218 protein-coding genes, 3 tRNA genes and 2 pseudogenes (1 of these 223 cut by a window edge) are annotated in these 229,001 nt (G+C 73.7%); 127 read left to right on the forward strand and 96 right to left on the reverse strand.

Annotated elements, in window-relative coordinates:
- The 4 genes and pseudogenes from ABD160_RS17790 to ABD160_RS17805 form a co-directional block, all read left to right on the forward strand.
- Window positions 1-445, forward strand: a pseudogene (locus ABD160_RS17790) (hypothetical protein); the annotation flags it as partial.
- Window positions 446-611: 166 nt separating this feature from the next.
- Window positions 612-1,616 (forward strand): thioredoxin-disulfide reductase, encoded by a 1,005-nt coding sequence (trxB, locus tag ABD160_RS17795; RefSeq protein ID WP_344023837.1) that lies wholly within the window; start codon window positions 612-614, stop codon window positions 1,614-1,616.
- 58 nt (window positions 1,617-1,674) lie between these two features.
- Entirely contained in the window at window positions 1,675-1,998 is a 324-nt protein-coding gene (gene trxA / locus ABD160_RS17800) for a thioredoxin (RefSeq protein WP_344023839.1), read from the forward strand.
- Window positions 1,999-2,202: 204 nt separating this feature from the next.
- A complete protein-coding gene (locus ABD160_RS17805) occupies window positions 2,203-3,363 on the forward strand; it encodes an N-acetylmuramoyl-L-alanine amidase (RefSeq protein ID WP_344023840.1) in 1,161 nt (386 codons plus the stop codon).
- A gap of 97 nt (window positions 3,364-3,460) precedes the next feature.
- Here the strand turns inward: ABD160_RS17805 and ABD160_RS17810 are convergent, their stop codons facing one another.
- Entirely contained in the window at window positions 3,461-4,135 is a 675-nt protein-coding gene (locus ABD160_RS17810) for a GNAT family N-acetyltransferase (protein ID WP_344023842.1), read from the reverse strand.
- Window positions 4,136-4,415: 280 nt separating this feature from the next.
- Between ABD160_RS17810 and ABD160_RS17815 the strand changes: the two genes are divergently transcribed.
- On the forward strand, window positions 4,416-5,813 hold the full coding sequence (locus ABD160_RS17815; RefSeq protein ID WP_344023844.1) for an aminotransferase-like domain-containing protein: 1,398 nt from the start codon (window positions 4,416-4,418) through the stop codon (window positions 5,811-5,813).
- Window positions 5,814-5,890: 77 nt separating this feature from the next.
- Window positions 5,891-6,841, forward strand: coding sequence for a D-alanine--D-alanine ligase family protein (locus ABD160_RS17820; protein ID WP_344023846.1), 951 nt, complete (start codon window positions 5,891-5,893; stop codon window positions 6,839-6,841).
- 1,666 nt (window positions 6,842-8,507) lie between these two features.
- Here ABD160_RS17820 and ABD160_RS17825 read toward each other — a convergent pair.
- The 8 genes from ABD160_RS17825 to rpmH form a co-directional block, all read right to left on the reverse strand.
- Window positions 8,508-9,476 carry a ParB/RepB/Spo0J family partition protein gene (locus tag ABD160_RS17825; RefSeq protein WP_344023848.1) on the reverse strand — a complete coding sequence of 323 codons (969 nt, stop codon included), beginning with the start codon at window positions 9,474-9,476 and terminating at the stop codon, window positions 8,508-8,510.
- Between the two features lies 1 nt (window position 9,477).
- Window positions 9,478-10,443, reverse strand: a complete 966-nt coding sequence (locus ABD160_RS17830; RefSeq protein WP_425563627.1) for a ParA family protein — start codon at window positions 10,441-10,443, stop codon at window positions 9,478-9,480.
- Window positions 10,443-11,102, reverse strand: a complete 660-nt coding sequence (gene rsmG, locus ABD160_RS17835) for a 16S rRNA (guanine(527)-N(7))-methyltransferase RsmG (RefSeq protein ID WP_344023852.1) — start codon at window positions 11,100-11,102, stop codon at window positions 10,443-10,445. The genes ABD160_RS17830 and rsmG overlap by 1 nt, the downstream gene beginning before the upstream one ends.
- An 11-nt stretch (window positions 11,103-11,113) precedes the next feature.
- Window positions 11,114-11,632: a Jag family protein gene (locus ABD160_RS17840; protein ID WP_344023853.1), complete on the reverse strand. Its 519-nt coding sequence runs from the start codon at window positions 11,630-11,632 to the stop codon at window positions 11,114-11,116.
- A 90-nt stretch (window positions 11,633-11,722) separates the two neighbouring features.
- Window positions 11,723-12,859 (reverse strand): membrane protein insertase YidC, encoded by a 1,137-nt coding sequence (gene yidC / locus ABD160_RS17845; RefSeq protein ID WP_344023855.1) that lies wholly within the window; start codon window positions 12,857-12,859, stop codon window positions 11,723-11,725.
- Between the two features lie 72 nt (window positions 12,860-12,931).
- Complete coding sequence (gene yidD / locus ABD160_RS17850) at window positions 12,932-13,288, reverse strand: membrane protein insertion efficiency factor YidD (RefSeq protein WP_425563628.1); 357 nt, start codon at window positions 13,286-13,288, stop codon at window positions 12,932-12,934.
- Window positions 13,289-13,302: 14 nt separating this feature from the next.
- Window positions 13,303-13,719, reverse strand: coding sequence for a ribonuclease P protein component (rnpA, locus tag ABD160_RS17855; protein WP_344023857.1), 417 nt, complete (start codon window positions 13,717-13,719; stop codon window positions 13,303-13,305).
- A gap of 27 nt (window positions 13,720-13,746) precedes the next feature.
- A complete protein-coding gene (rpmH, locus tag ABD160_RS17860; RefSeq protein WP_085915072.1) occupies window positions 13,747-13,884 on the reverse strand; it encodes a 50S ribosomal protein L34 in 138 nt (45 codons plus the stop codon).
- A gap of 493 nt (window positions 13,885-14,377) precedes the next feature.
- On the opposite strand from rpmH, the gene dnaA reads away from it, so the two are divergent.
- The 13 genes from dnaA (at window position 14,378) to ABD160_RS17925 (ending at window position 30,959) form a co-directional block, all read left to right on the forward strand.
- A complete protein-coding gene (gene dnaA, locus ABD160_RS17865; protein ID WP_344023861.1) occupies window positions 14,378-16,057 on the forward strand; it encodes a chromosomal replication initiator protein DnaA in 1,680 nt (559 codons plus the stop codon).
- A 1,333-nt stretch (window positions 16,058-17,390) separates the two neighbouring features.
- Entirely contained in the window at window positions 17,391-18,545 is a 1,155-nt protein-coding gene (dnaN, locus tag ABD160_RS17870; RefSeq protein ID WP_344023863.1) for a DNA polymerase III subunit beta, read from the forward strand.
- Between the two features lie 133 nt (window positions 18,546-18,678).
- Window positions 18,679-19,614 (forward strand): phosphogluconate dehydrogenase (NAD(+)-dependent, decarboxylating), encoded by a 936-nt coding sequence (gnd, locus tag ABD160_RS17875; protein WP_344023865.1) that lies wholly within the window; start codon window positions 18,679-18,681, stop codon window positions 19,612-19,614.
- A gap of 7 nt (window positions 19,615-19,621) precedes the next feature.
- Window positions 19,622-20,821 carry a DNA replication/repair protein RecF gene (gene recF / locus ABD160_RS17880; protein WP_344023867.1) on the forward strand — a complete coding sequence of 400 codons (1,200 nt, stop codon included), beginning with the start codon at window positions 19,622-19,624 and terminating at the stop codon, window positions 20,819-20,821.
- 228 nt (window positions 20,822-21,049) lie between these two features.
- Window positions 21,050-21,604: a DciA family protein gene (locus ABD160_RS17885; protein ID WP_344023869.1), complete on the forward strand. Its 555-nt coding sequence runs from the start codon at window positions 21,050-21,052 to the stop codon at window positions 21,602-21,604.
- A gap of 505 nt (window positions 21,605-22,109) precedes the next feature.
- Window positions 22,110-24,176 carry a DNA topoisomerase (ATP-hydrolyzing) subunit B gene (gene gyrB, locus ABD160_RS17890; RefSeq protein ID WP_344023871.1) on the forward strand — a complete coding sequence of 689 codons (2,067 nt, stop codon included), beginning with the start codon at window positions 22,110-22,112 and terminating at the stop codon, window positions 24,174-24,176.
- A 45-nt stretch (window positions 24,177-24,221) separates the two neighbouring features.
- Entirely contained in the window at window positions 24,222-26,738 is a 2,517-nt protein-coding gene (gyrA, locus tag ABD160_RS17895) for a DNA gyrase subunit A (protein ID WP_425563629.1), read from the forward strand.
- A gap of 103 nt (window positions 26,739-26,841) precedes the next feature.
- Window positions 26,842-27,621 carry a DUF3566 domain-containing protein gene (locus tag ABD160_RS17900; protein ID WP_344023873.1) on the forward strand — a complete coding sequence of 260 codons (780 nt, stop codon included), beginning with the start codon at window positions 26,842-26,844 and terminating at the stop codon, window positions 27,619-27,621.
- Window positions 27,622-27,713: 92 nt separating this feature from the next.
- Window positions 27,714-27,787 (forward strand) — tRNA-Ile (locus ABD160_RS17905).
- Between the two features lie 38 nt (window positions 27,788-27,825).
- On the forward strand, window positions 27,826-27,936 hold the full coding sequence (locus ABD160_RS17910) for a DLW-39 family protein (RefSeq protein WP_211286625.1): 111 nt from the start codon (window positions 27,826-27,828) through the stop codon (window positions 27,934-27,936).
- A 35-nt stretch (window positions 27,937-27,971) separates the two neighbouring features.
- Window positions 27,972-28,047: transfer RNA gene (locus ABD160_RS17915), tRNA-Ala, on the forward strand.
- Between the two features lie 77 nt (window positions 28,048-28,124).
- Window positions 28,125-29,444, forward strand: a complete 1,320-nt coding sequence (locus tag ABD160_RS17920; protein WP_344023876.1) for a site-specific integrase — start codon at window positions 28,125-28,127, stop codon at window positions 29,442-29,444.
- 198 nt (window positions 29,445-29,642) lie between these two features.
- On the forward strand, window positions 29,643-30,959 hold the full coding sequence (locus ABD160_RS17925; protein ID WP_344023878.1) for a hypothetical protein: 1,317 nt from the start codon (window positions 29,643-29,645) through the stop codon (window positions 30,957-30,959).
- A gap of 389 nt (window positions 30,960-31,348) precedes the next feature.
- Here the strand turns inward: ABD160_RS17925 and ABD160_RS17930 are convergent, their stop codons facing one another.
- The 3 genes from ABD160_RS17930 to ABD160_RS17940 all read right to left on the reverse strand — a co-directional run bounded on the left by ABD160_RS17930 (window position 31,349) and on the right by ABD160_RS17940 (window position 33,525).
- Complete coding sequence (locus tag ABD160_RS17930; protein WP_344023880.1) at window positions 31,349-31,912, reverse strand: cysteine hydrolase family protein; 564 nt, start codon at window positions 31,910-31,912, stop codon at window positions 31,349-31,351.
- A gap of 2 nt (window positions 31,913-31,914) precedes the next feature.
- The gene (locus ABD160_RS17935; RefSeq protein WP_344023882.1) at window positions 31,915-33,060 is read right to left on the reverse strand and encodes a helix-turn-helix transcriptional regulator; all 1,146 of its coding nucleotides are present in this window, start codon (window positions 33,058-33,060) and stop codon (window positions 31,915-31,917) included.
- Window positions 33,061-33,183: 123 nt separating this feature from the next.
- On the reverse strand, window positions 33,184-33,525 hold the full coding sequence (locus ABD160_RS17940; protein ID WP_344023884.1) for a winged helix-turn-helix domain-containing protein: 342 nt from the start codon (window positions 33,523-33,525) through the stop codon (window positions 33,184-33,186).
- A 136-nt stretch (window positions 33,526-33,661) separates the two neighbouring features.
- On the opposite strand from ABD160_RS17940, the gene ABD160_RS17945 reads away from it, so the two are divergent.
- The 8 genes from ABD160_RS17945 to mobF all read left to right on the forward strand — a co-directional run bounded on the left by ABD160_RS17945 (window position 33,662) and on the right by mobF (window position 43,896).
- Window positions 33,662-33,976, forward strand: a complete 315-nt coding sequence (locus ABD160_RS17945) for a helix-turn-helix transcriptional regulator (protein ID WP_344023886.1) — start codon at window positions 33,662-33,664, stop codon at window positions 33,974-33,976.
- Window positions 33,976-34,221 carry a hypothetical protein gene (locus tag ABD160_RS17950; RefSeq protein ID WP_344023888.1) on the forward strand — a complete coding sequence of 82 codons (246 nt, stop codon included), beginning with the start codon at window positions 33,976-33,978 and terminating at the stop codon, window positions 34,219-34,221. Before ABD160_RS17945 ends, ABD160_RS17950 begins: the two co-directional genes overlap by 1 nt.
- A 540-nt stretch (window positions 34,222-34,761) precedes the next feature.
- A complete protein-coding gene (locus tag ABD160_RS17955) occupies window positions 34,762-35,361 on the forward strand; it encodes a WhiB family transcriptional regulator (protein ID WP_344023890.1) in 600 nt (199 codons plus the stop codon).
- On the forward strand, window positions 35,358-35,897 hold the full coding sequence (locus tag ABD160_RS17960; RefSeq protein WP_344023892.1) for a hypothetical protein: 540 nt from the start codon (window positions 35,358-35,360) through the stop codon (window positions 35,895-35,897). The genes ABD160_RS17955 and ABD160_RS17960 overlap by 4 nt, the downstream gene beginning before the upstream one ends.
- Complete coding sequence (locus tag ABD160_RS17965) at window positions 35,885-37,777, forward strand: type IV secretory system conjugative DNA transfer family protein (RefSeq protein WP_344023894.1); 1,893 nt, start codon at window positions 35,885-35,887, stop codon at window positions 37,775-37,777. The genes ABD160_RS17960 and ABD160_RS17965 overlap by 13 nt, the downstream gene beginning before the upstream one ends.
- Window positions 37,774-38,451 (forward strand): hypothetical protein, encoded by a 678-nt coding sequence (locus ABD160_RS17970; RefSeq protein ID WP_344023897.1) that lies wholly within the window; start codon window positions 37,774-37,776, stop codon window positions 38,449-38,451. Before ABD160_RS17965 ends, ABD160_RS17970 begins: the two co-directional genes overlap by 4 nt.
- Window positions 38,448-39,323 carry a hypothetical protein gene (locus ABD160_RS17975; RefSeq protein ID WP_344023899.1) on the forward strand — a complete coding sequence of 292 codons (876 nt, stop codon included), beginning with the start codon at window positions 38,448-38,450 and terminating at the stop codon, window positions 39,321-39,323. Before ABD160_RS17970 ends, ABD160_RS17975 begins: the two co-directional genes overlap by 4 nt.
- Before the next feature lie 232 nt (window positions 39,324-39,555).
- Window positions 39,556-43,896, forward strand: coding sequence for a MobF family relaxase (gene mobF / locus ABD160_RS17980; protein ID WP_344023901.1), 4,341 nt, complete (start codon window positions 39,556-39,558; stop codon window positions 43,894-43,896).
- Here the strand turns inward: mobF and ABD160_RS17985 are convergent, their stop codons facing one another.
- Both ABD160_RS17985 and ABD160_RS17990 read right to left on the reverse strand, forming a co-directional pair.
- Window positions 43,897-44,337 carry a hypothetical protein gene (locus tag ABD160_RS17985; protein ID WP_344023903.1) on the reverse strand — a complete coding sequence of 147 codons (441 nt, stop codon included), beginning with the start codon at window positions 44,335-44,337 and terminating at the stop codon, window positions 43,897-43,899.
- Window positions 44,338-44,656: 319 nt separating this feature from the next.
- Complete coding sequence (locus ABD160_RS17990) at window positions 44,657-44,857, reverse strand: hypothetical protein (RefSeq protein ID WP_344023905.1); 201 nt, start codon at window positions 44,855-44,857, stop codon at window positions 44,657-44,659.
- A 1,132-nt stretch (window positions 44,858-45,989) separates the two neighbouring features.
- On the opposite strand from ABD160_RS17990, the gene ABD160_RS17995 reads away from it, so the two are divergent.
- The 4 genes from ABD160_RS17995 (at window position 45,990) to ABD160_RS18010 (ending at window position 48,556) form a co-directional block, all read left to right on the forward strand.
- Entirely contained in the window at window positions 45,990-46,790 is an 801-nt protein-coding gene (locus ABD160_RS17995) for an abortive infection family protein (RefSeq protein WP_344023907.1), read from the forward strand.
- A 365-nt stretch (window positions 46,791-47,155) separates the two neighbouring features.
- Entirely contained in the window at window positions 47,156-47,719 is a 564-nt protein-coding gene (locus tag ABD160_RS18000; RefSeq protein ID WP_344023909.1) for a hypothetical protein, read from the forward strand.
- 60 nt (window positions 47,720-47,779) lie between these two features.
- Window positions 47,780-48,049 (forward strand): hypothetical protein, encoded by a 270-nt coding sequence (locus ABD160_RS18005; protein WP_344023911.1) that lies wholly within the window; start codon window positions 47,780-47,782, stop codon window positions 48,047-48,049.
- 21 nt (window positions 48,050-48,070) lie between these two features.
- Complete coding sequence (locus ABD160_RS18010) at window positions 48,071-48,556, forward strand: zinc-binding dehydrogenase (protein ID WP_344023913.1); 486 nt, start codon at window positions 48,071-48,073, stop codon at window positions 48,554-48,556.
- A gap of 4 nt (window positions 48,557-48,560) precedes the next feature.
- On the opposite strand, the gene ABD160_RS18015 is transcribed toward ABD160_RS18010, so the two are convergent.
- Window positions 48,561-49,508: a GlxA family transcriptional regulator gene (locus ABD160_RS18015; protein ID WP_344023915.1), complete on the reverse strand. Its 948-nt coding sequence runs from the start codon at window positions 49,506-49,508 to the stop codon at window positions 48,561-48,563.
- Window positions 49,509-50,296: 788 nt separating this feature from the next.
- On the opposite strand from ABD160_RS18015, the gene ABD160_RS18020 reads away from it, so the two are divergent.
- The gene (locus tag ABD160_RS18020; RefSeq protein ID WP_344023917.1) at window positions 50,297-52,726 is read left to right on the forward strand and encodes a tetratricopeptide repeat protein; all 2,430 of its coding nucleotides are present in this window, start codon (window positions 50,297-50,299) and stop codon (window positions 52,724-52,726) included.
- A gap of 77 nt (window positions 52,727-52,803) precedes the next feature.
- Window positions 52,804-53,613 carry a methylenetetrahydrofolate reductase gene (locus ABD160_RS18025; RefSeq protein ID WP_344023919.1) on the forward strand — a complete coding sequence of 270 codons (810 nt, stop codon included), beginning with the start codon at window positions 52,804-52,806 and terminating at the stop codon, window positions 53,611-53,613.
- Between the two features lie 228 nt (window positions 53,614-53,841).
- Here ABD160_RS18025 and ABD160_RS18030 read toward each other — a convergent pair whose 3' ends face one another.
- The gene (locus ABD160_RS18030) at window positions 53,842-54,495 is read right to left on the reverse strand and encodes a TetR/AcrR family transcriptional regulator (protein ID WP_344023921.1); all 654 of its coding nucleotides are present in this window, start codon (window positions 54,493-54,495) and stop codon (window positions 53,842-53,844) included.
- 137 nt (window positions 54,496-54,632) lie between these two features.
- On the opposite strand from ABD160_RS18030, the gene ABD160_RS18035 reads away from it, so the two are divergent.
- Window positions 54,633-55,412 carry a glucose 1-dehydrogenase gene (locus ABD160_RS18035; protein ID WP_344023923.1) on the forward strand — a complete coding sequence of 260 codons (780 nt, stop codon included), beginning with the start codon at window positions 54,633-54,635 and terminating at the stop codon, window positions 55,410-55,412.
- Window positions 55,409-55,858, forward strand: a complete 450-nt coding sequence (locus ABD160_RS18040) for a nitroreductase/quinone reductase family protein (protein WP_344023925.1) — start codon at window positions 55,409-55,411, stop codon at window positions 55,856-55,858. The genes ABD160_RS18035 and ABD160_RS18040 overlap by 4 nt, the downstream gene beginning before the upstream one ends.
- A gap of 22 nt (window positions 55,859-55,880) precedes the next feature.
- On the opposite strand, the gene ABD160_RS18045 is transcribed toward ABD160_RS18040, so the two are convergent.
- The 6 genes from ABD160_RS18045 to ABD160_RS18070 form a co-directional block, all read right to left on the reverse strand.
- The gene (locus ABD160_RS18045; RefSeq protein ID WP_344023927.1) at window positions 55,881-56,768 is read right to left on the reverse strand and encodes a cyclase family protein; all 888 of its coding nucleotides are present in this window, start codon (window positions 56,766-56,768) and stop codon (window positions 55,881-55,883) included.
- Entirely contained in the window at window positions 56,765-59,203 is a 2,439-nt protein-coding gene (locus ABD160_RS18050; protein ID WP_344023929.1) for a xanthine dehydrogenase family protein molybdopterin-binding subunit, read from the reverse strand. Before ABD160_RS18050 ends, ABD160_RS18045 begins: the two co-directional genes overlap by 4 nt.
- Complete coding sequence (locus ABD160_RS18055) at window positions 59,200-59,712, reverse strand: (2Fe-2S)-binding protein (protein ID WP_344023931.1); 513 nt, start codon at window positions 59,710-59,712, stop codon at window positions 59,200-59,202. The genes ABD160_RS18050 and ABD160_RS18055 overlap by 4 nt, the downstream gene beginning before the upstream one ends.
- Window positions 59,702-60,598: an FAD binding domain-containing protein gene (locus tag ABD160_RS18060; protein ID WP_344023933.1), complete on the reverse strand. Its 897-nt coding sequence runs from the start codon at window positions 60,596-60,598 to the stop codon at window positions 59,702-59,704. The genes ABD160_RS18055 and ABD160_RS18060 overlap by 11 nt, the downstream gene beginning before the upstream one ends.
- A gap of 37 nt (window positions 60,599-60,635) precedes the next feature.
- Window positions 60,636-61,280 (reverse strand): GntR family transcriptional regulator, encoded by a 645-nt coding sequence (locus ABD160_RS18065; RefSeq protein ID WP_344023935.1) that lies wholly within the window; start codon window positions 61,278-61,280, stop codon window positions 60,636-60,638.
- Window positions 61,281-61,437: 157 nt separating this feature from the next.
- Window positions 61,438-62,157: a VOC family protein gene (locus ABD160_RS18070; RefSeq protein ID WP_344023937.1), complete on the reverse strand. Its 720-nt coding sequence runs from the start codon at window positions 62,155-62,157 to the stop codon at window positions 61,438-61,440.
- 634 nt (window positions 62,158-62,791) lie between these two features.
- On the opposite strand from ABD160_RS18070, the gene ABD160_RS18075 reads away from it, so the two are divergent.
- The 3 genes from ABD160_RS18075 to ABD160_RS18085 all read left to right on the forward strand — a co-directional run bounded on the left by ABD160_RS18075 (window position 62,792) and on the right by ABD160_RS18085 (window position 64,752).
- Window positions 62,792-62,992: a cold-shock protein gene (locus tag ABD160_RS18075; RefSeq protein WP_344023939.1), complete on the forward strand. Its 201-nt coding sequence runs from the start codon at window positions 62,792-62,794 to the stop codon at window positions 62,990-62,992.
- 194 nt (window positions 62,993-63,186) lie between these two features.
- Window positions 63,187-63,594, forward strand: coding sequence for a YciI family protein (locus ABD160_RS18080; RefSeq protein ID WP_344023941.1), 408 nt, complete (start codon window positions 63,187-63,189; stop codon window positions 63,592-63,594).
- A 6-nt stretch (window positions 63,595-63,600) separates the two neighbouring features.
- The gene (locus ABD160_RS18085) at window positions 63,601-64,752 is read left to right on the forward strand and encodes an RNA polymerase sigma factor (RefSeq protein WP_344023943.1); all 1,152 of its coding nucleotides are present in this window, start codon (window positions 63,601-63,603) and stop codon (window positions 64,750-64,752) included.
- Between the two features lie 41 nt (window positions 64,753-64,793).
- Here ABD160_RS18085 and paaE read toward each other — a convergent pair whose 3' ends face one another.
- The 6 genes from paaE to ABD160_RS18115 form a co-directional block, all read right to left on the reverse strand.
- Window positions 64,794-65,900 carry a 1,2-phenylacetyl-CoA epoxidase subunit PaaE gene (paaE, locus tag ABD160_RS18090; RefSeq protein WP_344023945.1) on the reverse strand — a complete coding sequence of 369 codons (1,107 nt, stop codon included), beginning with the start codon at window positions 65,898-65,900 and terminating at the stop codon, window positions 64,794-64,796.
- Window positions 65,900-66,412 (reverse strand): 1,2-phenylacetyl-CoA epoxidase subunit PaaD, encoded by a 513-nt coding sequence (gene paaD / locus ABD160_RS18095; protein WP_425563630.1) that lies wholly within the window; start codon window positions 66,410-66,412, stop codon window positions 65,900-65,902. Before paaD ends, paaE begins: the two co-directional genes overlap by 1 nt.
- Window positions 66,406-67,302: a 1,2-phenylacetyl-CoA epoxidase subunit PaaC gene (paaC, locus tag ABD160_RS18100; RefSeq protein WP_344023946.1), complete on the reverse strand. Its 897-nt coding sequence runs from the start codon at window positions 67,300-67,302 to the stop codon at window positions 66,406-66,408. The genes paaD and paaC overlap by 7 nt, the downstream gene beginning before the upstream one ends.
- Window positions 67,299-67,556, reverse strand: coding sequence for a 1,2-phenylacetyl-CoA epoxidase subunit PaaB (gene paaB / locus ABD160_RS18105; protein ID WP_425563634.1), 258 nt, complete (start codon window positions 67,554-67,556; stop codon window positions 67,299-67,301). The genes paaC and paaB overlap by 4 nt, the downstream gene beginning before the upstream one ends.
- 125 nt (window positions 67,557-67,681) lie before the next feature.
- Window positions 67,682-68,644, reverse strand: coding sequence for a 1,2-phenylacetyl-CoA epoxidase subunit PaaA (paaA, locus tag ABD160_RS18110; RefSeq protein WP_344023950.1), 963 nt, complete (start codon window positions 68,642-68,644; stop codon window positions 67,682-67,684).
- A 79-nt stretch (window positions 68,645-68,723) separates the two neighbouring features.
- Complete coding sequence (locus ABD160_RS18115) at window positions 68,724-69,164, reverse strand: MarR family winged helix-turn-helix transcriptional regulator (protein WP_344023952.1); 441 nt, start codon at window positions 69,162-69,164, stop codon at window positions 68,724-68,726.
- An 86-nt stretch (window positions 69,165-69,250) separates the two neighbouring features.
- Between ABD160_RS18115 and ABD160_RS18120 the strand changes: the two genes are divergently transcribed.
- The 4 genes from ABD160_RS18120 (at window position 69,251) to ABD160_RS18135 (ending at window position 72,730) form a co-directional block, all read left to right on the forward strand.
- A complete protein-coding gene (locus tag ABD160_RS18120) occupies window positions 69,251-70,336 on the forward strand; it encodes a substrate-binding domain-containing protein (protein WP_344023954.1) in 1,086 nt (361 codons plus the stop codon).
- A 69-nt stretch (window positions 70,337-70,405) separates the two neighbouring features.
- Window positions 70,406-70,693 carry an FmdB family zinc ribbon protein gene (locus tag ABD160_RS18125; protein WP_344023956.1) on the forward strand — a complete coding sequence of 96 codons (288 nt, stop codon included), beginning with the start codon at window positions 70,406-70,408 and terminating at the stop codon, window positions 70,691-70,693.
- Between the two features lie 134 nt (window positions 70,694-70,827).
- The gene (gene fmdA, locus ABD160_RS18130; protein WP_344023958.1) at window positions 70,828-72,081 is read left to right on the forward strand and encodes a formamidase; all 1,254 of its coding nucleotides are present in this window, start codon (window positions 70,828-70,830) and stop codon (window positions 72,079-72,081) included.
- A gap of 10 nt (window positions 72,082-72,091) precedes the next feature.
- Complete coding sequence (locus ABD160_RS18135; RefSeq protein WP_344023960.1) at window positions 72,092-72,730, forward strand: AmiS/UreI family transporter; 639 nt, start codon at window positions 72,092-72,094, stop codon at window positions 72,728-72,730.
- Window positions 72,731-72,779: 49 nt separating this feature from the next.
- Here ABD160_RS18135 and ABD160_RS18140 read toward each other — a convergent pair whose 3' ends face one another.
- The 5 genes from ABD160_RS18140 to ABD160_RS18160 form a co-directional block, all read right to left on the reverse strand.
- Entirely contained in the window at window positions 72,780-73,724 is a 945-nt protein-coding gene (locus ABD160_RS18140) for a calcium/sodium antiporter (protein ID WP_344023962.1), read from the reverse strand.
- A 90-nt stretch (window positions 73,725-73,814) separates the two neighbouring features.
- The gene (locus ABD160_RS18145) at window positions 73,815-74,750 is read right to left on the reverse strand and encodes a class I fructose-bisphosphate aldolase (protein ID WP_344023964.1); all 936 of its coding nucleotides are present in this window, start codon (window positions 74,748-74,750) and stop codon (window positions 73,815-73,817) included.
- A 112-nt stretch (window positions 74,751-74,862) separates the two neighbouring features.
- Window positions 74,863-75,657 (reverse strand): hydrogenase nickel incorporation protein HypB, encoded by a 795-nt coding sequence (hypB, locus tag ABD160_RS18150; protein WP_344023966.1) that lies wholly within the window; start codon window positions 75,655-75,657, stop codon window positions 74,863-74,865.
- Window positions 75,658-75,659: 2 nt separating this feature from the next.
- Complete coding sequence (locus ABD160_RS18155; RefSeq protein ID WP_344023968.1) at window positions 75,660-75,998, reverse strand: hydrogenase maturation nickel metallochaperone HypA; 339 nt, start codon at window positions 75,996-75,998, stop codon at window positions 75,660-75,662.
- A 54-nt stretch (window positions 75,999-76,052) separates the two neighbouring features.
- On the reverse strand, window positions 76,053-77,021 hold the full coding sequence (locus ABD160_RS18160) for an AraC family transcriptional regulator (RefSeq protein ID WP_344023970.1): 969 nt from the start codon (window positions 77,019-77,021) through the stop codon (window positions 76,053-76,055).
- A 287-nt stretch (window positions 77,022-77,308) separates the two neighbouring features.
- Between ABD160_RS18160 and ABD160_RS18165 the strand changes: the two genes are divergently transcribed.
- The 17 genes from ABD160_RS18165 to ABD160_RS18245 all read left to right on the forward strand — a co-directional run bounded on the left by ABD160_RS18165 (window position 77,309) and on the right by ABD160_RS18245 (window position 93,282).
- Window positions 77,309-77,836, forward strand: coding sequence for a DUF1641 domain-containing protein (locus ABD160_RS18165; protein ID WP_344023972.1), 528 nt, complete (start codon window positions 77,309-77,311; stop codon window positions 77,834-77,836).
- Window positions 77,837-77,944: 108 nt separating this feature from the next.
- Window positions 77,945-78,916 carry an NADH-quinone oxidoreductase subunit B family protein gene (locus tag ABD160_RS18170; RefSeq protein WP_344023974.1) on the forward strand — a complete coding sequence of 324 codons (972 nt, stop codon included), beginning with the start codon at window positions 77,945-77,947 and terminating at the stop codon, window positions 78,914-78,916.
- 42 nt (window positions 78,917-78,958) lie between these two features.
- Window positions 78,959-80,566, forward strand: coding sequence for a nickel-dependent hydrogenase large subunit (locus ABD160_RS18175; protein ID WP_344023976.1), 1,608 nt, complete (start codon window positions 78,959-78,961; stop codon window positions 80,564-80,566).
- The gene (locus tag ABD160_RS18180; protein ID WP_344023978.1) at window positions 80,563-81,384 is read left to right on the forward strand and encodes a hydrogenase maturation protease; all 822 of its coding nucleotides are present in this window, start codon (window positions 80,563-80,565) and stop codon (window positions 81,382-81,384) included. Before ABD160_RS18175 ends, ABD160_RS18180 begins: the two co-directional genes overlap by 4 nt.
- A gap of 6 nt (window positions 81,385-81,390) precedes the next feature.
- Window positions 81,391-81,636, forward strand: a complete 246-nt coding sequence (locus ABD160_RS18185; protein WP_344023980.1) for a hypothetical protein — start codon at window positions 81,391-81,393, stop codon at window positions 81,634-81,636.
- Between the two features lie 17 nt (window positions 81,637-81,653).
- Window positions 81,654-82,955 (forward strand): hypothetical protein, encoded by a 1,302-nt coding sequence (locus ABD160_RS18190; RefSeq protein ID WP_344023982.1) that lies wholly within the window; start codon window positions 81,654-81,656, stop codon window positions 82,953-82,955.
- Between the two features lie 45 nt (window positions 82,956-83,000).
- The gene (locus tag ABD160_RS18195) at window positions 83,001-83,906 is read left to right on the forward strand and encodes a NifU family protein (RefSeq protein ID WP_344023984.1); all 906 of its coding nucleotides are present in this window, start codon (window positions 83,001-83,003) and stop codon (window positions 83,904-83,906) included.
- Window positions 83,903-85,099, forward strand: coding sequence for an NHL repeat-containing protein (locus ABD160_RS18200; protein WP_344023986.1), 1,197 nt, complete (start codon window positions 83,903-83,905; stop codon window positions 85,097-85,099). The genes ABD160_RS18195 and ABD160_RS18200 overlap by 4 nt, the downstream gene beginning before the upstream one ends.
- Window positions 85,096-87,501 (forward strand): carbamoyltransferase HypF, encoded by a 2,406-nt coding sequence (hypF, locus tag ABD160_RS18205; protein WP_344023988.1) that lies wholly within the window; start codon window positions 85,096-85,098, stop codon window positions 87,499-87,501. The genes ABD160_RS18200 and hypF overlap by 4 nt, the downstream gene beginning before the upstream one ends.
- A gap of 14 nt (window positions 87,502-87,515) precedes the next feature.
- Window positions 87,516-87,743 (forward strand): HypC/HybG/HupF family hydrogenase formation chaperone, encoded by a 228-nt coding sequence (locus ABD160_RS18210; protein WP_344023990.1) that lies wholly within the window; start codon window positions 87,516-87,518, stop codon window positions 87,741-87,743.
- Complete coding sequence (locus tag ABD160_RS18215) at window positions 87,740-88,474, forward strand: HypC/HybG/HupF family hydrogenase formation chaperone (RefSeq protein WP_344023992.1); 735 nt, start codon at window positions 87,740-87,742, stop codon at window positions 88,472-88,474. Before ABD160_RS18210 ends, ABD160_RS18215 begins: the two co-directional genes overlap by 4 nt.
- Entirely contained in the window at window positions 88,471-89,118 is a 648-nt protein-coding gene (locus ABD160_RS18220) for a D-sedoheptulose-7-phosphate isomerase (protein ID WP_344023994.1), read from the forward strand. Before ABD160_RS18215 ends, ABD160_RS18220 begins: the two co-directional genes overlap by 4 nt.
- Window positions 89,115-90,227 (forward strand): hydrogenase expression/formation protein HypE, encoded by a 1,113-nt coding sequence (hypE, locus tag ABD160_RS18225; protein WP_344023996.1) that lies wholly within the window; start codon window positions 89,115-89,117, stop codon window positions 90,225-90,227. The genes ABD160_RS18220 and hypE overlap by 4 nt, the downstream gene beginning before the upstream one ends.
- Before the next feature lie 11 nt (window positions 90,228-90,238).
- Entirely contained in the window at window positions 90,239-90,511 is a 273-nt protein-coding gene (locus ABD160_RS18230) for a HypC/HybG/HupF family hydrogenase formation chaperone (protein ID WP_344023998.1), read from the forward strand.
- A gap of 25 nt (window positions 90,512-90,536) precedes the next feature.
- A complete protein-coding gene (gene hypD / locus ABD160_RS18235) occupies window positions 90,537-91,673 on the forward strand; it encodes a hydrogenase formation protein HypD (protein WP_344024000.1) in 1,137 nt (378 codons plus the stop codon).
- The gene (locus ABD160_RS18240; protein ID WP_344024002.1) at window positions 91,670-92,443 is read left to right on the forward strand and encodes a DUF6390 family protein; all 774 of its coding nucleotides are present in this window, start codon (window positions 91,670-91,672) and stop codon (window positions 92,441-92,443) included. Before hypD ends, ABD160_RS18240 begins: the two co-directional genes overlap by 4 nt.
- Entirely contained in the window at window positions 92,440-93,282 is an 843-nt protein-coding gene (locus tag ABD160_RS18245; protein WP_344024004.1) for a hypothetical protein, read from the forward strand. Before ABD160_RS18240 ends, ABD160_RS18245 begins: the two co-directional genes overlap by 4 nt.
- Before the next feature lie 27 nt (window positions 93,283-93,309).
- On the opposite strand, the gene tkt is transcribed toward ABD160_RS18245, so the two are convergent.
- Both tkt and ABD160_RS18255 read right to left on the reverse strand, forming a co-directional pair.
- Entirely contained in the window at window positions 93,310-95,412 is a 2,103-nt protein-coding gene (gene tkt / locus ABD160_RS18250) for a transketolase (RefSeq protein WP_344024006.1), read from the reverse strand.
- Window positions 95,413-95,531: 119 nt separating this feature from the next.
- Window positions 95,532-96,020, reverse strand: coding sequence for an STAS domain-containing protein (locus ABD160_RS18255; RefSeq protein WP_344024008.1), 489 nt, complete (start codon window positions 96,018-96,020; stop codon window positions 95,532-95,534).
- Between the two features lie 126 nt (window positions 96,021-96,146).
- Between ABD160_RS18255 and deoC the strand changes: the two genes are divergently transcribed.
- Both deoC and ABD160_RS18265 read left to right on the forward strand, forming a co-directional pair.
- Window positions 96,147-96,866, forward strand: a complete 720-nt coding sequence (gene deoC, locus ABD160_RS18260; RefSeq protein ID WP_344024010.1) for a deoxyribose-phosphate aldolase — start codon at window positions 96,147-96,149, stop codon at window positions 96,864-96,866.
- Between the two features lie 67 nt (window positions 96,867-96,933).
- Entirely contained in the window at window positions 96,934-98,868 is a 1,935-nt protein-coding gene (locus tag ABD160_RS18265) for a hypothetical protein (RefSeq protein WP_344024012.1), read from the forward strand.
- Window positions 98,869-99,027: 159 nt separating this feature from the next.
- On the opposite strand, the gene ABD160_RS18270 is transcribed toward ABD160_RS18265, so the two are convergent.
- From ABD160_RS18270 to ABD160_RS18280, 3 genes are all read right to left on the reverse strand, one after another.
- The gene (locus ABD160_RS18270; protein ID WP_344024015.1) at window positions 99,028-99,396 is read right to left on the reverse strand and encodes a hypothetical protein; all 369 of its coding nucleotides are present in this window, start codon (window positions 99,394-99,396) and stop codon (window positions 99,028-99,030) included.
- Window positions 99,397-99,491: 95 nt separating this feature from the next.
- Window positions 99,492-99,872: a hypothetical protein gene (locus tag ABD160_RS18275; RefSeq protein WP_344024017.1), complete on the reverse strand. Its 381-nt coding sequence runs from the start codon at window positions 99,870-99,872 to the stop codon at window positions 99,492-99,494.
- 384 nt (window positions 99,873-100,256) lie between these two features.
- Window positions 100,257-100,880 (reverse strand): TetR/AcrR family transcriptional regulator, encoded by a 624-nt coding sequence (locus tag ABD160_RS18280; RefSeq protein ID WP_344024019.1) that lies wholly within the window; start codon window positions 100,878-100,880, stop codon window positions 100,257-100,259.
- Window positions 100,881-100,977: 97 nt separating this feature from the next.
- On the opposite strand from ABD160_RS18280, the gene ABD160_RS18285 reads away from it, so the two are divergent.
- Both ABD160_RS18285 and ABD160_RS18290 read left to right on the forward strand, forming a co-directional pair.
- On the forward strand, window positions 100,978-101,508 hold the full coding sequence (locus ABD160_RS18285; protein ID WP_344024021.1) for an SCP2 sterol-binding domain-containing protein: 531 nt from the start codon (window positions 100,978-100,980) through the stop codon (window positions 101,506-101,508).
- A 22-nt stretch (window positions 101,509-101,530) separates the two neighbouring features.
- Window positions 101,531-102,739, forward strand: a complete 1,209-nt coding sequence (locus ABD160_RS18290) for an acyl-CoA dehydrogenase family protein (protein ID WP_344024023.1) — start codon at window positions 101,531-101,533, stop codon at window positions 102,737-102,739.
- Between the two features lie 2 nt (window positions 102,740-102,741).
- On the opposite strand, the gene ABD160_RS18295 is transcribed toward ABD160_RS18290, so the two are convergent.
- Window positions 102,742-103,533, reverse strand: coding sequence for a methyltransferase domain-containing protein (locus ABD160_RS18295; RefSeq protein WP_344024025.1), 792 nt, complete (start codon window positions 103,531-103,533; stop codon window positions 102,742-102,744).
- 129 nt (window positions 103,534-103,662) lie between these two features.
- On the opposite strand from ABD160_RS18295, the gene folP reads away from it, so the two are divergent.
- From folP to ABD160_RS18310, 3 genes are all read left to right on the forward strand, one after another.
- Entirely contained in the window at window positions 103,663-104,529 is an 867-nt protein-coding gene (folP, locus tag ABD160_RS18300; RefSeq protein WP_344024027.1) for a dihydropteroate synthase, read from the forward strand.
- A complete protein-coding gene (locus ABD160_RS18305) occupies window positions 104,526-105,293 on the forward strand; it encodes a dihydrofolate reductase family protein (RefSeq protein WP_344024029.1) in 768 nt (255 codons plus the stop codon). Before folP ends, ABD160_RS18305 begins: the two co-directional genes overlap by 4 nt.
- A 71-nt stretch (window positions 105,294-105,364) precedes the next feature.
- The gene (locus ABD160_RS18310) at window positions 105,365-105,925 is read left to right on the forward strand and encodes a GNAT family N-acetyltransferase (protein ID WP_344024031.1); all 561 of its coding nucleotides are present in this window, start codon (window positions 105,365-105,367) and stop codon (window positions 105,923-105,925) included.
- 384 nt (window positions 105,926-106,309) lie between these two features.
- Here ABD160_RS18310 and ABD160_RS18315 read toward each other — a convergent pair whose 3' ends face one another.
- A complete protein-coding gene (locus tag ABD160_RS18315; RefSeq protein ID WP_344024033.1) occupies window positions 106,310-107,197 on the reverse strand; it encodes a hypothetical protein in 888 nt (295 codons plus the stop codon).
- Window positions 107,198-107,477: 280 nt separating this feature from the next.
- Here ABD160_RS18315 and ABD160_RS18320 point away from each other — a divergent pair, with 280 nt between their 5' ends.
- Window positions 107,478-108,569 (forward strand): alpha/beta hydrolase family protein, encoded by a 1,092-nt coding sequence (locus ABD160_RS18320; RefSeq protein WP_344024035.1) that lies wholly within the window; start codon window positions 107,478-107,480, stop codon window positions 108,567-108,569.
- Between the two features lie 6 nt (window positions 108,570-108,575).
- Here the strand turns inward: ABD160_RS18320 and ABD160_RS18325 are convergent, their stop codons facing one another.
- Window positions 108,576-108,983, reverse strand: a complete 408-nt coding sequence (locus ABD160_RS18325) for a hypothetical protein (RefSeq protein WP_344024037.1) — start codon at window positions 108,981-108,983, stop codon at window positions 108,576-108,578.
- Window positions 108,984-109,025: 42 nt separating this feature from the next.
- On the opposite strand from ABD160_RS18325, the gene ABD160_RS18330 reads away from it, so the two are divergent.
- On the forward strand, window positions 109,026-109,571 hold the full coding sequence (locus ABD160_RS18330; RefSeq protein ID WP_344024039.1) for a peptidylprolyl isomerase: 546 nt from the start codon (window positions 109,026-109,028) through the stop codon (window positions 109,569-109,571).
- Between the two features lie 229 nt (window positions 109,572-109,800).
- On the forward strand, window positions 109,801-110,622 hold the full coding sequence (locus ABD160_RS18335; protein ID WP_344024041.1) for a rhomboid family intramembrane serine protease: 822 nt from the start codon (window positions 109,801-109,803) through the stop codon (window positions 110,620-110,622).
- A 22-nt stretch (window positions 110,623-110,644) separates the two neighbouring features.
- Here the strand turns inward: ABD160_RS18335 and ABD160_RS18340 are convergent, their stop codons facing one another.
- The 10 genes from ABD160_RS18340 to ABD160_RS18385 form a co-directional block, all read right to left on the reverse strand.
- Window positions 110,645-111,094, reverse strand: coding sequence for a PH domain-containing protein (locus ABD160_RS18340; RefSeq protein ID WP_344024043.1), 450 nt, complete (start codon window positions 111,092-111,094; stop codon window positions 110,645-110,647).
- A gap of 62 nt (window positions 111,095-111,156) precedes the next feature.
- Entirely contained in the window at window positions 111,157-111,417 is a 261-nt protein-coding gene (gene crgA, locus ABD160_RS18345) for a cell division protein CrgA (RefSeq protein WP_344024045.1), read from the reverse strand.
- Window positions 111,418-111,603: 186 nt separating this feature from the next.
- Window positions 111,604-112,239 carry an aminodeoxychorismate/anthranilate synthase component II gene (locus tag ABD160_RS18350; protein WP_344024047.1) on the reverse strand — a complete coding sequence of 212 codons (636 nt, stop codon included), beginning with the start codon at window positions 112,237-112,239 and terminating at the stop codon, window positions 111,604-111,606.
- Between the two features lie 28 nt (window positions 112,240-112,267).
- Window positions 112,268-114,244: a Stk1 family PASTA domain-containing Ser/Thr kinase gene (gene pknB / locus ABD160_RS18355; RefSeq protein WP_344024049.1), complete on the reverse strand. Its 1,977-nt coding sequence runs from the start codon at window positions 114,242-114,244 to the stop codon at window positions 112,268-112,270.
- Window positions 114,245-114,359: 115 nt separating this feature from the next.
- Complete coding sequence (locus ABD160_RS33345; RefSeq protein ID WP_425563631.1) at window positions 114,360-116,093, reverse strand: serine/threonine-protein kinase; 1,734 nt, start codon at window positions 116,091-116,093, stop codon at window positions 114,360-114,362.
- 49 nt (window positions 116,094-116,142) lie between these two features.
- On the reverse strand, window positions 116,143-117,612 hold the full coding sequence (locus tag ABD160_RS18365; protein ID WP_344024051.1) for a peptidoglycan D,D-transpeptidase FtsI family protein: 1,470 nt from the start codon (window positions 117,610-117,612) through the stop codon (window positions 116,143-116,145).
- Entirely contained in the window at window positions 117,609-119,093 is a 1,485-nt protein-coding gene (locus ABD160_RS18370; protein ID WP_344024053.1) for an FtsW/RodA/SpoVE family cell cycle protein, read from the reverse strand. Before ABD160_RS18370 ends, ABD160_RS18365 begins: the two co-directional genes overlap by 4 nt.
- Complete coding sequence (locus ABD160_RS18375; RefSeq protein WP_344024055.1) at window positions 119,093-120,442, reverse strand: PP2C family protein-serine/threonine phosphatase; 1,350 nt, start codon at window positions 120,440-120,442, stop codon at window positions 119,093-119,095. Before ABD160_RS18375 ends, ABD160_RS18370 begins: the two co-directional genes overlap by 1 nt.
- Before the next feature lie 137 nt (window positions 120,443-120,579).
- Window positions 120,580-121,050, reverse strand: coding sequence for an FHA domain-containing protein FhaB/FipA (locus tag ABD160_RS18380; RefSeq protein ID WP_344024056.1), 471 nt, complete (start codon window positions 121,048-121,050; stop codon window positions 120,580-120,582).
- 111 nt (window positions 121,051-121,161) lie between these two features.
- Complete coding sequence (locus ABD160_RS18385) at window positions 121,162-122,481, reverse strand: FHA domain-containing protein (protein WP_344024058.1); 1,320 nt, start codon at window positions 122,479-122,481, stop codon at window positions 121,162-121,164.
- Between the two features lie 220 nt (window positions 122,482-122,701).
- Here ABD160_RS18385 and ABD160_RS18390 point away from each other — a divergent pair.
- A tRNA-Leu gene (locus ABD160_RS18390) sits at window positions 122,702-122,784 on the forward strand.
- Window positions 122,785-122,935: 151 nt separating this feature from the next.
- Here ABD160_RS18390 and ABD160_RS18395 read toward each other — a convergent pair.
- On the reverse strand, window positions 122,936-123,562 hold the full coding sequence (locus ABD160_RS18395) for a nucleoside/nucleotide kinase family protein (protein ID WP_344024060.1): 627 nt from the start codon (window positions 123,560-123,562) through the stop codon (window positions 122,936-122,938).
- Window positions 123,563-123,613: 51 nt separating this feature from the next.
- On the opposite strand from ABD160_RS18395, the gene ABD160_RS18400 reads away from it, so the two are divergent.
- The 3 genes from ABD160_RS18400 to ABD160_RS18410 all read left to right on the forward strand — a co-directional run bounded on the left by ABD160_RS18400 (window position 123,614) and on the right by ABD160_RS18410 (window position 126,044).
- On the forward strand, window positions 123,614-124,396 hold the full coding sequence (locus ABD160_RS18400; RefSeq protein WP_344024062.1) for an IclR family transcriptional regulator: 783 nt from the start codon (window positions 123,614-123,616) through the stop codon (window positions 124,394-124,396).
- A gap of 99 nt (window positions 124,397-124,495) precedes the next feature.
- Entirely contained in the window at window positions 124,496-125,650 is a 1,155-nt protein-coding gene (locus ABD160_RS18405) for a 5-methyltetrahydropteroyltriglutamate--homocysteine S-methyltransferase (RefSeq protein WP_344024064.1), read from the forward strand.
- Window positions 125,651-125,702: 52 nt separating this feature from the next.
- Window positions 125,703-126,044, forward strand: a complete 342-nt coding sequence (locus ABD160_RS18410; RefSeq protein ID WP_344024066.1) for a TfoX/Sxy family protein — start codon at window positions 125,703-125,705, stop codon at window positions 126,042-126,044.
- Between the two features lie 13 nt (window positions 126,045-126,057).
- Here the strand turns inward: ABD160_RS18410 and ABD160_RS18415 are convergent, their stop codons facing one another.
- Window positions 126,058-126,735, reverse strand: a complete 678-nt coding sequence (locus tag ABD160_RS18415) for a response regulator (RefSeq protein ID WP_344024068.1) — start codon at window positions 126,733-126,735, stop codon at window positions 126,058-126,060.
- Window positions 126,732-127,943 carry a sensor histidine kinase gene (locus tag ABD160_RS18420; RefSeq protein ID WP_344024070.1) on the reverse strand — a complete coding sequence of 404 codons (1,212 nt, stop codon included), beginning with the start codon at window positions 127,941-127,943 and terminating at the stop codon, window positions 126,732-126,734. The genes ABD160_RS18415 and ABD160_RS18420 overlap by 4 nt, the downstream gene beginning before the upstream one ends.
- Window positions 127,944-128,119: 176 nt before the next feature.
- On the opposite strand from ABD160_RS18420, the gene ABD160_RS18425 reads away from it, so the two are divergent.
- Both ABD160_RS18425 and ABD160_RS18430 read left to right on the forward strand, forming a co-directional pair.
- Window positions 128,120-128,680: a hypothetical protein gene (locus ABD160_RS18425; RefSeq protein WP_344024072.1), complete on the forward strand. Its 561-nt coding sequence runs from the start codon at window positions 128,120-128,122 to the stop codon at window positions 128,678-128,680.
- A 19-nt stretch (window positions 128,681-128,699) separates the two neighbouring features.
- Entirely contained in the window at window positions 128,700-129,503 is an 804-nt protein-coding gene (locus ABD160_RS18430; protein ID WP_344024074.1) for a class I SAM-dependent methyltransferase, read from the forward strand.
- Window positions 129,504-129,604: 101 nt separating this feature from the next.
- Here ABD160_RS18430 and ABD160_RS18435 read toward each other — a convergent pair whose 3' ends face one another.
- The 3 genes from ABD160_RS18435 to ABD160_RS18445 all read right to left on the reverse strand — a co-directional run bounded on the left by ABD160_RS18435 (window position 129,605) and on the right by ABD160_RS18445 (window position 132,564).
- Window positions 129,605-130,387, reverse strand: a complete 783-nt coding sequence (locus tag ABD160_RS18435) for an iron-sulfur cluster assembly protein (protein ID WP_344024076.1) — start codon at window positions 130,385-130,387, stop codon at window positions 129,605-129,607.
- Window positions 130,387-131,454 (reverse strand): amidohydrolase family protein, encoded by a 1,068-nt coding sequence (locus ABD160_RS18440; protein ID WP_344024077.1) that lies wholly within the window; start codon window positions 131,452-131,454, stop codon window positions 130,387-130,389. Before ABD160_RS18440 ends, ABD160_RS18435 begins: the two co-directional genes overlap by 1 nt.
- Before the next feature lie 81 nt (window positions 131,455-131,535).
- Window positions 131,536-132,564 carry an NAD(P)-dependent alcohol dehydrogenase gene (locus ABD160_RS18445; protein WP_344024079.1) on the reverse strand — a complete coding sequence of 343 codons (1,029 nt, stop codon included), beginning with the start codon at window positions 132,562-132,564 and terminating at the stop codon, window positions 131,536-131,538.
- A 233-nt stretch (window positions 132,565-132,797) separates the two neighbouring features.
- On the opposite strand from ABD160_RS18445, the gene ABD160_RS18450 reads away from it, so the two are divergent.
- The 3 genes from ABD160_RS18450 to ABD160_RS18460 are packed head-to-tail and all read left to right on the forward strand — an operon-like array spanning window position 132,798 to window position 135,390.
- Window positions 132,798-133,250, forward strand: a complete 453-nt coding sequence (locus ABD160_RS18450) for a DUF4442 domain-containing protein (protein WP_344024081.1) — start codon at window positions 132,798-132,800, stop codon at window positions 133,248-133,250.
- Window positions 133,251-133,274: 24 nt separating this feature from the next.
- A complete protein-coding gene (locus tag ABD160_RS18455) occupies window positions 133,275-133,937 on the forward strand; it encodes an NAD(P)H-binding protein (RefSeq protein ID WP_344024083.1) in 663 nt (220 codons plus the stop codon).
- A 31-nt stretch (window positions 133,938-133,968) separates the two neighbouring features.
- Entirely contained in the window at window positions 133,969-135,390 is a 1,422-nt protein-coding gene (locus ABD160_RS18460; RefSeq protein ID WP_344024085.1) for a dihydrolipoyl dehydrogenase family protein, read from the forward strand.
- Window positions 135,391-135,397: 7 nt separating this feature from the next.
- On the opposite strand, the gene ABD160_RS18465 is transcribed toward ABD160_RS18460, so the two are convergent.
- Window positions 135,398-136,285 carry a DUF6474 family protein gene (locus tag ABD160_RS18465; protein WP_344024087.1) on the reverse strand — a complete coding sequence of 296 codons (888 nt, stop codon included), beginning with the start codon at window positions 136,283-136,285 and terminating at the stop codon, window positions 135,398-135,400.
- Window positions 136,286-136,444: 159 nt separating this feature from the next.
- On the opposite strand from ABD160_RS18465, the gene ABD160_RS18470 reads away from it, so the two are divergent.
- Both ABD160_RS18470 and ABD160_RS18475 read left to right on the forward strand, forming a co-directional pair.
- Window positions 136,445-138,181, forward strand: a complete 1,737-nt coding sequence (locus ABD160_RS18470; protein ID WP_344024089.1) for a TM0106 family RecB-like putative nuclease — start codon at window positions 136,445-136,447, stop codon at window positions 138,179-138,181.
- 10 nt (window positions 138,182-138,191) lie between these two features.
- Entirely contained in the window at window positions 138,192-139,997 is a 1,806-nt protein-coding gene (locus tag ABD160_RS18475; protein ID WP_344024091.1) for a gamma-glutamyltransferase family protein, read from the forward strand.
- Between the two features lie 607 nt (window positions 139,998-140,604).
- Here the strand turns inward: ABD160_RS18475 and ABD160_RS18480 are convergent.
- Both ABD160_RS18480 and ABD160_RS18485 read right to left on the reverse strand, forming a co-directional pair.
- A complete protein-coding gene (locus ABD160_RS18480) occupies window positions 140,605-143,187 on the reverse strand; it encodes an MFS transporter (protein ID WP_344024093.1) in 2,583 nt (860 codons plus the stop codon).
- Entirely contained in the window at window positions 143,188-143,691 is a 504-nt protein-coding gene (locus ABD160_RS18485; RefSeq protein WP_344024095.1) for a MarR family winged helix-turn-helix transcriptional regulator, read from the reverse strand.
- 177 nt (window positions 143,692-143,868) lie between these two features.
- On the opposite strand from ABD160_RS18485, the gene ABD160_RS18490 reads away from it, so the two are divergent.
- From ABD160_RS18490 to ABD160_RS18555, 14 genes and pseudogenes are all read left to right on the forward strand, one after another.
- On the forward strand, window positions 143,869-144,450 hold the full coding sequence (locus ABD160_RS18490) for a cupin domain-containing protein (RefSeq protein ID WP_344024097.1): 582 nt from the start codon (window positions 143,869-143,871) through the stop codon (window positions 144,448-144,450).
- 51 nt (window positions 144,451-144,501) lie between these two features.
- Window positions 144,502-145,095, forward strand: coding sequence for a GNAT family N-acetyltransferase (locus ABD160_RS18495; protein WP_344024099.1), 594 nt, complete (start codon window positions 144,502-144,504; stop codon window positions 145,093-145,095).
- A gap of 82 nt (window positions 145,096-145,177) precedes the next feature.
- On the forward strand, window positions 145,178-145,618 hold the full coding sequence (locus tag ABD160_RS18500) for a hypothetical protein (protein ID WP_344024101.1): 441 nt from the start codon (window positions 145,178-145,180) through the stop codon (window positions 145,616-145,618).
- A gap of 26 nt (window positions 145,619-145,644) precedes the next feature.
- Complete coding sequence (locus ABD160_RS18505) at window positions 145,645-146,520, forward strand: DNA-formamidopyrimidine glycosylase family protein (protein ID WP_344024103.1); 876 nt, start codon at window positions 145,645-145,647, stop codon at window positions 146,518-146,520.
- Between the two features lie 21 nt (window positions 146,521-146,541).
- Complete coding sequence (locus ABD160_RS18510) at window positions 146,542-147,798, forward strand: sensor histidine kinase (RefSeq protein ID WP_344024105.1); 1,257 nt, start codon at window positions 146,542-146,544, stop codon at window positions 147,796-147,798.
- Window positions 147,799-147,899: 101 nt separating this feature from the next.
- Complete coding sequence (locus tag ABD160_RS18515) at window positions 147,900-148,796, forward strand: S49 family peptidase (RefSeq protein WP_344024107.1); 897 nt, start codon at window positions 147,900-147,902, stop codon at window positions 148,794-148,796.
- 171 nt (window positions 148,797-148,967) lie between these two features.
- The gene (locus ABD160_RS18520; RefSeq protein WP_344024110.1) at window positions 148,968-149,813 is read left to right on the forward strand and encodes a LytR/AlgR family response regulator transcription factor; all 846 of its coding nucleotides are present in this window, start codon (window positions 148,968-148,970) and stop codon (window positions 149,811-149,813) included.
- A 407-nt stretch (window positions 149,814-150,220) separates the two neighbouring features.
- On the forward strand, window positions 150,221-152,284 hold the full coding sequence (locus tag ABD160_RS18525; protein ID WP_344024112.1) for a hypothetical protein: 2,064 nt from the start codon (window positions 150,221-150,223) through the stop codon (window positions 152,282-152,284).
- The gene (locus ABD160_RS18530; RefSeq protein ID WP_344024114.1) at window positions 152,281-154,038 is read left to right on the forward strand and encodes a sodium/solute symporter; all 1,758 of its coding nucleotides are present in this window, start codon (window positions 152,281-152,283) and stop codon (window positions 154,036-154,038) included. Before ABD160_RS18525 ends, ABD160_RS18530 begins: the two co-directional genes overlap by 4 nt.
- A gap of 206 nt (window positions 154,039-154,244) precedes the next feature.
- Window positions 154,245-154,601 (forward strand): DUF485 domain-containing protein, encoded by a 357-nt coding sequence (locus ABD160_RS18535; protein WP_344024116.1) that lies wholly within the window; start codon window positions 154,245-154,247, stop codon window positions 154,599-154,601.
- Window positions 154,598-156,190 (forward strand): annotated as a pseudogene (locus tag ABD160_RS18540) (solute symporter family protein); the annotation flags it as partial. The gene ABD160_RS18535 and the pseudogene ABD160_RS18540, both read left to right, overlap by 4 nt.
- 387 nt (window positions 156,191-156,577) lie before the next feature.
- Window positions 156,578-156,907 (forward strand): rhodanese-like domain-containing protein, encoded by a 330-nt coding sequence (locus tag ABD160_RS18545; RefSeq protein WP_344024366.1) that lies wholly within the window; start codon window positions 156,578-156,580, stop codon window positions 156,905-156,907.
- Window positions 156,908-157,022: 115 nt separating this feature from the next.
- Entirely contained in the window at window positions 157,023-158,057 is a 1,035-nt protein-coding gene (locus tag ABD160_RS18550; protein WP_344024118.1) for a DUF4328 domain-containing protein, read from the forward strand.
- 557 nt (window positions 158,058-158,614) lie between these two features.
- Window positions 158,615-159,037 carry a hypothetical protein gene (locus ABD160_RS18555; protein WP_344024120.1) on the forward strand — a complete coding sequence of 141 codons (423 nt, stop codon included), beginning with the start codon at window positions 158,615-158,617 and terminating at the stop codon, window positions 159,035-159,037.
- A gap of 21 nt (window positions 159,038-159,058) precedes the next feature.
- Here the strand turns inward: ABD160_RS18555 and ABD160_RS18560 are convergent, their stop codons facing one another.
- From ABD160_RS18560 to ABD160_RS18570, 3 genes are all read right to left on the reverse strand, one after another.
- The gene (locus tag ABD160_RS18560; protein WP_344024122.1) at window positions 159,059-159,487 is read right to left on the reverse strand and encodes a hypothetical protein; all 429 of its coding nucleotides are present in this window, start codon (window positions 159,485-159,487) and stop codon (window positions 159,059-159,061) included.
- A 142-nt stretch (window positions 159,488-159,629) separates the two neighbouring features.
- On the reverse strand, window positions 159,630-160,220 hold the full coding sequence (locus ABD160_RS18565) for a hypothetical protein (protein WP_344024124.1): 591 nt from the start codon (window positions 160,218-160,220) through the stop codon (window positions 159,630-159,632).
- A 192-nt stretch (window positions 160,221-160,412) separates the two neighbouring features.
- Window positions 160,413-161,726, reverse strand: coding sequence for a cytochrome P450 (locus ABD160_RS18570; RefSeq protein WP_344024126.1), 1,314 nt, complete (start codon window positions 161,724-161,726; stop codon window positions 160,413-160,415).
- A 21-nt stretch (window positions 161,727-161,747) separates the two neighbouring features.
- Between ABD160_RS18570 and ABD160_RS18575 the strand changes: the two genes are divergently transcribed.
- Window positions 161,748-162,680 (forward strand): DUF5926 family protein, encoded by a 933-nt coding sequence (locus tag ABD160_RS18575; RefSeq protein ID WP_344024128.1) that lies wholly within the window; start codon window positions 161,748-161,750, stop codon window positions 162,678-162,680.
- Between the two features lie 63 nt (window positions 162,681-162,743).
- Here the strand turns inward: ABD160_RS18575 and ABD160_RS18580 are convergent, their stop codons facing one another.
- On the reverse strand, window positions 162,744-163,280 hold the full coding sequence (locus ABD160_RS18580; RefSeq protein WP_344024130.1) for a ferritin: 537 nt from the start codon (window positions 163,278-163,280) through the stop codon (window positions 162,744-162,746).
- A 337-nt stretch (window positions 163,281-163,617) separates the two neighbouring features.
- A complete protein-coding gene (locus ABD160_RS18585; RefSeq protein WP_344024132.1) occupies window positions 163,618-164,637 on the reverse strand; it encodes a hypothetical protein in 1,020 nt (339 codons plus the stop codon).
- Window positions 164,638-164,735: 98 nt separating this feature from the next.
- Between ABD160_RS18585 and ABD160_RS18590 the strand changes: the two genes are divergently transcribed.
- A complete protein-coding gene (locus ABD160_RS18590; protein WP_344024134.1) occupies window positions 164,736-164,960 on the forward strand; it encodes a hypothetical protein in 225 nt (74 codons plus the stop codon).
- Here ABD160_RS18590 and ABD160_RS18595 read toward each other — a convergent pair.
- Complete coding sequence (locus ABD160_RS18595) at window positions 164,927-165,751, reverse strand: CPBP family intramembrane glutamic endopeptidase (protein ID WP_344024136.1); 825 nt, start codon at window positions 165,749-165,751, stop codon at window positions 164,927-164,929. The two genes, ABD160_RS18590 and ABD160_RS18595, sit on opposite strands and share 34 nt — an antisense overlap.
- A 56-nt stretch (window positions 165,752-165,807) precedes the next feature.
- On the opposite strand from ABD160_RS18595, the gene ABD160_RS18600 reads away from it, so the two are divergent.
- Window positions 165,808-166,350, forward strand: coding sequence for a hypothetical protein (locus tag ABD160_RS18600; RefSeq protein ID WP_344024138.1), 543 nt, complete (start codon window positions 165,808-165,810; stop codon window positions 166,348-166,350).
- Window positions 166,347-166,670: a DUF3817 domain-containing protein gene (locus ABD160_RS18605; RefSeq protein WP_344024140.1), complete on the forward strand. Its 324-nt coding sequence runs from the start codon at window positions 166,347-166,349 to the stop codon at window positions 166,668-166,670. The genes ABD160_RS18600 and ABD160_RS18605 overlap by 4 nt, the downstream gene beginning before the upstream one ends.
- 8 nt (window positions 166,671-166,678) lie before the next feature.
- Here the strand turns inward: ABD160_RS18605 and ABD160_RS18610 are convergent, their stop codons facing one another.
- Entirely contained in the window at window positions 166,679-167,461 is a 783-nt protein-coding gene (locus tag ABD160_RS18610; RefSeq protein WP_344024142.1) for a DUF2470 domain-containing protein, read from the reverse strand.
- A gap of 138 nt (window positions 167,462-167,599) precedes the next feature.
- Here ABD160_RS18610 and ABD160_RS18615 point away from each other — a divergent pair, with 138 nt between their 5' ends.
- Genes ABD160_RS18615 through ABD160_RS18625 form a run of 3 tightly spaced genes read left to right on the forward strand, consistent with a single transcriptional unit; the run spans window position 167,600 to window position 170,203 of the window.
- Window positions 167,600-168,508 (forward strand): hypothetical protein, encoded by a 909-nt coding sequence (locus tag ABD160_RS18615; RefSeq protein ID WP_344024144.1) that lies wholly within the window; start codon window positions 167,600-167,602, stop codon window positions 168,506-168,508.
- 4 nt (window positions 168,509-168,512) lie between these two features.
- Window positions 168,513-169,481: a prephenate dehydratase gene (pheA, locus tag ABD160_RS18620; protein ID WP_344024146.1), complete on the forward strand. Its 969-nt coding sequence runs from the start codon at window positions 168,513-168,515 to the stop codon at window positions 169,479-169,481.
- Window positions 169,478-170,203 (forward strand): histidine phosphatase family protein, encoded by a 726-nt coding sequence (locus ABD160_RS18625; RefSeq protein ID WP_344024148.1) that lies wholly within the window; start codon window positions 169,478-169,480, stop codon window positions 170,201-170,203. Before pheA ends, ABD160_RS18625 begins: the two co-directional genes overlap by 4 nt.
- 21 nt (window positions 170,204-170,224) lie before the next feature.
- Here the strand turns inward: ABD160_RS18625 and ABD160_RS18630 are convergent, their stop codons facing one another.
- Together ABD160_RS18630 and ABD160_RS18635 are read right to left on the reverse strand one after the other, a co-directional pair.
- Window positions 170,225-170,575, reverse strand: a complete 351-nt coding sequence (locus ABD160_RS18630) for a metallopeptidase family protein (protein WP_344024150.1) — start codon at window positions 170,573-170,575, stop codon at window positions 170,225-170,227.
- A 4-nt stretch (window positions 170,576-170,579) separates the two neighbouring features.
- The gene (locus tag ABD160_RS18635; protein WP_344024151.1) at window positions 170,580-171,959 is read right to left on the reverse strand and encodes a septum formation family protein; all 1,380 of its coding nucleotides are present in this window, start codon (window positions 171,957-171,959) and stop codon (window positions 170,580-170,582) included.
- A 248-nt stretch (window positions 171,960-172,207) separates the two neighbouring features.
- Between ABD160_RS18635 and ABD160_RS18640 the strand changes: the two genes are divergently transcribed.
- From ABD160_RS18640 to ABD160_RS18650, 3 genes are read left to right on the forward strand one after another with little or no spacing between them, the layout of a single operon-like run.
- Window positions 172,208-172,810, forward strand: coding sequence for a hypothetical protein (locus ABD160_RS18640; RefSeq protein WP_344024153.1), 603 nt, complete (start codon window positions 172,208-172,210; stop codon window positions 172,808-172,810).
- 3 nt (window positions 172,811-172,813) lie between these two features.
- On the forward strand, window positions 172,814-173,980 hold the full coding sequence (locus ABD160_RS18645) for a glutathionylspermidine synthase family protein (protein ID WP_344024155.1): 1,167 nt from the start codon (window positions 172,814-172,816) through the stop codon (window positions 173,978-173,980).
- Between the two features lie 31 nt (window positions 173,981-174,011).
- Window positions 174,012-174,464 (forward strand): DUF350 domain-containing protein, encoded by a 453-nt coding sequence (locus ABD160_RS18650; RefSeq protein ID WP_344024157.1) that lies wholly within the window; start codon window positions 174,012-174,014, stop codon window positions 174,462-174,464.
- Between the two features lie 23 nt (window positions 174,465-174,487).
- Here the strand turns inward: ABD160_RS18650 and ABD160_RS18655 are convergent, their stop codons facing one another.
- The gene (locus tag ABD160_RS18655; protein WP_344024159.1) at window positions 174,488-175,600 is read right to left on the reverse strand and encodes a nucleotide disphospho-sugar-binding domain-containing protein; all 1,113 of its coding nucleotides are present in this window, start codon (window positions 175,598-175,600) and stop codon (window positions 174,488-174,490) included.
- An 81-nt stretch (window positions 175,601-175,681) separates the two neighbouring features.
- On the opposite strand from ABD160_RS18655, the gene ABD160_RS18660 reads away from it, so the two are divergent.
- The 3 genes from ABD160_RS18660 to ABD160_RS18670 all read left to right on the forward strand — a co-directional run bounded on the left by ABD160_RS18660 (window position 175,682) and on the right by ABD160_RS18670 (window position 178,495).
- Complete coding sequence (locus tag ABD160_RS18660) at window positions 175,682-176,521, forward strand: HAD family hydrolase (protein ID WP_344024161.1); 840 nt, start codon at window positions 175,682-175,684, stop codon at window positions 176,519-176,521.
- A 227-nt stretch (window positions 176,522-176,748) separates the two neighbouring features.
- Window positions 176,749-177,354 (forward strand): phosphatase PAP2 family protein, encoded by a 606-nt coding sequence (locus ABD160_RS18665; protein WP_425563632.1) that lies wholly within the window; start codon window positions 176,749-176,751, stop codon window positions 177,352-177,354.
- A gap of 247 nt (window positions 177,355-177,601) precedes the next feature.
- Entirely contained in the window at window positions 177,602-178,495 is an 894-nt protein-coding gene (locus tag ABD160_RS18670) for a decaprenyl-phosphate phosphoribosyltransferase (RefSeq protein WP_344024369.1), read from the forward strand.
- A gap of 16 nt (window positions 178,496-178,511) precedes the next feature.
- Here ABD160_RS18670 and ABD160_RS18675 read toward each other — a convergent pair whose 3' ends face one another.
- Together ABD160_RS18675 and ABD160_RS18680 are read right to left on the reverse strand one after the other, a co-directional pair.
- Entirely contained in the window at window positions 178,512-179,459 is a 948-nt protein-coding gene (locus ABD160_RS18675) for an NAD-dependent epimerase/dehydratase family protein (protein ID WP_344024163.1), read from the reverse strand.
- 102 nt (window positions 179,460-179,561) lie between these two features.
- The gene (locus ABD160_RS18680; protein ID WP_344024165.1) at window positions 179,562-181,901 is read right to left on the reverse strand and encodes a DUF6541 family protein; all 2,340 of its coding nucleotides are present in this window, start codon (window positions 181,899-181,901) and stop codon (window positions 179,562-179,564) included.
- Here ABD160_RS18680 and ABD160_RS18685 point away from each other — a divergent pair.
- Window positions 181,810-183,099, forward strand: a complete 1,290-nt coding sequence (locus ABD160_RS18685; protein WP_344024167.1) for a nucleotide sugar dehydrogenase — start codon at window positions 181,810-181,812, stop codon at window positions 183,097-183,099. The two genes, ABD160_RS18680 and ABD160_RS18685, sit on opposite strands and share 92 nt — an antisense overlap.
- Window positions 183,092-183,685, forward strand: a complete 594-nt coding sequence (locus tag ABD160_RS18690) for an acyltransferase (protein WP_344024169.1) — start codon at window positions 183,092-183,094, stop codon at window positions 183,683-183,685. The genes ABD160_RS18685 and ABD160_RS18690 overlap by 8 nt, the downstream gene beginning before the upstream one ends.
- On the opposite strand, the gene ABD160_RS18695 is transcribed toward ABD160_RS18690, so the two are convergent.
- Complete coding sequence (locus tag ABD160_RS18695; RefSeq protein WP_344024171.1) at window positions 183,646-184,842, reverse strand: glycosyltransferase family protein; 1,197 nt, start codon at window positions 184,840-184,842, stop codon at window positions 183,646-183,648. The genes ABD160_RS18690 and ABD160_RS18695 overlap by 40 nt on opposite strands.
- A gap of 43 nt (window positions 184,843-184,885) precedes the next feature.
- Between ABD160_RS18695 and ABD160_RS18700 the strand changes: the two genes are divergently transcribed.
- The 5 genes from ABD160_RS18700 to ABD160_RS18720 all read left to right on the forward strand — a co-directional run bounded on the left by ABD160_RS18700 (window position 184,886) and on the right by ABD160_RS18720 (window position 190,780).
- Window positions 184,886-185,863, forward strand: a complete 978-nt coding sequence (locus ABD160_RS18700; protein WP_344024173.1) for a glycosyltransferase family protein — start codon at window positions 184,886-184,888, stop codon at window positions 185,861-185,863.
- Window positions 185,860-187,347, forward strand: coding sequence for a lipopolysaccharide biosynthesis protein (locus ABD160_RS18705; protein WP_344024175.1), 1,488 nt, complete (start codon window positions 185,860-185,862; stop codon window positions 187,345-187,347). Before ABD160_RS18700 ends, ABD160_RS18705 begins: the two co-directional genes overlap by 4 nt.
- Window positions 187,348-187,554: 207 nt before the next feature.
- Entirely contained in the window at window positions 187,555-188,610 is a 1,056-nt protein-coding gene (locus ABD160_RS18710; protein ID WP_344024371.1) for a DegT/DnrJ/EryC1/StrS family aminotransferase, read from the forward strand.
- Window positions 188,610-189,602: a Gfo/Idh/MocA family protein gene (locus ABD160_RS18715; RefSeq protein WP_344024177.1), complete on the forward strand. Its 993-nt coding sequence runs from the start codon at window positions 188,610-188,612 to the stop codon at window positions 189,600-189,602. The genes ABD160_RS18710 and ABD160_RS18715 overlap by 1 nt, the downstream gene beginning before the upstream one ends.
- A complete protein-coding gene (locus tag ABD160_RS18720; RefSeq protein ID WP_344024179.1) occupies window positions 189,599-190,780 on the forward strand; it encodes a glycosyltransferase family 4 protein in 1,182 nt (393 codons plus the stop codon). The genes ABD160_RS18715 and ABD160_RS18720 overlap by 4 nt, the downstream gene beginning before the upstream one ends.
- On the opposite strand, the gene wecB is transcribed toward ABD160_RS18720, so the two are convergent.
- From wecB to ABD160_RS18735, 3 genes are read right to left on the reverse strand one after another with little or no spacing between them, the layout of a single operon-like run.
- Complete coding sequence (wecB, locus tag ABD160_RS18725; protein ID WP_344024181.1) at window positions 190,763-191,824, reverse strand: non-hydrolyzing UDP-N-acetylglucosamine 2-epimerase; 1,062 nt, start codon at window positions 191,822-191,824, stop codon at window positions 190,763-190,765. The two genes, ABD160_RS18720 and wecB, sit on opposite strands and share 18 nt — an antisense overlap.
- Window positions 191,825-191,869: 45 nt before the next feature.
- Window positions 191,870-192,334 carry a DUF2304 domain-containing protein gene (locus tag ABD160_RS18730; protein WP_344024183.1) on the reverse strand — a complete coding sequence of 155 codons (465 nt, stop codon included), beginning with the start codon at window positions 192,332-192,334 and terminating at the stop codon, window positions 191,870-191,872.
- 4 nt (window positions 192,335-192,338) lie between these two features.
- Complete coding sequence (locus ABD160_RS18735) at window positions 192,339-193,016, reverse strand: glycosyltransferase family 2 protein (RefSeq protein ID WP_344024185.1); 678 nt, start codon at window positions 193,014-193,016, stop codon at window positions 192,339-192,341.
- Window positions 193,017-193,143: 127 nt separating this feature from the next.
- Between ABD160_RS18735 and ABD160_RS18740 the strand changes: the two genes are divergently transcribed.
- From ABD160_RS18740 to pseI, 5 genes are all read left to right on the forward strand, one after another.
- A complete protein-coding gene (locus ABD160_RS18740) occupies window positions 193,144-194,142 on the forward strand; it encodes a putative sugar O-methyltransferase (protein ID WP_344024187.1) in 999 nt (332 codons plus the stop codon).
- 86 nt (window positions 194,143-194,228) lie between these two features.
- The gene (locus ABD160_RS18745) at window positions 194,229-194,771 is read left to right on the forward strand and encodes a DUF3558 domain-containing protein (RefSeq protein ID WP_344024189.1); all 543 of its coding nucleotides are present in this window, start codon (window positions 194,229-194,231) and stop codon (window positions 194,769-194,771) included.
- A 71-nt stretch (window positions 194,772-194,842) separates the two neighbouring features.
- Window positions 194,843-195,223: a hypothetical protein gene (locus ABD160_RS18750; protein WP_344024191.1), complete on the forward strand. Its 381-nt coding sequence runs from the start codon at window positions 194,843-194,845 to the stop codon at window positions 195,221-195,223.
- A complete protein-coding gene (locus tag ABD160_RS18755) occupies window positions 195,223-195,780 on the forward strand; it encodes a DUF3558 family protein (RefSeq protein ID WP_344024193.1) in 558 nt (185 codons plus the stop codon). The genes ABD160_RS18750 and ABD160_RS18755 overlap by 1 nt, the downstream gene beginning before the upstream one ends.
- 178 nt (window positions 195,781-195,958) lie before the next feature.
- Window positions 195,959-197,017 carry a pseudaminic acid synthase gene (gene pseI / locus ABD160_RS18760; RefSeq protein WP_344024195.1) on the forward strand — a complete coding sequence of 353 codons (1,059 nt, stop codon included), beginning with the start codon at window positions 195,959-195,961 and terminating at the stop codon, window positions 197,015-197,017.
- On the opposite strand, the gene ABD160_RS18765 is transcribed toward pseI, so the two are convergent.
- Window positions 197,018-197,875 (reverse strand): alpha/beta fold hydrolase, encoded by an 858-nt coding sequence (locus ABD160_RS18765; RefSeq protein ID WP_344024197.1) that lies wholly within the window; start codon window positions 197,873-197,875, stop codon window positions 197,018-197,020.
- A complete protein-coding gene (locus ABD160_RS18770; protein ID WP_344024199.1) occupies window positions 197,872-198,360 on the reverse strand; it encodes a GbsR/MarR family transcriptional regulator in 489 nt (162 codons plus the stop codon). Before ABD160_RS18770 ends, ABD160_RS18765 begins: the two co-directional genes overlap by 4 nt.
- 88 nt (window positions 198,361-198,448) lie before the next feature.
- Between ABD160_RS18770 and ABD160_RS18775 the strand changes: the two genes are divergently transcribed.
- A complete protein-coding gene (locus ABD160_RS18775) occupies window positions 198,449-198,589 on the forward strand; it encodes a hypothetical protein (RefSeq protein WP_344024201.1) in 141 nt (46 codons plus the stop codon).
- A 142-nt stretch (window positions 198,590-198,731) separates the two neighbouring features.
- Here the strand turns inward: ABD160_RS18775 and ABD160_RS18780 are convergent, their stop codons facing one another.
- From ABD160_RS18780 to ABD160_RS18815, 8 genes are all read right to left on the reverse strand, one after another.
- Entirely contained in the window at window positions 198,732-199,595 is an 864-nt protein-coding gene (locus tag ABD160_RS18780; protein WP_344024203.1) for an energy-coupling factor transporter transmembrane component T family protein, read from the reverse strand.
- Window positions 199,592-200,269: an energy-coupling factor ABC transporter ATP-binding protein gene (locus tag ABD160_RS18785; protein ID WP_344024205.1), complete on the reverse strand. Its 678-nt coding sequence runs from the start codon at window positions 200,267-200,269 to the stop codon at window positions 199,592-199,594. Before ABD160_RS18785 ends, ABD160_RS18780 begins: the two co-directional genes overlap by 4 nt.
- A 10-nt stretch (window positions 200,270-200,279) precedes the next feature.
- Window positions 200,280-201,383, reverse strand: coding sequence for a thiolase family protein (locus tag ABD160_RS18790; RefSeq protein ID WP_344024207.1), 1,104 nt, complete (start codon window positions 201,381-201,383; stop codon window positions 200,280-200,282).
- Entirely contained in the window at window positions 201,380-202,816 is a 1,437-nt protein-coding gene (locus tag ABD160_RS18795; RefSeq protein ID WP_344024209.1) for a class I adenylate-forming enzyme family protein, read from the reverse strand. The genes ABD160_RS18790 and ABD160_RS18795 overlap by 4 nt, the downstream gene beginning before the upstream one ends.
- Window positions 202,817-202,950: 134 nt before the next feature.
- The gene (locus ABD160_RS18800; protein WP_344024211.1) at window positions 202,951-203,529 is read right to left on the reverse strand and encodes a biotin transporter BioY; all 579 of its coding nucleotides are present in this window, start codon (window positions 203,527-203,529) and stop codon (window positions 202,951-202,953) included.
- Window positions 203,530-203,736: 207 nt separating this feature from the next.
- Complete coding sequence (locus ABD160_RS18805) at window positions 203,737-205,305, reverse strand: HNH endonuclease signature motif containing protein (protein WP_344024213.1); 1,569 nt, start codon at window positions 205,303-205,305, stop codon at window positions 203,737-203,739.
- Between the two features lie 712 nt (window positions 205,306-206,017).
- On the reverse strand, window positions 206,018-207,574 hold the full coding sequence (locus ABD160_RS18810) for a GNAT family N-acetyltransferase (RefSeq protein ID WP_344024215.1): 1,557 nt from the start codon (window positions 207,572-207,574) through the stop codon (window positions 206,018-206,020).
- A gap of 5 nt (window positions 207,575-207,579) precedes the next feature.
- The gene (locus ABD160_RS18815; RefSeq protein WP_344024217.1) at window positions 207,580-208,305 is read right to left on the reverse strand and encodes a cytidylyltransferase domain-containing protein; all 726 of its coding nucleotides are present in this window, start codon (window positions 208,303-208,305) and stop codon (window positions 207,580-207,582) included.
- A gap of 71 nt (window positions 208,306-208,376) precedes the next feature.
- Here ABD160_RS18815 and pseB point away from each other — a divergent pair, with 71 nt between their 5' ends.
- From pseB to ABD160_RS18830, 3 genes are read left to right on the forward strand one after another with little or no spacing between them, the layout of a single operon-like run.
- Window positions 208,377-209,360 (forward strand): UDP-N-acetylglucosamine 4,6-dehydratase (inverting), encoded by a 984-nt coding sequence (pseB, locus tag ABD160_RS18820; RefSeq protein WP_344024219.1) that lies wholly within the window; start codon window positions 208,377-208,379, stop codon window positions 209,358-209,360.
- Entirely contained in the window at window positions 209,361-210,494 is a 1,134-nt protein-coding gene (locus ABD160_RS18825) for a DegT/DnrJ/EryC1/StrS family aminotransferase (RefSeq protein ID WP_344024221.1), read from the forward strand.
- Between the two features lie 5 nt (window positions 210,495-210,499).
- On the forward strand, window positions 210,500-211,897 hold the full coding sequence (locus ABD160_RS18830; protein ID WP_344024223.1) for a lipopolysaccharide biosynthesis protein: 1,398 nt from the start codon (window positions 210,500-210,502) through the stop codon (window positions 211,895-211,897).
- Window positions 211,898-211,968: 71 nt separating this feature from the next.
- Here ABD160_RS18830 and ABD160_RS18835 read toward each other — a convergent pair whose 3' ends face one another.
- From ABD160_RS18835 to ABD160_RS18845, 3 genes are all read right to left on the reverse strand, one after another.
- Window positions 211,969-213,048: a hypothetical protein gene (locus ABD160_RS18835; RefSeq protein ID WP_344024225.1), complete on the reverse strand. Its 1,080-nt coding sequence runs from the start codon at window positions 213,046-213,048 to the stop codon at window positions 211,969-211,971.
- Window positions 213,049-213,166: 118 nt separating this feature from the next.
- Window positions 213,167-213,496 (reverse strand): DUF397 domain-containing protein, encoded by a 330-nt coding sequence (locus tag ABD160_RS18840; protein WP_344024227.1) that lies wholly within the window; start codon window positions 213,494-213,496, stop codon window positions 213,167-213,169.
- A gap of 3 nt (window positions 213,497-213,499) precedes the next feature.
- Window positions 213,500-214,354, reverse strand: coding sequence for a Scr1 family TA system antitoxin-like transcriptional regulator (locus ABD160_RS18845; RefSeq protein ID WP_344024229.1), 855 nt, complete (start codon window positions 214,352-214,354; stop codon window positions 213,500-213,502).
- A 327-nt stretch (window positions 214,355-214,681) separates the two neighbouring features.
- On the opposite strand from ABD160_RS18845, the gene ABD160_RS18850 reads away from it, so the two are divergent.
- Window positions 214,682-215,572, forward strand: coding sequence for a glycosyltransferase family 2 protein (locus ABD160_RS18850; RefSeq protein WP_344024231.1), 891 nt, complete (start codon window positions 214,682-214,684; stop codon window positions 215,570-215,572).
- On the opposite strand, the gene ABD160_RS18855 is transcribed toward ABD160_RS18850, so the two are convergent.
- From ABD160_RS18855 to ABD160_RS18875, 5 genes are all read right to left on the reverse strand, one after another.
- Entirely contained in the window at window positions 215,562-217,124 is a 1,563-nt protein-coding gene (locus ABD160_RS18855) for a hypothetical protein (protein ID WP_344024233.1), read from the reverse strand. The two genes, ABD160_RS18850 and ABD160_RS18855, sit on opposite strands and share 11 nt — an antisense overlap.
- Window positions 217,125-217,222: 98 nt before the next feature.
- Entirely contained in the window at window positions 217,223-219,169 is a 1,947-nt protein-coding gene (locus tag ABD160_RS18860; RefSeq protein WP_344024235.1) for an arabinofuranosyltransferase, read from the reverse strand.
- Window positions 219,118-219,897, reverse strand: coding sequence for a class I SAM-dependent methyltransferase (locus tag ABD160_RS18865; RefSeq protein WP_344024237.1), 780 nt, complete (start codon window positions 219,895-219,897; stop codon window positions 219,118-219,120). Before ABD160_RS18865 ends, ABD160_RS18860 begins: the two co-directional genes overlap by 52 nt.
- A 49-nt stretch (window positions 219,898-219,946) precedes the next feature.
- Window positions 219,947-222,106, reverse strand: a complete 2,160-nt coding sequence (locus ABD160_RS18870) for a DUF6541 family protein (RefSeq protein ID WP_344024240.1) — start codon at window positions 222,104-222,106, stop codon at window positions 219,947-219,949.
- A gap of 128 nt (window positions 222,107-222,234) precedes the next feature.
- Window positions 222,235-224,319, reverse strand: coding sequence for a DUF6541 family protein (locus tag ABD160_RS18875; RefSeq protein WP_344024242.1), 2,085 nt, complete (start codon window positions 224,317-224,319; stop codon window positions 222,235-222,237).
- A gap of 145 nt (window positions 224,320-224,464) precedes the next feature.
- Between ABD160_RS18875 and glf the strand changes: the two genes are divergently transcribed.
- Window positions 224,465-225,682, forward strand: a complete 1,218-nt coding sequence (glf, locus tag ABD160_RS18880; RefSeq protein WP_344024244.1) for a UDP-galactopyranose mutase — start codon at window positions 224,465-224,467, stop codon at window positions 225,680-225,682.
- A 54-nt stretch (window positions 225,683-225,736) separates the two neighbouring features.
- Here glf and ABD160_RS18885 read toward each other — a convergent pair whose 3' ends face one another.
- Both ABD160_RS18885 and ABD160_RS18890 read right to left on the reverse strand, forming a co-directional pair.
- Window positions 225,737-226,786 (reverse strand): hypothetical protein, encoded by a 1,050-nt coding sequence (locus ABD160_RS18885; RefSeq protein ID WP_344024246.1) that lies wholly within the window; start codon window positions 226,784-226,786, stop codon window positions 225,737-225,739.
- Window positions 226,787-226,865: 79 nt separating this feature from the next.
- Window positions 226,866-227,654: an IclR family transcriptional regulator gene (locus tag ABD160_RS18890; protein ID WP_344024248.1), complete on the reverse strand. Its 789-nt coding sequence runs from the start codon at window positions 227,652-227,654 to the stop codon at window positions 226,866-226,868.
- Window positions 227,655-227,832: 178 nt separating this feature from the next.
- Here ABD160_RS18890 and ABD160_RS18895 point away from each other — a divergent pair, with 178 nt between their 5' ends.
- The gene (locus ABD160_RS18895; RefSeq protein WP_344024250.1) at window positions 227,833-228,945 is read left to right on the forward strand and encodes a mandelate racemase/muconate lactonizing enzyme family protein; all 1,113 of its coding nucleotides are present in this window, start codon (window positions 227,833-227,835) and stop codon (window positions 228,943-228,945) included.
- Window positions 228,942-229,001: the beginning of an iron-containing alcohol dehydrogenase family protein gene (locus tag ABD160_RS18900; protein WP_344024253.1), read on the forward strand. It continues 1,080 nt past the right edge of the window; 60 of the gene's 1,140 nt are visible here — the first part of the coding sequence; the start codon lies at window positions 228,942-228,944; the stop codon falls past the right edge of the window. Before ABD160_RS18895 ends, ABD160_RS18900 begins: the two co-directional genes overlap by 4 nt.

A 229,001-nucleotide genomic window follows, 5' to 3' on the forward strand; every position in this document is an offset into this window, starting at 1 on the left:
CCCCGGCCGGTCGCCCACCACCCGCCCCGGTCGGCCGCCGCGACCCCGGAGCGCCCGGCTGCTCGCCGCGGCGGGCTCGGTCGCCGCGATCGCCGTACTCGCCGCCCTGCCCGCGTTCCTGCGGGCGTCCGCGGACCGGCCCGGCCCGGCCCCCCGGCCGGTCGCCGCCGACACCCCGGAGGCACTCCGCAGCGCCGCGCCGGGCGCCGGGGCCCCCGCCGGGCCGCTCGCCGATCCCGGGCGCGTGCGGGACTGCCTGACCGCCGCCGGCGCCGCCGACCCGGACGCGCCGCTGCTCGCCACCCGGCCGTATCCGGTGCAGGGTGAGCCCGGGGTGCTGCTCGTCCTCGGCACCCCCGAGCCCGGCCGGCTGCGGCTGCTCGTCGTCCCGCCGGACTGCGGCCCGGGCAACGGCCGGGTGCTCCTGGAGGGCCGCGCTCCGTGACCGTTGCGGGACCGATCGGCCGGGCTCCGGTTCGCGCCCGGAGCACCGGGAATGCCCCTGTCTAGGATCTCGTTCGAGAGAACAGACAGCTACGACGCGGGGCAGACCCCCGCGGGCCCCGTCATCGCGCAGCCCGCACGGGCAGCGCCAGGAGGGATCGGTACCGGTGAGCACCCATGACACCGTGCACAACCTGATCATCATCGGCTCCGGCCCGGCCGGCTACACCGCCGCGGTGTACGCCGCACGGGCCCAGCTGGCACCGCTCGTCTTCGAGGGCAGCCAGTTCGGCGGGGCGCTGATGACCACCACCGAGGTCGAGAACTACCCCGGCTTCACCGACGGCATCATGGGCCCCGAGCTCATGGAGCAGATGCGCGGCCAGGCCAAGCGCTTCGGCGCCGACCTGCGCGCGCAGGACGTCGACGAGGTCTCCCTCGAGGGCGAGATCAAGGAGGTCCGGGTCGGGAAGGAGACCTTCCGCGCCCGGGCCGTGATCCTCGCGATGGGTGCCGCGCCGCGCTACCTGCACGTCCCCGGTGAGCAGGAGCTGCTCGGCCGCGGCGTCAGCTCCTGCGCGACCTGCGACGGCTTCTTCTTCCGCGACCAGCACATCGCCGTGATCGGTGGTGGCGACTCCGCGATGGAGGAGGCCACCTTCCTCAGCCGGTTCGCCGAGACCGTCACCGTCGTGCACCGGCGCGACGAGTTCCGGGCCTCGAAGATCATGCTCGAGCGCGCCCGGAACGACCCGAAGATGCGCTGGCGCACCAACACCGAGGTCACCGAGGTCACCGGCGACGGCTCGGTGAAGCAGCTGCAGCTGCGCGACACGGTGACCGGCGAGACCGACACGCTCGACGTGACCGGCATGTTCGTCGCGATCGGGCACGACCCGCGCAGCCAGCTGGTCCGCGGCCAGGTCCCGCTCGACGACGAGGGCTACGTGAAGGTGCTCGACCGCAGCACCTACACCGACCTGCCCGGCGTCTTCGCCTGTGGCGACCTGGTGGACCACACCTACCGGCAGGCCGTCACCGCGGCCGGGTCCGGCTGCTCGGCCGCCATCGACGCCGAGCGCTGGCTGGCCGGGCACCCGATCTCGCCCGAGCTGGCCTGCGGCGGCTACGGCGACGCGCCCGCCGAGGAGGTCGCCCGGGCCGCGCACTGACGCCCCGGCACGACCACCCCACCCACCACCCGACCCGTTCCGACCGAAGGAGAAACCCATGGCCAACACGATCGACGTCACCACCGGTTCGTTCGACCAGGACGTCCTCAAGAGCGACAAGGCCGTCCTGGTCGACTTCTGGGCCACCTGGTGCGGCCCGTGCAAGATGGTCGCCCCGGTGCTCGACGAGATCGCCGGTGAGCACGCCGAGAAGCTCACCGTCGCGAAGCTCGACATCGACGCCAACCCGGAGGTCGCCCGCGACTACCAGGTGATGTCGGTGCCGACGATGATCCTGTTCAGCGGCGGCAAGCCGGTGAAGCAGATCGTGGGGGCGAAGCCGAAGGCCGCCCTGCTGGCGGATCTCTCCGACCACATCTGACGATCACTCGCGCGCGTCTAGCGCATCGAGATCACGCTGCGTGTCCCGGTTGATCACAACCGGGACACGCGCGTGTACGCCCCGCTGCACTACCCCGCGGCCCGGGCAGGGCACAATGGTCGTCGGCCGTCGCCCGGTTCGACCGGGTGCGACCAACCGACAACGGGGCGCCACACGGCGCCATCGACTGCGAGCGAGGGGTGCATGCAGCTGCTCCGGCGCGGGGACTTCGGTCCTGCTGTTCTCGAGGTCCGGGTGACGCTGCAGCAGCTCGGTCTGCTGCCCGAACTGCCGGCGGACTCCGCGTCCCGGCATCAGTTCGACGACGCCATGGACCACGCCGTCCGGGTCTTCCAGCAGAGGCGTGGCCTGATCACCGACGGCATCGTCGGCCCGGACACCGCCCGCGCGCTGCGCGAGGCCGGGTGGACGCTGGGCGACCGGATGCTGTCGTTCACCCTCTCCACCCCGACCACCGGTGACGACGTCGCGATGCTGCAGGAGCGGCTGCTCGAGCTGGGGTACAACTCCGGCCGCCCGAGCGGTCTGTTCGACCAGCAGACCGAGCAGGCCCTGATGCGCTTCCAGCGCGACTACGGCATGGTCCCGGACGGCGTCTGCGGGCCGGAGACGCTGCGCGCGCTGCGCCAGCTCGGCCGCAAGGTGACCGGCGGTCGTCCGCACCTGCTGCGCGAGCAGGAGCTGCTGCGCCGGGCCGGGCCCCGGATGCGCGGCAAGCGGATCGTGATCGATCCGGGGCACGGCGGGAACGACCGCGGCGTCGAGGTCGCCGGCGTCACCGAGGCCGACCTGATGTGGGACCTGGCGCACCGGCTGGTCGGACGGATGTCCGCGACCGGCATGGAGGCGCTGCTGTCCCGGCCGGAGAGCGGGAACCCGCCGGACGCCGATCGCGCCGAGTTCGCGAACGAGGTCGGCGCCGATCTCGTCGTGTCGTTGCACACCGACGCGAGCTTCAGCCCGAACGCCCAGGGGCTGGCGACCTACTACTTCGGCAACGGCTCCGGCACCACGTCGAACGTGGGGGAGGCGCTCGCCGGGCTGATCCAGCGCGAGCTGCTCACCCGGACGTCGATGCTCGACTGCCGGAGCCAGACCTGCACCTGGGAGCTCGTCCGGCGGACCCGGATGCCGGCCGTCCGGATCGAGACGGGCTACCTGACCCACCTGGGGGACCGGCGCAAGCTGCTCGATCCCGGCTTCCGGGACGTGGTGGCCGAGGGCATCCTCGTCGCGGTGAAGCGGCTCTACCTGCTCGGCCAGGACGACCAGCCGACCGGGACGTTCACCTTCAACGACGTGCTGGCCCGCGAGTACGGCAGGGACCAGATCAGGGCCGTTTAGGCCCATTCCGACGTTTCCCGGCCCCGCACACCGGGGCCGCCCCGGAAGTCGATCAGCGGCGATCTCAGGAAGCCCTGAGATCGCCGCTGACGTGTGTTCAGGCCCCGTTCGACGCCTGGCAGCGGCCGGCCCGAACGGGGGTCTTCGTCGCGACCGGCGCCGGGGCCTGCATCGGGATCGTCACCGTGTTGAACAGCTGTTCGAGAGCGGCCTCGACATCGGACTTCCATTCGATTCCGGAACGGAGCTCCATCCGCAGTCGCGGCCACCTGTGGTGCGGGCGGACGGTCTTGAACCCGACCGACCGGAGGAAGTCCGCCGGCACGACACAGTCGGCCTCGGTCCCGGGACGGGCGTCACCGAACGCCTCGACGGCGCGGACGCCGCGGCGTACCAGCTCCTTCACGACGGCCTGTGCGAGCGCGCGGCCCAGCCCCTCCCCGGAGAACTCCGGCAGCACCTGCATCGTCGTGAGCAGCACCGCATCGGCGCTGACCGGGCCGGTCGGCATCTCGGTGGCCCGGGGGACCGAGGCGGGCGGGGCGAACAGCACGTACCCGGCGGGGGCGCCGCCGACGTAGACGACCCGGCCGCAGGATCCCCACTCGAGCAGGACCTCGGACAGCCAGGCTTCCTTCTCCAGATCGGTGGTGCCGTAACCGTCGGCCTGTTCGGCCAGCTTCGGAGACAGTTCCCAGTAGACACAATTCCGGCAGCGCTTGGGCAGATCACCCAGATTGTCCAGATTGAGCGCGGCCACATGCCAGGACACGGATCGAACCTCCGGCTGTCGTCGTCGCGCGGGACTCGCGCACATCCGCGGAACGATCGGCCCCGGAGATCGTCCCCCGAACCGGCGCAACAGCCCCCGTCGCTGTATCCGGTCCCCGCAATGGACCCGGCGATCCGCCTGCCCCGAGGGTAAGCGGAATTCGGCGCCACCGTCACCCCGGAAAGGCCCACCGGTCCCTCCGTGACGACGAAGGGCAAGCCGATCACCCGTCGTGGTTACACTCGGCCGACCATTCATCTCGTCGAAGGGGAGCACCCCGATGGCCTCGCCCGATCGTCCGCAGCAGCCCGACGCCCGCCGCACCGCGGCAGCGGCGGCGGCCGCAGCGGCAGGGGAGGGCGTCGTGCCGGCCCCGCTCCCGGACGGGTCCGCGGCGCCGGCGCTGCTGCCCCCCACCGAGCGCTTCGCGGCGCGTACGGCCGGGATGACGGCGTCGGAGATCCGGGCGCTGTTCGCCGTCGCGAGCCGGCCGGAGGTGGTGTCGCTGGCCGGCGGCATGCCGAACCTCGCGGCGCTGCCGCTGCAGTCGCTCGCCTCCGAGGTCGCCGAGCTGGTCGACGTCGACGGGATGACCGCGCTGCAGTACGGCTCCGCGCAGGGCGTGCCGCAGCTGCGTGAGCAGATCTGCGAGGTCATGCGCGAGGAGGGGATCGAGGGCGACCCGAACGACGTCGTGGTGACGGTCGGCTCGCAGATGGCGCTCGACCTGCTCACCCGGATCTTCGTCGACCCGGGCGACGTCGTGCTGGCCGAGGGACCGTCCTACGTCGGCGCGCTGGGCAGCTTCGCCGCCTACCAGGCCCGCGTCGTGCACGTCGCGATGGACGAGCACGGGCTCGTCCCCGCGCTCCTGCACGAGGCGCTGGAGTCGTTGTCCCGGAAGGGCATCACCCCGAAGTTCCTGTACACGATCCCGAACTTCCACAATCCGGCCGGCGTGACGCTCGCCCACGAGCGGCGCCCGCAGATCCTGGATCTGTGCCGCCGCTACGGCGTCATGGTCATCGAGGACAACCCGTACGGGATGCTCGGCTTCACCGGCGAGGTGCATCCCGCGCTGCGGTCGTTCGACCCGGACGTGATCTACCTCGGGTCGTTCTCGAAGACGTTCGCGTCCGGCCTGCGGGTCGGCTGGGCGCTAGTCCCGCCGCTGGTCCGCGACCGGCTCGTGCTGGCCGCGGAGTCGGCGACGCTGTGCCCGCCGAGCTTCACGCAGATGCTCGTCTCGCGGTACCTGTCGCATCACGACTGGCGCAGCCAGATCAAGACGTTCAGCGAGAACTACCGGGAACGGCGCGACGCGATGCTGGCCGCACTCGAGGCGCACCTGCCGGAGGGGTGCAGCTGGACGGTGCCGGACGGCGGGTTCTTCGTCTGGCTCACCGTGCCGGCCGGCGTGGACACGAAGGCGATGCTGCCGCGCGCGGTGACCGCACGGGTCGCGTACGCGTCCGGAACCGGCTTCTACGCCGACGGGTACGGCAGCCGGCAGCTGCGGTTGTCGTTCTGCTTCCCGACGCCCGAGCGGATCACCGAGGGGGTCCGCCGGCTGGCGGCCGTCCTGGAGGCGGAGCTCGACGTGGTGCGCACGTTCGGCACGCCGGACCGGCCGGAGCTCAAGCGGGGCTCGGACAATCCGGCGCCCGACACGACCTGACCGTGTTTCACGTGAAACGCCCCGGACCGGAAGGTCCGGGGCGTTCCCGTCTCCGGGGCATGGAGCAGAATGCCCGGGTGAGCGATCGAACGGTGGCCGTGCTGGCCGGAGGTCTGTCCCACGAGCGCGAGGTGTCGCTGCGGTCCGGCCGCCGGCTCGCCGGCGCGCTCCGTGCGAACGGCGTGGACGTGCGGGAGTGGGACGTCGACGGCGCGCTCCTCGGCCGGTTGAACGACGAGCGCCCGGACGTCGTCGCGGTCGCACTGCACGGCGGCGAGGGGGAGAACGGGGCCGTCCAGCAGATCCTGGAGCTCCTGCACATCCCGTTCGTGGGCACGCCGTCGGGAGCCTGCCGGCGCGCCTGGGACAAGCCGAGCGTGAAGGCGGAGCTGGTCCGCGCCGGGCTGACGACGCCGGACTGGGTGGCACTGCCGCACTCCACGTTCCGGGAGCTCGGCGCGCAGGGAGTGCTGAGCGCGATCGTCGAACGGCTGGGCCTCCCGCTGGTGCTCAAGCCGGACCAGGGGGGATCGGCGCTGGGCGTCCAGGTGGTGCGTGACGCCGCCGAACTCCCGGCCGCGATGGTGAGCTCGTTCGCCTACGCCGACACGGTGCTCGCCGAGCGGTTCGTGAGCGGGACCGAGGTCGCGGTGTCGGTCGTGCACGACGGCGCCGAGCCGCGTGCGCTGCCCGCCGTCGAGGTCGAGGTGCCGTCCGGCTTCTACGACTACACCTGCCGCTACACGCCGGGGGCGGCGAGCTTCCACTGCCCGGCCCGGCTCCCGGACGATGTCCTGGCCACGCTGGCGGAGACCGCGCTCGCCGCACACCGCCTGCTCGGCATGCGGGACCTCTCGCGCACCGACGCGATCGTCGACGACGAGGGGCGCGTGCACGTGCTGGAGATGAACGTGTCGCCCGGCCTGACCGACACCTCGCTGCTCCCGACCGCGGTCACCGCCGCCGGTTCGGACCTGGCGACCGTGTACCAGGCGTTGGTGGAACGGGCGGCCTCCCGCCCGGGCTGAGATGTTCCACGTGAAACCGGTGGATGTGGGCGCGCCGGTTTCACGTGAAACCCGCGCGGCGTCCGAGCTGGCGCGGGCGACCGGACTCCGGGCCGCGCTGCGATCCCTCGGGCAAGGGCCAGGGCCAGGGAGCAGCGGCTGGTCCGGACGTCGATCCGGCATCCACCGGCGCCCGGGGAGCCAGGGGAGCGCGCCTCCGGCGGTTCTCGGGTGCGCCGGGCCGGGCCGCGACCCGTCCCTTGCCGCCGAGTTCGCGGCGGGCCGGACCGCACGCCGGCCGGCGCGGTGGGTCGGCGCGGATCCGGCCGGTGCGCAGGCAACCGGGAATCGCGCCCGTGACCGCGGCTCGCAGCACCGACCCGAGCTGAGTCCGGAGCCACGCGGAGGCGGGGCCGCGCGTGGGTGGCCCGGCGCGGCACCGGAATCGGCGCTCGCGGGCGGGATCGGGGAAGGGCAGGCCAGAGCCCCGGGCGTGCCGAGGCGGAGCCCCGCGCCGAGGCGGTGCCCCGGGTGCTGGGGCGGAACCTCGGGTGCCGGGGCGGAGCCCGACCCACCGGAGTGGAGCCCGACCACCGCGGAGGAGCCGGACGCTCCGGGGGACGGGATCCCGGGCACGCCGGCTGCGGAGCGCAGGGAGCTCAGCTGCCGACTCCCGCGCTCCGAGGTGCGGTCGGCGCACACGAGAGCAGGGCCGAACGCGTCAGCGCGGAAGCCGGACACGCCGGAGCGGGGTCCAGCGCTCCGAGGCAGAGCCAGGCACGCGAGAGCTGAGGCCGAGCACACCGGCGCAGAGCCCGCACACTCCGAGACAGAGCCCGGGCAGGCCGACGCGGACCCGAGCCTGCCCGCCGCACCCCGCACGCTCCGAGACAGAGTCCGGGCACCCGAGCGCGGAACCCGCGCACTCGGTGGCGGAGCACCGGTACGCCAGCGCGGACCCCCAGCACGCCCGTAGGAACCCCACGCACTCCGAGACAGAGCCCGGTACGCCAGCACGGAGCCCCAGCACGCCAGCACCGACCCACGCACTCCGCGGCAGAGTCCGAGCACGCCGACGCAGAGCCCCGCCACGCCGGCGCGGCCCCCGAGCACGCCGGTGCGGACCCCGGACACTCCAGGGCAACCGCCGACCCTCCGGAGCGGAGACCCAACACCCCGAGGGTCGCCAGGACACCCATCCCGCGCAGCCGCGGCGACCGTCGTCCCGCCCACCGGGTGCTCGCCCCGGGCCGCTGAGCAGACGAGGCCCGGCCCGCTCCGCGAACGCACTCCGGCCGAAGCACCGATGCCCGGGCCGGCGCGCACCGGTCCGGGCTGAGCAGACACGACCCGGGGGAGGGGAACGCCGGGGTGCCTCGGGAACAGCAACGGCGTGGCGCCGGCCCCCGAGCGCTGTACCCCGACTCGCCTCGGCCCACACCCCCGCAGCCCGTCGCTGTTCGGGCCGACCGTGTCACCGCGCACCGCCAGGCGGCCGGCAGCTGCCGACCCGGACCGTGCCGCCGACGGAACCCGCGCCCCACCCGCGCGGAACAGCGGCTCAGTCCGCCCCTGGCCACGCCCGGCACCCTGCCGGGGTGATCGTGCGGCGACCCCGGCGCCGGCCGCCCAGCGGCCGATCTGGGGCGCCCTCAGATCCCGGCTGCCGGGCGAACCAGGGGAGGGGTCAGCCCTGGTCGCGCAGCCCCATCATGCCGGTGATCCGCTCGAGGTCCTCCACCGAACCGAACTCGACGACGATCCGGCCCTTCCGCTGACCCATCTCCACCTTGACCCGGGTGTCGAAGGTGTCGGAGAGCCGGTCCGCCATGTCGGTGAACTCGGGCCGCTGCACCCCCTGCTTGCGGGTCCGCGGCTCGCGCGCCGGGCCGTCCTGCCGGGCGAGCACGACGGCCTCCTCGGTCGCTCGGACCGACATGCCCTCCGCGACGATCCTCGTCGCGAGCTCCTCCTGCCGGCCGGCGTCCTCCAGGCCGAGGAGTGCCCGGGCGTGCCCGGCGGACAGAACGCCCGCGGCGACCCGACGCTGCACGGTCACCGGGAGCTTGAGCAGCCGGATCATGTTCGTGACGACCGGGCGGCTGCGGCCGAGCCGGTCGGCGAGCTCGCCGTGGGTGACCCCGAACTCGGCGAGGAGCTGCTCGTAGGCGGCCGCCTCCTCGAGCGGGTTGAGCTGGACGCGGTGGATGTTCTCCAGCAGCGCGTCGCGGAGCATGACGTCGTCGCCGGTGTGCCGGACGATCGCGGGCAGCGTGTCCAGGCCGGCCCGCTGGGCGGCCCGCCAGCGGCGCTCGCCCATGATCAGCTCGAAGTCGCGGCCGGCACGGCGCACCACGATCGGCTGGAGGAGCCCGAACTCGCGGATCGAGTGCTCCAGCTCGGCGAGCTGCTCCTCGTCGAACTGGGTCCGCGGCTGCTTCGGGTTCGGGACGATCCGCTTCAGCGGGATCTCCCGGTACTCGGCACCGCCGTCGACGACCGAGGTCTCCGCGTCGGTGCCGTCCCGGCGCGCGGACCGGTCCGGCCGGTGCAGCGGGGCGCCGGCGGCGCTCGCGGGGCCCGGGCCGTCCTCGGCCGGTGCGGTGGGGATCAGCGCGGCGAGGCCGCGCCCGAGGCCACCCTTGCGTTCGGCCATCTCAGCGCCCGCCCGCACGGTAGGCGCCGGAGGCCCCGTGCTCGGCGATCTCGCGGGCGGCGTCGACGTAGCTCATCGCGCCGCGCGAGCCGGGGTCGTACTCGAGCACGGTCTGGCTGTAACCGGGTGCCTCGGAGACCTTCACGCTGCGCGGGATGACCGTGCGCAGCGCCGTCGGACCGAAGTGCTGGCGGACCTCGGAGGTGACCTGGTCGGCCAGCTTCGTCCGCCCGTCGTACATGGTCAGCAGGATCGTCGAGACGTGCAGCGCGGTGTTGAGGTGCGACCGGACCAGGTCGATGTTGCTGAGCAGCTGGCCGAGCCCCTCCAGCGCGTAGTACTCGCACTGGATCGGGATGAGCACCTCGGAGGCGGCGACGAGCGCGTTCACCGTCAGCAGGCCGAGCGAGGGCGGGCAGTCGATCAGCACGTAGTCGACGTCCAGCTTGTCCAGGTGCTCGTCGGCGAGCGCCTGGGACAGCCGCGACTCCCGGGCCACCATGCTGACCAGCTCGATCTCGGCGCCGGCCAGGTCGATGGTCGCCGGCACGCAGAGCAGGTTGGGTGACGCGGTGCTGGTGACCGCGGCCTCCTCGAGCGGGATCTCGCCGAGCATGAGCTCGTAGACCGAGGGCGTCCCGGTCCGGTGCTCGACACCCAGCGCGGTACTCGCGTTGCCCTGCGGGTCGAGGTCGATCACCAGCACGCGGATCCCGTGCATCGCCAGTGCGGCGGCCAGGTTCACGGTGCTGGTCGTCTTGCCGACGCCGCCCTTCTGGTTGGCGACGGTCAGGACACGGCGTTCGGCCGGCCGGGGCATGCTGTGCCGATCCGGATGCAGCACGCGGGCGGCACGTTCGGCCTCGTCCGCGATGGGGGTCCAACCGAGACTCACGCGCGGCCCTCTCTCCGTCGATTCCCCTGGTGATGTTTCACGTGGAACAGCCGAGGACGGTGTCCTGCTCATCATCGCCGTTGTTTCCTCCGGTTGCGGCGGGGCGCGCCGATACGCGGAATCTCGACCACCGTGGTCAGCGGATCGACGACGCCGGCACCGCACTCGTGGATCCGGGCGTCGCCGCCCCCGAGGAGCCGGACCGCGTCCACATCGCGCGCGATCTCCTCCGGAGCGGAGGCACCCTTCAGCACCAGCATCGCACCACCGGTCCGCAACAGCGGGAGGCACAGCCCCGCGAGCCGGGCGAGTGGCCCGACCGCTCGGGCGGTGACCACATCGGCGCCCTCCCATCGTCGCAGAACGGAAGGCTCCTCGGCACGCCCCCGTTCGACGGCGATGTCGAGACCGAGGTCCGAGACCACCTCGTCCAGCCAGTCGACCCGGCGGGCGAGCGGCTCGACGAGCACGATCCGCAGGTCCGGGCGGGCCAGCGCCAACGGTATCCCGGGCAACCCGGCGCCGGAGCCGACATCGACCACTTTCGCGTCCGGCGGTACCACCTCTGCGAGCACCGCGCAGTTGAGGACGTGCCGGTCCCACAACCGCTCCCGCTCGCGCGGCCCGATCAGCCCGCGCTCGATCCCGGACGTCGCCAGGTGCTCGACGTAGCGGACCGCCGAGGGCAGTCGCTCGCCGAACACCGACGCGGCGACGTCCGGGGTCGGCACCCCGTCGGCACTCACTTCGTGTGGACGACGACCTGCCGGCGCGGCTCCTCGCCCTCGCTCTCGCTGATGACGCCCTTCACCGTCGCGACCGCGTCGTGCACGACCTTGCGCTCGAACGGCGTCATCGGACGGAGCCGGACCGACTGCCCGGACTGCTTGACCTCGCGCGCGGTCTCCAGACCCAGGTCGGTCAGCTCGTCGCGGCGGCGCTTGCGCCAGCCCGCCACGTCGAGCATCAGCCGGCTGCGGCTGCCGAGCTGCTGCTGCACCGCGAGCCGCGCGAGCTCCTGCAGGCTCTCCAGCACCGCACCCTTGTCACCGACCAGCTTCTCCAGGTCGGTGTCGCCCTCGGCGCCCTCGATGCTGACGATGGCGCGGCCGCCGTCGACGTCGAGATCGATGTCGCCGTCGTAGTCCAGGATGTCGAGCAGACGCTCCAGGTAGTCACCTGCGACGTCGCCCTCCTGGATCAGCAGCTCGTCACCGGACGGCTTGTCCTGGACGCCGCCGTCCTGAGCAGTGGTGGACACGGGATCTCCTCTCGCTGGGGTGGGCAGGTGCGCGGCGCCGGGCCCGCGCGGCGGTGGGGTCCGCCGGGGCCGCGGGGCGCCGCGGGTCGGTCAGCGGCGCTTGCCGCGCTTGGACTTCGTTCCCTGGCGGCGCTGCACGGGCTTCGCCCCCGGCTTCTTGCCGCCGGAACCGTTGCCGTTCTTCGCGACGCCGTTCGTGCCCGCACCGTTGCCCGAGCCGTTCGCGCCGGAGCCGTTCGGTGTGGAGCCGTTCGGCGACCCGCCCTCGGCGGAGGCACCGTCCGAGCCCTGCGCGGAATCGGCCTCCAGCGGCTCGTCGGCGATCCGGCGGACGTCCTGCGCGGTGCCCTTCCCGTCCTTGCGGACCGGCTTCTGCCCCGGACGCGGCGCGAGCGCCTTGGCGGACTCGGTCGCCTTCTGCTCCTTCTCCGCCTCCTCGGCGTCGATCCGCTTGTAGACGACCCACTGCTGGCCGAGCGTCCACAGGTTGTTCGCGACCCAGTAGAAGAGGACGGCGAGCGGCAGGAACGGCGCACCGACGACGACGCCGATCGGGAACACGTAGAGCATCAGCTTCTGCATGATCTCGGCCTGCGGGTTCGCCGCCGCGGTGCCGGCCGCGATCTGCGCCTGCTGGCGGGCGACCGAGTGCCGGGCGGTGACGTGCGTGAAGATGCCGGCCATGATCATCAGCGGGACCATGACGATCCACTGCGAGACCAGGTTCCCGCCCAGGTCGGCGACCGACGAGGTGTTCTGCAGCGGCCAGATCGCGGCGCCGAGCTTGGAGCCGAAGAAGTCGGAGTCGACGAACGACGCGTTCTCCGCGGCGTTGAACACGTAGTTCTCGGTCTTGCCCGGCTTGAACTCGCGCAGCACGTGGAACAGACCGATGAAGACCGGGATCTGCACCAGGATCGGCAGACAACCCATGATCGGGTTGGCGCCGTTCTGCTGCTGGAGCTTCTGCATCTCCGTGGCGAGCTTCTGCCGGTCGTTGGCGTACTTCTTCCGGAGCTTCTGCATCTCCGGCGCCATCTCCTGCATCTTGCGCATGGAGCGGACCTGGCTGACGAACGGCTTGTAGAGGATCAGCCGCAGGGTGAAGACGAGGAACACCACCGACAACGCCCAGGCGACACCGCTGTCGTCGCCCAGCACGAAGCCGAACACCTTGTGCCAGACCCACATGATGAAGCTGACGGGGTAGTAGATGAAGTCCAGCACGGGTGTGTTGCTCCTCGGGGTCTCGGGTCGGGCACGCTGTGCGGCGGGCCGCGCCGTCTGGAGGCCTTCGGTTCAGGACGGGTCGGTGGACGCCTGGCCGGGTTCCCGGCCGGTCCGCGGTGTTCCGCGAGGTCGCCGGGGTGGCACGGGGTCCCACCCGCCAGGGTGCCACGGCCCGCAGCGCAGCAGTCGCCACGCGGTGAGCCCGAGGCCCCGGACGAGCCCGTGGGTGCCGAGCGCCTCGACGGCGTAGGCACTGCAGCTGGGGTGGAAGCGGCAGCTGGGCAGCAGGTTCGGCGAGATCCAGACCTGGTACCAGCGGACCATCGCCATCGCCACCCGGGCACCGAGCCCCGCGGGGGGTGCCGGCGGGTCGCCGCCGTCGGGGCAGCCGGGACCGCGGGCGGCGGCTTCGCGCTCCTCGCTCACCACGTCCTCCTCGGCTACGGCAGCGCCGTCGGCGCAGCGGCGGGCTTCCGGGCGTCCGGCTGTGCGGACCTCGGCCGGCGCGGACGGCTCGCCGACCGCAGCGCGGAGTCCAGGTCCGCGCCGAGCTCGGCGGACGTGGCGGTGCCGGCCGGCGGCAACGCCCGTACGACGAGTGCCGCACCGGCCGGGAGCGTGTCCAGCCGGTCCGCCACCAGGTGCCGCAGACGACGGGTCACCCGGTGCCGGACGACCGCGTTGCCGACCGCCTTGCTCACGACGAAACCCGCCCGCGGCGAAGCGTGCTCGGGCACGCCGCCGGGGCGGGTCGGGTCGAGATGCACCACCAGCCTCGACCGCCCGGCACGTCGGCCGTTCCGGATCGTCGAGGCGAAGTCTGGCCGGCGGGTGAGCCGGGCGTGTGCCGGCAACACGGCGCTGGCCGGTCGGGGTGCCGGCCGTCAGGCCGAGACGTTGGTGCGCCCCTTGCGGCGGCGCGCGGCGAGAATCGCGCGGCCGGCACGGGTGCGCATGCGCAGCCGGAAACCGTGCGTCTTGGCCCGGCGGCGGTTGTTCGGCTGGAAAGTACGCTTGCTCACGGTCGGCTCTCCTGGTCGGCGGCTCGCAGGCGCCCTGCGACGCCGATGATCTCTACGGTCACTGGCACTGGTTCGTGGGCCACCGGCCGCCACGCTGCCCGCGTGCGAACGGGTGCGCGCTGGACGTACGTCATGCACGTCCTGACCAGTGTCCGAGTGTCAAGGGTACGCAGCGCGTTTCGAGGGGGTCAAACCGCCCCCGGACCGGCCGCCCCCGGGGCACCGGGGCGGGCCCCGGCTGCTAGCGTCCCCTTTCCCGCTGCTCCGTGGCGGGCGTAACGATCGTCCGCACCAGGACCGAGCCCACTGACGACCCGTCCGGCGGCCCCGCCGCGAGCCGGGCGGAGCGTGCTGCGTACCTTTACGCACAAGTGTGGACAACTCTGGGGATACATCTGCCCGCAGGTGCAGCGGACGCGTCCGAGCGAGTGAGGGCAGGTTGGTCCGGGGGGAGCAGCCGCGGACGGCGGCCGAGCGGGAAGGGGAACCGCGGATGACCGACCAGCCGGGCGATCTCGGCCGGGTCTGGAACCGGGTCATCGCCGACCTGTCGGGTTCCTCGGCGGAATCCGGCGCCCCCGCCCTGTCCCCCCAGCAGCGCGCGTTCCTCCGGCTCACCCGGCCGCTCGGACTGCTCGACGGCACCGCGCTGCTCGCCGCCCCCTCCGAGTTCGCCAAGGACGCCATCGAGCGGATCCTGCGCCGTCCGATCAGCGACGCGCTGGGCAGGCACCTCGGCGTCTCGGTCAACCTGGCCGTCGTCGTCGACGCCTCGGCGGCCTCCGGCGGCACCGAGGTCCCCGATCCGCCCGGGTTCGGTCTCGCGCGGAGCGGATCGGCGGGCGACAGCGCCCGGGACACCGGTGCCGTCGACCGGTCCGGCCCGCAGGCCGGGGAGCCGTCCCCGCGGACCGAGGAGCCGGACACCGGCACGGCCGTGGCGACCGAGCCCACCGCCGGCGAGGTGGCCGCCGAACCGGACCGGGGTCCCGCATACCCGGCCGATCCCGCCCCGGTGTCGCCCGGCGGCTGGGCCCCGCAGGCCACCCAGCCCGATCCGCCGGCCCGGGACACCGGCGGCACCGCGTGGCCCGCCTACACCGCGCCGCAGGCCGGTGACCCGGTCGCGCCGCGCTCGCAGACCCGGCTCAACGAGCGGTACACCTTCGACACGTTCGTCATCGGCGCGTCGAACAGGTTCAGCCACGCCGCCGCGGTCGCCGTCTCCGAGGCTCCGGCGCGGGCCTACAACCCGCTGTTCATCTGGGGCGAGTCCGGGCTGGGCAAGACCCACCTGCTGCACGCCGTCGGGCACTACGCCCAGCGGCTGTTCCCCGGGATGCGGGTCCGGTACGTCAGTACCGAGGAGTTCACCAACGACTTCATCAACTCCCTGCGCGACGACCGCAAGGTCGCCTTCCAGCGCCGCTACCGCGACGTCGACGTGCTGCTGGTCGACGACATCCAGTTCCTGGAGGGCAAGGAGGGGACGCAGGAGGAGTTCTTCCACACCTTCAACACCCTGCACAACGCGAACAAGCAGATCGTCGTCTCCTCCGACCGGCCGCCGAAGCGCCTCGAGACGCTCGAGGACCGGATGCGGACCCGCTTCGAGTGGGGGCTGATCACCGACATCCAGCCGCCCGAGCTGGAGACCCGGATCGCGATCCTCCGCAAGAAGGCCGCCCAGGACCGGCTCGCCGTGCCCGGCGAGGTGCTGGAGTTCATCGCCGAGCGGATCGAGCGCAACATCCGCGAGCTCGAGGGCGCGCTGATCCGGGTCACCGCCTTCGCGTCGCTGAACCGGCAGGCCGTCGACACCCAGCTCGCCGAGATCGTGCTGCGCGACCTCATCCCCGACTCCGCGGCCTCCGAGATCACCGCGCCGACGATCATGGCGGTGACCGCCGAGTTCTTCAGCGTGACGCTCGACGACCTCTCCGGGCCCGGCAAGACGAAGGCGCTCGCGCAGGCCCGGCAGATCGCGATGTACCTCTGCCGCGAGCTGACCGACCTGTCGCTGCCCCGGATCGGGCAGACCTTCGGCGGCCGGGACCACACGACCGTCATGCACGCCGACAAGAAGATCCGCAACGAGATCTCGCTCCGGCGGAAGACCTTCGAGCAGGTGCAGGAGCTGACCGCGCGGATCAAGCTGCGCGCCCGGCACTGACTCCGCGCCGGCCCCGCCTTCGCACCGGCGGCACCGGCGGGCACCGGCGTCGCACCTCTACTCATGGCGTCGCGATCGCGACTCATGGCGTCGCACCCGCGCGCCCGCGTCCGCGCCCGGCGCCGGGTCGGGTCGGAGCCGCACCCCGTCCGTCGCCGGGGGCACGACCCCGCGACCGGACCCCGCGACCGGACCCCGCGACCGGACCCCGCGACCGGGCTCTGCGACCGGACTCCGCGTCCGGACTCCGCGAGCCGCCCACGCCGGCCCCGAACCCCGCGGCCAGGCGGCGGGACCGAGGGCCGACGAGCCGCACCGGCCGAGTTGTCCACCGCCCGCCCCCACGATCCACAGCGCCGCGGACGCCGGGACCGCCGCGCGACCCCGGTCACCGGCCGCGCCGGGACCGATTCCGTCGCACCCACACGGTTACCAGCCCTCAGACGGCCGCTGAGGCCCGTTCCCGGCCGTCCCGGGATGATCAGGTACCCCGGCGACGGCCCGCTCCGGCGCCCGGAGCCGGCACACCCTGATCCCGATCGGGTCCGGCGTGCCGACACCGGCGTGTCGCTCCCACGACTTCCGCTCGCCGTCCGGTAATGGGCGCTGGGCGCACGGCCACCCGAGCAGGTGATCATCCGCGCCGACCGGGTCGTCACCCTCCGTCGACCGGTTTGTGGCGCATGAGGCGAATGTGGGTTCAGAGCGCAACGTCAGGGTGCCGCTCGCCCTGCGGTCTCCATCACCCTGGGTCCACGATCCACCACGTTTCCACCCACATCTGGGGACAACTCTGTGGATGGACCGCGCCGGGCCCGTGGACGGATGCCCCACGATCCGTGGACAACTCCCCCCGGAACCCGGGATGGATCGGGGACGGATGGGTGGACGGGCCGTCCGTCCACCGCCGCGGGAAGCTGTCAACGGGTGCCCCCACCGTCACGTCCCCAGTCGACGCGGCCTGCTGACCAGCGCCGATGAGGTCCATCCACACTGTGCACAGCCCTTACTACTACGTCTGTTTTTCTCTCCTTCTTCTCTACTACTCAAGAAGAGGCGTGTGGAGCGACCCGGACGGGGTCCCTCCACGGGCACACCCGGTCGCCGCCCGTCCGGCCGGTGACCGCCGGGGCGGCGTGGAAACTGTCGGTGGGAGGCTCTACCGTGAGCGTCCCGGCGAACCCCGGGTCCCGATCCCGCAGCAGCCGCCCGGTGGCGGCACGGCACCACCGCAGCGGGGGAGGGCACCGGTTCGCCGTCGCACCGCCGTCCCGCCGGCGGTCCGGGCCCGGCGACGGGCAGCGGGCCGAGGCGCTACCGGGGAAGGTTCTCGATGAAGTTCCGGGTCGAACGCGACGTCCTAGCGGACGCGGCTGCCTGGGTGGCGCGCAGCCTTCCGGCGCGCCCGCCGGTGCCCGTGCTCGGCGGAGTCCTCATCCAGTCCGACGGCGAGGCCGCCGAACGGCTCACGGTCTCCGGCTTCGACTACGAGACCTCGGCCCGGGTGGAGCTCGACGCCACGGTCGGCGAGCCGGGTCGCATGCTGGTGTCCGGGCGGCTGCTGGCCGACATCACCCGGGCGCTGCCGTCCAAGCCGGTCGACCTGGTGGTCGACGGGGCGCGGGCCACGATCAACTGCGGCAACAGCCGGTTCAGCCTCCCGACGATGCCGGTCGAGGACTACCCGCAGCTGCCCGAGATGCCGCAGCGGGCCGGTTCGGTCGCCGCCGACGCGCTCGCCGCGGCGGTCGCCCAGGTCGCCGTCGCGTCCGGCCGGGACGACACGCTGCCGATGCTGACCGGCGTCCGGCTGGAGATCGAGGGATCCCAGCTGACGCTGGCCGCGACCGACCGGTTCCGGCTGGCCGTGCGCGAGCTCGAGTGGGTCCCGGAGGACGCGTCGATCTCGACCGCCGTGCTCATCCCGGCGAAGACACTCGCCGAGGTCGCCAAGACGCTCGCCGGCTCGGGCACCGTCGAGATCGCGCTGTCCGCCGGCGACGGCATGCTCGGCCTGACCGGCGGCGGCCGGCGGTCCACCAGCCGCCTGCTCGACGCCGAGTTCCCCCGGTTCCGCCAGCTGATCCCGGCCGAGCACACCACCGCCGTCGAGCTGGACGTGGCGCTGCTGGTCGAGGCGATCAAGCGGGTCTCGCTGGTCGCCGACCGGGTCGCCCAGATCCGGCTCGAGTTCGGCGAGGACGGTCTGCGGCTGGCCGCCGGCGGCGACGACGTCGGATCGGCCGAGGAGGAGCTCCCCTGCGCGCTGGACGGGAATCCGCTGACCATCGCGTTCAACCCGGGCTACCTGCTCGACTCGCTCGGCGCGCTGCACACCGACCGCGCGCAGCTGACCTTCACCACGCCGAACCGGCCGGCGCTGGTCCGGCCGGTGCCGAAACCCGCGACCGACGACGCCGAGGACGCACCGTCCCCGGAGAAGTCCGGGTACCTGCACCTGCTGATGCCGGTCCGGCTCCCCGGCTGAGCCCGCGCACCGCAGGCACCACCTCCCCCGCCCGCCGGCCGGCGGGGCGGAACGGGAAGACTCGGCCCCGGCGTGATCGACGCCGCCCGCCGGCTCCACGACGCGACCGGTGGCACGGACGGAGGAGCTCACTGTGCAGATCGGTCTGATCGGACTCGGCCGCATGGGCGGCAACATGCGGGAACGGCTGCGCGCCGCCGGCCACGAGGTGATCGGGTTCGATCCCCGGCCCGAGGTCAGCGACGTCGCCTCGCTGCCCGATCTGGCGGCCGCGCTCGACGCACCGCGCACGGTGTGGGTGATGGTCCCGTCCGGCGAGCCCACCCGGAACACGATCGCCACCCTGGCCACCGTGCTGGGCTCCGGTGACCTGGTCATCGAGGGCGGCAACTCCCGCTACACCGACGACCGGCCGAACGCCGCGCTGCTCGCCGAGCACGGCATCGGCTACGTCGACTGTGGCGTCTCCGGCGGGATCTGGGGCAAGGACAACGGCTACGGCCTGATGGCGGGCGGCGAGGACGAGCACATCGCCCGCGCCATGCCGGTCTTCGACGCCCTCCGGCCGGAGGGTGCACGCGAGGAGGGCTTCGCGCACGCCGGCCCGGTCGGCGCAGGCCACTTCTCCAAGATGGTGCACAACGGCATCGAGTACGGCCTGATGCAGGCCTACGCCGAGGGCTTCGAGCTCATGCAGGCCAGCGAGCTGATCACCGACGTGCCCGGCGTCATCCAGGCCTGGTCGCGCGGCACGGTGGTCCGCTCCTGGCTGCTCGACCTGCTGGTCGCCGCGCTGAAGGACGATCCCGACCTGGACGGTCTCGAGGCGTGGGTCGACGACTCCGGCGAGGGCCGGTGGACCATCGAGGAGGCCATCGACCACGCCGTGCCGCTGCCGGTGATCTCCGCCGCGCTGTTCGCCCGGTTCTCATCCCGGCAGGACGAGTCCCCGGCGATGAAGGCGGTGGCCGCGCTGCGCCAGCAGTTCGGCGGGCACGCCGTGAAGCGCTCCGGCCCGGCCGGTGCACCCGGTGACAAGGCGGGTCCGGCGTCCGCGGCGGGAGGCTGACCGCTCGGTGTACCTCAGGCGGTTCTCGGTCACCGACTTCCGGTCCTGGCCGGAGGCCGAGCTGGAGCTCGACCCCGGCGTCACGGTGCTGGTCGGGTCGAACGGCGCGGGCAAGACGAACCTGGTGGAGGGCGTCGGGTACCTCGCCTCGCTCGGCTCGCACCGGGTCACCTCCGACGTCCCGCTGATCCGGCGCGGTGCCGAGCAGGCGGTCGTCCGCGGCGAGGTGCACCATCACGGCCGCATGCTCGGCGTCGAACTGGAGATCAACTCCGGGAAGCAGAACCGGGCCAGGGTGAACCGTTCCCCGGTCTCCCGGCCGCGGGACGTCCTCGGGATCCTGCGCAGCGTGCTGTTCGCGCCGGAGGACCTGGCGCTGGTCCGCGGCGACCCCTCGGAACGACGCCGGTTCCTCGACGAGCTGCTGGTCGCCCGCTTCCCCCGGTACGCCGGCGTCCGCTCGGACTACGACAAGGTGCTCCGCCAGCGGTCCGCCCTGCTCAAGTCGGCGAAGCCGGCGCTGCGGGCCGGGCCGCGGGGGAGGTCGCGGCCGCGCGCCGAGGCGCCCCCGGCCGACGACCTGCCCGACGACCTGACCACCCTCGAGGTGTGGGACGGGCACCTCGCCCGCACCGGCGCCGCGCTGCTCGCCGGCCGCCGTGAGCTGGTCGTCGCACTCGCGCCGTACGCCAGGGAGGCCTTCGCGCAGGTCGCCCCGTCGTCGGACCCGATCGGGCTGGACTACCGGTCCAGTCTCGGCACGGACGGGGTGGCGGACCTGCCGTCGTCGGCCGGGGACCTGGAGGCTCTGCTGCTCGCCCGGCTCGCCGACGTCCGCCGGCAGGAGATCGAGCGCGGGGTGTGCCTGGTCGGCCCGCACCGCGACGAGCTGGAGCTCGCGCTCGGCGAGGGCCCGGCGAAGGGGTACGCCAGCCACGGCGAGTCGTGGGCCTTCGCGCTGGCGTTGCGGCTGGCGTCCTACCGGCTGCTGCACGCCGACGACGTCGAGCCGGTGCTCGTGCTCGACGACGTGTTCGCCGAGCTCGACGCCACCCGCAGGCGGGCCCTGGCCGGGCTGGTCTCCGGGGCCGAGCAGGTGCTGGTGACGGCCGCCGTCGCCGAGGACGTGCCGCGCGAGCTGGACGGCGCCCGGTTCCACGTCGGGGACCGGCGGGTCGTCCGCGAACCGGACGGGGGAGCGGCATGACCGTTGCAGCGACTCCCTGTCGCAGATATCTCGACCGCATCACGGCGACCTGGGGACAAGCCTGTGGATTCTGTGGATAACTCCGGAGCGGCGGGGAACGGGCGGCGCCGCGGCACCTCGAGCCCCCGGACACGGCGTCGTGACGGCGGGGCGAACGGTCCGCGTCTTGGGGATGGACGCCCCGGCGAAGATCCGGCCGCCGATCACGGCCCGGTCACGGGCGGCGGGGTGCCCGGCGAGCAGGGTGATCTCCTGGCGGGGGAGCGGGCCGGTCTGCGCGGCGCCGATCTCGCCAGGGACGCACTGCGTGCCGCCCGGGAGGCGACCGCGCGCAGGGCGGACGAGCGGGCCGAGGAGGCCCGGCCGAAGCTGCGGGTGGTGTCCGGGAAGGGCAGGCGCCGGCGCTGGTCCGGCTCCGGGCCGGACGACCGGGACCCGCAGCCGTTCGGCCGGGTGGTGTCCCGGGTGTCGATGGACCGGGGCTGGTCGTCCCGGCTGACCGACGCCACCGTCCTCGGCCGCTGGCCGCAGCTGGTCGGCCCGGACGTCGCCGACCACTGCATCCCGGTGTCGCTGCGCGACGGCGAGCTGACCCTGCAGGCCGAGTCGACCGCGTGGGCCACCCAGCTGCGGACGCTGCAGCGCCAGCTGCTGACCCGGCTGTCCGCGGCGGTCGGCCCGGACGTGGTGCGCCGGATCCGGGTGGTCGGCCCGAGCGGGCCGAGCTGGCGGCACGGGCCGCGGCACGTGCGGGGCCGCGGCCCCCGCGACACCTACGGCTGACCGCGGCCCGCCCGGCCGCCGCCGGAACCGTCACGGGCAGCCACGAACGGTCCGGCCGGGCCGCCGGCCGCCACCGGACGGGGCACCGGCCGGACGCGCCGGTGACCGGGCGTCGGCGCCGGACGGCCGGCGGCGCCGGAAACGTTCCGTGCGTATGACGGCCCCGTGACCGGCACGAGGGTGCGGATCGGGTCAGGAGTCGGACCGACCGGGCCGGGCCGCTCACGTCGCCGGTGAGCGCGAGATGACACGGCCGCGGCACCGTTCGACCCCGGGTCGGCACGGAACATCCCGCAGCGGAAGCCGTTCGCCCGTCTGTGACGGTTCTAGGCGGGTCCTGACCGCCTTTCTGTCGGTGCCGCCGGGTAGACTTGTGGGGTGTTCCCGGGTGGCTCCCCTGACATGAACAGAGCGCCCGGTCGGTGGAACCGGATCGACGGTCGTCGCGCCCCTGCGGCGTCTGCGGATCGTCGGCGGTTCACGTGGCGAGGAGAACCAGCTACTCGTGGCTCAGGACAAGGCAGCGAAGAACGCCTACGGCGCGTCGTCCATCACGGTCCTCAAGGGGCTGGAGGCGGTCCGCAAGCGGCCCGGCATGTACATCGGCTCCACCGGTGAGCGGGGCCTGCACCACCTGATCTGGGAGGTGGTGGACAACTCGGTCGACGAGGCCATGGCCGGTCACGCCACGAAGGTCGTCGTGACCCTGCAGGCCGACGGCGGCGTCCGGGTGGAGGACGACGGGCGCGGCATCCCGGTCGAGATGCACCCGACCGAGAAGAAGCCGACCCTCGAGGTCGTCCTCACCAGCCTGCACGCCGGCGGCAAGTTCGACGACAAGTCCTACGCGGTGTCCGGCGGTCTGCACGGCGTCGGCGTGTCGGTGGTGAACGCGCTGTCCACCGCCCTCGACGTCGAGGTCCGCAAGGACGGCGTGATCTGGAAGCAGCACTACGACCACGCCCGGCCCGGCGAGCTGATCGAGGCCGGCACCACGAAGAAGTCCGACACCGGCACCACGATCACCTACTGGGCCGATCCGACGATCTTCGAGACGACCAGCTACACGCTGGAGACGATCCGGCGCCGGCTGCAGGAGCAGACGTTCCTCAACAAGGGCCTGACCATGGTCCTGCGCGACGAGCGCCGGCCGGAGAAGGCCGCCGAGCTGCTGCCGTCGAGCGACGGGGTGGACGAGGACGGCAACCCGGCCGAGGTCGTGCCGGTCGTCGACGCCGACGAGGAGCCGGACGCCGAGGGCTACGTCGCGAAGCCCAAGGAGTACGTCTTCCACTACCCGAACGGGCTGGAGGACTTCGTCGCGCACCTGAACAAGTCCAAGGACCCGATCCACCGCAAGATCGTGTCCTACACCGGCGAGGGTCCCGGCCACCAGGTCGAGGTCGCGATGCAGTGGAACTCCGGCTACTCGGAGTCGGTCTACACCTTCGCGAACACGATCAACACGCACGAGGGCGGCACCCACGAGGAGGGCTTCCGGCACGCGCTGACGGCCACCGTGAACCGGTACGCCCGCGACAAGAAGCTGATCAAGGAGAAGGACCCGGCGCTGTCCGGCGACGACATCCGCGAGGGTCTCGCCGCGATCGTCTCGGTGAAGATCTCCGAGCCGCAGTTCGAGGGCCAGACGAAGACCAAGCTGGGCAACACCGAGGTCAAGTCGTTCGTCCAGCGGGTGTCGAACGAGTGGCTCGCGGACTGGTTCGAGCGCAACCCCACCGAGGCGAAGACGATCGTCAACAAGGCGGTCTCCTCGGCCCAGGCCCGGCTCGCCGCGCGGCGGGCCCGGGAGCTGGTCCGCCGCAAGAGCGCCGGCGACATCGGCGGCCTGCCGGGCAAGCTGTCCGACTGCCGCTCGCGCGACCCGGAGAGCTGCGAGCTCTACATCGTCGAGGGCGACTCCGCCGGCGGCTCGGCGAAGGCCGGCCGCGACTCGATGCACCAGGCGATCCTGCCGATCCGCGGCAAGATCATCAACGTCGAGAAGGCGCGGATCGACCGGGTCCTGAAGAACACCGAGGTCCAGTCGATCATCACGGCGATGGGCACCGGCATCCACGACGACTTCGACCTGGCGAAGCTGCGGTACCACAAGCTGGTGCTGATGGCCGACGCCGACGTCGACGGCCAGCACATCCGGACGCTGCTGCTCACGCTGCTGTTCCGGTTCATGCGGCCGCTGATCGAGAACGGCCACGTCTTCCTCGCCGCCCCGCCGCTCTACAAGATCAAGTGGGGTGGCCGCGGGTCGGAGCCGGAGTACGCGTACTCCGATCGCGAGCGCGACGGGCTGATCGAGGCCGGCCGGGCGGCGGGCAAGAAGCTGCCGAAGGACGAGGGCGTCCAGCGGTACAAGGGCCTCGGCGAGATGAACGCCAAGGAGCTGTGGGAGACCACGATGGACCCGTCGAACCGGCTGCTGTACCAGGTGAGCCTGGACGACGCCGCCACCGCGGACGAGCTGTTCTCGGTGCTGATGGGTGAGGACGTCGAGTCCCGCCGGTCGTTCATCACCCGCAACGCCAAGGACGTGCGCTTCCTCGACGTCTGATCGGACATCTGATCCAGACGGACGTATGAACTCACAGGAGACTTCGTGACGGACACGATCGATCCCGCGGCCCCGGCCGCGGGCGGCGGCGAGGGCGGCGGTGGCGGCCGGGTCGAACCGGTCGACATCCAGCAGGAGATGCAGCGCTCCTACATCGACTACGCGATGAGCGTGATCGTCGGGCGGGCGCTGCCGCTGGTGGAGGACGGCCTCAAGCCGGTCCACCGCCGCGTCCTGTACTCGATGGGCGAGAACGGCTTCCGGCCGGAACGGTCGTACGTCAAGTGCGCCCGCGTCGTCGGTGACGTGATGGGCAACTACCACCCGCACGGCGACTCGGCGATCTACGACGCCCTCGTCCGGATGGCCCAGCCCTGGTCGATGCGCTACCCGCTGATCTCCGGGCAGGGGAACTTCGGCTCGCGCGGCAACGACCCGGCGGCCGCCATGCGGTACACCGAGTGCCGGCTCTCGCCGCTGGCGATGGCGATGCTGCAGGACATCGACGAGGAAACCGTCGACTTCCTGGACAACTACGACGGCAAGACCCAGGAGCCGGTCGTCCTGCCGTCCCGGGTGCCGAACCTGCTGATCAACGGCAGCTCCGGCATCGCGGTCGGGATGGCGACGAACATCCCGCCGCACAACCTGCGCGAGGTCGGGGACGGCGTCGTCTGGGCGCTGGAGAACCCGAACGCCACCGACGACGAGCTGCTCGACGCGCTCATGGAGCGCATCAAGGGCCCCGACTTCCCGACGCACGGCCTGATCGTCGGGCGGGACGGCATCGAGTCGGCCTACCGGACCGGCCGCGGCTCCATCCGGATGCGCGCGGTCGTCGAGGTCGAGGAGGACACCAAGGGCCGGACCACGCTCGTGGTCACCGAGCTGCCCTACGTGGTGAACCCGGACAACCTCATCGAGTCGATCGCGACCATGGTGCGCGACGGCAAGATCGCCGGGATCTCCGAGGTCGTCGACGAGTCGTCCGACCGGATCGGCATGCGGATCGTGATCACGCTCAAGCGGGACGCGGTCGCCAAGGTCGTGCTGAACAACCTCTACAAGCACACCCAGCTGCAGCACAGCTTCGGCGTGAACATGCTGTCGATCGTCGACGGCGTGCCGCGCACGCTGCGCCTGGACCAGGTCGTCCGGCACTACGTCCGGCACCAGATCGAGGTCATCGTCCGGCGGACCCGCTACCGGCTGCGCAAGGCCGAGGAGCGGGCCCACATCCTGCGTGGTCTGGTCAAGGCGCTCGACGCGCTCGACGAGGTCATCGCACTGATCCGGGCGTCGGCCACGGTCGACGTCGCCCGGGCCGGCCTGATCGACCTGCTCGACGTCGACGAGATCCAGGCCCAGGCCATCCTCGACATGCAGCTCCGGCGGCTCGCCGCACTGGAGCGGCAGAAGATCATCGACGAGCTGGCCGAGATCGAGCTCGAGATCGCCGACTACCAGGACATCCTGGCCCGCCCGGAGCGTCAGCGGGCGATCGTCCGCGACGAGCTCCTGGAGATCGTCGAGAAGCACGGCGACGACCGCCGCACCCGGATCGTCGGCTACGACGGCGACGTCACCGACGAGGACCTGATCGCGGTCGAGGACGTCGTCGTCACGATCACCCGGACCGGCTACGCCAAGCGCACGAAGACCGACCTCTACCGGGCGCAGAAGCGCGGCGGCAAGGGCGTGCAGGGTGCCGCGCTGAAGCAGGACGACATCGTCGCCCACTTCTTCGTCTGCTCCACGCACGACTGGATGCTGTTCTTCACCAACCGCGGGCGGGTCTACCGGCTCAAGGCCTACGAGCTGCCCGAGGCGAACCGGACGGCCCGCGGCCAGCACCTGGCGAACCTCCTGGCACTGCAGCCGGAGGAGGAGATCGCCCAGGTCATGCAGATCAAGGACTACCAGGCACGGCCGTATCTCGTCCTCGCGACGCGAAACGGGCTGGTGAAGAAGTCGCGGCTCACCGACTTCGACTCCAACCGGACCGGCGGCCTGATCGGCATCAACCTGCGCGACGACGACGAGCTGGTCGGCGCCGTGCTCTGCTCCTCCGACGACGACCTGCTGCTCGTCTCCGCGGAGGGACAGTCGATCCGGTTCACCGCCACCGACGACGCGCTGCGCCCGATGGGCCGGGCGACGTCCGGCGTGCTGGGCATGCGCTTCAACAGCGGTGACCAGCTGCTCGCGCTCGGCGTGATCCGCCCGGACACCTTCCTGCTGGTCGCCACCACCGGCGGCTACGCGAAGCGCACCCCGATCGAGGACTACCCGGTCCAGGGTCGTGGCGGGAAGGGAGTGTTGACGCTCCAGTACGACCGTCGCCGTGGCACGCTGGTCGGTGCACTCATCGTCGGTATCGACGACGAGCTGTACGCGATCACCTCCACCGGCGGGGTCATCCGGACCTCTGCCCGCGAGGTGCGGAAGGCCGGCCGGCAGACGAAGGGAGTCCGCCTGATGAACCTGGGCGAGAGCTCCACGCTGCTGGCGGTCGCCCGCAACGCGGAGGAGACCGAGGAGGACCCGGGCCAGCAGGCGTAGGCGATCGCGGGTGGCCGGTCGGCGTGACCGGCCACCCGCGCCGTCGACCGGCCGGGGTCGTCTGCAGGACTGCAGCGACGACAAGCGAGGAGAGCTCCAGCTCGTGAGCACCGACGACCGCACCCCGTCGTCGCCGGACGAGGGCCGCACCGTCGCCACCGACGCGGACCAGCCCGGCGTCCCGGCTGCCGAACCGGCCCCCGAGGCCGGCGACACGACCCCGGCGGCACCGTCCGCGGACCCGCAGCCCAGCCCGGTCCCGCGGACCGAGCCCGTGGCGGAGGAGCCCGCCGCGGTCGATCCGGCCGGCGCCTCCCCGCCGCCATGGCGCCGGGTGCCGGACCCGAACGAGCAGCCCCGCGAGGCGGAGCAGCCGACCGTGGCGGACTCGCTGCTGAGCGAGGCACCCACGGCGTTCCTCACCGCGCCGGGTGCCGGCGGCACCGCCACCGCGGTCCGCGAGCCGGAGCAGCGGGAGGCCACCGGCACCGAGGCGCCCCGCGCGTCGGTCCGCAACCGCCCGCCGCGTCAGGCGCTGCTGCAGCTCAAGCGGTTCGACCCGTGGTCGGTGCTCAAGATGGCGCTGGCGCTGGCGGTCGTGCTGTGGCTGGTGTGGATGGTCGCCGCGGGCGTGCTCTACGGCGTGCTCGGCGGGATGGGCGTGTGGGACCGGCTCAACGGCACCTACGCCGATCTCGTCACCGGCCAGGAGGAGACCGGCGGTGCGCTGATCAGCGCCGGCCGGGTGTTCGGGCTGGCGGCCGTCGTCGGTGCGGTGAACAGCCTGCTGTTCGCCGTCGCCATCACGATCGTGGCGTTCGTCTACAACGTCGCCGCCGACCTCGTCGGCGGCGTCGAGGTCACCCTCTCCGAGCGCGACTGAGGGCCTGTTCCGCACGGGATCCGGCGGGTCCGCGGGGAGGACCCCGCCGGTAACCCGCTCGACCCCGTGCGGTACTGTTCCTCCTGTCGCAAGGGCCTATAGCTCAGTTGGTTAGAGCGCATCGCTGATAACGATGAGGTCGCTGGTTCAAATCCAGCTAGGCCCACACCTCCCGCCTCCGAAGTACTCGTGAGGAGACCGTCGATGAAGAAGCTGCTCGTTCTGGCCCTGGTGGCCGGCGCCGCGTACGTCGGCTGGTCCCGCCTCCGGGGCGTCGGGTCCGACGATCTCTGGCACGAGGCCACGACTCGCTGAACCCGTCCACCGGGTACGGTGGTGCGCACCCACCCGGGGACGTAGCTCAATTGGCAGAGCACCGCCTTTGCAAGGCGGGGGTTAGGGGTTCGATTCCCCTCGTCTCCACCATCTGACCAGCAGGTTCGCTCCTGTTCCGGTCGTTCAAGATCGTCTGACTGCGGAAATGACTGCGGGATGATCGCAGCATGGGCAGTGCTTCGCGGTCACGCCGTCAGCAGGGCAGCATCCGTCGGCGCGGCAACTCCTTCCAGGTGTCGGTCTACGCGGGCGACGACCCCGTCACGGGTAGGCGCCACTACCTGACCGGGTCGAGCACCGACGAGGCCGAGGCGAAGCGCATCCTGCGCCGCCTCGTGGCTCAGGTGACCGAGCAGCGGCACTCGAAGACCCGGGCAGATCTCCGGACGACGATCGAGGCGTGGCTCGGCACGCACGAGCTGGAGGACACGACCCGCGAGACGTACCTCGGGTACGCCGACCGGCACATCTACCCCGTCCTGGGCGCCGAGCCTCTGGGACGGGTCACTCCGCATGCCCTGGAGCGGTTCTACGCCGAGCTACGACGTTGTGGCGCCCGGTGCGACGGCCGGCCTTTCGTCGAGCATCGGGTCGAGGGACCCCACGAGTGTCGGGAGGTGCGGCACAAGCGCCCGCCCGGCCGGCCTCCGGCGGGCGGGTATCCGGCGCACGACTGCACGAAGACGGGCTGCACCGTCGTCGAGTGCCGGTCGCACACATGCAGGCCGATGGCCGCGGCGACCGTGAGGAAGATCCACTTCATCATCCGTGGCGCGCTCGCCGCTGCGCTGCGGTGGGGGTGGATCAACTCGAATCCGGCCGAGCTGGCGCGGATCCCGAAGGCGCCGGCGCCGGATCCGGACCCGCCGACCTCTGTCGAGGCTGCCGCTCTGATCGCCGCCGCGTGGGCAGAGGACGTCGAGTGGGGGACGTTGGTGTGGGTGGTGATGGTGACAGGCTTGCGGCGGGCCGAGCTGCTCGCGCTGCGGTGGACGGACGTCGAACTGGACGCCGGGACCCTGACGATCCGGCGCAATCACGTGCGGGTCACCGGTCGGAGCATCGAGAAGGACACCAAGACGCACCGGTCGCGGCGGATCGCCGTCGACGATGCGACGGTCGAGGTGCTGCGCGAGCACCGCGCCCGGTATGAGGAGCGGTGCCGGGCGGTCGGCACCGAGCCGACGCCGTCGGCGTACCTCTTCTCGTACTCACCGACCAACGACCGGCCCTGCGATCCCAGCGGGATCACGCACCGGTACGGGCGGATGTGCACGCGGCTCGAGATCAGCAGCCACCTGCACGCGCTCCGGCACTACTCCGCGACGGAGCTGCTCAGCGCCGGGGTCGACCTGCGGGCCGTAGCCGGACGCCTCGGACACGGTGGCGGCGGAGCCACCACGCTCCGGGTGTACGCCGCTTGGGTTGCGGAGGGCGATGAACGCGCTGCCGAGATTCTTGGGAGAGGAATGCGCCGACCCTCTTGACAGGGCGCTCATTTGGGGCTGGGATTGCGCTCCCGCAAGTTCGCTGGTCTCCTCTTGGAGGTGCGGCGAAGGATGGCCCCTTTGTGCTACAAAGTTGGAATCCGAGGTACATTCTTGCAACTTGTAGATGCGCAGAAGAAGATCTTCCGTTAATCTCAAAACGGGATTGCGTAGATGGCACCTGAAGGATGATCTTATATGAGCGATGATCGTGAGCAACGGGTTCTCTTTTCTCAAGCGGACGCCCAGCTTGAAAGGTATGTTTCGGAAGATCAATTCTACTCAGACTTGCTTATTCGCCTACTTCTCGAGCCTGGCATCGTAATCCCTGATATCTTCTTCCTAATCTCTGAGCATGTGCGGAATGACGTAAGAAGAATTAGCAAACGTAACTGGATTGCTCGTGGTTTGAGCGAAGGTCTGATATCGCCAGCTTTCCGCGATTCAAACATGAACTTCGAGTCAATGTACGACTCACTAATCACGAAAGCAAAGATTCGCGGAGCGAGATCGGACGGTTCGGGCACTGCAAAGCTATTGCGACGTGTGGCATCGCCGAGCAGACTCGAATGGGCGCCCATGATGGGAGTCAAATATCGCCTAGAGATTGAAAAGCAGCTGCGCCAGGAGGTCGACGAACTATCTGACGCTAGCGATATTGAGCGAATTCTCTGGGATCAGTCTACACGTCTTCGAAACAATATGATTGATAAGGCGCTCAATTCCGCAACTGACCTTGAGGTAGACGGGCTCCGCCGAGGCGAACTGCTAGTAGCTCTTGCCCAAATCGCGGGTGCTCCAGAAACTGTTGATATCGGTAGGATCTTGCAGTATGTCCCTAAGTCAGAGAAGCCGGTATACCGTGCTACTGCACTGTGGGTGAGCGAGGTTTATCACCTCGCTCACGCAGACGCTCTAGGCGAAGTCCGAGAGAATCCGCTCGTTCGTCCCAGTTTCCCGGTTATGATGGAACCAGGATCTTCGATCTTAGCGAAGGACGTCTCCGCCGAAAGAGTACGCAATCGTGCGGAAGAATCGGGTGAAGTTCGCTCTACCGTCGTCGACTGGCCAACTATGGACGCCTTACTCGCTGCTGGTCCAGATAAGATCATCGCCGTTCGAAAAGGGGATAAGGGGAAGCAATTCATAGATAGTCTCGTTGAGTTCCGAAAATCTCCCGATAATGCAGATAGTTGGGATCTGTTGAAGACAGATCTAGAGGCATACGCTTACGATCTGTGTCGCGCTGCGGGCGATCCTACGGGGACGAAGTTGCGAACTGCCGCGACATTGACCACGAAGGTTTCCGGTGCTGTAACTGCATTAACTGGACTTGGCGTTCCTGACTCAGTCGGTAAAATCATTAGCGCGACCGGTGTTGCGGTCATGGCTGTCGCCGAGGTAGCAGTGCAGCGGCCAATCGGAAGTCAAAAAAAGAAGATCTCGGTGCGCGGTTCGGATCTAGTTCAGATCGACGCCCCCGCAATGTTGCGCCAACTTAAGAGAAGGGCCTAGAGATTACCAGCTGGCATTGCGGGAACTCGCAGATCGATGGTGCCGACGATCGTGGCTGGATTATTGGCTACTTCATGGCCGGACGAAGCGCCATCAGAACTAGTTCGGACGTTGAAGTCAAGTGCTCCTCCCATGATCCGGGAGAATCGCGGGCGGATTGGGGACGAACTCTCGGCACATCTGTCACGGTACTAGTCTATGGCCACATGGAGCTAGAATTTCGCGACGGCATAGCTGATCTGTGCGACCCTGGGGATTACGTAATCTGGAATCCGGGAGTAGAGCATAGGTGGCAGGCCAAAGCTCCCACGATGGTTCTGACGGTCCGGTGGCCATCTGTCCCACCTAGCCACAAGAATCTCTAGTGTGGAACAAGGTTTGCGCGTAGCCTAATCTAGCTTGTCCGAATGCTCTAGATAAATCTTGATAGCCGTTTCAGAGTGGACAACTTGACGGTGTCCAATCATCTTCTGTGCGACCAAAATGCCAGCATCGTGAGGGCCGTTCCCGGAGTGACTGGCCGAGGCGTCGGTGAGCAGCCATGCCCGGATGTTGTTCTCGAACGCGTCCACGGCCGTCTTAAGTACGCAAACCTCGGTGTCGATCCCACAGACGAACATGTCCGTCCAGCCGTGCTCGGCGACCAGAGCGGCGCCCGCGTCGTTGAACAGGGTGTAGATCTTTTTGTCGACGATGGCCGTCGCCTTGCGGCTCAGCTCTTCCAGCTCGTCGACGATGTCGATCTCGGGTGAGTCCTTGAGCTTGGACCAGCCCATGATTCGCTCGAACGGGCTGTCGTCGTAGTTGAGATACCGGGTGAACACCACGTCCCTGCCGGCCTCGATCCACTCGCGCGCGAGCTTCTCGATGACCGGCACGACGTGCCGGGAGTGCTCGGTGACGAAGCCGTTCTGTACGTCGACCACGACGAGGACCGGGTGGATGTCGGACACTGCTACCTCCTGTCGGAGTCTCGGAGAGAGTCGATGGCCTGGTCCAGCCGCCGCAGCAATCCGCTGGTGTTCACGATGGCCTCCCGCATGGCGCGATGCTGGGACGTTTCCTGCGGGCGCTCGGTGGTGAGTCGGGACCGGACGCCGCGAAGGTAGCGCCAGCCGTACTCCGGTGGCACCTGCGGATCCTCGCCGCCCTCGACGACTTGGCGCAGGTAGTCGGTGTAGGCCCATGCAGCCTGGACCGACAGCTCGCACGCGACCAGCTCGTCCTCGGCGAGGCACTGTTGGTGGGCATGCGGTTGGTAGACGACCCCGGACCAGGAGGCGAGCCCGGTGGCGATGGTGCGGACGCCGAACTCGCTGATGTCGGGATGGTCGAACCCGTCGCGCAGGAACGCCTGCTCGACGACCGAGGCGCGGGCCAGCTTCTCCTTCGGTGTCCCGGTCTCGTGGCGGCTGACCAGGACCCGCGGGACGCACAGCAGCCGTAGCGCGCTGTCCTGCTGTGGACCGTCGTGCGGAATCTCGTTGACCCAGTAGGCGCTGAGGACGTAGGGGTCGCTGAGGACGTCCAGTCCGTGCTCGGTGATGGCTCGGACGGCGTGCTGCATGTTCTCGTCGTAGGTGAGGCGCCGCCACACCGCGACCCAGGCGACGGACTCGGGTTCCAGCTCCTCGACGAGGTGGAACATCACCACCCCGAACGGCCAGCACATCGCGCGGGCGCCGGCCAGCTCCAGCTCCTCGATCTGCTGGCCGGTCAACCAGTCCGACGCCGCGTCGTCGTCGCCGGAGCGGAGGCCGGCGACGGCCTCGGCGCCGACGTAGAGCGGAACGAACTTGTGGCTGCGGATCCGGTATGCGCTGCCGGTCGTGGCCTCGGACGGGCCGAACAGCTCGGCCGGTGAGCGGTCGAAGAACTCGGCGATCAGCCGCGCGTAGAACGGGTCCGGTCGGCGGACCCGGCCGGTCTCCAGCCGGTAGATCTGCTTCTCGATGTTCGGCTCGCCCGGCGAGCTCCACCCGCGGGTCGCGCAGTAGCGGTGCAGCTCCTTCGCCAGCCGGGGCCGGCCCCACGCGCGGCCGTCGCGCAACTCGCGCAGGACTCGGTTGGGAACGAGGGAGATCGGTGTCCCGGTGTCCATCCTCGCTGTCCCCAATGTCCATGTGACACCGGCGGTGTCCGGCGCTGTCCTCGCTGTCGTCTGTTGATGCTGCCTGCTGGGCCCGACAGTTGTGGCATGAACGGAGAAAGTCGACAGAGCCTGCTACCGCGGACCGGAGCGCTCCTGCTCCAGGCGGGCGACCCGGTTGGACAGTGCCTCAAGCTCACGGCGGAGCGCGGCAATGGCGGAGTCCCGTGGGACGGCAGCCTCGGCGGCGCCCTCCAGGACGAACGCGCCCTTTCCCTGGTGCGTGGTCACGAGCCCCTCGGCGCGAAGCTCGGCGACTGCGGAGCGGGCCACGGTGATCGAGACGTCGTACTCGCGCATCAGCGCCGAGTAGGACGGCAGTTGATCACCCGGCGCGATCTCGCCGCTCCGGATCTTCTGCCGGAGCACCTCGGCGACCTGTAGATAGGCCGGTTCGCCGCGGGTCCAGTCCGCCACCTTGCACGTCCCCTCTGAACTTTCTGTCCGGCACCACACAGCATGCCGTGCGGCCATTCGAGGGGGAACACTTGACGCACTATGAGGCAGAGTGCACTGTGAGACACAGTGAGCAGATCAGTGAAGGAGAAGCAGCGTGAGCACTGACAACCAGGAAGTCGAACGGGGGAGGCCACCGCTTCGGGAGGCGATCCGGACGTCCGCGCTCGACAGCGCGATCCGGAAGCGGGCGGAGGGGGTACCGACCTACACGGTTCCCGAGGCGGCGGCGCTCCTGAGCATCTCGCAGGAGTACCTCTACCGGCTGATCCAGGCCGAGGCGTTCCCCGCGGTACGGATGCGGCTCGGCGGTCGGCACGGCCGGTACGTCGTTCCGGCGAAGGCCGTCGAGCAGCTCCTCGACGACGCGACCGGTATCACCCGGTCTGTCGAGCAGGGACGGGGTGCGTGATGGGCAGCGTCGGACTTCTCATCCTGTTCGCGATCGTCGGCGCACTCATCTGTGCCAAGGCCCGGTCCGCCGGGGGAGCGGCCGCGTTCACCGGGCTTGCCATCGTGCTGTTCATCGCCACTCCGCTGGGGCAGGGCATCCCGGACGTCATGTCGACCTTCATGTCGTCGTTCGACCAGGCGTCCACGCCGGTCCTCAACCGGACGCCTGCCGAGCAGGCGTCGGCCGTGGGCGGTGACCGGTGATGACACGGACTATGACCGCGGTCGAGCTGCAGCTCGTCTGCCCCGGGTGCCACGAGCCGGCGGTCGGAGCACCACCGGCGGGTTGGCCGGACCGGGCCGGACGGCGCCCGGAGTTCTCCCACGGCGACGGCTCGGTCCTCTGCCCGGACGACCGGGGACGAGTTCCGGAGCCGGTCGAGGCCTCCCGATGACGGCGCCACGCCCCGTCCGGCTCGAGGACCTCGACGAGCGCCTGGTCGCGGTGTCGGGCCGCACTGCGCGGCTACAGGTGCTCATCGACCACGACGACGTCGGTGCCGGCCGGTGCCCGACCTGCGGCTGGACATGTCAGTCGCGCACCCGGGCGTGCCCGTCCCGCACGGCGGCGCGGGCGCTGCTCGACCGGTGCCCGTTCCCGGCCTGGCTGGCGCACTTGGCCGACCGAGTCCCAGGCGCCCGCACGGCCGCACCGTCCGTGTCGGACGAGGAGCGCAGGGCGGCGGAGGACGCCCTGGACGGCCTGTTCCCAGCGCCCCAACGGGTCCCGGCGAGGAGGACCCGGTGAACAACAGGAACGACACACCCGAGGTGGTTCGGCCCGGCGACGGGTTCTTGGCGGAAGCAGCCGCCGGGCCGGATCTCCCCGCACATCAGCAGACGGCAGGAGAGGTCACGATGGTAGAGCGAGACACGAGCGAGTGGCGGTCCCGGGCAGCGTGCCGGACCGCCGATCCCGAGACGTTCTTCCCGGTCGCGGAGGCCGGCCGAGCGCTTGATCGCGAGGTCGCCCGCGCGAAGCGGGTCTGCGACGGCTGCCCTGTGCAGCCGGAATGCCGTGCGTGGTCGCTCGACACCCTCCCGTACGGGATCGCCGGCGGGATGACGGCGGACGAGCGTCGCGAGGTTCGGCGCTCCCGGCAGGTACGCGCGGAGCGGCCCGCCCCGGCCGTGACGCAGCCCCGGCCCCGAGTGGCACCTCGACCGTCCCGCCCGCGGTGGGCCGTCATCGCCGACGGCCAGGCCGCGATCGCGGCGGGGACGCCCCGTGAGCAGGTCGCGCGGGACTTCGGCGTCAGCCGGCGCACCGTCGACCGGTGGGCGGCTGAGCTGGCCGACCGGTCGGCTGAGGACTCGCAGCTCGTGGGTGGTGGCGTGCGATGACGACCTTCGACATGTCGCCGAGGGAGTCGGCCGCCGGCCGGATGCGGGAGGCGGTCCGCCGGGTCGCCGTGGAGGTGTTCGACGCCTCCGTCGTCGAGGTTCCGATCCCCGGATTCACGGTGTTCACCGATCGTCGACTCGACGACCCGCTGGCCGGGGTCCGGTCCGCGCTGTTCCTGCGCAACGTCGCCGAGGGCCAGCTCCACGAGCACGCCCGAGCCGCCCGGGCCGCCGGCCGGACGTGGGACGAGATCGGTGCCGCCCTCGCTCTCCCACCGTCCGAGTACCGGCCCCGCGCCGAGGTGGCGTTCGGGTGGCTGGTCGAGGGCCGGGAGCCGGAGCCGGATTCCGCTGAGCTGCCGCCCTTCCGCACCCCGTCGGCGCACTGGCGTTGCGGAGCCTGTGAGCAGCAGATCACCGACCGGGGCCCGTTCGAGTCGCACCCGGCCGACAACGAGACCGGTCACGCGACCGGCTGCACCCGCCACCACGCAGATGTCGCGGCCTGGCGGGAGCGGACGGGGTGGGACGACTGATGGAGATCCTCTTCAGCTCCACGAGCCTGGTGCTCGCACTGTTCGTCGGCGGCGCGATCCTCGCCTTCGCACGCGGCGCCCGGGGCATCGCACTCGGTCTCGCCGCCGTCGCGATGCTGCCCGCGGCGACGATCGTGACCGCCCTGTCCTGGCCCGCGCTGGCCGCCGTCGCCGCTCTCCTCGTGGTGACCGTGTGGCACCGGTGGTCGAGGTCGTCGGCGACGGTGTCGCGGTGGGCGTCGCGCACCCGGCGCAAGGTCGGGGTCGCCTCGACCCTCGACATCGTCCGGCACGCCGGGACCCTCGCGGTCCGGCGCCGCACTGGCACGGTGCGGCCGTCGCTCGACGGTCTCGGCCGCTGGAATCGGCTGCGTCTCGCCACCACCGAGGCGGCGGTCGAGCTGTGCCGCACCGGTGCTCTGCGGGTGTGGGCGCTGGTCGAGGACGTCGTGATCGTCGTCGGGGGACCCCGCACCGGCAAGACCGGCTGGCTCGCCGGCCGGGTCCTCGACGCCCCGGGCGCCGCGCTGGTCACGTCCACCCGCACCGACCTGCTGGACCTGTGCGCGCCGCTGCGCCGCCGGGACCGGGGGCCTGTCTTCGTGTTCAACCCGGCAGGACTCGGGAGCCGGACGTCGACGATCACGTTCGACCCGCTGACCGGCTGCCACGACCCCGTCACGGCGACCGAGCGCGCGACCGACATGCTCGCGGCTGTCGCGTCCGGTGCGGGCGGCGACCGGGAGTTCTGGGACGGCCAGGCCCGTCGTGTACTCGCCGCGCTGCTGCACGCCGCCGCGCTCGGTGGGAAGCGGATGGCCGATGTCCTGAGCTGGGTCGCCGAGCCCGACACGGCCGGCCGGGACGTCCCGGCCTTGCTGCGCCGGTCCGGGGTGGCCGCGTTCGAGCAGGATGCGATGCAGTTCATCACCACCAACGAGCGCACCCGCAGCTCGATCACGTCGAGCGTGATGCCGGCGCTGGGCTGGTTGACCCACCCGGCCGCCGCAGCTGCTGCCGATCCGGGCCAGGGCTTCGACGTCGCCCGGCTCCTGGACGACCGCGCGACGGTGTTCCTGCTCGGCGCCGAGGAAGCCCAGACCGCCCCGCTGGTGTGCGCGCTGACCGGGCACATCGCCCGCGAGGCCCGCCGCCTGGCCGCGGGCCGGCCGGGCGGTCGCTTGGACCCGCCGCTCGGCCTGTTCCTCGACGAGGCCGCGCTGATCTCCCCGGTCCCGCTGGAGTCGTGGACGGCGGATATGGGTGGGCGTGGGGTGACGATCGTGTGTGCGTTCCAGTCCCGCGCTCAGTTGCTGGCGCGGTGGGGGGAGCACAAGGCGGCGACGATCCTGAACAACACCGCTGCGGTGATGATTTTCGGTGGGACGCGGGACAAGGCGGATCTGGAGTTCTGGTCGACCCTGGCCGGGGAGCGCGACGAGCGGATCACCACGACCGATCTGCACGGCAAGGTGGCCTCGCGGACGGTGCGGAAGGTTCCGGTGTTGGCGCCGGCGCAGATCGCGAACCTGCCGGCGGGGCGGGTGGTGGTGATCCGTCGGGGGATCGCCCCGGTGATCGGCCGGGCGCGGATGGCGTGGCGTCGCCGGGACGTGCGCCGTCACCGGCGCGAGATGCGGCGGGTCGACGTCCGCGCGGCCCGGTCGTTCCGGTGGGACGAACTGCAGATGTGGCGGGGCGACCTCGCCCAGCTCGTGCTCGGCGTGCTGGCGAAGCGCTGGCCCGACCGGTACCGGGCGCGATTCGAGCGGCGTCGGGACGCCAACGCGATGTTCCGCGAGCTGGCTGTCATCCACGACCAGGCCACCCGTCCGCGCGCTCTACCGGCCGGGGATGCCGACGAGGGGACCGAACGGTGAGCCCCCCGCAGATTCCGCCGGCCCCGGACGGGGGCAGCTCGAACGATGACCTCCCCGGACTGGTCCGCGAGGTCGACGTGCTGCGCCGTCGCGTCGACACCGTCGCGGAGACGACCGCCGGCCTGCCGGACCGGGTGGAGCAGCTTGCCGACCTAATCGCCAAGCTCGGCGACGCGCTGGCCGCGGCCACAGCCCGACGGCGGGCCGAGCCGGCGCCGTCGTGGCTGCTGGCCCCGGGGGATCCGGACGAGCTCCGCGTACTGCTCGACGAGCTCACGGCCTGGCTCGCCGCGGTGTTCCTGCGCTACCCCGATGGGGAGCAGGCGCTGCCGGAGTGCTGGTTGTGGCACCCCGAGGTCGTCGAGGAGCTGCTCTGGCTGATGCACGCCTGGTGCGCGGCCTACCAGGGTGGGAACGCTTCCGTGACGGCGGCGGGGGACTGGCACGACCGTCAACGGCCCGGGGTCGTCGGTCGTCTGCGCAAGGCCGTCGGGTCGTGCTCGGTCGAGCGGCACCAGAAGCGGCAGGGCTGGCCCGATCCGCCCGGCGGTCCGGTTCGTGTACCGGGAATCGACGCGGTCGGGACGGTTGCGGACTGGTGGGCCGAACGACGCGACGGCGTTCCACCGGAGCCCTCCTGCGCCGCGACCGTGATCGGCGGTGGGCTCGGATGACCGCCCCCGATCGCTCGCAGCGGACGGCCCGGTGGGGGCGGGTGGCCGTGTGGCTCCCCGGTCTGGCCGTCGCCGTCGGCGCCGCCGTCGCCACCGCGCACGGCCTGTTCGAGGTCGCCGTCGCCGCGCGCGTTCCGGCCGGAATCGCCTGGATCTACCCATTGATCACCGACGGCCTTGCTCTGGTCGCCTACGGGGCCACGGCCCGGCTGTCGGGGTCGGCGGCGCGCTACGCCTGGTCGGTCGTGGTCGTCTCGGCCGGGCTATCCGGTCTGGCGCAGGCGAGCTATCTCGCCTCCGATGCAGTCGCGTTCGGCGGAGGGCTCACAGTGAGTCCGGCGCTGCGGTTCGGGGTCGGTGCGTGGCCCGCGATCGCTGCCGCGGTCGTCGCGCACCTGCTCTACCTGCTCGCGGCGGACCGCGACGTGGAGGTCGAGGTCGACCGCGACCCGCCCCGCCGCCCGGCGGTGGCGGCTGTCCGGCCGTCCGGCCGGACAGCTCCGGACACCCGTCCCGGAGTGAACGTCGGTCATGAAGCGCGTGCCGTCCTGGACGGACCGCTTCTGCGCCCGTCCGATCCGCCGGCATCGCCTGGACCGATGTACGGCCCACCGTCGGCTCCCGACCGGTCCGAGGATCCGGGGGCCGGGTCGCCGACCGGGGCACCGGCCCGTGACCGCGCCCGTGCAGCCGCCGGGCGGCACCGCGCCAGGCACGGCGCACTCCCGACCGTGCGGGAGTTGCAGGCACTCGCCGACGTGAGCCGCGGAACGGCCGCCGCCGCGCTCAAACAGCTCCGCGACGCCGCGCAGCAAGCCCCGACCGGCCTGCACCTCGTCACCGACGAGCCCGACACCAGGACCACGCCATGACGACCCATTGCCCACTTCACGAGTCGAGCCCCAGCCAGAGCACCGCAACCGCGCACGCGACCAGAACCGAGAGCGAGTACCCCGAACAGCCGAACAAGAGCAGAAGATCAAACGCAGCACACCGAGGCATCACGATCCGAGGGGGCGGGCCGGTCTCCGGCCGGCGGCGCCGCGGGACACGGGCTGGTGATCTTGACGGGTCGCGTCGCAAGATCGTTTCGAGGTGGTCGGGGTGCTGAGGATCGCCACCGGCTACAGCCCGGAGTACCTGTTGAAGGAGGTCGCGACGGGGCGGGAGAACTACTACACCGGCGCCGTCGCCGAGGGTGAGCCGCCGGGCCGCTGGTGGGGTGCCGGGGCGGAGAAGCTCGGCCTGCGCGGCCTCGTCGACGCCCAGGACATGCGCGCGCTCTACGAGCGGTTCCTCGACCCGCGCGAGGACGGGTTCGGTGATCCGGACCGATGGGACGAGGTGTCCACCCTCGGACACACGGGGCGCAAGTACCTCTCCGAGGACGAGCTGTACGCCCAGGCGTTGGACATCGAACCGGACGCGTCCGCGGAACGACGCGCCGAGCTTCGGACGGAGGCTGGCAAGGCGGCTCGGCACAACGTCGCGTTCCTGGACATCACGTTCAGCGTCCAGAAGTCGGTGACGCTGCTGCACACGGCGTTCGAGGCCAAGGAGGTCGCCGCCCGCCGTGCCGGCGACGAGGAGACCGCCGCGGCGTGGGGCGAGTTCCGCCAGGCCGTCGAGGACGCCATCTGGGCCGGCAACAACGCGGCGCTCTCCTATCTCCAGGACAAGGCCGGTTACGTGCGGATCGGGCACCACGGCGGCACCGCCGGGCGGTGGGCGGATGCGCACGGCTGGACCGTGGCGTCGTTCTTCCAGCACGACTCCCGTGACCGTGACCCGCAGCTGCACATCCACAACGGCACGCTCAACCGCGCCGAGGGCCCGGACGGTGTCTGGCGCACCCTGGACTCCCGCGCGATCCACCGGTGGCGACCCGGTGCCGCCGCGGTCGGCGAGCGCACCTGCGAGGAGCGGCTCGCGCACTCGCTCGGGATGCTGTGCGCGACCCGCCCGGACGGGAAGGCGCGCGAGCTCGTCGGGGTCCCGGCCGAGGCGATGTCGTTGCTGTCCTCGCGCCGCCACGCGGTGACCGCGAAGCAGGCCGAGCTGGTCGAAGCGTTCGAGGCCCGCTACGGCCGGGCGCCGAACGGTCTGGAGCGCGACCGGCTCGCCCAGGAGGCCACGCTGCGGACCCGGGCGCGCAAGTCCCACGACGGGGAGACGCGCGACGAGTTCCTCGATCGGGTCAACGGGAAGGTGCGCGACGAGATCGCCGGCGGCCTGGAGGGGATCGCCGACCTCGCCCTGGCCGCGCGCCGTGAGGGCGTCGAGCCGATGGCGTTCAACCCGGAGGCCGTGATCGAGCTGGCGCTCGCCGACGTCGCTGACCGCAAGTCCGGCTGGACCCGCGCGGACCTGGTTCGCGCGGTCAACGCTGCGCTGCCCGACTATCTGGGCACCCCGGACGGCGTCCAGGTGGCCGAGCTGCTCGATCAGCTCACCGACCGCGCGCTCGAGTACGCGGTGCCGATCGAGACGGAACGGCCGGCGGCCGAGCTGTTGCCCGCCGACCTGCGGCTCGCCAACGGCGAGTCCGCCTACGTCGCCCCGGGTGGTCGGGTCTACTCGACGCCGGATCAGGTCCGGTCCGAGCGGATCCTGCTGGCCGCGACCAGCGCCCGCGACGGCTCCGCGCTGAGCCCGCAGGCCGTCGGACGGTTCCTCGACGGGCTGCGCTCGGGTGGGATCGAGCTGGGCGCCGACCAGGCCGCCGCGGTCCGCGGGATCCTCGCCTCCGGGGCCCGGGTCGAGACCCTCGTCGGCCCGGCCGGGACGGGGAAGTCCTACGTCGTCGGCACGCTGGCCCAGGCGTGGACCGACCCGACCCTGCGCCACGACGGCACCCGCAGTCGGGTGTTCGGGCTCGCGACCAGCCAGCAGGCCACCGATGTCCTCGCCGCGGAAGGGCTGACCGCCCGCAACGTCGCCGCCTGGCTCGGCACCCAGCAGCGGCTCGCCACCGGCGCGGCCGAGCGTCCGCACCGGCCGGAGGACGAGCCGTGGCGGCTGCGCGACGGCGACCTGGTCGTGATCGACGAGTCCGCGATGACCGACACCGCCGCGCTGTCGGCGATCCACCAGCACACCGAGCGCGCTGGGGCGAAGCTGCTGCTGGTCGGTGACCACCGTCAGCTCGCCGCCGTCGGCGCCGGCGGCGGGATGGAGCTGCTCGCCGCGGCCGGATCGAGCTACGAGCTGACCGACGCCCGCCGCTTCACCGCCGAGTGGGAGCGCGACGCCTCGCTGCGGCTGCGGGCAGGTGATCAGACGGTGCTGCGCGAGTACCACCAGCAGGGCCGTGTCCTGGACACCGGCACCCGCGACGACGCCCAGACCTCTGCCGCCCGGGCGTGGGTCGCCGAAACCCTCGACGGGCGCCGGTCGCTGCTGCTGGTCGACACCAACGAGGAGGCCGCGCAGGTCTCGGCGCAGATCCGCGCCGAGCTGGTCCGCCTCGGGCGGGTCGACGAGCACGGCACCCTGCTCGGGCGGCAGGGCACCTACGCCGGGGTCGGGGACCTGGTCCAGGCCCGGGAGAACGCCTGGCACCTCGACGGCTACGAGGGCAACCGCCGCGCGATCCGCAACCGCGACGACTTCCGCGTCACCGCGCTGCGCCCCGACGGCAGCCTGGAGGTCAGCACCGACCTGACCGGCGCCGGCGAGGGGGAGCGGTTCGTGCTGCCCGTCTCCTACGTCGCCGAGCACGTCGCCCTCGGCTACGCCGGGACCATCCACACCGCCCAGGGCGTCACGGTGGACACCACACACTCGGTGGTCACCGGCCGCACCAGCCCGAACGCGCTGTATGTCGGCATGTCCCGCGGCCGCGGCGCCAACACCGCCCACGTCGCCACCCGCACCGCACCGGAGGACCCGGCTGAGGGCAGCGCTCAGCGCCACGAGCTGCACCGCGACCCCGTCGCCGTCCTCGCCGGGATCCTCGACACCCACGACCAGGTCACCCCGAAGTCGTCGCTGGCGATCGCGACCGAGTCCGCCGACCAGGCCGGCAGCGCCCGCACTGCGGCCGAGCTGCTCGCCGACGCCGCCCAGCTCGCCGCCACCGAACGCACCGCCCGCTCCCTGGACCGGCTCGTTACCGACGACGTGCTCACCGACGACCAGCGCGCCCGCATCGCCGCCGAGGACGGCACCGGCGCCCTGACCCGCATCCTGCGCCGCGCCGAGATCGCCGGCCGCGACCCCGACCGCGTCCTCACCGACGCCGTCACCCACGGCCCGCTCACCGGGGCCCGGAACCTGTCCAACGTCCTCTACTCCCGGATCCGCGACCACCACCGATTCGACCCCGTCGGCGACACCTGGACCGACTGGGTCCCGCGCACCAACAACCCCGAGTGGCGCCAGTACATGGCCGGCCTCGCCCAGGCCGCCGACCACCGCGCCGCCCGCCTCGGCGCCGCCGCAGCCCAGGACCCGCCCCGGTGGGCGCTCGACGCGTTCGGCGAGGTCCCCACCGACCTCGTGCAGCGGGTCGGGTGGGAGGGCACCGTGGGCCGGATCGCCGCCTACCGCGAGGTTCGCGGCCACGACGACCCCGCCGAGGCCCTCGGCCCCGCCCCGAAGCCGGGACAGATCGAGGAGTTCGCCGCCTACCGTGCCGCGTGGCGGGCACTCGGACGGCCGGAGATCGACCGCGAGCACCTGGAACTCTCGAACGGCCAGCTCCGGATGCGAGTCCGCGCCTACGACCGCGAGCTCGCCGCCGCACCCCGCTACGTCGCCAACGAACTCGCCGGCACCCGCCAGGCCGCCGACGAGCACCGCCAGAGCGCCGCACTCCGACGTGCCGAAGCCGAGACGGCGACCGGCGACGCCGGACGCGAGCAGCTGCTCGCCGCCGCGGCCCGATCCACGCGACTCGCGGAGCTGCTCGAGCAGCGGGCCGAGCAGCTCCAACAGGTCGACGACGCCCGCGCCACCTGGCTCGCCTACACCAGCCAGACCCGCGTGCAGGCCGACCTGTCCAAGGCCGAGCTGACCGCCCGCGGCGCAGCCGACGACCCGGACGAGCGGGTCACCGCCGCCGAGTGGAAGGCCGCCCACGACGCCGCGCTCGCCGAGGACGAGCAGCACCGCGAGATCACCGAGGACGACATCGACCTCGACGACCGCGCCGAGATCCACGACGACGAGGCGGGGGAGACCCGGCACCGCGACGTCCGCGAGGCCGCGGTCGAGCAGCCGGCCCCGGTGCTGGAGGACGTCGTCCGGGTCCCGGACGCCGAGCAGACCGCCGACAGCGTCCAGCGCGCCGGGCGGGTGCTCGACGAGATCCTCTACCGCGACAGCGCAGACGAGGCCGCGGCCGACGACCACCGGACCGAGGAACTCACCCGCTGGCACGGCGACGACCAGGAGGCCACCCGCGGCTACGAGATGGCCGGTTGGGGCGACGGCGACGACTGATCAGGTACGGGTAGCCGACCAAGCGATCGGCTCCCCGTTCTCGTCCAGCGGGGGAGGGCCGTCGTGGCGCCAGGCCCAGCGCAGCGTCGCGCGGATGCCCTCGCACCAGCCGGGGCGCTGCTCCAGCAACCAGGGCTGGTGCTCCGGCATCAGCTCGGCGGCCTGGTACTCGGCCTCGATCGAGTCCTCCGTGGCGGAGATGTCGCGGTCTCCGACCGGAGATCGAGCTGGGTGCGGACGACCCCACGCCGGGTGGTGAGGCGCATCTGCCAGCCACAAGCAGGTGACGATGACACCAGCGGTGTACCAGCCCGCGACGCCGTGTTGGCGGTCAGCTTCGGCTTGCCTCTGTGCAGTGGTCCAGACCGCGCCGAACTCCGCGCGAGCGACCCGGAGATTCCGCGTCGGGACCCGGTGAAGAGCCTGGTCAACGGCTGTCATGACGGCAGAGTCCCACAGGGCACCGACAACGAGCACTCGCTTCGATGAAGCGGTCGCACCCAAGTGCCGGGCGGCCGTCGGGATGCGGCACCTCGCCTCACTCATCCCGGAGACCAGCCTGCCCGGCGAGGGCTCTCGCAGTTGATCCTCTGTCCGCCGGACGCTTGTGGCACGTCCAAGACCGAGGCTTGGTTCCTGATCATTCGGTAGCTCCTCCGCGACGACCACGGTCTTGTGTTTGGCCAGGGCCCCGCGCCGGTCCGTCCTGGACGGCGCACGAGCCACGTCCGGCGCTGTGGCCATGGTCCTCGGGAGAAGTTCAGCGGCGCACGAGGAGCGCGATCACCGCAACGCCGATCGTCGCGACGCCGATGGCCGTCGCACCGCCGGCGCCGAGGGACGCGATCGGTCCTGCCTCCAAGATGGAGAAGAGGCCGGTCACGCAGACGCCGGCCACGGCGCTGGTGATCATCACGAACGCCACCCACATGACCCGCGTCTCCCCGTCGTGACGGTGCATGTCTTCCTCCTTCAAGCGGTGGAGCCCGGTCGGGCGTCCATCGGTGAACAGGACGCTTCCAGGTGCATATCACCTGGTCAAACCGCTATACGTAGGTTTGTGCAGGACCAAAGCACCGTCTCTGCCGTAGGATCTGTGCGCTACTAGCGTAGGAACTCACCCACTGTGGCGGAGTAACTCGTCGTTTGCTCAGGAAAGGAAGGAAGAGATAACCCCGTAACCCCGTAACCCGGTAACCCCGTAGAGCTTGTCTCTCCTGCACGAAGGTAGATCAACATGGATGATGCCCGCCGAGCCGACGCGGTCGATGCCCAACGTGGCCTGGTGCAGCGCTCGCACCGCGCGGAAGCTGTCGGCCTGCCCTCCTCCTTCGTTCAAGGAGCGGACGTGTCGGATCGGCCGCCGTTGGCTCGCCTGATCCAAGGTGGGCGAGGGGGCGAAGTCCGGCTCAAACTATTTCTGTGCATGACTTTGATCGCGACGCGTGCTCCTCACGAAATCCGCGACCCGTATACGCCGATGTATTGGTCTCGCTTGCTTGCGCTCGACCACAATGGCGGGTCGCGAAGAGTGAGTGTTGCACTAAAGTGGCTCGAAGACAACGCCTTCATTCGACGAGAAAAGAGAAGTGGGAATCTCCCAAAAATTGCACTACTAGACCCTCGGACGGGTAAGCCTTTCGTTCGCCCGAGCAAGGATTTTGTTGCAATACCACTTGGACTGTGGGACCGCGGCTGGATCGTGGATCTGTCGGCAACCGAACTCGCCGTCCTTCTTGCGCTGCTACACCATCGGGGGCCACACAGGTCAGCCCGGTACATTCCCACTCCAACAAGGGCACTTTATGGTCTATCCGCGGACACGTGGACGCGAGCGACTAAGAATCTGACGGCACATGGCATACTGACCGTCGGCAGGACTCCTCAGGGGAGTGAATTTCACTTTCAGCGGATGCGAAACACCTACAAGCTTGATGATACCAATTTGTCTCGCGTGGCTTCGCCATAAATCGCCTTTCGGGGCGATATGGCGTGATGCTCAGAGATCTTCTGCAGTCGTTCGTCGTAAGCCGATCAGAAGAGTGCTTTCGCCGAGCTTCGATATCGGGCATACTGCTGCAATGCAGTGGCCAGTGAGTGCAGAGATCGCGGCCTGTGTCGCGCGCTTCTATTTCGGTGGCGCAGGACCGTCGCACCGCAAGTTGACACACGCATTCCAGACCTCTGGCTATGGTGAGTTTGATACCTACGATCCGGAGACTGGCCTGCCGAACAAGGAAACACGCGTCCAGAACGTACTCCGCGTAGCTGTCAGGAGACCAGCCGGCTCTCGATCACTTGTAGACTCGCTCTTAATCGATCTTCGAATCGAAGGATGCTTCTCTTCTGACTCTCGCTCGAGCGATGCGGAAAATGTGCGACGCGCATTTCAGCAGGTCGGCTGGCTACTGACCGACGACGGATACCTAAACCCGATCGGAGAAATCGATCTCGAGACGGGAGGTCGCCTTGCTCTCGACGAACAAATTGCACGACTGCGCCGCTCGACAAATGATCCCGCTATTCTAATTGGATCCGCAAAGGAAATACTGGAGGCAGTAGCGAAGTTCGTACTAGAGGAAGTCGGAATGCCCCCGTCGAAGCACGCCGACTTCGGCCAGCTTCTTTATCTTGCTCGCGAAAGGTTAGGCGTACTCCCGGATAGCGTCGCGGGGGACGTCCCCGGCGCGAAACATATAAAATCGATTCTCGGAGGGTCTTGGATGATCGCAGAGAAGGTAAACGAACTGCGAAATCTCCAGGGCACTGGCCATGGACGCACACTGCCAACGGGAGTGACTGCGGAAGTTGCACTTCTTGTTGTTCGTCAAGCGTGCCTGGTCGCGGAGTTCTTACTAACGACCTTAGACCGCTTGCACGGTCGTAACCAGTAGACGGCCCCGTCAACGCGCGGTCGCCGCCTTGAATGGCTCTGAGATGAGCATCTAGTTTCAGTGCCCTGATACTCGGGTCTACGTCGAGGTTGGGGCGTTTCGGTGGGTCGGACCTCCCGCTCAAGGCCGCGAGGCCAAGAATTCTGGTGGAACGCCTTCGGCGTGGCCTGTCGGCCCGGTGGCTTACCACGGCCGACCTCACGGGAAAGGGCGCTGCGCGTCGCCTTCGGCGACCGGACTGCGTCCGGCCCTTGCCCGCGAGCCTCTTCGGCCGCGGTGGGACGCCTTGCGGCGGCGGGGAACAAGCGCCCCGCCACCCCAAGGGGTACCCGGGCCGACAGGCCCGACGTCATCGGGAGGCCAGCATGGCGAGCAGGACCAGGCGGACGCGCAGCACCACGGCGGAGATCAACCCCATCGCCCCGGCCGGGGCGTGGAAGCCGGGCGACCCGGCTCTAGGCGTCGCTGCGGCGGCGGTGGTGAGCATGGTGCTGCGGGTCGCCGGGCCCGTGCCGACCCGGGTGGACCTGCGCAACGCGGGCACCTCGGAACAGCAGCTCGGGCTCACGCTGGGCGCGGTGCTGGTCTACCTGCGCTCGCACTACACCGCTCGGGCGATCCACGAGGCGTGGGCGCAGGCCGCGCCGCTGGCCTCGGCGCTCGTGCCGGTGCTGACTGGTCGCCGCCGCGGGGTGCTGGCGACCGACGGGCCGTGGTCGGCGACCGCGCTGGTCCGGCTCGGCGGGGCGCCGAAGGTGCGGACCTACCTGTTGGAGGCCCGGCCGGGCTCGGAGTTTCCGTCGGTGCTGCGGATGGAGGTCGGGCCGGTCACGTGGGAGATCTACGACGGCGCGTCCTACACCGCTCTACTGCGGGGGTGGCGGACCGCGATGCACATCCTGGCCGCGAACGACCCGGAGGCGGTCTGACTGTGGACGGGTCGGCCCGGACGCTGGCGTGTGCGGGCTGACCTCGCCAGGCTCGCCGACATGGATGAGACGGCGTGGCGGGTGGGCGTCCTGCGGCCCGGAGCGGAGAACACCGACTGGGTCGGCAGCGGCGTCGAGCCGGACTGGCCGGCCGCGCGGGCCGCCGCGGTCGCGGCGCTCGACGAGCTCGTGCGGGTCGAGGCGCGTCGCCAGGAGTACCGGTTCGAGGTCGGCCCGGTCGTTGGGTACGCGATGCCCGGCGTCGACGAGGACGGCCGCCTGGACTCCGAGGACCTGGCTGGTGTCCTTCCCGTCACGCTCGATCGGTGACGCGATTCGATCCGCGCCCGGGTGATCACCACCGCGAGAGCCCGCGACCACGATTTCGTGCGCTCTCTCGGGGCGGATGCGGCGATCGACTTCACCACGGCGGACTACGTCGATGCCGTGGCCGAGTTGACCAGGGGCAGCGGGGTCGATGTCGTCCTCGACACGATCGGCGGTGACACGCTCACCCGCAGCCCGCTGACGCTCGCCGACTTCGGTCGCGTCGTCAGCGTCGTCGACATCGCGCAGCCGCAGAATCTCATCGAGGCGTGGGGCCGGAACGCCGCCTATCACTTCGTCTTCACCCGGCAGAACCGGGGAAAGCTGGACGCGCTGACCGCGCTGGTCGAGCGCGGTCTCGTGAAGCCGGTCATCGGCGCGACCCTTCCGCTCGCTCGAACGGGCGAGGCTCACGAACTGCTGGAGAACAGGCAGTCGTACGCACTCCGCGGCAAGGTCGCGATCGATGTGGCGGGCGACACCGTCGCGCTGCCCCCTCGCGTCCCGTAGCGGATCAGCTCCGCCCGGAGAACGTGGCGCGGTACTCGGAGGGGGACACGTCCAGGAGCCGGCGGAAGTGCAGCCGGAGGTTCGATCCGGTTCCCAGGCCGACCTGGTCCGCGATGCGGTCGACCGAGAGCCTCGTGCTCTCCAGGAGTTCGCGGGCGGTGTCCACCCGCGCCCGGAGGATCCACTGCAGTGGGGTGGTGCCGGTCTCCTCGGCGAAACGGCGCAGGAACGTCCGTGGCGACATCCGTGCGTGTGCGGCGAGTCCGGCGATCGTGAGCGGCTGGTCGAGCTGCGTCATGGCCCACTCACGTGTCGCGGCGAGGGTTTCGCCGTGGGTAGCCGAGCTGGTCCTCGGCAGGTACTGGGCCTGCCCCCCGGTCCGGTAGGGGGCGGTGACGAGTCCTCGTGCGATCTCGTTCGCCGCGCTCACGCCGAGGTCGCGCCGGACGATGTGCAGGCACAGGTCGAGACCGGCGGCCGCCCCCGCCGAGGTGAGGACGGATCCCTCGTCGACGAAGAGCACGTTCGGCTCGACCGTGACCCGCGGATGCCGTTCCGCGAGCTTCCCCGCCGCATCCCAATGCGTCGTCGCCCGCAGACCGTCGAGCAGGCCGGCGTCCGCGAGGGCGAAGGCGCCGTAGCAGATCGACGCGATGCGTGTCCCGCGCGATGCGGCGCTCCGGAGCGCCTCGCACACCTGCACCGGAATCGGCCTACCCGCCGGGGCGTACCCCGGTACGACGATCGTGTCCGCGTCGGTCAGCGCGTCCAGGCCGCGCGGGACCGCGTAGCCGAAGCTTCCGTGTGACGGCACCGTTCCGGCGGTGACCCCGCAGGCCGACACCTCGTAGGGGAACCCCGACTCCGGATGAAACACCTCTGCCGGGATCCCGACGTCCAGCGGGAGCGCCCCGTCGAGCACGAGGACCACCACCTGATGCGGTCGCTGCATGACCCGACTCCGATCCGGTCGACGAGCGCCGGCCGCGTCACCATCCTCGCAGGTGTGTGCATTCCCGCCACCTCGTGGACGGCGCCAGGTGCATCCGGCTGTCCACTTCCCCGGAGCCGGAGTGAGCGCTGCACACGGTCTTGCTGTCGAGCTCCCAGACCCGGCGTCATACGCGATGTGAAGCAGGGGCGCCTACCTCTATTTCACAGTTCACTACCCTACATATCGTAGAGTGGGTAGGCGCATTCTATGAGAAGGCAGACGGTAAGTCCGTTCCGAACCGGGGCTCCAGGTGTCTGGTCCCACGAGATGTCGAATACTGGTGCGCGAACAAAGAGTATCTCTGGGCCTCAGTAGGAGACAAGCGGTGCGAGCGTAGAGCCAGGGCGGATCTACTACGCAGCCGTGACCACGGCGAAGGTAGACTTGCGCCGTGGCTACTGATCTGGAATCAGTGTGGATCGTTCTCGAGGAGGATGTAGCTGATAATCAGGTGGTGGGTGTCTTCTCCTCGTCGCGTGAGGCAGGCGAGTATGTCGATCGATTGAGTAGCACGTTTCCTGGATCCACATTTTCTTATGGCGAGTACGCTGTTGGGTGGAATCGATCCCAGAGTGCTCATGGATTCGGTCGCTGAGCTGAGGAACTTGCGGAGGGTGGAGAGTCATCGACCCGACCGCCCGGTGAGGCGCGGTGACGAGTCCTTGCGCGATCTCGTTCGCCGCGATGGAAGGGTGAAGGTCCACACGGTGGCTCGATAGTGTGTTGCTGTGCGGTGGTCGACGACCGTGAGTGCGTGGACCCGCCGCGAGGCGGGTCTGACCGCAGCCCTGGGATCGGCGGCCGCGCTGGCCGCGCTGTCGGTGCCGTTGAACCTGCCGTGGCTGGCGACGGTGGGGCTGGTCGTCGCGGCGGTTGGGGCGTCGGCCCGTCTGGGGGTCGGGTGGGCGCGCAACCGGCTGGAACGGCGCCGGGAACGGGTCGAGTCCGCCCGGAGGCTGCGCGTCCCGATCACTGCCGTCACCCACGTGGATCAGACGGTGATCGGTGTCGATCCCGCCGCACAGGACCTGATCGAGGGGGGCCGGCTGCCGCGGTACCTCCCGCGGGATCGCGACGCCGAGCTCGTCGACGCACTGGTCGAGGCGATCGAGGGACGTGGAAGCCGCCTGGTGGTGGTCGTCGGCCCGTCGAAGGTGGGGAAGTCCCGCACGCTGTTCCAGGCCCTGCTCGCGTGCACGGAGGTCTGCCCGTCGGCGAAAGATCTGCACGTCGTCGCGCCGATCGACGGCGATGGGTTGCGCGCGCTGCTGCTCCCCGGACAGGAACCCCGGCTCGGGGCCCGGCCGGCGGTGTTGTGGCTCGACGATCTCGAACCGTTCCTCAACCAGGCCGTGACGTGGCAGACCCTGCGGGCCTGGACGAGCGGCGGGCGCGGCCGGATCGTGGTCGCCACCTACGGCGGCAAGGGCTCCGATCTGGTCGCCGAGGCCGGAGCGACGGACAAGCTCACCACCGCGGCCGGCCTGCTGCTCCAGCAGGCCCGGGAGATCCACCTCATCGCCACCAGCGAGTCCGAGCTCGGTGCGCTGGTCAGCCGGCGGGCCATGCCCTCCGACGAGCGGACCCTGGTGGCCAGGTTCGGGCTGGCGGCGTTCCTGGTGGCCGGGCCGGCCCTGCAACGCAAGCTCGGTACCGCCCGTCATGCACCAGGGGCCGTGCCGTGCGTGGAGGGCGTCGCGGTGGTCCGGGCCGCGGTGGACTGGGCGCGGTGCGGGCGGACCGACCCGATCACCGACGAGATCCTGCGGCACGTCTGGACCAGCTACCTGCCGCCCGGCACCGTCGCCTCCGACGACGGGTTCACCCGCGGGATCGAGTGGGCGTTGCAGCCGGTCGCCGGATCGGTGGCACTGCTCTACCGGGCGGGCAGCTACCTCGCCTACGACTACGTGGTGCGCCTGATCCGGGATCGTCCCGGAGCGACCGGGCCACCCGACGCGACCTGGCGGGCCGCGGTCGATACGGCGGAGCCGGACACCGCCACGGCGGTCGGGGAGGCCGCCTACCGGGCGCACCGGCTGGAGGACGCGGCTGCGTCGTTCCGGGTCGCTCACAGATCATCGGATCCGGCGGCCGCCGCGCTCGCCGGCGGCAACCTCGGTGTCGTGCTCAGCAAGCTCGGCCGGCCCGAGGAAGCGGTCGCGGTCTACCGGCAGGTCGTGGACCGCAACGGCGACGACCCCGCCCCGGCCATGCGCGAGCAGGTCGCCGGCACGCTCGTCAACCTGGGTGTCGACCTCGGGGCGCTCGGTCGCTCCGAGGAGGCGGTGGCCGTCTATCAGCAGGTGGTGGACCGCTACGGAGAGGATTCCACCCCCGCGCTGCGGGAGCAGACCGCCACCGCGTTGTACGCAACGGGCGTGCGTCTGGCGGTGCTCGGCCGGCCCGAGGAGGCCGTCAGCGTCTATCGGCAGGTCGTCGACCGCTACGGCGACGACTCCGCCCCTGCGCTGCGGGAACAGGCGGCCACCGCGCTGGTGAACACGGGTGCGGTGTTCGGGGTACTCGGCCGGCCGGAGGAGGCGGTAGCGGCATATTGGCAGGTGGTGGACCGCTATGCGGACGATCCTGCGCCGGTGTTGCGGGAGCAGGCTGCGAAGGCGCTGGTGAACACGGGTGCGGTACTCGGGGTGCTCGGTCGGTCGGAGGAGGCGCTTGCGGCCTGCCGGCAGGTGGTGGACCGGTACGGCGACGATGCGTCCGCGGTGCTGCGGGAGCAGACGGCGAAGGCGTTGTTCAACATGGGCGCCCTGCTCGGGGTGCTCGGTCGGTCGGATGAGGCGCTCGCGGCCTATCGACAGGTGGTGGACCGCTACGCGGACGATCCTGCGCTGCGGGAGCAGGCTGCGAAGGCGCTGGTGAACACGGGTGCCGTGCTCGGGGTGCTCGATCGGCCGGATGAGGCGCTTGCGGCCTGCCGGGAGGTGGTGGACCGGTACGGCGACGATGCGTCCGCGGTGCTGCGGGAGCAGACGGCGACGGCACTGTTCAACATGGCCGCGGTGCTCGGGGCGCTCGGTCGGGACGACGAGGCCGCCGCGGCCTATCGGCAGGTCGTTCACCGCTACGGCGACGATCCCACTCCCGGACTGCGCGAGGTGGTCGGATTCGCGACCGAAGCTCTCGACGGACGTTCGCCGGCCGACGACCGGTAGCGACGACCTGTCTGCCGGTCCTCCACCAGACGTGTCATCGCGTGCCCCTCCGCCCATCCCGTCGCTACCGTTGCGCGGTGAGCCGCAGCTTCTCCGTCGTCTGTGAGATCGAGCCCCCCACCAGGCCGGACCTGACGCGCGCCCGGCACCAGATCGGCATGCTCGCCCCGGTCGTCGACGACTTCCTGATCCCGGACAACCACATCGGCCGGGCGACGGTGTCGAGCATCGCGGTCGCGAACGAGGTGCACGCGATGGGACGGCGGAGCATCGCCTGCCTCAACTCCCGGGACCGCAACCTGCTCGGCCTCCGGCGCGACCTGCTCACGGCGGCCGCGTACGGGGTCGACCGCTTCCTGTTCGTCGCCGGCGACAAGCCGACGGCCGGCGACCGGGCCGGCGGGCTCACCGTGCGGACGATGATCGAGGAGGCCCGGGCCATCACCGGGCGGCCGGAGTTCGCCGGGGTGCAGCCGTTCGGGATCGGCGTCACGTCGGGCAGCCGCCGCCGGCTCGCCCCGTGGAAGCGGGCGGCCGACTTCGTGTTCCTGCAGGTCGGCTTCTCGGTGGACGAGGTCGTGCGGTGGCGCGAGGAGAACCCGACCGACCAGCCCGTCCACGCCGGCGTCATGGTGCTGGCGAGCGCCGGGATGGCGGCCCGGCTGCGGGCGAGCGTCCCGGACATCGAGATCCCGGATGCGCTGGTCGACCGGGTCGCCGCCGATCCCGATGCCGGGGTGGCCGCCGCGTGCGAGCAGGTCGTCGCGCTGCGGGACAGCGGGGCCTGCGACGGCGTGCACTTCGTCCCCGTCAGCCGCTACCGGCAGGTGGCGATCGAACTGGAGCGCCTGCTCCGGAAGCCGCCGGACGACGACCGCCCGGCGTAGCGCAGCACCACTTCGGACGTCTCGTCGAGCAGACCCGGATCGACGTCGGCCGCATCGGGTACGGCTGCTCCCCGGAGCAGGACGCGGAGATCAACGCCGGGGAGGCCGCCGCGCAGGACGAGTACTGGGCGCGGTGCGCGGACACCCCGCCCGGCGTGGACGGCTGCTGGACCGGGATCGGGTCGGTCGTGATCGTCTGCCGGCGTTCGACCGTCGATCGCTGGGGTATCAGCTCCCGCCGGCAGCGGGACCCGGGCGCCCCCCGGTCGTGGCGTACCGGGCGGCGGTGGTGCGGACGGCCTCGTCGACCACCTCGGCGGCGCGTTCGGCGCTCACCTCCCAGCCGGGCACCAGCAGGGTGGGCCAGAAGACGTAGTTGGAGATCATCCCGAGGAACTGGGTGGCGGCGAGGTCGACGTCGTCGATCCGCACCGTTCCCTGCTCGTGCTCGGCCACGAGGTAGCTGCGCAGGGCCTCGAAGTAGGGCATCTTGCCGTGCGCGAACTGCGCATGGGCCAGCTCGGGGAACCGCGGGAGCTCGGCGATCACGATCCGGAACAGGTCGGTCATCCGGGGGCGGCCCAGCAGCTCGGCGTAGCGCCGGCCGAGGGTGCCGAGCCCTTCGACGATGTCGCCCGCGGGCGGCGGATCGGCCTCGTCGGCGGACGACCACGACTCGGTCACGATGGCGTCGAACAGGGCGGCCTTGCTCGGGAACTGCTTGAACAGGGTGGCCCGGGACACGCCCGAGGACTCCGCGATCCGCGCCAGCGACGTCCGGTCGTAGCCCTGCTCCAGGAACAGCGCGGTCGCGGCCGTCACGATCAGCGCGCGCTTCTCCCGGGCGACGCGCTGGTGGTACGTCGTCACGTCACCGCTCATGGGCCGAGCATACGAGGTGAGTGGCTTGACTCGCTATCGTTGCCGACCTAGTGTCCGGGGGGATGGTGAGTCGATCGGCTCACCACCGGTCGTCGCCCACCGTCGGCGATCCACCCACCTCCCGGAGGACACATCCGATGCCCCGCTTCGACAACCAGACCGTGCTCGTCACCGGTGGCACCGGCGGCCAGGGAACGAGCCACGTGCGCGCCTTCCACGCGGAGGGGGCGAACGTGGTGATCGGCGGCCTGGACGCCGAACGCGGCGCCGCGCTCGCCGACGAGCTCGGGCCCCGCGCGCACTTCGTCCACCTCGACGTCACCGAGGAGAGCTCGTGGGCCGCCGCCGTGCCGGCCGCCGAGCGTGCCTTCGGTTCGCTGGACGTGCTGGTCAACAACGCGGGTGTGCAGAACCCGCCGGCCCCGATCGAGCACACCGACCGGGCCACCTGGTCGCGCATCCTCGACGTCAACCTCACCGGGACCTTCCTCGGGATCAGGGCCGCGATCCCGGCGCTGCGCCGCGCGGGCGGGGGCAGCATCGTCAACATCGCCTCGATCATGGCCATGGGCGGCACGGCGCACTACGCGCCCTACGTCGCCGGCAAGTGGGCGGTGCGCGGCCTGACCCGGACGGCGGCGCTCGAACTCGGCCGCGACCGGATCCGGGTGAACACCATCCATCCCGGCGTGATCGCGACCCCGTTCATCCACGAACCGGCGGCCGGCGCCACCGCGGCGATCGCCGACTTCTACTCGCCCGAGCCGTTCGCCGTCCCCCGGCTCGGGGAGCCGACCGACGTCACCCGGCTCCTGCTGTTCCTCACCTCGTCGGAGGCGTCGTTCATCACCGGATCGGAGTACGTCGTCGACGGTGGGCTGCTGCTCGGCCCGGCCCTCCCGGCCGAGGCCGCATGAGCACCCCGGACCCGTCCGGCACGGCGCACCTGCCCGACCACATCCGGCGCGCCGTCGAGATCACCCCGGCCGCGGGCACCCGCGAACGGATCATCGACATCACCACGCGGGGGCGCCGCACCGGGCGGCCACGCCGCATCGAGATCTTCTTCTACCGTGCCGCCGGCGCCGTCTACCTGTGCAGCGGCGCCGGCGGCGGCGCGACCGGCTGGCACGCGAACCTGCTCGCTGATCCCGAGTTCACCTTCCACCTCAGGAACGGGATCCGTGCCGATCTGCCCGCCCGGGCCACGCCGGTCACCGACCCGGCCGAACGCCGGGCCGTGCTGGCCGAGATCGTCGCGGATCTCAACCAGCCGCACGATCCCGGCACCATCCGGCCGACCCGGCCGGAGGACTGGGCGGAGAGCCGGCTGATGCGCGTCGAGTTCCGGCACCGGCCGTGATCGCGGATCCGCCCGCCCGCGCTCAGACGACGGCGAGCGGATCCAGCATCGACCCGGTCGCCCCGGCGATCTTGAGCGGCAGCGCGACGAACAGGAACTCGTGCACCCCGGCGGCGGCGAGCTCCTCCAGATCGAGGCTCTCCAGGATGTAGATCCCGCCCTCGACGAGCAGCCGGGTGTGCACCGGCTGCGGATTGGACGGCACGCCGGGATCCGGTGCGGGCTGCACCTCGAAGGTCTCGGTGTCGCTGCCCACCGCGATCACGCCGCGCTCGGCGAGCAGCTCGGCCGCCGACAGGTCGGGGCCGGGGGACACGTGCCGGGCCATCCGTTCGGCGTCCGGCCACAGGCCCATGTAGCCGGTGCGGAACAGCACGACGTCCCACCGGCCGATCGCGGTCCCCTGCGCCGCGGCGATCGCCTGCACCTCGGCGGCGTCGACCGGGGCGCCCGCCGGGAGGCAGTCCACCCCGCGGTGCCCGGCGACGTCGAGCAGCACGCCGCGGGTGAACAGCGGCGGGATGGTCGCCGCGTCGCCGACGGTGGGGCCGAAGTCGCCGAGGTGCTCGGCGGCGTTGGCGCCGCCGAACCAGTGGTCGTCGTCGCCGACGGTGATGTGCGCGAGCGCGTCGATGTGCGCGCCGGAGTGCACGGTCGAGGTGATCACCTCGGTCATGCAGGCGAGGCCGACCTCGTTCGGCGTGTGCGGCCACAGGTCGTCCCCGGCGACCCGCAGGCCGCGCGGGGTCCGGTAGGACTGCACCTGGAACGGCGGGTGGCCGGGGAACAGCGGCATCCCCGGGAACCGGGTGGCCGCCAGCGAGTACTGCCGGCCGGTGCGCACCAGACCGGCGGCGGCGACCCGTTGCGCGGCGGGGACCTCGCCCGCCGGACCGGCGTGTCCGGTCACCGGGCCTCCCGGGCGGCCGCCACCGCCGCGACGACGCGTTCCGGCGTCATGGGCAGCTCGTCGATCCACACGCCGAGCGGCTTGAGCGCGTCGCCGATCGCGCTGGCGATCGCCGTCGGGGCGACCAGCCGGCCGCCCTCGCCGGCCCCCTTGACGCCGTACTCGGTGAACGGCGAGGGCGTCTCGCGGTGCTCCAGCACGATCTCGGGCGCCTCGTGCACGCTGGGCAGCAGGTACTCGCGGAAGGTGGGCGTGCCGAGCGTGCCGTCCGCGCCGTAGCTGTACTCCTCCATCAGCGCGGCGCCGATGCCCTGCACGATGCCGCCGACCACCTGGCCCTCGACCAGCGCCGGGTTCATCAGGGTGCCGCAGTCGTTGACCGCGTAGTACTTCAGCACCGTCACGACGCCGGTCTCCGGGTCCACCTCGACGATCGGGATGTGGCAGGCGTGCGACACCATCGGGTAGAAGGCGCCCATGTCCGTGCGGTCCGCGGCCGGCGGGGTGGAGTACGGGTGGTCGTAGGTGAAGGTCTCGACCAGCCCGCTCTTCTCCTCCTCGGGGTTGTCGTGCTTGAACAGGTGGGCGCGCATCGCGACGTCGGACATCGACATCGACGTGTGCGGCGCCCCCTTGGCGCGGAAGGTGCCGTCCACGCACTCGACGTCCTCGGGCGCCATCTCCATCGCGTTCGCGGCGATCCGGATCATCTTGGCGCGGATCGAGCGGGAGGCGCCGCGGGTCGCGCCGGACAGCATGATCGTCAACCGGCTGCCGCCCGGGCCCGCGGACGGCGCGCCGGTGGTCGAGTCCGCGTACCCGACCGAGACGTCCGCCGGGTCGATGCCGAACTCCTCGGCGACGACCTGGCTGACGACCGTCTCCGGGCTGTTGCCCCAGAGCGGACAGCCGAGCTCGACCCGGACGCCGCCGGTGGCGTCGACGTTGAGCTTGATGCTCTCCGGGGTGCTGGTGGCGCCCAGCGGGGGATTGTCGTAGAGGAACCACCACTCGCTGGCGTTGTAGCCGGTGCGCTCCTGGCAGCTGGCCAGCCCGATCCCGAGGTAGCGGCCCTCGGCCCGCAGCCGTTCCTTCTCCTTCTCCCAGTACCCGAGGTCGGCGATCTCCAGCGCGCGGTCCAGGACGGCCTCGTAGTCGCCGCTGTCGTAGACGTTGCCGGTGGGGACCTTGTAGGGGAACTCGTCGGGCCGGATGAAGTTGCGCCGCCGCAGCTCGGCCCGGTCGATGCCGAGCTCGTCGGCGGCGGCGTCGACCAGGCGTTCCAGGATGAAGTTGCCCGGATCGGCGCCCGCGCCGCGGAAGAAGCCCTGCTGCACCTTGTTGGTGAGCACGCAGGAGACGTCGTAGCGCAGGCTGCCGATCCGGTACGGCCCGGTCGGCTGGGCCATCGCGTTGCCGTGCTGGCCGTGCGCGAACTGGAAGTAGGCGCCGTAGTCGTCGATGATCTTCAGGGTGAGCCCGGTGAACTCGCCGTCGGCGGAGACGGCGAGCTCGGCGTCGTAGATCCGGTCGCAGCCGACGTTGTCGTTGGCCGAGATGTTGTCGATCCGGTCCTCCAGGAACTTCACCGGACGGCCGGCGGCCCTGCTCAGCGCGCCGGCGATCGCGATCACCTTGTTGATCAGGTGCTTGCTGCCGAAGCTGCCGCCGGCCGCGCACGGGATCATCCGGAGCCGGTTGTTGGGCACGCCGAGCATCCCGGCGAACGACCACGGCAGGAAGTTGTGGAAGTTCGTGTTGGACCAGACGGTCATGTCCTTCGCGTACGGGTCGTACGAGCAGATCGCGCCGGCGGTCTCGATCGGCTGGGCGCCCATCCGGTGCCAGCGGGCCGTACGGCGGACGACGGTGTGGGCACGGGCGAGGTCACCCTCGACGTCGCCGAAGTCCAGCGACCGCTGGAACACCACGTTGCTGTCCAGGGTGTCGTGCACCCGTCCGGCGTCCGGGCCCATCGCCTGCACCGGATCGACGACGGGCGGCAGCAGCTCGTACTCGACCCGGATGAGCGCGCAGGCGTCCTCGGCGACGTACCGGTCGGTGGCCGCGACCGAGGCGACCGCCTCCCCGGGATAGCGCACCTTGTCGACCGCCACCGCGTGCTGGGGGACCGGCTCGGCGCAGAACGAGGTCATCGGGTTGACGTGGGCGAGCGCCTCCGCCCCGGTCAGCACGGCGACCACGCCGGGCAGCGCCCGCGCCGCGCTGGTGTCGATCGAGACGATCCGGGCGTGCGCGTGCGGGCTGCGGAGCACCGCGGCGTGCAGCATCCCGGGGACGGTGACGTCGCCGATGTAGCCGCCGCGCCCGGCGAGCAGCCGCGGGTCCTCCTTGCGGGGCACGCTCCGGCCGACCCAGCGGTAGCCGGTCCGGTCCGGGGCGGCGGTGTCCGGTGTGTGCTCGGCGATGCTCATGCGTCCGCTCCGGTGGTGGCGTTCGGGTTCTCGGCGGCGACGAGCCGGCCTGCCGCGCACACCGATCGGACGATGTTCTGGTAGCCGGTGCAGCGGCACAGGTTCCCGGAGATCGACTCGCGCACGTCGGCGGGTTCGGGCAGCGGTGTCCGGTCGAGCAGTTCGCAGGCCGACATCAGCATCCCGGAGGTGCAGAAGCCGCACTGCAGGCCGTGGTTCTCGACGAACGCCCGCTGGATGGGGTGCAGCGTGCCGTCCGGCGCGGCCAGCGACTCCACGGTGCGGATCGACGTGCCGTCCAGCTGCGCGGCGAACAGCAGGCAGGACCGGGTGGTCCGGCCGTCGAGCAGCACCGTGCACGCGCCGCAGACCCCCTGCTCGCACCCGGCGTGGGTGCCGGTCAGGGCGAGCTCGTCGCGCAGGAAGTCGACCAGCAGCGTGCGCGGTTCGACGAGGGTGTCGTGCGCGACGTCGTTCACGACGAGACGGATGCGGACCTTATCGGGCATCGGGGTTCTCCTGGCCGGCTCGGGTGACGGCGGTCTGCAGGGATCGCCGGGTCAGCACGCCGGCGAGATGGCGGCGGAACGACGCGGAGCCGTGGCAGTCGCCGATCGGCTCGACCGCGGCCGCCGCCAGCGCGGCTGCCTCGGCGATCCGGTCGGTCCCGGGGACGGCGCCGAGCAGCGACGCCTCGGCGTCGCGGGCCCGCACCGGGCGCCGGTCCACCGCGCACAGGGCGATCCGGGCGGTCTCGACGGCGCCGTCCGGGGTGAGCGTGAGGACCGAGCCGACGCCGCACATCGGCAGGTCACCGTGCCGCCGGGAGACCTCGACGAAGGCCGAGCCGGTCCGCTCCGGCCGGGTGCCGGGGATGCGGACCGCCACCGCCAGCTCGTCGTCGGCGAGGCTGGTGCGGAACGGCCCGACGAAGAAGTCGTCGGCGTCGACGAGCCGTTCCCCCGAGCTGCTCCGCACGACGACCTGCCCGTCGAGGGCGAGCAGCGCGGCCGGCAGCTCGGCCGAGGGATCGGCGAAGGCGACGCTGCCGACCACGGTTCCGCGCTGCCGTACCGAGACGTGCGCGACGTGCCCGCCCGCCTCGCTGAACAGCGGGACACCCGCGGCGATCCGCGGATCGATCTCGCAGGAACGTTGCCGGACGATCGCGCCGACGGTGATCACCCCGTCGGTGACCGAGATCGTTCCGAGCTCGGGGATGCGGTTGATGTCGATGATCACCGACGGGGTGGAGAGGCGGGTGTTCATCAGCCGGACCAGGCTCTGGCCGCCGGCGAGCACCCGGGCCTCGGGCCCGTGCTCGGCGAGCCGGGCGACTGCTTCCTCGACGCTGCTGGGCGCCAGGTAGGCGAACGCGGCAGGTTTCAACTCCACACCTCCATGTGCGGGGAAGGGGGCGACCGGACGGTCGCTAGTCGGTGTCGCCCATCACGAGCGCACCGAAGTGCTCGATGTGGTGGCGCATCTCCTTGCCGGCGAGGACCGGATCGCGCATGCGCAGCGCGGCCAGGATCGGCTGGTGGGAGTCGACGATCTCGCGGAGCTCGGTCCGCAGGCTGGCGTAGGTGATCAACGTGCGGATCTCGGCGTGCAGCGAGCGCCACACCTCGAGCAGCAGGGTGTTCCCGGCGGTCTCGAAGATCAGTTCGTGGAACCGGGCGTCGTGCACCAGCTGGGCGTGCAGGTCACCGTCCTCGGTGGCGGCGCGCATCGCGCCGATCTCCGCGTCGAGCAGGTCCAGGACGCGGTCGGTCATCAGCGGTGCGGCGGTGCGGCCGGCGACCTCCTCGAGCGCCGCCCGCACCGGGTACATCTCGCCCATCTCCTTCCGGGAGATCGCCCGCACCCGGACCCCACGGTGCGCCTGGCTCTCGACGAACCGCATGGCCTCCAGCCCGCGCAGCGCCTCGCGGATCGGGGCCTGGCTGACCCCGTACTCCTTCATCAGCCGGCTCTCGACGATGCGTTCGCCGGGCTGGAAGTCACCGTCCAGGATCCGCTGGAGGATCTTCTCCCGGAGCTGGTCGCTGAGGACGGATCGCGTGAGACCGGCCATCGGGGCTCCTCGGTGTGCGAAGCGGTGGACCGCGCCGGTACTGCTGTGGGGCCGGGCGTCGCACCTCGCCGGAAGCCGTTCATCGAGTATCGATAATCGACTATCGTGTGTCAAGGGTCACGTCATCGAGCGGGCGGCCGCCGCCGGACCGGCCGGGTCAGGGGCGTTCCGGCAGCACGCACAGCTCGTTGCCCGACGGGTCGGCGTACACCCGCCAGGGCAGCGCGCCCCACCCAGGGTGCAGCTCCCGCCCGCCGAGCCCGGCGATCTGCGCGGCGACCTCGTCGGGGTCGTCGCCCGCCTCCAGCCGGACGTCGAGGTGCATCCGGTTCTTCCCGGCCCGCTTGGCGGCCGGCTCCGGGCACATCTCGAGCAGCGGGCCGCGCCGCGAGGGATGCCGCAGGGTGCGGGGCGCCACCCCGGGTGCGTCGGTCCATCCGGTGAGCCGGGACCAGAACTCGGCGTCGCGGTCCGGATCGGCGGAGTCCAGCGGGAGCGCCGCGATCGGACCGGTGTCGACGTAGGCCGGGCGCTCCTCCATCACGCAGAACGGGTTGCCCTCCGGATCGGCGAGCACCACCCAGGGCACGTCCCGCTGACCGATGTCGAGCGGTCGCGCGCCCAGACCGAGCAGCCGGTCGACCACCTCGTCCCGCCGGTCGCCGCCGAACAGGTCGGCGTGCAGCCGCAGCGGCTCGGACGGCGGCTCGGCGACGCGCTGCAGACACAGGTCCAGCACCGGCCCGCCCTCGACGGCGAGCCGGGTCTCGAAGATCCCGGGCTCGTCGGTGAGCCGCTCGCCGCCGACCACCGCCTCCCAGAACCGGCCCAGCCGGGCCGGGTGGACGGCGTCGAACACCAGGTTCTCCAGGAACACCCGCCCACCGTAGGTCCGAACGGAAAGCGGGGCCCGGCCGTGTCGGCCGGGCCCCGCATTCGTCGGCTACTGCGTACTCAATGATCCAGATGATCGGGTGCTGTTCTGATGAATCGCCCTCCCCAACCTCTCGACCCGGTCGCCGTCCCTGTGGCGTCAGGACTGCCTTCGTTCGATGCCCATATCTATAGTCAGCGCTGCAGATCGCGTCAAGCCCTCCGCGCCGGTTCCGCCGGATCGCGGTGATCGCCGGAGCGGTCCCGGCGCACTATGGTGCAGATCACCCCGGGTCGTGACCGGCTGGCGGGCGGGGCCGGTGCATCGCAGGTCGATCACCGGTCGGCGGGGCGCCGGTCCACTCTCGACGGCCGCGGCGGCCCGGCCGCGGACGACCCGCGACACCCCTCCCCGGTGATCGTTGTTGGACGCTCGGGTGGGTGGGTGTAGCGTGATGATCGGTCACCGTAAGTTCTGAAGTTCGTTTCTCTGAGCGCGCTCGCGGAATGATGATGCGGGCGGATTCGCTGTCTGTGGTGTAGCTGTAGCTGGCTGCCGTCTGGGAATCGCAGTGACCCGGGCAGCCGCAGGACGTGGTTGTTCCGTCCACAAAGCTAGGCAACGAAGGAGCATCCACATGGCTACCGGCACCGTGAAGTGGTTCAACGCCGAAAAGGGCTTCGGCTTCATCGCCCCCGACGACGGCGGCGCCGACGTGTTCGTGCACTACTCGGCGATCGACGCCTCGGGCTTCCGTGAGCTCTCCGAGAACCAGTCCGTGACCTACGAGGTCACCCAGGGCGCCAAGGGCCCGCAGGCCTCGAACGTCACCATCTGACGTTCCTCGGCACACCGGCGGTGGTGTCCCTCCTCGGAGGGGCACCACCGCCGTCGTCGTTCGTGGCCCGCTGCCGATCGTGTGGTGCGGGTCACACTCATTTCCTGTCAGGTGCTGTCGAGAACGCCCGACCGGCTCCGTCCCCGGCGTGAACGTGACCAGAATGGGTCACGGCCGTACGGAGGAGGGCCACGATGGCCAAGTACCTGCTGCTCAAGCACTACCGCGGCGCCCCGGCATCGGTGAACGACGTCCCGATGGAGAAGTGGACCCCGCAGGAGATCACCGACCACGTCCGGTACATGCAGGACTTCGCGGACCGGCTGGAGCAGACCGGTGAGTACGTCGACGGGCAGGCGCTCGCCCCCGAGGGGACGTTCGTCCGGTACGACGGCGAGGGCCGCCCGCCGGTCACCGACGGCCCGTTCGCCGAGACCAAGGACCTGATCGCCGGCTGGATGGTGATCGACGTCGACAGCTACGACCGGGCCGTCGAGCTCGCCGGGGAGCTGTCCGCCGCACCCGGGGCCGGCGGGGAGCCGATCCACGAGTGGCTGGAGCTGCGCCCGTTCCTGACCGCGCCGCCGACCATCCAGGAGTGACCGGCGATGGACGGCGCCCTGCTGCGGACGCTCACCCCGGCGGTGACCGCGATCCTGGTCCGCCGCGGTGCCGACTTCGCCACCGCCGAGGACGCCGTGCAGGAGGCGCTGGTCGAGGCGGTCCGGGTCTGGCCGTCCGATCCGCCGCGGGACCCGAAGGGCTGGCTGGTCACCACGGCCTGGCGGCGGTTCCTGGACGGGGCCCGGGCGGAGTCGGCCCGCCGCAGGCGTGAGGAGCTGGTCGAGGCCGAGCCGGCACCGGGCCCGGCGGCCGGGACGGACGACGCGCTCCAGCTGTACTTCCTGTGCGCCCATCCGTCCCTGCCGCCGTCGTCGGCGGTGGCGCTCACCCTGCGCGCGGTCGGCGGGCTGACCACCCGGCAGATCGCGCAGGCGTACCTGGTTCCGGAGGCCACCATGGCCCAGCGGATCAGCCGGGCCAAGCGCACCGTGGCGGACGTGCGGTTCGACCGGCCCGGGGACGTCGCCGTCGTGCTGCGGGTGCTGTACCTGGTGTTCAACGAGGGGTACCGGGCGACCGGGGAGGTCGACCTGGCCGTCGAGGCGATCCGGCTCACCCGCCGGCTCGCGGCCGGGATCGACCATCCGGAGGTGGCCGGGCTGCTCGCGCTGATGCTGCTGCACCACGCGCGGCGCGCGGCCCGCACCGCGCCCGACGGGAGCCTGGTGCCGCTCGCCGAGCAGGACCGCGGCCGGTGGGACACCGCGATGATCGCCGACGGGGTGCGGGTGCTGCAGGCCGCGCTGGCCCGCGACCGGCTCGGGGAGTACCAGGCGCAGGCCGCCGTCGCCGCGCTGCACGCCGACGCCCGCACCGCGGCCGGGACCGACTGGGTGCAGATCGTGGAGTGGTACGACGAGCTCGTCGCGCTCACCGGCAGCCCGGTGGTCCGGCTGAACCGGGCGGTGGCGCTCGGCGAGGCCGACGGCCCGCGGGCCGGGCTCGCCGCGCTCGCCGAGCTGGACGGATCGCTGCCCCGGCACACCGCCGCGATGGCCTACCTGACCGAGCGCGCCGGGGACCCGGCGACCGCGGCCGCGCTGTACGCACGGGCCGCCGCGGCGGCGACCGACCTCGGCGAGCGCGACCACCTGGTCCGGCAGGCCGCGCGGCTCAACACCCGGCTGCGCGGCTGAGCAGCGGCCGGGCACCCGGCCGGGCGGTGCGGCCGCACCGCTCAGGCGTCGAAGTCGACCGTCGCGGTGGCGGACACCGGCCGGCTCTGGCAGGTGAGCACGAAACCGGCGGCGACCTCGTCGTCCTCCAGGGCGAAGTTGCGGCGCATCTCGACCTCGCCCGCGGTGACCCTGGCCCGGCAGGTGCCGCACACGCCGCCCTTGCAGGCGAACGGCATGTCACCGCGGACCTTCTGCGCGGCGTCCAGCACGGACTCGGTGCGCGGCAGGTCCAGTGTGGTCGACCGTCCGTTGAGGACGATCGTGACCGCGCTGCCGGTGCCGCCGGGCGCCGGATCGTCCTCGGCGCGGTGCGGCTCCGGCGGCGGCTCGCCGACGTAGAACAGCTCGCGGTGCACCCGCGCCCGGTCCACGCCGTGCTCGGTCAGCACGGTGACGGCGTCCTCGGTCATCCCGAGCGGGCCGCACAGCCACCAGTGGTCCACGCCGGGGACGTCCACCAGCCCGGTGAGCAGCCTGCGGAGGCGGTCGGCGTCGAGGCTGCCGTTGACGATCTCCGCCTCGGTGGGCTCCCGGGACAGCACGTTGATCAGGTGCAGCCGCGGGCCGTAGGCGTTCTTCAGGTCGGCGATCTCCTCGGTGAACATCACCGTGTCGGTGCGCCGGTTGCCGTAGACCAGGGTGACCTGCGTGTCGTCGTGCGCGGCGAGCACGGACGCGGCGATCGACAGCATCGGCGTGATCCCCGAGCCCGCGGCGACGAGCGCGTGATGGGCGCCCGCGGCCTGCACCGGCGTGAACGACCCGCCCGGCGGGCCGACCTCCACCAGGTCGCCCGCGGCGAGCCGGTCGACCAGCCAGCCGGAGAACAGCCCGCCGTCGACCCGGCGGACCCCGATCCGCGGGGCGGCGCCGGCCGGGGAGCAGATCGAGTACGACCGGCGCTCCTCCCCGTCGGCGGTCACCGTGCGCAGCGTCAGGTACTGGCCGGGCCGGAACGCGTAGTGCGCGCGCAGGTGTTCCGGCACGTCGAAGGTGACCGCGACGGCGTCCTCGCACAGCCGATCGACGTCGGCCACCCGCAGCCGGTGGAAGCCCGCCGGGAGGTCCGCCGGTGCGTCGACCGTGCCGGGTTCGGTGAGCAGCATCAGAGTTCCTTCATGTGCTCGAACGGCTCGCGGCAGGCCGTGCACCGGCGCAGCGCGGTGCACGCGGTCGGGCCGAACCGGGAGAGTTCCTCGGTCGCCGGCGACCCGCACTGCGGGCAGCGCACCACCGACGACGGCGGGTCCAGGACCAGCGGGACCGGGCCGGGCCCGGCCGCGGTGGCCGCGCCCGGCGGGGCGACGCCGGCGTCGGCGAGCTTGCGCCGGCCGGCCTCGCTGATCCAGTCCGTGCTCCAGGCGGGGGACAGGACGGTCGTCACCTCGACCGGGCCGTAGCCGGCGGCGGTCAGCGCACCGGCGATGTCGGCGCGCATCTCCTCGATCGCCGGGCAGCCCGAGTAGGTCGGGGTGATCGTGACGGCGACCCGGCCGCCGTCCTCGGTCACCGACCGGATCACCCCGAGATCGTCCAGGGTGAGCATCGGCATCTCCGGATCGACCACGGCCGCCACCACGTCGCGGGCGCCCAGGCCCGGCAGCAGGCCGGTCACCACGTCGCCCCCGGGTGCCGGCGGGCGAGGCTCTGCAGCACGACGAGTGCCTGCTCGAGCTTCTCGGTGTGCACGCCCTGGCGGCCGCCGCGGCCGCCGATGGTGCCGGCCGCGGGCACGTCCGGGCGGGTCAGCGTGGCGCGGTCGAGCACCCGGTCCAGCACGGCGTCGACCTCGTCGCGGGTCTGCGCCGGGTCGGCGGCGATCCCGGCGGCGACCAGCCTGCGTTCGACGTCGGAGGTGCGGAACAGCTCGCCGAGGTAGGGCCACACCCACTGCAGCGCGTCCTGCATGCGCGCGTGCGACTCCGGGGTCCCGTCGCCGAGCCGCAGCACCCAGCGTGCGGCGTGGTCGCGGTGGTAGGCGACCTCCTTGACCCCCTTCGCGGCGACCGCGGCGAGCACCGGATCGGCCGAGTCCCGCAGCCGGTCGAGCAGCGCGAGCCGCCAGGCGGAGAACACCAGCAGCCGGGCGACGGCGCGGGCGAAGTCCAGCTCGTCGGACGGCTCGGTGAGCGCGACGCAGCGGAACTCCGCGACCTCGCGCCAGTGCGCGAGATCGTCCTCGGTGCGGGCGGTGCGCCCGTCGAGGAGCCCCTCGACGTGCCCGGCCCGGGACAGCAGCACCCGGGCCTGGCCGAGCAGGTCGAGCGCGGTGTTGGCGAGCGCGACCTCCTCCTCCAGCTCGGGGGCGTTCGACACCCACTCGGTGAGCCGGTGGCTGTAGACCAGCGCGTCGTCGCCGAGCATCAGGCAGTACTCGGCGAGATCGGCCGGATCGGCGCCGTCCGGGACCGGCGCGGCGATCTCCGCACCGGCCTCGGAGAAGCCGGAGCCGAACGCCCAGCGGGGGTCGTCGGCCTCGGTCAGCGCGTCGTAGACGTTCCCGCTCACAGGTGCGGCACCTCCTCCGGGATCTCGTAGAACGTCGGGTGCCGGTAGACCTTGTCCGCGGACGGCGCGAAGAACGGGTCCTTCTCGTCCGGGCTGGACGCGGTGATCAGGTCGGCGCGCACCACCCAGATGGAGACGCCCTCGTTGCGCCGGGTGTAGACGTCGCGGGCGTTGTGCAGGGCCATCTCGTCGTCGGCGGCGTGCAGCGAGCCGACGTGCACGTGGTTGAGGCCGCGCTTGCCGCGGACGAACACCTCGTAGAGCGGCCAGGACCGGCGGGCCGGCGTGCCGGCGCTCGGGGCGGTGGTCGGGGTGGTGGTCGGGGTGGTGGCCGGGGTGGTGGCCTCGGCGGTGCCGCCGCTGCCGGTGTCCGGGGTGGTCATGCGCCCGCCTCCGCCCGTGCCGCCCGCTTGTCCGCGTAGGCCCGGGCGGCCTCGCGCACCCAGGCGCCGCTCTCGTGCGCCCGGCGCCGGTGCGCCAGCCGCTGCCGGTTGGCCGGGCCGGCCCCGGAGACGACGGCGGTGAACTCCGACCAGTCCGGCTCGCCGAAGTCGTGCGCCTGCCGCTCCTCGTTCCAGCGCAGGTCCGGGTCCGGCAGCGTGACGCCGAGCGTGGCGGCCTGCGGGACGGTCATGTCGACGAACCGCTGGCGCAGCTCGTCGTTGGTGTGCCGCTTGATGCCCCACTCCATCGACTGCCGGGTGTTCGGGGAGTTCCCGTCGGCCGGGCCGAACATCATCAGCGACGGCCACCACCAGCGGTCCACCGACTCCTGCACCATCGCGCGCTGCGCGTCGGTGCCGTTCACCATCGCCAGCAGCGACTCGTAGCCCTGCCGCTGGTGGAACGACTCCTCCTTGCAGATCCGGATCATGGCCCGGGCGTAGGGACCGTAGGAGCAGCGGCACAGCGGGACCTGGTTGGCGATCGCGGCGCCGTCCACCAGCCAGCCGATGACGCCGATGTCGGCCCAGGACAGCGTCGGGTAGTTGAAGATCGACGAGTACTTCTGCTTCGCGTCGATCAGCTTCTCGGTCAGCTCCTCGCGGTCCACCCCGAGGGTCTCGGCGGCGGCGTAGAGGTACATGCCGTGGCCTGCCTCGTCCTGCACCTTGGCGAGCAGGATCGCGCGGCGGCGCAGCGAGGGGGCGCGCAGCAGCCAGTTGCCCTCCGGCTGCATGCCGATGATCTCGGAGTGCGCGTGCTGGGCGATCTGGCGGATCAGGGTCCTGCGGTACGCCTCGGGCATCCAGTCCCGCGGCTCGATCCGCTGGTCCGCCGCGATCGTCGCGTCGAACCGGGCCTGCAGGCTCTCCGGCGTGTGCGGGTCAGCCGTCGTCACGATCCACCTTCCAGCGACCGAATGTTCGTTCGTCCAGAGGGTGGACCAGTACCGGCCCGGAGCGCAAGTGGGACGGGACTCAGCCGGCGGCGGGATCCGGCTCGGGGGACCGCTCCATCCCGGTGGCGAGCCTGCGCAGCAGCTCGTCCAGGACGGCCACGTCGGGCCCGACGATCTCGGTGAACCGCTCCCGGACCCCGGCCACGGCGGCGTCCCAGCGGGCCAGCGCCGCCCGGCCACGGGCCGAGGCGAAGATCAGCACCCGGCGCCGGTCGTGCTCGTCGGGCCTGCGCAGCACCAGGTTGGCCGAGACCATGCGGTCGACCAGCTTGGAGCACTTGGGGGCGAGCATCAGCGCGTGCTCGGCGACCACGTTCATCGGGCAGCCGCCCCGGTCGGCGAGCAGCGACAGCACCCGCCACTGGTCGAGATCGGCACCGGCCGACCGCAGCGCGTCGTCCAGCCGTTGTGTCGCGGCACGCTCGGCCATCGAGAGCAGGCGCAGCGTCTCGTCGCTCACCCGAACGCACCCCGGGCGGACATCATCCTCGACCATCCCCCCGAACAGAGCAGGACACGCAGGTGGAAGACCTTTAGCGTAGCCGCATGACGCCCCCGCGTCTCACCGTGCCGCCCGCGTCCCGCCGGGACGTGCTCACGATGGCGCTCGTGGTGCCGCTGCAGGGCCCGGCCGGGATCTTCGGCCCGTCCTGCGAGAGCTGCGGGACGCTCGCCATGGAGGAGACCAACGACGAGGGCGGCGTGCTGGGCCGCGAGCTGCGGCTGCTCCCGGTGGACGGCGGCGCCGCCCCGGAGGAGGTCGCCCGCGAGGTCGCCGCGCTGGTCACCGCGGGTGCGGTGCAGGCGGTGACCGGCTGGCACATCTCGGCGGTCCGCGAGGCGGTCGCGCCGGCGATCGACGGCCGGGTGCCCTACGCCTACACCGCGCTCTACGAGGGCGGCGAGTCCCGGCCGGGGGTCTTCCTCACCGGCGAGACGCCGGACCTGCAGCTCGGCCCGACCCTGGACTGGTTCGCCGGGACGGCCGGCGTCCGGCGCTGGACGATCGTCGGCGACGACTACGTCTGGCCGCGCCGCTCGGCCGACGCGGCCCGCCGGTTCCTGCGCCGGATCGGCGGCACCGTCTGCGACGAGATGTACGTGCCGCTGGGCACCACCCGGTTCGACGACGTGCTGCGGCGGGTCGAGCGCAGCGGCTGCGAGGCCGTGCTGATGCTGCTGATCGGCGACGACGCCGTCGCGTTCAACCGGGCGTTCACCGCGGCCGGGATGGACCGCGACATCCTGCGGTTCAGCTCGCTGATCGACGAGAACGTGCTGCTCGCCTCCGGGGCGGAGAGCACCCGCGGCCTGATGACCTCGGCCGGCTACTTCGAGGACCTCGCCACGGCCTCCGGCCTGGACTTCGCCGCCTGGTACGCGCGCCGTTTCGGGCCGGAGGCCCCGGTGCTGAACAGCCTCGGCGAGTCCTGCTACGAGGGGGTCCGGCTGCTGACCGCGCTGATGCGCCGGGCCGGGGCCACCGACGTCCGGTCGATGGTCTCGGTGTCCGACGGGCTGTCCTACGAGAGCCCGCGCGGCACCGTCGAGCTGCGGGACCGGCACCTGCGGCAACGGGTGTTCCTGGCCGCGGCGGACGGCCTGAGCTGGGACGTCCTCCAGCAGCTGTGACCGTTGACACCATGCGCCTTCCGCTATAGCTTTCCTAGGAAATTATTTCCTAGGACGAGCGAGGATGGCATGGCGACCTACACGTACCGGTGCGGCACCGACGGCCCGGTCGACGTCCGCCGGCCGATCGGCACCGCCCCCGCCACCCTGGCCTGCCCGGCCTGCGGCGCCGAGGCGGCCCGGCTGATCACGCCGCCGATGCTCGGGCTCGCCGACCGGGGCCGGATGGGGCTGATCGACCGGGCCGAGGCGAGCCGGACCGAGCCGCAGGTCGTCACCTCGCTGCCGTCGGCGGCCGGCGCGCCGCGCCCGAACGCCCGCATCGATCCCCGGACCCGGGGCCTCCCGCGCCCCTGACCCGCTGACGTCACCGGCCGTCCCGCGTACCGGGCCCGGCCGGCCCCACCCACGACGGGCCACCGGCCCGTCGTGCGATCCCGCCTGCCCCGCCCCTCCGGGCGGTCCCCGATGAGATGGAAGGTGTGTTCGTCATGCCCGAGGTCGTGTTCCCGCTCGACTCCCGCAAGAAGTTCACCGAACAGCAGATCGTCGGCCACAACCGGTGGCATCCCGACGTCCCCGCCCAGGTCCGGGTACGCCCCGGCGACAGCTTCCGGGTCGACTGTCGCGAGTGGTTCGACGGGGCCATCCGCAACGACGACTCCGCCGACGACATCCTCAACGCGCCGCTGGCCGGCGTGCACGTGCTCTCCGGGCCGATCCACGTCGAGGGCGTGCAGCCCGGCGACCTGCTGATCGTCGACATCCTCGACGTCGGCCCGATCCCGCAGGAGGACTCCGGCCCGCTCGCCGGGCAGGGCTGGGGCTACACCGGCGTGTTCGCCACCCGCAACGGCGGCGGCTTCCTGACCGAGCAGTTCCCGGACGCCTACAAGGTGATCTGGGACTTCCGCGGCGGCGTCGCCACCTCCCGGCACGTCCCGCACGTGTCGTTCACCGGCATCGTCCATCCCGGACTGATGGGCACCGCGCCGTCGCACGACCTGCTGCGCACCTGGAACGCCCGCGAGCAGGCCCTGATCGACACCGATCCGCAGCGTGTCCCGCCGCTGGCGCTGCCGCCGAACCCGGACTCGGCGATCCTCGGCTCGCTGACCGGGGCCGACTTCGACCGGGCCGCGGCCGAGGCCGCCCGGACCGCGCCGCCCCGGGAGAACGGCGGCAACCAGGACATCAAGAACCTCACGAAGGGCAGCCGGGTGTTCTACCCGGTGTTCGTCGACGGGGCGAAGCTGTCCATGGGCGACCTGCACTTCTCCCAGGGCGACGGCGAGATCACCTTCTGCGGGGCGATCGAGATGGGCGGGTTCATGGACCTGCACGTCGACGTCATCAAGGGCGGGATGGACAAGTACGGCGTCTCCGAGAACGCGATCTTCATGCCCGGCCGGACCGATCCGCAGTACAGCGAGTGGCTGGCGTTCTCCGGCACCTCGGTGACGCTGTCCGGCGAGCAGCGCTACCTCGACTCGCACCTGTCGTACCAGCGGGCCTGCCTGCACGCGATCGAGTACCTGACGCAGTTCGGGTACTCCGACATCCAGGCGTACATGATCCTCGGGGCGGCGCCGATCGAGGGCAGGCTGTCCGGCGTCGTCGACATCCCGAACTCGTGCTCCACGGTCTACCTGCCGACCGAGATCTTCGACTTCGACGTCCGGCCGGGCAAGGACGGCCCGGCGACGATCGACCCGGGACAGGGCGTCCCGGTGGCGCGGGCCTGAGGAACCGGCGATGGGATCCGTCGGACTGCTGTTCGTCGGCGCCGTCCTGTTCATCAACGGCGTGATGCTGCTGGGATGGGTGGACGCGCGGTCCGCGGCACCGATGAACTTCTTCGTCGGCGGCCTGCAGATCATCACGCCCACCTATCTGATCTTCACCGCGGGCGGCGACCCGAACGTCATCCTGGCCGCGTCCGGGCTGTACCTGTTCTCCTTCACCTATCTCTACGTCGCGCTGAACATCACGCTCGGCCTGGACAGCAGCGGGCTCGGCTACTTCTGCCTGTTCGTGTTCCTGTCCGCGCTGGTGTTCTCCTGGCTGAACTTCACCCGCTTCGCCGATCCGGGGTTCGGCGTGATCTGGCTGCACTGGGCGTTCCTGTGGCTGCTGTTCTTCGTGCTGCTCGGGCTCAAACAGGACCGGATCGGCCGCTACACCGGCGCGGTCTGCGCGATCCAGGGCTGGGTGACGGCGTGGCTTCCGGCGCTGCTGCTGCTCACCGGCGGCTACCAGCAGTTCGCCGGGACGGTCGCGGTGGCGCTCGCGGTGTTCGGCGTCGTCGTCTACGGCGGGCTCTACGTGGTGCTCGGGCGCGGGTCCGACGCCGCGCCGGTCGCCCCGGCCGGGGACCGGAGCGTCCCGGCCTGAACCGGCTCCCCGCACCGGCGGGCCGCGGTCCCGGGTGGACCGCGGCCCGCTACGTGCGGGTGAGGATCAGCCAGACCAGGTAGGTGAGGTAGGTGGCGACGAGCACGCCGCCCTCGAACCGGGTCAGCCTCGCCCCGGTCCGCATCGCGATCGCGGTCCCGACCGTCGCGACCGCGAGCAGCACCAGGTCGGCGTCGACCACGTCGGGCGGGACGTCGATCGACGCGCCGGGCGCCGCGAGCACGGTGATGCCGAGGACCAGCGCGATGTTGTAGACGCTGGAGCCGACCAGGTTGCCCACGGCCAGCCCGGTCTCCCCGCGGGCGATCGCGACGAGCATCGTCACCAGCTCCGGCGCCGACGTGCCGATCGCGACGACGGTCAGCCCGATCACCGCCTCGTCCACACCGAACGCCCGCGCCCCCTGCACGGCGCCGTCGACCAGCAGCTCCGCCCCGACGACGACCAGCACGATCGACGCGGCGAGCACCAGCAGCTGCACCACCGGCCCGCCGCTGCCGCCGGTGTCGGCCTCCGCCGTGACGTCCTCCCGGCGGCTCGTCCGGAAGATCAGCACGGTGTAGGCGACGGCGCCGGTGAGCAGCAGCGCACCGTCCAGCGGGCCGAGCGACCCGTCCCGGGCGAGCAGGAAGAACACCAGCGTCGCGACGACCATCGCGGGCAGGTCGAACCGCAGCGTCCGGCCGCTGAACAGCACCGGCCGCAGCAGCGCACCCAGGCCGAGCACGAACAGCAGGTTGACCAGGTTGGTGCCGACGATGTTGCCGGTGGCCAGGCCGGCGCTGCCCGAGCGGGCGGCGTCGATGCCGATGGCGAGCTCGGGCAGGCTCGTGCCGACCGAGACCACGGTCAGCCCGATGACCATCGGGGACAGCCCGAGCCGGCTCGCGAGCCGGGAACCGGCCCGGACCAGCAGCTCGGCGCCGACCAGCAGCAGCGCGAGGCCGCCGAGGCCGAGCAGGATCGGCTGCACCTCGGGTCACCCGGTGCCGGGGGAGGGCCTGCGCATGGGAGCAGCTTCCCACCCGGGTGCCGGGACCGGCGCCGGCGCCGCGCCGGTGGATCAGGCGATCCGCAGCCGGGGCCGGACGGGCCGCAGGACCCCGGACGCCCGGCCCAGCCCGTGCCGCAGCTCCGCCTGCGCGCGCTGCGGGCTCCCGCCGGGGCCCCGGAGGGCGCGTGCGGCCGGGCCGGTCAGGCTCCGGCCGGTGCAGAACGTCAACGGCCAGCGCAGGTCCGGTGCCTGGGCGGCGGCGAGCAGGCCGGCGCCGTCGTCCGGCCGGACGGATCCGGTGTGCAGCGCGACGCCGGCGAACTCCGGCGGCACCACGCAGCGCAGCACCTCCCGGGTCAGGGCGCCGTGGCCGGCCGGGTCGACCGGCTGCCCGGACCCGGTCCCGGGCAGCGCCGCGCCCGGGCCGAGCACGGTCGCCCGCGGATCGACCCCGGCGTCGTCGAGCTCCCCGGCCAGCCGGGTCAGCAGCGCCGCCAGGGTGGTCGCCGCCGCGTCGGCCGGGTGCCCGCCGTCGCGGGCGATGCCGCAGTGCAGCAGCGGGACGAGCCCGGCGTCCTGGGCGGCCCGGGCGTACCGGGCGAGCACGTTGGCGTTGGACCGGATCGACCAGGTGGACGCCCCGGCGACGGTCCGGGCCCGGCAGCTGACGAACCGGGCGCCCGCCCCGGCGTGCTCCGCCATCCGGGCCGGCAGGTCGTCCGTCCCGCCGAGGACGGTCTCACCGGGTGCGCCGGGCAGCGGGATCCGGCCGGGATCGGCCCGGACACCCGGGAGGATCCCGGCGTCGGCCCACGGCCGGTCGGGCCCGCGGCGCAGGGCCGCCGCAGGGAGCACCAGCCCGCTCACGTACTCCGGCAGCCCGGGGATCGTGAGGACCAGCTGCCGGAACCCGCGCTCGTCCGGGCCGTCGGGGCCCGCGTCGAGCGCGAGGATCCCCCGGGGGTGGCCGACGAGAGCACCCGCCGTCGCCCGCATCCCGTGCATGGACACCTCCTCGGCGACCGGCGACACCGCGTCGCGGTCGTGCCGCGACGCTAGGACCGGCCGGCGGCCGGTCGCCTCCCCGCAACGGAGGATCCGGCGGGGTAGCCGCCGGTCATCGCCGGACGCCGGTGAGCCAGTCGCACCAGCGGTCGATCCCGGCGCCGGTGAGGACGCTCGTCTCGACGACGGCGGCGTCCGGGTTGACCGCGCGCAGGTTGCGGTAGAACGCGTCGAGCTCGAACGGGAGGTGCGGCAGCAGGTCGATCTTGTTCACCACGACCAGATCGGCGGACCGGAACATCACCGGGTACTTGAGCGGTTTGTCCTCGCCCTCGGTCACCGAGTAGACCATCGCCCGGGAGTGCTCCCCGACGGCGAACTCGGCCGGGCACACCAGGTTGCCGACGTTCTCGATGATCACCAGGTCGAGCTCGTGCAGCGGCAGCCGGGGCAGCGCCGAGCGCACCATCGGGGCGTCCAGGTGGCACTCGCCGCCGAACCCGTTGCCGGTGTTCACCAGGGTGACCGCGGCGCCGAGACCGGCGAGCCGGTCGGCGTCGATGCTGGTCTCGATGTCGCCCTCGACGATCCCGATCCGCGGCCCGCCGGCCAGGCGTTGCAGGGTGGCCCGCAGCAGCGAGGTCTTGCCGGCGCCGGGTGACGACATCAGGTTCACCACGGTCACGCCCGCGGCCTCGAAGTCGGCCCGGTTCGCGGCGGCGGTGGCGTCGTTCTCGTCGAAGATGCGCTCGAGCACGCTCACCCGCTCCGGCCCGGTGTCGTAGCCGGAGTGGTCGCCGAGATCCGCGCCGTGCCCGTGCCCGTGCCCGTGCGCCTGGCCGTGCTCGTGGGTGTGGCCGTGCCCGTGGGAGTGGCCGTGCTCGTCGTGCCGGTGGAATCGACCCATGGTCAGGCCTCCGTGAGTTCGAGTGAGGTGATGAGGAACTCCTCCCCGGCGACGACCTGCACCGCGGTCCCGCCGCAGTGTGCGCACACCAGGACAGGGGCGTCGAGCTCGGTGGTGCCCGCGCAGCCGGTGCAGCGGATCCGGGCGGGCACCGACTCGATGCACAGCTCCGACCCGCCGAGCGGGGTGTCGGCGTTCACCAGCGACCAGCAGTAGGTCAGCGTCGCGGGCACCACCTGCCGCAGCTGCCCCACCTGCAGGTTCACCCGGCGGACGCGTGCGGTGTCGGCGTGCCGCTCGACGACCCCGACGATCGAGCGGCAGAGGGACAGCTCGTGCACGGCGGCTCCTTCCGGATGGTGGGCACGGTCAGCGGCGCATGTCAGCGGCACATGTCAGCGGCGCAGCGTCTCCGACGGCGACTCGCCCCAGCGCTTGCGGTACTCGACCGAGAAGCTGCCGAGATGGTGGAAGCCCCACCGCTCGGCGACCGCCGTGACGGTGATCCCGTCGCGTGGCATCGCATCGGTCAGCTCGTCGCGGATCCGGTTCAGCCTGCGCTCCCGGATGTAGGCGACCGGGGACGTCCCGAGCTCGTCGCGGAACGCCTGCTGGATCGACCGGACGCTCATGTGCACGCTGCGGGCGAGCAGGTCCATCGTGATCCGCTCGCCCAGGTGCGCCTCGATGAACTCGGTCGCCTCGCGCACGACCCGGCGCCCGGTGGAGCTCGTGGGCCGGGTGATGTCGGCGTGGTAGTTCGAGGGCTGCAGGAACAGCAGGCTGGACATCAGCAGCTCCTCCACCGCCCCGATGCCGTGCCCGTGCTGGACCAGCGAGTCCGGGTAGTACACCTCGGCGTGCAGCAGCTGCACCGCGGTGTTCCAGCGCATCGCGGGCTCCGCGGCCAGGTCGAACTCCGGCTCGAAGCTGATCGGGTGCGGGAGCCGCCGCCCCAGCAGCCGGGTCAGGTAGGCCAGCAGCGCCTGCTCCTCGATCCGGAGCAGCAGGATCGGCGAGTCGTGGTCGAAGTGCATGGTGAGCGCGGTGCCCGGGCTGGTGACCAGGGCGCGCACCGTGTTCGCCTCGAAGGCGACCCCGGAGCCGTGCTCGCAGACCACCCGGCCGTTCGTCGGCATGCAGACCGTGAAGTACGGCCCGAGCGCCGGGATGTCCAGCGTGGCGGCCACCGTCAGGTCCAGGTACAGCAGGCTGATGTCGCGGAGCTGCACCCCGAACAGGCTCGCCGCGAATCCCGGGTCCTGCGGGTGGCGCAGGTCGAGCGTCGCGGCCGACAGCACCTTGCCGACCATGAAAGCCGCTTCCCACAGCTCCTCCGAGTAGAAGATCTCGTGCTCGGCCAACGCCGGCGGGACGCCGCGGGACCGGATCTTCCGTCGGACGGGCCCCCGGGTTCGCCGGATGTCGATCGAGCGCAGTCGGGACAGACGAGACATGAGCCGCTCACAACTCCGTGATCCGTGCGGAATCCTCCACCCTGCACGCAAGTTCGTCTCGCAGAACAGCGCATGACCGTCACAAGGTCCGCGCGATCGCGACAGTCGCTGCGCAGAAGAGATAGGCCGGGCCGATCCGCGGGCCTAGCCTTGTGCCTCACCTCACACGCTCGCCCACCACCGAGGAGGAACCCGTGACCGTCAACGGTCAGCTCGCCGCGCGGTCGCCTGCCGACGGGCTCGTGGAACGGCTGGACGACCCGGAGGTCGCCGCCGCGCTCGGCGACATCCTCGAGCACGCCGACCTGCTCGCCCTGCTGGTCGAGTCGCTGGACGGCGTCATCCGGCGCGGCGACGCCATCACCGAGGCCGTCGCCGGCGGGATCCGCGACCTCCGGTCCGGGGGGCTCCCGGCGGAGCTCGCCGATCTCGACCTGCGCGGGCTGCTCGGCAGCCTCGTCACGCTGTCCGGCGGGGTCGCCGGTGCGACCCCGCAGCTGCAGACCCTGCTCACCTCGTCGCTGCTCACCGACCCGCGGACGGCGGACACGCTGGTGCTGTTCGGCGAGGCGCTGGTCGAGGGCCGGGAGCGGGCGTCCGCCGGGGCCGCGCCACCGTCCGGCGTGTTCGGCCTGCTGCGCACGCGGCGCGACGACGACGTCGCCCGCGGCCTCGCCGTCCTGCTCGAGACCGCGCGGGCGCTCGGCCGCCGGGTCGGCTGAGCGCACACCACCCACCACCACACCACGTCCGAACAGATCGCACCGGCGGCTCCGGCCACCGGCCCACCACGGCCCGCCGCGGGGCGGAGCCTGCCGAGAGGAGTCCCCATGGCATCCGTGCTGTGGTTCCAGGGCGGAGCGTGCAGCGGGAACACGATGTCGTTCCTCAACGCGGAGGAACCGAACGTCGTCGACCTGATCGTCGACTTCGGGCTGGACCTGGTCTGGCACCCGTCGCTGGGGCTGGAGCTGGGGAAGAACGCCCAGAAGGTCTTCTGGGACTGCGTGAACGGCGAACGCCCGCTGGACATCTTCGTGTTCGAGGGCACCGTCATCGAGGCCCCGGACGGTTCCGGCCGGATGGACATGTTCGCCGACCGCCCGATGAAGGACTGGGTCACCGACCTGGCCGCCGCCGCGCAGATCGTCGTCGCCATCGGCGACTGCGCCTGCTTCGGCGGGATCCCGGCGATGGAGCCCAACCCGTCCGGCTCGACCGGCCTGCAGTTCCACAAGCGGGCCAAGGGCGGCTTCCTCGGCCCGGACTTCACGTCGAAGATGGGACTGCCGGTGATCAACGTCCCGGGCTGTCCCGCACACCCGGACTGGATCACCCAGATCCTGGTCGCGCTCGCCACCGGCCGGGCGGGCGACATCACGCTCGACGACATGCACCGGCCGGAGACCTTCTTCAAGTCCTTCACCCAGACCGGCTGCACCAGGGTCCAGTTCTTCGAGTACAAGCAGTCGACCTACTCGTTCGGCGAGGGCACCCGCACCGGCTGCCTGTTCTACGAGCTCGGCTGCCGTGGGCCGATGACGCACTCGCCGTGCAACCGCATCCTGTGGAACCGGCAGTCGTCGAAGACCAGGGCCGGCATGCCCTGCCTCGGCTGCACCGAGCCCGAGTTCCCGCACTTCGACCTCGCTCCGGGGACGGTCTTCAAGACCCAGAAGGTCAGCGGTGCCATCCCGAAGGAGGTCCCGGAGGGCAGCGACCACCTGACCTACATGGCGCACGCGGCCGCGGCGAAGATCGCGGCGCCGCAGTGGTCCAAGGAGGACATGTTCGTCGTCTGAGCCGCCTCGCACGCCGGTGTTCCCGAAAGGACCCCCACCACCATGAGCACACTCGATCTCCACGTCAGCCCGCTCGGCCGGGTCGAGGGCGACCTCGACGTCCGGGTGACCGTCGAGGACGGGATCGTCACCTCGGCCTGGACCGAGGCCGCGATGTTCCGCGGCTTCGAGATGATCCTGCGCGGCAAGGACCCGCAGGCCGGCCTGATCGTCACCCCGCGGATCTGCGGGATCTGCGGTGGCAGCCACCTCTACAAGTCGGCCTACGCGCTGGACACCGCGTGGCGCACGCACATGCCGCAGAACGCCACCCTGATCCGCAACATCTGCCAGGCCGCCGAGACCCTCCAGTCGATCCCGCGCTACTTCTACGCGCTGTTCGCGATCGACTTCACGAACAAGAACTACGCGAAGTCCCCGCTGTACGAGGAGGCCGTCCGCCGGTTCGCCCCCTACGTCGGCACCAGCTACCAGCCGGGCGTGGTCCTCTCGGCCAAGCCGGTCGAGGTCTACGCGATCTTCGGCGGGCAGTGGCCGCACTCCAGCTTCATGGTGCCCGGCGGGGTGATGAGCGCGCCGACGCTGGCCGACGTCACCCGGTCCATCGCGATCTTCGAGCACTGGAAGGACAACTGGCTCGAGAAGCAGTGGCTGGGCTGCTCGGTCGAGCGCTGGCTGGAGAACCGGACCTGGGAGGACGTGCTGGCCTGGGTCGACGAGAACGAGTCGCAGCACGACAGCGACTGCGGGTTCTTCATCCGCTACTCGCTCGACATCGGGCTCGACCGCTACGGCCGCGGGGTCGGGAACTACCTGGCGACCGGCACCTACTTCGAGCCGTCGCTGTACGAGAACCCGACCATCGACGGCCGCAACGACGCGCTGATCGGCCGCTCCGGCATCTACGCCGGCGGCAGCTGGCACCCCTTCGACCAGGCCCGGGTCAGCGAGGACGTCACGCACTCGTTCTACGAGGGCACCGGATCGCTGCACCCGTTCGAGGGCGAGACGAACCCGATCGACCCGGCCGTCGGCGCCCGGCAGGGCAAGTACAGCTGGGCGAAGTCACCGCGCTACGACGTCCCGGGCCTGGGGCAGGTCCCGCTGGAGGCCGGGCCGCTGGCCCGCCGGATGGCGGCGGGCGGACCGGGCGCCGCCGCCCACCAGGACGACGATCCGCTGTTCGTCGACATCGTGGACCGGATGGGCCCGAGCGTGTTCGTCCGCCAGCTGGCCCGGATGCACGAGGCGCCCAAGTACTACTCCTGGGTGCGGAGCTGGCTGGACCGGCTCGACCTGAAGGAGAGCTTCTACACCAAGCCCACCGAGCACAGCGAGGGCCGGGGATTCGGCTCCACCGAGGCCGCCCGCGGCTCGCTCTCCGACTGGATCGTGATCGAGGACGGCAAGATCAAGAACTATCAGGTGGTCACGCCGACGGCCTGGAACATCGGTCCGCGCGACGGTGCCGAGCTGGCCGGGCCGATCGAGTCCGCGCTGGTCGGCTCGCCGATCGTGGACGCCGACGATCCGGTGGAGCTCGGCCACGTCGCCCGCAGCTTCGACTCCTGCCTGGTGTGCACGGTGCACGCCTACGACGGAAGGACCGGGCGCGAGCTGTCGAAGTTCGTCGTCAACGGAATGGTGTGAGTCCGACGTCCGCCACCGAACCACCGGACCTGGAACCGCCCGGCTGCGCCGTGCTGGTGATCGGCTGCGGGAACCTGCTGCGCGGCGACGACGGGATCGGCCCGGTGCTGGTCCGGCACCTCTGGGAACGCGGGGTGCCGGACGGCGCCCGGCTGGTCGACGGCGGCACCGCCGGGATGGACGTCGCGTTCCAGATGCGCGGCGCCGGCCGGGTCGTCGTCGTCGACGCGGCGGCGACCGGCTCGGAGCCGGGGACCGTGTTCCGCGTCCCGGGCGCCGAGCTGGCCGACCTCCCGCCGCTCGAGGGGGTGCACACCCACTCGTTCCGCTGGGACCATGCGATCGCGCTGGCCCGGTGGGCGCTGGGGGACGCCTGCCCGGACGACATCACGGTCTTCCTGGTCGAGGTGGCGGGCGTGGAGTTCGGCGCCGAGCTGTCCGAGCCGGTGCTGCGGGGGATGGAACAGGTGATCGAGATGGTGGAGCGGGACTACCTCGCAGCGCTGCGGCCCGACATCGGCGCGGCGGACGACCCGGTCGAGTTCACCGCGGACGGCTACCTCCGGCTGCCCGCCCGGCTCGCCGCCGGCCGGTTCCCGTCGGACGCCGCGATCGCCGCGGTGCGCGACGACGACCTCTGGCTGGTCCCGCTGACCGGCCCGCGCAGCGGTGGCCTGCTGCTCAAGCAGCGCAACCCGGCCGGGGACCGATCGGTGCTCGTCCGCGAGGTGCTGGGCGAGCGGGTGGTCAGCGGACCCCGCCCGACCGCATGGGACGACGAGCAGAAGGCGTTGCGGATCCCGCTCCGGGAGGCGTGACCGGCGATGAGCGGGACACCGGACGAGCACCCCGGGACCGCACCCCGTCCGGCCGGCTCGGTGGACGAGGCGCTGGACGTGCACACCGAGGTCGTGCACGAACGCGGCCGGTGGATCGTCGAGATCGTCGTCGTCTTCGCCGACGGCGTCGTCCGCAGGCGCATCAGCTCCCACCCGACCGAGGCACGAGCCAGGATCTCCGCCCGGCTGATCCGGCGGGCCGCCGAACGAGACACGCGAGACCTGCGATGAACACGGGGGACCCCCAGATGGCCGACCGACCGCACGAACCCGACCCGTCCGCACCGCCCACCCGCCCGCAGCCGCTCGGCGTCCTGCCGCTGCCGCTCGGGTACCTGCTGGTGCCCGCGGGGGAGGACACCGACCCGGCCCGCCTCGACCTGCTCGCCGGGCGGATCCCGGCGAGCTGGCCGGACCGGATGCGCGCGCACCGGCTCGCGCTGGCCGGGGACCGGGCCGGGGCGCTCGCCGCCCTGGACGCCGAACCCGCGCCCGGACCGGTCACCCGGTACAACCGCTTCGTCCTCGACCCGGACGGGGCGGCCCGCCACGGCACCGACCCGGACCGGCTCCGCCGGGAGCTGGGCGAGCTCGGCGTCCTGGTCGATCTGGTGCTGTTCGCGCTCGGCCGGACCGACCTGCCACCCGGTGACCCGGCCGGACGGCCCGGCGGCGAGATCGGCGCGCTCGTGCTGTCCGCCCGGGCCACCCACGTGCTGGGCACCGACGGCGCCGGCGCGGCCGTGGCCCTGCTGGAGCGGGCGGCCGAGCAGGCCGCGCCGGTGTCACCGCCGCTGGAGGGGCTGCTGCTGGCCGCCGCCGCGGGGATCCTGCGCGAGCGCGGCGACGTCGACTGCGTGCCCCGCTTCGAACGGGCGCTGGCCCTGCTCGAGGACGCCGACGGCCTGCGGGTCGGCCGGGCCGAGGTGCACCTGGAGCTGGCCGGGGCGCTGCACGAGCAGGCCGACGACCGGCCCGACCTGCTGAACCGCGCGGTCCCGCACTATCACGCCGCGCTGCAGCTGGTGCGCCGGGAGGACGCCGCGCTGACCTGGGCCGCGGCGCACGCCGGGCTGGCCACCGCCTACCTGACGATGCCGATGGTCGAGGCGTCCGGGCAGCTCCGGCTGGGGATCGCGGCCCAGTCGCTGCGGGCCGCGCTGACCGTCTACACCCGGGCCGACCACCCCGCCGAGTGGGCCAGCCTGCAGCTGAACCTGGCCAACTCGCTGGTCTACGGCCCGACCGCGCACCGCGAGGAGAACCTGGTCGACGCGGTCGAGATCTACCAGGCGGTGCTGGAGACCAGGGACCGGCACAGCGATCCGCTCGGCCGGGCCAGGGTGCTCAGCAACCAGGGGACGGTGCTCGCCCACCTCGGTGCCTTCGACGACGCCAAGGCCCGGCTCTACGAGGCCCGCTTCCTGTTCGAGGAGCACACCGACGAGGCGTCGGTGCGGGCGGTGCGCGGCGTGCTCGACGAGATCGCCCGGCAGGTCGCGCTGGCCCGCACCGCCGAGCACGACGCACCGGCACCCGCACCCGGCTGAGCCCCACCGATCACCCACCCACCCCCCACCGAGCGAGGAACGGCCATGACGACCTCGGCAACCCCGACGGCCCCGGTGACGGAGCCGGGCACCGAACCGACCTTCGAGGAGCTCGCCGACCGCGTCGACCGTGCCGTGCGTGCGCTGGCCGATCTCGACCCGGCCGCCAGGACCGCGGCCGACGAGCTCCGGTCGGCGCTGGAGGCGGTGCACCGGGCCGGGCTGGTGCAGATCGTCCGCCGTCTCAAGGACGACCCGGCGACCCGGCCCGCCCTGTTCGAGCTGGCCGACGAGCCGGTGGTGCGGATGCTGCTGTCGTTGCACGGGATCGTGCGCGAGCCCCCGTCGGTCCGGGCCGAGCGGGCACTGGCCGGGGTGCGCCCGCAGCTGGCGAGCCACGGCGGGAACGTGCTGCTGGACCGGGTCGAGGGCGCGACCGCCTACATCCGGCTGGAGGGCGCCTGCAACGGCTGCTCGATGTCGTCGGTGACGCTGCGCGATCTCGTCGAGTCCAGCCTGCTCGACGGCGTACCGGAGATCACCGCGGTCGAGGTGCTGCCGAACCGGCCGTCCCCGACCCTGATCCCGCTCGACGAGCTGCGGATCGGACCGGACCCGGCGACCCGGGGCTGGTCGCGGGCCGGATCCACCGCACAGTTCCCGGTGGGCACGGTGCACCCGGTCGAGGTGGACACCGCGGGCGGGCGGACCTCGCTGATCGTGGTGAACGTCGACAACGGGCTGGCCGCGTTCCGCAACGCCTGCGCGCACGAGGGGCTCCCGCTCGACGACGCGATCCTCGACGTCACCGGCGGCACGCTCACCTGCCCGTGGCACGGCTTCTGCTTCGACGCCGGGTCCGGGGAGTGCCTGAGCGCACCCGGCGCCCAGCTCGAACGGCTCCCGATGCGGGTCGAGCTCGACACCGTCTGGGTCCGGGCCGACCCGTGAGCAGGCTGACCGTGCGGCACACCGTCGCGGGCCGACCGGTGCGGACCGATCCCGGCACCGATCCGGCGCTGGCCGGTGGCTGGGCGCCCGGCGCCCGGCTGGGCGCACCCGCGACCGGCGGGCTGGCGCTGCCGTCGGCGACGCCGTCGCGGTCCTGGCTGTACTCGCCGCGCGGCGTGCACCTGGATCCCGGGCTGCTCGCCGTCGCCGACACCGGCAACCACCGGGTGCTGCTCTGGCACGGCCTGCCGGACACCGACGAGCAGCCGGCCGACGTCGTCCTCGGCCAGCCGGACGCGGTCACCGAGGGCCGCGCGGCCGGTGGACGCGGCCCGGAGAACGGGATGAGCCTGCCCACCGGGGTGCTGGTGCACGACGGCAGGCTGGTCGTCGCCGACGCGTGGCACCACCGGATCCTGGTCTGGGACTCCGTCCCGCGCTCCGACGACGTCGCCCCCGACCTGGTGCTCGGGCAGCCGGACCCGGCCGGCGTCGAGCCGAACGCGGGCGGCGCCTGCTCGGCGGCCACCTTCTACTGGCCGTTCGGCATCGGGATCGTGGACGGCCGGTTCTGGGTCGCCGACACCGGGAACCGCCGGGTGCTCGGCTGGGACGGCGGGATCCCCGGGCCCGGGCGCCCCGCGGACGTCGTGCTCGGCCAGCCCGATCCGTCCGCCCGCGAGGAGAACCGCGGCGAGGGCGTCGGGCCGGCGAGCTTCCGCTGGCCGCACGCGATCACCGGCCGGGACGGACTGCTGCTGGTCGCCGACGCCGGGAACCACCGGCTGCTGGGCTGGGCACCCGCCCCGGACGCCGACCGGCCCGCGTCCTTCGCGATCGGCCAGCCGGGCCTGGACACCGGCGACGAGTGGCCCTACGCCCCGCAGACCGCCGCCGGGCTGCGCTTCCCCTACTCGGCCTGCCTCGATCCCACCGGCGACCGGCTCGCGGTGGCCGACACCGCCAACAACCGGGTGCTGCTGTGGGACACGGTGCCGGTCGACGGCCGCGGCGCCCGGCACGTGCTCGCCCAGCCCGACTTCGCCGGGAACGGGGAGAACCGGTGGGCCGCGGTACTGGCCGACACGCTGTGCTGGCCCTACGGGCTGTCCCTGCACGGCGACCGGATGGCGGTGTGCGACTCGGGCAACAACCGGGTCGTGCTGTGGCACCGCACGGAGCCGCGGCCGTGAGCGCCCCGGCAGCCGGTGCGCTGCGCCGCCGGGCGGTGGTGACCGGCGTCGTCCAGGGCGTCGGGTTCCGGCCGTTCGTGCACCGGCTGGCCACCGAGCTGGGTCTGGACGGGCTGGTCGGCAACGACTCGGCGGCGGTGTTCCTGGAGATCGAGGGTCCGGCCGCGGCCCTCGACGAGTTCGACCGCAGGCTGCGCGCCGAGGCACCGCCACTGGCCCGGATCGAGTCGGTGCACTGGACCGGTCTCCGCGCGACCGGCCCGGCGGCGGGCACCTTCCGGATCGACGGCAGCCGGGCCGCCGGGGGAGCGGCGACCACGGTGCCCCCGGACGTCGCCACCTGCGCCGCCTGCGTCCGCGAGCTGTTCGACCCGGCCGACCGCCGGTACCGGCACCCGTTCGTCACCTGCACCGACTGCGGGCCGCGGTACACCATCATCCGCGGCCTGCCCTACGACCGGCCGGCCACCACGATGGCCGGGTTCGGGATGTGCGCGCGCTGCGCCGCCGAGTACGCCGATCCGGCCGACCGGCGCTTCCACGCCCAGCCGATCGCCTGCCCGGACTGCGGCCCGACGCTCGGCTACCGCGGCCGGGACGGGCAGCGCAGCGGGGACGCCGCGCTCGCCGCCGCGCAGCGGGCGCTCGCCGCCGGGCGGATCGTCGCGGTCAAGGGCCTCGGCGGCTACCACCTGGCCTGCGCCGCCGACCGGGCGGACGCGGTGGCCGAGCTGCGCCGGCGCAAGGCCCGCACCGGCAAGCCGTTCGCGCTGCTGGTCCGCGATCTCGACGCCGCCGCCCGCTACGCCCGGATCTCGCCCGGCGAGGCGGCCGTGCTCGGCTCGGCGCAGCGGCCGGTGGTGCTGCTCGACCGGCTGCCCGCAGCGCCGGTCGCGGAGCAGGTCGCACCGGGGAACCCGCTGCTCGGGCTGCTGCTGCCCTACACCCCGGTGCACCATCTGCTGCTCGCCCCGGTACCGGGCGATCCGGCGCCCTGCCCGGACGCGATCGTGCTGACCAGCGCGAACCTCAGCGACGAGCCGCTGTGCCACACCGACGCCGACGCCCGCGACCGGCTGCCCGGGCTGTGCGACGCGGTGCTCGACCACGACCGGCCGATCGAGGTGCCGTGCGACGACTCGGTGGTCCGGGTCGTCGACGGCGAGCAGCTGCCGGTCCGGCGCTCCCGCGGCTTCGCCCCGCTGCCGGTCGACCTGGGCGTCGCCGGGCCGCGGGTGCTCGCCGTCGGCGGCGAGCTCAAGAACACCTTCTGCCTGACCGAGGGCCGGCACGCGTTCTGCTCGGCGCACGTCGGGGACATGGGGTCGCTGGAGACCACCGTCGCGTTCGACCGGGCCGTCGCCCGGCTCACCGCGCTGCGCGGGCACCCGGACCGGGTGGTCGCCGACCTGCACCCCGGCTACCTCACCCGGGACCGGGCCGAGCGGCTCGCCGGGGACCGGCCACCCGATCTCGTGCAGCACCACCACGCGCACGTGATGTCGCTGCTCGCCGAGCACGGCCGGCTCGGCAGCCCGGTCGTCGGCGTCGCGTTCGACGGGACCGGGTACGGCACCGACGGCACCGTGTGGGGCGGGGAGATCCTGCTGGTCGGGCCGGACGGCCACCGGTTCACCCGGGCCGGTCACCTCGCACCGGTGCCGCTGCCCGGCGGCGACGCCGCGGTCCGCAACCCGTGGCGGATGGCGCTGGTGCACGCCCGCGCCGCCGGGCTGGCCCGGACCCGCGATCTCGCCCCGGTGCGGGCCGTCACCGCGGCCGAGCTGGCCGCGCTGGAGTCCCAGCTGGACAGTGGCCTGGGCTGCGTGCCGACCAGCAGCGTGGGGCGCCTGTTCGACGCCGTCGCCTCGCTGCTCGACGTCCGGCACCGGATCGGGTACGAGGGCCAGGCCGCGATCGAGCTGGAGGCGCTCGCCGCGACCGTGCCGCCGGGACCGGACCCGGACCGGCGGTCCCGGCCGCCGCTGCCCGGGTTCGCCGTCGGCGCCGACGGCGTGCTCGATCCCGGGCCGGTCGTCCGCGGGATCGTGGCGGGCCTGCGCGACGGGACCCGGCCCGCCGAGCTGGCCGCCGCGTTCCACCGGTCGCTGGCCGACGCCGTCGTCCGGGTGATCGGCGTGGTCGCCCCCGGCCCGCGCACCGTCGGCCTGACCGGCGGGGTGTTCCAGAACGTGCTGCTGCTGCGGGAGACCCGGCGGCGGCTGCGGGCGGCCGGCCACGAGGTGCTCACCCACCGCGTGGTCCCCCCGAACGACGGCGGCCTGGCGCTCGGCCAGGCCGCGATCGCGGTACTGACGGCCCTGGCCGAGCCACCCGGCCCGGGCGGACCGTCGGCCGACCACCACCACGCACGACCAGGAGGGTCCAGCCCATGTGCCTAGGAATCCCCGGGCAGGTGCTCCGGGTCTGGGACGCCGGGACCGGCGCCCGGATGGCCCGGGTCCGCTTCCCGGACGGCGAGCGGGACCTCTGCCTCGCCTACGTCCCGGACCTGCAGGCCGGGGAGTACACGATCGCGCACGCCGGGTTCGCACTCAGCCACGTCGACCGGGCGACGGCCGAGGCGACGCTGCGGACCATGGTCGAGTACGGCGTCCTCGAGGAGCCGGGGGTGGCCCCGTGACCGCCGCACCGGAGACCGGCACCGACCGGGGCCTCGCACCCGCGCTCGCCGACGACCTCGCGTCCGCCGCGCTGGCACTGGCCCGCCGGTTCTCCGCCGGGGCGACCCTGTGGTGCGTGGCCCCCGGCCGGGAGCCGCACGCCCAGCACGTCGCGGTCGAGTTCGTGCACCCGGTGGTGGTCGGCGCCCGTGCGCTGCCCGCGGTGGCGCTGGCCGACCGGGACCTGGTCGGCGCCGCGCGGCTGTCGGTGCGCGCCGGCGACGTCGTGCTCGCCGTCGCCGACGCCACCGATCCCGAGGTCCGGGAGATCACCCGCCGCGCCCCGGCCTGGGGGGCGACCACGATCCTGATCGGGCACGGCACCCGCCCGCCGGCGGGCTCCGCCGATCACGTCCTGTGGCACGACGACCCGGACCCGGCGCTGCCGGCGACCGGCGGCTTCGTGCTGCTCTACCACCTGCTGTGGGAGCTCACGCACATCTGCTTCGAGCACCCCGGGCTGCTCGCCGCCGACGGCGACTGCACCGACGAGGTGTGCGTGACCTGCAGCGACGAGGGACGGGTGGTCGAGGTGACCGATCCCGGCACCGGACCGACCGCGCTGGTCCGCACCCCGGACGGCGAGCAGGAGGTGGCCGTCGACCTGGTCGGCCCGGTCCACCGCGACGACCTGCTGCTGGTGCACGCCGGGACGGCGCTGCGCGTGCTGCGCGCGGAGGCCCCCCGATGAGCTCCGGTTTCCTCTATCCGTTCCTGGACGCCCGGGAGCGCGACCCGGGCCCGCTGCTGGCCGATCTCGCCGCCTCCGCGGTCGCCAAGTCGATCGAGAGCGCCCGGCTGCGCCGCACCACCGCGGAGGCCTGCGCGGCCGACGTCGAGCGGGCCGCCGCCGAGACGGCCCGCCGGTTCGCCGCGGGCGGCCGGCTGTTCACCTTCGGCAACGGCGGCAGCTCGACCGACGCCGCCACCCTCGCCGCGCTGTTCGCCCGTCCGCCCGCCGGCGCCCGCCCGCTGCCGGCCTGGTCGCTGACCGCCGACCAGGCGATCCTCACCGCGCTGGGCAACGACGTCGGGTTCGACCTGGTGTTCGCCCGGCAGCTGATCGCCCGGGGCGCGGCCGGTGACGTCGCCGTCGCGATGTCCACCAGCGGCAGCTCGCGGGACCTCACGGCGGCGCTGGCCGAGGCACGGCGGCTGGGGATGTACACGATCGGTTTCGCCGGCCACGACGGCGGATCGTTCGCCACCGGCTCCGATCTCGACGTCTGTCTCGTGGTCCGGTCGCAGAGCGTGCACCGGATCCAGGAGGCACAGGCACTGCTCGGCCACCGGCTGTGGTCCGCCGTGCACCGGCTACGGGAGGGGGAACGATGAGCGGGACCGTGCAGCGGTACCGGGAGTCCGGTCCGGGCTTCGCCGAGGGGGAGGTGATCGACCGGATCGAGGCGTTCCGGCGGCGCAGGCCACGGCTGCGGGAGGAACGCATCACGCTCGCGCACGGCGCGGGCGGCAAGTCGTCGGAGGCGCTGGTCGACGCCGTGTTCCTGGAGGCGTTCCGGAACCCGGAGCTGGCCGAGCTCGGGGACGGCGCGGTGCTGTCCCCGCCGGGCGGGCAGCGGATCGCGGTGTCCACCGACTCCTTCGTGGTGTCGCCCCGGCGCTTCCCCGGCGGGTCGATCGGGCACCTCGCCGTGCACGGCACCGTCAACGATCTCGCGATGGCCGGCGCCGTCCCGTCCTGGCTGACCGCGGCGTTCGTGCTCGCCGAGGGACTGGAGGTCGCCGAGCTGAAGGAGATCGTCGCCGACATGGCCGCGGCCGCCGCCGACGCGGGCGTGACGATCGTCGCCGGTGACACGAAGGTCGTCCCGCAGGGCGCGGCCGACGGCCTCTACATCACGACGACCGGGATCGGGCTGGTGCCCGACGGGCGGGCGCTGTCCGCGGCCGCCGTCCGGCCCGGCGACCGGGTGCTGCTCTCCGGGTTCATGGGCGACCACGGGACGGCGGTCATGCTCGCCCGCGGCGACCTGGCCATCGAGGCCGACGTCCGGTCGGACACCGCGTCCGTCGCCGGTGCCGTCGCCGACCTGCTGGCCGCCGCACCCGGCACCCGCTGGCTGCGCGACCCGACCAGGGGCGGGGTCGGCACCGTCTGCAACGAGCTGGCCAGGGCCGCCGGGCTGGGCGTCGTCCTGGAGGAGGACAGCCTGCCGGTGCGGCCGGTGGTCGCCGGCGCCTGCGAGATGCTCGGCATCGACCCGCTCTACGTCGCCAACGAGGGCAAGTTCCTGGCCGTGCTCCCCCCGGACGAGGTGGACGCCGGGCTGGCGGCGCTGCACGCGCATCCGCTCGGCACCCGGGCCGTGGAGATCGGGAGCGTCACCACCGAGCCCGCGGGGACCGTCGTGCTCCGGACCGGCTTCGGCGGGACCCGGATCGTCGACACCCTGGTCGGCGACCCGCTGCCCCGGATCTGCTGAGAGGAGTTCCCATGTGCCTCGGCATCCCCGGACGGATCGTGGAGATCACCGACCGGGCCAACTGTCTCGCCAGGGTCGACGTGAGCGGCGTGCAGCGGACGATCAGCGTCCGGCTGCTCGAACGCGACCTCCCGGACGTCGACGACTGGGTCCTCGTGCACGTCGGCTTCGCCATGGCGCGGATCGACGAGAAGGAGGCCCTGCTGACCCTCGACGCCGTCCAGAAGATGGGCGAGAGCTACCAGGACGAGATCGACGCACTCGATTCGTCGTCGATCGTCTGACCCATTTCGCGACCACGGAGCAGCCATGCGATTCGTCGACGAGTTCCGCGACCCCGCCGCCGCCAGAGCCCTGCTCGGCGCGATCGGACGGCTCGCCGAGCCGCGCAGCGAGGGTGAGCACTTCGCGTTCATGGAGGTGTGCGGCGGGCACACCCACACCATCTACCGGCACGGCATCGAGCACCTGCTGCCCGGCAACGTCGAGCTGGTGCACGGCCCCGGGTGCCCGGTCTGCGTCATCCCGATGGGCCGGGTCGACGACGCCATCTGGCTGGCCGAGCAGCCCGGGGTGATCCTGACCTGCTTCGGCGACATGATGCGCGTCCCCGGCTCGAACGGCAGCCTGCTCGACGCCCGCGCCCGCGGCGCCGACGTGCGGTTCGTGTACTCGCCGCTGGACGCGCTGAAGGTCGCCGTCGACAACCCGGAACGCGAGGTCGTGTTCTACGCGATCGGGTTCGAGACGACCGCGCCGTCCACCGCGGTCACCCTGGTCCGGGCGCGCGAGCTCGGGGTGCGGAACTTCAAGGTGTTCTGCAACCACGTGACGATCGTGCCGCCGATCAAGGCCATCCTCGACTCGCCGGACCTGCGGCTGTCCGGCTTCCTCGGGCCGGGACACGTCTCGACCGTCGTCGGGACGACGCCGTACCACTTCGTCCCCGAGGTCTACCGCCGCCCGCTGGTGGTCGCCGGCTTCGAGCCGCTGGACATCCTGGCCTCGGTCGCGATGCTGCTCACCCAGATCCGGGAGGGCCGCTGCGAGGTCGAGAACCAGTACTCCCGGGTCGTCGACGAGCACGGCAACCCGGCGGCGCTGGAGCTGCTGGGCCGGGTGTTCACGCTGCGCCCGCACTTCGAGTGGCGCGGCCTCGGGTTCATCGCGCAGAGCGCGCTCGCGATCCGTCCGGAGTTCGCCGAGTTCGACGCCGAGCGGCACGCCGACCTGCCCGGGGTCCGGGTCGCCGATCCCAAGTCCTGCCAGTGCGGCGAGGTGCTCAAGGGCGTGCTCAAGCCGTGGGAGTGCAAGGTGTTCGGCACCGCCTGCACCCCGGAGACCCCGATCGGGACCTGCATGGTCTCCCCGGAGGGGGCGTGCGCGGCCTACTACAACTTCGGGCGGATGCACCGCGACGCCGCCCAGCTGGTCGGCCGGGGGTGACGGCGGCGGCCACCGACGCGGGCGCGGAGCTGTTCGCCCGCTACGCCTACGCCCCGAACCACCTCGGCTACTGCGGGCCGCCCGCCGGCGACGTGCTGCGCACCGGGACGGCGGCGCAGGTCAGGGCGGCGGCGCGCCGGTTCTCCGGCGCCTGGCCCTACCTGCAGGTGCTGTCCGCGATGAGCGGGATCGACGATCCGCTGGATCCGCGGGTCGTCGCGTCCTACTGGCTCGGCGGCGGGGTGGGGGAGCGGCTGGACCCGCGCGAGTTCGGCGCCCGGCTGCTGGCGGTGATCGGCCCGCAGGCCGGGCACTACTGGGCCCATCTCACCGACGACCTGCTCGACGAGGCCGCCGGGAACCACGCCTTCCACGTGTTCGGCGTCTACCCCTGGACCCGGCTGCTCGGCCGCGGCGCCGACCGGCAGCCGCTGCACGTCCTCGACAGCTGCCGGATCACCTGGGGGACGGTGCTCGCCCGCCACGGCGACGACGTCGACGTCCGGTACCGGCCGTTGCGCCTGGCCGGCGGCGCGCTGCGGCTCGCCGATCCGGTGGTCGCCCGGATCCCGGTCCTCGTGCAGGGCCACGACCCGGCCCCGGGGCTGACCGCCGACGACGCGGTCGCGCTGCACTGGGGCCGGATCTGCGGCCGGCTGGAACGGGGCCGGCTGCACGAGCTGCGGTCGAGCACGCTGCGCCAGCTCGACCGGACCAACCGGCGGCTGCTGCGCCGGACGCCCGACGGCCAGGGACGGAGCGCGCCGTGAGACCGCGGATCCTGCAGACCGACGACCGGGCCGGCTTCGGCTGGGCGAACCCCGACGGATCACCGACGACGCTGCGCGCACTGGTCGCCACCGACGACGAACCGGACCGCCTGGTCGCCACCCACCTCGCCGCGCTGGACGACGCCCTGATCGACGCCGCCCAGCGGTACGGCGAGCTGCTCGGCGGCGGCCGCCGCCCGGACCCCGCCGAACGGGAGTCGCTGTCCACCCTCTACCGGGTGTTCGACCGGCTGGTGCACGACGTCGTGCTGGCGGCCCGCGAGCTGGGCATCGAGCCGGACGTGCGCACCGGGCAGATCGTCGGCACCAGCACGCTGGTCTCGGTGCGGGCCCGCGAGCCGCTCGGGCTGCTCGGGCCGGCCCCGCTGGACGACGAGCTGGACCGGCCCGGCCCCGGGGTGGTCGGCGGGTTCGGCGAGATGTGCCGGGCCGACCCGGCGCGGCCGTGGGCGGGCGGCCGGTGGATCGTCCGGACCGAGGACGGCCGGAGGCTGCCGCTGACGCTGTCCACGCTGCTGTTCGACAGCTCGGGGGTGAACAAGGACGCCGCCCGCCGGGAACACCGCGAGGCGCTGCGCTCGGTGGTCGACGCGGCCGCCGATCCGGCCGCCGATCCGCTGACCGTCGCCTGCGCGGTGGACTGGTTGCTCTACGACTTCCTGATGGCGCACCGCGAGCACCCGGACAGCGCCGCCGTCGTGCTCGGTGCCGGCGGCGCCGCGGACGCGGCCCTGGTCGTCGACGCGGCGGTCACCTCGGTGACCGTCCGGGCGGGGGTCGATCCCGGGCTGCTCGCCCCCGCCCCGGCGTCCCGCTGAGCCGGCGGGTCCGGGGCGGGGACCGGATCAGGGCTCGTGCGGGGTGCGGCCGATCGCGCGCAGCGCCGCCGCGGCGATCGCCCGGACGGTGAGGCCGAGCTGTGCGGCGATCTCGGGGCCCGGTCCGCTGTGCCCGAAGGAGTCGATCCCGATCACCGCGTCGCCCGGCCCGGCGAGCGCCCGCCAGCCGGTCCGGACACCGGCCTCGATCCACACCACCGGCACCGCGGGCCGCGGGACGAGGCCGGTGTCCAGCGCCCGGTCGAACCGTTCCCGCCACGGCACCGACAGCACCCGGACGGCGGCGCCCCGGGCGCGCAGCAGCTCGGCGGCCTTGCAGGCCGGTCCGACCTCCGAGCCGCTGGCGGCGAGCACGACGTCCGGCCGGTCCGGATCGGTGCCGACCACCCGGTAGCCGTGCTGGCGGACCCGGTCCAGCTCGGCGGCGCCGAGCTCGGGGAGGTCCTGCCTGCTCAGGACGAGCGCGGTCGGCCGGTCGGTGGCGGTGGCGGCGATCTCCCAGGCGAGCGCGGTCTCCGCGGAGTCCGCCGGGCGCAGCACGGTCAGCCCGGGGACCAGCCGCAGCGACTCCAGCTGCTCCACCGGCTGGTGGGTCGGTCCGTCCTCGCCGACGTGCACCGAGTCGTGGGTGAACAGGTAGGTCACCGGGAGCCGCATCAGGGCCGACAACCGCAGCGCCGGACGGAGGTAGTCGGCGAACACCAGGAAGGTGCTGCCGAACGGCCGCAGCCCGCCGTGCAGGGCGATGCCGTTGAGGGCGGCGGCCATCCCGTGCTCGCGGACGCCGAACGGCACGGTGCGCGGGGCGAACGAGCCGGGTCCGACGTCGCCGCCGGGCAGCGTGGTCCCGGTCGACGAGGCCAGGTCGGCGGAGCCGCCGACCAGCCCCGGGCAGGCGTCGGCGACCGCACACAGGGCGGCCGCCGAGGCGCGCCGGGTCGCCACCGCTGCGGCGGCACCCGCCTCGTCCGCGGCGCGGGCGAGCCGGCGCAGACCGGCCGGGTCGTCGAGGGCGGGCGTCCGGTGCAGCGGGAACGCGGCGGCGGTCGCCGGATGCGCGGTCCGCCAGCGCTCGTGCAGATCCGTCCAGTCGCGCCGGGCCGCCGACCATCCCGCGCGCAGCCCGGTGACCGCCCGGCGCAGCTCGGCGGGGACGTGGAACGGGGCGTCCGGCAGGCCGGCGGCGGCCCGCATCGCCGCGACGGCGGCCGGGCCGACCGGGCTCCCGTGCGCCTTCGGCGTGCCCTCCACCCCGGGGGCGCCGAGCCCGATCGTGGTGCGGACCGACACCAGCGTCGGTCGCCCGGTCTCGGCCCGGGCCGCCGCGTAGGCGCGGTCGAGGGCCGCGGGGTCGCCGGCGTCGTCGACCCGCACCGTGTGCCAGCCGTAGGCGCGGAACCGCGCCTCGACGTCGTCGGTGCAGCTGTTGCGGGCGGGCCCGTCGATGGTGACGTCGTTGTCGTCGAACACCACGGTGAGCCGGTCGAGGGCGAGCCGCCCGGCCAGCGACGCCGCCTCGTGGCTGATCCCCTCCATCAGGCAGCCGTCGCCGGCCAGCACCCAGGTGCGGTGGCCGACCACCGGGTGCTCGTCGGTGTTGCAGCGCTCGGCCAGCATCCGCTCGGCGAGCGCCATCCCGACCGCGGTGCCGATGCCCTGGCCGAGCGGACCGGTGGTGGTCTCCACGCCGGGGGTGATCCCGTGCTCGGGATGGCCCGGGGTGCGCGAGCCGGTCGTGCGGAACCGGCGCAGGTCGTCCAGGCCGAGCTCGTACCCGGTCAGGTGCAGCAGCGCGTAGAGCAGCATCGAGCCGTGCCCGGCGGACAGGACGAAGCGGTCCCGGTCCGGCCAGTCCGGGTCGGCGGGATCGTGGCGCAGGTGCCTCGACCACAGCACCCACGCCGGGAGGGCCGCGCCGAGCGGCAGGCCGGGGTGTCCGCTGCCGGCCCGTTCGACGGCGTCGACCGACAGCAGCCGGATCGTGTGGGCGGCGAGCTCGTCGAGATCGACAGTGAGATCGACGGCGAGATCGACGGCGGGGCCCCGGTCCACCGGGTCCGGGGGCGTACCGGATGCGGGCAGGACCAGCGGAGTCCGGTTCTCGGTCATCACGCACCTTTCGTGGGCGGCGATCTCGACCGTAGGAATCCCGGACGGCGTTCTCCTCCCCCGCGCCGGGGGGCGTCGGGGGGAGCCGGATCGGCTCCCGGATCGGCCCCCGGATCAGCTCAGTCGCCGGTGGCGCGCACGCTGCCGTCGAGCCGGACGCCCGGGTCCGGCACGGCGAAGACGGTCTCCCGCGAACCGAGCGGCTCGTCCGGTACCCGGTCGAGGACGTCGAACTCCTCGATCGCGCCGGTGACCTGCAGGGCCCGCCGGGCGGCCTGGCTGCCGCCGCAGAGCACCCGCAGCCGCTTGCCCTCGGCGCCGATCACGTCCCGCGCCTCCAGCAGCGACGTCAGGCCCGCGGTGCCGAGGAAGTCCACACCGGACAGGTCCAGGATCAGGTCGGAGCTCTCCTCGGACCAGATGCCGAGCTCGATCCACAGATCGGCGGAGGTGTCGTCGTCGATCGCGCCGATCGCGTGCAGCACGGCCGCCCCGGACGGGTGCCGGGAGGTCTCGAACCGCAGTGCCGGCCCGGACCGCAGCTCAGGACGGTCACCCAGCTGCTCGGCGGGCTCGGGCGACGGCAGGGGCCGCTTCTCGTCCTCCATCGCAGGCGTTCCCTTCCGGAGCCGGTACGCCCGGCGCCGGGGCCAGCATCGCAGTGACCGCCGGTGACCGCATGCGCTGTGGATCGCCCCCGGGACCGTCGCCCGGTGCCGCGTAGCCTCGGCCCCGTGGCCACCACCCTGACCGCCGCCGAGATCGCCGGGATGATCGACCACGCGATCCTGCGGCCGGAGCTGACCCGGACCGACGTCGACGCCCAGCTGGAGACCGCCGCCCGCCATCGGATCTTCAGCGTGTGTGTCCGGCCGAGCGACGTCGCGCACGCGGTCGCCCGGCTGGACGGCACCGGCGTCGCGGTCGGGACCGTCATCGGCTTCCCGCACGGCACGACCAGCACCGCGGCCAAGGTCGCGGAGTCCGGGCAGGCGATCGCCGACGGCGCGGCCGAGCTGGACATGGTGATCAACGTGGGACGGCTGCGCAGCGGCCTGCTCGACGACGTCGAGGCCGATATCCGGGCCGTCGTCGACGCCGCGGGCGGGCGGATCGTGAAGGTCATCCTGGAGACGGCGCTGCTGTCCGACGACGAGATCGTCGCCGGCTGCGTGGCCGCCGAGCGCGCCGGTGCGGCGTTCGTGAAGACCTCCACCGGCTTCGCGGGCGGCGGCGCCACACCGGAGCACATCGCGCTGATGCGGCGCAGCGTCGGACCGTCGGTCCAGGTGAAGGCGTCCGGCGGGGTGCGCGACCTGGACACCGTGCTCGCGTTCCACGCCGCCGGGGTGACCCGGTTCGGCACCAGCGGGACGGCGACGATCCTGTCCGACGCCGCCGACCGGGACGCCGGCGGATCCGCCGGGGCCCGGGTGGACGACACCTCCTACTGACCGGTACCCGGCGCCGCCCGATCTGGGAGGCTGACCCGGCGACCGCCCCGTGAACCGGAGGAGACCGATGGCAGAGCAGCCCCGCCCGTCCCCGTGGTCGCCCGCCGGTGTCACCGGGACGCTGATCGGCGCCGCGCTCGGAACCGTCGGCGCCGTGGTCGAGATCGGTCGCAGGCTCCCCGGCTGGCTCGCCGAGGCGCCCCGCGCCGTGGAGGCGATGCCGCAGCTGGCCGCGGACGTGGCCGCGCTGCCCCGCCGGATCGGCGGCGTCGACGCGGCGCTGACCGGTCTCGCGCCGGTGCTCGACGACGTCCTCGGCCGGGTCGTCACGCTGTGGGACGACCCGGGCACCGTGGACCGGATCGACCGGCTGACCTCGGCCGTCGTGGAGCTGTCGGCCGCCGCCGGCCCGCTGACCGAGCTGGCCGGGGCGCGCCGGGACCTCGGCACCCTGGCCGGTGCGGTGGGGCCGCTGCGGGAGCTGGGTGGTGCCGTGGAGTCGCTGCGCGAGCTGTCGGCCGCGGTCGGGCCGTTGCGGGAGCTGTCCTCGGCGGTGGGGCCGCTTCATGAGCTGTCTTCGGCGGTCGGGCCGCTGACCGAGCTGTCGGCCGCGGTCGGGCCGCTGACCGAGCTGGCGGCCGTTCGGGAGGACCTGCACGAGCTGGCGGCGGTGCGGGAGGACCTGCACGAGCTGGCGGCGGTGCGCGGGGACCTGCACGAGCTGGCGCTGGTGCGCGGGGACCTGCACGAGCTCGCCGCGGCGGTCGGCCCGCTGCGGGAGCTGTCGGCCGCGGTGGAGCCGCTGCGTGCGCTGTCCGGTGCCGCGGCACCGCTGGCCGAGCTGGCCACGGCGGTGGAGTCGCTGCGCGAGCTGAGCGCCGCGGTGGGACCACTGCGCGAGCTCGCCGCGGTGCGCGACGACCTGCACCTGCTCGCCGGCGCCGCCGAGCCGCTGCGCGCCCTCGCCCCGGCCGTCGAGGACCTGGCGGCGCTGGCCGGAGCGGTGACCGCGCTGCACCGGCTCGCCGACGCCGTCGGCCCGCTCGAGGAGCTCGCCCGCACCCGGGAGGACCTGGGCGAGCTGGCCGGTGCCGTCGGCCCGCTGCGTGACCTGGCGAGCGCGGGGGAGCACCTGGAGTCGCTGACCGGGGCGGTCCCCGCGGTGCAGGCCCTGGCCGCCGCCCGCGACGATCTCGCCCGGCTCGCCGAGGCCGTCGGCCCGCTGCAGGCCCTGTCCGAGACCAGCGAGGATCTCGCGGCGCTCGCCGGTGCGGTCGAACCGCTGCGCGAGCTCGCGCGGACCCGCGAGGATCTCGCGGCGTTGTCGGGCGCGGTCGAACCGCTGCGCGAGCTCGCGCGGACCCGCGAGGATCTCGCGGCGTTGTCGGGTGCGGTGGAGCCGCTGCGGGAGTTGGCGCGGACCCGGGAGGATCTCGCGGCGCTGGCCGGCGCGGTCGAACCGCTGCGCGAGCTCGCACTGACCCGCGAGGACCTGGCGGCGTTGTCGGGTGCGGTGGAGCCGTTGCGGGAGCTGGCGCTGACCCGCGAGGACCTGGCGGCGCTCGCCGGTGCGGTGGAGCCGTTGCGGGAGTTGGCGCGGACCCGGGAGGACCTCGCGGCGCTGTCCGGCGCGGTCGAACCGCTCCGCGCGCTCGCGACCGTCCGCGCCGATCTGGCCGCGCTCGCCGCCTCGATCGACGAGAACGGCGCGGTGTACCGGCTCGCGTCCGTCGTCGCCGATCCGGCCGGCGGGGACGGCGACCGCACACCCCGGCTCGCCGCGCTCGACGCGAACCTCGCCCAGGCCGCCGACCAGCTCACCACCGTCGCCCCGGACCTGCGCTCGGTCGCCGCCCGGATCGACGCGCTCGACCGGCAGATCGGCGTGCTCGCCGACGCGCTGGCCCCGCTGCAGGGGACCACCGAGCGGATCGGGCGGATCGTCGACCGGCTGCCGGACCGGACCCGCCGGCTCGTCACGCGTCCGGCCCCGGAGAGCTGACCGAAGATCACCGTCCCGGTGCCCGGGACCGCGATCCGCGTGGCCGGACGCACCACGACGGCGATCATGACCGGTACACAACGAACGGGCCGGCCCGCAGATCGCGGACCGGCCCGTTCGCCGGAGAAGCCCGGCTGTGCTTCCGGGGTACCCGTGTTCTCAGCCCAGGCCGGCGGTCTGGTCGAGAACGGTCTTCTGGGCCTGCTCGACCGAGGCGGCGTTGCCCTGCTCGGTGGAGGACTCGATCGAGTTGTCCTGGACGACGGACTGGCCGGAGCCGCCGCGCACGTCCTCGTTGGCGAAGTTGCTCAGCCCGGCGATGCCCTCGGCGTTCGCGGCCGGGTTCACCTGGGTGACCGGGGCGGCGGAGCCGTTGCCCTGCGAGACGTCGGCGCCCTGGGCGCCGGTCGCGGAACCGGCGGTGTCCTGGGTGATCGTGGTGTCGTCGGCGAACGCGACGCCGGAGACGCCGAGGGCCAGCGGGAGCGCCAGCGCGGACGCCGCGGCGATACGGATGGACTTGCGCATGGGGAAGCGATTCCTCTCGGGGAAGGACCCGCACCGTCCTGCTCGGGGGAGCCGGCGCGGGATGGAACGTGATGGAGCGTGTCGGCGTAGCGGGATCAGCCGGCGAGGCTGGTCAGCTGCTCCACGATGGTCTTCTGGGCCTGCTCGGTCTCGGCGGCGTTGCCCTGGTCGGTCGACGAGTCGATCGAGTTGTCCTGCACGATGGACTGGCCGGAGCCCTCGCCCTCGTAGACGTCCTCGTTGGCGAAGTCGCTGAGCCCCAGCACGTCGCTCACGTTGATCGCCGGGTTCGCCTGGGTGACCGGGGCGAACGAGGCGTTGCCCTGGTCGGTGCCGGCACCCTGCTCGGCGCCCGCCGTCGCGTCCGAGCCCTGGTTCTGCTCGAAGGTGTCGTCGGCGAAGGCCATCCCGGCGGCGCCGAGGGTCATCGGCACGGCCAGCGCGGCGGCGGCCAGAGTGCGCACGGACTTACGCATCAAGCGCGTTCCCTTCCTGAGTTCCTGCTGTCGTGCGCGCCCGCCAATGCGGCTGGCGCGCTGTCGAGAAAGGTAGTGGTAATCGAACCGAAATGCGCGGCGAGATGGGGTGACATGTGCGGCACGCGAACCGGTGAACCGATACGCAGAGTGCTGCGAAGTCGATCCCGAACGAGTGAAGATATCGCATTATCGCCAGTTCACGATGGTCGCGCTTAGTCATCGCCGCTGTTCGGCGGGGTGTCTGGAAAACAGCACACGATGGAGTGACATCCGCGAGCCGGAGTGCGTCGAAGTTACGTCGTGTTACACCGAGAAATAGCTGGTTACGGCCGTTCGGCGAAAAGATCCGACGATATTCGACACGCCGGGCAGGCGTTCGTGTCAGCGTTCGCGGAGCCGGTCGAGGCCGGTCCAGACGAGGCCGAGCAGTAGCTCGGTGAGCGCGTCCGGGTCCTCCGTGCCGCCGGCCGCGGACCAGTCGGCGAGCCCCTCGGCGGCGCCGACCAGTCCGGCGGCCAGCGGAGCCGCGAGGGCGCGGGCGGCGGCCGGGTCCGGGCCGGGCAGTTCGGCCGCCAGGAGATCGGCCACCCGGCCGACGATCCGCGCCCGCGCGTCGTGCACCTCGTCGGCGAGGGTCCCGGTGCGGGCCTGCCGGTAGAGCACCGACCAGCCGTCGCGGTGGGTGGTGAGGGTCGCGAAGAACGCGCGCAGGCCGCGGCGCAGCCGGTCCTCGGTCGTCCGGTCCGCCCCCGCGGCCAGCGACACCGACGTCAGCAGCCGATCGGCCTCGCGCCGGATGCAGCGGCGCAGCAGCTCCTCCTTGGATCCGCCGCCGTGCGTGTAGACCATCGGCTTCGACAGGCCGGCCTGCTCGGCGACGTCGTCCATCGAGGCGTCGTGGAAGCCGACCCGGGAGAACACCCGCACAGCGGCGTCGAGCACCTGGCGCTCGCGCTGCTCCGGCGGGAGCCGGCGCCGGCCGGTCGCGCTCGTCGGGGGGACCACGCTCGACAGCTTAGCTACTGCTGCGTAAAGTACCGCCCACATGAACCGGGTACTTCGAGTACCGGGCACTTCCGACCACGACGAGGTGGAGTGACCGATGGCCGACACGGTCGACATCAACGAGCTGGGTCGCAGCATCGACCCGAAGAGCCTGTCCGACGAGCAGCTGCTCGCCACGCTGGGCACCGCCCTGCGCGACGGCGACCCGGCCGACGTCGATCCGTCGCTGTTCGCCCGCCTGGTCAAGGGGGCGTCGAAGCAGCAGCTGGCCACGGTCATGGCCTCCGACGTGCGCGGCCCGGTGCTGGCGGCGATCTTCGGCCGGATGAGCGAGTTCTACTCGTCAAAGGGCGCCGGCGGGAACCGCCAGGTCGTGCACTGGCACATCAAGGACGGCGACGTCGTGGACAGCTTCGAGACCGTCCTGCACGGCGGCACCTGCACCGTCACCGAGGGCACCAGCGAGGAGCCGCGGACGGCGCTGACCATGCCGGGTACCGAGTTCCTGAAGATCGTCACGAACAACGCCAACCCGGTCACCCTGTTCATGACCCGCAAGCTCAAGGTCGCCGGCGACGTCGGTTTCGCCACCGCCCTGCAGAAGATGTTCCAGATCCCGTCGGCGTGACACCGGACCAGGGAGCAGTGACATGACCTCATTCGAACTCTCCACCGAACACCGCGAGCTGCAGGAGTGGGTGCACGGGTTCGCCGCCGAGGTGGTCCGCCCGGCCGCCGCCGAGTGGGACGAGCGCGAGGAGACCCCGTGGCCGATCCTGGCCGAGGCCGCGAAGATCGAGCTCTACAACTTCGAGACGCTCGCGTCGTTCTGGGGTGACGAGACCGGACTGTCGATGCCGCTGGTCAACGAGGAGCTCTTCTGGGGCGACGGCGGCATCGGCATGGCGATCTTCGGCACCACCCTCGCGGTGGCCGGGATCTTCGCCTCCGGCACCCCGGAGCAGATGGTCGAGTTCATCCCGCAGTGCTACGGCGACGCGTCCGACCCGAAGGTCGGCGCGTTCTGCTCGTCCGAGCCGGAGGCCGGCTCCGACGTCGCGGCGATGCGCACCCGCGCGGTGTACGACGAGGCGCGCGACGAGTGGACGCTGACTGGCCAGAAGGCGTGGGCCACCAACGGCGGGATCGCGAACATCCACGTGGTGCAGGCCGTCGTCGATCCCGAGCTGGGGAGCAAGGGCCAGGCGGCCTTCGTCGTCCCGCCGGGGACGCCCGGGCTGGAGTCCACCCGGAAGATCAAGAAGATGGGGCTGCGGGCGTCGCACACCGCGGACGTCTTCCTCGACGACGTGCGCCTGCCCGGATCCTGCCTGCTCGGCGGCAAGGAGAAGCTCGACGAGCGGCTCGCCCGTGCCCGGTCCGGTGCGAGTTCGAAGGGCTCCGCGGCGATGCAGACCTTCGAGCTGTCCCGCCCGACGGTCGGCGCGCAGGCGATCGGGATCGCCCGTGCCGCCTACGAGTACGCCCTGGACTATGCGAAGGACCGGGTCGCCTTCGGCAGGCCGATCATCGCCAACCAGTCGATCTCGTTCACCCTCGCCGACATGAAGACCGAGATCGACGCCGCCCGGCTGCTCGTGCACCGGGCCGCCTGGATGGGCCGCAACGGGGTGCCGTTCACCGCGGGCGAGGGATCGATGTCCAAGCTGAAGGCCGGCCGGGTCGCGGTCTGGTCGACCGAGCGGGCGATCCAGATCCTCGGTGGTGCCGGGTACTCGCGCGAGCACCCGGTGGAGCGGATGCACCGGGACGCCAAGATCTACGACATCTTCGAGGGCACCGAGCAGATCCAGCAGCTGGTCATCGCCCGGGCGATCTCCGGGATGCACCTGTCCTGAGGTCAGGGCGGTGCCGGGGGGGCGCCGCGGGTGGCCGTCACCAGCCGGTAGCCCAGGTCGATCGACGCGAGGCCGCGCAGCTGCCCGTGCCGCGCGTCCCACCGGCCGCCGGCCAGGTCGTCGGACAGCCGTCGCATCGCGTCGCGCACCGCTGTGGCGGGCAGCCGGGCGAACGCCGAGATCGCCGCCCGCCGGTCCGGGGCCAGATAGCACTCCGGCCGGTTCCAGTAGGCGCCGAGGAAGCCGTCGGTGCAGTCGGCGGGCACCGGAACGGTCTCGACCGTCACCGACCCGCCGGGGGTGCTGAGCCCGGCGACGACCCGGTCGACGGTGGCGAGGCCGGCCTCGGCGGCCGCGATCCCGGGGAGGTGGTCCGCGATCAGCCAGAACCGGGCCATGACGTCCGGGTCCCAGGTCAGGACGACCTGCCGGGGTGCGATCCGGCGCAGCTCGGCGAGCCCGGCGCCGGCGTCCGGCCAGTGGTGCACGGTGAGGACGGCGAGTGCCGCGTCGGCGGCGTCGTCCGCGACCGGCAGCGCCTCCGCGCTCGCCCGGACGGCCGGTGCGGCGCCCGCGGGACGCTGCGCGAGCATGCTCGGCGACGGATCGACCGCGAGCACCCGCCGCCCGGGCGGCTCGTACGAGCCGGCCCCGGCGCCGACGTTCACCACGGTCCGGGCGGTGCCCAGGGCTGCCTCGATGCGCTCCGCGATCCGCGGGTCGGGCCGCCGCCGCTGCGCGTAACCGGTGCTGAGCCCGGCGTAGACGTCGCGCACCGGCCCGGGGACCCCCACCCGGGCAGGATAGTCACCCGGCGCACCGGCGCGAACCCCGTTGCCGGGTGGCCGGGTCCGCGGTGGGCTGGTCAAGATGGTGCACGAGCCGGGCCCACGAGGTGCCCGGCCGTGCCGCGAGGAGGACGAGTGCCGAGCCTGACGTTCCGCGGGCGCACCTGGAACCGTGACCGAGCGATGGTGATGGCGATCGTGAACCGGACGCCGGACTCGTTCTACGACCACGGGATCACCTTCGCCGAGCAGGCGGCCCGGGACCGGATCGCCGCGGTGGTCCGGGAGGGCGCCGACGTGATCGACATCGGCGGGGTCCCGGCCAGCCCCGGGACCGAGGTCACCGAGCAGGAGGAGATCGACCGGGTTGTCCCCACCGTGGAGTGGGCCCGTCAGGCGTTCCCGGACGTGGTGATCAGCGTCGACACCTTCCGGGCCGGGCCGGCCGAGGCCGTCTGCGCGGCCGGGGCCGATCTCGTCAACGACAACTGGGCCGCCGCCGATCCGGCGATCCTGGACGTCGCCGCCCGCTACGGCGCCGGGTACGTCAGCGCGCACACCGACCACGTCACGCCGCGCACCGAGCCGCACCGGCCGCGCTACCCGGACGTCCTGGCGTCGGTGATCGGGCAGACGGTGGCGCTCGCCGAGAAGGCGGTCGCCGCCGGGGTCCCGGCCGCCGGGATCCTGATCGACCCGGCGATCGACTTCTCCAAGAACACCCTGCACAGCCTGCAGGTGCTGCGTGGCATCGACGAGATGGTCGCGACCGGGTGGCCGGTGCTCCTGGCGATGTCGAACAAGACCGTGGTCGGGGAGTCGCTGGACGTCCCGCTGGAGGAGCGGCTCACCGGCACCCTCGCCGCGACCGCGCTCGCCGCGGACCGGGGCGTCGCGATGGTCCGCGCCCACCAGGCCCGGGCCACCCGGGAGACCTGCGAGATGGTCGCGACGGTGCGCGGCGAGCGGAACCCGGCCCGTGCGGTGAGACTCCTCGCGTGAGCGCGATCCACCAGATCTTCCCGGCCGCCGACGCCGGCCCGCTGAGCACCGAGGCACTCGAGCGGCTCTACGCCTATCCCGACGACGGCCGGCTGCGGGTGTGCGTCAACTTCGTCTCCAGCGCGGACGGTGCGCTGGAGGTGGAGGGCCGCTCGGCCGGCCTGTCGACCCCGCCGGACCGGGTGGTGCTCGGCCTGGGCACCGATCTCGCCGACGTCGTGCTGGTCGCGGCCGGGACCGCGGTCGCCGAGGGTTTCACCGGGGTCCGGCCGGGGGAGCGGATGGCGCAGCGGCGGCGCCGGTTCGGGCTGTCCGAGGTGCCGTCGACGGCGGTCGTCACCGGATCGGGGCGCTCGCTGCCGCCGTCCGCGCCGGTGCTCACCGACGTGCTGGTCCCGACGATCGTGCTCACCTGCGCGGCGGTGCCCGAGGACGTGCGGGCGGGCTGGAGCGACGCGGGCGCGGAGGTCGTCCTCACCGGCGACGGGACGGTGGACCTGGCCGCGGCGCTCGCCGAGCTCGACCGGCGCGGACTGCGCCGGATCAACTGCATGGGTGGTCCCGGCCTGTTCGGCAGCCTCGCCGAGGCCGGCCTGGTCGACGAGCTGCGCCTGACCCTGGCGCCGTTCCTGGTGTCCGGCGCGGCGGGCCGGATCGCCCGCGGTGCCGGCATGGACCCGGCGCGGTTGAGCCTGGTCAGCGTCGTCACGGGGGACGACACGCTGCTCATTCGGTACGAGGTCGCGGAGCCCCCGGCCCGCTAGCACGCCGCCGATCGGGTCACCGGCCGGGGATCGCCGGTCACGGACGGCGACGGGTGCTGCAAGATGGATTCGTGGCCCGGCCCTCGAACACGTTGGCGGACGGCGTGGTCGTCCTCAGCCCGCTCGGCTGGGACGACGTGGAGCCGTACCTCGCCGGGGAGGACGCCGAGCTGGTCCGCTGGCTGAACGGCGGCCGGGGGACCAGGGCGACGGTCCGGGCGCACGTCCGGCGGGCGATCGAGCGGTGGGCCGACGACGGGCCCAAGCTCAGCTTCGGCATCCGGGTGGACGGCGGCTCGGTGCTCGCCGGGACGATCGACGCCGAGCTCGACCGGGACGCCGGCCGGGCCGGGCTGGCGTACGGGATCTACCCGGCCTTCCGCCGCCGGGGGCTGGCGACGCGCGCGGTGCGGCTGGCGTCCCGGTATCTCGCCGAACGCGGTGACGTGCACGGGATCTCGATCGACGTCGATCCGGCCAACGTCCCGTCGATCGGGGTGGCGCGCCGGGCGGGTTTCCGGTTCGTCCGGCACGTGGTCGACGACGAGGGCGACTTCGACCGGTACGAGCTGGTGGTCCGTGCCCCGGTGGTGCCCGCCCCGCCGCCGTTGCCCCGGCACGGACGGCGCTGACCCGGACGGCGCCGGCCCGGACGGCGCTGGCCCGGACGGCGCTGGCCCGGACGGCGCTGGCCCGGACGGCGCTGACCCGGACGGCGCTGACCCGGACGCGCCGGCCCGGGCGGTGCCGACCGGATTGCGCCGACCTGGATTGCGCCGACCTGGGCTGCGCCGACCTGGGCTGGGCCGACCTGGGCTGGGCCGACCTGGGCTGCGCCGACCTGGGCTGCGCCGTCCAGGTCAGCGCCGGCCCGGGCTGGGCCGATTCTGGCTGGGCCGGGTGGGAACGGCCGCGGCCGCCCGCGCCGCCGTCCCGAGGGGGTGGGACGGTCGGTGCGGACGGCCACGGGTGCCGGTCGGGGAGCCCGGCGACCGACGGTCGGGGGACGCCGACGGTCAGATGGTGATGCCGGGGGCCTCGATGTACATGACGCCCGGGATGTCGAGCGTCGGGAGGGCCTCGGTGTTCGGCAGCGGCAGCGCGTCGGCCGAGGGCAGCGCGTCCAGCGGCAGGCCGTCGAGCGGGGCGTCCAGCGGGAGCGCGTCCAGCGGCAGGCCGTCGGTCGGCAGGGCGTCCAGCGGCAGGGCGTCCAGCGGGGCGTCCAGCGGCAGGGCGTCGAGCGGGGCGTCCAGGGGGAGCGCGTCGGTCGGCAGGCCGTCGGTCGGCAGGCCGTCCAGCGGCAGGGCGTCCAGCGAGGGGGCGGGCAGCGTCGACGCGGTCGGCAGTTCGGGCAGCGCGTCGGCACCCGGGATCGCCGGGAGCGCGTCGGTGCCCGGCAGCGCGTCCAGCGACGGCAGCGCGTCGGCCGACGGCAGGGCGTCGGTGGACACCGCGTCCAGCGACAGCGCGTCGGCGGAGGGCAGGGCGTCTGCGGAGGGCAGGGCGTCGGCCGAGGGCAGGGCGTCGGCGCCCGGGATCGCCGGGAGCGCGTCGGTGCCGGGCAGCTCGGGGAGTGCGTCGGCGGACGGGGCCTCCGGCAGGCCGTCGGTGGACGGCAGCTCCAGCAGACTCGTGATCGAGTCGGTGGAGGGCAGCTCCGGCAGCCCGGACGCCTGCAGCTCCGGACCCTGCAGCTGGCCGAACGTCACGTGGGCCGATCCGCTGGAGACGGTGCCGTCCCCGTCGGGCGTCGGCAGGGCGTCGGTCAGCGACGAGGCGTCGGGGACACCGGGCAGGTCGGGGAGCTCGGCGGCCGAGGCCTGACCGGCGACGCCGGCACCCAGGACCGCGATGCCCGCACCGGCCATGGAGAGCCGGAGCGCGTTGCGGGCGAGCGAGTTCATTCGCACGTCCTTCCGTACAGAGTGTTGGGGAGCGAAGGGCTGACCCTCCGATGGCGCAACGAGAGCCCCGGGACCCGGTTGCGTAACGGAGCGATCTTGATCCGATGAATCACCCGAAGGAGTGACAACCTGAGAGTGCTCTCGCACGTACGGGCCAGTCCGGCGGTGACGGTGCGTGCCCTCTCCGCTCGGCGTGCGGGTGGCCGGAGCGGAGGAGCAGGATGGCTCCGTGCACCCGTCCCCGACCCGCCGTCCGGTTTCCGGTTACGCATCGGCCTCCGTGCTGGCCGGCGTCCTCGGCGGGGCCGGGGGCGCGGCCGCCGCCGTCAGCTGGCACTACTCGACGCTGCTGCTGCACCCCTCGGTGCACCCGGGCCGGCCCGAGCGGGTGCTCGCGACCGGCCCCGGCGTCGTCGAGCTGGCCGCGAACCGGCTGACCTGCCAGCCCGGGGTGTGGGGCCTGCGCGGGCCGGCCGGGCTGAGCGTCGTCGGGCCGGTGTTGGACCGGGGCCGCAGGCGGGTGACCCGCGAGCTGCGGGACGGCCCGGTGCCGCAGACCGGGCCCGCCGTCCTCGACGCCGGCCCGTTCGATCCCGATCCGGGTGCCCGCGACCTCCCGTTCGACGACGTCGTCGTGCGGACCCCGGTCGGCCCCGCCCCGGCCTGGGACGTCCCCGCCCCGGCCTGGTCCGACGGCCGGACCTGGGCGATCTGCGTGCACGGCCGCGGCGGGGCCCGGCGGGAGGCGCTGCGCGCGCTGCCCGCGCTGCACGCCGCCGGGCTGCGCGCGCTGGTGATCAGCTACCGGGGCGACGGCACCGCGCCACCCTCCCCGGACGGCCGGTCCCATCTGGGCGACACCGAGTGGCACGACGTCGCCGCGGCCGCCGCGCACGCGCTCGCCGCGGGCGCCACCCGGCTGGTGCTGGTCGGCTGGTCGATGGGCGCGGCCGTCGGCGGGGCCTTCCTGGACCGCTCCGGGCATGCCGCCGCGGTGGCCGCCGTCGTGTGGGACGCGCCGCTGCTCGACTGGCGCCGCACCCTGCGCCGGCAGGCCCGCAACCGGGCCCTCCCGCCGTCCCTGGCCGGGGTGGCGGCCCGGTTCACCGAACGCCGGATCGGGATCGACCTGGACCGCTTCGACCTGCTCCGCCACCCGCCCGCGGTCCGGCCGCCGACGCTGCTGCTGCACAGCGACGGCGACACCGCCGTCCCGGTGGACCTCAGCCGCGACCTGGCGGCCGGCGCGCCGGCACTCGACTGGCCGGTGACCTACCGCGAGTTCGGCGGCACCGAGCACACCGGCAGCTGGAACGCCGATCCGGACGGCTACCGGGCGGCGGTCACCGGCTTCCTGCGCGAGGCCCTCTGACCGGGCTCAGCTCGCGCCGCCGCCCTGCCCGATCGGCTTCCCGTGGATCTGCGAGTCGGCGGGCGGGACGGTCGGGACCGGGGTGCCCGGGTCGACCGGGCGCTCCCGGCGCAGCAGCGTCACCCAGGCGTACGCGGCCAGCCCGCTCAGCAGCACGACGGCCAGGATCCACGGCGCCCGACGGGTGCGGGCCGGCGCCGGGTCGATCGCGGCGGCGAGCGCCCGGCGGGCGTCCTCCACCCCGTGCGACACGTTGTGCGACAGGCCCTGAGCCAGGCCCTGGGACAGCTCGGAGACCCGCGCCGAGGCCGTCGAGACGGCCGCCCCGCCGGCGATCCGGCCGGCGTCCGCGAGGGTGTGCACGGCCTCGGCCGCGTCCTTCCGGGCCCTGGCCCGCTTGCGGTCGGCTCTCATTATCGGACCTGCTTCCCACGGATGCGGCTGCGGACTGGCACGATGGTAGCCGTGACGGAACCAGGAAACGCCAAGACGACGGCCGTCCTGCACACCAACGAGGGCGACATCCGCGTCGAGCTGTTCGGCGACCACGCCCCCAAGACGGTGGCGAACTTCGTGGGGCTCGCAGAGGGGTCCAAGGACTACACGGGGCCGAACGCCAGTGGCGGCGACTCCGGGCCGTTCTACGACGGTTCGATCTTCCACCGGGTGATCAGCGGCTTCATGATCCAGGGCGGCGACCCGACCGGTACCGGTCGCGGCGGCCCGGGCTACCAGTTCGGCGACGAGTTCCACCCGGAGCTCAAGTTCGACCGGCCCTACCTGCTCGCGATGGCGAACGCCGGCCCCGGGACGAACGGGTCGCAGTTCTTCATCACCGTGGGCCCGACCCCGCACCTCAACCGGCGCCACACCATCTTCGGTGAGGTCGCCGACGCCGAGTCGCGGGCCGTCGTGGACGGGATCGCCCAGACGACCACCGGGCAGGCCGACCGCCCGCTCAACGACGTGGTCATCGAGAAGGTCGAGATCGAGCGGAGCTGAGTCCGCCCTGACCGAGCGACCTGAGTCCCCCGGTCCCGGTACGCCCCGGGGGCCGCACGAGCCCCCGGGTCCGGCCGGCACCGGCGGACAGCCGTACTACCCGGCCCCGCCGGGCTACCCGCAGCCGCAGTGGGGCCCGGGCGGTCACGGGCAGGGACCGTCCTGGCCGGGCGCGCCCGGGCCGACCCCGCCGCCGGGCGCCCCGCCGCCCGCGCGGGGCGGTCCGCCGGTGTGCGCCCGGCACCCGGACCGGCCGACCGGGCTGCGCTGCACCCGGTGCGACCGGCCGGCCTGCCCGGAGTGCCTGCGGCCCGCATCGGTCGGCCAGCACTGCGTCGACTGCCTGGCGCAGTCCTCCCGGGCGGTGCCGCGGGCCCGCAACGTCGCCGGTGCCAGCCGCACCGGCCGGCCGGTGCTGGTGCCCGGCCTGATCGTCGCCAACGTCGCGATCTTCGCGCTGACCGTGGCGATGGCCGGCAGCCTCAACGCCAACTACGACTCCTGGCTGTTCCGGGCCGGGGCGCTGGTCCCGGCCGCGGTCGGGCAGGGCGAGATCTGGCGGATCCTCACCTCCGGCTTCCTGCACATCGGCCCGCTGCACCTGGCGTTCAACATGTTCGCCCTGTGGATCATCGGCCGGGAGGTCGAGGCGGTGCTCGGCCGGGCCCGCTTCCTCGCCGTCTACGGCGTCTCGCTGCTCGGCGGCTCCGCCGCGGTGATGCTGCTCAGCAACCCGATGGGCTTCACCGCGGGCGCGTCGGGTGCGGTGTTCGGGCTGATGGGCGCCCTGGTCGTGCTGCTGCGCCGGCTCCGGATGCCGGCCGGTCAGGTACTGACCCTGATCGCGGTCAACGTCGGGATCAGCCTGGTCATCCCGGCCGTCTCCTGGCAGGGGCACTTCGGCGGGCTGGTGTTCGGTGCCGCCGTCACCGCCGCGCTGCTCTACCTCGGTGCCGGCTCGCCGAACCGGCGCCGGGTGCAGGCCGCCGCGGTCACCGGGCTGACCCTGGTCACTGTCGCCCTGATCGCCCTCGGCGCCGTCCTGACCTGACCCGGCGCGGTCCCGCGCCCGGTCACGGCCGCAGCTCGGCCAGCGCGTCGGCCACCTCCTGCGGGTCCTCGCCCAGCTCGGGACGGCCCAGCACGACCAGCCGCTCGTGCCCGTCGGCGTCGCGCAGCTCCAGCTCCAGCACCGTGGACCCGCGGCCGAGCCGGCGGGTCCGCAGCACGCGCACCTCGTCCACCCGGCCCCACGGCACGTGCCGGGTCCAGGTCAGCCGGCGCACGGTGATCCCCTCCGGCCCGGCCTCCAGCCGCGGCCGGGCCCGGGTGCCGGACGCGGCGGCGAGCGCGAACCCGAGCGCCGCGACGCCGGCGATCAACCATCCGGCCGGATCGGCCCCGGTGCCGACGAGCGCGGTCAGCCAGCCGGCAGCGGCCGCGGCGAGCAGCCACAGCAGCGCGACGACCCCCGCCGGCGTCGACCAGGACCGCCGCCCGAGATGATCACCCAGAGTGCTCAACGTGAGTTGTCCACAGCCGCCATCCACAGTGAGGATAACTCACGTCGATGTGTTTCTGCAGGTCAGCGCCACCGCATGGTCATCAGGAGGCCGATCACGATGAGTGAGAACCCGATGATGAAGTTGCCGTTCCCCAGCGCGGCCATGAACGGGATCGACGGCGCGGCCAGATAGTTGACCACCAGCCAGCCCAGGCCGAGGATCCACATCGCGACCATCACGGCGAGATACGCCGGGTGCGTCGGCCCGGCCACCTTCTGCGGGGTGCGGCTGACCGGGGGCGGGGTGTACGCGGCCTTCTTGCGGACCTTCGACTTCGGCATTGTCGGACCTCGTGCAGTTCGTCGGTCGGGCAACAGTGTCCGGCCGGTGCGCCGGCCGGGGGCGGGACCTGCGACGGGGCGGCGCACCGGGGAGCGGCCGACCCGGACAGATCCACCACCACGGTAGCGCGGATACCGGCCGGACTGCGTCACACGGCCGAAACGAACGGATGCCTGTCGGGCATCTCAGACGTCGGCGACCAGCCCGGCCATCTCGTCCGACAGCCGCTGCACCACGTCCTCCGGCACGGCGTGCCCGGCCTGCCGGAGCCAGTTCGCCAGCATCCGGTGCCCGCCCTCGGTCAGCACCGACTCCGGATGGAACTGCACGCCCTCGATCGGCAGGTCCCGGTGCCGCACCGCCATGATCAGCCCGGTCTCGGTGCGGCCGGTGACCTGTAGCTCGGGCGGCAGGCCGTCCGGCGCGATCGTCAGCGAGTGGTACCGGGTCGCGGTGAACGGCGATGGCAGCTCGCGCAGCACCCCGACGTCGTCGTGGAACACCAGCGACGTCTTGCCGTGCAGCAGCTCCGGCGCGCGCTCGACGACACCGCCCCAGGCGGTGGCGAGCGCCTGGTGGCCCAGGCAGACGCCGAGCAGCGGGGTGCCCCGGCCGGCGGCCCGCCGGATCACCTCGACGCTGCGGCCGGCCCGTTCCGGGGTGCCCGGGCCGGGGCTGACCAGCACCGCACCGACCTCGTCGAGCTCGTCGAGCTCGATCTCGTCGTTGCGCCGGACCACCGGATCGGCGCCGAGCTGGGCCAGGTACTGGACCAGGTTGTAGACGAAGCTGTCGTAGTTGTCGACGACGAGGACGCGCACCGTCCCACCCTCTCCGATAGTGCCGGGATCAGTCGAACGGGAAACCGCGTGAGGTCTCGCCGGTGTCCCCGCCGTCGCCGGTGTCGCCACCGGACGCCCGGCCGACCGTGAGCGTCACCTGCTGGCCGTCGGAGGCCTGCGAGCCGCCCGCCGGGTCCTGGCTGAGCACCACGCCGTTCTGCGACGGGTCGGACACGTCGGTGGTCTGGATGGAGAACGACAGCCCCGCCTCGCGCAGCGTGTTGACCGCGTTGTCCACCCGCTGGCCGACGACGTTCGGGATCTGGGTCTGGTTGCCGCGGCTGACCTGGATGGTGATCGTCTGGTCGCGGGCCACCCTGGTCCCCGCGGACGGGTCGGTGCCCACCACCGAGCCGGCGTTGCCGCCGCCGTCGACCTCGCTGGTCTCGATCGAGCTGAAGCCGGCGTTGCGCAGCGCGGACCTGGCCTCCTCCGCGGAGCTGCCGGACACGTCCGGCACCGCGATGGTCTGCTGCTCGCGGCCGATCACCAGCGACACCGACGAGTTGCCGGGCACCCGCTGGCCGGGGCCCGGGTCCGAGGAGATGACCCGCCCGACCTGGCTCGCGTCCGAGGTGTCCTGCTCGGTCCGCCCGCCGACCTGCAGCCCGGCCTCGCGCAGTTGCGCCTCGGCCTCCTCCGGGGTGCTCCCGGCCAGCGACGGCACGGTCACCTCGGCCGGCCCGGTCCCGACGAACACGGTGACCCGGCTGTTCTCGGCGACCTGGTTGCCGCCGCCCGGGTCGGTGCGGACCACCCGCCCGACCTGCTCGACGTCGGAGGGCTGGTTCTCCTGGGCGAACAACAGTCCGGCGCCGGTGATCGTGACCCGGGCCTCGTCCGGCGTCTGGCCGAGCACGTCGGGCACCGCGACCTGGTCCGGCCCGGAGCTGGAGAACATCTGGTAGCCGACGAAGCCGAGCAGGCCGAGCACGGCCAGCACGACCAGCCACAGGGCGATCTTGCGGCCGCGGCCGGAGCGCGGCTCGTCCTCGTAGTCGTCGTAGCCGCCGGGCATGACGTGCCGGCCGGTCGGCGGGCCGCCCCCGCCGTCCATCCGCCGGGTCGCCATCGCGGCGGTGGCGTCGTCGTGCGCCATCATCTGGGTGCGCTCGTACTCGCTCATCACCAGCGGCGCGTGCACCGGCTCGCCGTTGCGCACCCGCACCAGGTCGGCGCGCATCTCGGCGGCCGACTGGTAGCGGTTGGCCGGGTTCTTGCTGAGCGCCTTCAGCACCACCGCGTCCAGCGCCGGGGGCACCGACGGGTTCAGCTCGGACGGGGCCCGCGGGTCCTCCCGGACGTGCTGGTAGGCGACCGCGACCGGGGTGTCGCCGGTGAACGGCGGCTCGCCGGTCAGCAGCTCGAACAGCACGCAGCCCGCGGCGTACACGTCCGACCGGGCGTCCACGGCCTCGCCGCGGGCCTGCTCGGGGGACAGGTACTGGGCGGTGCCGATCACCGCGGCGGTCTGCGTGACGTTCTGCCCCTCGCCCAGCGCGCGGGCGATGCCGAAGTCCATGACCTTCACGGCGCCGACGCCGTTGATCATGACGTTGGCGGGCTTCACGTCCCGGTGGATGATGTTGTGCCGGTGCGAGAAGTCGAGCGCGGCGCACACGTCGGCCATCACCTCGACGACCCGCTGCTGGGTCATCGGGCCGGTGGTCTTGACGATCTCGCGCAGCGTCTGCCCGTCGACGAACTCCATCACGATGTAGGGCAGCGGGCCGAACTCGGACTCGATCTCGCCGGTGTCGTAGACGGCGACGATCGCCGGATGGTTCAGCGAGGCCGAGTTCTGCGCCTCCCGCCGGAAGCGCAGCTGGAACTGCGGGTCGCGGGCGAGGTCGGCGCGCAGGACCTTCACCGCCACGTCCCGGCCGAGCCGGGTGTCGAGGCCGCGGTGGACCTCGGACATGCCGCCGTAGCCGAGCGGGTCGCCCAGCTCGTAGCGCTCGGAGAGCAGTCGCGGTGTCGTCATCGGTTCAGGGTTCCCGTAGTCATCGAGCCGTCGGAGGCGTACTCATCATGCAGGTCGGTCGAGCGGATCACCGTGGTGCGGTCGTCACATGCGCCGGACCGTCCGTTCCGTGGGGTCACCGGGGGACCTCCGGTCTCCCGCGGGACGGCGCGGCGGCGAGCGGGGCCCGGTCGCCCGCCGGTCCCGCCCGGTCCGCCTCCGGCCCGGCGGCCTCGGCGACGGTACCCGGGCCGACGCCCAGCGAGCCGGTTCGGTCGCCGCCCGGCGACGTCTCGCGCAGGATCATCACGGCGATCAGCACGGCGGCGACCGTCAGCAGCACGAACAGCACCGCCAGCCAGGCCTTCGCCCGCCCGGACCGGCGCGGGGTGAGGTCCAGCGGGCCCGACGGGTGCTGCTCGACCGGCCGGTCCGCGCCGTCGTGCCTGCGCACCGGGGGCCGGGACGGCACCGGCCGCTGTGGCCCGGGGGTCGCCGGGCCGGGCCGGCCCGGCTGCTCGTGCCCCGGGTACCCCGGCCGGCCGGGACCGGCCGGCCGCACCGCGTGCTGCGGCCCGCGGACCGGCGCCCCGTACGGCGGCGAGCCGGGCTGGGCGGGCGGCGGCACCGGCAGCGGCCCGGAGCCGGGCCGCTGCTGCGGCCCGGAGGGCGGTCCGGGCGGGCGGGCCGACGGGTCGGTGACCGGGCGCTGCTGCGGCCCGGACGGCGGCTGCCCCGCCTGGGCCTGACCGGAGCCGGCCTGACCCGAGCCGGTCTGAGCCGAGCCGGCCTGGCCCGAGCCGGCCTGAGCGGGGTGGGCCGGACCGGACCGGGACCGGCCGGCCGGCCGGTCCCGCTCGGCGGCGGCACCCGGGTCCTGGTCGACGCCGTGCCGCGGCGAGCGGGGCACCCGGCCGCTGTCCGGGCCGGGCTCGCGCCTGCCGTGCCGGGGCGCCGGATCGTGCTGTTCGTCGTCCCGGCGGAACCCGGGGGCGTCGCCGGCGGGTGCCGGGATGCCGGCCGGCGGCGGCCGGTGCCCGCGGCGCACCGCGGCGACCGCGTCGGCGAACTCGGCGCCGTCGGCGTAGCGCTCGGTGGGGTCCTTGACCAGTACCGACGCGATCAGCTCGCGGACCCGCTCGGGGATCTCGCCGGGCAGCGGCGGCGGCTCGTCGCGGACCTGCATCATGGCCACCGCGACGGCGCTCTCCGCGCGGAACGGGCGGACCCCGGCGAGGCACTCGTACCCGACGACGCCGAGCGAGTAGACGTCCCCGGACGGGCCGGCCTCCTCGCCGGACGCCTGCTCCGGCGCGATGTAGTGGGCGGTGCCCATGACCATGCCGGACCGGGTGACCGGGACGGCGTCGGCGGCCTTCGCGATGCCGAAGTCGGTGAGCTTCACGATGCCGTCGGTGCGCAGCAGGATGTTGCCGGGCTTGACGTCGCGGTGCACGAAGCCGCGCTCGTGCGCGGCGTGCAGCGCGCGGGCGGCCTGTTCCAGGATGTCGAGCGCCTCGTCCGCCGGGATCGGCCCGCGGCCGATCCGGGTCGACAGCGGCTCGCCGCGGACGAGCTCCATCACCAGGTAGGCGGTCCGCCCGCCGCCGCCGGGGGCGTCGTCCTCGCCGTAGTCGTGCACCGACGCGATGCCGCCGTGGTCGAGCGAGGCGACCGTGCGGGCCTCGATCCGGAACCGGTGCAGGAACTCCGGGTCGTCGGACAGGTCGGACTTCAGCACCTTGACGGCCACGCTGCGGCCCAGCCGGGTGTCCGAGGCCTCCCAGACCTCGCCCATCCCGCCGACCGCGATCCGCCGGTCCAGCTGGTACCGATCGGAGATCAGCTGTCCGGCTGCCAGCGCGCTCACGGCGCCGCCGGGGGCCTGCGCCGTGCCGGGCGCCCGGCGCGACCCGGGCTCACTGGGCGTCCCGCAGGGCTTCGGCGATCACGGCCCGGCCGATCGGCGCGGCGATCGACCCGCCGGTGGCCTCCTGCGCCCGGTTGCCGCCGTTCTCCACCAGCACGGCGACCGCGACCCGCGGGTTCTCGGCCGGGGCGAACGCCACGTACCAGGCGTGCGGCGGGGTGTTCTTCGGGTCGGTGCCGTGCTCGGCGGTGCCCGTCTTGGAGGCGATCTGCACGCCGGTGATCTTGCCGCCACCCTGCGTGCGGTCCTCCGAGCCGATCATCAGGTCGGTCAGCGTCCGGGCGACGTCGGCGGGCACCGCGCGGGCCAGCCGGTCCGGCTCGGTGGTGTCGACGGCGTCCAGCGACTGGCTCTGGATCTCCCGGATCAGGTGCGGCGCCATCGTCTGGCCGCCGTTCGCGATCGAGGCGCCGATCATCGCCAGCTGCATCGGGGTCAGCCGGACGTCGCGCTGGCCGATCGCGGACTGCTGGGTGGACGGCGTGTCCTCCATCGGCCCGACCTGCGAGGCGGTCACCGGCATCGGGATCTGCAGGTTCGACCCGCCGATCCCGAACGCCTCGGCCTGGGCGCGCAGCGCGTCGGCGCCGAGCTCCTCGCCGAGCTGGGCGAACGCGGTGTTGCAGGAGCGGGCCAGCGCCTCGGCAAGCGAGGCGGTCTCGCCGCTGCCGCAGGCCGAGCCGTTGTAGTTCTCCAGCGTCGTCGTCGAGTCCGCCAGCTGGATGTTGCGGGCCGCGGTCAGCCGGCTCTCCGGGGTGTAGCCGTTCTGCAGGGCGGCCGCGGTGGTGATCAGCTTGAACGTCGACCCGGGCGGCTCGATCTCGTTGATCGCCCGGTTGGTCAGCGGGTTCGGGTCGGCGTTGTTGTACTCGCGCCACGCGGCCTGCTGCTCGTCGGCGTCGGCGGCGGCGAGCCGGTTCGGGTCGTACGACGGCGTGGACGCCATCGCGATGATCTCCCCGGTCTGCGGCTCCAGCGCGACGACGGCGCCGGTGAACCCCTGGTCGTTCAGCCGGTCGTAGGCGACCCGCTGGACGTCCGGGTCGATCGTGGTGACGACGTTCCCGCCGGCCGGGTCCCGGCCGGTGATCAGGTCCGACATCCGGCGGACGAACAGCCGGTCGTCGGTGCCGTTGAGCACCTCGTCGGCGGAGCGCTCCAGGGCGCCCTTGCCGTACACCGTCGAGAGGAAGCCGGTGATCGGGGCGAACGCCGGGCCCGCCGGGTACTCGCGGGCGTAGCGCAGCCGGCCGCCGGACTCGACGCTCTGCGCGAGCACCTCGCTGCCCGCGGTGATCTGGCCGCGCTGGCGCGAGTACTCGTCGATCTGCGAGCGCTGGTTGCGCGGGTCGTCGCGGTACTGGCCGGCCATCACGACCTGCACGTAGGTGATGTTCGCGAGCAGCGCGACGATCATCACCATCACGGCGAGGGCGACGCGGCGGACCGGGCGGTTCACGGGTCGTTCCTCTCCGGGGACGCGGGTGTCGGGCTGGTTCCGTTCCCGCCGCCGCTGCCGCCGGGCCGCCGGACGAGCTCGGTGCTGGCCTCGGCGATCGGGGCGCGCGGCTGCGCGGGCCGCTTGGGCAGCGGCGCCCTGGCGACGTGCGAGATGCGCAGCAGGATCGCCACCAGAGCGTAGTTCGCCAGCAGCGACGACCCGCCGTAGGACAGGAACGGCAGGGTCAGGCCGGTCAGCGGGATCAGCTTGGTCACCCCGCCGATCACCACGAAGATCTGCAGCGCGATCGAGAACGACAGGCCGGTCGCCAGCAGCTTGCCGTAGGAGTCGCGCACCGCCAGCGCGGTGCGCAGGCCGCGGGTGATCAGCACCAGGTAGACGATCAGGATCGCGGCCAGCCCGATCAGGCCCAGCTCCTCGCCCAGCGAGGAGAAGATGAAGTCGGACTCGGCGAACGGCACCAGATCCGGTCGGCCCGCGCCCAGCCCGGTCCCGCCGACCCCGCCGGTCCCGAGCCCGAACAGCGCCTGGGCCAGCTGGAACCCGCCGCCCTCGTAGTCGGCGAACGGGTCCAGCCAGATCTGCACGCGCACCCGGACGTGGCCGAACAGCTGGTACGCGATGGCCGCACCGACGGCGAACGCGGACAGCCCGATGACCATCCAGGAGATCCGCTCGGTGGCGGTGTAGAGCAGGACCAGCACCAGGCCGAAGATCAGCAGCGAGCTGCCCAGGTCGCGCTGGAACACCAGCACGCCGACCGACAGCCCCCAGGCGGCGAGCAGCGGCGCCATGTCCCGGGCGCGGGGCAGCTCCATGCCGAGGAACCGGCGGCCCGCGGTGGAGAGCAGGTTCCGCTTCTGCACCAGGTAGGCCGCGAAGAAGATCAGCAGCAGGATCTTGGCGAACTCGCCCGGCTGGATGCCGGGGCCGCCCGGGATGCGGATCCACAGCTTCGCGCCGTTGACCTCGGAGATCGACGACGGGAGCATGCCCGGCAGCGCGAGCAGCACCAGGCCGACGAACCCGGCGGTGTAGCCGTAGCGGGCCAGCGTGCGGTGGTCGCGCAGGAAGAACAGGACCAGCGCGAACAGGCTCAGCCCGGCGACCGTCCAGGTCATCTGCGCGCCGATCAGCCCGGACGGGGCCTCCCGGCCGAGCAGCTCGGCGCGGGCCGCCCGGGCCAGGTCCAGCCGGTGGATCATGACCAGGCCGATGCCGTTGAGCAGCGCGACCGAGGGCAGGATCAGCGGATCGGCGTACGGGGCGAGCCAGCGCACCGCGAGATGGGCGAGCGCGAACAGCACCAGGTAGGCGAGCCCGACGAACAGCAGGTCGGTGGTGAGCGACTGCTCCTGGTTGGCCTCGACGAGCACCAGCGCGCCGGTCGTCAGCACCGCGGCCAGGCCGAGCATGAGCAGCTCGATCCCGCGGCCGGTCGGGGTGGTCGGCTCCGCGACGGAGCCCTCCCTGGCCATCAGCCGTCGAGCCGGCAGTTCCGGCCCGGCTCGGGGGTCACGGTCGGCAACGGTGTGGTGGTCACCGGCGGGGCCCCCGGCTCGGGGGGCGGTGCGACGACCACCGGCGCGGGCGGCGGGTTGAGCGTCGAGCAGAGCGGCAGCATCCGCTCGCGCAGCCGGTCCACGGTCTCCCGCGCGCCGGCCTCGCCGTCGTCGGACAGGATGCCGTCGGCGATCTGGCTGCGCACCGGCTGCGGCAGGTCGTCGAGCGCGATGTCCGAGCGCTCCGCGACCCGCTGCAGCGGCACGCCCAGCACGTTCCCGCGCACGCCCTGGTAGATGGCGACCTGGCCCTGGTCGACGGCGACGTAGTACTGCTGCAGCACCATCGCCCGGGCGATGAACAGGCCGGCGACCAGCACGGCGAGCACCGCCAGCAGCGCCAGCACGGTCCGCAGCCCGCGGCGGCGGCGCGGCTCCTCGGTGCGGGCGGGCTCCAGCCGGACCGGCTCGGTCCGGGGCAGCGTCGTCGCCGCGGCGCGCTGCGCGGAGGAGTGCGGCACCCGCTCGTCGCGCTGGTAGTCGCCGTCGCCCGCGCGCGGGTTGCGACCGGCCGAGCCGCCGATGATCGGCGCGTCGTCGGCGTAGTCCACGTCCACCACGTCCGCCACGATGCACGTGATGTTGTCCGGCCCGCCACCGCGCAGCGCGAGCTCGATCAACCGGTCGGCGCACTCGCGCGGGTCCGGGTAGTCCTCGAGGGTCTGCTTCAGGGTCTCGTCGCTGACCGGCCCGGACAGGCCGTCCGAGCAGAGCAGGAACCGGTCCCCGGCGCGGGCCTCGCGGATCGACAGCGAGGGCTCGACGTCCTGGCCGGTGATGGCGCGCAGCAGCAGCGAGCGCTGCGGGTGCGTGTGCGCCTCCTCCTCGGTGATCCGGCCCTCGTCGATCAGCGACTGGACGAAGGTGTCGTCCTTGGTGATCTGGGCGAACTCGCCGCCGCGCAGCTGGTAGCAGCGCGAGTCGCCGACGTGCACCATGCCCAGCCGCGACCCGGCGAACAGGATCGCGGTCAGCGTGGTGCCCATGCCCTCCAGGTCGGGGGCCTCGGCGACGTGCCGGGAGATCGCGTCGTTCCCGTCGTGGGTGGCGTCGCGCAGATCGGCGAGCAGGTCGTCGCCGGGCACGTCGTCGTCGAGCGGGGCGAGCGCGGAGATCACCAGCGAGGAGGCGACCTCGCCGGCGGCGTGCCCGCCCATGCCGTCCGCGAGCGCGAGCAACCGCGGACCGGCGTAGACGGCGTCCTGGTTGTTCTGCCGGACGAGTCCGCGGTCGCTGCGGGCCGAGTAGCGCAGAACCAGTGTCACGGGGCGGCTCCGGCTTCGGTCGGGGCACGTCGGGGCGATCCCGCGCCGCGGGACCGGTCGAGCGGCCGCGGCACCGGGGGAGCGGAGGGTCGCGGCGGTTTCGTCATGGTCGTTCGCTCATCTGCAGTCCGAGCGCGTCACGATCGGAGCTCGATCACCGTCTTGCCGATGCGGACCGGCGTCCCCAGGGGGACCCGGGTGGGCCCGGAGACCTTAGCCCGCTCCAGATACGTGCCGTTCGTCGACCCGAGATCCTCGACGTACCAGTCGTCCCCCTGCTGGGAGATGCGGGCGTGCCGGGTCGAGGCGTAGTCGTCGTCCAGCTTGAGCGTGGAGTCGTCGGCGCGGCCGATCAGGATCGGCCGCGAGTCCAGGGTGATCCGGCTGCCGGCCAGCGGGCCCTGGGTGACCAGCAGCTGGCGGGCGACCTTGCCGCGGCCGGTGCCGCGGACCCGGCCGCCCCGGCCACCGCCCCGCCCGGGGACCGCGGCCTTGAGGCCGGACGCCGCGTACAGGTCCGAACGGACCACCTGCAGCGCGAGCAGCACGAACAGCCAGAGGAGAGCCAGGAAGCCACCTCTGGTCAGCTGCAGCACCAGTTCCGGCACTTCGCCCGTTCGCCCTTCTCGCGGTTATCGCACGGACCGCCCGCCCGGATCAACGCCGGGCGGGCGGCCGATGCCGTCCGTCGTCCAGTCTGACGTGCCCTCGCGGGGCGCTCAGCCCTGGGTCCGGAAGACCAGGCTGGAGTGCCCGACGCGGACGACGTCGCCGTCGGTCAGCTGGCAGGACTGGACCGGCGAGTTGTTGACCGTGGTGCCGTTGGTGGAGCCCAGGTCGTTCAGGGTCGCGACCTGGCCGTCCCAGGTGACCTCCAGGTGCCGGCGGGAGACCCCGGTGTCCGGCAGCCGGAAGTTGGAGTCCTGGCCGCGCCCGATGACGTGGGTGCCCTCGGTCAGCTGGTAGTTGCGGTTCGACCCGTCGTCCAGGATCAGCATCGCGGTCAGCTGCTGCGGTGCGCCCCAGCCGCCCTGGGCCGGGTAGCCGCCGTCGTAGCCCTGGTCGTAGCCGCCCTGCTGCGGGTAGCCGGGCTGCTGGCCGTACCCCGGCTGGCCGTAGCCGCCGTCGTAGCCCTGGTCGTAGCCGCCCTGCTGGGGGTAGCCGGGCTGGGCGTAGCCCTGCGGCTGGCCGTAGCCGCCCTGGGGCTGGCCGTAGCCGTCGTAACCCTGCTCGTAGCCCTGCTGCGGGTAGCCGGGCTGCTGCTGCGGGTAGCCGCCGCCGTAGCCCTGGTTCGGGTCCGCGTACCCGCCCTGCTGCGGGTAGCCGCCCTGCTGGGGGTAGCCGGGCTGGCCGTACTGGTCGTACCCGCCCTGCTGCTGGCCGTACTGCCCGCCACCCTGCTGCTGGTACTGGTCGTACCCCTGCTGCGGGGGCTGGCCGTAGCCCTGCTGGCCGTACTGGTCGTACCCGCCCTGCTGCTGGCCGTACTGGCCGCCCTGCTGACCCTGCTCCTGGTCGTACCCCGGAGGCGCGTAGGTCTGCTGGCCGTATCCGCCGGGGGCGCCCCGGTCGTATCCGTACTGCCCGTTGTCCTCGGGGTGGCCCGGTTGCTGGCTCATGGGTGCTTCTCCTGCGGTGCGTGCTCTGGTGGCGGCCCGACGGGAAGCGTCGGGGTCGACAGCGGAGCGGGTGCGGAACTGTCCCGTGTGCAGCGCCTCGGAGCGCTCCAGAAAGACTACGACCTCACCGTAGGTGTCCCATCCCTGGTCGGTGAGTTCTTTCGCCACGTGCGACGACAGGGATCGGACGACCCCGTCCTCGTCGCCAGCCATCCGGTCGAGATCGCTGGGGCTGAGCAGCACCGTGAACCGGTTGGGTGCCAGCAGGCGACCCCCGGCGAGCTGCTCCACGTTGTCCTCGGCTTCCCTCAGCAGCGCCTGTGCGACTTCCTGTGGGACGACGCTGCCTCCGAAGACCCGCGCGAACGCATCGCCCACGAACCCCTGAAGACGGCGCTCGAAGCGATCCACGCGGCCCAAATGATCTCCTCCGTCCGCATCGGCGTGTCGGTGATGTGTCGCCGATCGTATCTGTGCTAACCGGAGGACCCGGCGGCGCCCGACCGAACCGGTCGCGGGCGTCTCCGCGGTCCTCCCTCCGATGTACCCCTGCCGGTTGCGCGGCGCATCCGCGGACCCCCGCGCGGACCCCCCCTGCACGGCCCCTCCGGACGGGGTGCTAACTTTCCCTTGTCGCTCAGGGCGAGTGGCGGAATGGCAGACGCGCACGGTTCAGGTCCGTGTGTCCGAAAGGACGTGAGGGTTCAACTCCCTCCTCGCCCACACTTTCACCTCCTGGTGGAGATCTTCCTCCCCGGGCGTCACGATCGCCATCGCGCGATCGGTATCGCAGCTCACCCGATCCGGTTCCGTCCGGTCCAGGCTCCACGCTGCGTCACCGCGGCCCGTCCGGCCGGGTGCCGCCGTGCGCCGGTCAGGCGTCCCGCAGCGCCGGACGGTCCGGATGATCGGCCATCACGAGCACGTCCGCCTGCCCGCCCGGGTCGCCCTCGGCGTCGTAGCGGGCGTAGGCGGGTGCCGTCCACGCGTCGTCGGGACCCAGCCGCCGCTCCAGCGCCGCCCGGCCCATCCGCAGGTGCACGGTCAGCTCGGCGGGCAGGCCGCGGCCGAGCAGCCGCCCGCCGGCCAGCAGCACGACGCCGCCGTCGGCCAGCGGCACCGGCTCCGCGCGGAACGCGCGGTCCCGCACCCGGTCCCGCAGCCGCGGCAGCACCCGGCCCGAGCCGTCCGGGCCGCCCGGCCCGAGCACCTCGCGGCGCAGCGCCGGTTCGTCCAGCCAGCCGTCCAGGAACATGCCGGTGTCGGTGCGGCCGCGTTCGAGCCGGAGCGAGGCCGGGCGGAGGAAGTCGTCGGCGTCCACGGCGAGCGCGTCGCGGCCACGGGCGCGCAGCAGCTCGGCGACGGCGCGGGCCAGCGGGAGCGGACCGGCCGGCGGCGGACCGTCGAGGAGCACCCGCAGCCGTCCGGGACGGTCGGTGAGCCGGTCCGCCAGGTACCCGGCGAGCCCGGTCCGGTCCACCGGGCGGAAGCCACCCGCCACTCGTCCTCCCGGTCGCTGGTGCCGATCGGTCCCGGCGGCGAGACTAGGCCGGTGGTCTCCGAGTCCTCCACCGCGGCCGGGGTGGCGCTGCGCCGCGCGCTGCGGGTGATGGAGGCCGTCGCGGAGGCCGGCGACGGGGTGACCGCCAAGGCGCTCGCCCGCCGCCTGGAGCTGCCGCTGCCGACCACGTACCGGCTGCTCGGGACGCTGGTCGAGGAGGGCTACCTGGTCCGGCTGCACGCGGCCCGCGGCTACGGGCTGGGCTACCGGGTGGTCGGGCTGTACCGCGGCATCACCGACCGGATCGCGCCGCCCGAACCGGCCCGGGAGATCCTCGCCGAGCTGCACACCCGGATCGGCGCGGCGGCGGTGCTCACCGTGCTGCGGTCCGACGACGTCGTGGTCGCGCACACCGAGACCTGCGCGGCCCATCCCGGCCCCGGCGCGATGCCGGGGGAGCCGCTGCCCGCGCACGCGACCGCGCCGGGCAAGGTGCTGCTCGCCGGGCTGGAGCCGGGCCGGCTCGCCGAGGTGCTCGGCCCGGGGCCACTCGCCCCGCTGACCCCGCACACGCTGGTCGACCGCAGGCTGCTCGACCGGGAGCTGCTGCGGGTGCGCTCGGCCGGGGTCGCGGTCGAGGTGGAGGAGCACGCCCGCGGGCGCGCCGGGCTGGCGGTCGCGGTACCGGCGGAGCGGGCCGCGGCGCTGGCCGTGCTGGTCAGCCGGGCGGACTTCGCGGGGCGGCGCTGGGAGCTGGAGCAGGCGGTGCGCGAGGCCGCCGGGCCGCTCGCCCGGCACCTCGCCGCCGCGCCGGGGGTGGCGGCGTCCGGCTGAACCGGGCCGCGGCCCGGCGGGCCCCGGCCCGTCGACCGGTCTTCCATATTCCGGAAGTCGGGTCGGCGGGCATGCGCACCCGGCGATACGTTCGCGGGCATGACGGAGACAGCGCAGTCCTCGCAGGCACCCACCGACACCGCGCCGTTCCGGGCCGACCACGTCGGCAGCCTGCTCCGCCCGCCGGAGCTGCTGGCGGCGCGCGAGCAGCACGCCGCGGGCACGCTCGACGACGCCGGCCTGCGCGCCGCCGAGGACGCCGCGATCACCGACGTGGTCGCCCTGCAGGAGTCGGTCGGGCTGCGCTCCGCGACCGACGGCGAGTTCCGCCGCACCTCGTGGCACATGGACTTCATCTACGCGCTCGGCGGCATCACCAAGACCGACGGCCGGGTCGAGGTGAAGATGCGCAACTCCTCCGGGGAGAACAACTTCACCTCCGCCGGGATGGCCGTCGACGGCCGGGTGCACCTCGCCGAGCCGATCTTCGCGACGGCGTTCGACCACCTCGCGTCGCAGGTCACCACCGCGACGCCGAAGCTCACCATCCCCTCGCCCAGCATGGTCTACGCGCGTGGCGGGCGGGCGGTCATCGACCAGGACGTCTATCCCGGCGACGACGGGGTCGAGGCGTTCTGGGCGGACCTGTCGGCGGCCTACGCCGACCAGCTGTCCGCGGTGTACGCGCGCGGCTGCCGCTACCTGCAGCTCGACGACACCGCGCTGGCCTACCTCAACGACCCGAACCACCGGGCCGAGCTCGCCGCGAAGGGCGACGACCCGGAGACCCAGCACCTGCGCTACATCCGCCAGATCAACGCCGCGATCGCCGACCGGCCGGCCGACCTGCAGGTCACCACGCACATGTGCCGGGGGAACTACCGGTCGTCCTGGGCTGCCGAGGGCGGCTACGACCACGTCGCCGAGGCGCTGTTCGGCGAGCTGGCCGTGGACGGCTTCTTCTGCGAGTTCGACGACGAGCGCTCCGGCGGCTTCGAGCCGCTGCGGTTCGTCCCGCCGGGCAAGAAGGTGGTGCTTGGCCTGGTCACCACCAAGACCGGTGAGCTGGAGGACGCCGGCGAGCTCGTGCAGCGGATCGAGCAGGCGGCGAAGTACGTCCCGCTGGAGCAGCTGTGCCTGTCCCCGCAGTGCGGCTTCTCCTCCACCGTGGAGGGCAACGCGCTCACCGTGGACGACCAGAAGCGCAAGCTGGAGCTGATCGTCTCGGTCGCCGAGCAGGTCTGGGGCCGCTGATCCCGGCCCGCTGATCCGGTCCGCTGTCGGTGGTCCGGGCCATACTCCGGCCATGGCCTACGACGAGGGGCTCGCCGCCCGGATCCGCGCCGGCCTGGCCGCGGAGCCCCGGGTGGCCGAGCGGCGGATGTTCGGTGGGCTCGCGTTCCTGGTCGGCGGGCACATGGCGGTGGCCGTCTCCGGATCCGGCGGGCTGATGGTGCGGGTCGATCCGCGGCGCTCCGGTGAGCTGCTGGGCAGGCCCCGGGCGTCGCCGATGGTGATGAACGGCCGCGAGCTCACCGGCTGGCTGCGGGTGGTCGGCGAGCCCGATCCGGACGACCTGGACGGCCCCGAGCTCGCGGACTGGCTGGCCGAGGGCGTCGGGTTCGTGCGCGGGCTGCCGCCGAAGTGAGGCCCGGCCGGGCTCAGCCGACCGTGCCCCCGGGCTCGACCAGCCCGGACTCGTAGGCGAACACGACGGCCTGCACCCGGTCGCGCAGGCCGAGCTTGCCGAAGACCCGGGTCAGGTGCGTCTTCACCGTCGCCTCGCTGACGAACAGGGCGAGCCCGACCTCGGCGTTCGAGCGGCCGCGGGCGACCAGCCGCAGCACCTCGGTCTCCCGGTCGGTGAGCGCGGCGAGCCGCTCGCGGGCGGCGTCCACGGCGCCGGTGCGGGCGACGAACCGCTCGATGAGCCGCCGGGTCGGGGCCGGTGCGAGCAGCGCCTCACCGGCCGCCACGGTGCGGACGGCCTCGGCGATCCGGTCCGGCGGGGCGTCCTTGAGCAGGAACCCGTCGGCGCCCGCGCGCAGCGCCCGGTAGACGTACTCGTCGAGGTCGAACGTCGTCAGCACCAGTACCCGCGGGGCCCGGCCGGGCGCCGACCGCAGCCGCCGGGTCGCCTCGATCCCGTCCAGGACCGGCATCCGCACGTCCATCAGCACGACGTCCGGGATCAGCCGGGCCGCCTCGGCCAGCCCGGCCGCGCCGTCCGCCGCCTCGCCGACGACCTCGATGCCGTCCCGGGCGCCGAGCATCCCGGCCAGGCCGGACCGGATGAGCTCGTGGTCGTCGACCAGCAGTACCCGGATCGGGGCGCTCACGGTGCGGTCGCCGTCGTCGAGCGCGGGAGCCGCGCGCGGACGGTGAACCCGCCGTCGTCGTCCGGACCGGCCCGCAACGTCCCGCCGAACACCCGCACCCGTTCGGCCATCCCGGGCAGGCCGCGACCGGTCGTCCCGGTCCCGCCGGACACCGGATTTGGCCGGCCGCCCGGTCCGTTGCGGATCTCGATCCCGATCGCGTCGTGGCCGTGCTCGAGCAGCACCGTGACGGCGATCCCGGGCGCGTGCCGCCGGGCGTTGGTGAGCGACTCCTGCACCACCCGGTACGCGGCCAGGTCCACCGCCGGCGGCAGCGGTGCGGCGTCCCCGGTCTCGTGCAGCGTCACCGGCGTTCCCGCGTCCCGGGTGGCGGCGACCAGGTCGCCGATCCGGCCGGTGCCGGGCAGCGGCGCGAGGTCCTCGCGGGTCTCGTCGTAGGGGTCGAGGACCTCCAGCATCCGCCGCATCTCGACCATCGCCCGGCGCGCGCCGTCCCGGGCGTTGCCGATGTGCAGGCGGGCCCGCTCCGGATCGGTGCCGACCAGGTCCTGCGCGGCGCCGGCCTGCACGGCGACGACCGAGACGGCGTGCGCGACGACGTCGTGCAGCTCGCGCGCGATCGCCGCCCGCTCCCGGGCCACCGCCTCCCGCGCGGCGGTGGCGGCCTCGCGTTCGGCGGCGTCGGCCAGCGCGCTCGCCCGCGCCCGGTCCTGCTCGGCGCGGACCAGGTCCTCGGCCCGGCGGCGCAGCAACCGGCCCGCGGTCCACGCGCCCGCGACGAAGAAGACCGCGACGGCGAGCTGCGGTCCGACCGTCTCGGTGTAGTAGCCGAACAGCTGGACGACGAGGACGGTGGCCGACGCGGCCACCCCGCCGGCCACCGACACCGCGGTCCGGCGCACCCACAGGCCGCAGGCGAACGTCAGCAGCAGCACGGTCGGGAACGGCATCGCCCCGGCCGGTGGGGCGCCGGCGAGCAGCGCGTCCACCAGGAACGTCCCGAGCAGGAAGGCCAGCGACGGCAGCGGGGCCACCCGCATCCACAGCGTCGGCAGCGACCAGGCCGCCGCCAGGCCCAGCGCGAGCGGGAGCGGGCGGGGCGCGGCGACCGCCTCGAGCACGGCCCACAGCAGCAGGCCCGCGGTCACCAGGAACTCGCTGCGCCGGGGCCCGGCCGGCGATCGCGCGAGCGCGGTGACGGGGTCCACGGGATCACCGTAGGGCGGTCCGGGCCCGCCGTCGTCCATCTCAGGTCGTACCGGGCGGCGCCGCGCGGTGGACCCGGCCGCGGCCCGCGGCCGACGCCGGCGCCCCGGGCGGCGGCACAGGCTCGTGGTCGTCCGCGGCGCCGGGTGCGGCGCCGCCCGATCGAGGGGAACCGCCCATGACCACCGCCACCGCCGCCCCGCCCCGCACCGTCGGCCGGCCGCTCGTCGTCACCGCGGCGACGGCGGCCGTCGCCGAAGCCGTCGTCGGTGTGCTGCAGCTGACCCGGAGCGACCAGGGTGGCGGGGTGCACGACGCCCGGGTGCACGCGGTGCTCACCCTGTTCGCGCTCGCCCTGCTCGCCGCCGCCCCGCTGTGGTGGCGGCTCGGCGCGCTGACCGGCGCGCGCTGGGCGGGCGGCACGCTCGTCGCGGGCAACCTGCTGCTCGCGTCCGGCACCACCGTCTCGAACGTGAACGGCTCGGACCCGGCGTTCTTCGGGCCGCTCGCGGTGGTCGCCAACGCGGCGGTGCTGGTCGGCCTGCTCGGGCTGGCGGTCGCGGCCCGGCGCGGGCGGACGCTGCCGGGCCCGCTCGCGGTGCTGCTGCCGGTCTACCTGATCGGGCTGGTCCCGCTGTCCCAGCTCGGCGGGAACCTGCTGCGCGGCGCGGTGCTGGCCGCCGTGCTCCTGGCCCTGTCGACGGCGGCGGCCCGCTCGTCGACGGCGGCCGGACGCTGAGGCCCGCTACGGTCCGAGCGTGACCGAGACCACCCCGTCCCCCCTGCACGAGCGCGTACTGGCCGGGGCCGCGCCCGGCGCCCGGCTGCTCGACGTCGGCTGCGGCGCCGGTGAGCTGCTGCTGGCCGGGCTCGCGGCCGGGCTGACCGTGTCCGGCGTGGACGTCGAGCGCGGTGCCCTGGCGATGGCGGAGCGGGCCGCACCGGCCGCCGACCTGCGTCCCGGCGACGCGCACGAGCTCCCGTTCGACGACGACGCGTTCGACCTGGTCACCCTGGTCCAGGTGCTGGAGCACCTGACGAACCCGGTGCTGGCGCTGCGCGAGGCCGGGCGGGTGTGCGCCCCCGGTGGGGCGGTGCGGGCCAGCGTCTGGGGCACACCGGACGAGTGCGACGCGGCCGTGATCGGCGCGGCACTGGCCCCGCTGACCGCGGCGGCCCCGGCCCCGCGGCAGGACCCGCCGCGGGCCGGTGCGGGACCGGGCCCCGGGGCGGGCGGTGCCGCACCGGTCGTCCGCCCGGGAACCGACCGCAGCGGTACCGGGGCGCCGCCGCTGACCGACCCGGAGCGGCTGGCGAAGCTCGCCGGGACGGCCGGGCTGGTCGTGCGGGAGATCGCCGTCGTCCGGGTGCCGACCGACCATCCCGACCCGGACGACCTGGTCGCCGGGGTGCTGGCGTCCGGACCGGGCAGGCACGCCGCCCGGTCGGCCGGGCCGGGGGCCGTGCGCGAGGCGCTGCTGGCCGCGCTGGAGCCGTTCCGGGTGGGGGAGGGCTACCGGTTGGTCGACACCGTCCGGGTGCTCGACGCCACCCCTGGCTGAGCCTCACCCCGGGCCCGGCACGCACGTGGGCCGTGCCCCCGGCGGCGGGGCACGGCCCACGTGGTCGGCGGTCCCGGCAGGGTCCGGTTCCGCCGGCCCGCTCAGCTCCCGGCGGCGGCCGGGGCCCGATCCGTGTAACGGATCTTGAGCAGCGACTTGCAGTACTCCCCGTTGGTCTCGATCCCGACCCGCTGCAACCGCGCCCGGCGCAGGTGGAGCGGGACCTGTTCGACCGTCACCGGTGACCCGTCGGAGTGCACCAGCAGTGGGGCGTCGTCGGCGGCCGGGAGGCCGATGGTCTCCCGGCGGCGCCGCATCCGGGTGAGCTCGTCGGTGTCGGCCTCGGTCCCGGCGAGCTCGCCGAGGGTGAGCGCGGCCAGCTCCTCCGGGGTGCGGCCGGCGTCGACCAGCGGCCGGGCCACCCGGTCCTGGCCGGCCAGCGCGGCCTTGGCCAGGAACGTGTGCCGCAGCTCGTCGAGCTCGGCAGCGGCCTCGCCGTTGATCGAGCCCTCGAACGACTTCACGAAACCGGCGTGCGCCGCGACCCCGCCGTTGATCTCGTCGGAGGCGTGGTGGTCCGCCAGCGTCACCTGCGCCCTGCTCACTCCCGGGACGGCCGTGACCGCGTCGTAGGCGTCGGCCACCATCAGGAACGAGAAGTTCGGCGCGCAGAAGAACGTCGGCAGCCGGAGCCCGACGGTCACGACGCTGCCGCCGTGACCGTCGGGCGAGACGGTGCAGGACTCGACGAAGTCGAGATCCGTGATGGGCTCGTCCAGCTCCGGATCGAGCACCGTCCCCAGCGCGGACCACACGGCCTGCCGGTCGACGACGCCGGTGACGGCGCCCGTGTCGTCGAGGGTCTCAGCAGGTCCGCCGGCCATTACGCCTGAGCCCCGGCCTTGTTGTCGACGAGCTCCTCGCCCGGCGCCATCGCCTCGTCGGCCGAGGTGTCCGGCAGCTCCAGCCCGGCCGGGACCGGGATGTCGTAGAGCTTCGCGGCGTTCAGGCCGAGGATCTTCTTCTTGCTGTCGGTGGTGAGCCGCGGGTAGTCGGCGAACTGGTCGTCGTCGGGCATCTGCCAGTCGACGAAGCCCTCGACCTGCCACTTCGGCGTCCAGATGTTGTAGTCGCCGCCGAAGGTCATCTTGTCCTCGCCGACCCAGAACAGCAGCTCGCCCATCACCTTGGCGAAGAACTTCGGGCGGGCGTGCATCAGGCCGCCGATGACGACCGAGAGGCCGGCGTAGACGTTCGGCTCCTGCACCGCCATGAAGCAGAAGTCCTCGATGCGCGGCAGCCCGACGTGCTCGACGATGAAGTTGAGGCCCTGGAAGTCGGTCGCGGCGTGGTCGACGTCGGCGACGTCGAACGCGTCCTTGTCCAGCGGCCAGATCGTCGGGCCCTTGTGCACGTGGATGTTCTTGATCCCGAGCTCCTGCGCGGCCTGCAGGAACCGGTACGCCTCGGGATCGGTCAGCTTGTAGCCGCGGGAGTCGCCGTTCCACTCCGCGGTGTAGAGCTTCACGCCCTTGAGGTTGAACTTCTTCGCGTCGGCCTCGAGCTGCTTGAGGCCCTCGTCACCCTCGCGCGGGTCGAACCGCCCGTTGACGATGACCTTGTCACCGAACCGCTCCAGCAGCGCCGAGTTCTGCTCGGTGGTGTTGAAGCCCTTCGTGTACCACTCCTTGAGGTACGTCGACTGGAAGATCGCGTAGTCGACGTGGCCCTCGACGAACATGTCCCGCTCGAAGTCGTCGACCGAGACCTTGAGGTACTTCTCCCAGTCCCAGTGGGTCTCCGGCGGGCCCAGCTGGTGGTAGCCGTAGAAGCAGTCGATCCAGCCCTTGGCGTACTGCTCGCGACCCTCGCGCCAGTTCTCCCGGGAGGCGTCCCAGAAGTGGCAGTGGGAGTCGACGACGAAGTACTTCTCGCCATCCTTCTCGTACATGGTTCCTCCTGCGCCGGCGTCGTCGCCGTTCGGTGGTGGTCAGGAAAGACGTCCGTCTTGTACGTACGTGTGAATCGGGGCCTAGGGGACGAGGATCGCCCGGCCGCGGACCTTGCCCGCGTCGAGATCGTGCAGCGCGTCGATCGCCCGCTCGAGCGGGTACTGCACGGTGTGCAGGGTGACCTTCCCGGCCTGGGCCAGGACCATCAGCTCGGCGAGGTCGTTGTAGGTGCCGACGATGTTGCCGATCACGTTCTTCTCGCCCGCGACGAAGTCGAGGGTGGGGGCCTTGAACTCGCCGCCGTAGCCGAGCACGAAGTTGTAGCCGGCCGGGCCGGTCATCGCCCAGGCGTCGAGCTCGGCGCCCTCCTCGGCGACGAAGTCGAAGGTGACGGTCGCGCCGCCGCCGGTGAGCTCCTGGACGGCCTCGACGTGGTTGCCGTCGGCGACCACGGTCTCGTCGGCGCCGATCTTCTTGGCGAGCTCCAGCGCGGCCGGGTTCTTGTCCACCACGATGATCTTCGTGGCGGTCAGCGCGGCGAGTGCCTGGATGCCGATGTGGCCCAGCCCGCCCGCGCCCTGCACGACGGCGGTGGTGCCCGGGTAGAGGAACGGCACCGACTTGCGCACCGCGTGGTAGGCGGTGATGCCCGCGTCGGCGAGCGCGGCGACGTCGGCCGGGTTGGTGCTCGGGTCGAGCTTCACGCAGGCCCGGGCCGAGGTCCGCAGGTACTCGGCCATGCCGCCGTCGTTGCTGGACAGGCCGGGGAAGAACGCGTCACCGGTGCACTGCATGTCCCGCCCGGACCGGCAGGCGAGGCAGAGCCCGCAGGACGGCTGGGGGTGCAGGATGACGGTGTCGCCGACCTTCACGTTCGTGACGGCGTCGCCGACGGCGTGCACCCAGCCGGCGTTCTCGTGGCCGATCACGTAGGGCAGATCGGGGTTCTGGATCTCGGCCCAGTCGCCGTTGACGATGTGCAGGTCGGTGCGGCAGACACCGGCCCCGCCGATCTTCACGATGACGTCCAGGGGGCCCTGGATCTTCGGTTCGGCGATGTCGTCGATCTGGGGATCCTGCTGGTACGCGTGCACCCGCACGGCTTTCACTCGGGTACCTCCTGGGTCGGACGCGCGTCGGTGCGCGTCGGATGTGGTGGGACTACGCGGCGTTCCTGTCGTGGCCCGTCGGCTGCGGTCGGTGACCGCGGTCTCTGTGCCACCCGTCACAGCGATCAGAACCCCGCCGCGGACCGCGGACAAGAGGGTCCCTTCTCGCTATTCGATAATTCGGACAAAACGGTCCGCTTTCGCAGGTGGTTACCGGTGAGTAGCATGCGGGCATGGCAGACGACGTGAGCTGGGTGGCCGACGCGATGACGCAGGCCGTCCCGTGGGTGTCCACCGCCGGGATCTCCTTCGGCCGGATCAGCACCGATCGGGTGGAGGCCTTCCTCCCGGACCGTCCGGACCAGCACAACCACGTCGGCGGTCCGCACGCCGCGGTGATGTTCGGGCTCGGCGAGACCGCGTCCGGCGCGGTCGGGCTGGCCGCCTTCGCGGCGGCCGGTGACCGGGCCGTCCCGCTGGTCGTCCGGTCCGAGATCCGCTACCTCAAGCTCGCCAGGGGCGACCTGCGGGCCGAGGCCGTGCTGACCCGTCCGGCCGGTGAGGTGCTCGCCGAGCTGGACGCCGGGACCCGTCCGGAGTTCACCGTGGACGTCACGATCACCGACGCGGACGGCGTGCAGACCGGTGCGATGACGATCGTCTGGACGCTCAAGCCGCACCGGTAGCGCCGGGCCGCTAGCGTCGCCGTCATGGATGTGGTCATCGCCGGAGGACACGGACAGATCGCGCTGCGGCTGTCCACCCTGCTCGCCGGGCAGGGGCACACGGTGCGCTCGATCGTGCGCAATCCCGACCACCTGGACGACGTCCGCGCCACCGGTGCGAGCGGCGTGCTCGCCGATCTGGAGTCGACCGCCGCCGCCGATCTGGCCGGGCACCTGACCGGCGCCGACGCGGTCGTGTTCGCCGCCGGGGCCGGGCCGGGCAGCACCGCGGCGCGCAAGGAGACCGTCGACCGGGACGGCGCGACGCTGCTCGCCGACGCCGCCGCGACCGCCGGCATCCGGCGCTACCTGCTGGTCTCCTCGACCGGGGTGGACACCGAGCCGGATCCCGGGCTCGGCGAGGTGTGGGCCGCCTACATCCGGGCGAAGAAGGCCGCCGAGGAGGCCGTGCGCGCCGACCGCAGGCTGGCCGCCACGATCCTGCGCCCGCACCGGCTCACCGACGACCCGGGCACCGGCAAGGTGGCGCTGGTGCCGCCGCCGCTGGAGCGCGGCGAGATCACCCGCGACGACACGGCGGCCGTGCTGGCCGCGCTGCTCACCGCCGATCACACGATCGGGTCCACCCTGGAGCTGCGCTCGGGTGACATCGCGGTGGCCGACGCGGTGGCGGCGCTGGGCGGGTGAGAAATCCGGCCCGGGCGGGAATGCTGGGGCCATGAGCGAGCACGAGTACGACGTCGTCGTGATCGGGGCGGGTCCGGTCGGGGAGAACGCCGCAGGCTACGCGGCCGCCGCCGGCCTGTCCGCCGCCCTGGTGGAGGACGAGCTGATCGGCGGCGAGTGCTCGTACTGGGCGTGCATCCCGTCGAAGGCGCTGCTGCGCACCCCGCAGGCGGTCGCCGACGCCCGCCGGCTGCCGGGGGTCACCGCCGAGTTCGATCCGGCCGCGGTGCTGGAGCGGCGCACGTACTTCACCGGCAACTGGGACGACTCCGGGCAGGAGGAGTGGGCCCGGGGCGCCGGCGTGGTGGTGCTGCGCGGCCGCGGGCGGCTCACCGGGGAGCGTCAGGTGCAGGTCACCGGGCACGACGGGGCGCTCACCCCGGTCACCGCGCGGCGCGCCGTCGTGCTGGCCACCGGGAGCGTCCCGGTCACGCCGACGGTCCGCGGGCTCGACTCGGTGCCGTTCTGGGGGTCCCGCGGGGCGACCTCGGCGAAGGAGATCCCGGACCGGCTCGGGGTGCTCGGCGGCGGCGTCGTCGGCTGCGAGCTGGCGCTGGCCTTCGCCCGGCTCGGCTCCCGGGTCACCCTGTTCCACCACGGCCCGCGGGTGCTGCCGAACGCCGAGCCGGTCGCCTCCGAGCGGGTCGCCGACGGGCTGCGCGAGGCAGGCGTCGACCTGCGGACCGGCACCGGCCTGGACTCGGTCGAGCCGGCCGGCCCGGGCACCGACGCGGTCCGGCTGCACGGCGGCGGGGACGTCGTCGAGGTGGACCGGCTGCTGGTGGCGACCGGCCGGCGTCCGGCGTCCGGCGATCTCGGGCTGGACTCGGTCGGGGTGCGCACCACCGACCGCGGCGCCGTCCCGGTCGACGACTCCGGACTGGTCGAGGGCGGCGGCGACTGGCTCTACGCGGTCGGCGACGTCAACGGCCGGGCACCGCTCACCCACCAGGGCAAGTACCAGGCCCGGATCGCCGCGCACGCGATCGCCGCCCGCGCCGGGGGCCGGCCGCTGGACGCCGGGCCGTGGGGTGAGGACGCCGCCACCGCCGACCACGCGGCCGTCCCGCAGGTGGTGTTCACCGATCCCGAGGTGGCCTGGGTCGGCCGGACCGCCGACGCCGCCCGCGCCGCCGGGCTGCCGGTCCGGGTGATCGACATGGAGATCGCGGTGGCCGGGTCGTCGCTCACCGCGGACGGCTGGTCCGGCCGGGTGGTCGCCGTCGTCGACACCGAGCGCGAGGTGCTGGCCGGCCTCACCTTCGTCGGGCCCGGCGTCGCCGATCTGCTGCACGCCGCGACCGTCGCCGTGGTCGGCGAGGTGCCGCTGCGGCGGCTGTGGCACGCCGTGCCCGCGTTCCCGACCGTCAGCGAGGTCTGGCTGCGGCTGCTGGAGGCCTACCGGGCGGGCTGAGCGGCGATCAGGACCGCACGCCCAGGTGGTCCAGCAGCTCGACCTCGATCCGGTCCAGGTCGCGGGAGATCGTGCGGTAGGCCGCCTTGCGGCGGGAGACCGGCATGTTCTCCGCGGCCCGGACGGCGGCCGCGAGATCGTGCAGCCGCGGCTCGGTCTCGTCGGCGAACCGCTTCGCCGCGGCGTCGGACTCGGTGGTGCCGTCCTCGCGCAGCTCGGTGATGGTGCGCGAGATCCGGGACAGCCGCGCGTGCAGCTTGCCGCCCGGCCCGGAGTAGCCGCCCAGCTCGTCCGGGGAGACCCCGAGCCGGCGCGAGCGCTGGTCGTCGAGCCGGTGCCGCAGCGAGCCGGCGGCCGCCATCGCGTACGGCGCCAGCAGCGGCGCCAGCAGCTTGGCGATGCCCAGGTAGCGCTGGACCTTCTTGGCGTTCCACTCGCGGGCGACGCGCTCGCGCTCGGCCTGCTTCGCGGCCCGTGCCTCGCTCTTGAGCCTGCCCTTCTCCGCGGTGAGCGACGCCTTCGCCTCGGCCTTGCGGGCGCTCGCGTCGGCCTTCGCGGCGGCCCTGGTGACCTTGCGGTCCGCCGAGCGGGCCTTCAGGTCGGCCTCGCTGAGCAGGCCCTGCGCGGCGGAGGCGACCCGGTCGCCGCCCTTGCCGACGGCCCGGCGGGTGGTGCGGGCGGCCCGGCGCCCGGCCTTGTCGGCCCGGCGGCCCGCGGCCTCCGCCCGGCGGCGCGCCTTCGCGGCCCTGCGGTGCAGCTTCTCGGTCGCCCGGTCGGCCGCGTCCCGGGTGCTGCCGGCCGCGTCCTGGACCCACTCCGACGCGTCGACCGCCGCCTCCCTGGTCGCCGCGGCGGCCCGCTCGCCCGCGCTCGGCTTCCTGCGCAGCAGTCCCATGTCGTGTCCTCCAGGTCCGGTCGACCGCACGTGATCGGCATTATCGTCGCCGCAGCCTAGGGCCCGCGCCACCGGGCGCGCAGGCCCGACACCGGCGAGTGACCTGACCGGTGGCCGATCGGCACCCGTCGGAAGTGTCGGGGGTGGTCTCTACCCTCGATGTCCGTGAGCACCCCGACCGGATCCCGTACCGCGCCACGCGTCCTGCTGGACGCGGCGGCGCTCAGCGGGTGCCGCAGGCGGGTGCACCTGGATCACGACCCGTCCGCCGCCGGTGCGCCCCGCGCGCTGCCCGACCCCGCGATCGAGCAGCGCCGGGCGGACGCGGCGGCGCACCGGGTGCGGATCGGCGAGCTGCTGGCCGAGGTGTGGGGGGCCGACTGGGCGAGCGCCTGGCCGTCGGGCGCGGCCGGGCCGGAGCCCGGGGAGGGCGGCGCCCGGGCCGCGCGCGCCGCGCGCACCGCCGAGCTGGTCGCGGCCGGGGCGGCGATGATCTGGGGGGCGGTCCTGCCGCTCGACGGCGACCGGCGCGGCGGCGCCGAGCTGCTGGTCCGGGTGCCCGGCGGCGGCTACGTCCCGGTGCTGGTGGTCCGCCGCCGGATCACCGATCCGGGCGAGGGCGCCAGCACCACCGCCGTCACCGATCCGTGGCCGCAGCGCGCCCGGCACGACCCGGACCGCAAGGTCCGCTCCCAGCCGCGCGACCTGCTCGCGCTCGCCCAGCTCACCCGGCTGCTGGAGGCGGCGGGCTGGGCGCCGCCGGAGTCGGCGCCCCGGCTGGGCGGGGTGATCGGGCTGGATGCCGACGTCGTCGTGTGGCACGACCTGCGGGCCGGTCACTGGCCGGGCGGGCGGCACACCCTCGACGAGTACGACGTCCGGTTCGCCGACCGGTCCGCGGTGGCCCGGTCCGCCGCCGCCGGGGGGCCCGCGCTGGCCGCGCCGTCCCGGATCACCGAGTGCCGCCGCTGCCCGTGGTGGCCGACCTGCGAGGCCGAGCTGACGGCCGTCGACGACGTGAGCCTGGTCGCGCACGGGGAGACGGCGCGGCTGCTGCGCGGGGCGGGTGTGCGCACGGTCGCCGACCTGGCGGCGCTCGACCCGGCCGCGCCGCCCGCCGCGCTCGCCGTGCCGCTGCCCGGGCCGCCGTTCACCGACCTGGTGGCGCTGGCCAGGGCCCGCGGCCAGGGGCTCGCGGTCGCCCGCCGGGTGCCGCGGGTGCCGGTCCCGCGCGGCGACGTCGAGATCGACATCGACATGGAGAGCTTCGGCGAGTCCGGCGCCTACCTGTGGGGGGTGCTGCTGTCCTACCCGGGCGGCCGGCGCGACGGCGATCCGGAGCCGGGGTACCGGGCGTTCGCCACCTGGGAGCCGCTCCCCACCCCCGACGAGGGGCGCTCGTTCGGCGAGTTCTGGACCTGGCTGTCCGGGATCCGGGCGATCACGGCCGGCTCGGGCCGGTCGTTCGCCGCGTACTGCTACAACGAGCAGGCCGAGAACCGCTGGATGCTGTCCTCGGCGCAGCGGTTCGCCGGGATGCCCGGCGTGCCGACCGAGCGGGCGGTGCGCGAGTTCATCTCCGACCCGTCCTGGGTGGATCTCTACGGCGTGGTGTCGCGCTGGTTCCTGTGCGCGCACGGCAAGGGCCTGAAGAAGATCGCGCCCGCCGCCGGGTTCGGGTGGCGCGATCCGGAGGCCGGCGGCGAGAACTCGATGCGCTGGTACCGGGACGCCGTCGCGCTGGAGGGCGGCGAGCCCGATCCGGTGCAGCGGGAGCGGCTGCTCGGGTACAACACCGACGACGTGCTGGCCACGCAGGTGCTGCGGGAGTGGATGTCGTCGGACCGGGTGCTGGAGGTCCCCCTGGTGAGTGAGCTGGCGCCGCCCGCCGTGTGAGGATGCGGGCGTGGCACCCCGTACGTACGACCGGATCGGCCCGCGCGGCGCGGTCAGCAGCACCCACCATCTGGGCACCGCCGCGGCGGCGTCCGTGCTCGCCCGCGGCGGCAACGCCTTCGACGCGGCCGCCGCCTGCGGGTTCGTCCTGCAGGTGGTCGAGCCGCACCTGTGCGGTCCCGGCGGCGAATTGCCCGCCGTGTTCGTCACCGCGGCCGACCCGACACCGACGGTGCTGTGCGCCCAGGGCGTCGCCCCGGCCGCGGCGACACCGGAGCGGTTGCGCGCCGAGGGGTGCGAGATCGTCCCCGGCACCGGCCTGCTCCCGGCGACCGTGCCCGGCGCCTGGGACGGCTGGCTGACCCTGCTGCGCGACCACGGCACCTGGGAGCTCGCCGACGTCCTGGAGCCGGCGCTGGGCTACGCAGCGGCCGGGTTCCCGCTGCTCCCGCGGGTCCCGGAGGTGCTGGCCGCGGTCGCCGAGCACGTCACCGCGCACTGGCCGGGAACGGCCGCGACCTGGCTGCCCGACGGCCGGATCCCCGGGCCGGGCGAGATCGTGCGGCTGCCCGCGCTGGCCGCGACCTGGCGGCGGCTGCTCGACGCGGCGACCGGCCCGTCCCGCGAGGCGCGGATCGACGCCGCCCGCGACGCCTGGTACCGCGGCTTCGTCGCCGAGGAGATCGACCGCTTCGTCCGCACCCCGGTCCGCGACGAGACCGGCCGCGACCACGCCGGACTGCTGACCGCCGACGACCTGGCGTCGTGGTCGTCGCACTACGAGCCCGCGGTCGTCGCCGACGCCGGGAACGGCTGGTCGGTCGCCAAGTGCGCGGCGTGGTCGCAGGGCCCGGTGCTGCTGCAGCAGCTGCGCCTGCTGTCCGGTGTGGACCTGGAGCTGCCGGGCGGGGTGGCGACCGCGGAGACCGTGCACGTCGCGGCCGAGGCGGCGAAGCTGGCGTTCGCCGACCGGGAGGCCTGGTACGGCGACTCGGCGCCGGTGCCGCTCGACGAGCTGCTCTCCGACGGCTACACCGACGCCCGGCGCGCGCTGATCGGCCCGGCCTCCGACGGCACGCTGCGACCCGGCTCGCCCGGCGGGCGGGAGCCCCGGATCGGGGCGTACGCGGCGACCCCGGGTGCGGGCCGGTCGACCGGCACCGAGGGCCCCGGCTCGGGCGAGCCGACGGTCGGCAGGCAGGGCGTCACCCGCGGGGACACCGTGCACGTCGACGTCGTCGACGCCGCCGGGAACATGGTCTCGGTGACGCCGTCCGGCGGCTGGCTGCAGTCCTCGCCGACCGTGCCGGCGCTCGGCTTCTGCCTCGGCACCCGCGGGCAGATGTTCTGGCTGGAGGAGGGCCTGCCCAGCTCGCTGGTCCCCGGCCGGATGCCGCGGACCACGCTCAGCCCGTCGCTGGCCTTCCGCGACGGCGAGCCGGCCGCCGCGTTCGGCACGCCCGGCGGCGACCAGCAGGACCAGTGGCAGCTGTGCTTCCTGCTCGCGATGATCCACGGCGGTCTGGACCTGCAGGCCGCGATCGACGCGCCGGCCTGGCACTCCACGGCGTTCCCCGGCTCGTTCGCACCGCGCGGCTGGGAGGCGCACGGCCTGGTCGTGGAGTCCCGGCTCGGCGCCGCCACCCTGGCCGAGCTGTCCCGGCGCGGGCATCTGGTGGACGACGCGGGCCCCTGGGAGCTGGGCCGGATGTGTGCGGTCGGCCGGGGCGCGGTGCTGCCCGGCGGGGGAGGGGCGGGGGCGCTGCACGCCGCCGCCGATCCCCGGTCGGGGGTGGCGGGGGCGATCGCGCTGTAACCCGGCGCCGCGGAGCCTCGCGGTCGTCGGCTGCGACTGTCGCGTGCTCGCGCGTGCTCGCGTGTGCCCGTCGTCGCGCGTGACTCGTGGTGGTGCGTGCTCGTACCCCGGGTGCGCAGGTGTCGCGCCGCGTGGTGGGTGTCGCGCCGCGTGGTCGGTGCCGCGCCGCGTGGCGGGTGCCGCACCTCGTGGTGGGTGCCGCACCCCGTGGTCGGTGTCGCACCTGCTGGAGCGGGTGCGTGGGTGGTGGCGGGGTGCGTCGGGCGGGGTGTGTGGGCTCGGCCGGGGATGCCGCACTGCGCGGTCGGTGTCGCACCGCGTGGTGGGTGTCGCACCTCGTGGTGGGTGTCGCACCTGCTGGAGCGGGTGCGTGGGTGGTGGCGGGGTGCGTCGGGCGGGGTGTGTGGGCTCGGCCGGGGATGCCGCACCGCGCGGTCCGTGCCGCACCCGTTCCAGGGGGTGCGCCGTGGGTGCCGGGGTGCGCCGTGGGTGCCGGGGTGCGCCGCAGCTCCGGCTCGCGACCTCGCACCCCTGCCTCGGCCTCGCACCCGTTCCAGCGGGTGCGACGCAGAGGCAGGGGTGCGAAGCCGGGCGGAACCGGCCGCCGCTACCGGGCCCCCTCCGGGGGCCGCTCCCCGACGTGCCGTCCGTTGCCGTTGTGCCCGACGGCGTCCCCCAGCGGGGGCGGGAACGCCACGTCGGAGTGCGTGACCCGGCCCGGCTCCAGCGACACGACGGCGGCCACCGGCGGGTACCCGCTGGTCGCGAGCGTGTAGCTGCCCGGGGCCAGGCCCTCGAAGGTGAACGTGCCGTCGGCGTCGGAGAGCCGGGACCCGACGACCGCCCCGTCGGCGTCGATCAGGGTCGCGATGGCCTGCGCCACCGGCATGCCGTCCGGGGCCGCGGTCACCCGCCCGGTCAGCCGGGAGCGCTCGGGCAGCCGCACGTCCTGCGTCACGCCTCCGTCGGCCGGGACGTCCAGCCCGATCGCCACCGGATCGACGCTCTCCCCGGCCGCGGCCAGGACGTAGTGCCCCGGTGGCACCGCGTTGAGCGTGTACCGGCCGGAGTCGGCGGACTCGGCCGCGGTGACGACGTCGCCGTCGCGGTCGATCAGCGAGACCGTCACCCGGGCGACCCCGGCGCCGGACGGGTCCCGGACGGTGCCCCCGATCCCGCTCCCGGCGGTGAGCCGCACGTCGTGCCGGACGACGGTGCCCGGCCCGGTCGTGACCGTCGCGGCGTGCGGCGGCAGCGTCCCGGCGGCGACGACGACCAGCACCCGGCCGGAGTCGTCGAGCGCGAGCCGGTAGTGGCCGTCGTCGTCGGTCCGGGTCCGGCCGATCTGCTCGCCGGACAGCCGCAGCGCGGTCACGGTGGCCGGGCCGCCCGCACCGGTGTGCGTCACGCGGCCGGCGATGGCCGGGACCGGGTCCTCCCGTTCGTGCCGGGGGCTCCGGCCGGCGGGCGCCGGTGCCGGTGCCGGTGCCACGGCGGAGATCTCGCCGGTGGGCACGGCGGCGTCCGCCTCGGCCTCGGCCCGGGCCGCCTGGGCGCCGGACATCGTCCGCAGCGGCAGCTCCCGCAGGAACAGCACCAGCACGAACGCGGCCGCCGCGACGCAGCCGGCGATCAGGAACGCGAGCGTCATCGAGCTGGTGAAGCCCTCCTGGAACGGTGCGGCCAGTCGCGGGTCGATCTGCTGCAGGAACGACGAGTCGCTCAGCACCGCGGCGCTGAGCCCGCCCGGCTGCCCGCCGGTCAGCCCGTCGACGACGGCGCGGTTCGCCGGATCGGCGACGACGGCGGGATCGGTGAGCGCGGCCCGGAACGTCCCGGTGCCCAGCGCGGACCGGATGGCGTCGCCGATCCGGTCGCCCGCGGTCGAGAACACCACGGACAGGAACACCGCGGTGCCCAGCGTGCCGCCCATCTGCCGGAAGAAGGTGACCGACGAGGTGGTGACGCCCATGTCGCGGGCGGGCATCGCGTTCTGCACCGCCAGCACCAGGGTCTGCATGCACAGGCCGAGGCCGAGGCCGAGCAGCGCCATCGTCAGGTCGAGCTGCCAGATCGGGATCTGCGGGGTGACCGTCCGCCAGAGCAGCAGCATCGCGATCGTCATGAACGCGGTGCCGAGCACCGGGAAGATCTTGTAGCGGCCGGTGCGCGAGGTCAGCTGGCCGGAGGTGATCGAGGCGACCATGATCCCGCCCATCAGCGGCAGCATCATCAGGCCGGCCTCGATCGGCGTCGCGCCGTGCACGATCTGCAGGAACTGCGGGAGCAGCGCGATCCCGCCGAACATCGCCATGCCGATCAGCAGGTTGATCACGCTGGCCAGCGAGAAGATGCCGGTCCGGAACAGTCGTAGCGGCAGCAGCGCCGCGTCGCCGTAGGTGCGCTCGGCGAGCAGGAACAGGCCCAGCCCGATCACGCCGACGACGTAGTAGACGATCGAGGTCGGGGAGCCCCAGCCCCACTCGCGGCCCTGCTCGGCGACGATCAGCAGCGGCACCAGGCACAGGGTCAGCGCGAGCGCGCCGGGCCAGTCGATCCGGGCCGGTCGCGGCACGTGCGGGACGTTGAGCACCCGCTGGACGACGACCAGCGCGATCAGCCCGATCGGGACGTTGACCAGGAAGATCCACCGCCAGCCGTCGATCCCCAGGATGGTGTCCACCCCGGACAGCAGCCCGCCGACGACCGGTCCGATCACGCTGGACGTGCCGAACACGGCCAGGAAGTAGCCCTGGTAGCGGGCCCGTTCCCGGGGCGGGACGATGTCGCCCAGGATGGTCAGCGCCAGCGACATCAGGCCGCCCGCGCCGAGTCCCTGCAGCGCCCGGAACGCGGCGAGCGAGTACATCGACCAGGCCAGGGTGCAGGCGACCGAGCCGATCAGGAAGATCGAGATCGCGGTCATGAACAGCGGCTTGCGGCCGAAGATGTCGGACAGCTTGCCGTAGAGCGGCGTCGTGATCGTGCTGGTGATCAGGAACGCGGTGGTGGCCCAGGCCTGCATGGACAGGCCCTGCAGGTCGTCGGCGATGGTGCGGATGGCGGTCGAGACGACCGTCTGGTCCAGGGCGGCCAGGAACATGCCCAGCATCAGCCCGCCGAGGACGGTGAGGATCTGGCGGTGTGTCAGCTCCCCGTCCGCGCGGGACGCGGCGGCGGCTGTGGACATTCAGGACTCCCGTGCTTCGAAGGTCTGGTAGTCGTCGAGGAACCGGCCGAGCAGGCCGGTCAGCGCCTCGCGGTCGGGGGCGTCCCACCCGGCGAGCACCTCGGCGATGACCCGGGCCCGGCGGCGTCGCTCGGTCTCGATCACGCGGAAGCCCTCGTCGGTGGCGGCGAGCAGGGACGCCCGTCCGTCGCCCGGGTCGGCGCGGCGCTCCACCAGCCCGGCCTTCACCAGTGCGGTGACCTGGCGGCTGATGGTCGACGGATCGGAGTGCAGCGTCGCCGCGACCTCGACGGCCCGTTGCGGCCCGCCGAAGCGCAGGTGGGCCAGCAGGTGGTAGCCGGCCATGTCGACGATCATCTCGGGGCGGTGCCGCTCGGCCGACCGCTTCACCTGCCGGGTGAGCAGGAACAGCTGGCGGACGACGGTGTCGGCGAGCGCCAGGTCGGGATCCCCCGTTTCCGGTGTGGTGACCGGATCCCGGGAGGCGGGTGCAGCGGTGGACATCGCAGCTCTCCACTTGCATGTATCACGCAACTAGTTGACCCGCGCAACTATGCGCTTCGGCATTGCGCAACGCAACTCGATTGCGGTGACGTGTGTCACGCAGGGGTGCGCCCCGGTGCCGTCCGGCGGCGGGCACTAGCCTCGCGGCGATCCGCCTCGCTCCCCGGGAGGACCGCCGTGCGCACCCGTCCCCGTCCCGCCCTCGCCGGACCGGCGCTGCTGGTCGCCGTCGCGGCCCTGCTCGCCGGCTGCGCCCAGCCCGGGCAGCTGGGGCACGAGTCCGCCGATCCGGCAGGCGCCGCGTCGCCGGCCGCACCCGGGACGACCGAGCCCGCGCCTCCGGGCACCGGCCCCGGCAGCCCCGACGACCCGACCGGCACCGCGCTGCCCGGGGTGCCCGGCGCACCGGTCGCGCAGGCCGGCTCGGACACCCGGGGCGTCCTGGAGCGGCCGATCGAGATCAGCACCCCCGGGCCCGCGGAGCTGCTGGTGCGCACCGAGGTGCTGCAGCCCGGCCAGGTCACCGGCTGGATCCGGCACCCCGGCACGGCGACCTCCGCGGTCCGGTCCGGCGAGCTCACCGTGCAGCGGGCCGGGCGGTGCGAACCGCAGACCTTCCGGACCGGCGAGGCGTTCTTCATCGGCGACGGCGAACCCAACGAGCTGCGCAACGACGGGCCCGAGCCGGTGGTGCTGACCCGGTCGCAGCTGCTCGCGCCCGGGATCCCGGAGCGGGAGCCGGTCGAGCCGGCCTGCTGACCGGGAAACGCGGTCGGTCCCCGGGCTCCCGGCTCCGTAGCCTCGGCACCCGTGCGTACCGCCCGCGAGGCCACCCCCGCCGATCTCGACGGTTGCGCGGACGTGCTGTCCGACGCCTTCGCCGACTACCCGTTCACCCGGCACACGATCGCCGCCGACGACCATCTCCGGCGGCTGCGCGGCTGCCACGAGCTGCTGATCCGGGAGGTCGGCCTGCCGCACGGGCAGGTGCACGTGGTCGACGGCCCGGACGGGATCGACGCGGTCGCCGTCTGGACGGTGCCCGGCCCCGCCGTGGAGGAGGCGCTGACCCGGTCGGCGCCGCGGCTCGCCGAGCTGGCCGGCGACCGGGCCGCGGTGGCCACCGACGTCGAGGACGCGCTCGCCCGGCTCCGGCCGTCCGGGGAGTTCTGGTTCCTGGCCCCGGTCGGCGTCCGGCCGTCCCGGCAGGGCCTCGGGTACGGCCGGGCGGTGCTCACCCCCGGGCTGGCCGCCGCGGACGCCGCCCGGCGGGCGGCGTTCCTGGAGACGTCCTCGCCGGTCAACGTGGACATCTACCGGCGGCTGGGCTTCGCCGTCACCGCCGAGCTCGACCTGCCGCACGGCGGTCCGCGCACCTGGGCGATGGTCCGGCCGCCCCGCTGACGCGCGTCGCTCGGTTCTGTCGGTGCGCTGTGGGAACATCGGCGGTGGCACGGGGCAGGGCGTGGAACCCGGGACGGGATGGATGGCGACGAAGACGGTCATCGCGGCGGACTACCGCGAGTGGCAGGTGCAGCGGCGGATCGAGTGGACCACTCCCGCCGTCGGCGACGAGTTCGAGCACGACGTCGACGCCGGTAACGGCGCGGTCGTGCTCATCCTGTCCGCGCTCGCCCTGTTCTGGCTGGTTCTGCTGGTCTGGGCGCCGAGCGCCGTGGTCTTCCCCTGGTTCTACTGGCTGGTCGTGATCGTCGGGCTCGGCTTCTTCCCGGTCCGCTGGCTGCTGCGGCGCCCGTTCACGATCACCGCGAAGACGCAGGGCGGCTACGACCTGCCGCCGGAGAAGTGGACCGGGATGGTCCGCGGGCTCGCCACCGCCCGCGAGGAGACCAAGGTCGTGATCCGCAGCCTGAAGAACCGGTCCACCCCGGGCCACGCGGACAGCCCGCTGCAACCCATCAACTAGGAGCCGACGAGCCCCGAGGAGTCACCGTGCCCGAACTGCCGGAGGTGGAGGCCCTCGCACACCACCTGCGCGAGCACGCCGTGTACCGCCCGGTGGCCCGGGTGGACCTGGCCTCGATGAGCGCGCTGAAGACCTTCGACCCGCCGGTCTCCGCGCTGACCGGCCGGGTGGTCACGGGCGCGTCGCGGTTCGGGAAGTTCCTGTCGGTGGACTTCGCCGACCGGCCGGACGAGCCGGTGCACCTGGTCACGCACCTGTCGCGGGCCGGCTGGCTGCGCTGGCACGCCACCGCGGGCGCCACCCCGCCGAAGCCGGGCCGCGGCCCGTTGCAGCTGCGGGTGCATCTCGACGCGGTCGGCGGGCCGGGTTTCGACCTCACCGAGGCAGGCACCCAGAAGCGGCTCGCCGTGTACCTGGTGACGGACCCGGCGCAGGTCCCCGGGATCGCGCGACTGGGGCCGGACGCGCTGGAGCTGACCCGGGCCGGGCTCGACGAGCTGCTCGACGGCGACAACCGCCGGCTCAAGACGCTGCTCACCGACCAGCGGACGCTGGCCGGGATCGGCAACGCCTACTCCGACGAGATCCTGCACACCGCGCGGCTCTCGCCGTACGCCGTCGGCGCCCGGCTCGACGAGGCGGCCCGGGACCGGCTGTCCGCCGCGCTGCACGCGGTGCTGACCGACGCCGTCGAACGGTCCGTGGGGCAGGGCGCCGCCGAGCTGAAGGGCGAGAAGCGCTCCGGTCTGCGGGTGCACGCCCGCACCGGACTGCCCTGCCCGGTGTGCGGCGACACCGTCCGGGAGGTGTCGTTCGCCGAGAGATCGTTCCAGTACTGTCCGACCTGCCAGACTGGTGGCAAGCCGCTTGCGGACCGCCGGTTGTCCCGGCTGGTGAGGTAGGTCGTCCCAGGAGGCGCAGCGGTGAGCAGCACGGTCGGGGGAGCGGTGGATCTCGCCGTCGCCGTCGTCGACGGGCAGACGGAGCTGGCCCCGTCCCTGGTGCTGCTGCTGATCGTCGCGGTGGTGGTGCTGGTCATCGCGGTGTTCGTGTTCCTGTGGCAGCGCAACCGCCGCAACAACATGGTCTCCCCGCTCGCCAAGGCCACCTTCTCGGCGCTGCACACGGTGGCGCTCGCCGCCCCGGTGCTGCGGGAGGGGCTCTCCCAGCGCTCCGCGTCGCAGGCGCTGCCCTACCTGCGCCAGCTGCTGGAGAGCACGGCGATGGCGATGACCGACTCCCGGGCCACCGTGCTCGGCTGGGACGGCAGCGCCGACCAGCACCAGCAGGACGTGCAGACGCTCGCCGACCGGGTCATCTCGACCGGCCGGATGGAGCTGATGAGCCACACCTCGATCAAGTGCAACCAGCCCGGCTGCGAGGTGCGCGGCATCGTCGTGGTGCCGCTGGAGAGCGACGGCAACATCATCGGCACGCTCGCCGCGCTCACCCCGGCCACCGCCGGGCCGCCGGTGCTGCGGGCGACCGGCGAGGTCGCCCGCTACGTGTCCAGCCAGCTGGAGCTCGCCGAGCTCGACGACTCCCGGGCCCGGCTGAACCGGGCCGAGGTGCGGGCGCTGCGGGCCCAGATCTCGCCGCACTTCGTCTACAACGCGCTGACCACCATCGCGTCGTTCATCCGGACCGACCCGGCCCGCGCCCGCGAGCTGCTGATCGAGTTCGCCGACTTCACCCGCTACTCGTTCCGGTCGGCAGGCGAGTACACGACGCTGATCGACGAGCTCACCAACATCGAGCGCTACGTCCGGCTGGAGAAGGCCCGGTTCGGCAACCGGCTCAACATCCGGCTGCAGATCGATCCCGAGGTGCAGAACGTCGTGCTGCCCTTCCTCGCGCTGCAGCCGCTGGTGGAGAACGCGGTGCGGCACGGGCTGTCCGGCAAGCCGAACGGCGGCACGGTCACCATCCGGGCGGAGAACGCCGGCTCCGAGTGCGTGATCGTCGTCGAGGACGACGGCGTCGGCATGGACCCGGCCCGGCTCAACGAGGACCTCGACGACGCCCACCTGTCCGGCGCGCACGTCGGCCTGGGCAACGTCGACGACCGCATGCGGTCGGCCTTCGGGGACAACTTCGGCCTGGTCGTCGACACCAACATCGGCGCCGGTATGAAGATCACCCTGCGGGTCCCGAAGTTCCGGGCCGGCATCCGCGCCTGAACGGCGGTGGCGCTGGGCCGCACGGGTGAGCGGCGACACGCCGCGATGTGCCGAACCGGTCACGCCACGTCACGGAGCGCTCCCGCGTACGGTGGGATCGCATGGACGTCCTGCGCATTCCCGCCGCGGTGACCTCGCGGCTGCCGGGCCGACTCGGTGAGTCCGTCGGCGCGGTCGGCCCCCCGGTGGTGTCCGTGGTGCGGCTGCACGGCGTGATCAGCGCCCAGGCGGCGCCGGTCCCCCGGCAGGTGCTCAACGCCGCGTCGGTGGAGAAGGTGCTGGAGCGCGCGTTCGCACCGGACCGGCTCGCCGCGGTCGCCCTGGTGATCAACTCGCCGGGTGGGTCGCCCACCCAGTCGCAGCTGATCGGCGACCGGATCCGGGCCCTGGCCGCGGAGAACGACGTGCCGGTGCTCGCGTTCTGCGAGGACGTCGCCGCGTCCGGCGGGTACTGGCTGGCCTGCGCGGCCGACGAGATCTACGCCTGTTCGACCTCGATCGTCGGCTCGATCGGCGTGGTCAGCGCCGGATTCGGGCTGGACGGCCTGATCGACCGGTGGGGCGTCACCCGGCGGCTGCACACCGCGGGCGGGTCGAAGTCCCGGCTGGACCCGTTCCTGCCGGAGAAGCCCGAGGACGTCGCCTGGCTGACCGGTCTGCAGGAACAGCTGCACGAGCGCTTCGTGAGCTGGGTCCGGGACCGGCGCGGGGACCGGCTCGCGACCGGCACCGAACTGTTCGACGGCGAGGTGTGGCTGGGCGAGCGGGCCCGCGAGCTCGGGCTGATCGACGGCATCGGCGCCGCGCACGAGGTGCTCACCGAGCGGTTCCCGGAGGCGGAGCAGCGCCCGGTCGAGGCGCGCAAGCCGTTGCTCGCCCGGCTGGGCGCGGGCGGCGCCGCGTCGCTCGGTCACCCGGGAGTGGATCCGGCGGTGATCGGGTCGGAGCTTCTCGCCGCGATCGAGGCCAGGGCCACCTGGGCGCGGTTCGGGCTGTGAGACAACCGGTCAGCGGCACCGCCCGGGGACGTCGCCACGTGTCCGGACGGTCACCGATCCGGTTCGTGCCCTGGCACTCCGCGCGTCGGCACGTCACCATGGTCGCGGCGCAGGGCGATCATCGAGGTCGATCGGATCCCGGTCCGGGACCGGAAGCAGGATGAGGAGATCGTGGACAGCAACGACACCACTCGGGGACTGGTCGTGCTCGCGGTGGACGACGAGCAGCCCGCGCTCGAGGAGATGGCATTCCTGCTGAACGAGGACGCGCGCGTCGCGACCGTCCTCAAGGCCGGTGAGTCCACCGAGGCACTGCGCATCCTGAACGGGCGGCGGGCGGGTGCCCCGGCGGGCGGGCCGTCCGGCGGACCCGGCGACGTCGCCGAGCAGACCGACATCGACGCCGTGTTCCTCGACATCCGGATGCCCGGGCTGGACGGCCTGGAGCTCGCCAGGGTGCTGAAGAACATGGCCGTCCAGCCGGCGATCGTGTTCGTCACCGCACACGACGACCGCGCCGTCGACGCCTACGACGTCGGCGCCATCGACTACCTGCTCAAGCCGCTGCGCACCGAGCGGCTCTCCGCCGCGCTGGACCGCATCCTGTCGACCCGCCGGACCGGGCCGGTCGAGCAGGCCCGCGACGACTCCGGCGACGACGAGGTGATCCCGGTCGAGCTGGCCGGCACCACGAAGCTGGTGCCGCGCTCCGCCGTGCGCTACGTCGAGGCCCAGGGCGACTACGCCCGGCTGCACACCACCGACGGCAGCCACCTCGTGCGGATCCCGCTGTCGGTGCTGGAGGACCGCTGGCGCGACGCCGGTTTCGTCCGGATCCACCGCTCGTTCCTGGTCGCGTTGCCGTTGGTCACCGAGCTGCGGCTGGCCGGTTCCGGGTACGTCGTCCGGATCGGGTCGGGGCCGGAGACGGCCGAGCTGCCGGTCAGCCGCCGGCACACCCGTGAGCTGAAGGACCGCCTCGTCCGCGCGACCAAGCAGGCGTGGAGCCAGAGGTGAGCAGGTCCACCGGCGGCGTCCAGCCGTCGGTGCGTCCGGAGTCGCAGGAACAGGCTCCGGACGATCACGACGGGTCGCCCGGCCCGGACGGCGGCGCGCCGGGCAACGGCGCGGTGTGGCCCAACCGGGCGGCCCGGAACGCGGGTGCCGCCGGCCCGTACCGCAACGGCGGTTCGCCCGCTGCGCCGCAGGTCTCGGCGGCATCGCCGGTGTCGGCCGTGCCCTCCGCGCCGCAGGTGCCGCCGGTGTCGGCCGTGCCATCCGGGCCATCCGGGTACCCCGGGTCGGCCGGGCACCCCGGGTCGGCCGGGCACCCCGTGTCGGCCGGGCAGCCGGGGCCAGCCGGGCACCCCGCGTCGGCCGGGCAGCCGGGGTCAGCCGGGCACCCCGGGTCTTCCGGGCACCCCGTGTCGGCCGGGCAGCCGGGGTCGGCCGGGCAGTTCGGGCAGGCCGGGCACCACGGATCGCCCGCGCCGGCCGGGATGCAGCCGGAGGCACCGGGCCCCGGGGCGCCCGACGGTCGGCACCCGCACGCCGGCCCGGTCGCCCCGCGGCCGCGCAGCCCGGCGTTCTCCGGCGGCGTTCCGCGGCCGGTGGACCCGCCGACCGGTACCGAGCAGGCCGCGGCGGAGCAGGAGTGGGCCGGGTACACCGACACCCGGGCCGGGCAGGCCGGGGGTGCGCATCCGGCAGCCGGGCCGGCCGGTTACCCCGACGCCGGGCCCGGTCGCGGGCAGGCCGGGAGCGCGCATCCGGCAGCCGGACCGATCGGGAACGGTCAGCCCGCCGCCGGGTACGCCGGAACGTCCACGTCCGGGCCGGCCGGCACCGCCGACCCCACTGCCGATCCCCCTGCCCACCCCGGCGCCGATCCCACCGCGCAGCCGGCCGCCGCACCCCCGGCCCCCGAGGCGAGCGGGTCCGCGGACCGCCCCCGGCGTCGCGCCCGGCGCGAGGCCGCCGGGGCCGACGCCGACGAGGGCGCGAGCTGGCTGCAGCAGGAGATCGCGCGCCGGGTCGCGGACCGCGCGGGCGGATCCGGCACGGCGGCCGGGTCCGGCAGGCACGCCCGGGTCGAGCCGGCCGCCGAGCGTTCCGGCGCCGAGATGGCCGAGGTGGCCGAGGTGGCCGAGGTGGCCGAGCCTGCCGCGCTCCCCGGCGCGGCGCCGGACGGCGGAGCCACCGGGACGGACCCGGGATCCGGCGGCCCGGCCCCGGCCGGCCCAGCGACCGACGGCCCGGCGCCCGACGGCCCAGCGCCCGACAGCTCAGCGCCCGGCGGCTCAGCGACCGACGGCCCAGCGCCCGACGGCCCAGCGCCCGGCGGCCCGGCGACCGACGGCTCAGTGACCGACCGCCCAGTGACCGACGGCCCGGCGGCCGACGAGGACCACCGCGAACCGCAGCACCCCCGGGCGCGCGCCGCGCACCCGCGGCCGCGTTCCACCATGGTGCCCGATCCCTACGCCCCGGCCGGCCTGCGCGACTCCGCCGCCGAGGGCGTCTGGCCCCCCTCCCGCCCCACCGACAGCGGCAAGCAGTGGCCGCCGGTCACCGGCGCGGCCGGACTGCCACGGCGCATCCCCGGGGCGACCTCGGAGTGGAGCCACGGCTGGGCCCCGGACCGCAGCGCGTTGCTCGGGGTGGCCGGTGCGGCACCCGCCGACGCGGGCCCCGCCGACACCGACCCGGACACCGCCGCCGAGGAGCACCCGGAGACCCGGCCGGTCCCGACCCGCTGGACCGCCGCCGGCCGCCGCAGCAGCGAGGTGGCCGCCGAACCGGCCGGCACCGCTGCGCCCGCCGATCCCGGCCTGCCGGTGGACGACGACCTGCCGGATGATCCCGACCTGCACCCGGACCTCGATCCGGACCTCCGTCTCGACCCGGACCCGGACGACGAGCTGCGCGGCCCGGCCGCCGAACGCACCGAGGTCATCTGGCGCGCCCCCGGCCTGGACGCCCCGGTCGCCCCCGCCCCGGCCCCGGACCCGGGCGCCGACCTGGCGGCCACCTCGTTCGCGCCCTACACCGGCGCCCGGCCCCGCCGGTTCGCCGCGGCGCCGACCGACGCACCGGAACCGGACGGCACCGGCACCGACGACGGCCCCGGCGGCAACCGGGTGCGCATCGTGCTGTCCGAGCGCCGGTCCACCGCGCACTCCTCGCGCGGGCTCTCCGACGTGCAGGACCCGGGCGCGGTCGGCACCCTGCTCCGCAACTCGCTGGTCCGGACCCAGCTGCTGCTCGCCCTGCGGGTGAGTCTGGTCGCGCTGTTCACCCTCGGCATGCTGCCCGCGCTGTTCATGGCGCTGCCGGTGCTCGGTGAGATCGAGGTGGTCGGCATCCGGCTGCCGTGGCTGCTGCTCGGCCTGCTCGTCTACCCGTTCCTGCTCGGCCTGGGCTGGTGGTACGTGCGCTCGGCCGAGTCGGTCGAACAGGACTTCGCCGACGACGTGGCGGACCGGTGAGCCTGACCGCCATCGCGTCGCTGGTCGCGATCGTCCTGGTGGCCGTGGTGTCCGCGGTGATCGGCTCGATCGCCCACCGGACCCGGCTGACCTCGGACTTCCTGGTCGCCTCCCGGACCGTGCCGTCCCGGTTGAACGCCGGCGCGATCTCCGGCGAGTACCTGTCCGCGGCGTCGTTCCTCGGGATCGCCGGGCTGATCCTGGTCAACGGCGTCGACGGGCTCTGGTACGCCGTCGGCTACACCGCCGGGTACCTGCTGCTGCTGCTGTTCGTGGCGGCCCCGCTGCGCCGCTCCGGCGCCTACACGGTGCCCGACTTCGCCGACGCCCGGCTCGCCTCACCGGCGCTGCGGCGGGTCTGCGCCGCCGTCGTCATGGTGATCTGCTGGCTGTACCTGCTGCCCCAGCTGCAGGGCGCCGGCCTGACCCTCGGCATCGTGACCGGGCTGCCGGACTGGATCGGCTCGGCCGGGGCCGGCGTGATCGTGCTCGCCACCGTCGCGTTCGGCGGCATGCGGTCGGTGACCTTCGTGCAGGCGTTCCAGTACTGGTTCAAGCTGACCGCGCTGGCCGTCCCGGCGGTGATCGGGCTCGCCGTCTGGTTCGGCGACGGGCACACCTTCGCCCGCAACGAGCCGCCCGAGTTCCGCGAGCCGACCACCGTCTCGGTGACGACGCCGGTCGTCCTCGACATCCGGCTCTCGGTCGACGTGACCGTCCGCGGCACCGTCGACGGGGTGCCGGTCGACGGCCCGCTGCGCTGGGTCGCCGGGTCCTCGCACGACATCGCACCCGGCACCGAGCTGGACTTCGCGGCCGGCGAGCCGGTGCCGGTGACCAGCGGCGCGCCCACCGACGACGAGAGCTGGCTGCGCCCGTTCGCCGGCTCCGGCGAGCACCAGCTGCTGGGCACCTACTCGCTGATCCTGGCGACCTTCCTCGGCACCATGGGCCTGCCGCACGTGCTGGGCCGCTTCTACACCAACTCCGACGGCCGGGCGGCCCGGCGCAGCGCCGTCGTCGTGCTCGCGATGCTCGGCGGCTTCTACATCCTGGTGACGCTGCTCGGCATGCTGTCCCGGGTGTACACGCCGCAGCTGCTGGTCACCGGGCGGTCGGACGCCGCGGTCCTGCTGCTGCCCAACGCGATCCTGGGCAGCGGGCTGCTCGGCGCCCTGGTCGCCGGGCTGGTCGCGGCCGGGGCGTGGGCGGCGTTCCTGTCGACGGCGTCCGGCCTGCTGGTGAGCCTGGCCAGCGTCGTGTCCACCGACGTGCTGCCCGGCAAGGGCCGGATGGCGCGGCGGTTCCCGCTGGCGACCGTGCTCGCCGGGATCCCGCCGACGGTGGTGGCGCTGGTGCCGACCGGGCTGAACTTCGCCGAGGCCGTCGCACTGGTCTTCGCGGTGGCGGCGTCCACCTTCTGCCCGCTGCTCGTGCTCGGCATCTGGTGGCGCGGCCTCACCGACGTCGGCGCGATCGCCGGGGTCCTGGCCGGCGGGATCATCTCGGCCGCGGCGGTGGTCGCGGCGCTCGCCGGGCTGGACACCGGGTTCCTCGGGCCGGCCGCCGGCTGGGTCGAGGTACTGCTGTACCGGCCGGCGATCGTGAGCGTGCCGCTCGCGTTCGCGACGATGATCGCCGTCTCGCTGCTCACCCGGGCGCGCCGTCCCGAGGATGCCGGTCAGGTGATGTTGCGACTCCACGCACCCGAACGGCTGGGCCTTATGCGTGACAGGCTGGACGACCGAACCTGATCGAGGGCCCGTCCCCGATGACCCCGCGTGACCGGATCGGCCGAATGGTTGGTCCGGACCGGGCAACTTTCCGCCGTTCGGTGCGTTCGATCGTCGCTCCGGGCGTCCGTCGTCGTTGTGCGAGGTAAGGGTGTCCCGCGGCCCACCGGCCGCGGCGGGCCCGGCTCCCCCCGCCAGCACGACGCGAAAGGCCGGTGAACGGCGCCATGAGCAGCCCCGCTGAGGGCCCGGCCGGGACCGTGTACCAACAGGTCCAGGCCAGCCCGGAGTTCCGGGCCTTCCGTACCCGGCTGCGCCGGTACGTGTTCCCCATGACGGCGATCTTCCTGGCCTGGTACCTGGCCTTCGTCGGACTCGCCAGCTACGCCCCCGGGTTCATGTCGATCCGGGTCGGCGAGACGATCACGGTCGGCCTGCTCGTCGGCCTCGGCCAGTTCGTCAGCACGTTCGTGATCACCACGCTGTACGTGCGGTTCGCCGAGCGCGAGATCGACGGCCCGGCCGCCGAGCTGCGCGCCCGGGTCGAGACCGGCCTCGCCGGGTCCCCGGAGGTGCGGGCATGACCGGCACCGTGCTGGCGCAGGCCGAGTCGGTCGGCAGCGTCACCGCCAATCTCGGGTTCTTCCTGCTGTTCGTGATCGTGACCCTGATGATCGTGCTCCGGGTCAGCCGCACCAACGCGACCCGCGCCGACTACTACACCGGCGGGCACGCGTTCACCGGCCCGCAGAACGGCACCGCGATCGCCGGTGACTTCCTGTCCGCCGCGTCGTTCCTCGGGATCGCCGGCGCGATCGCGCTCTACGGCTACGACGGGTTCCTCTACTCGATCGGCTTCCTCGTCGGCTGGCTGATGGCGCTGCTGCTGGTCGCCGAGCTGCTCCGCAACACCGGTCGCTTCACGATGGGCGACGTGCTGGCGTTCCGGATGCGCCAGCGCCCGGTCCGCGCGGCCGCCGCGACGTCGACCCTGGTCGTCTCGCTGTTCTACCTGATCGCGCAGATGGCCGGCGCCGGCGGACTGATCTCGCTGCTGCTGCAGATCCCGAAGGACGACTCGTTCTCGCAGTCGATGGTGATCGTCGTCGTGGGCGGTCTGATGGTCGTCTACGTGCTGTTCGGCGGGATGAAGGGCACCACCTGGGTGCAGATCATCAAGGCCGGCCTGCTGCTCGTCGGTTCCGCCGTGATGACGACGTGGGTGCTCGGCCGGTACGGCTTCGACCTGTCCACGGTGCTGGACCGGGCCACCGAGAACTCCGAGCACGGCGAGGCGGTGCTCGACCCGGGCCTGCAGTACACGAACAAGGTCGACTTCATCTCGCTGGGGCTGGCGCTGGTGCTCGGCACCGCGGGCCTGCCGCACATCCTGATGCGCTTCTACACCGTGCCCTCGGCCAAGGAGGCCCGCCGCTCGGTGGTCTGGGCGATCTGGCTGATCGGCACGTTCTACCTGTTCACGCTGGTGCTCGGATACGGCGCGATGGCGCTGCTCCCGCCGGGCACGATCTCCCGGGAGAACCAGAACGACGCGGCGCCGCTGCTCGCGTACGCGCTCGGCGGCGAGATCATGCTGGGCCTGATCGCGGCGGTCGCGTTCGCGACGATCCTCGCGGTCGTCGCCGGGCTGACGATCACCGCGTCGGCGTCGTTCGCGCACGACGTCTACGCGAACGTGATCCGCCGGGGCGACGTGACGCCGGACGCCGAGGTGCGGGTCGCCCGGACCACCGCGCTGGTGATCGGGCTGGTCGCGATCGGCGGCGGCATCATCGCCAACGGCCAGAACGTCGCGTTCCTGGTCGCGCTGGCGTTCGCCGTCGCGGCGTCGGCGAACCTGCCGACGATCCTGTTCTCGCTGTTCTGGAAGCGGTTCAACACGACCGGGGCGCTGTGCAGCATCTACGGCGGCGTGCTCATCTGTGTCGGGCTGATCGTGGTCTCGCCCGCGGTGTCCGGTTCGCCCACCTCGATGATCCCGAGCGCCGACTTCGCGGTGTTCCCGCTGTCGAACCCGGGCCTGGTGTCGATCCCGATCTCGTTCCTGCTCGGGATCGTGGGCACCTGCCTCGGCGGCACCGAGCGGTTCGCCGCCGTCCGCTACGCCGAGATGGAGGTCCGGTCGCTGACCGGTGCGGGCGCGGTCCGGGCCACCACGGCTCCGAAGGAGGAGCCGAAGCGGCAGCCGGTGACGGCCACCTCGGTCGGTGCGATCCCGACCTACCGCGGTGACGACGGCGGCCGCGCCGGGCGGGCGGTGCCGGGGATCTCGCCGGAGCGCAGGCAGCCGACCAGCAGGCAGGCCGGGGACCTGTTCGGCGGTTCCGGCGTGACCGGCGCGTACCGGCGGCCGTCGGTGCGCGGCGACGCGGCGGGCGGGCAAGGGCCGGTCCCGGCGAACGCCGGGCCGGTCGAACCCCCGCTGGACCCGAACGAGATGACGATCCCGCACGGCTCGCTCTACCGCGACGATCCACCGCGGTAGGACGCCGCCGTCTCTCACCGGGTGTTGACGGTGCAGCGTGGCAGGATGGCGGACATGTCCGAGCCGGTGCCCACCGTCAGCGTGTCCGATCTGCCCCCCGACGCCCCGATGCTGGACGTCCGCGAGCTCGACGAGTGGACGGCCGGGCACGCCCCGTCCGCCCGCCACCTCCCGATGTCCGAGCTGGCGGGGCGGGTGTCGGAGGTGCCGGGCGACGATCCGCTCTACGTGGTGTGCCGGTCCGGCGGCCGTTCCGCCCGGGTGGTGGCCTACCTGAACCAGCAGGGCTTCCCGGCGGTGAACGTGGCCGGCGGCATGCAGGACTGGGCCGCCGTCGGGCGTGACGTGATCACCGACGACGGCAGCGCGCCCCGGATCGCCTGAGGCGTTGGCGCAGCCACCGGCGCCGCCGCCCTGCCCCCGGTGCGGCCGGCAGGCCGGACCGGGGAGCGGCGCGTTCTGTCCCTGGTGCGGCCGCTACCTGTCGGCGCTGGACTGGGTGGCGACGCCACCGGATCCGGCGGCGCTGCCGGACTCGCTGCGGCCGCGCCCGCCGGACGCGGCCCCGGGCCGGTACACCGGCCCGCCGCGCTACCGCTCGGTGCCGCGCTGGGGTCTCCCGGTCGGGCCGTGGCGGATGCCCGCCGTCTCCTTCGACGGCGACCCGGCCGGCCCGTCCACCGCGCTCGACCGGGTCCGCTGGCTCGCCGGGCAGCTCGTCCCGGTGCTGTGGGTCGTGGTCGTGATGAGCCTGGTCGCGGCCGCCGCCGAGGTGTGGCGCTACGCGCTGCTGCTGGAGAGCCGATCGGACGCGCTGTCCCCGGTCGCCGTCGCCTGGTCGGACGCGATGGTCTGGTTCGGCGGCTGGTCGTCGGTCGCCGCGGTGATCGCCGCCGGGTTGCTGACGATCTCCTGGAGCCTCTGGTCCTACCGGGCGGCCGCCGACCGGGCGGGGACCCGGCCGTGGCGCAGCCGTCGCCGGATCATCGCCGGATGGCTGGTCCCGGGCTGGAACCTCGCCGCGCCCGGATCGCTGCTCGCCGAGACCGAGCACGCCGCGCTCGGGCTGCCCGCCGACCGGCGGCCCGCACCGTCGCGGGAGATCCTGGTCTGGTGGGTGCTGTGGGCGGCCTGCGTGCTGCTCGCCGGGCTGGCGCTGGTCGGCCGGTTCCGGACCGGCACCCAGGCACTGGCCGACGGGGTCGTGGTGCACGCCTGGGCCGACGCCGTCGCCGCCGTCGCCGCCTACCGGACGATCCGTGTCGTGCGGTGGATCACCGGTCTGCTGGAGCCGGAGCCGCGTGGTCCGCGGGAGCTCCTGGTGCGGACGGGCCCGGTGGCGGGTGCTCCCACGCCGGACGCTCCGGCTGCCGGGACCCCTCTTGCTGCCCGGACCCGTCCTGCTGCCCGGAACCTTCTTGCTGCCCGGAACCGTCTTGCCGCTCGGCCCTCGCAGTCGGATCCGGTACCGGAGCGGGCCGTGTCGGATCCAGCGCCGGATCCGGCGCCGGACCCGGATCGGCGGCCGGGCTGAGCGGGGCGACCGCCCGGGACGGCAGGGTGGCCTCGACGTCGCCGCCGGATCCGGGATCCGGCCGCGCACCGGCCGTCGCCGGGCCGGCGTGCGGTGCGGCCGGGCCGGTGCCGGGGTTCCTGGGTGCGGGCAGCGCGACCGCGGGCGCTCCGGTGTAACCGCGGCCGGGTATGCCCGGACCGGCGGCGGAGTCGCCGCGGACCGGACCGGCGGGGTACCACCCGCCCGGTCGGCCGGCCCCGGCGGCGCCCGGAGTGTCCGCACCGCCGGTGCGGTCCGGATCGGCCGGGCCACCGTCCCCGCCCACCCGGACCGGCCGGGAATCCGGGACGGCCGGGTGGCCGCGTGCCGCCGATCCGGTCGCGGTTCGATCGGGCGCGGCCGGGTGGCCCGGGGTTGCGGCCCCGGGCGCCGGGCGACCGGAAACACCGGCCCCGGGCGCCGGGCGACCGGAAACACCGCTCCCGGGCGCCGGGCTACCGGGACCACCGGCCCCGGCCTGACCGGGCACGGCCCATCCCGCGGATCCCGGCCGCACGGCGACCGACGGTCCCGCGGTGAGCGCGCTCTCCGAGACCGCGCGCAGCCGCTTCCGGACCTTCGCGACCGCCCGGTCCGATCCGCGCACGACCACCGACATCGCGAGCCGCCCACCGTGCGGGTCGGTGACGGTGTGCAGCACGTGCCGGTCCGGCCCGGCCTCCAGCACGAGCGCGATCAGGCCGCCGGAGGCGGGTGCCAGGGCGAGCCCGATCCGGACCAGCTCGGCGTGCGCGGCCCCGCGGACCTCGTCGCGGTGGTCGTGCTCGGCGGGCCTGCCCAGCCCGAACCGGCCGGCCGAGGTGTCCGGCCCGCACACGTCGAGCACCATCCCGCTGTCGATGTCGATCAGCGCGGCGGACCGGATCCGGGGATCGGTGAGCAGCGGCCCGAGCACCGCGGCGAGGCCGTCGGTCCGCACCGTGACCGCATGCCAGTGACGTCCCACGCGGTCGGGCGGCTCAGCGCTGCTGGGCGGGGAAGAACGCCTGCCCGGCCTGCTGCGGTGCCCCCTGCGGCGAGGACATCGCGAACTGCTGCTCGATGACGCGCAGGTCGCGGCGGGCCATCGCCAGGTTGGCCTGGGCGCGGTTGAGCACCAGGTAGAAGAACAGCTGCTCGTCGGTGCCGCGGATGATCCGGATCAGGTGGTACTGGCTGTCCAGCGTGATCAGGATGTCCTCGATGTTCTCGCGCAGGCCGAGCTTCTGCATGACCTCGAGCTTGGTGCGCACGACCTCGGAGTTGCCGGGCGCAGCGACGTCCAGGTCGAACTCCGGGCTGCCGCCCCGCGAGCCGAGCGTCATGCCGCTGTCGAAGTCGACGATCGCGACCGCGAAGGCGCCCTTGATGTTGGCTGCCATGTCCAGCGAACGATCGATGTTGTTCATTTGCTGTGCCTCCGCACGGTGCGTGAACGCGGCCGTGTTCGATGATCGGGGAGCGGTCGCCGGGAATCTTCCGCGGGAGACGGAAAGATCTTCATCGAAATGTCCCGGCGAGGGCACAACAATAACCCTGAATCACGATACGTCAACTCTCCGTCGCGGACGGCCGATCGAGGCGGCGCAGCCCGGCCAGGATCCGGGCCATCGTGCGGAGGTCGTGGGACCAGCGGCTGCCCGGCTGGTCCGGGGGCTCCGCCGCGGTGCTCGCCGGCGGCGGTGGCTGCACCGCCGGGGCGGGTGCCCGGCGGGGGAGCGGGATCGCGACCGGCGGGAGCCGTTCGGCCTCCGGCGCGGACGGCTGGGCCGGTACCGGGACCGGGTCCGCCGGGAGCGCGAGCAGTGCCCGCCGGGCCAGCGCCAGATTGCCGCGCACCCGGTCCACCTGCAGATATGCGAGCAGCGGCGCGCCGTCGCGGTGCAGCGTGCGCACCAGGTGGTACGCCACGTCGGTACTGATCACGGCGTCGGCGAAGCGGGGCCCGGCCGCCGTCGCGATCTCGGTGCCGGCCCAGCCCAGCACCGCGGCGACCGCCTCGGGGACGGTCCCCGGGCCCGGTCCGCCGGAGCGCGCCGACGGCGCCGACAGCGCTGGCAGCGGGGGCCGGGTGGCCCGCGGCCCGGCCGCCGCCGGCGTCCCGTGTGCGGCGACCACCTGGCCGGTGGCCGGGTCGGCCACGCACGCATACCGCACGCCCGGTGCCTCGAGTGCATCCCTGAGCACTTCCGACCACGATTCCACCGGGGTGATTCCAGCATGCCCGGCGGGCGCGGTCGACGGCGCACCTGCAATTCCGGAAAACGGCCCCGGAATCATTCGGGTGCGACCAACGCAATTCTTCGAACGGCCCTGCGGAATGATTCCTTCAGCTCAGTGCACGGAGGGCCGTTCGGTCGATGCGGTGAGGAGGAGCTCCGACCAGCCGCGCATCACGAAGCGGGGGCGGCGGACCGGGTTCCCGGCCGGTGCCGCGTCCGGGAGCAGGCGCACCAGCGCGCGCAGCACCTCGGCGATCTCCAGCCGGGCCAGCGGCGCGCCGAGGCAGTAGTGCACGCCCGCGCCGAAGCCCAGGTGCGGGTTGGGTGACCGGCCGACGTCGAGCCGGTCGGCGTGCTCGCCGAACACGGCGGGATCGCGACCGGCGGCGCCGAGCAGCGTGCCGATCCGGCCGCCCGCGGGCACCCGGTACCCGGCGACCGTCGTGTCGGCGACCGCCGTCCGCTCGAACAGCTGCAACGGCGCGTCGAACCGGATCAGCTCCTCGACGGCCGTTCCGACCAGCTCCGGATCGACCACCAGGCGTCGCCACTGATCCGGGTGCCGGAGCAGCGCGTGCACCCCGTTGCCGATCACGTTCACGGTCGCCTCGTGCCCGGCCATCAGGAGCAGTGCCGCGGTGCCGACGAGCTCGTCGGCGGAGATCCGGTCCCCGGAGTCGCGTACCGCGAGCAGGTCGCCGACGAGGTCGCCGCCGCCCGGGGCTCCGGTGGCGGCGTGCTCCGCCCCGCGCGGCGCGGACGGCCTGCCCGCGGCGCCGGCGCCCCGTTCGGCGACCAGATCGCGGAGCATCGACACGAAGTCGGCCGACGCCCGTTCGGCTGCCCGTCGCGCCGCCGGACCGGGATCGGGCTCGTACATCCGCACGATCGCGTCCGACCAGTCCCGCAGCGGGGCGCGCCGGTCGTCGGGCACGCCGAGCAGGTCGGCGATCACCTGCACCGGCAGCGGCTCGGCGACCAGCCCGACCAGGTCGGCCGGCTCGCCGTCGCGCACCCGGGCGACGAGGTCCCCGACCAGTGCGGTGGCGCGGGCCCGGACCAGCGGGGCCAGCCGCTCGGTGTGCCCGCGGGCGAAGGCGGCGGCCACCAGCCGTCGTAGCCGGGTGTGCGGTTCGCCCTCCCGCTCCAGCAGCGAGTTGCGGTGCAGCAGGTTGAACGCGGCCAGCTCGGTCTCCGGCCGGGCGTCGGTCCAGATCCGGCCAAGACCGCGGTCGCGCAGCACCGCGGAGCAGGCCGCGTGGGTGACCGCGACCGGCAGGCCCAATCCCGGGTGGTCGTGCACCGGGCCGGCGGCGCGCAGCGCGGCGTAGGCGGGGTAGGGGTCGTCGAGGAAGGCCGGGTCCGCGGCGTCGAACGGCACCGGGGCGGGACGGGACCGGGGGTCTGGCGATTCGGACGCATGCATCACCCGCTACCTTGCCGGGTGATGGGCAAGAAGACGCGCAACCGCGCCAACCGCTCCGAGACGGCCGCCGACAACCCGCGCCGGCCGTGTCCGTGCGGTTCGGGCAAGCGGTACAAGGCCTGCCACGGCGCCGGCGACGACGTGATCGTCGTCCGGCCGTTCGAGGGGCTGGCCGCCGAACCCGATCTCGTCGCGATGCGGGAGTTCCTGCCGTCGGCGACGGCGCCGCTCCCGCTGCGCACCGGCGGGCCGGTGACGCTGACGTCGGTGCTGCCCGGCGCGTCGGCCGCGCTGGTCCGCGACAACGGCGAGATCCTGCTCGGGATGCAGGTGCAGACCCGCTCCGGGGACCTGTCCGCCGATCTCGCCGGTGCGCTGGCCTGGGCCCGTTCGGCGGAGCCCGGCTCGTCGCTGCCGGTGGTCGGGCCGGACCGCCGGACCGGGGAGCGGCTGCAGGACCTGCTCGAACCGGAGACGGCGCTGGAGCCGACGGTGCACGCCGACTTCGCGTGGTGGCTGCCGGGGGACAGCCCGGACCCGGAGGCGGCGGCGATGCTGGAGCGCGCCAACTCGGTGATCATGCCGACCGAGGCGGTCACGGCGCCCGGCGTGCGCGGCGCGTACTGGGTGGACACCGGCTCGAAGGCGCACGTGCGCTGGGTGCGGACCGAGGACGAGTCGTCGCTGATGGCGGCGCTGGCCCGGCTGTCCGACCAGGGCGGCCTGGAGCTCGGCGAGGACTCCCGCTACGCCGGGTCGTTCCGGGCGCACGGCCTGCTGGTGCCGGTCTGGGACGTCGACCGGGACATGCACTCCTCGGAGTGGGCCGGTCCGGCGGCCGACTTCGCCAAGCGGCTGGACGAGGCGCTGGCGGGGCTGGCGGAGAAGCCGCTGACCGATGCCGAGCACCGGGCCCGCGAGGTGCTCTCCGGGAAGCAGATCACGCTGCGGTAGCCGGCAGCGGGCCCCGGTGCCGGTGCGGCACCGGGGCCCCTGCGGACCGACGGGATCGTTCGCTCAGACGCGGCCACCGGCGACGGCCGGGGCGGTCGCGTCGGCCGCCTCGCCCCTGGCGAGCTCGCGGGCGACGAAGTCCTCGATGTGGAACAGGTCGTCGCCGGCCCGGCGGACGATGGTCAGCAGCGTGGTCATCGACGCGACCTCCTCGACCTGCTCCTTGAGGAACCACTGCATGAACTGCTCGCCGAGGTAGTCGCCCTCGTCGCGGGCGGTCCGGGCGAGCGTGGTGATCTGCTCGGTGACCTGCTTCTCCTGGGTCAGCGCGAGCGAGACGACGTCCTCGACCGAGCTGAAGTCGTTCTTGACCTCGTCGATGCCGGGGATGGTGGCCTGCAGGTCGTTGTCCAGCATGTACTGGACCATGCTCATCGCGTGGTTGCGCTCCTCGAGGGCCTGCGCGTAGAAGTGCGCGGCCAGCTGCGGGAGGTCCTGGTCGTCGAGCCAGACCGCGATCGCGGTGTACTGCTGGCTGGCGGTGAACTCGCTGCGGATCTGGTCGCGCAGCAGGGCGTGGAACTTGGTCTCGTCGGTCATGAGATCCAGGTTAGCGCCGATCGCGCTTGTCTTGAGGCATTCCAGAGTTGAGGTCTGTCTCAGTTGGACAGGGTCACCTTTCTCCAGGTGAGGGGCCCTTTCCCGGTGCATCGCCTGATCTCGGCGGGGCCGCTCGGACGGGCGTGCGCCGCCGCGCGGCACCCCGTCGCACGTCGCACCCCGTGACCCGCCGAGATGCAGATCAGCGGGGTGCAGAGATCGACATTTCCCGCTGGTCTGCATCTCGGCGTGCGACGGGGTGCGAGGTCGTCACGCGGCCTACCCTTTCCGATCGGGGACCGGGCGTGGGAGGCGGAGCTGCGGTCTCGGACAGGGGTCACCTTTCTCCAGGTGAGGGGCCCTTTCCCGGTGCATCGCCTGAGTTCGGCGGGGCCGCCGGACGGGCGTGTTCGCGGACCGCGCCGGGTCCCGAGCCGGTCGTCAGAAGGGTCAACTCCCAGGGTCCGGAATCGACGTCGCCCGCGCGGTCGTAGCCGACCCAGCGGCCCCGGGCGGACCGGCCCGTCGGATCGACGACGAGCTGGATCGCGCCGTGGTACCGGGCGCCGCGGTAGTGGCCGTCGACGGCGGTGAACTCGGTCCAGGTGCCGGTGAGGACCTGACGATCACGGACCAGGTCGAGCTGGACGGGGGAGTCGTTGGAGTGCTCGATGCTCGAGATCCCGACCTGGTTCTCGCTGTTCTCGAACACAGTGACGTGGTGGTGCCGCTGGATCGGGCCACGGGTCGTGCTGACGTACTGATAGCGGCTCAGCCATATCCCGGTGAGCCTGTCCTGCGCGGACCGGGCTTCGTAGACGGGGGTCAGAGCGGACACAGGTACGCCGTCGACCTGCACGGGAGCCGCTGCGGCGGCCGCCGTGCTCAGCTTGAGGAGCCACGCACGTCGCTCCCGTTCCGGCACGAGTTCGGCCCAGTGGGCGACGGCACGGGTCAGCTCCGGCAGCTCCAGGTTCCCGACCTGCCAGGCGAGCGCCTCGACGTCGCCCGGACCGTCCGCGCCCGGCCCGTGGTCCGGCAGGTCGGCGAGCAGGTCGTGGGCGGCGCACCGGTAGAGCCGGGACAGCCGGTCGATCACGTCGAGGGACGGCGCGTGCCCGGTGGGTCCCGGCCAGTTCTCCCAGGAGGAGAAGTTCTTGAACGTCCGTGGTGCCTCCGGCCAGCGCCGGGTCCACTCGGTGGCGGCATCGGCCTGGCTCCAGCCGTGGGCCAGCCGCATCGCGGCGAGCGCGCGCACGCCGAACCGGTCGCGCAGCTGCCGCGCCGTCGCCGGGGGCGTCGCACCGGCGTCGCGCAGGGAACGGGCGAACCGCAGCTGCTCGGACCGTCGGCTCATGGCCGGCGACCGTACTCCGGGCCGGACCGGGAGTACGGCTGCCTGCGACCCGGCGCCGGCGGGTGATCCGGCGGCGTCCGGCGCCGGAGGCTCACGGCGTGACCCGAGACGTGTCCGGCCTCGCCCGGCTCCTCGCCGACCATCCCGCGCTGCGTGACGCGCTGCTGCGCGAGCACGTCGCCCGGCCGGACGGCCGCTGCCGGGCCTGCGGCTCCCAGGTCGGCCTCACGACGCGGTGGCCCTGCTCCCTGCGGTCCGCCGCCGAGCAGGCGCTGCGGCTCGCCGGCGGTCAGAACGGCAGGACGTCCACCAGCAGCGCGTAGCCGACGAACGCCACGATGTCGATCACCAGGTGCGCCCCGACCAGCGGCCACAGCCGGTTGGTCCGCTGCCAGTAGCGGGCGAAGACCAGCCCCATCACGACGTTCCCGACGAACGCCCCCACCCCCTGGTAGAGGTGGTAGCACCCGCGGACGACGGCGGCGACCAGCGCGGACCGGTTCTCCGACCAGCCCAGCTGCCGGAACCGGGTGAGCAGGTAGCCGATCATGACGACCTCCTCCGCCCAGGAGTTCGCGGCGGCGGAGAGGATCAGCACCGGGATCCGCCACCAGTCGTCGGTCAGCGTGCTGGGTGCGACGTCCGGGGTGATCCCGGCGACCCGGCCGAGCAGGTAGAGCCCGAGCCCGGGGATCCCGATCAGTGCGGCCAGCCCGAACGAGTGCAGCGTGTCGCGGCCCGGCCGGCGGCCGTCCAGCCCGACCCGGCGCAGCGCGAACCCGGCGCGCAGCAGCAGGTACGCGGCCAGCGCACCCCATCCGGCCAGCTGCAGCGCGCGGACCAGCTGGAACGCCAGGTCGATCCAGGTGTCGGTGGACGCGGGCGCGTTCAGCGCGACCTGCTGGTCGGTCAACGGGGCCGGGGCGAGCAGCGCCTCCAGCAGCGACAGCGCGCTGCGCAGCCCGGACAGCCCGAGCGTCACCGTCAGCACGACGGCGATCTCCAGGCCGATCAGCCGTCGTTCCCGCCGGTCGGTGACGACGACCGGATCCGCCGGTGCCGCCGGGTTCAACCATCCGCGCAGACCACCCGAGGTGGCCGGTGCCGTCGTCACGTGGTGATCCTCGCAGGCCCGGTGCTCCGGCCGACCGCGGTGCGTACCCTGGGTGCGTGTTGCGGTTGCTGCTGTCCCCGAAGTGGATGGCCTGGCACGTGCTCACGCTCGGTGCCATGGTCACCTGTGGCTGGCTGGCCGCCTGGCAGTGGGGCCGGGCCGGATCGGCGATGGGCTCGGCCCTGAACATCGGGTACGGGCTGCAGTGGCCGCTGTTCGCGGTCTTCTTCGGCATCATGTGGTGGCGGTTCCTGCGCCTGGAGATCGGCGACCTGCGCGCGGCCCAGGCCGCCGCGGACGAGTCCGGCGCCGGCGAGTCCGGCACCGGCGCGCCCGCCACCGGCCGGCCCGCCGGCGGCCGATCCACTGCCGGTGAGCCCGCTGCCGGCGAGTCCGGTGCCGTTGACCCCGCCGCCGCGACCCCCGGAGCCACCGCGGTGCCCGCCGCTCCGGAACCTGCCGCCACCGCGGCCCGGCCGTCCCCGTTCACCGCGCGCCCGGCCGGCGTGACCGCACCCCCGCCCGTGGATCCCCAGCTGCGGGCCTACAACGATGAGCTGGCCCGCCTCGCGGCCCGGCAGGAGGAGGCGACCCCGTGACCGTCGCGACCGCGCTCAAGGCCTTCCGGATCTCGGCCTGGGTCACCGGGGTGGGCCTGCTGCTGCTCACCTTCTACGCCATGCCGGCGAAGTACATCTTCGGCGATCCGCGCCCGGTCGCACTGATCGGCATGGTGCACGGCTTCCTGTACATGATCTATATCGTGTGCACGCTGATCCTGGCCGAGCGGTGCCGGTGGAACCCGGTGTTCGCCGTCGTGATCCTGGCGGCGGGGACCGTGCCGGTGGCGTCGTTCTTCGCCGAGCGGCACGTGACCCGCAAGGTGCAGACCGAGCACCTCGCGGCCGCGGGTACCTGACAGCAGGCTCAGGGCTGCTGCGCCGCCGGGCAGCCGACCAGCTCGGCGAACCGCTTCTGCAGCTCGGTCGGGGTCCTCGCCTCGGCCGAGAACGCCAGCCGCACGTCCTGGGTGCCGCCGCCGGACGCGGGCACCCGGACCCGCAGCCCGTACCGGTCGACGCCGATCGGCCGGATCCGCCCCGTCGCGTCGCCGGGTGCGCGCAGCGCGTGCGGCAGGTGCCTGCGCAGCGCGGCCAGCATGTCCGGGTGCGCCCGGTCCAGGTGCTCCAGCCACGCCTGCTCGACCCGGCAGAACGGGTCCGGCTCGGCGGCCGACAGCTCCACCGGTGAGACCGGCGCGCAGCCCTCGGCGTCGGAGTACACCGCCGACGACGGCTGCAGGCGCAGCAGCGTCGCGCCCCGCCCGGCGTCGAGCAGGTTCGGGTGCGGCGACCGCTCGGCCAGCCGCAGCGCCCGGTCCCGGCCCGTCCTCGGGTCGGGCTCGTGCAGGCGGCCCAGCAGCCAGAGCAGCTCGCGCACCGGCTCGGGCAGCGGCACCGGGGTCGATCCGGTCAGCTCCAGCATCACCGGGAGGCCGTCGACGGCGAGCCGGGCCTGCCTGCGGACCGGATGGTCGTCGGGCAGCAGGACGTCGGTCGTGCCGTCCGGCCAGGTGTGGTGCATCAGCGGCGCGCACGGTTCCGGCTCCCCGGTCCCGACGAGCGCGGCGCGACCGCCACGGGTGACCAGGCTGCGGGCGCGCTCGGCGACGGCGGGCGTCGGGGGGCGTCGCGTGCGGGTGGTTCCCACTCTCACCTCCATTAGGTAACCCTTACCTAAACAGGTGTGAGTGTCCCCTGTCCAGTGCTGGACGCGGCGCCGTTCGACCGGCCCGGCAACCCCCGTTGTCCACCCGTCGTGACCCGACCGTTAGCGTCTGTCGACGTGATGACCGTGCCCTCGGGTTCCGCTGCCGACCCGTGGCCGATCCGGCCGCTGTTGGCTGCGCTGGTCGACGACACCAGCCTGCTGCAGCCGCGGAGCGTCGCACCGGGTGTCGACGCCGTGGTGTCGCGTTACCTCGCCGCTCGTGACGGCCACTACGGAGGCCTCGTCGGCCGGCTGGTCTGCCCCGCCTCGCAGCTGCCCGCCGTGGTCACCGAGCTGGCCCGGTCCGCCCCGAGCCGCCCCGCCGAGCTGGCGCTCGTCGTCGACACCGGCCTGGGCGCGGTCCCCAAGGCCCTGTCCACCGTGTTCTCCCGGTCCAGCCTGCTCACGCCGAGCACCGTGGAGTGCGCCGCGCCGCCGGACGTCGACGGCATCTGGCTGGAGCGCGTCTCCGAGTTCGTCCCGGACGAGGTGACGCCGGTCGTCGAACCGCGCCGCCCGGTCGACGGCGACGCGGAGGGCACGCTGGCCTGGCTGGCCGCCGTCCGCAGGGTCGCCGAGCACGGCTGCACGCCGAAGATCCGGATGGGCGGCCCGCGGCCGTCCGACGTGCCCGAGGTCGACGACGTGCACGCCTTCCTGCAGGCCGGTCTGGAGAGCGGCACCGGCGGGATCTCCGCGCAGGGCGTCGACCGGATCGTCCGCGAGGAGCCGTCCGGCTCCTTCACCCGGGGCAGGCACGGCCTGCTCAACCTGATCGTCGCGGTCGCCCGGATGACCGGGGTCAGCGCGTCGCCCGATCCGGTGCAGGACGCGCTGGAGTGCACCGACGGCGAGAAGCTCGCCCGCGAGCTGGACGAGCTGCCCCCGGCCGCCGTCGAGCAGGTCCGCGCCGTGCTGCCGCGCTGCGGCGTCGACCCGGATCCGGTGCCGATCGCCGATCTCGTCGCGCTCGGGCTGCTGGACTGAACCGATGCCGAGCCCGCCGCGGATCGGGTTCCTGGGCCCGCACGCCACCTTCACCGAGCAGGCGCTGCACACCCTGCCCGAGTCCAGGGACGCCGAGCTGGTGCCGCTGCCCGGCGCCCCGGCGGTGCTCGCCGCCGTCCGCGACGGCTCGGTCGACGCCGGCTGCGTCCCGATCGAGAACACCGTCGAGGGCGCGGTGCCGCCGGTGCTCGACGGCCTGGTCGCCGATCCGCCGCTGGTGGTCACCCGGGAGGCCCGGATCGCGGTCCGGTTCTGCCTGCTCGGCAGGCCCGGCGCCGACCGGGCCGGTGATCTCGCCGCGGTGCGCACGGTCGCCTCGCACGGCCACGGCATCGCGCAGACCCGCGGCTGGCTGGCCGAGCACCTGCCCGGCGCCGAGGTCCGGGTCAGCTCGTCCACCGCGGAGGCCGCCGCCCAGGTCGCCCGCGGCGAGGTCGACGCCGCGGTCGCCGCGCCGCTCGCCGCGACCCGGCACGGGCTCGCCGTGCTCGCCGACGACATCGCCGACAATCCCGGGGCGGTCACCCGGTTCGTGCTGCTCACCCGGCCCGCGCTGCCGCCGGAGCCGACCGGCTGGGACCGCACGATGCTCGCCGCGACCACCACGAACCGGCCCGGCACGCTGCTCGGCCTGCTCACCGAGCTGACCGTCCGCGGGATCGACCTGACCCGGATCGAGTCCCGCCCGGTGAAGGACCGGCACGCCGAGTACTGGTTCCACCTGGACTGCTCCGGGCACGTCGCCGACCCGGCGATGGGGGAGGCGCTCGCCGCCCTGCACCGGCGCTGCGACCGGCTGATCTACCTCGGCTCGTTTCCGCGCTCCGATCCGCGGCCGGAGCGGCCGGGCGGTGTCGGCAGCCCGGTGGCACCGCCCGCCGTCGCCACCGCCGACGACCACGCCGCGTCCCAGCGCTGGCTGGCCGCGATCCGCGAGGGGGCGGGCCGGTGAGCGACGACACCGCCACCGCGTTCGCCGCGGCCGGCGGCGGGATCCGGGAACCGGCCGTCCCGCCGGACGACGGCGCGGTCCGCCTGGTGCTCGTCCGGCACGGCCGCACCCCGTCGAACGTCCGGCACGCGCTCGACACCACCGTCCCCGGCCCGTCGCTGGACGAGCTCGGCCACGAGCAGGCCGCCGAGGTCGGCAGGCTGTTCGCCGGATGGCCGGTCCGCGCGCTCTACGCGTCCCGGGCCACCCGGGCCCGCGAGACGGCGGCCCCGATCGGTGCCGTGCTCGGCCTCGACGTGCAGCTGCTCCCCGGCGCGCACGAGATCTTCGTCGGCGATCTCGACAACCGGGCCGACGACGAGGCGCGGGCGGTGTTCGACGAGGTCTTCGCCTCCTGGTGGGACGGCGAGGTGGACCGGCCGATGCCCGGCGGCGAGTCCGCGCGCGACGTCTGGGACCGGTTCCTGCCGGACCTGGACGCGGTGCTGGACGGCGTCGACGGCGGCGCCGTCGTCGTGGTGAGCCACGGCGCCGCGATCCGGCTCGCGACGTTCGCGCTGCTGGGCGCCCGGGAGGACGCCGAGCGCGCGGATCCGCCCGCGACCTACGGGCGGGACCGGCCGGTCCCGAACACCGGCCGGGTGGTGCTGCGCCGGGACCCGGGCGGCTGGGCCCTCGAGCTGTGGGACCCGATGCCGGATGGCCGGACCGCCGCGCACTGAGCTGGTGCGCCTGCCGCGCGCTCAGCCCCAGCCGAGCTCGTGCAGCCGCTCCTCGGAGATCCCGAAGTGGTGCGCGATCTCGTGCACCACGGTGATCGCGACCTCGTCGACGACCTGCTCGTCGTCCTCGCAGAAGTCGACCACCGCGTCCCGGTAGATCGTGATCCGGTCGGGCAGCTCGCCCGCGTAGTCGGCGGTCCGCTCGGTCAGCGCGACGCCCTCGTAGAGGCCGAGCAGGTCCGGCTCGTCGGGATTGCGGTCCTCGACCAGCACGACGACGTTGTCCATCGCCGCCGCGAGCTGCTCCGGCAGCAGATCGAGCGCGTCGCCGACCAGTTCCTCGAACCGGTCCGGCGTCATCGGGACGGGCACGGCGTCAGCCGTCGAGGCCGGGCAGCCCCGGCGGCACGTCGAGATCCGGCGGCGGTGTCGTGCCGCCGTCCGGCGCGGCGGGCTGCCCGGAGCCGGGCTGCTCGACCGGCGCCGGCGAACCGGGCGCCGCCGGGTCGGCCGGGGCGGACGGATCGGCGGGCGCGGACGGATCGGCCGGGGCACCGGGCGCCGTCGCGGCGGGCGGGGCGGGCTGCTCGCCGACGACCAGCTCCCCGCGCACCGAGCCGGTGATCGTGGCGAACCCGCTGCCGTCCGGCAGCAGGGTGCCGATGTTGCAGTTGACCTTGCGGCTGCCCGCGTTCCAGGACGCCTCGGACAGGTTGCCCCAGTAGACGGTGAGGCCCTTCTCGCCGATCACCCGGTCGTTGCCGGCGAAGGTGTTCGCGGCCTCGGTGCAGGCGGGCTGCAGGAAGCCGTCCTGGTCCTCGACCGAGGGGAACGCGTCCGGGAACTCGGTGCCCAGGTCGATCACGCCGACGGCCTCCACGGCGTGCGGGCCTGCGCAGTCGGTCGGGTCGCCGACGCTGCGCCCGTCGATCGCCAGGCAGGTCCCGGCCGCCTGGACCGCGGACTGGTCCTGGTCGGCGACCCGCCCGGTGATCGGGAACATCGCGCCGCTGCGGGACGCCATCTGCAGGCCGCAGCGCATCCCCCGGTCGCCCTCGTCCCACCGCTGCTGGGACGGCTTGAGCGCGCCCACCCGGAACTTGCCGTCCGGATCGAACCGGCCGTCCAGGTAACCGGTGACGACCGGGGTGCAGCGCTCGGCGACCAGCGTCTGCCACGCCTGGTCGCTCGGGAACACCGCCTGGTCGGCCAGCGCGACCCGGCCCGCCTGCTCGAACAGGTGCGGCTGCGCGCAGTCGACGGCGGCGGTGTCGGTCGCGTCGGCGCGGCTCCAGTTCAGGCAGGTGCCCGGGGTGTCCGGCGGCGGCGGGAGCGGCGGCGGCGCCTCGACCCGCGGCGGCACCCCGGACGACGCGAACGAGCCCAGCACCGGCACCTCCGCGCCGAGCAGCGAGTCCAGCGACGCGACCGTCAGCATGAGGAAGGCGCCGATCAGGATCCCGATGCCGACCCGGCGGGCGCCGAGCGGCCCGCGCTGCGGGCCGCCGTGGTCGTGCGGGACCGCCGACTCCGGCCCGGCGGCCCGGCGGCGACGCCGGGTGGGTGCCACCGGGGTCGCCGTCGTCGACGTGCCTGCCGGGCGGGTCAGCACGGACGTCGTGCCGCCGCCCGGGGCACCGTGCGCGGCGCGGGCGTAGCGGCCGTCGTAGCCGTCGTAGACCTGCTCCCCGGTGTCGGCAGGCCCGGGGTCGGCGTGCCGGCGGGGAGCGGAGCCGGTGGGGGAGCTGGGATCCATGACCCGTCCATGATGCAGCGGCCCGGTCCGCGGCTTCATCCGGCCGGGGTACCGGGGCGGCGGTCGGTCGGCCGGGTGCTGTGAACGTGCAGGTGACGGCCGCGCGCGGACGGCGCCGGTCCCGCTCGTCCGGCCGGGGGCGCCCGGTCGCCGCGGACCGGTGCCCGGCGGCGTCACCGGTCCCCGCACGGGGGTCGGCGGGGACCGTTAGGGTGCGCGAGGGGGGATGCGGCGATGGGTGAACAGCGATGACCGACGGGGCAGGGCGGCCGGGCCGGATCCGGCACCAGGACGGCAGCACGACGCCGCGCGAGCCCACACTCGCCGAGAAGCGGGCCCGTGAGCAGAAGCTGCGCGCCGACCGCGAGGAGGTGCGCCGCCGCGAGGCCCGGTCGAAGACCACGAAGCGGGTGCTGATCGGCACCGGCGCCACGGTCGGCGTCGTCGCGCTGATCGCGGCCGTCTACGCGGCGTCCGGCGGCGGCACCGAGACGGTCGATGCGCGCTGCGTCGACGAGAACCAGGTCGTCGTCCCGGACGAGAACTGCGCGGGCACCTCGCAGAGCGGCCAGGTCAGCACCGGCGGCGGCGGGTTCGCCTTCGTGCCGATCTTCCTCGGCGGCGGCGGGCGGCAGTACCACTACAACTACGGCGGCACCGGCAACGTCGGGCAGGTCGCGACCGGCGGGAACGTGACCCCGCCGCCGAGCGGCACCACCGTGCGCAGCGGCACCACCGGCTCCACCATCGGATCGACCACCCGCGGCGGGACGATCTCCCGCGGCGGGCTCGGCGTCGGGGGCGGCTCGTCGACGTCCTCCGGCGGGTCCGGCACGTCCAGCGGGAGCTGAGGCGTGCGACGCGAACGCGGCACCCCGCGGCCGGGCTGGCAGCGCACCGTCGCCGACCAGGGCATGGTCTTCGGGTCGCCGGGCCGGGACGGGTCCGGCGGCGAGCGCCCGTACTGGGACGAGTCGGTCCACTACACGTTCGAGATGGACGAGATCCTCTCGCTGGAGGCCGACGTCGAGGTCCTGCACTCGATGTGCCTGTCCGCCGTGGACCACGTGGTGACCACCGGCCGGTTCGCCGACTTCGCGCTGCCCGAGTGGAGCTGGCAGGCGGTCACCGACTCCTGGCGGCGCTCCGATCCGCACGTCTACGGCCGCTTCGACCTGCGCTACGACGGCTCCGGCCCGGCGAAGCTGCTGGAGTACAACGCGGACACCCCGACGTCGCTGCTGGAGGCGTCGATCCCGCAGTGGTACTGGCTGCAGGACACCCATCCCGGCGACGACCAGTGGAACTCGCTGCACGAGAAGCTGGTCGAGCGGTGGGCCGAGATCAAGGCCGCGCTGCCGTCGCCGGAGGTGCACTTCACCTGGTCGGGGGCCGAGTCGACCGGCGAGGACCACATCACCGTCGGCTACCTGCAGGAGACGGCGGCCGAGGCGGGCATCGACACCGTCGGACTGTCCATCGAGGACATCGGCTGGGACTCCGCGCTGGACCGGTTCGTGGACCTCGAGGAGGTCCCGATGTCGTCGGTGTTCAAGCTCTACCCCTGGGAGTGGGTGCTGTCCGACGAGTTCGGCAAGCACGTCACCCGCAGCCAGCCGGAGACGCTCTGGCTGGAACCGCTCTGGAAGTCGCTGCTGTCCAACAAGGCGCTGCTCGCGGTGCTCTGGGAGATGTACCCCGGGCACCCGAACCTGCTGCCCGCGTCGCTGGGGAACCCCGGCATCCTCACCGAGTACGTGCGCAAGCCGCTGCTCGGGCGCGAGGGGGCGAACATCTCGATCGTCGCGCCCGGCTACGAGACGGCCACCGGCGGCGTCTACGGCGACGAGGGGTACGTCTACCAGCTGTTCGACCCGCTGCCCGAGTTCGACGGCTTCCGGCCGGTGCTCGGCGCCTGGCTGGTCGGTGACACCGCGGCCGGGCTGGGCATCCGCGAGACCGCCGGCCTGATCACCGACGACGGCGCGGCCTTCGTGCCGCACCGCATCCCGCACTCCTGACCGCTCCCCGCTCCCCTCCGGAGGTACCACCGTGATCCTCGCCCAGGCGCTCGACGCCACCTACTGGGGTTTCCTCGGCCGTGGCATCGGCGCGATCCTGCTCTACGCGGTGATCGGCACCCTGATGATGCTGATCGGCTTCTGGGCGATCGACCTCACCACCCCGGGCAAGCTGCCGCAGATGGTGCGGGCCGGGCTGCCGAACGCCGTCACGATCACCGCCGCCGGGATGATCTCGATGGCGTTCATCATCGTGCTGGCGATCTACGCGTCCTACGGGTCGCTGCTGCAGGGCGTCATCTCGTCGCTGGTGTTCGGCCTGATCGGGATCATCGCCCAGGTCGGCGCCGTGCGGCTGCTGGAGTGGGTGACCGGGATCGACATCGGCGAGATCATCCAGTCCGAGGAGCCGCGGGCCGCGGCGAAGGTCGTCGCCGCCGCACACGTCGCACTGGGCCTGATCGTGGCGGTCGCCGTCTTCTGAGCCCCGCGGGGCGCGCCAGGTCCTCAGGCCAGTGCGGCGACGATGTCCACCCGCGACTGGGGTGAGGGCATCGCGGCGATCTCGGCGCGTACCTCCCGGGCGGCGGCGGCGATCTCGCCGTCGTGCAGCAGCCTGCGCAGCGCGTCCTCGGTGACCGCGCCGCCGATCCCGGCGCCGCGCGCGTCGACCAGCTCCGCGTTGTACCGGCGGTCGCCCGGACCGGGCAGGGCCAGCTGCGGGAGGCCGGCCCCCAGCGCGGCCAGCACGTGCCCGGAGCTCCCGCCGTGCAGCACCGCCGCGCACGCCGGCAGCAGCTCGGAGAGCGCGACCCGGCCGACCGGCCGGACCCCGCGCCCGCCCCGGCGCAGCAGCCGCGCGGGCGGGCGCACCAGCACGAGCTCGCAGTCCAGGTCGTCCGCGGCGGCCACCACCCGCAGCGCGGACGCCTGCAGGTCGCCGCGCATCGGGCCGCCGCCGCGCAGCACCAGCACCCGCGGCCGCACCGACGGCGCCCGCAGCCAGCCCGGCAGCGGGCCCCCGGCACCGGCCCGGCCGGGCCGCACCGCGAGCGCGTCGCGCGGGCCGGCCAGGCTCTGCGGGGTGATCGTCAGTGCCATCGCGGGCGGCGGCACGCCGCGCACGCCGTGCCGGGCCCTGGCCCGCTGCAGCGGGCGCGAGTCGAGCAGCACCCGGGTGGTGGCGAGGCCGTCGAGCAGGCCGTTCTCGTGCAGCACCGCGGGCACGTCGTGCCGGGCCGCGGCGACCGCGCCGCCGGCGGCCAGCGGCTCGTGCAGCACGATGTCCGGCCGCCACTGCTCGGCGACGGTCACCAGCGCGTCGGTGAGCTCCTCGTTGACCGGGCCGAACAGCGACCGGACGCCCGCGTCCCCGCCGCGCCCGGCGAGCTCGGCCCGCGCGGTCACCGGGTGCGCGACCAGCGACCGGGCGGCGAGCCGGCCGATCCGCAGGTTCCGGGCGACGTCGATGAACGGCAGTGCGCCGGTGCCGCCGGCCGGGAGCGCCTCCCCGCCGCAGGCGACCAGCACCTCGTGGCCGGAGTCCCACAGCGCGTGCGCGAACGGCAGGAGCGGTGTCAGGTGCCCCGCCAGGGGGGCCGCGACAACCAGAACGCGCACCCGCCGAGGGTAACCACTCCGGCGCGTCCCGCGGGACGTCCGGCGACCCGGCGGGGCGCCGGTGTTCCGTACGCTCGAGCTGTGATCGCCGACAACCCGCCCCGGCTGGTCGCGACCGACGTCGACGGCACCCTGCTCGACGACCGCGACGCCGTCTCCCCGCGCACCGCCGCCGTCATCTCCCGGCTGGTCGACGCGGGTGCCGGCTTCGTGCTCGTGACCGGGCGCCCGCCGCGCTGGATCCCGCCGGTGATCGCCAAGCTGCCGGCCGGGATGGTCCGGCTGTGCGTCTGCGCGAACGGCGCCGTGCTCTACGACGCGGTGGACGACGTGCTGCTCGGCGCGCACACCCTGGAGCCGGACGCGGTCCGCCGGCTCGCCGCGCTGGCCGGGAAGCTGTTCCCGGGCTGCGGCCTGGGCGTCGAGCGGGTCGGCACCGCGGCCACCGGCCGGGTCGAGCTCGGCACCGTCGACGAGTTCCTCACCGGGCCCGGCTACGTGCACGCCTGGGGTGCGCACGACGGCGGCCCGGCCAGCCGGGACGAGCTGGTCGCCCGGCCGGTCACGAAGCTGCTGATCCGCGCGCCGGAGCTGACCAGCGAGCAGATGATGGCGACGCTCGAACCGGAGGTCGGCGGCATCGCGGACCTGACCTTCTCGCACCCGTCGGGGCTGCTGGAGGCGTCCGCGCCGGGCGTCACCAAGGCGACCGGGCTGGCCGACGTCGCGGCCCGGCTCGGGGTGACCGCGGCGCAGACGATCGCCTTCGGGGACATGCCGAACGACCGGGAGATGCTGCGCTGGGCGGGGACCGGCGTGGCGATGGGCAACGCGCACCCGGACCTGGTGCGGCTGGCCGACGAGGTGACGGCGCCGAACTCGCGGGACGGGATCGCGGAGGTCCTCGAGCGCTGGTTCTGACCGGCGTCGCCCGGCCGTCGTGGGCGGGCCGGGCGGGACACCGGCGCGGTGTTGCGGCGTGCACTCCGGCGGGTCACGCGGCGGTGGCCGCGCGTTCACCGGAGCATCACACGGGCCCGGGCGGCCCGCCCCGGGGCCGGTCGCCGGGCCGCCCGGGCGTACCATCACCCGCTGTCATCGCCCGGATCGAGCCGGGTGCCAGCGGCACGCCTGGAGGGCCCCACCCCGTGGCCGACACCCTGGACCGCCCCGGTCCGCACCCGACGTCCGACGCGGCCCGCACCCCGGCGGCCCCCGCGAGCGGGGAGACCGCCGTCCTCGCGGGCGTGCAGAACGCCCTCGCGAACGGGCCGTCCGTCCGCGTCGCACGCGGGATGTCGTTGTTCGGTGAGCACGCCGCGGGCTGGCTCGCCATCGGCGTCGCCGGCGCCGTGCTCGACCGCCCGCGCCGGCGGGAGTGGCTCGGCTCGGCGGCCGCGGTCGCGTTCGCGCACGGCGCCTCGATCGGCGTCAAGCGGGTCGTGCGCCGCCGCCGCCCGGACCACCCGTCGGTCCGGGTGCTGGTCGGTACCCCGAGCCGGCTCAGCTTCCCGTCCTCGCACGCCACGTCCACCACCGCGGCCGCCGTGCTGTACGGCGGCCTGCTCGGCCGCCGGTCGCGGATCGCCGCGACGGCGACCGTCGGGCTGATGGCGCTCTCCCGCCTGGTCCTCGGCGTGCACTACCCGACCGACGTCGTCACCGGCACCGCGCTCGGCGCGGCCGTGGCCACCGGCGCGCGATCCGTCATCCGGCGCAGCGCCGCACGTCGCAACCCCACCTCCGGAGGGTGAGCGCATGACCAGCACCGACCGCACCCGCGTCGAGAGCGGCAAGGACGACCGGGACACCCCGGCCGACTCCGCCGTCGGCGCCAAGGCCGCCGGCTCCACCGCAGACTCCGCCGCCGACTCGAGGGCCGCCGTCGCCGAGGCGGCCGACCCGACCACCCCGGTGGTGCCGGACGCCCCGGACGACGCGGGCGCCCCCGAGGGCCACGCCGCCGACGCCGCCGGCCGCGGGCCGGCGCCGCACGTCCCGATGGACCCGTCCGAGCGGACGCCGGCGATGGTCGCCCGCGGGCTGGTGCGGACCATGCGCCCGCGGCAGTGGGTGAAGAACGTCCTGGTGCTCGCCGCGCCGTTCGTCGGCGGGGGCCTGTTCGACTCGTCGGTGCTGATCGACTGCCTGGTCGCGTTCGTCGCGTTCTCGCTGGCCTCGTCCGGCGTCTACCTGGTGAACGACGCGCTCGACGTCGAGGCCGACCGGGCGCACCCGACCAAGCGGCGCCGCCCGATCGCGGCCGGCATCGTGCCGCTGCCGCTGGCCTACGTCGCGGCCGGCGTGCTGTTCGTGGCGTCGATCGGGCTGGCCGTGGCGGTCACCTGGGAGCTGATCGTGGTGCTCGCGGTGTACGTCGTCGTGCAGCTGTCGTACTGCCTGTGGCTCAAGCACCAGCCGGTGATCGACATCTGCATCGTGGCGTCCGGGTTCCTGATGCGCGCCATCGCCGGTGGTGTCGCGACGGCGATCCCGCTGTCCCAGTGGTTCCTGCTGGTCGCCGGGTTCGGCTCGCTGTTCATGGTCGCCGGCAAGCGCTACGCCGAGATGACGCTCGCGGAGCAGACCGGCGCGAAGATCCGCAAGTCGCTGGAGAGCTACTCGGCTTCGTACCTGCGCTACATCTGGTCGCTGTCGGCCACGGTCATGATCATGACCTACGGCCTGTGGGCGTTCGAGATCCGCGAGACGCACCACAACACCGTGTGGTCGGTGCTGTCGATCGTGCCGTTCGTGATCGCGGTGCTGCGCTACTCGGTGGACGTCGACCGGGGCACCGGCGGCGAGCCGGAGGAGATCGCGCTCGCCGACCGGGTGCTGCAGGTGCTCGCGGTGGCCTGGCTCGGGATGCTGACGCTGGCCGTCTACAGCTGAGCCCGCCCGGGCCGGCTCACCCGCGTGAGGTGTGCCAGGCCCAGGTCGCGGCCAGCCCGTCGGCGAGGGCGGTCGGCTGCGGGAGCCCCAGCGCGGCGATGCCGCGGGACGGGTCCAGGCAGCTGCGCCGCAGTTCGCCCGGCCGGGCCGGCTCGAACTCGGGGGTGAACACCGCCGGGTCGAGGCCGGCCACCCGGCCGATCGTCGCGGCCAGCTCGGTGATCGTCGACTCGGTGCCGGTGCCGACGTTGAACACCTCGCCCGCCAGCTCCCCGGCGGCGAGCCGGTCGGCGGACGCGAGCGCGGCCCGCGCGATGTCGCCGACGAACAGGAAGTCGCGGGTCTGGCCGCCGTCACCGAAGACCGTCGGCCGCCCGCCGGTGCGCGCCCGGTCGCAGAACAGCGACACCACGCCCGCGCCGCCCGACGGGTGCTGACGCGGGCCATAGACGTTCGCGAACCGCAGCACCAGCGCGGGCAGCCCGTGTGCCCGCACGAAGAACCGGGTGTAGCGCTCCGCGGCCAGCTTGCTCAGCCCGTACGGCGACTCCGGATCGGCCGGCTCGCTCTCGGTGGTCGGGAGCGGGGCGCCGTCGCCGTAGATCGCGCCGCCGGTGGAGCAGACCACGACCGCGCCCGCCCCGGACGCCTGCGCCGCCCGCAGCACCGAGAGCGTCCCGAGGACGTTCACCGAGGCGTCGTGCAGCGGATCGGCCATCGACGTCCGGACGTCGATCTGGGCGGCCAGGTGGTGCACCGCGTCCGGCCGGAACCGGTCCGCCAGCGCGGCCAGTGCGTCGGCGTCGCGGATGTCGAGCTCGGCCAGCTCGACGCCGGCCGGGAGGTTCTCCCGCTTGCCGGACGACAGGTCGTCGACGACCAGGATCTCGTCGCCCCGGGCGACCAGGGCGTCGACCAGGGTGGAACCGATGAAGCCGGCTCCGCCGGTCACGAGCACGCGCATGGACATTCCTCCTGGCGGGGTGAGACGGTTCCGCTCACGCGGATCGTCGTCGCCGCGCGACACGTTATCCGCCGGCCGGACCTCGGCTGTATCCGGTGATCGTCAACCGGCACCGGTGCGGTCCGGATCGCACGCGGTGACGCGGTAGAGCGTGCTCCCGCCACCGGTGAGGACGGGCTCGAACCCGGGTGTCCGGTCGAGCCCGGTGATTCCCGGAAAGCTGTGCGAGCGACTGTCCCACGGCCAGTACGAGACGGGTCCGTCGATGGCGTGGGTCAGGCCGGTGGCCCGGACCGCGGGGCACACCGCCGGGTCACTTTCGGCATCGTGCAGCCGTTCCTGGATCACCCGCTGGTCCGGGGTCCACCGACCGGACAGGTGCGGGAACATCACGTGGCGGCCGGTGAAGGCGAAGAGCAGGGCATTGCCGGTCCACGGATTTGCCGCCACGACGGCGTCCGGCGGGAGGATCCGGCCCGCCTCCTCGAGGAAGTCGCGCTGGCCGGGCTGCAGCATCCAGCCGGCCTCCCGCTGATAGGTCTGGGCGACGGTGAAGGCGTGCATCCCGATCCGGAAGCCGCCCGAGACCAGCACCAGTGCCGCCGCGACGACCACGACGGCCGCGGTGGTGACCGCCTGCTCCCGTTGCGCCGACGGCTCGGCCCTGCCGATCCGGATCACGGCCCGGACGAGTAGGCCCGTCGTCCCGACCAGGCCCAGGGTCGCCAGCGGCACACCGGTGATCGGGACCATGGCGGCGATCCGGTACGAGTCGTTGTACCAGGCGCCGGTCAGCGCGGCCGTCAGCGCGCCCTCCTGGGAGACGGCGAGCACATAGAGGAAGCCGGAGGTGAGATGGGCGAGCACCAGCCAGGCCGTCGCCGGTGAGCGGAGCGCGAACACGGCGCCGAGGACGACCAGTGCCGAGATCAGCAGCAGCTCGGGCCGCTGGTTCATGGAATTGAACAGAACGCCCCGGGCCGCCTCGCCGAGCCCCAGGGAGGCCGGCCAGTCGAAGGCCCGGACGCCTGCGAGGAACGGGGACCAGGCGAGCAGCCAGAGCACCGCGAGGGCGACGCCCAGGGCTGCTGTGACGACGGTGACGGCGCGACCCACCTGGCGTCCGCGCGCCGCGCGGATCGCGGCTGCGGCCGCCGCGACCAGCACCACGGACACGCCGATGACCAGGAGGCTGACCGCGGCGTTCGGGTGGGCCAGCGCGATCGCGGGAAGGGCAACCGCACCGAGGAGGAGCGCCCCGGGGACACCGAAGGCAGGGTCGCGGGCCAGCCCGAGGACGGTGACGACCGCGGCGAGCCCGGCCGGGACCAGCGCCAGGCCCAGCAGGTTCGGCCACAGCACACCCCAGGTCATCACCATCCACGGCATCGCGGTGAATGCGGTGGCCAGGATCGGCGCGACCAGGAAGGCGACCCCGCGGCGGCCCAGCACCTGGCGGACCAGCAGCACGCAGGACAGCGGCCAGACGACGCCGGCGACGGAGAGAGCGAGCAGGTTGGACGCGGCGGGGACTGAGACCCCGGCCGTCAGCACGACGAGTGAGACCAGGTCGTGCCAGGCGGCCGGGTAGGCGGCCGGCTGACCGGGGATCGTCAGCTCCCGCAGCGTGAGCGAGGACGCGTCTCCGGTGGACAGGATCCAGGCGACGGCGTTGTAGTGGTGGACCGCGTCGTAGGTGGGGGAGATCGTCTCGACCGGACCGAACGCCAGCACCACCGTCAGCCAGCTGATTCCCACCGTGACGGCCATCCCGGCGAGGAGCGACGCACCGGCGTAGGCGCCGTCCGGCCCGTTCCCGCGTACGACTGCCAGGACGCCGCGGGGCCGATCCGGGTCCGCCGGCGGCCGTGTCAGGTCATCGGCTCCGGCCGTCGCCCGTCGTCCGACCAGCTTCCGGACCGCGAACGCCGGCGCCGCGGCGAACAGGGTCGCGGCAACCACCGGCCAGACTCCCCAGGGGATTCCGGCGCGACCAGCGACGATCGCGGTCAGGGCGATCAAGGCCACCGAGAACAGTGGCGCCGCACCCCACCAGGCGATCCCCCGCCAGCCGAGGGCCCGGACCACCAGCAGCCCTGGGGCCAGACACCATGCGACGGCCACCAGAGCGGCCGGAACGGCTGCCGCCCACGTCATCGGGGGGACCGCTCCGGCGCCCCGGCCGCGGAGCCGTCGTGGTGTGGACGCACGGCGGGCAGCATAGGAGACACGATTGCGCGACCGTCGCGCGGTGCGCGTCGCGCGCCGGTGTCCGTGCCGGCTACGGAGCCCGCGGGAGCGCCCGTAGGCTCGCCGCCGACGTCCGCACCGCTTCCGGAGGACCTGTCCCGTGCACATCGCAGTCATCGGACTCGGCAAGATCGGCCTCCCGCTGGCCGCCCAGTTCGCGTCGAAGGGCCACACCGTCGTCGGGGTCGACATCGCCCCGGACGTCGTGCGGCTGGTCAACGAGGGCGTCGAGCCGTTCCCCGGCGAGGCCGGCCTCGCCGCCGCGCTCGCCGAGCTCGTGCCGTCCGGAGCGTTGCGCGCCACGACCGACTACGCCGACGCCGTCCCGCCGGCCGACGTCGTCGTGCTGGTCGTCCCGCTGTTCGTCGACGAGGAGGCGCGTCCCGACTTCCGCTCGCTGGACGCGGCGACCGAGGAGCTCGCGGCCCACCTGACCCCCGGCACGCTGGTCTCCTACGAGACGACGCTCCCCGTCGGGACCACCCGCGACCGGTGGAAGCCGATGCTGGAGAAGGGCTCCGGGCTGGCCGAGGGGATCGACTTCCACGTCGTCTTCTCGCCGGAGCGGGTGCTGACCGGACGCGTGTTCGCGGACCTCCGGAAGTACCCGAAGCTGGTCGGCGGCCTCTCCGCCGCGGGCGCGGAGCGCGCCCTCGCGTTCTACTCGGCCGTCCTCGACTTCGACGGGCGCACCGACCTCCCGCGACCGAACGGCGTCTGGGATCTCGGCTCGGCCGAGGCGTCCGAGCTGGCGAAGCTGGCCGAGACGACCTACCGGGACGTGAACATCGGCCTCGCGAACCAGTTCGCGCGGTTCGCCGGCGCGACCGGCATCGACGTGCACCGGGTGATCGAGGCCGCGAACTCGCAGCCCTACAGCCACATCCACCAGCCGGGCATCGCCGTCGGCGGGCACTGCATCCCGGTCTACCCGCGGCTGTACCTGTGGAACGACCCGGACGCGACCGTCGTGCGGGCCGCGCGGGAGGCGAACGCGTCGATGCCCGCCTACACCGTGGGACTGCTGGAGGGCGCCTTCGGCGACCTGACCGGTGCCCGGGTGGGGGTGCTCGGCGCGGCCTACCGGGGCGGGGTGAAGGAGACGGCGTTCTCCGGGGTCTTCCCGACGGTCGCCGCGCTCCGCGACCGCGGGGCGGTGCCGCTGGTGCACGACCCGCTGTACTCCGACGACGAGCTGACCGCGCTCGGGCTCGATCCGTACCACCTGGACGACCCGGTCGACGCCGCGGTGATCCAGGCCGACCACGCCGGGTACTCCGAGCTGGGGCCGGACCGGCTGCCGGGTGTGCGGGTGCTGGTCGACGGCAGGCGGGTCAGCTCGGAGGACCGCTGGCCGGGCGTGACGTACCGGGTGATCGGCCGTGCCTGAGCCGTACGTGGCCCCCGGTGCCGACGTGGCCGGTTCCGCCCGGCTCGGCGACGGCGTCAAGGTCTGGCACCTCGCCCAGGTCCGTGAGGACGCCGAGCTGGGCGCGAACTCGATCGTCGGCCGCGGGGCCTACATCGGTACCGGGGTGCGGGTCGGGGAGAACTCGAAGATCCAGAACCACGCGCTCGTCTACGAGCCGGCCGAGCTGGCCGCGGGTGTCTTCATCGGACCGGCGGTCGTGCTCACCAACGACACCTTCCCGCGGGCGGTCAACCCGGACGGCACGCAGAAGAGCGCATCCGACTGGGACTCCGTCGGGGTCACGGTCGGCGAGGGAGCCTCGATCGGCGCCCGCGCCGTGTGCGTCGCACCGGTCGCGGTCGGGGCCTGGGCGACCGTGGCGGCGGGGGCTGTCGTGACCCGGGACGTTCCGGCGCACGCGCTGATGGTCGGCGTCCCGGCCCGCCGGATCGGCTGGGTCGGCCGGGCGGGCGTCCCGCTGGTGGAGATGGACGGGCAGTGGCACTGTCCGTCCTCCGGTGCGGTCTACACCGAGGACGGCGGCTCGCTGCGCGAGACCGGCTGAGCGCCGTCACCGAGCAGCTCGGCGACGGCGGCGCGGGTGACCGCGGCGTCCTCGGCCGAGTTGAGCACGGCGGCGGCGCGGTGCGCGGCCTGCTTGTATTCGGCGACCTGCTCGGGAGTGAGCGCGGCGAGGGTGTCGCGCATCGCCGCCGCGGTGTGGTCGGGGGCGATCGTGCCGAACCCGTGGCCGGTGATCAGCCGGTCGGTCTCGGGAGCGGAGTTGAACACCACGGCGAGCCGGGCCTGGACGAAATCGAAGATCTTGTTCGGCAGCATCAGGCGGTGGTTCGGGGTGAGCGGCGGCAGACTGTAGATGCCCACGTCGTAGCCGTTGAGGACGGGGACGAGCTCGTGCGGGCGGACGGGATCGCGCAGCGCGATCCGCGGGTCGCCGCCGATCAGGTCACGGAGCTTCGCCAGGTACCGGCCGCCGTCGCGGCCCGGCACGAGGTACAGGTCGAGCGTGTACCGCTCGTCCAGTCCGCGGACGGCCTCGATCAGGGCCTCGATGTTCCGGCCCGGCACCGCACCACCGCTGTGCACCAGCCGGATCCGGCCCTCGACCGGCGGGCTCGGCGCGATGTCGTGGAACGGCCCGGCGTTGCGCACGATCCGGCACGGGGTGGCGAACCGGTCCCGGTACAGCTCGCCGATCGCCTGGTTCACGGTGGTCACGGTCGACATCAGCGGCAGGTACTTGCGGCACTGGTGGTACATGAAGGGCCGGACGAGCAGCCGCCAGGACGTCACGTGCGACCGCTCCTCGGGCGCCCACTCGTGCATGTCGGCGAGGACCGGCGCGCCGCGAGCCACCCGGTGGGCCAGCGCCATCGCCCGCGCCTCGTTGGCGATCACGACGTCGAAGCTGCGGCCGGCCAGCAGCTCGGCCGCCGCCCGGAGCGCCGGCGCGCGCAGCTCGACGGTGTCGAAGCGCCGGGCGGTCAGCAGCGCGACACCACCCGGGGTCTGCGGCAGCGAGGCGAGGCCGGGATCGACGGACAGATGCTCGTGGACCCCGGCCGGGGCGTCGCCGTACCCGATCGTCGTCACGTCGCCGAGCCCGGCGAGGACATCGAGCTGGCGCAGCACCCGGGCGTCCGCGGTGATGTCGGAGAACGAGATGCAGAGGATCCGCCGCCGTGGCGCTCCGTCGACCATGGCGCCGCAGTCTAGGGACCTGCCGGTCTCTACGATCGCGCGCATGTCGTCGCCGTCGGTGCTGCACGTGAACGACGCCGCGTTCACGGCCGAGCGGATGATCACCGAGGCGCACCGGCGCGGGCTGGACTGGACGCTGCTGCCGAAGGCGGCACCGGACCAGGAGTGGCGGGGGATCACCGGGCGGGCGCGACGCGCGGCGATCGGCGCGGCGTGGGTCGCCCGGCTGGCGGTGACCGCGCGCAGGCACGACATCGTGCACGTCCATTCGGCGTCGACGCTGGCGCACTCACGCCTGGGCGCACCCCGCTACGTCGTGCACTGTCACGGCACCGACGTCCGGACCGCGCAGTACGACCCGGCCCGGCGATCATCCATCGTGGACGGCCTGCGCAGCGCGGAGGCGGTGCTCTACTCCACCCCGGACCTGGCCGAGCACGTCCTGGCGCACCGGCCGGACGCGGTGTACCTCCCGGTCCCGATCGACGTCGACGCGGTGCCGGAGTGGGCGCCGGACGACCGCCGGCGGGTGGTGTTCGCGTCCCGCTGGAGCCCGGACAAGGGCGTCGGCACCCAGCTCGCTGTCGTCCGTGACCTGACCGCCCGGTTCGGCGACCGGGTCGAACTGGTCGGGCTCGACTGGGGCCCGTGTGCTGCCGAGGCGGCCGCAGCGGGTGTCCGGCTGGTGCCGAGGTCCGGGCACGCGGGCTACCTCGCCCTGCTCGCCGGCGCGTCGGTCGTCGTCGGCCAGGCCACGGGGATGCTCGGAGCTAGTGAGATGGAGGCGCTGGCCGCGGGCGCCCCCGTCGTCGTGCCGGTCCCGCTGCCGCTCTACGACGATCCGCCGGTGCTCGCCGTGCAGGCGGAGGGGGCTGCCGACGCGGTGGCGTCCGTGCTCGACGGCGCCCATCCGCACGATCCCGGTGTGGTCCGCGGCTGGACCCGGTCGGTGCACGGAGTGGCGCGCGCGGTGGATGTCGTGACGGAGTTGCACCGGGGAGTCCTGGCGGCCCGCGGGTGAGCGGGGTCCGTCCGGTGCTGACCCGGATGTTCACTCCGGTCCGGCTCGACGATCCGACCCCGACCTCGCTGACCCGCGGCGGTGCGCTCGCGGTGACCGGTCTGCTCGCCCAGGGGGTCCTCCGGTTCGCCACCTCCTTGCTGGTCGGCCGGCTGGCAGGGCAGGCCGAGCTCGGTGTGGTGGCGTCGGCGATCGCGGCGGCCACGATCCTCGCCCTGCTCTGGCCGACCTCGACCGGCAGCGCGGCGTCGAAGTTCCTCGCCAGGGCGCGCGGGGCCGGATCGGTCGACCAGGCGCGTGCGGTCGCCGCCCACCTGCGACGCCGGATGCTGCTCGCGGTGCTGGTGCTCGCGGCAGCGGCGATCCCGGTCTGGGTCCACCTGGACGGCGGGAGCCTGACCGGCGCACTCGCCGTCGCGCTGCTCACCATCGGCTACTCGGGCTACAGCTTCACCCGGGGCGTCCAGTTCGGCACCGGTCAGACCCTGCGGGCCACCGGCTGGGACGTCCTCTGTGTCGCGCTCGGCCTGGTCACGCTGACGCTCATGCTGCTGAGCGGTGTCCGCGGGGTCGCGCTGGTGCTCCCGCTCGCCGTCGCCTACGGCGTGTACGCCGTCGCGGGCTGGCCGTTCGGCGGCGGCGGGAAACCGGAGCCCGCCCGGCGCCGGGAGATGGACGGCTTCGTCGCGCTCGGCGCGGTCGGCTCGCTCGCGAGCGCCGGGTTCCTCCAGCTCTCCCAGATCGTGACCCGGCTCGTCTCGGGGGACGAGGGGGCCGGGGAGTACGCGGCGGCGGTCGCGCTCGCCACGCCCGCGTCGATGCTCGCGGTGTCGCTGTCACTGGTGCTGCTGCCTGCGCTGTCCGAGACCCTGGGCCGGGCCGACGAGGCGGCCTTCCGCGCCCGCACCGACCAGGCCAACCGGTCGCTGGCCGTCGTCGTCGTCGCCGTCTTCGGGTCGATCGTGCTCTGCAGCCGGTTGCTGATCCGGGTCGTCTGGGGCGACACCTACGCCGGCGCCGCACCGATCCTCGCCGTCCTCGCGGTCGCCGTGCTCTGCACGACGCTCGGGGTCGTCGCGGTGAACGCGATGACGGCCCGGTCGCAGCGCGGGATGGCGATCAACGTCGCGGCGAGCCTGACCGGGCTGGTGGTCGGCGCGGCGGTCTGGGCCGTCGTGGCGCCGTCGTCCGGTGGGATCGGGGTGGCCACCGGTTACCTGGCCGGGACTCTGGTCATCGCCGCGATCCCGATCGGGTACGTCTGGCGCACCTCCCGGCAGCGCTGGGCCGGGCTCTACCTGAGGATCGCCGCGGCGGTCGTCGTGCTCGCAGTGCTGTACGACGCGCAGGACCGGTTCGGCCTGCCGCTGGGCCTCGACGTGGTTGCGGCGCTCGTGTTCCTCCTCGGATGGATCGCCCTCAACCGGAGGGACGCCGCCCGGTTGCCGTGGCCGGGGCGCTCCGGGCGTTCCGGGGGCTCCTGACACGACCCGCCGATCGGCTCGCCCGGTGAACGTATCGCCAGGGCCCCTCGAGCGTTGTTGCGTTCAGGTGTCGAAAACATGCACGGCGTGTGTCGGGGATGGACCCTGCGATCCACGTCAGGCAGGTGGAGATACTGTCGCTCCGACACATAGGCGTAACAAGGACACCGGGTGAGCACTGAATTCATTCCGGCAGCGAAGCCGGTAGTGGGTAGTGCCGAACGCAGTGCGGTCGATGCCGTGCTCCGTTCGGGGATGCTGGCGCAGGGTGCGGAGGTCGCCGCGTTCGAGCAGGAGTTCGGGCGCGACCTGCTCGACGGCCGCGCGGCGGTCGCCGTCAACTCCGGCACGTCCGCCCTGCATCTGGGCCTGCTGGCCGCAGGCGTCGGACCGGGTGACGAGGTCATCGTCCCGTCCTTCACGTTCGCCGCGACGGCGAACGCGGTGGCACTCACCGGTGCCACCCCGGTCTTCGCCGACATCCGGCGCGCGGACTACACGATCGATCCCGCGCACGTCGAAGCGCTGGTCGGGGAGCGGACCCGCGGGATCATGCCGGTCCACCTCTACGGCCACCCGGCCGACATGGGCGGATTGGAGCGGATCGCGGCCGAGCACGGCCTGGACATCTACGAGGACGCCGCCCAGGCGCACGGCGCGAGCCTGCACGGCCGGCTCGCCGGGACCTTCGGCCGGTTCGGGGCGTTCAGCCTCTACCCGACCAAGAACATGACCTCCGGCGAGGGCGGCATGGTCGCCACCGCCGACGGCGAGCTGGCCCGGACCGTGCAGCTGCTGCGCAACCAGGGCATGGCCACCCAGTACGCGAACGAGATCGTCGGCTTCAACGCTCGGATGACCGACGTCCACGCGGCGATCGGCCGGGTCCAGCTCGCGGCGCTGCCGGAGCGGACCAAGGCCCGCCGGGCAACGGCCCAGTTCTTCGACGCGAACCTGCGCGGGGTCGGGCTCCCCGCCGTCGGCGACGGCGTCGTGCACGTCTACCACCAGTACACGATCACCGTTCCCGAGGACCGCGACGGCTTCGCAGCGGCGCTGCGCGAGGAGTACGCGATCGGTGCGGGCGTCTACTACCCCACGCCGGTGCACCGGCTGCCCGCGTTCGCCAGGGAGGAGCGGCTGCCGAACACCGAGTGGGCGAAGGACCGGGTGCTGTCGCTGCCGGTGCACCCGTCACTCGACGACGAGGACCGGGAACGGATCGTCACCGCGGTCAACGCGCTGGCGAGGGCGGGAGCCTGATGAGCGATCTGCGTGTGGGCATCATCGGACTCGGGATGATGGGCAGGCACCACGCCCGGGTCGTCCGCGAGACCAGCGGGGTCGAGCTGGTCGCCGTCGCGGACCCGTTCGGCGACGTGCACGGTGTCGCCGGGCCGCTGACCGCGCTGGAGAACGTGCACCAGCTCATCGAGGCCGGCATCGACATGGCGGTCTGCGCCGTGCCCACCGCGCAGCACGAGGCCGTCGGCCTGGCGCTCGCCGAGGCCGGGGTGCACACGCTGATCGAGAAGCCGATCGCGCACAGCGTCGAGGCGGGGGAGCGGCTCGCCGAGGCGTTCACCGCGCGCGGGCTGGTCGGCGCCGTCGGTCACGTGGAGCGGTACAACCCGGCGCTGCAGTCGCTGCGTGCGCGGATGGCGAACGGCGATCTCGGCGAGATCTACCAGATCGCCACGCGACGGCAGGGGCCCTTCCCGGCGCGCATCGCCGACGTCGGCGTCGTCAAGGATCTGGCCACCCACGACATCGACCTGACGATGTGGCTCGCCCGGTCGTCCTACGTGGAGCTGCACTCGCAGGTCACCAGCCGGTCGGGCCGGGAGCACGAGGACATGGTCGCGGCGACCGGCCGGCTGGCGAACGGGGTGATCACGAACCACCTGGTCAACTGGCTGTCGCCGATGAAGGAGCGGGTCACGGTGGTGACCGGCGAGAAGGGGGCGTTCGTGGCCGACACCCTCACCGCGGATCTCACCTTCCACGGGAACGGCGTCATCGACACGGAGTGGGACTCCGTCGCGAACTTCCGCGGCGTCAGCGAGGGCGACGTGACCCGGTTCGCCATCCCCAAGCCGGAGCCGCTGCGCACCGAGCACGAGAGCTTCCGTGACGCCGTCCTCGGCATCGGGACCGGCATCGTGACGCTGGCCGAGGGGCTCGCGACGCTGCGCACCGCGGAGTGGCTGATCAGCGCGGGGGCCGCAGCGCGGATGGAGGGGGTGCCCGCATGAGGGTCGTGCTGGCGTCCCGCCTGTTCGTCCCGGAGGTCGCCGCGGCGGCGTTCCGCCTCCGCGCGCTGACCGACGCGCTCGCCGGGGCGGGCCACGAGGTCACCGTGCTCACGACCAGGGCCCCGGAAGCCGCCGGACCGCCACCGGAGACCGGTGCCCGGGTGCTGCGCCGGCCGGTGCTGCGCGACCGCAGCGGCAGCGTCCGCGGCTACCTGCAGTACGCGAGCTTCGACGTCCCGCTCGCGTTCCGCCTGCTCCTGCGCCGGATGGACGCGGTGGTCTGCGAACCGCCGCCGAGCACCGGTGTGGTCGTCGCGGCGGTCTGCGCACTGCGACGTGTGCCGTTCTTCTACTACGCGGCCGACATCTGGAGCGACGCGCTGGTCGCCGCCGGGGCACCACGGCCGGTGGTCGCGGTGATGCGCGGCTTGGAACGGATCGCGCTGCGGCGGGCGACCGGGGTGCTCGCGGTGTCCGACGGCGTGGCGGAGCGGGCGGTCGCACTCGGTGCCACCCCCGAGCGGGTCGAGGTGGTGTCGAACGGTATCGACACCGCGACGTTCACCCCCGGTCCGCACCAGGAGGACGACCCCGGGCCGCTGCTGGTCTACACCGGGACCATGTCGGAGTGGCAGGGGGCGGACGTGTTCGTCCGGGCGCTGCCCAAGGTCCGCCGGAGCGTGCCGGACGCGCGGCTGGTCTTCCTCGGCCAGGGATCGGCCGAGCCGGAGCTGCGTGAGCTGGCCTCACGACTGGCGCCCGGAGCCGTCGAGTTCGGCGGGATCGTCCCGCCGGAGGCGGCCGCCCGGCTGCTGCGGTCCGCGCGGGGTGCGCTGGTCAGCATCGTGCCCGGCCGGGGGTACGACTTCGCCCGCCCGACCAAGATCTACGCGGCGACCGCCTGCGGCACCGCGGTCCTGTTCGCCGGCGCCGGCGACGCCGCTGCCCTGGTCCGGGACAACGGGCTGGGGCTGGTCGCCGACCACAACCCGGACGACGTCGCGGACCGGATGATCGATCTGCTCACGGGCGCCGCGATCGATCCCGATCATCTCGTGCGCTGGACCGAGGAGAACGCCTCGCTGCGTTCCACCGGCAGGCGAGCCGCACGGTGGATCGAGCAGAGATGCGCCACCCGCAGCGTGGTGCCGGCCCGCCCGTCACCCGACCCGGGCTGACTCCAGGGCGTCGATCACCGCGGCGGCCGCCGCGCCGGTGCCGTACGGGGTCGCCTCCGTCGCCTGCGGCGCGGGCCGGGCGACGATCGCGGCCAGCCGGTCGAAGCCCTCGTCGACCAGCACGTTCCAGCCGAGATCGACCGTCTCGACCCACTCGGTCTCGGGCCGCAGCGTCGTGCACGGAACGCGGAGCAGGAACGCCTCCTTCTGCAGCCCGCCGGAGTCGGTGATCACGCCACGGCTGTGCGCGACCGCGTTCACCAGCTCGGGGTAGCCGAGCGGGTCACAGACCCGGATCGAGCCGGTGTCGAGGGCGATCCCGTGCCGCTCGGCGAGGCTCCTGAGCCGTGGATGGGCGAGCAGCAGCACCGGGCCGTCGACCGCGGCGAGCCCGGCCACGATCGCCCGCAGCCGTCCGGGCTCGTCGGTGTTGTCTGGCCGGTGCACGGTGGCGACGTGGTACCCGCCGGGCTCGATGCCCGGGACGGGTAGCGGGGCGCCGGCCACCGATTCGCGCACCCTGAGCAGCACGTCCGTCATGACGTCGCCGACCAGCACCGTCCGCTCGGCCAGCCCCTCCCGACCCAGGTGCCCGACCGCGGTCTCGGTGGGAGCGAGCAGCAGGTCCGCCGCGTGGTCGGTCAGGACCCGGTTCTGCTCCTCGGGCATCCGCCGGTTGAACGATCGCAACCCGGCTTCCAGGTGCGCCACCGGGACGTGCAGCTTCACCGCGGCGAGCGTGCCGGCGAGCGTGGAGTTCGTGTCGCCGTAGACCAGCACCCAGTCCGGCCGGGTCTCCAGCACGACCTTCTCGAGCCCCTCGAGCATCGCCGCGGTCTGGGCGCCGTGGCTGCCCGAGCCGACACCGAGATTGACGTCCGGCGCGGGGATGCCCAGATCGGCGAAGAACGCGTCGCTCATGTTGGCGTCGTAGTGCTGGCCGGTGTGGGCGATGAGGTGCTCCACCCGTCCGGCGGCCGCGGCGGCCACCGGGGCCAGCTTCACGAACTGCGGCCGGGCACCGACGACACTGAGCACGCGCACGCGGCGGAGCATACGGACGGGTGCGTCACCCGCTCGCATCGGCCGTCAGGACGTCGTCTCGTGATCCCTGGCCGAGCGGCTGCCGTTCGGCGAGGCGCCGACCGTGGTCTCCGCTGTCTCCGCGCTCCCGGCGTCCGGCGCCTCGTGCCGCCGCAGCAGCTCGGTGAGCTCCTCCTCGCGCCGGGCCAGCTCGGCGTCCCGGATCGCGATCTGCCGGGCCAGGTTGGTCAGGTGCTGGCTGATCTCGCGGTCCCGCAGGTAGGTGTTCAGCATCCCGAACACGAACGCCACGACCAGCAGGTACACGATGAGGTCGGTCCCGCGGCCGACGCCGACCATCCGGGCGAGCGCGGTGACGTCCTCCGGGCGGAGCACCGCGTAGATGTTGAGCAGCACGAACAGGCCGAACGCGAGCCGCTTGCTGGCCCGGATCCCGACGTTCTGCCCGCTGCGGACGAAGTAGACGAGCGCCGCCAGCGCCGCGGCCACGAGGACGATCTGCACGATCACGGCGTCACCTCTGTCGGACGGAGAGGTCGAACAGGATGTTCACCCCGTTGAACAACGACTGGCCCTTGGACCGGGAGTACTCGGTGTAGCGGATCGTGACCGGTTCCTCACGGATCCGCCACGACGAGGAGGCCAGCGCCGCCACGATCTCGGAGGCGTGCGCCATCCCGTTCATCGAGATCCGCAGCTCCTCCACGACCGGCCGGGACAGCACCCGCAGGCCGTTGTGCGCGTCGGTCAGCTTCAGCTTGCGGCTGGCCGGCGACAGGGTCGCGACGGTGCGCAGCACGATCCGCTTGAGCAGCGGGATCGGCTCGGTGGAGGCGAGGAACCTCGACCCGAGCACGACGTCGGCCTCGCCGTCGCGGACGATCGCGGCCATCCGCTCGGCGTCGTCGATGTCGTGCTGGCCGTCGGCGTCGAACGTGACGATCCGCTTCGCGCCCTGCCGCAGCGCGTAGTCGATCCCGGTCTGCAGGGACGCGCCCTGGCCGAGGTTGATCGGGTGCCGGACGAGATGCGCCCGGGTGCCCGCGATGCGCTCGGCGGAGGCGTCGCGGCTGCCGTCGTCGACGCACACGACGTTCGGGAACCGGGTGCGGATCTCGGTCACGACGTCGGCGATGACGGTCTCCTCGTTGTACACGGGGACCACCACCCAGGTGCCGGTGTCGGCGACCACGTCCACTCCTTCGTCACGGCCGGACGGCTGTCGTGCGCCGCCCGGGCAGGCTATCGCCCCCGCTCGCGGCGTCCCGGGACGGTGGGGCAACGAACCGGACTCACGTGACATTTCGTACGGTGGTCCGGTGGACCCCAGGACGCTGCTCGAGCTGATGCTGTCTGATCTGGAAGGCGCGCCGGAACTCTACCGGCCGACGAACTTCTGGCAGACGGGGCTGGAGAAGGTGGTCGCCGACCTGCGTGAGCGCGGTTTCGCCGAGTTCCGCAGGCACCCGAGCGCGACCTTCTTCTACGCGCCGCGGTACGCGCCCGTCTCGCGTCCGGCGGCGGCGCTGTCGCGCGCGTTCGGCATGGCCGGAACGCCCGGCAAGCTGATCTCCGAGCGGATCGACCAGGTCCCGGTGGCGCGGGCGCACCACGCCACCGTGCGCGCGCTCGATCCCGCCGACCGGGCCCCGTTCCTGGACGGCTTCTCCGAGTCGACTGTGGGCGCCCCGACCGAGCAGCTGGTGTTCGACGGCCGCCGGTTCAGCCGCTCGTCGTTGAACTACCTGCGTGGCCTGGTGATGCTCAAGCGGGCCGCCCCCGATCTGGACGTCTCGACGGTGCTGGAGATCGGCGGCGGGTTCGGCACGCTCGGCGAGATCCTGGTCCCGCGCAACGACGGCATCCGCTACATCGACGTCGACATCCCGCCGGTCGCCGCGGTCGCCACGCACTACCTGCGCGAGGTGCTCGGTGGTTCCCGGGTGCTCGACTACGCGGCGACCCGCGAGCAGGAGAAGATCGTGATCGACGAGATCGCCGAGCCCGCGACGGTGCTCTGCCCGTGGCAGCTGCCGCGGCTGACCGGGACCGTCCACCTGTTCGCCAACTTCATCTCGTTCCAGGAGATGGAGCCCGAGGTGGTGCAGAACTACGCGAACCTCGTCACCGATCTCGGCGCCCGCTGGCTGCTGCTGCGCAACTCGCCGACCGGCAAGCCGAACGTCCGGGAGCCCATGCTGCGGCACCGCTACCTGGAGTTCTTCGACCACTACGAGCTCGTCGACTCCGACGCCGGGCTGTACGGGCAGGACTCCGAGGGCACGGTGTCCGAGGTGATGGTGCTCGCGCGCAAGTGAGGGACGGCCGCCGGTTCCGCCGATCGCGTCCGCGGGGGCCGGTCCGGCACTAGCCTGTGGATCTTCCGAGTTCTCCGGAGGTCCAGGTGGCCCGCCCTGTCCTGATCCTGTTCGTGCTGGTCACGGTGGGTGCGCTGCTCGCCGGGTGCGGTAGCGGCGAGCCGGAGAGCCCCTTCCCGGAGCGTCCGGCCGAGATCGATGTGTCCACCGTCGACCTCTGTCGCGCTCTCACCGCGGAGGAGCAGGCCGAGCTGGGTGTCGAACCGGGGCGGGCGCGCACCGGGGAGCTGTCGAACGGCCCGACCCGGATCTGTGGGTGGAGCAACTTCGATGACGGCAACGGCTACGGGGTCCAGACGATTGCCGACGGGGCCGTGGTCGCGGTGGGTGGCGAGGACACGACCGTCGACGTGATCGACGGCTACGGAGTGGTGCTGGCGACGGTCTACGGCGAATCGGCACCGCTCTGCAACATCTACGTCGATGTCTCCGATGCGGAGTCGATCCGGGTTCAGGTGCAGGCGACCCAGGGCGACGCGGGCGGGATTCCGTCGTTCGAGACGGTGTGCGGGCGGGCGCGGGCGTTGACGTCGAAGGTGCTTCGGAATCTTGCGGCTGTGACGCCCTGACTCGTTCGCCGGAGTGAACGGTTCTCCCGGAAGCGGGTCTCGCCGCTGGCTGCGCTTCCTACGGTCGCGGCATGGACATTGACGCTCGTCTGCCTCGTGGGACGGCCTCGGACAGCCTGATGACGCAGATCCACATCGGCAATGTGCTGCAGGTCCGGGATGCCCTGGCCGAGCAGGCCAGGTCCATCCGGCAGGCGCTCGACGACGCCCGCGGGCTGACTGAGATCCCGCGCTGTGCTGATGATCCGGTGTCGCGGGACGCGCAGCGGATGTTCCAGCGCGAGATCAACGCGATCCTGGCAGCCCATACGGCACACGTCGCCGAGCTGAAGGAGGCGTGCGTCCGGCTGGGTGAGGCGGCCCGCGAGTACGGGTTGGTCGAGGAGGAGGCCGCCGGCTCGTTCGGCTCTGCCGTCAACCCGCGCTCCGGACCTAGCCGGGGCCCCTCTTGATGACCTTCGGGAGGATCGGGTGGCTCGATCTGTTCCGTGGGTGTGCGGTGCTCGTGGTGGGGATCGTGCTCGCGGGGTGTTCGGCGGGTCCGCGGGGGCCGTTCCCGGAGCGTCCGGCTGATATCGACGTCTCGACGGTGGATCTGTGTGCGGCGTTGACGGCGGAGGAGCGGGCGGACCTGGGGGTGGAGCCGGGGGAGGCGCGCACCGGGGAGCTGTCCAACGGTCCGACCCGCGCCTGTCTCTGGAACAACTTCGACGACGGCTACAACTACGGCGTCCAGACGATCGCCGACGGTGCGGTGGTCGCGGTCGGGGGCGACGACACGACCGTCGACGTCATCGACGGGTACGGGGTGGTGGTGGCGACGGCGCACGGTGCGTCGGCTCCGAGTTGCAGCATCTACGTCGATGTCTCCGACGCCCAGGCGATCCGGGTCCAGGCCCAGGCGACCAAGGACGACGCGACCGGTATCCCGTCTTTCGGGACGGTGTGTGGCCGGGCCAGCTCCCTCGCGTCGACGGCGATCCGGAATCTCGGCGCGGCGGTGCCCTGAGCGTCCGCGCGCGAACCGGTTCCGCCGGACCGGGCTCCGCCGGCGGTCGAGCTTCCTACGGTTCGCCGGCACGGACATCGACGCGCGGTGTCGCGCGACGCCCAGCAGATGTTCCAGCCGAACCCGGTCGCGTCCGTCGCCCGGAACGGTGTCGGAGACGCTGGCTACCCTCGGGGACATGCGCACCCCGGACCCGATCGAGCTCGGCGGCCACCGCGTGGGCCCCGGCGAGAAGCCCTTCGTCATCGCCGAGGTCTCCGGCAACCACAACGGGTCGCTGGACCGCGCCCTGGAGATCGTCGAGGCGATCGCGGGCTCCGGCGCGCAGGCGGTGAAGTTCCAGACCTACCGGGCCGACACCATCACCATCGACGCCGACGGCCCGGCCTTCCGGATCCGCGACGACCACGGCCTGTGGGGCGGGCGGAACCTCTACCAGCTCTACGAGCAGGCGCACACGCCGTGGGAGTGGCACGAGCCGCTGTTCACCCGGGCCCGCGAGCTGGGCCTCGTCCCGTTCTCGTCGCCGTTCGACCCGACGGCGATCGAGCTGCTGGAGTCCCTCGACGCGCCGGCCTACAAGGTCGCCTCCGCCGAGCTCGTCGACCTGCCGCTGATCCGGGCGATGGCCGCCACCGGGAAGCCGCTGGTCGTCTCGACCGGGATGGCGACGCTGGCTGAGATCGACGCCGCGCTGGCCGCCGCCCGGGAGGGCGGGGCGACCGAGATCGTGCTCCTCGCCTGCACGGCCTCGTACCCGGCCGACCCGGCGGACGCGAACCTGCAGACGATCCCCGCGCTGCGCGAGGCGTTCGGCGTGCCGATCGGACTGTCCGACCACACCCCGGGGATCGGCGTCCCGGTCGCCGCCGTCGCACTCGGCGCGGTCGCGATCGAGAAGCACGTGACACTGCAGCGGGCCGACGGCGGCGTCGACTCCGACTTCTCGCTGGAGCCCGCCGAGCTGGCCGCGCTCGTCACCGAGACCGACGTGGCCCGGCGTGCGATGGGCCCCGCCCGGTTCGGGCCGCGGGAGTCCGAGCGGGACACCCTGGCGCTGCGCCGGTCGCTCTACGTCGTCGCCGACGTCGCCGCCGGGGACAAGGTGACCGAGGAGAACGTGCGCTCCATCCGGCCCGCAGGCGGACTGCCGACCGACACCATCGGGACGGTCCTGGGGCGGACCTTCACCCGCGACGTCACCCGCGGCACACCGCTCACCTGGGACCTGATCTGATCAGCGACCCTCCGCGAGGAAGGCCCTGACCAGCGCGTTCACCTCGTCCGGGGACTCCCGGTTCGACCAGTGCCCGCGCCCGGGCAGCACCTCGAGCCGGGAACCCGGCACGGCGGCCGCCACCTCCCGGGTACGCGCGACCGGGACCCCGGCGTCCCGGTCGCCCTGCACGAACAGCGCCGGGCACCGGATCTCCCCCAGCCGGGGCCGCAGGTCGACCCGCATCCGCCGGAACCCGATCGAGTCGTTCTGCCAGTCCGAGCTGGTCGCGCCACCCCGGCGGGCCTCGGCCAGGCACTCGTCGACGATCGCGTCGAAGTCGTCCGGGACGCCGGCTCCGAACAGCGCCCTCCGGACGAACCACGCGACGGTCGGCCGGTACCGGAAGGCCAGGTTCGGCAGCGTGCGGTTCAGCAGCGGCAGCTTCGCCGTCAGCCACAGCAGCTGATGGACGACCGGGGGGAACGACAGTGTGCCGGCCGGGGCCAGCGCGACCAGGCGTTCCACCCGCTCGGGATGCTCGATCGCGTAGGCCAGCGTCAGCGCACCACCCTGGGACAGTCCGACGACGGCGGCCCGCTCGACGCCGAGGTCGTCGAGCACGTCGGTGATCGTGCGGAGCAGGACGTCGTGCGTGGCGCGACCGTGCCACGGCCGGCTGCGGCCCTGCTTCGGCCAGTCCGGGGCGATCACCCGGTGGTCGCGGGCGAGGGCCGGGATCATCCGGGTCCAGCTGAGATTCGCGTTGTCCATCCCGGCGCCGGAGAGCAGCAGCACCGGGGGACCGGTGTCGCCGGCCAGGTGGACGTGCAGCCGCCCCTCGGGGCGGTCGATCACGTGTTCGCGCAGGGTGGTCATCGGTCTCCTCCGGCGTCGTGTTGTTGCGCGCGGCCCGCCTCCCAGCGCTCCCAGAGCGCCGGCAGCTCGGCCTCCAGGAACAGGTAGAGCTCGTGCACGTGCGCGAGGCGTTCGCGACGGGCCGCAGGGGCGCCGGTCAGGGCGTCCAACCCGTGTTCGAGCACCGCCCGGAACTCGGTCGCCCGTGCGTACCGGGCCGCCAGCATCCGGCTCCAGCCGTCCGGTGCGATCCGGAACAGCTCGACGCGGTCGCCCCGGCGACGCACCCGCTCGACCAGCCCGCCGGGCGTCAGCATCCGGGTCGCGGTGCTGATCGAGCTGCGGCTCACACCCAGCACGGCGGCCAGGTCGGCGGCGGACTGCTCCGGCGGGTCGCTGATCAACAACCAGCCGATCACCCGTCCGGTGATCAGCGGCATGCCTTCCCGCTCGAACGACGCGGCCACCTCGTCGACGAAGTCGAGCTCGCGTTCCGTCGGTGTCATGAGATGACCGTACAGTCGTTGCAGTAATTACTGCAACGACTGGATGTGCGGGCGTTTCGGCCGGTCGCGCCTGCGGTACCCAGGAGGTATGACGATCACGATGGCCGCCGATCCCGATCGCGCGCCGGATCCCGGGAAGCAGGATCCGGACGAGGAGGTGCCCGCCAAGCCGGACGTGCCGTCGGGCGAGCCCGCCCCCGAGCCGGACGAGCCGGTCCCGACCGGCTGACGGTGCAGGCTGCTGACGGTGCCAGGCTGCTGACGGTGCCGGGCCGCTGGTGCCGGGCCGGGGGCGTCACACGGCTCGGGAGCTCGCCGGGCCGGGGCGGGTGCGGGTCGGCCCGGGCCGGGGCTGTCGGGGGCCGGAGGGGTCAGGGGATACCGGTCGGGCGACGGGCGGGGCCGTCGGCCTCACCATCGGCCTCACCATCGGCGCTGCCGGCCCTGGGACCGTCGGTGCTGCTGGGCGTGGGACCGTCGGTGCTGGCTGTGCTGGCTGTGCTGGCTGTGCTGGCTGTGCTGTCGGCGCTGTCGGCGCTGTCGGTGCTCCCGGGGTCGCCACGGCCGTCGTTCGTGCCGTCCTGCCCGTCCTGCCCGTCTTTCCGGCTGTCGCCGCTGTCCCCGCTGTCGCCGCTGTCGCCCCATCCGCGGGCGGCGAGCGCCTCGCCGAGCGCGTCCGCGTGCCGCAACGTGCGCACCATGAACGGCACCGCGAACGCCGTCACCGATCCGCCGGCCCCGCGCGCCTTCGCCGCTGCACGGACCTGCCCGGCGATCCCCGACAGCGTCCCCACCGACTGGATCGTCAGACCGACGAGAAGACCGACGGTCTCCGGATCGACGCCGAACCGCCGCAGCGGCCCCAGCGCCCGCTGTACCGCGCTGACCAGGTCGTCCACCCGGGTCGTCAGGGTGAACAGGGTCGCCGCGCCGATCGCCGCGACCAGCCGCAGCGCGATCACCGTCGCCCGTTCCGGCCCGAGCAGCCACCACTGGATGCCGCCGACCAGCACCAGCACCAGCAGCAGCGTCCGCAGCAGCGGCCGGATCCGGCGCCACGGGATCCGGGCGACGACGAACCCGAGCGCGACCAGCCCGCACGCCCCGGCGAGCAGCCGCGGATCGGCGACGGCGACGGTGCCCGCCGCGAACACCAGCAGCGCGAGCAGCGACGGCCCGGCGGGCGTCCGGTGCAGCAGGCTGGTGCCGGGCTCGTAGAGGCCGAGCGGGGTCACGCCGCGCAGATCTTCCGGTAGTACGCGACGGCGGGGCCCGGCTCGTCGTCGGCGACCACCCGGCCCTCGTCGAGGACGACGACCCGGTCGAAGTCGTCGAGCAGGTCGAGATCGTGGGTGGCGAGCAGCACCTGCTGACGCAGGCCGGCCAGGCGTTGCGCGAACGCCCGCTTGTTGCGCAGGTCGAGCAGGGTGGTGGGCTCGTCGCACACCAGGACGTCCGGATCCAGCACGAGCACCGAGCACAGCGCGAGCAGCTGCTTCTGCCCACCGGAGAGCTGGTGCGCCGGGTGCTCGACGTGATCGCCCAGGCCGAACCCGGTGAGCACCTCGGCGGCCCGCCGCGCGCGTTCGGCGTGGTTGCGGACGGTGCGGCGCAGGGAGAAGGCGACGTCCTCACCCGCGGTCGGCATGACGATCTGGGAGTCCGGGTCGCTGAACACGAACCCGACCCGACGGCGGACCGCCGAGCCCTGGCGGGCCGGGTCCCGGCCGTCGACCCGGACCGACCCCGCGGTGGGGGTGACGAGCCCGTTGACCGTCCGGGCCAGCGTCGACTTGCCGGAGCCGTTCGCGCCCACCAGCGCGACCCGGCGCTCGGGCAGCGTGAGGTCGACGCCGTCGAGCACGGTCCGCTCGCCGTAGCGGTGCCCGACCCCGCTGAACTCGATCATCGTCTTCCCCTCACCGGACGACCCGCCAGCGGGTCGCGACGCCGAGCCCGCCGCCGGACGACAGCGCCGCCAGACCGGTCTCACCGTGACCCTGCACGACGAGCCGGTGGAACAGCCGTACCACCAGCACCGCGCCGGACGCGCCCCACGGATGGCCGAGCGCGAGCGCGCCACCGTCCGGGCTGACCGTGCGCTCGTCGAGGCCGCCGGCGTCGAGGCAGGCGAGCACCTGGCCGGCGAACGCCTCGGTGAACTCGACGACGTCCGGTGCGGGACCGGGCAGCGCCCGGACGGCCGGGACCGCGCCGAGACCCAGCAGCGCGGGATCGCAGCCGCGGGTGGCGGCGGCGTCCAGCGCGAGCCCCGGGACGCCGAGCTCCCGGCGCCGCCTCTCGGAGACGACGAGCACGGCGGCGGCGCCGTCGTTCACGCCGCAGGAGTTGGCGGCGGTGGCGGTGCCGTCCGGGGTGAACGCGGGCCGGAACCGGGCGAGGCGCTCCGGGGTGAACCGGTCGCGCGGGCGTTCGTCGGTGCCGACGCCGCCGACCGGGACGATCTCGGCGTCGAACCGGCCGGCCCGCTGGGCGGCGACGGCACGGGCGTGGCTGCGGGCGGCGAAGGCGTCCTGCCGCTCCCGGGAGACGCCGCACCGGGCGGCGACCGCGTCGGCGGCCGGGCCCATGTCCGGGTCCGGACACCCGGCGGGGGCGAACGGTGCGCGCGTGTAGGCGGTGCCGTCCGGCCGGAGCCGCGCCGGTGCCGTCGACGGGGACTCGGTGCCGCCCGCCAGGTACGCCGAGCCGGCCCCGGCCCGGATCGCGGTGGCCGCGGTGACGATCGCGGTGAGCCCACTCGCGCACTGCCGGTCGACGGTCATCCCGGGGACGCGGTCGCCGAGCCCGGCGCGCAGGGCCGCGACCCGCGCGGGATTGCCGCCGGGGCCGAAGACGTTGCCGAGCAGCACGTCGTCGACCGGGGTGTCGAGTGACGTCGCGAGCTCGGCGAGGACCGGGGCGGCCAGCTCGTCGACGGTGAACGCACGCAGCGCGCCGCCCGCGGCGCCGATCGGGGTCCGCCGGGCGGCGATCACGACCGGGGTGAGATCGCCGGTCACGGCCGGCCACCGGACGGCTCGGGGAACGGCCGCGTGCCGCGGGTGCCGTCGCGCAGGGCGTCGTCGATCACCGACCGGGCGGGCTTGCCGGAGCCGAGCCGCGGGAGCGCCGGGACGAGCAGCCAGCGGCGCGGGCGTTTCGCCGGGGACAGCGCCGTCCGGACCGCGGCCCGCAGTGCCCGGCGGGACGGCGCGACGCCGTCGGTGGCCTCGACGACCGCGGTGACCAGCGTCCCGAGCGAGGGGTGCGGGGTGCCCGAGACCACGACGTCGGCGACCCCCGGGACGCCCCGCAGCACCTGCTCGACCTCCTCGACCGCGACCAGGGTGCCGCCGGAGGTGATCGTCGTGGCGGCCCGGCCGTGCACGGTGAGCGCGCCGTCGGTGCCGAGATCGGCGCGGTCGCCGACGGTGCTCGGGCCGGGGCCGATCGGCTGCAGGACGCCGTCGCGCAGCCGGCCGAGAACGGTCTGCGGGCTGTCCACCCAGAGGACGCCGTCGTGCACCGCGAGCCGGACTCCGGGGACCGCGCGGAGTGGTCCGGCGTCGCGGCGGAGCGCGATCAGCGAGTGCTCGGCCGAGCCGTAGTACTCGATCAGGACGGTGCCGGGGAGCAGCCGCGCACAGCGCTCACGCAGGGCCGGTGCGACGTGCGCGCCGCCGCAGACGATCACCGCCGGCGCGGGCCGTTCCGGGTGCCGGTCCCGGTCGTCGAGCAGCGTGGACAGCAGCGCCGGGACCAGGTGCACGGAGCCGCCGGCGGGGAGATCCGCGGGATCGAACCGGTCGGTGGTGACGAGCCGGAGACCGTGGTGCAGGGCGTGCAGCGCGCCGAACAGGTAGAGCGTCGACGACGGCGGGCCCGGGACGAGGACCGGGCCCGGCAGCGGTCCGAGGACGTCGAAGCCGATCAGCCACGAGTCGCGGGTGCGGGCGAGGACGGTGGGCGGTCCGGTGCTGCCGGAGGTGGTGGGGAGGAGGAACGGGTCCGTGCCGTCCAGCTGGTCGCGCGGGCCGGTCGGCCGGGGCTGCCCGGGTTCGGGCCGGGCGGGGGTGCTGGTTTCGGTGCTGGTGCCGGTGCTGGTTTCGGTGCCGGTGCTGGTGCCGGTGCTGGTGCTGGTGCCTGAGCCGGTTCCGGCGGTGCTGACGTCGAGCACCCTGCTGGGGGCGGTGTCGGTGAGCACGGCTGCGCGCTCCCGGTCTGACCAGCCCGGATCGGCCACCAGGGCTGCGGCGCCGGCCCGGTCGACGGCGAGCAGGTGGGGCAGGACGGACCACCGGACGCGTGCCGGTGCGTCGATCACGACACGGTCGCCGGGGCCGATGCCGTGGGCGCGGAGGTGCTCGGCAGCGACGGCCGTCGCCACGGCCAGGCCGGGTGGGAGCAGGTCGGGTGGGACGATCGCGGTGGGGCCGGTGCCGGGTGGGGGCACCGTCGCCGTCGGTCGCTGCGGCTCGGTCGTTCTCGTCTGTTCGGTCCCTGAGGATGCGCCTGCCGGGCCCGCCGCCTGCGCCGGCCGGTCGGTCGTCGTGGAATCCGCTCGGGCCGTGCGACGGGGACCTGTCGTCACCGGACCCGCGGCTCGCGGGCCGGCGTCGGGAGGAGATCGGGCAGGGCCCGGTGCACCAGCGTGGCGATGACGGCGGCGAGGACGACCTTGATCAGGTCGCCGGGCACGAACACCAGCGACTGGACGAAACCGGACCACAGGTCCCCGACCACCAGCCCGAGCACCGGCATCCCGATCAGGTAGTCGGCGAGCAGCCCGGCAAGGCAGGCGACCAGCAACACCGGCAACGTCCGGGTCCGGGCCCGCTGCACGATCAGGCCGGTGACCAGCGCGGACAGCAGCCACCCGATGAGGAAGCCCGCGCTGGGCCCGACGAACGGGGCCAGCCCGCCCCGGCCGCCGGACAGCAGCGGCAGGCCGATCGCGGTCAGTGCGAGGAGCAGCGCCACCGACGCGGTGCCGAGCTTCCAGCCGAGGATCGCACCGGCGAGGATCGGGCCCACGTTCTGCAGGACGATCGGGACTCCGGCGACACCCCCGAAACCGGGGAAGAGGCCGAGCACTGCGATGAAGGCGGCGAACACCACGACCCGCGCGAGATCGGCGGCAGGCAGCGTGGAGCGGGATCCGGACACGCGCGAAGGTTAGGTCACGCAGACGTGTCCCCGGCACCTCTGCGGGCGGCATCACCGCGCCACGATCGTGCCGCGCACCTCTCGACACCCTGACGCACCCGGCCCGGTGGCCGCGTGTGCTCCGTGATCGGCACCCGTGGGGGCCGCGGGTCCGGCGGAGCGACACCTCCCGCTCCGGATGGCCGTCGGTACCGGTCCGGTTGCCGGTCAGAACGGCGGCTCCGCGACGTCCTCGGCGAACCGGTCCCGCGCATCCGCACCCTCCCCGCGGGCCCAGGGGCTCGGTCCGCTCGCCTCCCCGCGGGCCCAGGGGCTCGGCCCGCGCGCCGGGCCCGCCTCGGCCCGCACCGGCCCCACCGGTGAGGGCTGCGCCTCGTAGGTGTGCCCGGACGGCGTCGTCCAGACCAGCGTGCCGTTCGGCCGCATCTCGACGTGCCAGCCCGGCATGTGCTTGAGCCGATGATGGGAACGGCAGAGCGGGGCGGTGTTGCCCGCGGAGGTCGGCCCGGTCGCCCGCACCGGGTCGAACGGGACGACATGGTCGATGTCGCACCGGTGGGCCGGCGTCCGGCATCCGGGGTGGGCACAGCAGCCGTGCCGCGACCGCACCAGCCTGGCCAGATCGGCTGGTGGCCGGTAGCGCTGCGTGCCGTGGTCGAGCACCTTGCCGGTGACCGGATCGGTCACCAGCCGGTTCCACACGGAGGCCGGGTCGAACGCCAGGGCCCGGGCGTCCTCCGCGGGGATCGGGCCGAAGCCCGCCAGCTCGGCCGGCTCGTCCCCGGCGCCGGTGAGGGTGTCGAGCGGGACGGTGACATGGATGTTCACGCGCACGGTGTTCCGCACGAACGGGCTGCCGCCCGCGGGTGCGGACGCCAGGCCCGGGACCTCGGTCGGCTCCGCGCTCGCGGCGCCGGTGGCGAGGGCGGTTCCGGCGCTCACCCGGCCGGTGTCGCGCAGCACGAGGTCCACCAGTGCGTCGGCCCGCCGGGCGTCCATGCCACGCGGATCGGCGCTGCCGCAGCCGCGGGCGTGCTGGTCGACCACGGCGAGGATGCCGGTCGCCGCGGCGGCGGGCAGGAACGCCCGCAGCGTGGCCATGCCGTCGGCCTCGGCCTGGACCCGTACCCCACGGTCGAGGGTCCGGCGCTCGCGGCGCCGGGCCCGGACACCGTCCGGCAGACCGGTCAGGAACCGGCGGATCGCTGCACGCAGCTGACCGGTGGTCTGGCCGGGAGCCTTCGGCAGGACGCGGGTGAGGAGCCGCTCGGTCTGCTCCGGTGTCAGGTCAGCGGCGGCTTCCACCAGGAGCAGGACCTTGGACCGGGACAGCAGGCCGGCCCGCGCCAGCTCGGCGACCGGTGCGAGCTCGGCGGCGGACAGGCCCCTGGCCTCGTCGACCCGGTACCACGCGGATCCGGTGGTGAGACGCAGCATGAGCCGCAGCTCCGCGACGATCGACTGCAGCGCATCGGGGACCGTGTCGAACAAGCCCAGCGGTGGGTCGGTGGCGGGATCGTGCTCGGCGATGTGCCGGGCCATCGTGGACTCGGCGCCCTCGACGAGTGCAGCGATCTCGCAGCTCTGCAGCGCCTGCAAGCTGTTGATCACTCGCTCGAAGGCGCCGATGCGCTCCAGCCGCTCGGCCGGGGGAGCGCCGGGATCGGGTGGTCGCTCCAGAACCGCCACCACCGCGGAACCGGGCGGCATCTCGGACCAGCGGGTGGCGGTGGCCGGGGCAGTTGATGCGCTGGTGGTGGTGCCTGTGTCGAACATGTGGTCGAGTCTGCCGTGGACCCCTGACAGTTTCGGGTGGTCGACGGACGGGCGCGGCATGATTCACCTGGATGGAGCACTCCGCGAGCGTGGGCGGACCAGCGTGACGTGCGGATCCGCTCGAGCGGGCACGGCGGGGTGTGCCGCGGCCGCGGTGCGGCGACGGGCAGTGCCGTGCAGTGCCGTGCAGTGCCGTGCGGTGCCGTGCAGTGCCGTGCAGTGCCTTGCAGTGCCGGCGGTGCCGGCGTTGGCGTGCCGGACGGGTCCGGTGCCGGACAGCGGGCGCCGGACAGATGAGGCGCCAGACAGGGGCTGCTGGAGATGGGGAGCCGGACAGGGGCCCCGGACAGGGCGCAACTGACAAGGGGTCCCGGACAGGTGGGCGCCGGACAGGTGGGCGCCGGCCAGGGGCCGACAGGTTCGGTGCCGGACAGGTTCGGTGCCGGACGGGTGCGGTGCCGGATGGGTGCGGTGCCGGATGGGTGCGGGGCCGGACGGGTGCGGTGCCGGACAAGGCGCGGTTCTGGACAGGGGGTGTCGGACAGGCGCGGTGCTGGGCCGGTGCGGCGCCGGGCAGGTCGGGCGCGGGACAGGCGCGGTGTCGGACGGTGTGGCCGGATCGGGCCCGTGTGCGGAGGCGGGCGGCGAGCACCGGACGCTCCCGCACCCGGCCGGTGTCACCCCTGTCCGGTGCGGCACCCACCGAGCCCGATCAGAGGATGCGGCACAGCGTCCGGAACCCCTCGCCGTCCGGCCCGGTGCCGTCGTCGACGTACCCGGCCCGCGCGAACAGCCTGGCCGAGGCCGCATTCTCCCGGTGCACCACCGCGATCAACGGCGTCCCGGAGCCGGTCCGCTCCCGCAGCGCGTCCTCACCGGCCTGCAGCAGCGCCGCGGCCAGCCCACCCCCGCGGCGTTCCGGTGCGACGGTGATCGACACCTCCCAGCCGCGGCAGTCCCGGTCCCAGCGGACGGTGCCGACGGGGCCCGTGGTGTCGGACACGACGAGCAGGTACCGGTCCTCGCGGTCCAGCGAGCCGGCGAGCCAGCGCCGGTGGGTGTCCAGGTCGATCTCGTCGGCGGAGCGCGAGTTCCGGCGGGTGTCCGGGTCGTTGCGCCAGGCCAGGAGGAGCTCGGCGTCGGCGAGCGTCGCGGGGCGTGTGTGCAGCGCGGCGGTCGTGTCCTCGACGCGCGGGTCCTGCCCGGCCCGGGCAGGGGACGTCCGGGCCAGGGGCGCCGATCCCCGCGCACCCCCCACCCGCCGGACGGCGTCGGTGATCGCGTCCACGATCCGCCCCGCCCCCGCCCCGTCCACGACGGTCCTGGCCCGCCGGGCGAGCGCATCCCGGGCGCCCGGATCGGTGAGCAGCCCGCGCAGTACCGCCCCCGCCTGTTCCGGCGCGGCGAGCTCACCGATCCCGCCGAGCCCCGCGGCGGCCCCGGCCGCGACGACCGTCCGGTACCCGTCGGTCTGGTTGTCAGCGGCGAGGACCAGCGCCATCGGGACGCCGACGCAGCACAGCTCCCACACCGTCGTCCCGGCCGCGCTGACCACCAGGTCCGCGCCCGCCATCGCGGCCGGGAGATCGGCCAGCGGGGCGACCGCGCGGAAGCGCGCCGGGCCGCCCGCGGGCAGCTCCGGCGACCGTCCCGGCGGCACGACGACGTCGACCTCGGCGGGCGCACCGGCCGCGTCGAGCGCGGCGACGACCCGGGGGAGCAGCCCGGCCGCGTCCGTCCCGCCCATCACGACCAGCACCCGCGGCGGCGCACCGGCCGGGTGTCCGGCGTCCCGTTCCCGCCGCGCCCGCCGGGCGGCCGCCCGCAGTGGGGCGTAGGCGGGACCGCGGAGCAGGAGCGGGCTGCCGTCGTCGGGCCGCGGGTGCTCGTCGGCGCCCAGATTCGGATCGACGACGACGTCACCCGGCCGCCGTCCGGTGGCGAAGTCCTCCACGGTGGACAGCACGGTCCCGGCCGCGTTCAGCGGATCGCGCAGGTCGTCACCCAGCAGGTAGTGGTCGACGTGCACGGCGTCGATCCGGTGCCCGCGGGCGAGCCCGGCCAGCGACCCGGCGTCGTCGGCGGGAGGCAGCACCGTCCGGGGCGGCCCGGTGACCAGCCCGGCCCACAGCCAGTCCAGCCCGTCGAGCCGGCCGGACCAGAGCACCTCGTGCCCGGCCGCGTCGGCGGCCTCGGCGACCGCCGCGCACCGGACGGCGTGCCCGACGCCGGTCGACGGTCCGGCGTCGCAGCGCAGCAGCAGGCGCACCGGGATCAGCCCTCCGCGAGGGACTTCTGGCGGACGTGCGCGTTGCGCTCCACCAGGTCCGGCCGCGACCGCAGCACCGACACCACCGACCGCCAGCCGGTGCGCCCGTCGAGCGCCTCGACCAGGCCCTGCAGGGCGTGCAGGTCGTCGGGGGTGTCCAGGGTCACCCGCAGGTCGTCCGCGGCGGGTGCGACGACGACGCCGAGGCACCGGAACCGGCCCGGGTCGCCGTAGAGGCCCGAGGTCACGTGCACCCGGTCGTACCCGGTGGCGCCGGCGTCCAGCGCGCGCAGTGCCGGCACGGTCGCCAGCTCGACGTCCAGGCCCCGCGGCAGCGTCCGGACCAGCGTGGTCGCCACGTAGTCGTGCTCCGGCGCCGACCGCCAGGTCGCGGCGACCAGGCCGACCAGGTCGGGATCGAGCAGCGGGCAGTCGGCGGTGAGCCGCACCACGGCGTCGCACGGGTGCTCGTCGGCGGCCTGCACGAACCGGGACAGCACGTCGTCCTCGGAACCGCGCACCACCCCGACGCCGAGCGCCGCGGCGTGCTCGGCGACGGCGTCGTCACCGGCGGCCGTGGACGTCGCGACCAGCACGTCGTCGATGCCGTGTGCGGCCCGGGCGGCGTCGACGACCCGGTCCAGCACCGGACGCCCGCCGAGCTCCCGCAGGACCTTGCCGGGGAGCCGGGTCGAACCCGTCCTGGCCTGAACGACCGCGTTGATCCGCACCTGCTGCCTTTCCTCCGGGTACCCGCGTGCCATCATGCCGGGCGGGAGAAATCCGCGGATCTGGAGGCGTGATGTCGGTTCTCAAGGGCTCGTCGGTCCTGGTCACGGGCGGGACGGGGTCCTTCGGCAAGGCGTTCGTGCGCACGCTGCTGGACCACTACGACCCGCGCCGGCTGGTCATCCTGTCCCGGGACGAGCTGAAGCAGTACGAGTGCCGGTCGCTGTTCGACAACGACCCGCGGCTGCGCTGGTTCCTCGGTGACGTCCGGGACCGGGACCGGCTCAAGCGCGCCATGCACGGCGTCGACTACGTGGTGCACGCCGCCGCGCTGAAGCAGGTCGACACCGCCGAGTACAACCCGTTCGAGTTCATCCGGACCAACGTCGAGGGCTCGCAGAACGTCGTCGAGGCCGCGATCGACTCCGGGGTGAAGAAGGTCGTCGCGCTGTCCACGGACAAGGCGTCGTCGCCGATCAACCTCTACGGCGCCACGAAGCTGTGCGCCGACCGGCTGTTCGTGAGCGCGAACCACTACGCGGCCGCCTACGAGACGCGGTTCGCCGTCGTCCGGTACGGCAACGTGCTGGGCTCGCGCGGCTCGGTCGTCCCGCTGTTCAAGCGGCTCGCCGCCGAGGGGCAGTCGCTGCCGATCACCGACAAGCGGATGACCCGGTTCTGGATCACCCTGCCGGACGCGGTGAAGTTCGTGATCGACTCCTTCGACCGGATGCAGGGCGGCGAGCTGTACGTGCCGCGGATCCCGTCGATGCGGATGACCGACCTGGCCGAGGCCATCGCACCCGGTGCGGCGACCCACGAGATCGGGATCCGGCCGGGCGAGAAGCTGCACGAGGAGATGATCGCCGCGGACGACTCGCGGCGGACGCTGCGGCTCGACGACCGCTACGTGGTCGAGCCCTACATCGCCGGCTGGGGCTACACCTCCCCGGCCGACGGCGAGCCGGTGCCGGACGGGCAGGCCTACCGCAGCGACACCAACGACCTGTGGCTGTCCCCGCAGCAGCTGCGCGAGATGGTCGAGGCGCTCGACTAGATGCTTCCCTACGGACGCCAGTCGATCTCGGCCGAGGACGTCGAGGCGGTCACCGCCGTCCTCGGCACCGACTGGCTGACCACCGGTCCCGCGGTCACCCGGTTCGAGGACGACCTGTCCGCGCACGTCGGCGGCAACCCGGCGGTCGCGGTCACCTCCGGCACCGCGGCACTGCACGTCGCCTACGCCGCGGCCGGTGTCGGGCCGGGCCAGGACGTCGTCGTGGCGCCGCTGACGTTCGTCGCGACGGCGAGCGCCGCAGCGCTGCTCGGCGCGAACGTGGTGTTCGCCGACGTCAGCCCGGACACCGGCAATCTCGACCCGGACGCCGCGAAGGCCGCGCTCACCCCGAACACCACCGTCGTGTCCGGTGTGGACTACGCCGGGCACCCGATCGACGCGGAGCCGCTGCGCGAGATCGCGCACGGCGCCGGCGCGCTGCTGCTGGAGGACGCCGCGCACTCGATCGGCGGCACCTGGCACGGCCGCCCGGTCGGTGACCTCGCCGACCTGACGACGCTGAGCTTCTTCCCGACCAAGAACCTCACCACCGCCGAAGGCGGCGCCGTCGTGTCGCCGCGGGACGATCTCGTCGCGGGGGCCCGCTCGTTCCGCAACCACGGCCTGGTGCGGGACAGGGCCGCCCAGCGGTTCCCGGACGAGGGGCCGTGGCACCAGGAGGTGCACGCGTTCGGGCTGAACTACCGGCTGCCCGATCTGCTCGCCGCGCTCGGCTCGTCGCAGCTGACCCGGCTGGCCGCGTTCACCGCCCGGCGCGCCGAGATCCACGCCCGGTACGACGCGGCCCTGGCCGACGTCGCCGAGGTGCGCACCCCGTCCCGGCGCGACGGCGCCGACCCGGCCTGGCACCTCTACCCGCTGCGGGTGCTCGACGGCCGCCGCCGCGAGCTGTTCGACCACCTGCGCGGCAACGGTATCGGCGTGCAGGTCAACTACGTCCCGGCGTACTGGCACCCGGTCTTCGCCGATCTCGGCTACCGCCGCGGCCTCTGCCCGAACGCCGAGGAGTACTACGCGCAGCAGATCTCGCTGCCGCTGTTCCCGGACCTGGCCGACGCCGACGTCGACCGGGTCGCCCAGCTGGTGCGGGAGTTCTTCGGGCACCGGGAATGAGCACGGTGAACGCGAGCAGGGAGGTCCTGGGCCGCGGTTCGCTCTACACCCTCGGGACGGTCGCGCCGATCCTGGCGAACGTCCTGGTCACCCCGGTCGTGACCCGGGTGCTCGGCCGCGGCGAGTACGGCGTCGTCGCGATCGGGCTGATCCTGGTGCAGGTCGGCGCGATGGTCGTCGGGTTCGGGCTGGCCGCGTCGATCACCCGGCACGGGATCCTGGAACGCTCCGGGGTCGCCGGGGCCCGCGCGCTGGTGCTGCAGGGCACCGCGCTGTCCACCGTGCTCGTCGTCGCCGCGATGCTGACCGGGCCGCTGTGGGGGCCCGCGGTGCTGTCCGTGCCGTGGCAGCCCGGGCTGACCTGGGCGGCGCTGGCCGCCGCCGGGTTCGTCGCCGTGCTGAACGCCCAGTCGCTGCTGCGCGTGCAGGACCGGCCGGTGCCGTTCGTGGTGATGTCGGCCGTCGCCACGCTGGGCGGGCCGCTCACCGGGCTCGCGCTGGTCAGCTGGCACGCCAGCGACGCCGACGACTACCTGTTCGGCCTGCTGCTCGGCTACCTCGCCGCCGGGCTCGCCGGGATCGCGCTGGCCGTGCACGGCGGCCGCCCGCGCAGCGAGCGCGGCGACCTGGTCAAGGCGCTGCGCGTCGGGCTGCCCGCGGTGCCGCACCTGGTCGCGCTGCTGCTCGTGCAGAACGCGCTGGTGCTGATCGTGACCCGGTACTTCGGCCCGGAGGACGGCGGCCGGATGCAGATCGCGCTGCTGCTCGGCGCGGCCCCGGCGCTGATCGTGTCCGCGCTGAACAACGCCTGGGCGCCGGTCGTCTACCGGACCGCGCCCGAGGAGCGCGGCGCCGCCCTGGAACGGACCGCCCGGGACGTCGCCGCGGTGACCGTCGCGCTGTCCGCCGGCGTCGCGCTGCTCGCGCCGTTCCTGCTGCGCTTCCTCGCGCCCGCCGAGTTCGATCCGGTCGAGCTGGTCCCGGTCGCCGGGGTGACCGCGGTCGGCGCCGTCGTCAGCGTCGCGTACCTGGCGAACGTGCATCTGGTGTTCGCGTCCGGACGCAGCGGCGGGCTGGCCTTCGCCAGCCCGCTCAGCCTGGTCGCCGGGCTGGTCGTGGCCGTGCTGCTGGCCGGCACCGGCTCGCTGACCGCGGTCGCGGTCGGGTTCCCGGTGACGTACCTGGCGCTGGCCGTGGGGACGTCGCTGCTGCGCCGCCGGGTGTCGGAGACCCGCTGGCGGGAGGCGGTGCTGCTCGGGCCGATCGTCGCCGGGTTCGTGCTCTGCGGCGGGGCGGCGCTGCTCCCGGCGCAGGGGGCCGGCTGGCTGGCCGTCCGGTTCGGGCTGGCGGTGCTGCTCGGGATCGCGCTGCTGTGGCTGGTCCGGCGGATCTGGCGGCGCTGACCGGCGGCGGTGCGCGGGACCGCGCGTCGGGGCGCGGACGGGCACCCGGTGGGCGCGGGCCCCGGCTCGGCTCAGGAGCGCGGGACGGCCTCCGCCGGGTCCTCGGTCGTCACCGGCGTGGGGAGTCCCTTCGGCAGCGGCCGCGGCAGCGCCGCGAGCGGGTTGCGCAGCCACAGCATCGGGCTGAAGCTGCCCGCCGACATCGCCTGCGTGCTCTGCTCGGAGCGCTTCGTCAGGCCCAGCACCATCGCGGCCTTGGCCAGCGGCGACGCCGCGTAGTACTGGATCCCGGGGCCGACGTTCGGGGTGCGGCCCCAGCCCAGCGCGGCGCGCAGCGCGTCCGGCTCCAGCAGCGCGTCGGCGCCCAGCTCGCGGCGGGCCAGCGCGGTCGCCGCGGCGTCCGCCTCGGCGGCCCCGGTGTCCGGCCGCTGCCCGTTCGCCGGGTCGGCGGTGTGGAACTCCGGCCAGGTGGCGCGCAGCTCGTCGACCGCGGACGCCGACTGCGCGCCGAACGTCAGCGGATCGCCCCAGACGGCGGCCGGGGTGCCGATCGCGGCGGCGTAGAGCACCGCGGTGGACAGCCGGTTCGACGACACCCGGCTCGCGTTGCCGATCAGGTGCATGATCCGCAGCAGGAACCGCGGGTCGTCCCGGCGGCCGGCGGTGACCAGGCGGTGCCCGGCGTCGGCCCACGCCGAGGTGATCTCCGGATCGGTGAGGTCCTCGTGGTGCATGCACACCGTGGACGGCCCGTCGACCTTCGCGACCTGGCGGGCCAGGTCGGCGTGCGCGCCGGTGACCCGGACCAGCCGGGTGCCGTGGAACGGGACGAACACCGGTCCCAGCCGGTCCGAGCGCGACCAGCCCTGGGCCTGCAGCAGCCGTTCCAGGTACAGCACCGGGGCGCCGACCGGGGTGGTCGTGCGGGTCTCGTCGGCGGGGGACCAGCCGCGGCAGCCGTGCGACCAGACCAGCAGCCGGCGCTGCCGCGGGTCCGCACCCACGTGCGGGAAGTCGGCGAAGTGCGCGGCGACCGGGCTGGTCGCCGTCCAGCCGTGCTGCAGCAGCCCGGCGATGTGCCGGGGCCGGGACAGCCCCGCGTACGCGGCCAGCACCGCCGAGTGGCCGTAGTAGTGGTTCTGGATGTCCAAGGCCGTGCTCCGGATCGCTGCAGGTCGTCGTGTGGTCGGGGCCGGGCGATCCTAACGAGGGGCGGTTGCGGCGAGCGCGGCTGCCGGGGGCCGTGCCCCGCGACCGGGGCGGGCCCGGTCAGGCGACGGCGGTGTGCGGCGGGTCGAACTCGCCCGCCTCGACGCCGAGCCGGTAGGCGGTCCACTCGGCCGGGGTGAAGTGCAGCCGGTCGGGGCCGCCGGTGTGCAGCACGGCGCCGCCGTCGGCGGTGGGCTCGGCGGCGAGCGGGGTGGTGCCGGAGCCGGTGAGGAACGCGGTCCACTCGGCTCGGGTGACGGAGAGGACGGGGCCGGTGCGGTCCTTGGTGTCGCGGACATCGACCCGGGGGCCGTGGAAGCGGACCTCGACGCAGGTGCTGTCACTGCTGCTGAAGCTGCTGACGAACCAGCGACCCGGCCGTGCGGCCATCCCTTACAGCTCCTCGGCGTAGCCCTCCACCATGCGGACCGACTCCTCCGCGGACAGGGCCAGCCGGCGAGCATCGGACCAGGAGAACACTACATCGCGGACCTGGTCGGGGCGTTCGAGTATCCGCCGCACGGTGATCGCTTCCTGCCAGGCGAGGGTCGGCAGGCGCGCGCTCGCGAAGTCGATCAGATGGAAGGTCGAGGCACCGAGCAGGCTGCACGCGCGGGCGGTGAAGGGCAGCACCCGGATCTGCACGGTGTCCGGGTGGGCGCGCATCATCCCGGCCAGGTGTCGGAGCTGGGCGCGTAACACCTCCCGTCCGCCGACCTGTTGCAGCAACGCTGCCTGACCGAGGACGACCGTGAGGTGCAGCGGGTCCGGCCCGGTCAGTCGTTGCTGGCGCCGCATCCGCACCTCGACCCGCTGGTCGATCTCGACCGGGCGCATGGACACACCCGCCTCCAGCAGGGCACGGGTGTACTCCGGGGTCTGCAGCAGGCCGGGGATGATGCCCTCGTAGCTGCGGATGCTCTGCGCACCGTGCTCCAGGCCGTGGAAGCGCTGCAGTTCCTCGCCGTACAGCGCCGAGTACGCCGTCCACCACCCGCGCCCGCGGGACCGCTCCCGCAGCTCGAACAGCTCGGCCCGCTCGGCGTCGTCGTACTCCAGCAGGTCGAGCAGCAGGTCCAGCTTCTCCTCGGTCAGCGAGCGGCGCTCGTTCTCCACCGCCGACCAGTAGTTCCGGGTGAAGCCCAGCCGCGCGGTGATCGTCGCGACGTCGACCCCCAGCTCGATCCGGCGCTCCCGCAACCGCAACGACAGTTCCCAGCTCGCCACTGTCGGCGACGACGGAGCCACGCCTCTCACCTGCCTTCCCTCGGGTGTCCGCCAGCCTAGTCACCCCGGGCAACTGCTGTTACCGTAACTGAATTCGTGTCCGTGGATTCACCAGGGGTTGGGTCACATGCATGGGCGGTTCCTGCGGAGGCTGCGGCGCTCCACGACCGGGCGGCGCCCGTTCTGCCGGGGCGTCTGCCTCGGATGCCGCTCCAGCCGCTGGGTCGATCCGCGCACCTTCCGCTGCCCCGGCTGCGCCGCGCGGACCCGGGGCGACGCCGACGCCGGGTGACACCGGATCGCAGAGGCCACCCGGGGCCGGCCGGCACCGCCCGTTACGGTCGGGCCGTGCCTGCGCCGACCGTCGACGTGATGCTCCCGTTCTTCGGGGACCCGTACCTGCTGCGCCGGGCGGTCCGCAGCGTGCAACGGCAGGACCGCGCCGACTGGCGGCTCACCGTCGTCGACGACGGCTATCCCGACGACTCGATCGCGCTCTGGTTCGCCGGGCTCGACGACGACCGGATCCGCTACCGGCGCAACCCGCAGCGGCTCGGCGCGCAGGGCAACAACCGGTACTGCATCGAGCACGTCGAGCTCGAGTACTTCGTGATGATGGGCGCCGACGACCTGATGCTGCCGCACTACCTGGACACCGTGCTCGCGCTGCACGACCGGTGGCCCGGCGCCGCCGTCGTCCAGCCGGGGGTGTCGGTGATGGACGACCGGGACCAGGCCGTCCGGCCGCTCGCCGACCGGGTGAAGTCGCTGCTGGCGCCGTCCGGGTCGGGGCCGCGGGAGGTCGCGGGCGAGGATCTCGCGGTCAGCCTGCTGCGCGGGAACTGGCTCTACAACCCGTCGCTGTGCTGGCGGACGGCGGCGGTCCGATCGGTCACGATGCCGGAGTCCGCGGACGTGTTCGACCTGGCGCTGCCGCTGCAGGTGGTCGCCGAGGGCGGCTCGATGGTCGTCGACGACCACGTGTGCTTCCGCTACCGGCGGCACCGCACCAGCGACTCCGGCTCCGGCGCCGCCGCCGGGAACCGGTTCGCCGAGGAGCGGCGCTTCTTCGCGGCCGAGGCCGAGCGGATGACCGCGCGCGGCTGGCACCGGGCCGCGCGGGCCGCGCGGGTGCACGTGTCGTCCCGGCTGAACGCCGCCGTGCAGGTGCCGGGGGCGGTGCTGCGGCGCGATCCCGGGGCGCTGCGGGCGCTGGGATCGCACCTGCTCACCCGCTGAGACCCAGCAGCCGCTGCGCCCAGCGGGAGTAGGTCTGGTCGAACCGGCCGTCGGTGACGGCGTCGGCCTCGGCGACCCGGCGTTCGATGGCGGTCCGCACCTGGTCCGCGACATCCCGGTCGGCGTAGACCTGCTGGTAGTAGGCCGGTCGGGCCCGCAGAACGGCGACCAGTTCCCGATCACCGACCGCGGTCGGGAGGTCGGTGTTCCACGACGTGGTCTGCAGCTCCGGGGTCGGCCCGGTCGCGACGAGGACCGTCGGCTCGTCGGCGAGGAGCACATCGGTGGGGCTCGCGCCGTGCCCGATCCGCTCGTCGTTGAGGCCGATGTAGTCGGTCGCCCGCCAGCCGGAGAAGTACGGGATCGCGCCGGCGTCGGTCATGGCGACCGTCCGCCGGTCGGCCGGGACGTCGGCGTCCGCGAGCCCCAGACCGATGGCGATGTGGACCCGGCGGAGGTCCTCGCCGTAGTTCACCATCGTCGGTCCGTCCGGCTGCAGGAAGCCCGCCACGCTGGTCCAGCCGACAGCGACGGCGGCGCCCACCGCGGCCAGCCGCCGCCGTCCGACCGCGTCGATGGTCCGGGCGGCGGCCAGACAGAGCACCGGGAACCCGTGCCAGGCGAACCGGGACAGGTAGTCCATCGCCGGAGCCGTGAGCGCCGGGATGGCGTAGAGCGCGACGCAGCTCGCGAGGGCCACCGCGACGACCGGGGCGGTCGACCGCCGGAAGAGCCCGGCGACGGCGAGCAGGAGCAACGGCAGCAGCAGCGCCAGGGTGGTGCGGATCCAGCGGCCGTCGGTCGCGGCCTCCACCCCGACCTTCACGTAGAAGGTGTTCGGCAGCGGATGCCCGAAGTACGACCAGCGCCATGCCGTGTAGGCGCCACCGATCGCGGCCGCCACGATCAGCGCGGTCCAGGTGCGGCGGTCCCGCCGCCGCAGCCACGCCCACACGGCCAGCGGCGGTGCGACGGCGAGGATGCCGTCGGGGCGCAGCATCCCGGCGACCAGGAACAGTGCCGGGAGCTCCCATGATCGGACGGTGGCGTCCCGGTCCCGCAGCAGGCGGGCCGCGACGACGACCGCACGCAGGACCACCAGTGCGAACGGGGCCGTCTCCAGGCCACCGTCCACGTGTACCCAGGTCGGCAGGAAGAGCACGAACGCGCCGACCGCCAGTGCCGCGCCGGTGCGGGTGCGCGGTTCGGTCGCGAGGATCCAGACGATCGCCGCCGCGCACGTCGCGGCGGTCAGCTTCGAGACCACCGGCAGCGGTACCCCCAGCCACACCCAGGGGATGTGCCAGAGCATCCAGAGGAAGTTGGTATAGCCCTCGACCGGGTCGGCGCCGGGATTCCAGGTCGGTCCGAACCCGTGCGCGAGGTTCGCCGTGTACCGGTAGGTGATGTAGGCGTCGTCGACCGTCACCGACCAGCACGCCCAGACACCGACCGCGAGCGCGGCGAGTGCGGCGAGGAACAGTGCCGGCCGCGCCCGGACCGGGCGTGCGGGGGCGCTGCGCTCGGCGGGCGGGCGGGGGACGCGGAGCATGCGTGCAGTCTGCCCCGGTCGCGTTGCGGCGGTGTCAACCGGCGCCGGTCCGCGGAGCCGCCGGCCGGTCCGCCGGGCTCGTCGGACCGTTCAGGGGGTCAGGGCACCGGCGGGACCCCGGCCCGGACCAGCACCGCGTACGGCCCGACGTCGCGCCGCTCCCAGGCCGGATCGTCGAACAGCTGCGGGGCGAACGTCGCGGGCGGCGCCCCGGCGTCCGGGTCGGGGAACCGGTCCTCCGACGTCGGCAGCTGCAGCCCGCCGTCGGGTGCCCGGTCGAACACGAACACCGACGGCGCCCGGAACCTGCTCGCGTCGAGTGCGGCGAGCAGCTGCCGGGGCCCGGCGGCGGTCGCCCAGCGGCGCAGCTCGTCGGTGCGCGCCGGGAAGTCGGCGAGCGGGTTCGCGTACTGGGCGACCGAGGTCTGGAAGGCGAAGTACGGGGTGTAGGTGAGGAGCTTCTGGTTCGCGCTCGCCAGCACCACCTCCCGCGGCGCGCGGCCGGTCAGCCCGTCGACCGTGCTGCGCAGCTCGCCGAGCCAGGCGTCGGCGTCGGCCGGGTCGCGGCTGCCGTCGGGCCGGGTGCCGTCGGGGCGGTGGTCCTGCGCGGTGCCCGCCCACGCATAGGTCTCCGGGACGGACTGCACCTGGGCGACGACGGCGACCGCCGCCAGCACCGTGACCACCGCGACGGCGGGGCGGCTCCGGTGACCGGCGCCGCGCAGCCGCCGCAGCCCGTCGGCCGCCGCCCACACCGCGCCGCAGGCGAGCGCCGCGGTGATGATCGGCTCGATCCGGAACGCCAGCAGCGTCGTCCCGGCGGCCAGCAGCAGCGTCGACAGCAGGTACCAGGCGTAGCCGCAGGCCGCGGTCACGCCCAGCGCGCGGGCGACCGGGGACCGGCCGGCGCGGGCCACGATCCACACCGTCCCCACCAGGCACAGCGCGCCGAGCGCGGTCGGTTCGAGCATCGGCAGCGGCCAGCGCGATCCGGTCTCGGCGAGGAAGTGCTGGCCGGCGCTGTAGGTGGGTTCGCCCGCCGACGCGGCCAGGTAGGGCAGCCAGTGCACGAGCGTGAGCGGCAGCGCGGCGGCGAGCACGACGCCGACGGTCGCCGCGAGCGGCACCGGCCGGGCCGACCGGGTGAGCAGGGCGTCGGCGGCGAGGACGGTCAGCACGAACCCGGCGAACACCAGGATCTGGGTGTGCGTGACCGCGGCGATCCCGAGGACGACGCCCACCAGCAGGGCGGTGCGCAGCCACGCCGCACCCGGGCGCCGGTGGACCAGGCGCAGCCCGAGCACCGCCAGCGGCGGCACGAGCGCGGCGGTCAGCCAGGAGTACGGGGTGTACGCGGCGAGCGTCGCCAGCCCGGCGAGCGTGGTCGCGACCGCGGCCCCCAGCGCCCGGCGGCGGGTGGTGACCAGCGACCACAGCGCGTAGGTGAGCACTGCGGTGACGGCCAGCGTCGCAATCGAGAACGCCTTGTGGAACGACCACGCCTCCACGCCGAGCAGCGCCGCGGTGCGCCCGCCGATCCAGAACCAGGCGGCCGGGTAGTACGGCGGGAGATCGGCGTAGGCGAAGTCCGCGAGCCGGGCGGAGTCGGCGAAGCGGGTCAGGAACTGCACCCGGAACTGCTGGTCGCCGGACACCCCGAACAGGTAGTGCGGGGTGTTCGCCAGGAACAGCGCGAGCGGCCAGGCGGGCAGTGCGGCCAGCCCCACCCAGCTCAGCGGGACGGCGTACCGGGTGCTCAGCGCGGCGGCGGCGAGCAGCGCGGCGATCGCGGCGCCGCCGGACGCGGTGATCGCCAGCGCCACGTTCGAGCCGGCCGGGATCGGGAGGGCGTCGGCCAGCAGCACGATCCCGGTCACCGCCGCGACGGCCACCACCGGGCCGAGGAGCAGGTCGGCGAGTGCGGCGGACCGCCGGTGCCCGGCGGTGAGCGCACCGCCCGGCCCGGCCCCCCGCCCGTCGCCCGGCACCTCGGTCAGGCCGGCTTCTTCACCGCGACGACCAGGAACGCCTTCGAGATCGCCCACAGCGCGGGGAACCGGCGCAGCGCGCGCACCCCGGCCGAGTAGAGCGCGGAGCCGCCGCCCTCGGCGAGGCTGACGTCGCCGGGCACGGTGAACCGGGCGTCCAGCTCGGGACGCTGCGCCAGCAGCCTGCGCATCCGCAGGTAGCCGGGGGCGTAGCTGGCGTCGGTGTAGTCGCTGCCCCGGCCGGACAGCCGCAGGTAGCGGTTCGCCAGCGGCAGCGGCAGCCACGCCAGGAACGGCAGCGAGTAGTGCGCCTCGATCGGCCACCACCGGTTCGGCACCAGGATGTAGGCGACGCCGCCGGGCCGCAGGCAGGCCGAGATGCGCTCCAGCGCGTCCGGCTGGTCGTCGAGGTGCTCGAGGACGTTGTCGAGCACCGCCACGTCGAACGCGCCGGCGTCCGGGCCGTGCCCGAACTCGCCGATGCCCTGCACCCGGAAGGTGAAGTTGTCGGCGCCGCCCTCCTCCGCCAGCGTGTTCGCCCGGGCGGCGAGCGCGCCGTTCGGCTCGATGCCGACGACCTCGCGGCACAGGCCGGCCAGCTCCAGCGCCGTGTAGCCGTAGCCGCAGCCGATGTCGGCGACCCGGCACTGCGCGAACGGGCGGTCCAGGAACGGCTCCGTGGTGATGGCGATCTGCTTGGCGAAGCCGGTGGCGAGCCTGCGGCGTTCCACCATGCGCAGGGAACGCTCGTACTCGGGGAGGTCGGTCTGGGGGTTCGGATCCACGGCGGGGATGTTCTCCGTTCGGCCGGTCGGGGCACCCACGGTACGAGGGTCAGGGTTGCGGCTCCGCGACGCCCTGCGGGTCGTCGCAGGCGGTCAGCCGCCACAGCGTGTTCGCACCGTCGGTGGCGACGAACTCGAACCCGTCGACCGGCTCGATGTCGTGCAGCCCGGGGTACCAGCGCGCACCGCCGTGCCACGGCCAGAACGTGATCGGCCCGCTGATCAGCCAGCCGACCCGGGTCGCCGCCGCGGCCGCGCACACCTCCGGATCGGACGCGGCGTCCCGCAGCCGGGTGGCGACCACCGTCTGGTCGGGGGTCCAGCTGCCGATCAGGTGCGGGAACAGGACCTCGCGCCCGGTCAGCGGGTAGAGCAGCGAGTTCCCGGTGAACGGGTCGGCCGCCACCACCGCCCCCTCCGGCACGATCGTCCCGACCCGCTCCAGGAACTCGCGCTGGCCCGGTTCGAGCAGCGTGTCCCCGGGTTGCTGGTACGGGCCGGCCAGCACCGAGGCGTGCGTCGGGACGTACAGCCCGCCGGTGACGGCCAGCACCAGCGCGGTGACGCCGGCGGTGAGCAGGGCCGGGACCCCGCGGCGGGCCGGTGCCGGACGGGCGAACCGCTGCAGCAGCGACCGCAGCAGCCCGGCGAGCGTGACGACGCCGAGCACCGCCAGCACGACGCCGGTGACCGGCACCATCGCGGCCAGCCGGAACGAGTCGTTGTACCAGGCGCCGGTCAGGCCGGCGGTGAGCGCGTCCTCCCGGGACGCCGCGAGCACGTACAGCGCTCCCGCCGCCGCGTGCGCCGGGACCAGCCAGGACGTCGCGAACCGGCGGAGCGACACGACCGCGCCGACGAGCACCAGCGCCGCGAGCACCCACAGCGCGGGACGGACGTTCGTCGAGTGCAGCAGCACCTGCAGCACCGCCTCGGGCGTGCTGGTGAACGCCGGCCAGTCGAAGCTGCGCACCCCGGCGAGCAGCGGCGAGGCCACCATCAGCCAGACCACCAGCGCGACCCCGCCGCCGGTCACCGCCAGCCCGGCCAGCGGCTGCCAGAACCGGCGGGTGAACAGCCGCCGCCGGGTCAGCGCGAGCAGCGCCCACACCAGCGGGAACAGCACGAGCACGGCCAGGCTGAACACCGCGTTCGGGTGCGCGAAGCCGAGCGCCAGTACCCCCGCGGCACCGAGCGCGGCGGCGCCGCCGGGGCGCAGCACCGGATCCCGGGCCAGGCCCAGCAGCGCCGTCGCCACGGCCAGCACGGCCGGCAGCAGCGCGACCCCGAGCAGGTTCGGCCACAGCACGCCGAACGCCATCAGCGCCCACGGGAACGCGGTGAACCCGGTCGCGAGCACCGGGGCGGCGAAGGCGGCGCCCGCCGAGCGGCCGACGACGTGCCGGGTGAGCAGCAGCGCCGACAGCGGGAACACCACCGCGGCCACCGCCCACGCGGTCAGGTTCGCGGCGATCGGGACGCCCGAGCCGGAGCTCATCGCGACCAGCGCCACCAGGCCGTGCCAGGCGGCCGGGTAGAACGCCTCGGAGCTGGTCGGGCTGGTCAGCGTGCCCAGGGTCAGCGACGAGGCGTCCCCGGTCCCCAGGACGTGCGCGATCGCCGAGTAGTGGAAGACGGCGTCGTAGGTGGACGACAGCTGGTCCACCGGGCCGAACCCGAGCACCACGGTCAGCCAGGCGACGGCGGCCGCGACCGCGGTGCCGGCCAGGGCCGCGACACCGGCGTGCCTGCCGTCCGGACCCTCGCGCTGCGCGGAGGTGCGCCAGACCTGCGGCATGGCGGTGGTCAGCGGCTCGGGGGTGCGGGCGAACCGGCCGCGCGGGGTCTGCAGGCGCACCAGCGCGGCCCGCGCGCGGCGGGCCGGTTCCCAGGTCCGCAGCGCCGGGCCCCAGCCGCGGTGCAGCGCGCTCCCGGCCGGGCGCCGGGCGAGGAACCCGTGGAAGACGACCACCAGCGCGGCCACCAGCAGTGCCGCACCGAGCGGGACCCACGGCCCCCACGGGATCCCGAGGAGCGTGCCGAGCACCGCCGACGTCGCGATCAGCGACACCGACACCAGCGGCGCCGCCCCCCACGCGGTGATCCCGCGCAGCCCGGACAGCCTGGTCACCAGCAGGCCCGGCACCAGCACCCAGAACACCACGGCGAGCGCGGCGGGCAGTGCGGACAGCCAGGTGGGCGTGGCCATCAGGGGGTCGCTGCTCCTCTCCCGGCGGCGGCCGCCGGCCGGCCCGGCGCTCCGGAGCGGTGCGTGACGGGCGCCGGAACCCTACCGGCGGACGTCCGGGGCCGCCGCGGGAGCACCCGTCCGGATGATCATGACCCGACGACCCGGCCGGCGTCGCAGGCGGTGATCCGCCAGAGCGCGTTGTCGCCGTCCTCGGCGAGCAGCTCGAAGCCGTCGGCCTCGTGCAGGTCGTCCAGACCGGGCCAGTTCGACGCCAGCGGGTCCGGCTCCCAGAACGTCGGCGGCGCGGTGATCACGTACCCGACGCCGGTCTCGGCGACCGCGGCGCACACCGCCGGATCGGTGGACGCCTCCCGCAGCCGGTCGGCGATCAGCAGCTGGTCCTCCGACCACACCCCGGTCAGGTGCGGGAACAGCACCTGCCGGTCGGTCAGCGGCCACAGCATCGCGGTGCCGGCCCACGGGTTCTGCGCGACCACCGCGTCGGCCGGCAGCAGCTCGCCCGCGTAGCGGAGGAACTGCGCCTGTTCCGGGCCGACCAGCACCTGCTCCGGGGTCTGGTAGATGCCGGCGAGCTGGTCGATGTGCGAGCGCTGGTAGAGCCCGCCCGAGGTGACGACGACGGCGAGCACCCCGACCGCCACCAGCACCGCGGCCCGCGGTCGCGGCCACGCCTGCACCGACGGGGCGGCGCGGGTGAGGGCGTCCCGCGCGACGCAGGCCACCCGGCGGGCCAGCGAGCACAGCGCGACCAGGCCGAGCGCGGCCAGCGGCGCCGCGGTGACCGGGACCAGCGCGGCGATCCGGGGCGCGTCGTTGTACCAGACCCCGGTCCACACCGACGACCACGTGCTCGCCCCGATGATGTAGAGCGTGCACACCAGCACGTGCGAGGGCACCAGCCAGGCCGTGCGCGAGCGGCGCAGCGCGACGATCGACCCGGCCACCGTGAGCAGCGCGATCGACCAGGCCGGGTCGTTGCCGTCCGGGCTGTGCAGCAGTGCGTTCCGCACGGCGCCGAGGAAGCCGACCTGCGGCTCCCAGTAGTAGCCGCGGATGCCGTCCAGGATCGGCGAGACGAACATGAACCAGGCCAGCCCGGCACCCACCGCGGCGACCACCGGCACCGTCGCCAGCGTCCGCAGGTTCGCCCGCAGGCCCGACCGCAGGCTGCGCCGGACCGCGCCGGCCAGTCCCCACAGCACCGGCGGGACGGCCACCACGACCAGGCCGAACAGCGCGTTCGGGTGGGCGAAGCCGAGGGCCGGCACGGCCGCGGCGACCGGGAACCAGCGGGCGACCCGGCCCGGCGGATAGGGGCCGCGGCGCGCCGGGCTGGCCGGGGCGGGGCCCAGCCCCGGGCGGGCCGCGATCGCCACCGTCGCCAGCGCCGCCGGGATCAGCGCGACACCCAGCAGGTTCGGCCAGAGCGCGCCGTAGGTGACCAGCGTCCAGGGGAACGCGATGAAGCCCAGCGAGAGCACCGGCGCGGCGAGCGCGGCGCCCGCGGAGCGGCCAACCAGGGTGCGGACCAGCAGCAGCACCGACAGCGGCCAGATCAGCAGCGTCGTCACCAGTGCGACCACGTTCGACGCGACGACGATCTCGCCCGGGCCGGGGGTCAGCGGCACCACCAGGGACACCACGTCGTGCCAGGCCGACGGGTAGAAGCCGGGGGAGTTCACCAGCCCGCCGACGGTCAGCGACGACGCGTCGGCGGTGTTCAGGATCCGGGCGACCGCGTTGTAGTGGAAGTTCGAGTCGAACGTCTGGGACAGCGCGTCCGGCCGGTCCATCCCGCGGATCGCGGCCCGGAAGCCCAGCACCCAGGCGATCAGCATGCCGCCGAACGCGGCCAGCCCGGTCCACCGCCGGTCCGGCCCACCGGTGCGCAACGTCTCCCAGGCGCTCGCCGTCCGTTCCCGGACGCGGGCCGGTGTCGGCAGCAGCGGGCGCCGGGCCACCAGTCGCCGCGTCCCGACCACGACGAGCGCGAACAGCGCGGCCGTCGCGACCGGCACCATCCCGCTCCACGGGACGCCCAGCAGGCTCGCGGCCACCGCGGATCCGGCGATCAGTCCGACCGACAGCAGCGGCGCCGCACCCCACGCGGCGATCCCGCGCAGGCCGGCGGCCACGCCGACGGCCAGCCCGGGCAGGGTCACCCAGGCCGCGGCGAGCAGCACCAGGGGAACCGCGGACAACCAGCTCACAGCGGCCCGATTCCTCCCCGTCCTCCGATGGCCAAGGGGCCGATACTCAGCGGGAATGCCGGATACGTCCGCTTCTGCGGCCCGTCTGAGAGGGTACCGAAGCCGCTCGGTGCCCTCGATCACGGCTGCCCTACCCTCGTGGCTCGTGAGCTTCAGTCGCGACCTCGCAGGACACGACCTCGCCGGCTACGACCTGATCGTCGTCGGGTCCGGGTTCTTCGGCCTGACCGTGGCCGAGCGGGTGGCGCAGGGCCTCGGGAAACGGGTGCTGGTGCTGGAGCGCCGCAACCACATCGGCGGCAACGCCTACTCGGAGCCGGAGCCGGAGACCGGGATCGAGATCCACCGCTACGGGGCGCACCTGTTCCACACGTCCAACGAGCGGGTCTGGGAGTACGTGAACCGCTTCACGTCCTTCACGAACTACCAGCACCGGGTGTTCGCCCGGGTCGGCGAGCAGGTCTACGCCTTCCCGATGAACCTGGCGCTGATCAACCAGTTCTTCGGGAAGGCGCACAGCCCGGACCAGGCCCGGGAGCTGATCGCCGAACAGTCCGCCGAGGTGGAGACGGGCACCGCCGCGAACCTCGAGGAGAAGGCGATCTCGCTGGTCGGGCGCCCGCTCTACGAGGCGTTCGTCAAGGGCTACACGGCCAAGCAGTGGCAGACCGACCCGCAGAACCTGGACGCGTCGATCATCACCCGGCTGCCGGTCCGCTACACCTACGACAACCGCTACTTCAACGACACCCACGAGGGCCTGCCGGTCGACGGCTACACCGCGTGGCTGGAGCGGATGGCCGACCACGCGAACATCGACGTCGTGCTGGAGACCGACTTCTTCGAGGTCCGCGACCGGCTCCCGGCGGACGTCCCGGTCGTCTACACCGGGCCGCTGGACCGCTACTTCGACAACGTCGAGGGCGAGCTCGGCTGGCGCACCCTGGACTTCGAGATGTCGGTCGAGCCGACCGGCGACTTCCAGGGCACCTCGGTGATCAACTACAACGACGCCGACGTCCCCTTCACCCGGATCCTCGAGTTCCGGCACATGCACCCGGAGCGGGACTACCCGAAGGACAGGACGGTGATCGTGCGCGAGTACTCGCGCGCCGCCGAGGCCGGGGACGAGCCGTACTACCCGGTGAACACCCCGGACAACCGGGCCAAGCTGGAGCGCTACCGGGAGCTCGCCCGCAAGGAGACCGCCAACCGCAACGTGCTGTTCGGCGGGCGGCTGGGCACCTACAAGTACCTCGACATGCACATGGCCATCGGGTCGGCGCTGACGATGTACGAGAACCGGCTCGTCCCGCACCTGACCGAGGGCAGGCCGCTCTCCGGGACCGACGCCGAGGACTGAGCCGTACCGGCCGGGGTGCGCCGGACCGTCTCCCCGGTTCGGCTGCCCGGTGCCTCAGCTGCTCCGCGACCGCCGCCGGGCCGGACCGAGACCCAGTCCGACGCCGGCCGCCGCCAGCACCGCGCCGAGTGTGGAACCCACGAGCACCACGGCCGGCCCGACCGTGGCCGGCGGCCCGCCCAGTGCGGCGTGCACGAGCGACATCGCAGGCCCGCCGATCGCGACACCCGCCGCCGCACCCGCGACGACGGTCCCGCCGCCCACCTCGCGGCGCACCGCGACCGTGCCGACGGCCACCGTCGGCAGCGCGGTGAGGACGAACCGCACCACCGACGGCACGTCGAACCCGGCGTCGGCCAGCAGCTTCCCGGCCAGCGGCAGCAGGAACCAGATCGCGCCGGTCGCGGCGGCCACCGCGGCCCCCCGGGCCCACCGCTCGGCCGGGGTCGCCGAGAGCACCCGCCGGGTGCGGCGCAGTGCGAGGGTCTCGCCGCCCGGCGGTGCGGCGACACCCGTCGTCACCGGCGGCGGCTGCCGGAGCAGCGCACCGGCACCGCGCCGGGCCCGGTCCTCGGTCCACAGCTCCCCGGCCAGCACCCCGGCCACGGCCGCCCCGACCGCCGCGGCGGCGAGCAGCGTCCCGCCCATCGAGCCGCGTCCGGTGGAGGCGGCCAGCGCCGTCCCGACCACGGCGGCGGAGGTGAACCCGATCGTGCCGAGCGTGCGCAGCCGGGACGGGCCGCGTCGGGCGGGGCGGCCCGGCCGTCCGGGCCGAGCCGCGCCGCCGGGCGCTGCGGGGCGTGCGGTGCCGGCGGGCCGAGCGATGCCGGCGGGGCGTGCGGTGCCGGCGGGGCGAGCGGTGCTGCCGGTGGCTCGGCGGTCCGGCCGCACGGCCTCGGCCCGCCGGTCCGCGGCGCGCACCACCAGCCGGAGCCCGCCGAACAGCAGCAACGTCGCACCGACCCACGGCACCGGCCCGAGATCGACGTCGGTCCCGGCCGTGCCCAGCCACCCGACGCAGACGACGACAGCCCAGGTCAGCGCCGTCGGGGCGGCGACCCGGAGCACGTCACCGGCGAAGGACGGCGGCGGATGCCCGCTCATCGGCCCAGTGTGCCGACGCGGACCGGCCGCCCACCCGCGACGCGCCCGCCACCACGGCAGCCCACCACCGAGCCCGCCCTCACCCCGCGCCCGGCGCCCAGCCCAGCTCCGCGGACACCGCGCGGGCCGCGGCGGCCGTCGTCCGGCCCAGCTCACCGAGCCGGTCACCGATCCGACCGCTCGGGCCGATCACGTTGATCGCCGCGACCACCCGGCCGCGGAAGTCCCGGACCGGGGCCGACACCCCGGACACCCCCGGCTCGAACTCCTCGCGCACCTCGGCCCAGCCGCGTTCGGCGGCCTCCCGGATCGCCTGCCACAGCTGCGGCACCGTCCGGGCGGTCGCGTCCGGATGGCCGGGCACCAGATCGTCCACCGCGCCGAACCGCACGTACAGCTCGTCCGGGGTGGCGTCGGCGAGCAGCACCCGCCCGGCGGAGGTGCACGCCAGCGGTGCGCGGTGCCCCTCCCAGCCGGACGTGCGGTACGAGTGCCCGGACACGGTGCGCACGGTGAGCAGCGCGTCGTCGCGCAGCACGCACAGGTGCACGGTCTCCTCGGTCGCCACCGCGAGCCGGTGCAGCACCGGCTCCGCGACGCCGGTCAGCCGGCCGTCGGTGCCCCGGGCGACCAGCGAGAACAGCCGCCAACCGAGCCGGTAGACCAGGCTGTCGGCGTCCCGCTCGACCAGCCCGGCGTCGGCGAGCGCGCGCAGCGTCCGCGACACCTGGCTCTTCTCCCGGCCGGTCAGCCGGGCGACCTGCGCGACGCCCAGGCCGCCGGTGCGGTGCGCCTGCGGCGAGGCCAGCGCCTCCAGCAGGTCGATGTCGCGGGCCAGCCCGTGCCCGGTGTGCGGCGCCTGCGTCACCCCTCCGACAGTAGCCGGGACGTGCGGGGTTGCCCGCAGCGCAACGACGGTTGCGATGTCCGGACCGACCTGGTCGGCCGACGCGATCCGGCCTAGCGTCGGCGCCGACCGGCCCGGGGTGCGAACCCCCCGATCGCGCCCCGGGCCGGCACCTGCCGCCGTCCCCGACCGGGAACCCATGAAGATCACCGACATCACCCTGGACCGCCTGCGGCTGCCGCTGGACCCGCCGCTGCACGCCGCGTGGGACCCGGTCCCGCGGCGCGTCTTCGACGCCACGATCGTGCGGGTGCACACTGACGCCGGTCTCGTCGGCATCGGCTCCGGCGACACGATGGACGGCTTCGACGCCTTCCGCGACCTGTTCGTCGGCACCGATCCGCTGGCGATCGCCCGGCACGTCCGCGCCATCGAGACCTGCACCTTCCACGGCGGCAACTACTGGCCGCTGGAGGCCGCGCTCTGGGACCTCGCCGGGCAGGCCGCCGGGCTCCCGGTCGCGACCCTGTTCGGCGGCACCCACGACCGGGTGCCCGCCTACGCGTCGTTCTGCGTGCCGCGGCCGGCCTCCGAGCGGGTCGAGGTCGCGCACCGGGTCGCCGAGGAGGGCTTCCGCGCGGCGAAGATCCGGATTGACCGGGACCGGATCGACGAGGGCGTCGCCACCGTCGCGGCGGTCCGGACCGCGCTCGGCGACGACTTCACGATCATGGTCGATCTCAACCAGTCCTGGCGGATGGCCGGCGACATCGCGCCCGCGACCGACCTGGCCGGCACCCGCAGGCTGGTCCGCCGGCTCGCCGATCTCGACGTCTTCTGGGTCGAGGAGCCGCTGCCCTACGCCGACGCCGACGGCTTCCGCACGCTGCGCGCCGAGAACCCCGGCCTGCGGATCGCGGCGGGGGAGATGGCGCACTCGGTGCCGGAGATCGTGGACTGGATCCACCGCGACGTCCTCGACGTCTACCAGATGGACGTCGTCCTCTCGGTCGGCATGAGCCGGGCCCGCACCCTCGCCGAGCTGGCGATGCTGCGGCACCGCGCCTTCACCCCGCACAGCTGGACCAACGGCATCGGGGTGCTGGCGAACCTGCACGTCGCGGCCGGCGTCGGCGGCGGGCCGTGGTTCGAGTTCCCGTACGACCCGCCGGACTGGACGCCCGCCCGCCGCGACTTCCCGCTGCTGTCCGGCCCGGTCGTCGGCGGCGACGGCACGATCGCCGTGCCGTCCGCGCCCGGTCTGGGCGTCGTGCTCGACGAGGACGCGGTGCAGCGGTGGCGGATCACATGAGCACCGGGTTCTCGATCGCGCCGTCCTGCGCGCTGGAGTTCGGTCCCGGCGCGGTC

Source organism: Pseudonocardia kongjuensis (assembly GCF_039526905.1).
GTDB classification, from domain to species: domain Bacteria; phylum Actinomycetota; class Actinomycetes; order Mycobacteriales; family Pseudonocardiaceae; genus Pseudonocardia; species Pseudonocardia kongjuensis.

Excerpts from the sequence above, each read along its gene's own strand:
- ABD160_RS18000 (WP_344023909.1), top strand. The coding sequence starts at position 47,156 with ATGGCGAGCAGGACCAGGCGGACGCGCAGCACCACGGCGGAGATCAAC.
- crgA (WP_344024045.1), bottom strand. The coding sequence starts at position 111,417 with ATGCCGAAGTCGAAGGTCCGCAAGAAGGCCGCGTACACCCCGCCCCCG.
- ABD160_RS18700 (WP_344024173.1), top strand. The coding sequence starts at position 184,886 with ATGTCGTCGCCGTCGGTGCTGCACGTGAACGACGCCGCGTTCACGGCC.
- ABD160_RS18465 (WP_344024087.1), bottom strand. The coding sequence starts at position 136,285 with ATGGGACTGCTGCGCAGGAAGCCGAGCGCGGGCGAGCGGGCCGCCGCG.
- ABD160_RS18230 (WP_344023998.1), top strand. The coding sequence starts at position 90,239 with ATGTGCCTCGGCATCCCCGGACGGATCGTGGAGATCACCGACCGGGCC.
- ABD160_RS17985 (WP_344023903.1), bottom strand. The coding sequence starts at position 44,337 with ATGACAGCCGTTGACCAGGCTCTTCACCGGGTCCCGACGCGGAATCTC.
- ABD160_RS18015 (WP_344023915.1), bottom strand. The coding sequence starts at position 49,508 with ATGCAGCGACCGCATCAGGTGGTGGTCCTCGTGCTCGACGGGGCGCTC.
- ABD160_RS18125 (WP_344023956.1), top strand. The coding sequence starts at position 70,406 with ATGGCGACCTACACGTACCGGTGCGGCACCGACGGCCCGGTCGACGTC.
- ABD160_RS18895 (WP_344024250.1), top strand. The coding sequence starts at position 227,833 with ATGAAGATCACCGACATCACCCTGGACCGCCTGCGGCTGCCGCTGGAC.
- ABD160_RS18325 (WP_344024037.1), bottom strand. The coding sequence starts at position 108,983 with ATGAGAGCCGACCGCAAGCGGGCCAGGGCCCGGAAGGACGCGGCCGAG.
- ABD160_RS18840 (WP_344024227.1), bottom strand. The coding sequence starts at position 213,496 with ATGGCCGCACGGCCGGGTCGCTGGTTCGTCAGCAGCTTCAGCAGCAGT.
- hypE (WP_344023996.1), top strand. The coding sequence starts at position 89,115 with ATGAGCGGGACCGTGCAGCGGTACCGGGAGTCCGGTCCGGGCTTCGCC.
- ABD160_RS18195 (WP_344023984.1), top strand. The coding sequence starts at position 83,001 with ATGACGACCTCGGCAACCCCGACGGCCCCGGTGACGGAGCCGGGCACC.
- ABD160_RS17805 (WP_344023840.1), top strand. The coding sequence starts at position 2,203 with ATGCAGCTGCTCCGGCGCGGGGACTTCGGTCCTGCTGTTCTCGAGGTC.
- ABD160_RS18075 (WP_344023939.1), top strand. The coding sequence starts at position 62,792 with ATGGCTACCGGCACCGTGAAGTGGTTCAACGCCGAAAAGGGCTTCGGC.
- ABD160_RS18035 (WP_344023923.1), top strand. The coding sequence starts at position 54,633 with ATGCCCCGCTTCGACAACCAGACCGTGCTCGTCACCGGTGGCACCGGC.
- ABD160_RS17910 (WP_211286625.1), top strand. The coding sequence starts at position 27,826 with ATGAAGAAGCTGCTCGTTCTGGCCCTGGTGGCCGGCGCCGCGTACGTC.
- ABD160_RS18220 (WP_344023994.1), top strand. The coding sequence starts at position 88,471 with ATGAGCTCCGGTTTCCTCTATCCGTTCCTGGACGCCCGGGAGCGCGAC.
- pknB (WP_344024049.1), bottom strand. The coding sequence starts at position 114,244 with ATGACGACACCGCGACTGCTCTCCGAGCGCTACGAGCTGGGCGACCCG.
- ABD160_RS18190 (WP_344023982.1), top strand. The coding sequence starts at position 81,654 with ATGGCCGACCGACCGCACGAACCCGACCCGTCCGCACCGCCCACCCGC.
- ABD160_RS18450 (WP_344024081.1), top strand. The coding sequence starts at position 132,798 with ATGGCAGACGACGTGAGCTGGGTGGCCGACGCGATGACGCAGGCCGTC.
- ABD160_RS18460 (WP_344024085.1), top strand. The coding sequence starts at position 133,969 with ATGAGCGAGCACGAGTACGACGTCGTCGTGATCGGGGCGGGTCCGGTC.
- ABD160_RS18640 (WP_344024153.1), top strand. The coding sequence starts at position 172,208 with ATGACCGACGGGGCAGGGCGGCCGGGCCGGATCCGGCACCAGGACGGC.
- ABD160_RS17960 (WP_344023892.1), top strand. The coding sequence starts at position 35,358 with ATGACGACCTTCGACATGTCGCCGAGGGAGTCGGCCGCCGGCCGGATG.
- ABD160_RS18030 (WP_344023921.1), bottom strand. The coding sequence starts at position 54,495 with ATGAGCGGTGACGTGACGACGTACCACCAGCGCGTCGCCCGGGAGAAG.
- ABD160_RS17935 (WP_344023882.1), bottom strand. The coding sequence starts at position 33,060 with ATGGACACCGGGACACCGATCTCCCTCGTTCCCAACCGAGTCCTGCGC.
- ABD160_RS18080 (WP_344023941.1), top strand. The coding sequence starts at position 63,187 with ATGGCCAAGTACCTGCTGCTCAAGCACTACCGCGGCGCCCCGGCATCG.
- ABD160_RS18825 (WP_344024221.1), top strand. The coding sequence starts at position 209,361 with ATGCTTCCCTACGGACGCCAGTCGATCTCGGCCGAGGACGTCGAGGCG.
- ABD160_RS18485 (WP_344024095.1), bottom strand. The coding sequence starts at position 143,691 with ATGTCCACCGCTGCACCCGCCTCCCGGGATCCGGTCACCACACCGGAA.
- ABD160_RS18265 (WP_344024012.1), top strand. The coding sequence starts at position 96,934 with ATGGCAGAGCAGCCCCGCCCGTCCCCGTGGTCGCCCGCCGGTGTCACC.
- ABD160_RS18085 (WP_344023943.1), top strand. The coding sequence starts at position 63,601 with ATGGACGGCGCCCTGCTGCGGACGCTCACCCCGGCGGTGACCGCGATC.
- ABD160_RS18270 (WP_344024015.1), bottom strand. The coding sequence starts at position 99,396 with ATGCGCAAGTCCATCCGTATCGCCGCGGCGTCCGCGCTGGCGCTCCCG.
- ABD160_RS18440 (WP_344024077.1), bottom strand. The coding sequence starts at position 131,454 with ATGTACGAGAAGGATGGCGAGAAGTACTTCGTCGTCGACTCCCACTGC.
- ABD160_RS18290 (WP_344024023.1), top strand. The coding sequence starts at position 101,531 with ATGACCTCATTCGAACTCTCCACCGAACACCGCGAGCTGCAGGAGTGG.
- ABD160_RS18065 (WP_344023935.1), bottom strand. The coding sequence starts at position 61,280 with ATGGCCGGTCTCACGCGATCCGTCCTCAGCGACCAGCTCCGGGAGAAG.
- dnaA (WP_344023861.1), top strand. The coding sequence starts at position 14,378 with ATGACCGACCAGCCGGGCGATCTCGGCCGGGTCTGGAACCGGGTCATC.
- ABD160_RS18775 (WP_344024201.1), top strand. The coding sequence starts at position 198,449 with ATGACGATCACGATGGCCGCCGATCCCGATCGCGCGCCGGATCCCGGG.
- dnaN (WP_344023863.1), top strand. The coding sequence starts at position 17,391 with ATGAAGTTCCGGGTCGAACGCGACGTCCTAGCGGACGCGGCTGCCTGG.
- ABD160_RS18425 (WP_344024072.1), top strand. The coding sequence starts at position 128,120 with ATGACCACCGCCACCGCCGCCCCGCCCCGCACCGTCGGCCGGCCGCTC.
- ABD160_RS18185 (WP_344023980.1), top strand. The coding sequence starts at position 81,391 with ATGAGCGGGACACCGGACGAGCACCCCGGGACCGCACCCCGTCCGGCC.
- ABD160_RS18715 (WP_344024177.1), top strand. The coding sequence starts at position 188,610 with ATGAGCGATCTGCGTGTGGGCATCATCGGACTCGGGATGATGGGCAGG.
- pheA (WP_344024146.1), top strand. The coding sequence starts at position 168,513 with ATGCCGAGCCCGCCGCGGATCGGGTTCCTGGGCCCGCACGCCACCTTC.
- ABD160_RS18405 (WP_344024064.1), top strand. The coding sequence starts at position 124,496 with ATGACGGAGACAGCGCAGTCCTCGCAGGCACCCACCGACACCGCGCCG.
- ABD160_RS18870 (WP_344024240.1), bottom strand. The coding sequence starts at position 222,106 with ATGGCCACGCCCACCTGGCTGTCCGCACTGCCCGCCGCGCTCGCCGTG.
- ABD160_RS18005 (WP_344023911.1), top strand. The coding sequence starts at position 47,780 with ATGGATGAGACGGCGTGGCGGGTGGGCGTCCTGCGGCCCGGAGCGGAG.
- ABD160_RS18040 (WP_344023925.1), top strand. The coding sequence starts at position 55,409 with ATGAGCACCCCGGACCCGTCCGGCACGGCGCACCTGCCCGACCACATC.
- ABD160_RS18560 (WP_344024122.1), bottom strand. The coding sequence starts at position 159,487 with ATGAACAACATCGATCGTTCGCTGGACATGGCAGCCAACATCAAGGGC.
- ABD160_RS18855 (WP_344024233.1), bottom strand. The coding sequence starts at position 217,124 with ATGCTCCGCGTCCCCCGCCCGCCCGCCGAGCGCAGCGCCCCCGCACGC.
- ABD160_RS18785 (WP_344024205.1), bottom strand. The coding sequence starts at position 200,269 with ATGATCGAGTTCAGCGGGGTCGGGCACCGCTACGGCGAGCGGACCGTG.
- ABD160_RS18720 (WP_344024179.1), top strand. The coding sequence starts at position 189,599 with ATGAGGGTCGTGCTGGCGTCCCGCCTGTTCGTCCCGGAGGTCGCCGCG.
- ABD160_RS18575 (WP_344024128.1), top strand. The coding sequence starts at position 161,748 with ATGGGCAAGAAGACGCGCAACCGCGCCAACCGCTCCGAGACGGCCGCC.
- ABD160_RS18545 (WP_344024366.1), top strand. The coding sequence starts at position 156,578 with ATGTCCGAGCCGGTGCCCACCGTCAGCGTGTCCGATCTGCCCCCCGAC.
- ABD160_RS18585 (WP_344024132.1), bottom strand. The coding sequence starts at position 164,637 with ATGAGCCGACGGTCCGAGCAGCTGCGGTTCGCCCGTTCCCTGCGCGAC.
- ABD160_RS17830 (WP_425563627.1), bottom strand. The coding sequence starts at position 10,443 with ATGAGCAGGACACCGTCCTCGGCTGTTCCACGTGAAACATCACCAGGG.
- ABD160_RS17815 (WP_344023844.1), top strand. The coding sequence starts at position 4,416 with ATGGCCTCGCCCGATCGTCCGCAGCAGCCCGACGCCCGCCGCACCGCG.
- ABD160_RS18175 (WP_344023976.1), top strand. The coding sequence starts at position 78,959 with ATGAGCACACTCGATCTCCACGTCAGCCCGCTCGGCCGGGTCGAGGGC.
- ABD160_RS18275 (WP_344024017.1), bottom strand. The coding sequence starts at position 99,872 with ATGCGTAAGTCCGTGCGCACTCTGGCCGCCGCCGCGCTGGCCGTGCCG.
- ABD160_RS18675 (WP_344024163.1), bottom strand. The coding sequence starts at position 179,459 with ATGCGCGTGCTCGTGACCGGCGGAGCCGGCTTCATCGGTTCCACCCTG.
- ABD160_RS18055 (WP_344023931.1), bottom strand. The coding sequence starts at position 59,712 with ATGCCCGATAAGGTCCGCATCCGTCTCGTCGTGAACGACGTCGCGCAC.
- ABD160_RS17950 (WP_344023888.1), top strand. The coding sequence starts at position 33,976 with ATGGGCAGCGTCGGACTTCTCATCCTGTTCGCGATCGTCGGCGCACTC.
- ABD160_RS17975 (WP_344023899.1), top strand. The coding sequence starts at position 38,448 with ATGACCGCCCCCGATCGCTCGCAGCGGACGGCCCGGTGGGGGCGGGTG.
- ABD160_RS18170 (WP_344023974.1), top strand. The coding sequence starts at position 77,945 with ATGGCATCCGTGCTGTGGTTCCAGGGCGGAGCGTGCAGCGGGAACACG.
- ABD160_RS18480 (WP_344024093.1), bottom strand. The coding sequence starts at position 143,187 with ATGTCCACAGCCGCCGCCGCGTCCCGCGCGGACGGGGAGCTGACACAC.
- ABD160_RS18315 (WP_344024033.1), bottom strand. The coding sequence starts at position 107,197 with ATGAACTCGCTCGCCCGCAACGCGCTCCGGCTCTCCATGGCCGGTGCG.
- ABD160_RS18535 (WP_344024116.1), top strand. The coding sequence starts at position 154,245 with ATGAGCAGCCCCGCTGAGGGCCCGGCCGGGACCGTGTACCAACAGGTC.
- ABD160_RS18470 (WP_344024089.1), top strand. The coding sequence starts at position 136,445 with ATGTCCGTGAGCACCCCGACCGGATCCCGTACCGCGCCACGCGTCCTG.
- ABD160_RS18750 (WP_344024191.1), top strand. The coding sequence starts at position 194,843 with ATGGACATTGACGCTCGTCTGCCTCGTGGGACGGCCTCGGACAGCCTG.
- trxA (WP_344023839.1), top strand. The coding sequence starts at position 1,675 with ATGGCCAACACGATCGACGTCACCACCGGTTCGTTCGACCAGGACGTC.
- ABD160_RS18755 (WP_344024193.1), top strand. The coding sequence starts at position 195,223 with ATGACCTTCGGGAGGATCGGGTGGCTCGATCTGTTCCGTGGGTGTGCG.
- ABD160_RS18695 (WP_344024171.1), bottom strand. The coding sequence starts at position 184,842 with ATGGTCGACGGAGCGCCACGGCGGCGGATCCTCTGCATCTCGTTCTCC.
- ABD160_RS18370 (WP_344024053.1), bottom strand. The coding sequence starts at position 119,093 with ATGGCCAGGGAGGGCTCCGTCGCGGAGCCGACCACCCCGACCGGCCGC.
- ABD160_RS18050 (WP_344023929.1), bottom strand. The coding sequence starts at position 59,203 with ATGAGCATCGCCGAGCACACACCGGACACCGCCGCCCCGGACCGGACC.
- pseB (WP_344024219.1), top strand. The coding sequence starts at position 208,377 with ATGTCGGTTCTCAAGGGCTCGTCGGTCCTGGTCACGGGCGGGACGGGG.
- ABD160_RS18580 (WP_344024130.1), bottom strand. The coding sequence starts at position 163,280 with ATGACCGACGAGACCAAGTTCCACGCCCTGCTGCGCGACCAGATCCGC.
- ABD160_RS18435 (WP_344024076.1), bottom strand. The coding sequence starts at position 130,387 with ATGGCCGGCGGACCTGCTGAGACCCTCGACGACACGGGCGCCGTCACC.
- ABD160_RS18635 (WP_344024151.1), bottom strand. The coding sequence starts at position 171,959 with ATGGATCCCAGCTCCCCCACCGGCTCCGCTCCCCGCCGGCACGCCGAC.
- hypD (WP_344024000.1), top strand. The coding sequence starts at position 90,537 with ATGCGATTCGTCGACGAGTTCCGCGACCCCGCCGCCGCCAGAGCCCTG.
- ABD160_RS18615 (WP_344024144.1), top strand. The coding sequence starts at position 167,600 with ATGACCGTGCCCTCGGGTTCCGCTGCCGACCCGTGGCCGATCCGGCCG.
- ABD160_RS18145 (WP_344023964.1), bottom strand. The coding sequence starts at position 74,750 with ATGCACGGGATGCGGGCGACGGCGGGTGCTCTCGTCGGCCACCCCCGG.
- tkt (WP_344024006.1), bottom strand. The coding sequence starts at position 95,412 with ATGACCGAGAACCGGACTCCGCTGGTCCTGCCCGCATCCGGTACGCCC.
- ABD160_RS18120 (WP_344023954.1), top strand. The coding sequence starts at position 69,251 with ATGACGCCCCCGCGTCTCACCGTGCCGCCCGCGTCCCGCCGGGACGTG.
- ABD160_RS17925 (WP_344023878.1), top strand. The coding sequence starts at position 29,643 with ATGAGCGATGATCGTGAGCAACGGGTTCTCTTTTCTCAAGCGGACGCC.
- ABD160_RS17990 (WP_344023905.1), bottom strand. The coding sequence starts at position 44,857 with ATGCACCGTCACGACGGGGAGACGCGGGTCATGTGGGTGGCGTTCGTG.
- ABD160_RS18680 (WP_344024165.1), bottom strand. The coding sequence starts at position 181,901 with ATGTCGACCCCGACGACGGTGTGGCCCTTCGACGCGAACTGGGCGGCC.
- ABD160_RS18330 (WP_344024039.1), top strand. The coding sequence starts at position 109,026 with ATGGTAGCCGTGACGGAACCAGGAAACGCCAAGACGACGGCCGTCCTG.
- paaE (WP_344023945.1), bottom strand. The coding sequence starts at position 65,900 with ATGCTGCTCACCGAACCCGGCACGGTCGACGCACCGGCGGACCTCCCG.
- ABD160_RS17920 (WP_344023876.1), top strand. The coding sequence starts at position 28,125 with ATGGGCAGTGCTTCGCGGTCACGCCGTCAGCAGGGCAGCATCCGTCGG.
- ABD160_RS18285 (WP_344024021.1), top strand. The coding sequence starts at position 100,978 with ATGGCCGACACGGTCGACATCAACGAGCTGGGTCGCAGCATCGACCCG.
- ABD160_RS17825 (WP_344023848.1), bottom strand. The coding sequence starts at position 9,476 with ATGGCCGAACGCAAGGGTGGCCTCGGGCGCGGCCTCGCCGCGCTGATC.
- ABD160_RS18765 (WP_344024197.1), bottom strand. The coding sequence starts at position 197,875 with ATGACCACCCTGCGCGAACACGTGATCGACCGCCCCGAGGGGCGGCTG.
- ABD160_RS18515 (WP_344024107.1), top strand. The coding sequence starts at position 147,900 with ATGGACGTCCTGCGCATTCCCGCCGCGGTGACCTCGCGGCTGCCGGGC.
- ABD160_RS18770 (WP_344024199.1), bottom strand. The coding sequence starts at position 198,360 with ATGACACCGACGGAACGCGAGCTCGACTTCGTCGACGAGGTGGCCGCG.
- ABD160_RS18410 (WP_344024066.1), top strand. The coding sequence starts at position 125,703 with ATGGCCTACGACGAGGGGCTCGCCGCCCGGATCCGCGCCGGCCTGGCC.
- ABD160_RS18455 (WP_344024083.1), top strand. The coding sequence starts at position 133,275 with ATGGATGTGGTCATCGCCGGAGGACACGGACAGATCGCGCTGCGGCTG.
- ABD160_RS18570 (WP_344024126.1), bottom strand. The coding sequence starts at position 161,726 with ATGCATGCGTCCGAATCGCCAGACCCCCGGTCCCGTCCCGCCCCGGTG.
- ABD160_RS18500 (WP_344024101.1), top strand. The coding sequence starts at position 145,178 with ATGGCGACGAAGACGGTCATCGCGGCGGACTACCGCGAGTGGCAGGTG.
- ABD160_RS18135 (WP_344023960.1), top strand. The coding sequence starts at position 72,092 with ATGGGATCCGTCGGACTGCTGTTCGTCGGCGCCGTCCTGTTCATCAAC.
- ABD160_RS18670 (WP_344024369.1), top strand. The coding sequence starts at position 177,602 with ATGGACCCGTCCGAGCGGACGCCGGCGATGGTCGCCCGCGGGCTGGTG.
- fmdA (WP_344023958.1), top strand. The coding sequence starts at position 70,828 with ATGCCCGAGGTCGTGTTCCCGCTCGACTCCCGCAAGAAGTTCACCGAA.
- ABD160_RS18805 (WP_344024213.1), bottom strand. The coding sequence starts at position 205,305 with ATGTTCGACACAGGCACCACCACCAGCGCATCAACTGCCCCGGCCACC.
- ABD160_RS18255 (WP_344024008.1), bottom strand. The coding sequence starts at position 96,020 with ATGGAGGACGAGAAGCGGCCCCTGCCGTCGCCCGAGCCCGCCGAGCAG.
- ABD160_RS18885 (WP_344024246.1), bottom strand. The coding sequence starts at position 226,786 with ATGAGCGGGCATCCGCCGCCGTCCTTCGCCGGTGACGTGCTCCGGGTC.
- pseI (WP_344024195.1), top strand. The coding sequence starts at position 195,959 with ATGCGCACCCCGGACCCGATCGAGCTCGGCGGCCACCGCGTGGGCCCC.
- hypB (WP_344023966.1), bottom strand. The coding sequence starts at position 75,657 with ATGGGTCGATTCCACCGGCACGACGAGCACGGCCACTCCCACGGGCAC.